Annotated in this window: 197 protein-coding genes, 3 tRNA genes and 6 rRNA genes (2 of these 206 running past the window's edge); 112 read left to right on the forward strand and 94 right to left on the reverse strand. The window is 68.4% G+C overall.

The features are described from left to right. From ABTV10_RS00500 to ABTV10_RS00510, 3 genes are all read left to right on the forward strand, one after another. A protein-coding gene (locus tag ABTV10_RS00500) for a DUF6308 family protein (RefSeq protein ID WP_499031818.1) crosses the window boundary here: on the forward strand, positions 1-365 show its 3' portion. The gene continues 268 nt to the left of window position 1, outside the view; the window shows 365 of its 633 coding nt (coding positions 269-633); the start codon falls outside the window, past its left edge; the stop codon is at positions 363-365. 87 nt (positions 366-452) lie between these two features. After that, a complete protein-coding gene (locus ABTV10_RS00505) occupies positions 453-1,055 on the forward strand; it encodes a TIGR03086 family metal-binding protein (RefSeq protein WP_499031820.1) in 603 nt (200 codons plus the stop codon). Positions 1,056-1,129: 74 nt separating this feature from the next. Beyond that, entirely contained in the window at positions 1,130-1,957 is an 828-nt protein-coding gene (locus ABTV10_RS00510; RefSeq protein WP_499031822.1) for a hypothetical protein, read from the forward strand. An 81-nt stretch (positions 1,958-2,038) separates the two neighbouring features. Here ABTV10_RS00510 and ABTV10_RS00515 read toward each other — a convergent pair whose 3' ends face one another. Beyond that, positions 2,039-2,989, reverse strand: coding sequence for an NADP-dependent oxidoreductase (locus tag ABTV10_RS00515; protein ID WP_499031825.1), 951 nt, complete (start codon positions 2,987-2,989; stop codon positions 2,039-2,041). Between the two features lie 69 nt (positions 2,990-3,058). Here ABTV10_RS00515 and ABTV10_RS00520 point away from each other — a divergent pair, with 69 nt between their 5' ends. Further along, positions 3,059-4,057 carry a GlxA family transcriptional regulator gene (locus ABTV10_RS00520; RefSeq protein WP_499031827.1) on the forward strand — a complete coding sequence of 333 codons (999 nt, stop codon included), beginning with the start codon at positions 3,059-3,061 and terminating at the stop codon, positions 4,055-4,057. A 102-nt stretch (positions 4,058-4,159) separates the two neighbouring features. Here ABTV10_RS00520 and ABTV10_RS00525 read toward each other — a convergent pair whose 3' ends face one another. From ABTV10_RS00525 to ABTV10_RS00540, 4 genes are all read right to left on the reverse strand, one after another. Further along, entirely contained in the window at positions 4,160-4,528 is a 369-nt protein-coding gene (locus tag ABTV10_RS00525; RefSeq protein WP_499031829.1) for a hypothetical protein, read from the reverse strand. Between the two features lie 16 nt (positions 4,529-4,544). Next, positions 4,545-5,072 carry a DUF3558 domain-containing protein gene (locus ABTV10_RS00530; protein WP_499031831.1) on the reverse strand — a complete coding sequence of 176 codons (528 nt, stop codon included), beginning with the start codon at positions 5,070-5,072 and terminating at the stop codon, positions 4,545-4,547. A 55-nt stretch (positions 5,073-5,127) separates the two neighbouring features. Beyond that, positions 5,128-5,373 (reverse strand): hypothetical protein, encoded by a 246-nt coding sequence (locus ABTV10_RS00535; RefSeq protein WP_499031833.1) that lies wholly within the window; start codon positions 5,371-5,373, stop codon positions 5,128-5,130. A gap of 137 nt (positions 5,374-5,510) precedes the next feature. Continuing rightward, entirely contained in the window at positions 5,511-6,044 is a 534-nt protein-coding gene (locus ABTV10_RS00540) for a DUF3558 family protein (protein WP_499031835.1), read from the reverse strand. A gap of 376 nt (positions 6,045-6,420) precedes the next feature. On the opposite strand from ABTV10_RS00540, the gene ABTV10_RS00545 reads away from it, so the two are divergent. Together ABTV10_RS00545 and ABTV10_RS00550 are read left to right on the forward strand one after the other, a co-directional pair. Next, on the forward strand, positions 6,421-6,873 hold the full coding sequence (locus ABTV10_RS00545; protein WP_499031838.1) for a PadR family transcriptional regulator: 453 nt from the start codon (positions 6,421-6,423) through the stop codon (positions 6,871-6,873). Between the two features lie 24 nt (positions 6,874-6,897). Further along, positions 6,898-7,356, forward strand: a complete 459-nt coding sequence (locus ABTV10_RS00550; protein WP_499031840.1) for a hypothetical protein — start codon at positions 6,898-6,900, stop codon at positions 7,354-7,356. On the opposite strand, the gene ABTV10_RS00555 is transcribed toward ABTV10_RS00550, so the two are convergent. From ABTV10_RS00555 to ABTV10_RS00565, 3 genes are read right to left on the reverse strand one after another with little or no spacing between them, the layout of a single operon-like run. Next, positions 7,348-7,887: a hypothetical protein gene (locus ABTV10_RS00555; protein ID WP_499031843.1), complete on the reverse strand. Its 540-nt coding sequence runs from the start codon at positions 7,885-7,887 to the stop codon at positions 7,348-7,350. The genes ABTV10_RS00550 and ABTV10_RS00555 overlap by 9 nt on opposite strands. 3 nt (positions 7,888-7,890) lie before the next feature. Further along, positions 7,891-8,511 (reverse strand): response regulator, encoded by a 621-nt coding sequence (locus ABTV10_RS00560; RefSeq protein WP_499031845.1) that lies wholly within the window; start codon positions 8,509-8,511, stop codon positions 7,891-7,893. Next, positions 8,508-9,656, reverse strand: a complete 1,149-nt coding sequence (locus ABTV10_RS00565) for a sensor histidine kinase (protein ID WP_499031847.1) — start codon at positions 9,654-9,656, stop codon at positions 8,508-8,510. The genes ABTV10_RS00560 and ABTV10_RS00565 overlap by 4 nt, the downstream gene beginning before the upstream one ends. A gap of 138 nt (positions 9,657-9,794) precedes the next feature. On the opposite strand from ABTV10_RS00565, the gene ABTV10_RS00570 reads away from it, so the two are divergent. Together ABTV10_RS00570 and ABTV10_RS00575 are read left to right on the forward strand one after the other, a co-directional pair. Continuing rightward, positions 9,795-10,385 (forward strand): GlcG/HbpS family heme-binding protein, encoded by a 591-nt coding sequence (locus ABTV10_RS00570; RefSeq protein ID WP_499031849.1) that lies wholly within the window; start codon positions 9,795-9,797, stop codon positions 10,383-10,385. 2 nt (positions 10,386-10,387) lie between these two features. After that, the gene (locus ABTV10_RS00575; protein ID WP_499035246.1) at positions 10,388-11,113 is read left to right on the forward strand and encodes an ankyrin repeat domain-containing protein; all 726 of its coding nucleotides are present in this window, start codon (positions 10,388-10,390) and stop codon (positions 11,111-11,113) included. Between the two features lie 39 nt (positions 11,114-11,152). Here ABTV10_RS00575 and ABTV10_RS00580 read toward each other — a convergent pair whose 3' ends face one another. Then, the gene (locus tag ABTV10_RS00580) at positions 11,153-12,571 is read right to left on the reverse strand and encodes an amidase (protein WP_499031852.1); all 1,419 of its coding nucleotides are present in this window, start codon (positions 12,569-12,571) and stop codon (positions 11,153-11,155) included. Next, positions 12,537-13,025: a hypothetical protein gene (locus tag ABTV10_RS00585; protein WP_499031854.1), complete on the reverse strand. Its 489-nt coding sequence runs from the start codon at positions 13,023-13,025 to the stop codon at positions 12,537-12,539. Before ABTV10_RS00585 ends, ABTV10_RS00580 begins: the two co-directional genes overlap by 35 nt. A gap of 26 nt (positions 13,026-13,051) precedes the next feature. On the opposite strand from ABTV10_RS00585, the gene nrdF reads away from it, so the two are divergent. Further along, positions 13,052-14,008, forward strand: coding sequence for a class 1b ribonucleoside-diphosphate reductase subunit beta (gene nrdF, locus ABTV10_RS00590; RefSeq protein WP_499031857.1), 957 nt, complete (start codon positions 13,052-13,054; stop codon positions 14,006-14,008). A 7-nt stretch (positions 14,009-14,015) separates the two neighbouring features. Here the strand turns inward: nrdF and ABTV10_RS00595 are convergent, their stop codons facing one another. The 5 genes from ABTV10_RS00595 to ABTV10_RS00615 form a co-directional block, all read right to left on the reverse strand. Further along, positions 14,016-14,501, reverse strand: coding sequence for a heme-binding beta-barrel domain-containing protein (locus ABTV10_RS00595; protein WP_499031859.1), 486 nt, complete (start codon positions 14,499-14,501; stop codon positions 14,016-14,018). A gap of 9 nt (positions 14,502-14,510) precedes the next feature. Beyond that, on the reverse strand, positions 14,511-15,218 hold the full coding sequence (locus ABTV10_RS00600; protein ID WP_499031861.1) for a TMEM165/GDT1 family protein: 708 nt from the start codon (positions 15,216-15,218) through the stop codon (positions 14,511-14,513). A gap of 276 nt (positions 15,219-15,494) precedes the next feature. Continuing rightward, the gene (locus tag ABTV10_RS00605) at positions 15,495-16,022 is read right to left on the reverse strand and encodes a hypothetical protein (RefSeq protein ID WP_499031863.1); all 528 of its coding nucleotides are present in this window, start codon (positions 16,020-16,022) and stop codon (positions 15,495-15,497) included. A gap of 179 nt (positions 16,023-16,201) precedes the next feature. Beyond that, positions 16,202-17,065, reverse strand: a complete 864-nt coding sequence (locus tag ABTV10_RS00610) for an SMP-30/gluconolactonase/LRE family protein (protein ID WP_499031865.1) — start codon at positions 17,063-17,065, stop codon at positions 16,202-16,204. Between the two features lie 123 nt (positions 17,066-17,188). Continuing rightward, complete coding sequence (locus ABTV10_RS00615; RefSeq protein ID WP_433608952.1) at positions 17,189-17,818, reverse strand: superoxide dismutase; 630 nt, start codon at positions 17,816-17,818, stop codon at positions 17,189-17,191. 231 nt (positions 17,819-18,049) lie between these two features. Between ABTV10_RS00615 and ABTV10_RS00620 the strand changes: the two genes are divergently transcribed. Then, positions 18,050-19,225, forward strand: a complete 1,176-nt coding sequence (locus ABTV10_RS00620; protein ID WP_499031867.1) for an acyltransferase family protein — start codon at positions 18,050-18,052, stop codon at positions 19,223-19,225. A 28-nt stretch (positions 19,226-19,253) separates the two neighbouring features. After that, positions 19,254-19,928, forward strand: a complete 675-nt coding sequence (msrA, locus tag ABTV10_RS00625) for a peptide-methionine (S)-S-oxide reductase MsrA (protein WP_499031869.1) — start codon at positions 19,254-19,256, stop codon at positions 19,926-19,928. A 9-nt stretch (positions 19,929-19,937) separates the two neighbouring features. Here msrA and ABTV10_RS00630 read toward each other — a convergent pair whose 3' ends face one another. Further along, positions 19,938-20,588, reverse strand: coding sequence for a hemerythrin domain-containing protein (locus ABTV10_RS00630; RefSeq protein WP_499031872.1), 651 nt, complete (start codon positions 20,586-20,588; stop codon positions 19,938-19,940). A 305-nt stretch (positions 20,589-20,893) separates the two neighbouring features. Further along, on the reverse strand, positions 20,894-21,823 hold the full coding sequence (locus tag ABTV10_RS00635) for an LLM class F420-dependent oxidoreductase (protein WP_499031874.1): 930 nt from the start codon (positions 21,821-21,823) through the stop codon (positions 20,894-20,896). A gap of 501 nt (positions 21,824-22,324) precedes the next feature. On the opposite strand from ABTV10_RS00635, the gene ABTV10_RS00640 reads away from it, so the two are divergent. The 4 genes from ABTV10_RS00640 to ABTV10_RS00655 are packed head-to-tail and all read left to right on the forward strand — an operon-like array spanning position 22,325 to position 25,332. Then, positions 22,325-22,672 (forward strand): rhodanese-like domain-containing protein, encoded by a 348-nt coding sequence (locus ABTV10_RS00640; RefSeq protein WP_499031876.1) that lies wholly within the window; start codon positions 22,325-22,327, stop codon positions 22,670-22,672. Next, positions 22,673-23,623, forward strand: coding sequence for a DUF4328 domain-containing protein (locus tag ABTV10_RS00645; RefSeq protein ID WP_499031879.1), 951 nt, complete (start codon positions 22,673-22,675; stop codon positions 23,621-23,623). It abuts the gene before it with no gap. Further along, entirely contained in the window at positions 23,620-24,384 is a 765-nt protein-coding gene (locus ABTV10_RS00650) for a glycerophosphodiester phosphodiesterase (RefSeq protein WP_499031882.1), read from the forward strand. The genes ABTV10_RS00645 and ABTV10_RS00650 overlap by 4 nt, the downstream gene beginning before the upstream one ends. A gap of 33 nt (positions 24,385-24,417) precedes the next feature. Continuing rightward, on the forward strand, positions 24,418-25,332 hold the full coding sequence (locus tag ABTV10_RS00655) for a DUF5926 family protein (protein ID WP_499031884.1): 915 nt from the start codon (positions 24,418-24,420) through the stop codon (positions 25,330-25,332). Between the two features lie 70 nt (positions 25,333-25,402). Here the strand turns inward: ABTV10_RS00655 and ABTV10_RS00660 are convergent, their stop codons facing one another. From ABTV10_RS00660 to ABTV10_RS00685, 6 genes are all read right to left on the reverse strand, one after another. Further along, positions 25,403-25,951, reverse strand: a complete 549-nt coding sequence (locus tag ABTV10_RS00660) for a ferritin (protein ID WP_499031886.1) — start codon at positions 25,949-25,951, stop codon at positions 25,403-25,405. A gap of 158 nt (positions 25,952-26,109) precedes the next feature. Beyond that, complete coding sequence (locus ABTV10_RS00665; protein WP_499031888.1) at positions 26,110-26,655, reverse strand: ferritin; 546 nt, start codon at positions 26,653-26,655, stop codon at positions 26,110-26,112. Positions 26,656-26,718: 63 nt separating this feature from the next. Further along, positions 26,719-28,074: an LCP family protein gene (locus ABTV10_RS00670; protein ID WP_499031889.1), complete on the reverse strand. Its 1,356-nt coding sequence runs from the start codon at positions 28,072-28,074 to the stop codon at positions 26,719-26,721. A 34-nt stretch (positions 28,075-28,108) separates the two neighbouring features. Beyond that, the gene (locus ABTV10_RS00675) at positions 28,109-28,927 is read right to left on the reverse strand and encodes a CPBP family intramembrane glutamic endopeptidase (RefSeq protein ID WP_499031890.1); all 819 of its coding nucleotides are present in this window, start codon (positions 28,925-28,927) and stop codon (positions 28,109-28,111) included. 26 nt (positions 28,928-28,953) lie between these two features. Beyond that, complete coding sequence (locus ABTV10_RS00680; RefSeq protein WP_499031891.1) at positions 28,954-30,105, reverse strand: serine hydrolase domain-containing protein; 1,152 nt, start codon at positions 30,103-30,105, stop codon at positions 28,954-28,956. A 74-nt stretch (positions 30,106-30,179) separates the two neighbouring features. Beyond that, positions 30,180-31,568 (reverse strand): wax ester/triacylglycerol synthase family O-acyltransferase, encoded by a 1,389-nt coding sequence (locus ABTV10_RS00685; RefSeq protein ID WP_499031893.1) that lies wholly within the window; start codon positions 31,566-31,568, stop codon positions 30,180-30,182. Between the two features lie 369 nt (positions 31,569-31,937). Between ABTV10_RS00685 and ABTV10_RS00690 the strand changes: the two genes are divergently transcribed. From ABTV10_RS00690 to ABTV10_RS00700, 3 genes are all read left to right on the forward strand, one after another. Next, the gene (locus tag ABTV10_RS00690) at positions 31,938-32,654 is read left to right on the forward strand and encodes a hypothetical protein (protein ID WP_499031894.1); all 717 of its coding nucleotides are present in this window, start codon (positions 31,938-31,940) and stop codon (positions 32,652-32,654) included. A gap of 68 nt (positions 32,655-32,722) precedes the next feature. After that, entirely contained in the window at positions 32,723-33,637 is a 915-nt protein-coding gene (gene pheA / locus ABTV10_RS00695) for a prephenate dehydratase (RefSeq protein WP_433608980.1), read from the forward strand. Continuing rightward, entirely contained in the window at positions 33,634-34,323 is a 690-nt protein-coding gene (locus ABTV10_RS00700) for a histidine phosphatase family protein (RefSeq protein ID WP_499031895.1), read from the forward strand. Before pheA ends, ABTV10_RS00700 begins: the two co-directional genes overlap by 4 nt. A gap of 4 nt (positions 34,324-34,327) precedes the next feature. Here the strand turns inward: ABTV10_RS00700 and ABTV10_RS00705 are convergent, their stop codons facing one another. From ABTV10_RS00705 to ABTV10_RS00725, 5 genes are all read right to left on the reverse strand, one after another. After that, a complete protein-coding gene (locus ABTV10_RS00705; protein WP_499031896.1) occupies positions 34,328-35,128 on the reverse strand; it encodes an ESX secretion-associated protein EspG in 801 nt (266 codons plus the stop codon). Next, positions 35,125-36,351 (reverse strand): PPE domain-containing protein, encoded by a 1,227-nt coding sequence (locus ABTV10_RS00710; RefSeq protein ID WP_499031898.1) that lies wholly within the window; start codon positions 36,349-36,351, stop codon positions 35,125-35,127. Before ABTV10_RS00710 ends, ABTV10_RS00705 begins: the two co-directional genes overlap by 4 nt. 58 nt (positions 36,352-36,409) lie before the next feature. After that, the gene (locus ABTV10_RS00715; protein WP_433608988.1) at positions 36,410-36,718 is read right to left on the reverse strand and encodes a PE family protein; all 309 of its coding nucleotides are present in this window, start codon (positions 36,716-36,718) and stop codon (positions 36,410-36,412) included. A 128-nt stretch (positions 36,719-36,846) separates the two neighbouring features. Further along, entirely contained in the window at positions 36,847-37,197 is a 351-nt protein-coding gene (locus tag ABTV10_RS00720; protein WP_433608990.1) for a metallopeptidase family protein, read from the reverse strand. Between the two features lies 1 nt (position 37,198). After that, on the reverse strand, positions 37,199-38,290 hold the full coding sequence (locus ABTV10_RS00725) for a septum formation family protein (RefSeq protein ID WP_499031899.1): 1,092 nt from the start codon (positions 38,288-38,290) through the stop codon (positions 37,199-37,201). Positions 38,291-38,350: 60 nt separating this feature from the next. Here ABTV10_RS00725 and ABTV10_RS00730 point away from each other — a divergent pair, with 60 nt between their 5' ends. Together ABTV10_RS00730 and serS are read left to right on the forward strand one after the other, a co-directional pair. Further along, entirely contained in the window at positions 38,351-38,761 is a 411-nt protein-coding gene (locus ABTV10_RS00730; RefSeq protein WP_499031900.1) for an ankyrin repeat domain-containing protein, read from the forward strand. Between the two features lie 30 nt (positions 38,762-38,791). Further along, a complete protein-coding gene (gene serS, locus ABTV10_RS00735) occupies positions 38,792-40,051 on the forward strand; it encodes a serine--tRNA ligase (protein WP_499031901.1) in 1,260 nt (419 codons plus the stop codon). Positions 40,052-40,137: 86 nt separating this feature from the next. Here the strand turns inward: serS and ABTV10_RS00740 are convergent, their stop codons facing one another. Next, the gene (locus ABTV10_RS00740; RefSeq protein ID WP_499031902.1) at positions 40,138-40,626 is read right to left on the reverse strand and encodes a PaaI family thioesterase; all 489 of its coding nucleotides are present in this window, start codon (positions 40,624-40,626) and stop codon (positions 40,138-40,140) included. 342 nt (positions 40,627-40,968) lie between these two features. Between ABTV10_RS00740 and ABTV10_RS00745 the strand changes: the two genes are divergently transcribed. From ABTV10_RS00745 to ABTV10_RS00790, 10 genes are all read left to right on the forward strand, one after another. After that, positions 40,969-44,667, forward strand: a complete 3,699-nt coding sequence (locus ABTV10_RS00745) for a beta strand repeat-containing protein (RefSeq protein ID WP_499031904.1) — start codon at positions 40,969-40,971, stop codon at positions 44,665-44,667. Positions 44,668-44,739: 72 nt separating this feature from the next. Next, on the forward strand, positions 44,740-47,820 hold the full coding sequence (locus tag ABTV10_RS00750; protein ID WP_499031905.1) for an Ig-like domain repeat protein: 3,081 nt from the start codon (positions 44,740-44,742) through the stop codon (positions 47,818-47,820). A gap of 325 nt (positions 47,821-48,145) precedes the next feature. Beyond that, entirely contained in the window at positions 48,146-52,366 is a 4,221-nt protein-coding gene (locus ABTV10_RS00755) for a beta strand repeat-containing protein (protein ID WP_499031906.1), read from the forward strand. 248 nt (positions 52,367-52,614) lie between these two features. After that, a complete protein-coding gene (locus ABTV10_RS00760) occupies positions 52,615-54,900 on the forward strand; it encodes an Ig-like domain-containing protein (RefSeq protein ID WP_499031908.1) in 2,286 nt (761 codons plus the stop codon). Positions 54,901-54,940: 40 nt separating this feature from the next. Then, positions 54,941-56,974, forward strand: coding sequence for an Ig-like domain-containing protein (locus ABTV10_RS00765; protein WP_499031909.1), 2,034 nt, complete (start codon positions 54,941-54,943; stop codon positions 56,972-56,974). A 426-nt stretch (positions 56,975-57,400) separates the two neighbouring features. Continuing rightward, positions 57,401-58,510: an Ig-like domain-containing protein gene (locus ABTV10_RS00770; protein ID WP_499031910.1), complete on the forward strand. Its 1,110-nt coding sequence runs from the start codon at positions 57,401-57,403 to the stop codon at positions 58,508-58,510. A 121-nt stretch (positions 58,511-58,631) separates the two neighbouring features. Continuing rightward, complete coding sequence (locus ABTV10_RS00775) at positions 58,632-60,728, forward strand: Ig-like domain-containing protein (RefSeq protein WP_499031912.1); 2,097 nt, start codon at positions 58,632-58,634, stop codon at positions 60,726-60,728. Between the two features lie 281 nt (positions 60,729-61,009). After that, positions 61,010-62,524: an Ig-like domain-containing protein gene (locus ABTV10_RS00780; protein ID WP_499031914.1), complete on the forward strand. Its 1,515-nt coding sequence runs from the start codon at positions 61,010-61,012 to the stop codon at positions 62,522-62,524. A gap of 106 nt (positions 62,525-62,630) precedes the next feature. Beyond that, positions 62,631-63,386: a lysophospholipid acyltransferase family protein gene (locus tag ABTV10_RS00785; RefSeq protein ID WP_499031915.1), complete on the forward strand. Its 756-nt coding sequence runs from the start codon at positions 62,631-62,633 to the stop codon at positions 63,384-63,386. Between the two features lie 75 nt (positions 63,387-63,461). After that, on the forward strand, positions 63,462-64,286 hold the full coding sequence (locus ABTV10_RS00790; RefSeq protein ID WP_499031917.1) for an HAD family hydrolase: 825 nt from the start codon (positions 63,462-63,464) through the stop codon (positions 64,284-64,286). 67 nt (positions 64,287-64,353) lie between these two features. On the opposite strand, the gene ABTV10_RS00795 is transcribed toward ABTV10_RS00790, so the two are convergent. After that, positions 64,354-66,402 carry an N-acetylmuramoyl-L-alanine amidase gene (locus ABTV10_RS00795; RefSeq protein WP_499031919.1) on the reverse strand — a complete coding sequence of 683 codons (2,049 nt, stop codon included), beginning with the start codon at positions 66,400-66,402 and terminating at the stop codon, positions 64,354-64,356. A gap of 374 nt (positions 66,403-66,776) precedes the next feature. Here ABTV10_RS00795 and ABTV10_RS00800 point away from each other — a divergent pair, with 374 nt between their 5' ends. From ABTV10_RS00800 to ABTV10_RS00870, 15 genes are all read left to right on the forward strand, one after another. Further along, positions 66,777-68,501: a SpoIID/LytB domain-containing protein gene (locus tag ABTV10_RS00800; RefSeq protein ID WP_499031920.1), complete on the forward strand. Its 1,725-nt coding sequence runs from the start codon at positions 66,777-66,779 to the stop codon at positions 68,499-68,501. Positions 68,502-68,651: 150 nt separating this feature from the next. Continuing rightward, entirely contained in the window at positions 68,652-69,413 is a 762-nt protein-coding gene (locus ABTV10_RS00805; protein WP_499031921.1) for a MerR family transcriptional regulator, read from the forward strand. A 90-nt stretch (positions 69,414-69,503) separates the two neighbouring features. After that, a complete protein-coding gene (glf, locus tag ABTV10_RS00810) occupies positions 69,504-70,724 on the forward strand; it encodes a UDP-galactopyranose mutase (protein WP_499031922.1) in 1,221 nt (406 codons plus the stop codon). Beyond that, positions 70,721-72,577, forward strand: a complete 1,857-nt coding sequence (locus ABTV10_RS00815) for a glycosyltransferase (RefSeq protein ID WP_499031924.1) — start codon at positions 70,721-70,723, stop codon at positions 72,575-72,577. Before glf ends, ABTV10_RS00815 begins: the two co-directional genes overlap by 4 nt. Then, positions 72,561-73,076 carry a phosphatase PAP2 family protein gene (locus tag ABTV10_RS00820; RefSeq protein ID WP_433609027.1) on the forward strand — a complete coding sequence of 172 codons (516 nt, stop codon included), beginning with the start codon at positions 72,561-72,563 and terminating at the stop codon, positions 73,074-73,076. Before ABTV10_RS00815 ends, ABTV10_RS00820 begins: the two co-directional genes overlap by 17 nt. Then, complete coding sequence (locus tag ABTV10_RS00825; protein WP_433609029.1) at positions 73,073-73,978, forward strand: decaprenyl-phosphate phosphoribosyltransferase; 906 nt, start codon at positions 73,073-73,075, stop codon at positions 73,976-73,978. Before ABTV10_RS00820 ends, ABTV10_RS00825 begins: the two co-directional genes overlap by 4 nt. Positions 73,979-74,006: 28 nt before the next feature. Beyond that, on the forward strand, positions 74,007-75,887 hold the full coding sequence (locus ABTV10_RS00830) for an arabinofuranosyltransferase AftB family protein (RefSeq protein WP_499031925.1): 1,881 nt from the start codon (positions 74,007-74,009) through the stop codon (positions 75,885-75,887). Positions 75,888-76,255: 368 nt separating this feature from the next. Further along, the gene (locus tag ABTV10_RS00835; protein ID WP_433609033.1) at positions 76,256-77,254 is read left to right on the forward strand and encodes an alpha/beta hydrolase; all 999 of its coding nucleotides are present in this window, start codon (positions 76,256-76,258) and stop codon (positions 77,252-77,254) included. A gap of 214 nt (positions 77,255-77,468) precedes the next feature. Next, positions 77,469-79,355: an alpha/beta hydrolase-fold protein gene (locus tag ABTV10_RS00840; RefSeq protein WP_499031926.1), complete on the forward strand. Its 1,887-nt coding sequence runs from the start codon at positions 77,469-77,471 to the stop codon at positions 79,353-79,355. A gap of 133 nt (positions 79,356-79,488) precedes the next feature. Next, the gene (locus tag ABTV10_RS00845) at positions 79,489-80,043 is read left to right on the forward strand and encodes a DUF732 domain-containing protein (RefSeq protein ID WP_433609037.1); all 555 of its coding nucleotides are present in this window, start codon (positions 79,489-79,491) and stop codon (positions 80,041-80,043) included. 92 nt (positions 80,044-80,135) lie between these two features. Further along, positions 80,136-81,053: a cutinase family protein gene (locus ABTV10_RS00850; RefSeq protein WP_499031928.1), complete on the forward strand. Its 918-nt coding sequence runs from the start codon at positions 80,136-80,138 to the stop codon at positions 81,051-81,053. 167 nt (positions 81,054-81,220) lie between these two features. Further along, on the forward strand, positions 81,221-82,234 hold the full coding sequence (locus ABTV10_RS00855) for an LLM class F420-dependent oxidoreductase (protein WP_499031929.1): 1,014 nt from the start codon (positions 81,221-81,223) through the stop codon (positions 82,232-82,234). Between the two features lie 238 nt (positions 82,235-82,472). Further along, complete coding sequence (gene fadD32 / locus ABTV10_RS00860; RefSeq protein ID WP_499031931.1) at positions 82,473-84,368, forward strand: long-chain-fatty-acid--AMP ligase FadD32; 1,896 nt, start codon at positions 82,473-82,475, stop codon at positions 84,366-84,368. Positions 84,369-84,397: 29 nt separating this feature from the next. Next, positions 84,398-89,329, forward strand: coding sequence for a polyketide synthase Pks13 (gene pks13, locus ABTV10_RS00865; RefSeq protein WP_499031933.1), 4,932 nt, complete (start codon positions 84,398-84,400; stop codon positions 89,327-89,329). Continuing rightward, entirely contained in the window at positions 89,330-90,874 is a 1,545-nt protein-coding gene (locus ABTV10_RS00870) for an acyl-CoA carboxylase subunit beta (protein WP_499031934.1), read from the forward strand. A 34-nt stretch (positions 90,875-90,908) separates the two neighbouring features. Here ABTV10_RS00870 and ABTV10_RS00875 read toward each other — a convergent pair whose 3' ends face one another. The 4 genes from ABTV10_RS00875 to ABTV10_RS00890 form a co-directional block, all read right to left on the reverse strand. Continuing rightward, positions 90,909-91,907 carry a hypothetical protein gene (locus tag ABTV10_RS00875; protein ID WP_499031935.1) on the reverse strand — a complete coding sequence of 333 codons (999 nt, stop codon included), beginning with the start codon at positions 91,905-91,907 and terminating at the stop codon, positions 90,909-90,911. A 153-nt stretch (positions 91,908-92,060) separates the two neighbouring features. Continuing rightward, on the reverse strand, positions 92,061-95,381 hold the full coding sequence (locus ABTV10_RS00880; protein ID WP_499031936.1) for an arabinosyltransferase domain-containing protein: 3,321 nt from the start codon (positions 95,379-95,381) through the stop codon (positions 92,061-92,063). Positions 95,382-95,454: 73 nt separating this feature from the next. Next, entirely contained in the window at positions 95,455-98,766 is a 3,312-nt protein-coding gene (locus tag ABTV10_RS00885; protein ID WP_499031937.1) for an arabinosyltransferase domain-containing protein, read from the reverse strand. Between the two features lie 28 nt (positions 98,767-98,794). After that, complete coding sequence (locus ABTV10_RS00890) at positions 98,795-100,591, reverse strand: hypothetical protein (RefSeq protein WP_499031938.1); 1,797 nt, start codon at positions 100,589-100,591, stop codon at positions 98,795-98,797. Between the two features lie 256 nt (positions 100,592-100,847). On the opposite strand from ABTV10_RS00890, the gene ABTV10_RS00895 reads away from it, so the two are divergent. The 3 genes from ABTV10_RS00895 to ABTV10_RS00905 are packed head-to-tail and all read left to right on the forward strand — an operon-like array spanning position 100,848 to position 102,097. Continuing rightward, positions 100,848-101,300 carry an SRPBCC family protein gene (locus ABTV10_RS00895; protein WP_499031940.1) on the forward strand — a complete coding sequence of 151 codons (453 nt, stop codon included), beginning with the start codon at positions 100,848-100,850 and terminating at the stop codon, positions 101,298-101,300. Then, entirely contained in the window at positions 101,287-101,622 is a 336-nt protein-coding gene (locus tag ABTV10_RS00900; RefSeq protein ID WP_499031941.1) for an ArsR/SmtB family transcription factor, read from the forward strand. The genes ABTV10_RS00895 and ABTV10_RS00900 overlap by 14 nt, the downstream gene beginning before the upstream one ends. A gap of 40 nt (positions 101,623-101,662) precedes the next feature. Continuing rightward, a complete protein-coding gene (locus ABTV10_RS00905) occupies positions 101,663-102,097 on the forward strand; it encodes a hypothetical protein (protein ID WP_499031943.1) in 435 nt (144 codons plus the stop codon). A 26-nt stretch (positions 102,098-102,123) separates the two neighbouring features. Here the strand turns inward: ABTV10_RS00905 and ABTV10_RS00910 are convergent, their stop codons facing one another. Beyond that, positions 102,124-102,408, reverse strand: coding sequence for a helix-turn-helix domain-containing protein (locus ABTV10_RS00910; RefSeq protein WP_499031944.1), 285 nt, complete (start codon positions 102,406-102,408; stop codon positions 102,124-102,126). A gap of 50 nt (positions 102,409-102,458) precedes the next feature. Between ABTV10_RS00910 and map the strand changes: the two genes are divergently transcribed. The 8 genes from map to ABTV10_RS00950 all read left to right on the forward strand — a co-directional run bounded on the left by map (position 102,459) and on the right by ABTV10_RS00950 (position 113,289). After that, complete coding sequence (gene map, locus ABTV10_RS00915; RefSeq protein WP_499031946.1) at positions 102,459-103,229, forward strand: type I methionyl aminopeptidase; 771 nt, start codon at positions 102,459-102,461, stop codon at positions 103,227-103,229. Positions 103,230-103,238: 9 nt separating this feature from the next. Beyond that, positions 103,239-106,046, forward strand: a complete 2,808-nt coding sequence (locus ABTV10_RS00920) for an FAD-binding and (Fe-S)-binding domain-containing protein (protein ID WP_499031948.1) — start codon at positions 103,239-103,241, stop codon at positions 106,044-106,046. Between the two features lie 14 nt (positions 106,047-106,060). After that, a complete protein-coding gene (locus ABTV10_RS00925) occupies positions 106,061-106,243 on the forward strand; it encodes a hypothetical protein (RefSeq protein ID WP_499031950.1) in 183 nt (60 codons plus the stop codon). Positions 106,244-106,248: 5 nt separating this feature from the next. After that, a complete protein-coding gene (locus ABTV10_RS00930) occupies positions 106,249-106,743 on the forward strand; it encodes a hypothetical protein (RefSeq protein WP_499031951.1) in 495 nt (164 codons plus the stop codon). A 505-nt stretch (positions 106,744-107,248) separates the two neighbouring features. Next, positions 107,249-108,769: ribosomal RNA gene (locus tag ABTV10_RS00935) — 16S ribosomal RNA — on the forward strand. 321 nt (positions 108,770-109,090) lie between these two features. Further along, a 23S ribosomal RNA gene (locus ABTV10_RS00940) occupies positions 109,091-112,219 on the forward strand. A gap of 120 nt (positions 112,220-112,339) precedes the next feature. Continuing rightward, a 5S ribosomal RNA gene (gene rrf, locus ABTV10_RS00945) occupies positions 112,340-112,456 on the forward strand. The 16S, 23S and 5S rRNA genes sit together here, the layout of an rRNA operon. 263 nt (positions 112,457-112,719) lie before the next feature. Next, the gene (locus tag ABTV10_RS00950; protein WP_499031952.1) at positions 112,720-113,289 is read left to right on the forward strand and encodes a hypothetical protein; all 570 of its coding nucleotides are present in this window, start codon (positions 112,720-112,722) and stop codon (positions 113,287-113,289) included. A gap of 91 nt (positions 113,290-113,380) precedes the next feature. On the opposite strand, the gene ABTV10_RS00955 is transcribed toward ABTV10_RS00950, so the two are convergent. Continuing rightward, entirely contained in the window at positions 113,381-113,521 is a 141-nt protein-coding gene (locus ABTV10_RS00955) for a hypothetical protein (RefSeq protein WP_499031953.1), read from the reverse strand. Positions 113,522-116,325: 2,804 nt separating this feature from the next. On the opposite strand from ABTV10_RS00955, the gene ABTV10_RS00960 reads away from it, so the two are divergent. The 3 genes from ABTV10_RS00960 (at position 116,326) to rrf (ABTV10_RS00970) (ending at position 121,549) form a co-directional block, all read left to right on the forward strand. Continuing rightward, positions 116,326-117,846: ribosomal RNA gene (locus ABTV10_RS00960) — 16S ribosomal RNA — on the forward strand. Between the two features lie 337 nt (positions 117,847-118,183). Continuing rightward, positions 118,184-121,312, forward strand: a 23S ribosomal RNA gene (locus ABTV10_RS00965). Positions 121,313-121,432: 120 nt separating this feature from the next. Continuing rightward, positions 121,433-121,549, forward strand: a 5S ribosomal RNA gene (gene rrf / locus ABTV10_RS00970). 151 nt (positions 121,550-121,700) lie between these two features. Here the strand turns inward: rrf (ABTV10_RS00970) and ABTV10_RS00975 are convergent. Then, positions 121,701-122,216: a MarR family winged helix-turn-helix transcriptional regulator gene (locus ABTV10_RS00975; RefSeq protein ID WP_499031954.1), complete on the reverse strand. Its 516-nt coding sequence runs from the start codon at positions 122,214-122,216 to the stop codon at positions 121,701-121,703. A 77-nt stretch (positions 122,217-122,293) separates the two neighbouring features. Here ABTV10_RS00975 and ABTV10_RS00980 point away from each other — a divergent pair, with 77 nt between their 5' ends. Further along, complete coding sequence (locus ABTV10_RS00980; RefSeq protein WP_499031956.1) at positions 122,294-123,712, forward strand: FUSC family protein; 1,419 nt, start codon at positions 122,294-122,296, stop codon at positions 123,710-123,712. Position 123,713: 1 nt separating this feature from the next. Here the strand turns inward: ABTV10_RS00980 and ABTV10_RS00985 are convergent, their stop codons facing one another. Next, entirely contained in the window at positions 123,714-125,639 is a 1,926-nt protein-coding gene (locus tag ABTV10_RS00985; RefSeq protein WP_499031957.1) for a galactan 5-O-arabinofuranosyltransferase, read from the reverse strand. A 54-nt stretch (positions 125,640-125,693) separates the two neighbouring features. Here ABTV10_RS00985 and ABTV10_RS00990 point away from each other — a divergent pair, with 54 nt between their 5' ends. Both ABTV10_RS00990 and ABTV10_RS00995 read left to right on the forward strand, forming a co-directional pair. After that, on the forward strand, positions 125,694-126,569 hold the full coding sequence (locus tag ABTV10_RS00990) for an alpha/beta fold hydrolase (protein WP_499031958.1): 876 nt from the start codon (positions 125,694-125,696) through the stop codon (positions 126,567-126,569). Between the two features lie 73 nt (positions 126,570-126,642). After that, a complete protein-coding gene (locus ABTV10_RS00995; protein WP_499031960.1) occupies positions 126,643-127,047 on the forward strand; it encodes a DUF4259 domain-containing protein in 405 nt (134 codons plus the stop codon). A 33-nt stretch (positions 127,048-127,080) separates the two neighbouring features. On the opposite strand, the gene ABTV10_RS01000 is transcribed toward ABTV10_RS00995, so the two are convergent. Further along, positions 127,081-127,707: a TetR/AcrR family transcriptional regulator gene (locus ABTV10_RS01000; RefSeq protein ID WP_499031962.1), complete on the reverse strand. Its 627-nt coding sequence runs from the start codon at positions 127,705-127,707 to the stop codon at positions 127,081-127,083. Between the two features lie 121 nt (positions 127,708-127,828). On the opposite strand from ABTV10_RS01000, the gene ABTV10_RS01005 reads away from it, so the two are divergent. From ABTV10_RS01005 to ABTV10_RS01030, 6 genes are all read left to right on the forward strand, one after another. Then, positions 127,829-128,620, forward strand: coding sequence for a 3'(2'),5'-bisphosphate nucleotidase CysQ (locus ABTV10_RS01005; RefSeq protein WP_499031963.1), 792 nt, complete (start codon positions 127,829-127,831; stop codon positions 128,618-128,620). Then, positions 128,617-129,522, forward strand: a complete 906-nt coding sequence (gene cysD / locus ABTV10_RS01010) for a sulfate adenylyltransferase subunit CysD (RefSeq protein WP_499031965.1) — start codon at positions 128,617-128,619, stop codon at positions 129,520-129,522. Before ABTV10_RS01005 ends, cysD begins: the two co-directional genes overlap by 4 nt. Then, on the forward strand, positions 129,522-131,423 hold the full coding sequence (cysN, locus tag ABTV10_RS01015) for a sulfate adenylyltransferase subunit CysN (RefSeq protein ID WP_499031966.1): 1,902 nt from the start codon (positions 129,522-129,524) through the stop codon (positions 131,421-131,423). The genes cysD and cysN overlap by 1 nt, the downstream gene beginning before the upstream one ends. A 59-nt stretch (positions 131,424-131,482) precedes the next feature. Continuing rightward, positions 131,483-131,842, forward strand: coding sequence for a nuclear transport factor 2 family protein (locus ABTV10_RS01020; protein WP_499031967.1), 360 nt, complete (start codon positions 131,483-131,485; stop codon positions 131,840-131,842). Beyond that, entirely contained in the window at positions 131,829-132,197 is a 369-nt protein-coding gene (locus ABTV10_RS01025) for a hypothetical protein (protein ID WP_499031968.1), read from the forward strand. The genes ABTV10_RS01020 and ABTV10_RS01025 overlap by 14 nt, the downstream gene beginning before the upstream one ends. A gap of 130 nt (positions 132,198-132,327) precedes the next feature. After that, positions 132,328-132,612 (forward strand): hypothetical protein, encoded by a 285-nt coding sequence (locus ABTV10_RS01030; RefSeq protein ID WP_433609095.1) that lies wholly within the window; start codon positions 132,328-132,330, stop codon positions 132,610-132,612. 71 nt (positions 132,613-132,683) lie between these two features. Here the strand turns inward: ABTV10_RS01030 and dprE2 are convergent, their stop codons facing one another. The 3 genes from dprE2 to ABTV10_RS01045 all read right to left on the reverse strand — a co-directional run bounded on the left by dprE2 (position 132,684) and on the right by ABTV10_RS01045 (position 135,639). Continuing rightward, entirely contained in the window at positions 132,684-133,445 is a 762-nt protein-coding gene (dprE2, locus tag ABTV10_RS01035) for a decaprenylphospho-beta-D-erythro-pentofuranosid-2-ulose 2-reductase (protein ID WP_499031970.1), read from the reverse strand. Further along, a complete protein-coding gene (gene dprE1, locus ABTV10_RS01040; protein WP_499031971.1) occupies positions 133,442-134,866 on the reverse strand; it encodes a decaprenylphosphoryl-beta-D-ribose oxidase in 1,425 nt (474 codons plus the stop codon). Before dprE1 ends, dprE2 begins: the two co-directional genes overlap by 4 nt. A gap of 143 nt (positions 134,867-135,009) precedes the next feature. Then, a complete protein-coding gene (locus ABTV10_RS01045) occupies positions 135,010-135,639 on the reverse strand; it encodes a superoxide dismutase (RefSeq protein ID WP_499031972.1) in 630 nt (209 codons plus the stop codon). Between the two features lie 95 nt (positions 135,640-135,734). On the opposite strand from ABTV10_RS01045, the gene ABTV10_RS01050 reads away from it, so the two are divergent. Both ABTV10_RS01050 and ABTV10_RS01055 read left to right on the forward strand, forming a co-directional pair. Further along, complete coding sequence (locus ABTV10_RS01050) at positions 135,735-136,202, forward strand: GtrA family protein (RefSeq protein ID WP_499031974.1); 468 nt, start codon at positions 135,735-135,737, stop codon at positions 136,200-136,202. Between the two features lie 87 nt (positions 136,203-136,289). Beyond that, positions 136,290-137,138 (forward strand): LLM class F420-dependent oxidoreductase, encoded by an 849-nt coding sequence (locus tag ABTV10_RS01055; protein WP_499031975.1) that lies wholly within the window; start codon positions 136,290-136,292, stop codon positions 137,136-137,138. Positions 137,139-137,144: 6 nt separating this feature from the next. On the opposite strand, the gene ABTV10_RS01060 is transcribed toward ABTV10_RS01055, so the two are convergent. The 3 genes from ABTV10_RS01060 to rfbA are packed head-to-tail and all read right to left on the reverse strand — an operon-like array spanning position 137,145 to position 139,748. Next, positions 137,145-138,269 (reverse strand): S1C family serine protease, encoded by a 1,125-nt coding sequence (locus tag ABTV10_RS01060; RefSeq protein ID WP_499031976.1) that lies wholly within the window; start codon positions 138,267-138,269, stop codon positions 137,145-137,147. 4 nt (positions 138,270-138,273) lie between these two features. After that, positions 138,274-138,870: a dTDP-4-dehydrorhamnose 3,5-epimerase family protein gene (locus ABTV10_RS01065; protein ID WP_499031977.1), complete on the reverse strand. Its 597-nt coding sequence runs from the start codon at positions 138,868-138,870 to the stop codon at positions 138,274-138,276. Between the two features lie 2 nt (positions 138,871-138,872). Beyond that, positions 138,873-139,748, reverse strand: coding sequence for a glucose-1-phosphate thymidylyltransferase RfbA (gene rfbA, locus ABTV10_RS01070; protein ID WP_499031978.1), 876 nt, complete (start codon positions 139,746-139,748; stop codon positions 138,873-138,875). Between the two features lie 300 nt (positions 139,749-140,048). On the opposite strand from rfbA, the gene ABTV10_RS01075 reads away from it, so the two are divergent. From ABTV10_RS01075 to ABTV10_RS01095, 5 genes are read left to right on the forward strand one after another with little or no spacing between them, the layout of a single operon-like run. Next, a complete protein-coding gene (locus tag ABTV10_RS01075; protein ID WP_499031979.1) occupies positions 140,049-140,849 on the forward strand; it encodes a DUF5602 domain-containing protein in 801 nt (266 codons plus the stop codon). Between the two features lie 50 nt (positions 140,850-140,899). Beyond that, positions 140,900-141,610, forward strand: coding sequence for a hemerythrin domain-containing protein (locus ABTV10_RS01080; RefSeq protein WP_499031980.1), 711 nt, complete (start codon positions 140,900-140,902; stop codon positions 141,608-141,610). Between the two features lie 34 nt (positions 141,611-141,644). Then, entirely contained in the window at positions 141,645-143,345 is a 1,701-nt protein-coding gene (locus tag ABTV10_RS01085) for a thiamine pyrophosphate-binding protein (protein ID WP_499031981.1), read from the forward strand. Continuing rightward, on the forward strand, positions 143,342-143,998 hold the full coding sequence (locus ABTV10_RS01090) for a hypothetical protein (RefSeq protein ID WP_499031982.1): 657 nt from the start codon (positions 143,342-143,344) through the stop codon (positions 143,996-143,998). The genes ABTV10_RS01085 and ABTV10_RS01090 overlap by 4 nt, the downstream gene beginning before the upstream one ends. A 7-nt stretch (positions 143,999-144,005) precedes the next feature. After that, positions 144,006-145,043 carry a 3-oxoacyl-ACP synthase III family protein gene (locus ABTV10_RS01095; protein ID WP_499031984.1) on the forward strand — a complete coding sequence of 346 codons (1,038 nt, stop codon included), beginning with the start codon at positions 144,006-144,008 and terminating at the stop codon, positions 145,041-145,043. Between the two features lie 333 nt (positions 145,044-145,376). Here ABTV10_RS01095 and ABTV10_RS01100 read toward each other — a convergent pair whose 3' ends face one another. Next, positions 145,377-146,480 (reverse strand): glycosyltransferase, encoded by a 1,104-nt coding sequence (locus ABTV10_RS01100; RefSeq protein ID WP_499031986.1) that lies wholly within the window; start codon positions 146,478-146,480, stop codon positions 145,377-145,379. Between the two features lie 10 nt (positions 146,481-146,490). Continuing rightward, positions 146,491-147,615, reverse strand: a complete 1,125-nt coding sequence (locus ABTV10_RS01105; protein ID WP_499031988.1) for a helix-turn-helix transcriptional regulator — start codon at positions 147,613-147,615, stop codon at positions 146,491-146,493. 245 nt (positions 147,616-147,860) lie between these two features. Between ABTV10_RS01105 and ABTV10_RS01110 the strand changes: the two genes are divergently transcribed. Continuing rightward, positions 147,861-150,803 (forward strand): AfsR/SARP family transcriptional regulator, encoded by a 2,943-nt coding sequence (locus tag ABTV10_RS01110; protein WP_499031989.1) that lies wholly within the window; start codon positions 147,861-147,863, stop codon positions 150,801-150,803. Here ABTV10_RS01110 and ABTV10_RS01115 read toward each other — a convergent pair. From ABTV10_RS01115 to ABTV10_RS01170, 12 genes are all read right to left on the reverse strand, one after another. Then, positions 150,751-151,296 (reverse strand): phage tail protein, encoded by a 546-nt coding sequence (locus tag ABTV10_RS01115; protein WP_499031990.1) that lies wholly within the window; start codon positions 151,294-151,296, stop codon positions 150,751-150,753. The two genes, ABTV10_RS01110 and ABTV10_RS01115, sit on opposite strands and share 53 nt — an antisense overlap. After that, positions 151,296-153,239, reverse strand: coding sequence for a putative baseplate assembly protein (locus ABTV10_RS01120; protein ID WP_499031991.1), 1,944 nt, complete (start codon positions 153,237-153,239; stop codon positions 151,296-151,298). The genes ABTV10_RS01115 and ABTV10_RS01120 overlap by 1 nt, the downstream gene beginning before the upstream one ends. Further along, the gene (locus ABTV10_RS01125) at positions 153,236-153,664 is read right to left on the reverse strand and encodes a GPW/gp25 family protein (protein WP_499031992.1); all 429 of its coding nucleotides are present in this window, start codon (positions 153,662-153,664) and stop codon (positions 153,236-153,238) included. The genes ABTV10_RS01120 and ABTV10_RS01125 overlap by 4 nt, the downstream gene beginning before the upstream one ends. A 4-nt stretch (positions 153,665-153,668) precedes the next feature. Then, complete coding sequence (locus tag ABTV10_RS01130) at positions 153,669-153,950, reverse strand: PAAR domain-containing protein (protein WP_114723711.1); 282 nt, start codon at positions 153,948-153,950, stop codon at positions 153,669-153,671. A gap of 25 nt (positions 153,951-153,975) precedes the next feature. Beyond that, the gene (locus ABTV10_RS01135; RefSeq protein WP_499031993.1) at positions 153,976-155,787 is read right to left on the reverse strand and encodes a VgrG-related protein; all 1,812 of its coding nucleotides are present in this window, start codon (positions 155,785-155,787) and stop codon (positions 153,976-153,978) included. Beyond that, positions 155,784-156,548 carry a CIS tube protein gene (locus tag ABTV10_RS01140; protein ID WP_499031994.1) on the reverse strand — a complete coding sequence of 255 codons (765 nt, stop codon included), beginning with the start codon at positions 156,546-156,548 and terminating at the stop codon, positions 155,784-155,786. Before ABTV10_RS01140 ends, ABTV10_RS01135 begins: the two co-directional genes overlap by 4 nt. Then, positions 156,545-156,985 carry a phage tail protein gene (locus tag ABTV10_RS01145; protein WP_114723713.1) on the reverse strand — a complete coding sequence of 147 codons (441 nt, stop codon included), beginning with the start codon at positions 156,983-156,985 and terminating at the stop codon, positions 156,545-156,547. Before ABTV10_RS01145 ends, ABTV10_RS01140 begins: the two co-directional genes overlap by 4 nt. A gap of 30 nt (positions 156,986-157,015) precedes the next feature. Next, positions 157,016-157,819 (reverse strand): hypothetical protein, encoded by an 804-nt coding sequence (locus ABTV10_RS01150; RefSeq protein WP_499031995.1) that lies wholly within the window; start codon positions 157,817-157,819, stop codon positions 157,016-157,018. Between the two features lie 1,637 nt (positions 157,820-159,456). Beyond that, positions 159,457-159,615: a DUF6760 family protein gene (locus tag ABTV10_RS01155; RefSeq protein ID WP_181818907.1), complete on the reverse strand. Its 159-nt coding sequence runs from the start codon at positions 159,613-159,615 to the stop codon at positions 159,457-159,459. Continuing rightward, positions 159,612-160,064 (reverse strand): phage tail assembly protein, encoded by a 453-nt coding sequence (locus ABTV10_RS01160; RefSeq protein WP_499031997.1) that lies wholly within the window; start codon positions 160,062-160,064, stop codon positions 159,612-159,614. The genes ABTV10_RS01155 and ABTV10_RS01160 overlap by 4 nt, the downstream gene beginning before the upstream one ends. Beyond that, positions 160,057-160,509, reverse strand: a complete 453-nt coding sequence (locus ABTV10_RS01165; protein WP_499031998.1) for a phage tail protein — start codon at positions 160,507-160,509, stop codon at positions 160,057-160,059. The genes ABTV10_RS01160 and ABTV10_RS01165 overlap by 8 nt, the downstream gene beginning before the upstream one ends. Before the next feature lie 28 nt (positions 160,510-160,537). Then, on the reverse strand, positions 160,538-162,073 hold the full coding sequence (locus ABTV10_RS01170; protein WP_499031999.1) for a phage tail sheath family protein: 1,536 nt from the start codon (positions 162,071-162,073) through the stop codon (positions 160,538-160,540). Between the two features lie 296 nt (positions 162,074-162,369). On the opposite strand from ABTV10_RS01170, the gene ABTV10_RS01175 reads away from it, so the two are divergent. Beyond that, the gene (locus ABTV10_RS01175; RefSeq protein ID WP_499032000.1) at positions 162,370-162,954 is read left to right on the forward strand and encodes a DUF2510 domain-containing protein; all 585 of its coding nucleotides are present in this window, start codon (positions 162,370-162,372) and stop codon (positions 162,952-162,954) included. A gap of 570 nt (positions 162,955-163,524) precedes the next feature. Here the strand turns inward: ABTV10_RS01175 and ABTV10_RS01180 are convergent. After that, a complete protein-coding gene (locus tag ABTV10_RS01180; RefSeq protein ID WP_499035108.1) occupies positions 163,525-164,958 on the reverse strand; it encodes a L,D-transpeptidase in 1,434 nt (477 codons plus the stop codon). Between the two features lie 118 nt (positions 164,959-165,076). Next, entirely contained in the window at positions 165,077-165,688 is a 612-nt protein-coding gene (locus tag ABTV10_RS01185) for an eCIS core domain-containing protein (protein WP_499032001.1), read from the reverse strand. 208 nt (positions 165,689-165,896) lie between these two features. Between ABTV10_RS01185 and ABTV10_RS01190 the strand changes: the two genes are divergently transcribed. After that, positions 165,897-167,828: a hypothetical protein gene (locus ABTV10_RS01190; protein ID WP_499032002.1), complete on the forward strand. Its 1,932-nt coding sequence runs from the start codon at positions 165,897-165,899 to the stop codon at positions 167,826-167,828. Here ABTV10_RS01190 and ABTV10_RS01195 read toward each other — a convergent pair. The 5 genes from ABTV10_RS01195 to ABTV10_RS01215 all read right to left on the reverse strand — a co-directional run bounded on the left by ABTV10_RS01195 (position 167,811) and on the right by ABTV10_RS01215 (position 173,834). After that, positions 167,811-169,880 (reverse strand): ATP-binding protein, encoded by a 2,070-nt coding sequence (locus ABTV10_RS01195; protein ID WP_499032004.1) that lies wholly within the window; start codon positions 169,878-169,880, stop codon positions 167,811-167,813. The genes ABTV10_RS01190 and ABTV10_RS01195 overlap by 18 nt on opposite strands. Then, positions 169,877-170,506 (reverse strand): Pvc16 family protein, encoded by a 630-nt coding sequence (locus tag ABTV10_RS01200; RefSeq protein ID WP_499032006.1) that lies wholly within the window; start codon positions 170,504-170,506, stop codon positions 169,877-169,879. Before ABTV10_RS01200 ends, ABTV10_RS01195 begins: the two co-directional genes overlap by 4 nt. Before the next feature lie 114 nt (positions 170,507-170,620). Then, positions 170,621-171,247, reverse strand: a complete 627-nt coding sequence (locus ABTV10_RS01205; RefSeq protein ID WP_499032007.1) for a helix-turn-helix transcriptional regulator — start codon at positions 171,245-171,247, stop codon at positions 170,621-170,623. A 118-nt stretch (positions 171,248-171,365) separates the two neighbouring features. Beyond that, positions 171,366-172,589 (reverse strand): trypsin-like peptidase domain-containing protein, encoded by a 1,224-nt coding sequence (locus ABTV10_RS01210; RefSeq protein ID WP_499032008.1) that lies wholly within the window; start codon positions 172,587-172,589, stop codon positions 171,366-171,368. A gap of 48 nt (positions 172,590-172,637) precedes the next feature. Beyond that, on the reverse strand, positions 172,638-173,834 hold the full coding sequence (locus ABTV10_RS01215) for a DUF6777 domain-containing protein (RefSeq protein ID WP_499032009.1): 1,197 nt from the start codon (positions 173,832-173,834) through the stop codon (positions 172,638-172,640). A 399-nt stretch (positions 173,835-174,233) separates the two neighbouring features. Between ABTV10_RS01215 and ABTV10_RS01220 the strand changes: the two genes are divergently transcribed. The 4 genes from ABTV10_RS01220 to ABTV10_RS01235 all read left to right on the forward strand — a co-directional run bounded on the left by ABTV10_RS01220 (position 174,234) and on the right by ABTV10_RS01235 (position 178,665). Then, complete coding sequence (locus tag ABTV10_RS01220; RefSeq protein ID WP_499032010.1) at positions 174,234-174,875, forward strand: hypothetical protein; 642 nt, start codon at positions 174,234-174,236, stop codon at positions 174,873-174,875. 15 nt (positions 174,876-174,890) lie between these two features. Next, the gene (gene rfbB, locus ABTV10_RS01225; protein WP_499032011.1) at positions 174,891-175,886 is read left to right on the forward strand and encodes a dTDP-glucose 4,6-dehydratase; all 996 of its coding nucleotides are present in this window, start codon (positions 174,891-174,893) and stop codon (positions 175,884-175,886) included. 129 nt (positions 175,887-176,015) lie between these two features. Continuing rightward, the gene (locus ABTV10_RS01230) at positions 176,016-176,657 is read left to right on the forward strand and encodes a pentapeptide repeat-containing protein (protein ID WP_499032013.1); all 642 of its coding nucleotides are present in this window, start codon (positions 176,016-176,018) and stop codon (positions 176,655-176,657) included. A 118-nt stretch (positions 176,658-176,775) separates the two neighbouring features. Continuing rightward, complete coding sequence (locus ABTV10_RS01235; protein ID WP_499032014.1) at positions 176,776-178,665, forward strand: glycosyltransferase; 1,890 nt, start codon at positions 176,776-176,778, stop codon at positions 178,663-178,665. 12 nt (positions 178,666-178,677) lie between these two features. Here the strand turns inward: ABTV10_RS01235 and ABTV10_RS01240 are convergent, their stop codons facing one another. The 5 genes from ABTV10_RS01240 to ABTV10_RS01260 form a co-directional block, all read right to left on the reverse strand. Beyond that, on the reverse strand, positions 178,678-179,538 hold the full coding sequence (locus tag ABTV10_RS01240; RefSeq protein ID WP_499032015.1) for a class I SAM-dependent methyltransferase: 861 nt from the start codon (positions 179,536-179,538) through the stop codon (positions 178,678-178,680). A 299-nt stretch (positions 179,539-179,837) separates the two neighbouring features. Further along, on the reverse strand, positions 179,838-180,725 hold the full coding sequence (gene glfT1 / locus ABTV10_RS01245) for a galactofuranosyltransferase GlfT1 (protein ID WP_499032017.1): 888 nt from the start codon (positions 180,723-180,725) through the stop codon (positions 179,838-179,840). Further along, on the reverse strand, positions 180,722-181,540 hold the full coding sequence (gene wzt, locus ABTV10_RS01250; protein ID WP_499032018.1) for a galactan export ABC transporter ATP-binding subunit Wzt/RfbE: 819 nt from the start codon (positions 181,538-181,540) through the stop codon (positions 180,722-180,724). Before wzt ends, glfT1 begins: the two co-directional genes overlap by 4 nt. 10 nt (positions 181,541-181,550) lie before the next feature. Beyond that, positions 181,551-182,432, reverse strand: a complete 882-nt coding sequence (gene wzm, locus ABTV10_RS01255; RefSeq protein WP_499032019.1) for a galactan export ABC transporter permease subunit Wzm/RfbD — start codon at positions 182,430-182,432, stop codon at positions 181,551-181,553. A 54-nt stretch (positions 182,433-182,486) separates the two neighbouring features. After that, positions 182,487-183,062, reverse strand: a complete 576-nt coding sequence (locus ABTV10_RS01260) for a bacterial proteasome activator family protein (protein WP_499032020.1) — start codon at positions 183,060-183,062, stop codon at positions 182,487-182,489. Positions 183,063-183,198: 136 nt separating this feature from the next. Here ABTV10_RS01260 and ABTV10_RS01265 point away from each other — a divergent pair, with 136 nt between their 5' ends. Beyond that, entirely contained in the window at positions 183,199-184,401 is a 1,203-nt protein-coding gene (locus tag ABTV10_RS01265) for a cysteine desulfurase-like protein (RefSeq protein ID WP_499032021.1), read from the forward strand. Positions 184,402-184,418: 17 nt separating this feature from the next. On the opposite strand, the gene ABTV10_RS01270 is transcribed toward ABTV10_RS01265, so the two are convergent. Beyond that, on the reverse strand, positions 184,419-185,414 hold the full coding sequence (locus ABTV10_RS01270) for an NAD(P)H-quinone oxidoreductase (RefSeq protein ID WP_499032023.1): 996 nt from the start codon (positions 185,412-185,414) through the stop codon (positions 184,419-184,421). A 37-nt stretch (positions 185,415-185,451) separates the two neighbouring features. Between ABTV10_RS01270 and ABTV10_RS01275 the strand changes: the two genes are divergently transcribed. The 3 genes from ABTV10_RS01275 to ABTV10_RS01285 all read left to right on the forward strand — a co-directional run bounded on the left by ABTV10_RS01275 (position 185,452) and on the right by ABTV10_RS01285 (position 187,279). After that, positions 185,452-186,633, forward strand: a complete 1,182-nt coding sequence (locus tag ABTV10_RS01275) for an alpha-hydroxy-acid oxidizing protein (RefSeq protein WP_499032024.1) — start codon at positions 185,452-185,454, stop codon at positions 186,631-186,633. A 19-nt stretch (positions 186,634-186,652) separates the two neighbouring features. After that, positions 186,653-187,147, forward strand: a complete 495-nt coding sequence (locus ABTV10_RS01280; RefSeq protein ID WP_499032025.1) for a MarR family winged helix-turn-helix transcriptional regulator — start codon at positions 186,653-186,655, stop codon at positions 187,145-187,147. Between the two features lie 42 nt (positions 187,148-187,189). Continuing rightward, positions 187,190-187,279, forward strand: a tRNA-Ser gene (locus ABTV10_RS01285). Positions 187,280-187,332: 53 nt separating this feature from the next. Here the strand turns inward: ABTV10_RS01285 and cycA are convergent. Beyond that, positions 187,333-188,796 (reverse strand): D-serine/D-alanine/glycine transporter, encoded by a 1,464-nt coding sequence (gene cycA, locus ABTV10_RS01290; RefSeq protein WP_499032027.1) that lies wholly within the window; start codon positions 188,794-188,796, stop codon positions 187,333-187,335. A 699-nt stretch (positions 188,797-189,495) separates the two neighbouring features. Between cycA and ABTV10_RS01295 the strand changes: the two genes are divergently transcribed. The 5 genes from ABTV10_RS01295 to ABTV10_RS01315 all read left to right on the forward strand — a co-directional run bounded on the left by ABTV10_RS01295 (position 189,496) and on the right by ABTV10_RS01315 (position 194,458). Continuing rightward, on the forward strand, positions 189,496-190,752 hold the full coding sequence (locus ABTV10_RS01295) for an NAD(P)/FAD-dependent oxidoreductase (RefSeq protein ID WP_499032028.1): 1,257 nt from the start codon (positions 189,496-189,498) through the stop codon (positions 190,750-190,752). Between the two features lie 121 nt (positions 190,753-190,873). Next, positions 190,874-192,514, forward strand: coding sequence for a helix-turn-helix domain-containing protein (locus ABTV10_RS01300; RefSeq protein WP_499032029.1), 1,641 nt, complete (start codon positions 190,874-190,876; stop codon positions 192,512-192,514). Between the two features lie 59 nt (positions 192,515-192,573). Beyond that, complete coding sequence (locus ABTV10_RS01305; RefSeq protein ID WP_499035109.1) at positions 192,574-193,002, forward strand: RidA family protein; 429 nt, start codon at positions 192,574-192,576, stop codon at positions 193,000-193,002. Between the two features lie 113 nt (positions 193,003-193,115). Continuing rightward, on the forward strand, positions 193,116-193,301 hold the full coding sequence (locus ABTV10_RS01310; RefSeq protein WP_499032031.1) for a hypothetical protein: 186 nt from the start codon (positions 193,116-193,118) through the stop codon (positions 193,299-193,301). 98 nt (positions 193,302-193,399) lie between these two features. Beyond that, positions 193,400-194,458, forward strand: coding sequence for a poly(ethylene terephthalate) hydrolase family protein (locus tag ABTV10_RS01315; RefSeq protein ID WP_499032032.1), 1,059 nt, complete (start codon positions 193,400-193,402; stop codon positions 194,456-194,458). Between the two features lie 8 nt (positions 194,459-194,466). Here the strand turns inward: ABTV10_RS01315 and ABTV10_RS01320 are convergent, their stop codons facing one another. Then, positions 194,467-195,444, reverse strand: a complete 978-nt coding sequence (locus tag ABTV10_RS01320; RefSeq protein WP_499032034.1) for a response regulator transcription factor — start codon at positions 195,442-195,444, stop codon at positions 194,467-194,469. Positions 195,445-195,613: 169 nt separating this feature from the next. On the opposite strand from ABTV10_RS01320, the gene ABTV10_RS01325 reads away from it, so the two are divergent. After that, positions 195,614-197,050: an amidase gene (locus tag ABTV10_RS01325; RefSeq protein ID WP_499032035.1), complete on the forward strand. Its 1,437-nt coding sequence runs from the start codon at positions 195,614-195,616 to the stop codon at positions 197,048-197,050. 63 nt (positions 197,051-197,113) lie between these two features. Here ABTV10_RS01325 and ABTV10_RS01330 read toward each other — a convergent pair whose 3' ends face one another. After that, positions 197,114-197,710, reverse strand: coding sequence for a dihydrofolate reductase family protein (locus ABTV10_RS01330; RefSeq protein WP_499032036.1), 597 nt, complete (start codon positions 197,708-197,710; stop codon positions 197,114-197,116). A gap of 217 nt (positions 197,711-197,927) precedes the next feature. Here ABTV10_RS01330 and ABTV10_RS01335 point away from each other — a divergent pair, with 217 nt between their 5' ends. Beyond that, complete coding sequence (locus ABTV10_RS01335; RefSeq protein WP_499032037.1) at positions 197,928-199,010, forward strand: ABC transporter ATP-binding protein; 1,083 nt, start codon at positions 197,928-197,930, stop codon at positions 199,008-199,010. 45 nt (positions 199,011-199,055) lie between these two features. Here ABTV10_RS01335 and ABTV10_RS01340 read toward each other — a convergent pair whose 3' ends face one another. The 3 genes from ABTV10_RS01340 to ABTV10_RS01350 are packed head-to-tail and all read right to left on the reverse strand — an operon-like array spanning position 199,056 to position 201,094. Continuing rightward, a complete protein-coding gene (locus ABTV10_RS01340; protein ID WP_499032039.1) occupies positions 199,056-199,556 on the reverse strand; it encodes a hypothetical protein in 501 nt (166 codons plus the stop codon). A gap of 30 nt (positions 199,557-199,586) precedes the next feature. Further along, entirely contained in the window at positions 199,587-200,267 is a 681-nt protein-coding gene (locus ABTV10_RS01345; protein WP_499032040.1) for an HAD family hydrolase, read from the reverse strand. Next, the gene (locus ABTV10_RS01350; protein WP_433609156.1) at positions 200,267-201,094 is read right to left on the reverse strand and encodes a DeoR/GlpR family DNA-binding transcription regulator; all 828 of its coding nucleotides are present in this window, start codon (positions 201,092-201,094) and stop codon (positions 200,267-200,269) included. Before ABTV10_RS01350 ends, ABTV10_RS01345 begins: the two co-directional genes overlap by 1 nt. A gap of 311 nt (positions 201,095-201,405) precedes the next feature. On the opposite strand from ABTV10_RS01350, the gene ABTV10_RS01355 reads away from it, so the two are divergent. From ABTV10_RS01355 to ABTV10_RS01370, 4 genes are read left to right on the forward strand one after another with little or no spacing between them, the layout of a single operon-like run. Next, positions 201,406-202,383 (forward strand): carbohydrate ABC transporter permease, encoded by a 978-nt coding sequence (locus ABTV10_RS01355; RefSeq protein WP_499032041.1) that lies wholly within the window; start codon positions 201,406-201,408, stop codon positions 202,381-202,383. Further along, positions 202,383-203,228: a carbohydrate ABC transporter permease gene (locus ABTV10_RS01360; protein ID WP_499032042.1), complete on the forward strand. Its 846-nt coding sequence runs from the start codon at positions 202,383-202,385 to the stop codon at positions 203,226-203,228. Before ABTV10_RS01355 ends, ABTV10_RS01360 begins: the two co-directional genes overlap by 1 nt. 45 nt (positions 203,229-203,273) lie before the next feature. Continuing rightward, positions 203,274-204,650 carry an ABC transporter substrate-binding protein gene (locus ABTV10_RS01365; RefSeq protein ID WP_499032043.1) on the forward strand — a complete coding sequence of 459 codons (1,377 nt, stop codon included), beginning with the start codon at positions 203,274-203,276 and terminating at the stop codon, positions 204,648-204,650. Continuing rightward, complete coding sequence (locus tag ABTV10_RS01370; protein WP_499032045.1) at positions 204,647-205,402, forward strand: glycerophosphodiester phosphodiesterase; 756 nt, start codon at positions 204,647-204,649, stop codon at positions 205,400-205,402. Before ABTV10_RS01365 ends, ABTV10_RS01370 begins: the two co-directional genes overlap by 4 nt. Positions 205,403-205,405: 3 nt before the next feature. Here ABTV10_RS01370 and ABTV10_RS01375 read toward each other — a convergent pair whose 3' ends face one another. Further along, positions 205,406-207,133 carry a bifunctional metallophosphatase/5'-nucleotidase gene (locus tag ABTV10_RS01375; RefSeq protein WP_499032046.1) on the reverse strand — a complete coding sequence of 576 codons (1,728 nt, stop codon included), beginning with the start codon at positions 207,131-207,133 and terminating at the stop codon, positions 205,406-205,408. 58 nt (positions 207,134-207,191) lie between these two features. Further along, entirely contained in the window at positions 207,192-208,277 is a 1,086-nt protein-coding gene (gene hisC / locus ABTV10_RS01380) for a histidinol-phosphate transaminase (protein WP_499032047.1), read from the reverse strand. 61 nt (positions 208,278-208,338) lie between these two features. On the opposite strand from hisC, the gene ABTV10_RS01385 reads away from it, so the two are divergent. The 3 genes from ABTV10_RS01385 to ABTV10_RS01395 all read left to right on the forward strand — a co-directional run bounded on the left by ABTV10_RS01385 (position 208,339) and on the right by ABTV10_RS01395 (position 209,362). Beyond that, the gene (locus ABTV10_RS01385) at positions 208,339-209,067 is read left to right on the forward strand and encodes a dienelactone hydrolase family protein (RefSeq protein WP_499032048.1); all 729 of its coding nucleotides are present in this window, start codon (positions 208,339-208,341) and stop codon (positions 209,065-209,067) included. An 86-nt stretch (positions 209,068-209,153) separates the two neighbouring features. Next, positions 209,154-209,245, forward strand: a tRNA-Ser gene (locus ABTV10_RS01390). Positions 209,246-209,289: 44 nt separating this feature from the next. Then, positions 209,290-209,362: transfer RNA gene (locus ABTV10_RS01395), tRNA-Arg, on the forward strand. Positions 209,363-209,435: 73 nt separating this feature from the next. On the opposite strand, the gene ABTV10_RS01400 is transcribed toward ABTV10_RS01395, so the two are convergent. From ABTV10_RS01400 to ABTV10_RS01410, 3 genes are all read right to left on the reverse strand, one after another. After that, positions 209,436-209,675: a hypothetical protein gene (locus tag ABTV10_RS01400; RefSeq protein WP_499035248.1), complete on the reverse strand. Its 240-nt coding sequence runs from the start codon at positions 209,673-209,675 to the stop codon at positions 209,436-209,438. A 78-nt stretch (positions 209,676-209,753) separates the two neighbouring features. Next, the gene (locus ABTV10_RS01405) at positions 209,754-210,410 is read right to left on the reverse strand and encodes a response regulator (RefSeq protein WP_499032050.1); all 657 of its coding nucleotides are present in this window, start codon (positions 210,408-210,410) and stop codon (positions 209,754-209,756) included. Beyond that, positions 210,407-211,393, reverse strand: coding sequence for a sensor histidine kinase (locus tag ABTV10_RS01410; RefSeq protein WP_499032052.1), 987 nt, complete (start codon positions 211,391-211,393; stop codon positions 210,407-210,409). The genes ABTV10_RS01405 and ABTV10_RS01410 overlap by 4 nt, the downstream gene beginning before the upstream one ends. Positions 211,394-211,702: 309 nt before the next feature. On the opposite strand from ABTV10_RS01410, the gene ABTV10_RS01415 reads away from it, so the two are divergent. The 5 genes from ABTV10_RS01415 to ABTV10_RS01435 all read left to right on the forward strand — a co-directional run bounded on the left by ABTV10_RS01415 (position 211,703) and on the right by ABTV10_RS01435 (position 215,462). Continuing rightward, positions 211,703-212,197: a DUF6326 family protein gene (locus ABTV10_RS01415; protein WP_499032054.1), complete on the forward strand. Its 495-nt coding sequence runs from the start codon at positions 211,703-211,705 to the stop codon at positions 212,195-212,197. A gap of 231 nt (positions 212,198-212,428) precedes the next feature. Continuing rightward, positions 212,429-213,007: a hypothetical protein gene (locus ABTV10_RS01420; protein WP_499032055.1), complete on the forward strand. Its 579-nt coding sequence runs from the start codon at positions 212,429-212,431 to the stop codon at positions 213,005-213,007. A 642-nt stretch (positions 213,008-213,649) separates the two neighbouring features. After that, the gene (locus ABTV10_RS01425; protein ID WP_433609178.1) at positions 213,650-214,165 is read left to right on the forward strand and encodes an Imm44 family immunity protein; all 516 of its coding nucleotides are present in this window, start codon (positions 213,650-213,652) and stop codon (positions 214,163-214,165) included. A 69-nt stretch (positions 214,166-214,234) separates the two neighbouring features. Next, complete coding sequence (locus ABTV10_RS01430; RefSeq protein ID WP_499032056.1) at positions 214,235-215,161, forward strand: D-isomer specific 2-hydroxyacid dehydrogenase family protein; 927 nt, start codon at positions 214,235-214,237, stop codon at positions 215,159-215,161. Between the two features lie 124 nt (positions 215,162-215,285). Beyond that, a complete protein-coding gene (locus ABTV10_RS01435) occupies positions 215,286-215,462 on the forward strand; it encodes a hypothetical protein (protein WP_164877581.1) in 177 nt (58 codons plus the stop codon). 93 nt (positions 215,463-215,555) lie between these two features. On the opposite strand, the gene ABTV10_RS01440 is transcribed toward ABTV10_RS01435, so the two are convergent. The 3 genes from ABTV10_RS01440 to ABTV10_RS01450 form a co-directional block, all read right to left on the reverse strand. Then, positions 215,556-217,163 (reverse strand): AMP-binding protein, encoded by a 1,608-nt coding sequence (locus tag ABTV10_RS01440; protein ID WP_499032057.1) that lies wholly within the window; start codon positions 217,161-217,163, stop codon positions 215,556-215,558. 118 nt (positions 217,164-217,281) lie between these two features. Then, a complete protein-coding gene (locus ABTV10_RS01445) occupies positions 217,282-218,046 on the reverse strand; it encodes an IclR family transcriptional regulator (protein WP_499032058.1) in 765 nt (254 codons plus the stop codon). A 127-nt stretch (positions 218,047-218,173) separates the two neighbouring features. Beyond that, positions 218,174-219,136 carry a LysR substrate-binding domain-containing protein gene (locus ABTV10_RS01450; RefSeq protein WP_499032059.1) on the reverse strand — a complete coding sequence of 321 codons (963 nt, stop codon included), beginning with the start codon at positions 219,134-219,136 and terminating at the stop codon, positions 218,174-218,176. A 94-nt stretch (positions 219,137-219,230) separates the two neighbouring features. On the opposite strand from ABTV10_RS01450, the gene pcaH reads away from it, so the two are divergent. Together pcaH and pcaG are read left to right on the forward strand one after the other, a co-directional pair. Next, entirely contained in the window at positions 219,231-219,959 is a 729-nt protein-coding gene (pcaH, locus tag ABTV10_RS01455) for a protocatechuate 3,4-dioxygenase subunit beta (protein WP_499032060.1), read from the forward strand. Further along, positions 219,956-220,630: a protocatechuate 3,4-dioxygenase subunit alpha gene (pcaG, locus tag ABTV10_RS01460; protein ID WP_499032061.1), complete on the forward strand. Its 675-nt coding sequence runs from the start codon at positions 219,956-219,958 to the stop codon at positions 220,628-220,630. Before pcaH ends, pcaG begins: the two co-directional genes overlap by 4 nt. Here pcaG and ABTV10_RS01465 read toward each other — a convergent pair whose 3' ends face one another. The 5 genes from ABTV10_RS01465 to ABTV10_RS01485 form a co-directional block, all read right to left on the reverse strand. Further along, positions 220,631-221,062: a PaaI family thioesterase gene (locus ABTV10_RS01465; RefSeq protein WP_499032062.1), complete on the reverse strand. Its 432-nt coding sequence runs from the start codon at positions 221,060-221,062 to the stop codon at positions 220,631-220,633. It abuts the gene before it with no gap. After that, a complete protein-coding gene (locus tag ABTV10_RS01470; protein WP_499035111.1) occupies positions 221,059-221,958 on the reverse strand; it encodes a mycobacterial-type methylenetetrahydrofolate reductase in 900 nt (299 codons plus the stop codon). The genes ABTV10_RS01465 and ABTV10_RS01470 overlap by 4 nt, the downstream gene beginning before the upstream one ends. 5 nt (positions 221,959-221,963) lie before the next feature. Continuing rightward, the gene (locus ABTV10_RS01475; RefSeq protein ID WP_499032063.1) at positions 221,964-222,737 is read right to left on the reverse strand and encodes an SAM-dependent methyltransferase; all 774 of its coding nucleotides are present in this window, start codon (positions 222,735-222,737) and stop codon (positions 221,964-221,966) included. A 410-nt stretch (positions 222,738-223,147) separates the two neighbouring features. Beyond that, the gene (locus ABTV10_RS01480) at positions 223,148-223,585 is read right to left on the reverse strand and encodes a 6,7-dimethyl-8-ribityllumazine synthase (protein WP_433609195.1); all 438 of its coding nucleotides are present in this window, start codon (positions 223,583-223,585) and stop codon (positions 223,148-223,150) included. A 104-nt stretch (positions 223,586-223,689) separates the two neighbouring features. Continuing rightward, on the reverse strand, positions 223,690-224,790 hold the full coding sequence (locus tag ABTV10_RS01485) for a glycerophosphodiester phosphodiesterase family protein (RefSeq protein ID WP_499032064.1): 1,101 nt from the start codon (positions 224,788-224,790) through the stop codon (positions 223,690-223,692). 104 nt (positions 224,791-224,894) lie between these two features. Between ABTV10_RS01485 and ABTV10_RS01490 the strand changes: the two genes are divergently transcribed. The 5 genes from ABTV10_RS01490 (at position 224,895) to ABTV10_RS01510 (ending at position 228,703) form a co-directional block, all read left to right on the forward strand. After that, a complete protein-coding gene (locus tag ABTV10_RS01490; protein ID WP_499032065.1) occupies positions 224,895-225,050 on the forward strand; it encodes a hypothetical protein in 156 nt (51 codons plus the stop codon). 5 nt (positions 225,051-225,055) lie between these two features. Further along, the gene (locus ABTV10_RS01495) at positions 225,056-225,850 is read left to right on the forward strand and encodes an aldose epimerase family protein (protein ID WP_499032066.1); all 795 of its coding nucleotides are present in this window, start codon (positions 225,056-225,058) and stop codon (positions 225,848-225,850) included. Between the two features lie 107 nt (positions 225,851-225,957). After that, positions 225,958-226,833 (forward strand): CPBP family intramembrane glutamic endopeptidase, encoded by an 876-nt coding sequence (locus tag ABTV10_RS01500; RefSeq protein ID WP_499032067.1) that lies wholly within the window; start codon positions 225,958-225,960, stop codon positions 226,831-226,833. Further along, positions 226,830-228,041 (forward strand): sensor histidine kinase, encoded by a 1,212-nt coding sequence (locus ABTV10_RS01505; protein ID WP_499032068.1) that lies wholly within the window; start codon positions 226,830-226,832, stop codon positions 228,039-228,041. Before ABTV10_RS01500 ends, ABTV10_RS01505 begins: the two co-directional genes overlap by 4 nt. Beyond that, positions 228,038-228,703, forward strand: a complete 666-nt coding sequence (locus ABTV10_RS01510; protein WP_499032069.1) for a response regulator — start codon at positions 228,038-228,040, stop codon at positions 228,701-228,703. Before ABTV10_RS01505 ends, ABTV10_RS01510 begins: the two co-directional genes overlap by 4 nt. Before the next feature lie 4 nt (positions 228,704-228,707). Here ABTV10_RS01510 and ABTV10_RS01515 read toward each other — a convergent pair whose 3' ends face one another. The 3 genes in view from ABTV10_RS01515 to ABTV10_RS01525 are tightly spaced (at most 60 nt apart) and all read right to left on the reverse strand, a layout consistent with a single transcriptional unit that may run on beyond the window. Next, complete coding sequence (locus ABTV10_RS01515; RefSeq protein ID WP_499032070.1) at positions 228,708-229,538, reverse strand: NAD-dependent epimerase/dehydratase family protein; 831 nt, start codon at positions 229,536-229,538, stop codon at positions 228,708-228,710. A gap of 60 nt (positions 229,539-229,598) precedes the next feature. Further along, complete coding sequence (locus ABTV10_RS01520; protein ID WP_499032071.1) at positions 229,599-230,003, reverse strand: very short patch repair endonuclease; 405 nt, start codon at positions 230,001-230,003, stop codon at positions 229,599-229,601. Positions 230,004-230,025: 22 nt separating this feature from the next. Continuing rightward, positions 230,026-230,686 carry the 3' portion of a DNA cytosine methyltransferase gene (locus ABTV10_RS01525; protein WP_499032073.1) on the reverse strand. The gene runs 503 nt beyond the window's last position, so only the last 661 of its 1,164 coding nucleotides appear in the window; its start codon lies off the right edge, out of view; its stop codon occupies positions 230,026-230,028.

The following is a 230,686-nucleotide window of genomic DNA, read 5'->3' on the forward strand; positions in this document are numbered from 1 at the left end:
AACTGCTGTCCGCGGTCGGGCCCGACCGTGACCTCGTCGACGAGGACGAGCTCACGCCCGAGTCGCCGGTGTGCCGCCTCGAGGCCGCCCTGTGGACGGTGCCGAGTGTGGGCCGCACGGTCGCGTCGAAGCTGATCGCACGGAAGCGGCCGCGACTGTTCCCGATCTACGACCGCGTGATCGGCGAAGTCCTGGGCGCCAAGCAAGCCCACTACGAGGCCGTGCGGCAGGCGCTGCGTGCGAACGACCGGGAGCTTCATCGCCGTCTCGTCGCACTGCGATCGGCCGCGGGGCTGGACGACTCGGTTCCGGCGTTGCGGGTGCTCGACGTCCTCGCGTGGATGCAGCTCAAGGCCCCGAACTGACGCCCGGTCGCTGTTTGGGGGCCGATGAGTTTCGCGCTTCCGTCTGGTCGATACCTGTGAGACGAGAATCGACCGAGGGAGGCACGCATGACGATCGAATACGACCTGGGGCCGGCGGCGGCGCAGGCGGCTCGCGTAGCCGAGGGCATTCGCGACGAACAGCTCGATCTTCCGACACCCTGTTCGGAGTGGTCGGTTTCCGATCTGCTCCGACATTTCCTCGAGCTGACGAACGCGTTCACGGCCGCCGCCAGCAAGGCGCCGTTTCCCGGTGACGGCTCCGGCCGGCCGCAGCAGCTGCCGCCGGGCTGGCGGGCGCAGCTGCGCCGGCAACTCGACGCGCTGGCCGCTGCGTGGCGGGACCCCGAGGCCTGGCAGGGGGAAGCCGAGGCCGGGGGCGTCACCCTGCCCGCGGCGGCCATGGGTGCCGTGGCCATCGACGAACTCGTCTTGCACGCATGGGATCTCGCCCGCGCGACCGGGCAGCCGTTCGAGTCCGATCCGGCCAGTGTGGAGGCGAGTCTGGGGTTCGCGGCCGCGATGTCGGTGCCGGGCGAGGAGGCCGGCCGCGAAGGTCTCTACGGTCCCGTCATCCCGGTCCCGGCGGACGCGCCCGACCTCGACCGGCTCCTCGGGTACGCGGGCCGCGATCCGCAGTGGTCGCCGTCCGGGGAGGTCGTCGGCGGGTAGGTAACCGCCGCCGGAGAATTGGGCGATCATGGATCGACACGACGCGGGACCGATCCCTGATGGAGGAAGCAGCGATGGCGGAAAGCTCCGTATCCGGCACCCGACAGCCGGTGGACTACGGCGAGGTGGAGGGCGCGGTCCTTCAGGCGCTGCCGGACGAGGGGCACCGCGGCGTGAACCGGCTCAGCGTCGCGCTCATCACCGACGCACAGTCGTTCGATGCGCTGCTCGCGGCGTTCTCGCGGGTCGAGGCGGCGCATCGCCGTGACGGCCGGTGCTTTCTGACGCTCGACGATCCGAACCAGTGCCTGTACACGAGCGGACACGCGCGCAACAAGCACGATCTGGACGGGGACGTCGCGTACCCGGACGACGACACCGACGACGCGCTGGCCGCCTACGACACCGCGGTGTTCGAGTCGGCCAGAGCGGCGCTCCGAGATCCAGGCCGGGCTGTGCGGTGGGAGGACGTGAGCAGCTCGCTCGTCACGGAGCCGAGCGACATTGAGGCGTTGGTGGCGCTCAATCGCGACCCGGGCCTGGTGGTGGACGACGTGCACGTGGTGCAGTGCCTGCCGACCGCGGACGACACCGATCTGCTCGCCGACCTCCCGAACGGCTACTTCGCCTGCGACTGGACGCCCTTCGAAAGCCACGCGGTGGCGCGCCGGATGGGCGAGCGGCACGGGTACGCGCTCGTCGGGATCGGCGCGTCCACGCTCGGGTTCCTCAACGTCCTCGATCCCGCGCAACGGGACGTCGACGCGCTGATCGCCGATCTGCGGGAGCTGTACGGGCATGGTGACGCCGACGCCTGGACCGAGCTCGGGGACGTGCTTCGCAGCTCGTCGGTGCTGCTCCTCGGTTACACGGAGGACTTCGCGGAGCTCACCGAGAACTAGGGCGCGTCACCGACGGCCTGACAGGTAGCGGAGAGCATCGTCCACCGCCACCGGGTTGGGATCGCGTGGCGAAGCCCTTCCCTACGGGCGGACGGCGAGCACCAGTTTGCCCGTGACTCGGCCCGTCTCGCCCTGTGCGTGAGCCCTCGCAGCCTCGGCGAGCGGGTAGGTGCCCGATACATGCACCCGCAATTGCCCGGAGTCGACGAGCGCGGCGATCGCAGCCATGCCCGCCTGATCGTGCTGGACCAGCATGGCTTTGGCGTTCACACCCAGTTCGGCGGCCCGCTTGGTGACCTCCCCGAAGTCGCTGGGCAAGATCGAGACGAGAACGCCTCCCGGCCTGAGTGTCTCCAACGAGCGCAGCCGGTCGTCGCCGCCGAGCGTGTCGAGGACCACGTCGATGTCGCGCGCCTCCTGCACGAAATCCTCTGTGCGGTAGTCGATGACCTCGTCTGCGCCCAGGCCTCGCACGAAATCTTGCTTGGAGGCCGACGCTGTGCCGATGACGTGCGCGCCGCGAGCCTTGGCGATCTGCACTGCAACATGCCCGACGCCGCCCGCCGCCGCGTGCACCAGCACCCGCTGCCCCGGCTGCACTCGAGCGGTGTCGACGAGGGCTTGCCAGGCCGTGAGCGACACCAGCGGCAGAGCGCCCGCCTCGATGTGCCCCACGGCGGCGGGCTTGGGCACGAAGGCGCGGGCGGAGCCGACGACGTACTCGGCATGCGAACCGGCCCCATGCGGGTAGGGCAGCATGCCGAACACCTCGTCGCCCTGCTCGAAGAGGGAGACGCCGCGTCCGACGGCCTCGACGACGCCGGACACGTCCCAGCCGAGTGTGAAGGGGGGCTCGCCGAGGAAGGCGGCGAACCTGCGGTGCTTCCAGTCGGTGGGGTTCACACCAGCGGCGTGGACGGCGACGAGGATCTCACCGAGGCCCGGTTCCGGCCGCTCGAGCTCGATCTGCCGGAGTACGTCGGGCTCTCCGAGGGTGTCTTGGCTGATGGCCCGCATCGTGTTCTTGGTCATGGATCAATCATGCGGCGGCGCCCTGAACTGCGAAATGGCAAGATGGACAACATTCGATAGAATCCTGCCATGCCCGCTATGGAGGACCGCAGCAGTCCCGACAAGGCGCCGCACCGCGTCGTCGTCCTCGCCGTCGACGGCGTGTACCCCTTCGAACTGGGCATCCCCAACCGGGTCTTCCCCGGAGTCGAGGGCGCATACGAGGTGCTGACGTGCGCGGCGACCGATGATCGAACGGTTTCGACCAACGCCGACTTCACGATCACCGTCGAGCACGGACCTGAGGCACTCGAAAGTGCCGACACCGTCGTCATCCCGCCGTACGACCTGCACCGCATCACAGCCGATCTGCCGGAATCGCTCCAGGCCGCGCTCACCCGCATCCGCCCCGGCACCCGCATCGTCTCCATCTGCACCGGCGCGTTCATCCTGGCCGCCGCCGGACTGCTCGACGGGCGTCCCGCGACCACACACTGGGCGCTGGCCGAGCGCTTCCGCCGGATGTACCCCCGGGTGGCCCTGGACCCTGATGTGCTGTTCATCGACGACGGCGACGTACTCACCTCGGCGGGCGCCGCATCCGGGATCGACGTATGCCTGCACATCGTGCGCTCCGATCACGGCAGCGCAGTCGCCAACGATGTCGCTCGGCGCTGCGTCGTACAGCCCTGGCGCGAGGGCGGCCAGGCCCAGTACATCCTCCAGCCAGTGCCGCCGCAGGAAGCGAGCAGTACCGCCGCGACCCGCGCCTGGGCCTTGGAGCACCTCGACCGGCCAATCGCCCTGCGGGAATTGGCCGCTCACGCCCGGACCAGCCCGCGCACGTTCGCCCGCCGCTTCCAGGAAGAGACAGGGACGAGCCCCGGCCGCTGGCTGATCCAGCAACGCGTGCACCGCGCCCGCCACCTCCTGGAGACCAGCGACCTTCCGATCGACCGGATCGCCATGGAGGTCGGCTTTGGCACGGGAGCGTCGTTGCGGCAGCACCTGCACGCCGCGATCGGGGTGTCTCCGCAGGCATACCGGAACACGTTCCGGGTCCAACCCGCGGCGCCAGGCGGACCATGAGCACCGCGGATCCGGCGTCAGCCGACGCCTGTCGCTATCGCTGCCCACGCCGAGCGGCAGAAACAAGCTCGACGAGCCTGCCGAGGCCGGCGTGGTCGAGTATCAGCGACCGTGCTCGATCCCGGTGAACCGCTGCGCGTTCGACTCCTCGGTAGCGGTGAAGTTCTGCGCGATCTTCTCGAACACCGACTGCATCTGCTCCACGATGGTGATGTGCTCGGCGAGCGCCTGGTCGAGCGGGTACTCGCCGCCCGACGCCTTCTGCTCGAACTTGCGGGCTAGCGCTGTGCCGGAGGGAAGTGTGCCGAAGCCGTCGATACGGCTCAGGCCCGCTGCGCCGCGCTTGATCTGGTCGAGTTCCGCGACAAGTTCGGCGCAGCGTTGCGCACACTGCTTGGCAACGTCTGGTTCGAGATAGAGCTCACCGGAATCGACCTGTGCACCGAGTGCACTCCACAGATTGCCGTTCATCGAGTCTGTCGTCCTGTCATTGGGGGATCGATGGAGCGAGGAGCTGGGCGTTCTGAACCGCGCGAGGGCACGGTCCCTCGGCAGGCGTCTTTCCAGCGAAGTAGCCCGACTTGATCATCACGGTGTCGGTTCCGGATGTGAAGACGACGTCGCAGTACTCGTTGCGCGTATCGGTTACCTCGCGGAATGTGAAGGCTTCGCGACCGCCCAGTTCGATGGGAGTGAAGTTGGTAAAACGGTCGCTTGTGCGCACCTCGTCGAGGCCACGTGCTGTGACGAAGACGGTGATCGCCGTACCGTCACCGCCCCAGTCACACAGATTCCAGCCGGGTTGCTTGACGCCGAGAATATCCCGGGATTCGGATGCCGGATCCACCCCCGCCGCACGCAACGCATCGTCCGGGATGCTGCACGGGTCGAAGGTCGGCTCCCCGGCCTGCGGCTTGGTTGTCTCGGCCTGCCCCTCGACACTTGTCGACCCGCAGCCGGCCAAGGCAAGGACGGCGACTGCGGCCGCAATGACGTATCGCCCGGTGTTCCTCATGCTCTCCCAAACCCCGTCTCGGTGTCGGATTCCGTTGGTGCGCTTCGGCTGTGTATCAGTGCCCGGATTCGATACCGGTGAACCGCTGCGCGTTCGACTCCTCGGTCGCGGTGAAGTTCTGCGCGATCTTCTCGAACACCGACTTCATCTGTCCGACGACGGTGATGTGGTCGGCGAGCGCCTGGTCGAGCGGGTACTCGCCGCCGGTGGCCTTGCGCTCGAACTTGCGGGCGAGGGCGATTCCGGAGGGGAGGTGGCCCAGTCCGTCGATGCGAGCGAGATCCAACGCCTGGGTTCGCATCAGTTCCAGATCGTTGACAAGTTCAGTGCATCGCTGCGCACATTTCTCGGCAACGCCAGGTTCCATGTAGAGCTCACCTGCATCGACCAATTCGCTGATTGAACCCCATGAGGAGCTGTTCATCTTCAGCCTTCCGGTCAGCGGGGGATCGAGGACTCGAGGGCCTGAGCGTTGCGAACCGCCAGGGGGCACGGACCTTCCGGCGGCGTCTTCCCAGTGAGATAACTCGACTTGATCATCAAGGTGTCAGAGCCCGAGGTGAAGAGCACGTCGCAGAACTCGTTCCGCCGGTCGGTCGTTTCGCGGAATGTCAAGGCTTCACGCCCGACGAGATCGACCGGCGTGAAGTCAGTGAAGCGCTCATCCGAGCGAATCGTGTCGATGGACAGGCCTGTGGCGAAGACCGTGACGAAGTAGTCGGGTCCGCGCCACCGGCACAGGCTCCAACCCGGCTGCTTGACGCCGACGATATCGCGAGTGACTGACGCTGGATCCGCCCCCGCCGCCCGCAACGCGTCGTCCGGGATGCTGCACGGGTCGAACGCCGGCTCCCCGGCCTCCGGCTTCGGCGTCTCCGCCTGCCCCTCGATACTTGTCGACCCGCAGCCGGCCGCTCCGAGCACCCCGACTGCCGCGACGACCGCGACACCCCACCGCGTCAGTGACCTCACGCTTCCCCCTCGTTTCGTGACGATTCGCCCATTGGATCAGACGCATCGCGGCGGCACCCGGTTCCATCGAAGATCCCCGTCGTGGAGTGCGGTGACCCGCGCCACCCTTTTCAAAGATACGATCACGATATATCGTGAGTGTGTCGGTTAAGAACGAGAGGAGAAACCGATGAGGAACATGAATCACCGGCGAGGGCCCGAAGACATGCACGGACACCCTGCCTGGGGTGAGGGGATGGGCCGTCAGCGCCGCCATCACCGCCCGTTCGACGCTGAAGATCAGCGAGGGCCCGGCATGCGTGGTGGGCGCGGCCGTGGTCGTGGCCACGGGGGACCTCGAGGTCGTGGTGGTTCGCGCCGGGCGGGCCGCGGCGACGTGCGCGCAGCCGTCCTGCTTCTGCTGCAGGAGGACTCGATGTACGGGTACCAGTTGATGCAGACCATCACCGACCGCACCAACGGTGCCTGGCGTCCCAGTGCCGGCGCGATCTACCCGACGCTCCAGCAGTTGGAGGACGAAGGACTGGTCCGCACGACCGCCGAGGGCGGCCGCAAGCTCGTCACGCTCACCGACGAGGGACGTCAGTTCGTCGAGCAGAACGCCGAATCCTGGGGTGACCCATTCGCATTCGCCGGATCGGGGTCGGACCTGCGAGGACCGCTGCACGATCTGCATGGCGCCGCCCGACAGGTCCAGGCGTCCGGCACCGCAGCCCAACTCGCCGCCGCCGAGAAAGTGCTCACCGACGCCCGACGCGCGCTGTACCTGATCCTGGCGGGTGACGCCGACGGCTCGAGTGACACCACGGAGCCTGAGACGGAGAACTGAGCGATCCCCCGATAGGTTCTGTCCATGACCCCGTACTCCGGCCGGCCGATGCGCCTGCCCGCTCCACCGACCGTCGAGAACATGCCCGCACTCGCGCAGGCATGTTCGGTCTCGGTGCGCGCCAACACCGGGCACGATCTGCCGTTCACGATCGCCTCGGCGGGGGAGGTCGACGGCTACCTCGGCGAGATCCGCGAACAGGAGGGCGGCAGCGACTACCTCGCCGAACTCGTCGTCAAGTTCGGCGCCTACCTCGGGGAACTGCTGGTCCGCCACGCCGGCGGCCGATGGGTCGATCCGCCCGCCGAACTCGGTGGATGGCCCGGCATCGAACTGCCGAACGGGACGTTCGCCGACCCGATCGGCAAGGCGTTCAAGCGCGTCGACAATGGACCCGAGGACAACGTGCAGTCGTTCGTCGACGTGGCGATCGACCTGTCTCGCCCCGCGCCGAAGCGGCGCTGGTTCGGGCGGTCACGATAGTCGTTGCGCCGCGAGGGGTTCGAAGTCGAACTCGGATTCACCGGACAGCACCTCGGCCCTCAACACCGGCGCTGCCGCGTCCAGCGACGGCCCGAGCAGCCGCAGCGAATTCATCCCCTGCGAGCAGTACACCGGGAACTCGCCGCGACCATCGCGAACGGCGGTGTCCCACAGCAGCACGTCCCCGTTCTCGCTGATCGCGAAGACCCGCAGCGAGTCGACCAGCGACCAGTCGCCGTCCGGCTCGACCATCCAGTCGTACCCCTCGTCCTGCCCGTCGCGGTAGGCCTCGCCGAGCCGCTCGGTGAGGATCCGGCTCCGGGCCTGCCAGCCGTCCGCGTAACCCTCGAGAACGGGCGGGTACACGAGCCACAGCCCGAACAGCCGGCCCCAGCCGAGACTGCGAACGAACCCGCGATAGGACTCCGGGAACCCGCCGCCGTCGGCGAATCGATACGTATCGAGCACGCCGAGATCGAGGTGCTCGAGCGTGGGAACACCCTGACATCGGATCGAGGAGAAGTCGGACATCGTTCAGCGAATCCCCTCCCGCCGCAAGGCGATCGCGACCGCGGCGGCCCGCGAGTCGACGCCGAGCTTAGCGTAGATGTGCGCGAGGTGCGTCTTCACCGTGGCCTCGCTGATGAACAGTCGCTTGCCGAGTTCCTTGTTCGTCAGGCCCTCGGCGAGCAGGCTCAACAACTCGGCCTCCCGGGCCGTCAGCGCCTGGTCGGGGCGTCGCATCCGGTCCAGCACCCGCGACGCCACCGGCGGCGACAGTACGCTGCGGCCCGCGACAGCGCCGCTGATCGCGCCGAAGATGTCCTGCGGTGCGGAGTCCTTCAGCAGGTAGCCGATCGCTCCGGCGTCGAGCGCGCGCACCACGTCGGCGTCGGTGTCGTACGTGGTGAACACCAGCACCGGCTGGTCGGGTCGAGCCGCGCGGATCCGCCGGATCGCTTCCACCCCATCGATTCCCGCGCCGAGCGCCAGATCCATCATCACCACGTCGGGGGTGCGGTCCGCGGCCATCGCGACGGCGTCCTCACCGGTGTCGGCCTCGCCGATCACCTCGATGTCGGGCTGTGAATCGAGCAGCGCCCGCAGCCCGGCCCGGACCACGAGGTGGTCGTCGACCAGCAGCACCGAGATCACGACGCGCCCCCGACCGGGATCTGCGCCGCGACGACGGTGCCCTCGCCGGGCGCGCTTTCCACCGTGAAGGTGCCGCCGAGGGCCTCGACGCGCTGCCGCATCGCGGGCAGGCCGAACCCGGCCGACTCGGCCACCGCGAAGCCGACGCCGTCGTCGAACACGTCGAGGGCGACGGCGTCGGGCAGGTACGTCAGGGTCACCCCCACAGTGTGCGCGTCGGCGTGCCGTCGGATGTTCGACGCTGCGCTCTGCACGATCCGCAGCAAAGCGTGCTCGACGTCCGGCGGCAGGCCGACCGGCTCACCGATCACCCGCAACTGCGCCGACGGCACGTATCCGCGGACCGCGGCGAGCAGCGCGGCGTCGAGTGTCTGCGTCGTGAGGTCGGGGGAGCTGAGGTAGTGGACGAGGTTGCGGGTCTCGGCGAGATTCTCGCGCAGCGAGCGGGTGGCCACCCGCACCTCGTCGCGGGCCCGTGGCCCGGACCGCTCCCACACCTCGTCGGCCGCCTCGAGGTGCAGCAGCGCGCTGGTGAGCCCCTGCGTGATGGTGTCGTGGATCTCGCGGGACAGGCGCTCGCGCTCGGACAGCACCCCGGCCTCCCGCTCGGTCTCGGCGAGCCGCGACTTGGCCTCGACCAGTTCGCCGAGCAGGCGTTCGCGCTCGGCGCTGTCGCGCTCCACCTGCCCGTACGCGAGGACGATCAGTGCGCCGGTGCACAGCGGCGCCAGCAGCACCGCCCACTCGGTGCGGCCGCTGAACGACGCGAACTCGATGCCCGCGAACACCGCCAGCGCGGCGACGATCAGGTACGCCGCCCACCGCGGGAACGCCCGCGTGCACAGGAAGAAGATCGGGAACGCCGTCCACGCGAAGCTCGGCGCCAGCCACACCAGCGCCACCCACGACGTCAGCACCGGCCACACCCACGGCTGCCACGCGCCGCCGCGGCGGGAGAGCACCACGACCACCGCGTACAGCGCGGCCAGCACAACGATCAGGCCGGCGACCACCAGCCACCGGCCGCTCACCCCGTGATAGGTGAGGTAGCGGGCCGTCGACGCCGCGAGCAGCACGTAGAACGAGAGGTGGATCGCGAGCCCGAGCGGCCCGCGAAAGTCGGTGTTGCCCTCGTCAGCCTGCATCGGGCTGATCCTACGGACGGCTGCGCGGCCCGGTATCGGCCATTCGGATGATCTGGCGGTGGCCGCGCGGCCGATGCCGTCGACCCCGCGTCCGGGCGAGGCTCGACTCGTTCGATTCCCCCGTCCGAAAGGCCCCCGATGAACACCTCCCGCCGCCTGCCCCGCGCCCTCGCCATCACCATCCCCGCCGTGGCCCTCCTGGCCGCGACGGCGTGCGGATCCACCGAGGACGCCGCGGCCTCCGCGACGACCACCGAGGTGGCGCCCGCCGCGGTGTCGACGCAGAAGCCTGGTGACGCCGAGAAGGGCACCGTCACGGCCAACCGCCTGGCGGTGTCCACCGCCGGACGCGCCGCGCAGGCCGCGCTCGCCAAGTGCCAGGCCGACGGCCTCGGCTTCGTCACCGTGTCCGTCGTCGACCGGTTCGGCAATGTGCAGGCGATGCTCCGCGGCGACAACGCGGCCGAGCACACCGTCGAGGCGTCGCGCGCCAAGGGCTACACCGCCGCCGCGTTCGGCGCGAACACCTCCGACCTCGCCGGTCGCGTGAAGGGCGACGGCCCGACGATCGCCGACCTGCCCGGCACCCTGTTCCTGGCCGGCGGCGTGAGCGTCAAGGCGGGCAACGCGTCCATCGCCGGCATCGGCGTCGGCGGCGCCCCCGACGGCAACGCCGACCAGGCCTGCGCCGCGGCGGGTCTCGCCGAGATCGCCGGGAGCCTCCAGTGAGGATGGCCGTCCTGCTGGCCGCCGTCGCGCTGACGGCGGCGGCCTGCGGAACCGGTGGTGTCGGCGAGACACAGCCCACCACAACGTCTTCCGCGACCGCATCCGATTCGGTGCCCACACCAGTGTCGACCCCGGAACTCGAGCGGCAGCTCTTCGTCGCGGCACGAGGCAACGACGCGGCCGGGGTGCGGGACGCGCTGCAGCGCGGCGCCGACCTCGAGGCCCGCGCCGACGCCGGCCGGACGCCGCTCGTGGAGGCGACCAAGGCGAACGCGGTCGCCGCGGCCACGGCGCTGATCGACGCCGGTGCGGACGTGAATGCGAAGGACGGCATCCAGGATTCGGCGTTCCTGTACGCCGGCGCGGAGGGCCTCGACGAGATCCTGCTCGCCACGCTGTCGCACGGCGCGGAGGTGCGCAGCACCAACAGGTTCGGTGGCACCGCACTGATCCCGGCGTCCGAGCACGGGCACGTCGAGACGGTCCGCATCCTGCTCCGCGCCGGGGTGCCGGTGAACCACATCAACGACCCCGGCTGGACGGCGCTGCTCGAGGCGATCGTCTACGGCGACGGCTCGGCCCGCTACGTCGACGTCGTCACGCAGTTGCTCGACGCCGGTGCCGACCCGGCGATCCGCGACGCGCGGGGGCTCACCGCACTGCAGAACGCGCAGAACCGCGGACAGCGCGACATCGTCACGCTGCTGACGGCGCCCGACGGGAACTGACGGCGCCCCGCGGGCCCGGACGCGTGCCGTGGATCCCGGTCAGGCGGGATCCTGGATCCGCGCCCAGGGCTTCGCCGCCTCGAGTTCGAAGGCCAACTCGAGGAGGGTGCGTTCGTCGCCGTGAGCGGCGGAGAAGTGCGACGCCAGGGGCAGGCCCGTCGAGGTCTGGTGCAGGGGCAGCGAGATCGCCGGCCCGCCGGAGGCGTTGTTGAGCGGGGTGAAGGCCGCGTAAGTCACCAGGCGGTCGAACAGCGTGTCGAAATCCTGTGCGGGGGAAAGATACCCGAGCTTCGGTGTGGTGTGGCTGAGGACCGGGGAGAGGACGACGTCGTACGTCTGGAACATCCGCGCGTAGGCGCGGGCGGTCCGCTGCATCCGGTACAGCATGCGCGGGGTCTCGATCATCTGCTTGCGGTACATCGCGTCCAGCCCGCGGCTGAGGTTGTCGGTCCTCGCCGGGTCGAAGGTGGGCCCGAACATCCGTTTGCCACCGGTGAGGATGGCGAACGACAGAAAGCCCCAGTACAGCTTGAAGTCGCGCATGAACTCCTCGCCGACCGGCAGGGTCGCCTCCTCGACGTGGTGGCCGAGCTTGTCGAGCAGGTCGGCGGTGGACCGCACCGCGTCGCGGGTCTCGCCGTCGGTGGGCACCCCGGTCACCGAGTCGACGATGACGCCGATCCGCAGGCGCGTCGAGCCCGGCCCCTCGACCAGCCGGATCGGGGGGAACTTCGGGTTGCGGTAGTAGCGTTCGGCGGCCGCGTAGAACCGGGCGCTGTCGCGCACCGACCGGGTGACCGCACCCTGGGTGATGATCCGGATCGGCATGGTCTTGTCCATCGCGTCCGGGACCGTGCGCCCGCGGGTGGGCTTGAGGCCGACGAGACCGCACGCGGCAGCGGGGATACGGATGGATCCGCCGCCGTCATTGGCGTGCGCGAACGGCAGCACCCCCGCGGCGACCAGCGCGGCCGAGCCACCCGACGACGCCCCCGACGAGTGCTCCGTGTTCCACGGGTTCCAGACGGGATCGGCGTCGGCGTACTCGGTGGTGGCGCTGAACCCGAACTCGGGCAGCCGACTCTTGCCGATCGACACGGCACCCGTGGACAGGAACTGCTCGACGACGGCGCTGTGCCGGCGGGCCGGGACAGGGGCGAACGCCGCGCTGCCCTGCCCGGTGGGCAGGCCGGCGACGTCGACGTTGTCCTTGACGATCGTCGGCACCCCGGAGAAGACGCCGCCGCGCGGGGTGTCGGCCTGCCGCAGCGCCCGCTCGAAGTCGCGCGTCTGGATGCCGTTCAGGGCGCCCTGCACGGACTCGGCGCGCTCGATGGCGGCCTCGACCGCTTCCCGCGCCGACACCTCGCGGGCGGCGATGCGCGCAGCCACGCCGGTGGCATCGAGGTCACCGAGGGCGTCGTCACGGAAAGCGTGGATGCGGGTGTTGTCGGCCATGTCCGGAGTGTAGGAGCCGCGACCGCGGTTGGGGAGGGGTTCGGCCCTCGCGGATCGCCCGCACTTCGGTGCGCAGCAAATCGAGTTCCGCGCGGATGTCGTCCGACGGCGCCGGGGCGGTGGTGGAGCCCGTGGACCCCGTCGCGCCCGCGACCCCCCGCGGGGCCGGCCCGAATCCGTCCATGAACATGGTCGTGAGGGTCTCGGTGCGAGAGTCGATGTCCTGGGCGAGCGTCCGGCGATGCCAGCGCACCGACATGAACACGCACTCGTGCATCATGCGTTGGAACTCGAAAATATCGACACCAGAATTGAATTCACCCTCGCCGACGCCGTCCTCCGCCACGCCGTACCAGGCGTCGTGGGCGGATTCGACCGCCGCGGCGATCTCGGTGTGGCGGGGAGCACGCTCAGATTCGCGAACTCGTTCCGAGCACGGATAATGGAGTTGCACACGCCACGCACGTGACGGGAGCGAGCGTGATTAGGCGAGCACACGCGATCAACTGGAACCGGGTGCCCGATCCTGTGGACGTCCGGGTGTGGGACCGGCTCACCGGCAACTTCTGGCTGCCCGAGCGGATCGCGCTGTCGAACGACCTGGCGTCGTGGGAGACGCTCACCGACACCGAACGGCAGTCGACCATCCGGGTGTTCGCCGGGCTGACCCTGCTGGACACCGCCCAGGCGACGGTGGGTGCCGTCGCGATGATCGCCGACGCCGTCACCCCGCACGAGGAGGCAGTGCTGACGAACATGGCGTTCATGGAGTCGGTGCACGCCCGCAGCTACAGCTCGATCTTCTCGACACTGTGCTCGACGCGGGAGATCGACGCCGCGTTCGACTGGTCGGAACACAACCCGCACCTGCAGCGGAAGGCGCAGATCGTCGTCGACTACTACCGCGGCGACGACGCGCTGAAACGCAAGGCCGCGTCGGTGATGCTCGAGTCGTTCCTGTTCTACAGCGGCTTCTTCCTGCCGATGCGCTGGGCGAGCCGCGGCAAGCTCACCAACACGGCGGACCTCATACGGCTGATCATCCGCGACGAGGCGGTCCACGGGTACTACATCGGCTACAAGTGTCGTCAGGCACTGGGTCACCTCGAGGTCGGGGCGCGGGCCGGGCACCGCGACTACACCTACGAGCTGCTGCAGACGTTGTACGACAACGAGGTTCGGTACGCCGCCGACCTGTACGACGGTGTCGGGTGGACCCCGGAGGTGCTGTCCTACATGCGGTTCAACGCCAACCGGGCCCTGGCCAACCTCGGCTACCAGCCGCTGTTCCCGGCCGCCGACTGCGAGGTGGACCCCGCGATCCTGGCGTCGCTGGACCCCGGGTCGGGGGAGAGCCACGACTTCTTCTCCGGGGCCGGCAGCGCCTACGTCGTCGGCAAGCAGAAGCCGACCGAGGACGAAGACTGGGACTTCTGAGGCGCGATCAGTTCGCGCGCCGCAGGTCGGCGCGCAGGTGATGCGTCATCGGGACGCCGTCGAACGACATCCACATGTCGTAGCCGAGCGCGCTGCCCCCGTCGGACAGTTCGAAGCGACGGCGGATCGCGTGGACGGGCTTGGCCGCGGGCGACGACTCGAGCGTGTGCTGCGCGAAGTCGAGGACACCGTCCGCCAGCTCGGCGCGGTGGATCTCGACGAACCCGGTCGGCTGCGTCACCAGCAGTTCGACGACGCCGTCGGCCAGCCGCAGGTAACCGGTTTCGGTGTGCATCGGCTGCCCGCCGCCGGGCTTGCGGGTCCGGGACCGGTAGAACAGGAACGGCTTTCCGCTCGGCGCGAGTTCGATCTCCTCGTCGTACGTGAAGTCGTCGATGGTGGGGTAGTGGCCGGCGCCGCTGCCGACCCACCGTCCCGCGAAGACCGCGAGATCACCGAGGGGTGCCAGCAGTTCGGTCTGCGTCTGATCCATACGACCAGTCTAGGAAGCGGGGGGCGCGTCGAGCGGTTCCGGTGCCGCGGGGGTGCGGCGCGCACCCCTCGTCAGCCGGCGGACACCTGCGCCGGCCGCGGAGAACGCGACGATGGCACCGGCAGTGATCGGGCCGGCCGGGCTGCCCGGAAACACGCCCTCGAGCACGAGCCACGCACCGAACGCGAAGAACAGCACCGCGGCCCCGATCCGGACGAAGGCCTCGGGCAGGTGCTTGCCGAGCAGCGCGCCGACGACGATCGCGAGCGCGTCGGCGGCCACCATGCCGATCGTCGAACCGATCCACACGCCCACCCAGTCGTTGTCGGCGGCGAGCGTGACGGTGGCGAGCATCGTCTTGTCGCCGAGTTCGGCGAGGAAGAACGCCGACGCGACCGCGAGGAAGGCCGACCCGGTGACCTTGCGGGCCTTCTGTTCCTCCTCGTCGGAGAGGCTGTCGCCGCGCAGGGTCCACAGGCCGAAGATCACGAACGCGATGCCGCCGACGATCGAGATCGCAGTGGTCGGCAGCGCCGCCCCCAGGAAGTGGCCGACGCCGACCGACACGAGATGGACGAGCGTCGTGGCGGCGGTGATGCCGCCGATGACGACCCACCAGCGGTAGCGCAGCGCGAATGTCATCGCCATGAGCTGGGACTTGTCGCCCAACTCGGCGACGAAGATGACGCCGAAACTCAGCAGGATCGCGGCCAGCACGTTCTTCGGACCTCCTCCGGACTTCTCGTTCTCGGAGGATGTCGGGAAACCTTCCTCCGGCCCCGAACACGACGGATGCGTTCGCGGCCGAAGGTCTCGCCCACCGGTGAAGATCCGGTTCGCTGAGCCGGGCGGACACTGCGAGGTGCCGGCCAGTATGTCGACCCAGCGATTGGGGGCTACTCCCCTTCGCTGAGGCAACCATAACCCCGGATCAGCGAAAGTACAAAGGCCGCAATAAGTTTGGAATCCCGAACTTTCGTCTTCCGCTTCCTGTCACGCGGCCAGCAGCATGGCCAGAACTGCGGTGTCGGGATCGCTGATCGGATCGATTCCCACACGCGAAATCATCGATGTCACAGTGCCGTCCGCTTCCGCCTCGACCCAGGCCGCCCGGTGCTCGAGCCCGAGGTGCGGAAGGCCGGGCAGCAGCACACAGCCCGACGCGGCACCGATGCACTCGGGTAGCGACGGGACGGTCTCGGTGGGCGGGTGCAACATCAGCAGTGCGGGTGGCTGGTGCGCCGCGAACCGGCCCGGGGTGATCGCCCGGTCGCCGAGCACCGGGCCCTCCGCGACGATCAGGCCGACGGTGCCGGGTTCGGGATCGTCGGGCAGCTCCTCCCGCGCGCCGAACACCGTCGACGTGGCCAGCAGACCCGGTAGGGACGCGACGCGGACCGCGAGCGCGAGCAGCTGCGCCCACTCCCGTGTGGTCTCGGGCCAGCGTCCCGAGATCACGAAGCCGCGCAGGTCGCCCTCTGCGTGGAAGGGCGCGACGCCGACGTATTCGTGCTCGTTCATCTCGGCCTCGATTCTCCGGTCTCCCGGACCCCCGCGGGGCGGGAGCAACCGGGCGGGCTCCGATGGTCGGAGCCCGCCCGGCTGACACGTCGTCCACACCTCGTTGGGTACCTCGAGCATGCGCCTCGGCGGTGCTGGCACACAAGGGGTCCCGAGTGCCAGCGGGGCGATCGGTCGGGTCAGAAGCCAGGGCCGGGAACCGGGACTCGCAGGCGTCGGATAGCGCCGCCGCCGATGCGGAGCGCCTCCTCCGGCACCCACGTGTCGGCGGTGCACACGAACAGGTCCCGGCCGTCCGCGCCGCCGAGCGCGACCGCGTACGGATGCGGCACCGCGATCCGCGCGGTGATCTCGCCGCCCGCGCTCACCCGGATCACCTCCTGGCTGAACGGGGAGGCCACCCACACCCCGCCCTCGGCGTCGAGCGCGATGCCGTCCGGCATCACGCGCGGGTCGTCGAACTCGACGAGCACCCGACGGTTCACCAGGCTGCCGTCGGCCTCGATCGCGAAGGTGGACAGTCGCCCCGGCGTCGCCCGCGTCTCGGCGACGATCAGCGTCGACCCGTCCGGTGTGATCGCCATCCCGTTGGCGAACAGCATCTGCTCCGCCACGACGTGGGCGGTGCCGTCGGGTTCGACCATCGCCAGATCGGCCGGGAACGGCGGTGCCGGCGGCGCGCTGTCGTCGCCGTAGTTGCCGACGTACGCGCGTCCGGTCCGGGCGTCGACCGCCATGTCGTTGAGGTGCCACGACGCGATGGCATGGAGGTCGGCGTGCTGTTGCAGCCTGCCCGTCTCGTCGAGCACATAGATCTTGCGGTCCTGCACGGACGCGACCAACAGGCGGCCGTCGGGCAGGAAGCCCAGGCCGGCGGGCTCTCCGGGCACCTCGGTGACCTGCTCGAGGTCACCGGTCGCCGGATCGAGGCGCACGACCACGCCGCGGTAGATGTCGGAGAACCACAGGCGGCCCTCCCGCCAGCGCGGGCACTCCGGAAACGCCAGGCCCGACGCGATGGTCTCGGTTGTGATGTCCGTCATAGCTCAACCATACCTAGCGAGCGCTTGGTCGATGGGGGTTGTGGGACGGGTCGGAATGCAGCGACGCCGCGCTCGGCGGACCGGGCGCGGCGTCGAAGAGATGCTCCGGGGAGCGATCTCGGATCAGGCGGGGACGATGAGTCCGGCCGTCTGGGTGCGTGCCTTGGCGAAGCGGTCGGCGACGTCGGCCCAGTTGACGATGTTCCAGAAGGCGTTGACGTAGTCGCCCTTGACGTTCTGGTAGTCGAGGTAGAAGGCGTGCTCCCACATGTCGAGCATGAGCAGCGGGGTCAGGCCGATGCTGATGTTGCCCTGCTGGTCGTAGAGCTGGACGATGATCAGGCGCTGGCCGATGGAGTCCCAGGCGAGGATGGACCAGCCGGAGCCCTGGATGGCGTTGGCGTTGGCGGAGAAGTGGGCGCGGAAGGCGTCGAAGCTGCCGAAGAAGTCGTCGATCGCGGCGGCGAGTTCGCCGTCGGGCTTGTCGCCGCCCTCGGGGGAGAGGTTGTTCCAGAACACCGAGTGGTTGGTGTGGCCGCCGAGGTGGAAGGCGAGGTTCTTCTCGTGGAGGTTGACCACGGGGGCGACGGCGTCGGCCTCGCGCAGCTCGGCGAGCTTGTCGAGGGCGGCGTTGGCGCCGGCGACGTACGCCGCGTGGTGCTTGTCGTGGTGGAGCTCCATGATCTTGCCGGAGATGTGGGGCTCGAGGGCGGCGTAGTCGTACGGGAGATCGGGCAGCGTGTAAACAGACACGAGATTCCCTTCCTCAGGGGCGTGGCGCCCTGTGACGTGTGCGTTTGATGAGTCGTACTGGGGACAACCCAATCTCATTGGTACACCCTGCGCAACAGTCTCGCTGAGGGTGGTCCTAACCACACAAATAATTTCGGGTGACCGTAATCGGGTGCGGCAACGCGTCTCCCGGGCATTGCGGACAGCCCTCGCAATTGGTCCCCGAGGTGAACGGAACATTAATATCGCGTGGTGCCTTCCGAGACGCGTGCTGCACATCCGCGGGCAGAGGTGGCACCTCGAGTAGAACTGTCCGGCGCCGACCTGCTCCGCACCATCGCTGTTCTCGCCGTCATCTACTCGCACATCTCGTTCTATCTGATCGACGACCTCGGCTCCGGATGGTGGCTGATCGACGGCGTCTACGCGGTGTTCGTCGACGGTCTCAACCTCAACCAGCACCTGTCGTTCGTCGGCGTCGCGATCTTCATGACGCTCACCGGTGCGGTGATCACCCGGTCGGCGATGCGGCACCACCCCGGACGCTTCCTCCTCGACCGGGTCGGGCGCCTGCTGCCGGCGTTCTGGGTCGCGATCGCGGCCGCCATCCTGTTGGTGCGGCTGGGCATCAACGGCATGTTCAGCGGCCAGCCGGGCATCTCCAACACGGAGGCCGCGCTCAGCTTCGTGCTGGGCGGCTTCTTCCTCCGGCCCGAGGTCGCGGTCCTCGGCGTCACGTGGACCCTCGTCGTCCAGGTGTTCTTCTACGTGTACTGCGTCGCCCTGCGGCCGGTGCTGCGGGCGCGCCCCGTCGTCGTCCCGCTCATCGGCGCGGCCGTGTGTGCGCTGATGCTCATCTACAACCTCTTCATCCCGCAGCCCTACACCGTGCCGATGCTCTCCAAGGTCGCGGCGACGCTGCCGACGGTGTTCCTCGGCCAGCTCATGTACCTCGGGTGGGCGCGCCTGGTGGACTGGCGCTGGCTGCTCGTCGGGGTGCTCGCCCAGATCGAGGTGGTGCGCCTGGCCTCCGAGAATCGCGTCTACTGGGCCGGGGACCGCTACCTGTGGACCATCGCGGTCGTCACGGCACTGGTGTTCGTCCTCGGCCGCTACCGTGGCCGGCCCACCCGGTGGTCGGTGATCCGGTGGACCGCCACCCGCAGCTACGCCATCTACCTGGTCCACACGCTGATCCTGTACCGCGTCTACGAGAACACGGTGGGCCCGCTGGGCCGTACCGGCGCGGTCATCGTCTTTCTCCTCGTCACCGCGGCCGTGTCGGAGGTGCTCTACCGGTGGGTGGAGGTGCCGGCTGCCCGGTGGCTGTCGCCGCGCACCCGGCGAATCGGCCGGGAACCGCGCGAACCGGCGCCGGAAGAGGGCTCCGAGCAGGCCAGTCCGGCGGCCGACCTGCGCCAGGTGTAATACCCCCGACCGCGCGTAGCATCGAGCCATGTCTTGGTTCGATGAGATTTTCGACGGCGGCACCGCCCGCGCGAAATCGGTGATGGTCACGTCGGATCAGGCCCTCCCGGGCCGCGAGACGCCCATGGCGGTGCCCGACGCCCACTACGTCAACGGCCACCCGCTGACGCCGCCGTTCCCGGAGGGCATGCAGACGGCCGTGGTCGGCATGGGCTGCTTCTGGGGCGCGGAGAAGGAATTCTGGCAGCTGAACGGCGTGTACTCGACGGCAGTCGGATACGCGGGCGGCTACACCCCCAACCCGACCTACGAGGAGGTGTGTTCGGGGCGCACCGGGCACTCCGAGGTGGTGCTGGTGGTGTTCGACCCGAAGGTGATCTCGTACGAGGGCATCCTCAAGCAGTTCTGGGAGAACCACGACCCCACGCAGGGGATGCGCCAGGGCAACGACCGCGGCACCCAGTACCGGTCGGTGATCTACACCGAATCCGACGAGCAGAACGCGGTCGCGCACTCGACCGCCGAGATGTTCGGCAAGCGCCTCGCCGACGCCGGCTACGGGGTGATCACCACCGAGATCGCGCCGCTCACCACGTTCTACTACGCCGAGGGCTACCACCAGCAGTACCTCGCGAAGAACCCCGGCGGCTACTGTCCCGTCCACGCGACGGGCGTCAGTTGCCCTGTGGGACTGGGCGCCTGACCGGACGGGTCAGCGCGGGATCTCCAGCGGCCCGACGGGAACGTCGGGTCCCCACCGCACCGCGCAGGCGCGGCGGTACGGGCCTGCGAACGCGTGCAGGAGGACGAACCGAGTGACCGGACCGACCGTGTGAGTGAGTTTCTCGAAGCGTTCCGGGTCGAGGCCGTCGCCCATCCACTGGCCGATGATCCCCAGCTCCCACTTGGACTTGGGATCGATGTTCTCGGCGCGGTCCCAGTCGTCCCACTGCGCGGCAGTGAGGGCTCGGGACACGACCGGCATCGCCTCGTCCTCCTCCCGCCGCAGGTGTGGCAGCAACACCTCCTCGAGGGCGGCGAGTGATCTCGTGAATTCGGTTCTCGCGCTGGGTGCGCCCTCGTCGTGGAACATCGCGGCGGCGGCGAGTCGATCGATCTCGGGCGCGATCCGGACATGGTCCGCATCCATCCGGTCGAGCACCGCCGCGGCCGCGGGGTCGGTGCGACGCACCAGCGGCCACAGGCTGCGGTCCTCGGCCCGGTGATGCGCGTGCAGGAACGCCATCATCCACTGCATGTGGTCGGCGACGGCACCGCGCTGCCGGTCGTCGATCCGGGCATCCTGCAGGACGTCGTCGGTGCGTCCGAGATCCCGGCGTAGGGCGTCGTGGGTGACCCCCATCAGCGTGGTATCCGCTGGCGCAGTGGACTTTTGAATGGATCTTCCGTTCATGACGGTCTCCGGTGGTCGCGAGCTACTCGACGCGACCCCCTCTTCAGGCTAGGACCGGAGCCACCCGGGAACAAGACGTCGGACCGAGTCCGGCACCGCAAGGGCGCCGCATCGGTCCGTCGAGGTGCCGAAACGGCCACGCGCACACCCGATCGAGTCGGATGTGCACGTGGTTTCGGACCTCGGCGATGCAAACACGTTGCGGCCGTAGGTATGTCCGATATGTGTAACTGTCGGTCGAGTGTCCGGTCGGATCAGGCGAGCTGCGGCACGACCTCCGACGCAACCAACTCGATGTGGTCGAGGTCGGCGAGGTCGAGCATCTGCAGGTACACCCGCTGGGTGCCGGCCTCGCGGTAGCGCCCGATCTTGTCGACGAGTTCGGCCGGGGTTCCGGCGAGTCCGTTCTCCCGGAGTTCGTCCACCTCCCGGCCGATCCGCGCGGCCCGTCGCGCGATCTCCTCCTCGGTGCGTCCGCAGCACAGGACGAGGGCGCTGGAGTACACGAGTTCGTCGGGATCGCGATCCACCGCCTTGCACGCCTCGCGGACCCGCTCGAACTGGAGGACGGTGTCGTCGATCGACACGAACGGCAGATTGAACTCGTCGGCGTAGCGGGCCGCCAACGACGGGGTGCGGCGCCTGCCCATCCCTCCCATCACGAGCGGCGGCCGCGGCGACTGCACCGGCTTCGGCAGCGCCGGCGAGTCGCTGATCGGGAAGTGGGTGCCGTCGTAGCTGAACGTCTGCCCCACCGGAGTTCCCCACAGGCCGGTGATGACCGCGAGCGACTCCTCGAGGCGGTCGAACCGCTCACCGAGCGACGGGAACGGGATGCCGTACGCGCGGTGTTCCTCCTCGAACCAGCCCGCGCCGATGCCGAGTTCGATCCGCCCGCCGCTCATCGCGTCGACCTGCGCGACCGAGACCGCGAGCGGGCCCGGATAACGGAACGTCGCCGACGTGACCAGGGTGCCGAGTCGGATCGTGGACGTCTCGCGCGCGAGACCGGCGAGGGTGATCCAGGCGTCGGTGGGGCCGGGCAGACCCTCCACGTTCATCGCCAGATAGTGGTCGGACCGGAAGAACGCGTCGTAGCCGAACTGCTCCGCCGCCTTCGCCACGGTGAGGAGATCGTCGTAGGTGGCGCCCTGCTGGGGTTCGGTGAAGATTCTCAGGTCCATGCGGACCACTGTGCCGCACCGCCGAATGTGACGTGCGTCGGAGGACGAAGTCGAGGGAACCGATCCGGGTCCCGCCGCGTCGGATCAAGTGTCGGGACGGAATCGCCCCGACGAAGTGGGGGGAGAGCCGGGCCGGAGAGCGGGGCTGGGATGGGGGCACACATCCCGGCGGTGGGGACTCCGGCCCGTGCCACCACATCGGACCGCCGGCACGCAAATCCGCACAGCCTGTGGATTGCTGTGGAACTTGCGGTGCACAGTTGTCAACGAACCATCCACCTCGAGGCCCTGACCTGTGGATGATCCCCACCGGAGTTGTTCAGAACTGTGGATGACCCTGTGGAAACTGTGGATAACTCGTCGAATCAAGTGCTTCAGGTCACATTTGAGGTGCAATCGGTCGATGTGGAGGGCAGCACGTATCGGTCCGGTCACGAAGGGCCCGGCGACGTAACGCGAGATCGTCTGCCCCGGAACAGAGGCCGTGCCAGAATCGAAGCCGTGACGACCCCGCACGTTCCCACCGTCTCCGTGACCGACCTTCCGACGGAGCTCACCGAGGCGACCGTCCTACTGGACGTGCGCGAGGACGACGAATGGGAGCTGGGGCACGCCCCCGGAGCGCAACACATCCCCATCGTCGACGTCCCGGCCCGCACCGACGAGATCGACATCGACGCCGAGGTGTACGTGGTGTGCCGCCAGGGGGGACGCTCGATCATCGCCGTCGAATACCTCAACAGCATCGGCTTCGACGCCTACCACGTCCACGGCGGCATGGTCGCGTGGCAGGGCGCAGGACTCCCGCTCACCTCCGACGGCGACCCCGGTTCGGCGAAGATCTACTAGATGAGCGTCGTCCAGGTCTGCGCCCGCTGCGCGTCGAGGTGGCCGGTAGTCGGCCCGCCGGCGCAGTGGTGCCCACGCTGCCAGGGCGTGCTGCTCTCCCCGGTCGACACCGACCGTCCCGCCCCGCCCACCGCACGCAACTTCCGCTGGGTCGCCCGCAGCCCCTACCCGCCGATCGCGCGCCGGCGCCGGCCGGCGCCCCGGCTCGGCCCGACACCGCGGTACACGCAGGTGCCGCGCTGGGGACTGCTCGACCGGCCGCCCGAGGAACCCGACGACCGGCTCACCCGCACCGAGGCCGCCGCCGATCTCGCGCCGACGCTGCTCGCGTGCACCGCGATCGTGTTCGGGCTCGCCGCACTGGCGGAGGCGTTCCGGTACGGACTGCTCGTGTTCAACCGGGTGCGCCTGGTCGACCCGCTGACCCTCGCGGTGTCGGACTCGATGGTGTGGGCGACGCAGCTGTCGGCGCCGCTGGTGGCCCTGGCCGCCGCGGCCGCATCGGTGTGCCGGCTCGTCGTCATCCGCCGCCAGGTGCTCGCTGCCCGAGGGCTGGCGGACCCACGCACGCCGCGCGCGCTCGCGGCCGGCGTGCTCGTTCCGATCGTCAACCTCGTGATGCCCGGCGTCTACCTCACCGAGGTCGCCGACGGCGACCGTCGAACTTTGACGGCCATCCGCATCTGGTGGGGCGCGTGGGTGGTCAACGGGCTCCTCGTCGCCGTCGGACTGCTGTGGCGCGGCCGCGACACGCTGCAGGCACAGGCCGACGGGGTGGCGCTCGCCGCGGTCACCGCGGCCGTCGCCGCCGCGACCGCCCTGCTCACGCTGCACGTCATGCGCCGGTTCGACGGCCTCGACCTGCTCGGCCGCCCGCAGCGCCCCACCCGATGGATCAACGTGCCCGCGACCGACCAGCCCGCACCGGCCGAGGAGGCGACCGTCGGATGAGCCCGGATCGGCGTGGCCCTCTCGTAGTGGCGCATCGCGGCGCGTCGGCCGCGATGCCCGAGCACACCCTCGCCGCGTACGAACTGGCCCTCGCGGAGGGCGCCGACGGCCTCGAGTGCGACGTCCGGCTCACCCGTGACGGCCACCTCGTGTGCGTGCACGACCGGCGGGTGGACCGGACGTCGTCCGGCACCGGCGTCGTCAGCGAGATGACGCTCGAGTCGCTCGGCGAACTCGACTACGGCACCGGCGCCGCACCGGCCGGGCTGCTGACACTGTCCCAGCTCATCGAGCTCACCCTGGGGTGGACGTCGCGCCCGACCAAACTGTTCATCGAGACCAAGCACCCGGTCCGCTACGGTGGGCTCGTCGAGAGCAAGGTGCTCGCCGAACTGTCCCGCTACGGTCTCGCCACCCCGCCGTCCGCCGACCACTCCCGGGCCGTCGTGATGTCGTTCGCCGCGAGCGCGGTGTGGCGGATCCGCCGGTCGGCGCCGCTGCTGCCGACGGTGCTGCTGGGCGACGCGTCCCGCTACCTCGGCGGCGGGGCCGCCACCACCGTCGGCGCCACCGCGGTCGGGCCGTCCATCAAGACGCTGCGTGAGCATCCCGAGATCGTCGACAAGGCCGCCGCCGCCGGCCGCGCCACCTACTGCTGGACCGTCGACGATCCCGCCGACGTCGCCCTGTGCAAGGAACTCGGCGTCGGCTGGGTGGCGACCAATCATCCAGGCCGCACCAAGAAACTGCTGGGCGGCTGAGATCGCGCGCTCGTCCGTGTAGGTTTTGGCCTCGTGGGTAAGAAGAGCAAGAGAAACAGTGGCCCCAAGCCGGGCAGTAACCGCGCCGCGAAGCTCGAGCAGCGTCGTCTCGAGCGCGAGGCCGACGTCGCCTCGCCGACCCGCCCGTTCGAGGGTCTGGCCGCCGAGTGCGACCTCGTCGCGCTGCGCGAGTTCGTGCCGTCGGCTCTCGTCGAGCTGCCGGTCCGCGACGCCGACAAGCCGGTCACCGCGGCCACCGTCCTGCCCGGGGCCGTCGCGGCCCTGGTGCGCGACGAGGACGGCACCGCCGGACGCTACGTCGGCCTGCAGGTCCAGGCCCACACGGCCGACCCCGGCGCCGACCTCGGTGCGGCGATCACGTGGGTGCAGTCCGCGGAGCCGGGCAACTCGCTGACCTTCGCCGACCCGCAGGCCGACGGCCCGCGCCTGGCCGACGTCCTGGTCGCCGACGCGCTCCCGAAGATCACCGTCCACCAGAACTTCGACTGGTGGATTCCCGAGGGCGTCGAGCCGGCCCCCGACGTCGCCGCGACCGTCCAGCAGGCGAACATGGCGATCATGCCGTCGGCGCGACTCGAGGCCGACGGCGTCGTCGCCGCGTGGTGGGTCGACGCCGGAGAGCGCGCACACCTGCGCTGGGTGCGTCCTGAGGACGAGGACTCGCTGATGCTCGCGCTGGCCCGCGTGCACGCGGCCGGCGGACTGCACCTCGGCGACGGTTCGCGGTTCGCGGGCTCGTTCCGTACCCACGGCCTTCTGGTGCCGGTCTTCGACCTCGACCGCGAGAAGCACCCCGACGAGTGGGCCGCGCCGACCGCCGAGCTGGGGCAGCGCCTCGCCGAGGCGCTGGCCGTGGACGCGCCGCTCACGTCGGCGGAGGTGCGCGCCCGCGACGGGCTGCGCGGCCGCCAGGTCACCCTGCGCTGACACTCAGTTCACAGCTGAAGGTCCCGTCACACGCTCGCGGCGCGTGACGGGACCTTCAGCTGTTTCGGTGCTAGATCGTGCCGCCGGCGGCGGGCGGTGCCCCGGACGCGTCGTCCACGCTGCTCATCTCGCGGGCCACGAAGTCCTCGAGATCGAACAGGTTGGAACCTGCGCGGTCGGCGATCGTCAGCAGCGTCGTCATGCGGGCCACCTCCTCGACCTGCTCCTTGAGGAACCACTGCATGAACTGCTCGCCCAGGTAGTCGCCGTCGTCGCGGGCCGTGCGAGCGAGTTGGACGATCTCCTCGGTGACGGCCTTCTCCTGCGCGAGGGCGAGGGCGATGGGTTCGCGCGCGTTCTCGAAGTGGCTCTTGGCCGGATCGACGCCGGTGAGTTCGACGGTGATGTCCCGATCCAGGAAGTACTGGATGATCATCATCGCGTGGTTGCGTTCCTCGTTGGCCTGCTTGTAGAAGTGGCGGGCCAGCTGGGGGAGATCTGCGTTGTCGAAATACACCGCGGTCGCGAGGTACTGATGCGATGTGTTGAATTCGTTGCGGATCTGATCGTGGAGAAGTGCGTGAAATTTCGTCCGATGCGAATCGTCTGAGGCACCCATGGGGTCAAGGTATCGCTGATCAGGGTGAACTGTCACGCAAGTGGAACCTAATTGAGGCTAGTGTGTCCTCAATTAGCCTTGCCTCAATCCGGATCGAGGTTTCGAAAATGCCGATCTGCCCCAATTGCCGATTGTTCGGCAATTGGGGCGGGTCGGAATCAGGCGTCGGCTCCGGCGATCCGCGGGGCCGTGGAATCGGCGGTCACGGCCGAACTCATTTCACGCGCCACGAAGTCCTCGATGTTGAAGAAGTTGTTGCCGGCGCGGTCGACGATGGTGAGCAGCGTCGTCATGCTCGCGACCTCCTCGACCTGCTCTTTGAGGAACCACTGCATGAACTGTTCGCCCAGGTAGTCGCCGGTGTCGCGGGCGGTGCGCGCCAGTCGGGTGATCTGCTCGGTGACGGTGCGCTCCTGTGCGACGGCCAGCGCCACGGGCTCGCGCACCGACGCGAAATCGGTCACGACGGAGTCGATGCCGGGCACGGCAATCGGCAGGTCGTTGTCGAGCAGATACTGGATCATCATCATCGCGTGGTCGCGTTCCTCGGCGGCCTGCCGGTAGAAGCGGCCCGCCAACTGCGGCAGATCCTCGGAATCGAAGTAGACGGCGACCGCGATGTACTGCTGAGACGCCGTGAATTCGTTTCGGATCTGAGTCTGCAGCAGTCGATGGAACTCGTTCGTGTGCGCCGCTTCAGTCATGCACGAAACAATACCGCCCGTAATGCCGCGGCAGTGTCGGCAATGTCCGGACAGCGACGAGCGTCACGGCGTGCCGGTCAACAGGCCCTGCGGAACCGGACGGTCATTTGCAAGCGCATCGAAGAATTCGCTCGCCTTTTGCCGATCCCACAACAGAACGTCGCCCCAGCCGTCGACGACCTCGAATCCGCCGACCGGAACAGTGGTGGTGACCATCTTGCCGCGCAGTGCCCACGCCAGCCCGGCGAGATTCCACAGATGGTCGCCGTCGGCAACCTGCAGCGAGTTGGCGGTCTGCGTCATCATCGGCCACAGGCGCAGTGGATTGATCAGCGTCGTGGGGGAGGTGGCCTTCTTCAACAGCGCGCTCATGAACGCGCGCTGATTGTTCATTCGGTCCAGGTCGGCGAGCGCGGTGGCGCGGCTGCGCACGAAGCCCAGGGCCTCCGGGCCGGAGAGGTCCTGGCAGCCGGCCGGCAGGTTGATGCCGGCGAGGGGATCGTCGATCGGGTAGGGCACGCACATGTTCACGCCGCCGAGGGCGTCGACGATGCCCGCGAACCCACCGAAACCGATCTCGGCGTAGTGGTCGATGTGTAGGCCGGTGGCCTCCTCGACCGTCCGCACCAGCAGCTGCTCGCCGTCTTCCTGCGAGAACGCCGCGTTGATCTTGCCCCGGCCGATGCCCGGGATGTTCACGTACGAGTCGCGCGGAATCGACACCATCGTCGTGGCGCCGCTCTTCGGCACGTGCACGAGCATGATCGTGTCGGTGCGTTTGCCCTCGATGTCGCCGCCGCCCGCGAGAGCCCGGTCCTGCTCGGCGGTGAGGCCGGCGCGACTGTCCGACCCGACCAGCAGCCAGTTGGTGCCCGGGGTGTCGGCGACACGGCCCGGATAGTCGGCGAGCGCGTCGACGCGGTTCAGCTTGGTGTCGAGGTAGACCACGCCACCGATCGACGCGACCAGGAGCACCGCCAGCGTCAGCGCGACGCGGCGCAGCCAGGTTCCGCGCTTACGCGGGCGCCGCTGCTTCGGCGGTTCGGCGGGCGCGGCCGGCGGGCGCGGCGGCTGGGGGCTGCGCGGCGGGCCGGCCGGCGGGATCCGCCGCGGCTCCGCGTACGGGCGCGGGGTCTGCGTCGGCGCGTGACCGGTGCCGCGGGGCGGAGGCCCACCGGGCGTCTGCGACCACGGCTGCGGTTCGGGCGCCTGCGACCATGCGCGTGCCGGCGCCGGGCGCTGGGCGGGGCCGCCGGGACGGCCGTCGCGGCGGATGATCTGGGTGCCCTCGGCGCCCTGCGGCGGGCGCTGCGGGGGAGGCCCACCGCGGCGCGGCGGCGGGGAAGCGTTGCGCGGCGGCTGGGGCCGGCCGCGGTGCGGCGGGCCCGGCTGACGTCTGTCGGGGGTCTCGCCGTTCACGATCCGAGAATACGTGCGATCCCGACAGTTGCGGTCACGGCAGCCACGACAGGTGCTCGCGGAGCAGCGCGTATCCGACGAACGCGACGGTGTCGATGAGGGCGTGCGCGATCACCAGCGGCCACAGTTTCCCGGTCCGCTGCCAGTAGCGGCCGAAGATCAGCCCCATGGCCACGTTGCCCAGGCCGCCGCCGAGGCCCTGGTAGAGGTGGTAGCTGCCGCGCAGCAGCGCCGACGCGAGCAGCGACGAGTTCTCGCTCCAGCCCAGCCGGCGCAGCCGGGAGATCAGGTAGGCCACCACCAGGACTTCTTCGGCCACCGAGTTCGCGATCGCCCACAGCACCAGCACCGGCAGCCGCCACCAGTGGTCGTCGATGGTGCTCGCCATGACGGTGAGATTCAGGTCGAGTGCGACCGCGGCCAGGTAGAACGCGAGCCCGGGCAGCCCGATCAGGGCCGCGAGCCCGACGCCGGGAAGCACCCCGCCCCGCAGTTGCGTCCGACCGAGACCGATCCGGCGCGGACCCAGGCCACTGCGCCACAGCAGATACAGCCCGAGCGCTGCCCACGCGGCGAGCTTGACCACACCGAGCAGTTGCCGGGCCAGGTCGATGTACGACTGCGTGGACCGGGACGGGTTGATCGCGACCGCCTGCTCGGACAGCCCGCCAGGTTGCAGGGCCGACTCGAGCAGCGACAGCATGCTGTAGATGCCGTTGAGCCCGAACGTCACCAGCAGGACGATCGTGATCTCGAACCACAGGGCGCGCCGCTCGCGGGCGTCGAGCGGGGGCTTGGACGGCGGTGGCGATGCGGGCCGGAGCCACGAGTCGACGGTGGTGCGGGTGATCACCCCGCCGACGCTAGACGCAAACGTCGTCAGATGTGCTGGGCGAGGGATTCGGCCTTCGCGCCGAGGTTCGGCAGCCGCAGGTCCGCGAACGGGGTGAGCGCCCCGCCCAAGCGGTTTGTGACGAAAGCCACCGACAGCCCGCTGTCGGGGTCGGCGAATGCGCCGGAGCCGCCCAGCCCGTAGTGCCCGAAGGCGCCCGAATGCTGGGTGCGGGCCGCGACCAGCGCCGCGTGGTAGCCGAGCCGCCAGTTCATCCGGATGCCCAGCACGTAGTCGCGGGCCTTGGTCTGCACCTCGCTGAGCTGGGCGATGGTGTCGGGTTCGAGGAACCGAATGCCGTCGACGACGCCGTCGTTCGCGAACGCCGCGTACATGCGGGCCAGGGCGCGGGCGCTGAACACGCCGTTCCAGCCGGGCATCACGAAGTCGTGGATCGTCGGGTCGCGCACCAGCATGTCGAAACCCTCCGGCATGCCGGCGTCGGCGATGTCGCGCAGGTGCGGCACCAGCGACAGGGCCAGCGACGTCACCCCCCACGGGACCCCGAACGGGTTGATGTGCGGGAACACCTTCGCGATGCGGTCCTTCTCGGTTTCGGGGACCTGGAACCAGAACTCCGGGATACCGAGCGGCTCGGCGACCTCGGTGCGGACCAGTTCGGTGAACGGCTTGCCCGACACCCGCGCCGTCAGCTCCGCGATCAGCGATCCGTAGGTGACGGCGTGGTATCCGGGCATCGTCGTGCGGCGGGGGTCCGGCACGGCCGCCGCCAGCGCGGCCGTGACCCGGTCGTGGTCGAGCAGCGCGAGGCGGCCGGGCACCAGCCCGCGGATGCGGTGCAGGCCGGCGCGGTGGCTGAGAAGTTCGCGGACGGTGATCGATTCCTTGCCGGCCTCGCCGAACTCGGGCCAGTAGGACGCGACGGGGGTGTCGTAGTCGATCAGGCCGCGCTGGGCGAGCCGGTGCAGCACGGTGCTCGCGACGCCCTTGCCGGTCGAGAACGACAGGGTCACGGTGTCGGAGTCCCACTTGCGGATAGGGGTAGCCCACCCTGCCCACACGTCGAGGACCGGCTGGCCGTGCAGGTACACGGCGAGCGCACCACCGCCGTCGTGGGTGCGATGGAACAGGTGGAAGAACTGGGTGGCGAGTGACTCGAAACGCGGGTCGACGAGCATCGTCCTGGGCGGCCTGTATTCCGCCGCCTTCCGACGTGGGGTCCCGCCCGAGCCACGACGCGGCATTGCGGCAGTCATGTCGAGCGAACTTCCGATATCCGTTCGAGATCGCCCAATGCGACCTCGGTCTCATCGGTAAAACACTCGAGGTCCGGCACAGATTCCGGGTGCGCCAGAAATCCGAAATCCAAACGGTCGGCATAGTGGCAGGCCGTGATGTTCAGACCGGTCCCGTCGAACACGATCGACAGCGGGTACATGTGCCGCAGTTCGGCGCCGTTCCAGTACAGCGGGCTCCGGGGACCCGGGACGTTGGAGACCACGACGTTGTAGCTCGGCGGCAGTACCTCGCCCATCGGCAGGATCCGGGCGATGTTCGGCGCCAGGGTGGGGACTGCCGTGATCGTCGACGCGCCGCTGCCCATCGTGCGGACGCGGCGCTTCGCGTCGGCCATCGACCGGCGGATCAGCTCGAGGCGCGCCCCCGGGTCGTCGAGATCGGTGCCGAGCGTGCACAGCGCGAGGCCGAACGCGTTGCCTCCGGTGGCGTCCTCGCGTCGTCGCTGCGCGACCGGGACCAGCGCCACCAGCGACGACGTCGGCAGCGCGTCCCGTTTCGTCAGGTAGCTGCGCAGCGCGCCCCCGCACATGGCGAGGGTGATCTCGTTGCTGGTGGCATGGGTGGCGCGCTGCACCGCGCGCAGTCGCTCCTTGGGCCACGACCGGCCGACGAACGCCCGTTCCGGCCCCACCTTGCCGTCGAGCGGCGTGTGCGGCGCACGCATCGGCAGGACCGTGGACTCGGTCGTCACGGCCCGGCCGAGCCAGTCGGCGGTGCCGACGAGGGCGCGTCGGGCGACGTCCGCGATCGACACCGCACCCGCGACGCCGGCGCGCGCGAGCCGCAGCGGGCCCGGTAGTCCGCGCGGTCCCGGCTGCTGCGGGGTTCGGTCGGGCGCGAGCAGCAGCGGCATGTCGCGGCGGTCGGGGTCGGTGGTGAGCGACTGCTCGATCATGCGGATGCCCGACATCCCGTCGAGGGTGGCGTGGTGGATCTTCCCGTAGAGCGCGAATCTGCCGCCGGCGAGTCCCTCGATCAGATAGCCCTCCCACATGGGTTGGGAGCGGTCGAGTCGGTGCTCGTGCAGGCGGGCCACCAGCTCGAACAGGTCGGCGTCGTTGCCGGGCGCGGGCAGCGCGTGCCGTTCCAGGTGTCGGCTCATGTCGATGTGGTGGGCCGGTCGCCAGGCCGGCAGCAGGCCGGTGGCGAGCGAGAGGGTGGGCTCGGCCATCAGCGCGGTCTGCGCGCGCACGGCGGTCAGTGCGGCGCGGTACGCGTCGGCGGCGAAGCTGTCGGGCCCGCCGGGCGGCGGCGCGAAGACGAGCAGGACGCCGATGTGCAGCGTGCGCGACCCGATCTCGCCGGCGAGCAGGACGACGTCCACCGGTGACATCAGTGCCATCGCGCACCACGATGTCGGTCCACAGCTTCTCTGTACACCCCGGGCCGCGGTGCGGCAGGCGGTTCGCCGGGTGTGGCCGGGATGTGACCGACCCGGAAGCGGAACGTCGTCAGGGACGCGTGCGCAGGCCGTTGACGAAGGGGCAGCCGACGAGGATCCCGTAGGGCGCGGCTGAGTGCACCCGTTCGGCGGTGGACGGTCCGAGGGTGGTATGGGTCATCGGCGGCTTCCTTGCGTCGGGGCCGGCGCGGGACGTGACACCGAACCCACGTAGAACTGAGGTAAACCTAAGCTAATTCTCGGGCCTGTGCGCAGCAACCCCTCGGCTCGGACGACGAGTTCCGGACCGGTCCGGGCTAACGTGGTCGTGTGTCGATTCCTGTTTCGCTGTCGATGCCGACTCTTCCCGCGTCTCGCGACCGCGCGGCCCGGCCGCTCGTCGACGGGCTGCTCCATCAGCGCCGCGCCGCCGCCGACCCCGTCGTCCGGGACGCCGCCACCACCGGCCCCCAGATCGTGGCCGCCTCGGTCCTCACCGGCGCCGCCGGTACCGACGTCGATGCCGGCGCGGTCGTCGTCGAGCTCGATATCGATCCGGACGGACTCGCGGACGCGGTGGAGCATCGGGCGCTCCGCTATCACGTGCACTGCACCTCGGGGCAGATCGCGGACGCGGTCGGCCTCCGGTTGTCCGCTCCCGTCGCGGTGTTCGTCACGCCCGACGGCCCCGACGCCGGCACCCTCGCGGAGGTGGCGCAGATCCTCGCCGACGCCGGTCACAGCCCCGGCTTGATCGCCGGTCAGCGCGTCGACGCCGTCGCCGATTTCCTCGCGGTGCTCGCGCACACCTCCGTCGGCTTCGTCGCCCGCGCGCGCGACGGTGCCGAGGTCCTGTCCCTGCTCGCCGGCACGGTCGCGGCGCTGCGCGGCGACGACGTCCGCGCGGCCCTGGCGTCCCCGGATGCGGCCGCGCTCGCGGCGCTCGTTCCCGAGGCCGCCGAGGCGGTGCGGGGCGTGCTGCTCGGTATCGAGGTCGACGATCCGGAGCAGGCGGACCGCGTGCTCGCGGACGCCGGGCTGCTGTAGCGCGCGCGGTCACGGAACCGGGACCGATCGGCGGAGTGCGCCGGGGGCGATTGCGTAATCTCGTAGTCGTGCCTCGTATCGCGTACTTCGGACCCAGCGGGACCTTCACCGAGATGGCGCTCGCCCAACTCGAGGCGGCCGGCACGTTCGACGGCGACGTCGAGCGCGTCGCGGCCGCGAGCCAGCCGGCGGCGTTGGAGATGGTGCGTCGTGGCGACGCCGACGGCGCGGTGGTCCCGATCGAGAGTTCGGTCGAGGGGTCGATTCGTCCGACCATGGACGCGCTCGCCCTCGGCGGCCGACTGCAGATCATGGCCGAGACCGAACTCGAGGTGGCCTTCACGATCGTCGGACGCCCCGGCACGACGCTCGCCGACGTCCGCACCGTCCGCGCCTATCCGGTCGCGACCGCGCAGGTGCAGGGCTGGCTCGACGCCCACCTGCCGAACGCTCGGGTGGAGCCGGCGTCGTCGAATGCCGGTGCGGCAGAGGATGTTGCGGCCGGCGTCGCCGATGCCGGGGTGGCCACCGCGCTGGCGGGGGAGCGGCTCGGGCTCGTGGCGCTGGCGTCCTCGGTCGCCGACTACGAGGGTGCCCGTACCCGTTTCGTGCTGGTCACCAGGCCACAGCCCGCGCCCGCCCGCACCGGCAACGACCGCACCAGCGTCGTGCTGCACCTCGACAACGTGCCCGGCTCGCTGGTCCGCGCGATGACGGAGTTCGCGACGCGGGGCATCGACCTCACCCGCATCGAATCCCGGCCTACGCGTAAGGAATTCGGTACCTATCTGTTCCACTTGGACTGCGTCGGGCACATCGACGACGGGCTGGTCGCGGAGGCGCTCAAGGCGCTGCACCGCTTCAGCGACGTCCGCTTCCTCGGGTCGTGGCCGTCGGCCGTCCCGGGCGGCGGCGCCCCGATGCCCGACGCCGACGACACCGCGTGGCTGGAGCGGCTGCGCCGCGGAGAGGAGAATGCGTGAGCGGCCGACTGATCCTGGTCCGGCACGGGCAGACCGAGGCGAACGTCGAACGACGGCTCGACACCCGGCTACCCGGTGCCCGGCTGACGGAACTCGGTAGGACGCAGGCGCAGACGCTCGGCGACCGGCTCGCGGCGCGCCCACCGACCGCGCTGGTGTCGTCGCAGGCGTTGCGGGCCCGCGAGACCGCGGGATTCGTGGAGACGGCGTCGGGCATCGCGCTGCAGGTGCGGGAGGGTCTGCACGAGGCGCAGGCCGGTGAGCTCGAGGACCGCTCGGATCTCGAGTCGCACAAGATGTTCGCGAAGGTGTTCCACACGTGGCACACGGGGGACCTGTCGGCGCGCATCCCGGGCGGGGAGTCGGGCGTCGACATCATCGAACGTTATGTGCCGGTGGTGGATTCGTTGCGATCGGAGTACCTCGACGGCGGCGCCGGGGGCGATGTCGTGGTGGTGAGCCACGGCGCCGCGATCCGGCTGGTGGCCGCGTACTTGGCCGGGGTGCCCGGTGCGTTCGCCGCGGATCGGCACCTGGAGAACACCTCGACAGTCGAGTTGGTGCCGACCGCTGCGGGCTGGCAGTGCGTGCGCTGGGGTCTCTTCGACCCGCCGTTCGACGCTGCCCCGCGGCGGCCGTGGTTCGAGGCGGAGGCGACCGAGGCCACCGACGACCCGATGGGTTGAGCCCTCAGTCGAGCTGCGCGAGCAGGGCGTCGAGCGCCTGGCGCAGCCGTCCCGGGGTGCCGGGGCTGAGCGACGTCCACCGGACGCCGTCGGTGGCGACGCTGGTGGTGCCGACGACGCGTCCGGCGGCGGTGTCGAACACGGTGACCGGTCCGCGCAGCTCTCCCGGACGGCCGTCCTCGTGGACGAGGCCGACGATCTCGGTGAAGATCGGACAGGCCGCGAACGCGGGCCCGACGACGGCAGCCTCCGCAGCGGGAATCCCCACCGCGAGGAGGTGATCGGCCGCCCGCTGTGGGTCGGTGATCCGGTCGAGCGCGCCCCCGAGGTCGGCGGTGGGGCAGTTCACGACGCCGAACGGCAGCGGGGTCGCGGCGCCGAGCGCGTGCCCGAGAGGCCCGACGACATCGCGCTCGAGCCATTGGACGGTGAAGGCGTCGCCGCTGCGCAGGGCCAATACCGCTCCGGCCCGGTCCTGGTCGAGGGCCAGGCATGCCCGGTGGACGGTGCCGTCGACGTACTTGCGCACCGCGATCTCGCCGCGCGGGCGGGCGAGGGCGCGCAGCTGCCGGGCCAGCTCCGGGTGGACCGCGATGCCGTCGACCAGGCCCGCGGCGGTGAGACCGTCGTGGGCGCGCCGGAACACCGCGTCGCGGGCGGGGAGCGAATCGAAGCGGGGGCCGGCGTCGAGCACCACCGGCAGCACGTCGATGTCGAGTAGGTGCACGAGCAGGTCGATCTGGTCGACGTGCAGGGTGGTCGGCGGCAGCGTCGTGCCGATCGGTTCGATCCCCAAGTCGATCACCGCCCGTCCTCGGGCGCGTCGGCCCCGATGACCGACGGGATCACGGTGCGCCCGTCGGCGAAGTGCTCGAACCGCCGCAGGTAGCCGGGGGTGGCACGGTCGGCCTCGTCCGCGTCCACGGCGCCGCGGTGCGCGCCCATCGGGGTGCCGCCCACCGGGGTGTTGCGGGCGGCGGCGGTGGCCGCCGTCTCCGCGCGCACCGCATCGGTGGGTCCGGCGCCCGGGCCGGTACCCGCGCCGCCGGCGGCCCCGCCGCCGTGCCCGGAGCCGGCGAGCTGACCGGCCTGCGCCCAGCCGTCGGGCAGCGCCGCCCGGGCCCCGCCGCCGCCTCCGGCGACACCCGCGGCGCGCGAGGCGACGGCGCCGGACGACCCACCGCCGGACACGCCCACCCCGCGGCCGGCGGCCGGCACGGGCGCGGCAGCCGGAGCCCCCATGAGCGCGGGCGACCCGGCGCCCACCCCGCCGAGGACGGCGCCGCCGAGGTTGGCCGCGGCCGAGGTGGCGCCGGACACGGTGCCCGCGACGGTGCCGACCTGCGACGCCGCGGTCGCGACGGCCGGGTTCTGCGCGAACGCGGTGGCCGCGGCCGCGATGGTGCCGACCGGGTCGGTGCGGAAGTCGTTCTCGAGGGTCCGCCGAGTCACGTCGCCGCTGTCGCGGGACTCGAGGCCCGCGGTCGAGCCGTGGGTGAGCGGCGGCGGAGGCGTGAACGTCTCGGGTGTCGCGAGGACGCTCGAGGCCGCCTCGTAGCCCTCCATCACGAGGCCGGCGCGGATGTCGATCGCGCGGTCGGCGGCCTCGGCCACGGCCGCGGAGCCGTTGACCACGCCACCGGTGGTGTAGGCCGCGGTCTTGGCGGTCTTGACCGCGGCGATCTCGGGCAGGCTCGGCATGGCCAGGGCCGCGGTGGCGTAGGCGCCGGCCTCGGCGGATGCCTTGGCGGCGGTTTCCGCCGCGAGGGTCGCGGTCTGCTCGGTCCAGGCGGTGAACGGCGCGAGCTTCGCGAGGGCGGCCTCGGCGGCCGTTCCCGCCCACCCGGCGCGCAGTTCCTCCATGACCCGGACCAGGGTTGCGCCCGCGTCGACGAAGCCTTCCGCGATCGCGGTCCAGGCGGGGCTCGCGGCGCTGAGCGGCACCGGGCCGGCGCCTCCGCTGAGCGTGGTCGAGTTGACGGTTGCGCCGCGAGGCATCCAGACGACGCCTGTGACACCCATGGTCATGATGCGTTTCTCCTCGGTTCGGCCGAGAGTTCGGCTCAGCGGTTCGGGATGCGCGGGCTCACATGCCTGCGGCGAGCGACGCGCGCAGGGCGTGGTCCTGGTCCTGGTACGCGGCCGCCTGCGCGCGGAGCATCGCCGCGGCGGCGACCAGTTCCTCGATGCCGCGGGTGGCGGCCGGCCCGAAGCTGCCCGCGAGCCGGTTGAAGTAGCCGGCCGCCAACACCGACACCTCCTCGGACCCGGAGGGCGCGACGTTGAGCGCGGGCGTCGCGGCGGTCAGTGTCGACTGCAGGCGGGCGGCCAGTCCGTCGAGTTCCGCGGCGGCGGCGAGGAGGACGTCGGGTTCGACGAACACGTGATCCGACATGGCTGAACTCCTCGTCTCGGGGTCGGTGGCAGCGGGAACAGGCTTCGCGAAACTTGTTCCTGATTGCTTCGACGCAGGAGACAGCCGGTCGGTTCCACATGAAACCGACGAAAAATTCGGGGGAGTGCTCAGCCCCAGCCGAGCTCGTGGAGGCGGTCCTCTTCGATGCCGAAGTAGTGCGCTACCTCGTGGATCACCGTGACCATCACCTCGTGCACCACCTCCTCCTCGGAGTGGCACACGTCGAGGAGCGCATCGCGGTAGATCGTGATGGTGTCGGGCAGGGAGCCGCCGTAGTGGCTGTCCCGCTCGGTCAGCGCGATGCCGTGGTAGAGACCGAGCAGCGTCGGCTCCTCGTCGTTGCGGGGTTCGACCAGCACGACCACGTTGTCGATCGCCGCCGCGAGCTGCGGCGGGATGAGGTCGAGCGCCTCCGAGACCAGCTCCTCGAACCGCTCCTCGGTCATCGTCACCGACACGTCAGGCTCCCGGCAGCGGTGCCGCACCGGGCAGCGGGGTCGGCACCGAACGTCCCTCGGGTGCCGCCGGCGGGGGGACCGGCGCCTGACCGTTGATCAGGATGTCGCCCTTGGCGCTGCCGACGATGGTCGCGAAGCCGTTGCCGTCGGTTTCCTTGCCGATCGAGCAGTTGATCTTGCGGCTGCCGACGAGCCAGCTGTCGAGGTCGAGGTTGTCCCAGAACAGCGTCAGTGTCTTGTCGCGCAGAGCGTTGGGGGAGCCCAGGTAGCCGTTGCTGGCGTCGGTGCACGCCCGCTCGAGGAACTTGTCCTGGTCCTCGACCGACGGCATGCCGCCCGGGAACTGGCTGGCCAGGTCGATCACGCCGACCACCTCGAACGCGTGCGGGTCGGCGCAGTCCACCGGATCGGACGGCACGTTCTGGTTGATGCCGATGCAGGTGCCGACGTCCCACACCTTCGACTGGTCCTGCTCGGCGACCTTGCCCTGGATGGGCAGCAGCGACCCGGTGACGCCGGAGAACTGCAGCCCGCAGCGGATGGTCCGCTCCCCGGCCGCCCAGCCGGCCTCGCCGGGGTTGATCAGACCGACGCTGAACTTGCCCTTCGGGTCGAAGCGGCCGCCCAGGTAGGCGTTGACGGCGGGAGCGCACTGTTCGTCGCGCAGTTCGGAGAACCGCAGCACGCCAGGGAACTTGGCTCCGGGCCCGAACTCGACGCCCGGGTACACGCTCAGGTCCACGTCGGTGGCCACCTCGAACTGGTGCGCCTGCGCGCAGTCGACCTGCTCGAGGTCGCTGGCATCGGCTTTCGCCCACGCCAGGCAGTCGCCCGTCGTGGCCGATCCGAACGCCTCGCCCGCCACGGCACCCGTCGGCTGCGGCCCGACGCCGGCGGTGTGCGTGGGCAGCTTCTCGCCGCGGTCGAACCCGCCGGACACGAAGATCGTGGCGACCGCGGCCAGCACCGCCCCGATCGCGACGAGCGCCAGCGCACGCCGCGTGACCGGCGCAGACAGGTGTCGGCGCCGTTCCGGCTGCGGTGCCGACTCGGCTGTCGGCTGCGACTTCGGCTCGGTCTCATCCACGGACATCCCGTCCATAATGCCTTCAACGGACGCAGATGCCGAAGTTTCCGCGTAGGTTCGTGCGGCATGAGTGAGGAACATCCCGCGACGCCCGACGGTGACGTGCAGGAGTTGGCCGGTCGATTGTTCGACATGGCCCGGGCCGGCGACGCGGCCACGCTCGCGAAGTACGTCGACGCCGGTGTGCCGGTGAATTTGACCAACGCCGCCGGCGACACCCTGGTGATGCTCGCGGCGTATCACGGACACGCCGACGCGGTCCGCGCGTTGATCGAGCGCGGCGCCGACGTGAACCGCGCAAACGACCGCGGGCAGACGCCGCTGGCCGGTGCGGTGTTCAAGGGCGAGGACGCGGTGGTGGCCGCGCTGGGGGCCGCCGGAGCCGACGCGGAGGCCGGGCAACCGTCGGCGCTCGATGCCGCACGCATGTTCGGACGCGACGATTATCTGCAGATATTGGGGAAGCACCCGGACTGAGCGCGGCGTCACCAAGTAGGGTTTGTGGTCGTGATTGACCTCAAGTTCCTTCGCGAGAACCCCGACGCCGTCCGCACCTCGCAGCGCACCCGCGGCGAAGACCCCGGTCTGGTCGACGCGCTGCTCGAGGCCGACGCATCCCGCCGCGCCGCCATCCTGGCGGGTGACACGCTGCGCGCCGAGCAGAAGGCGTTCGGCAAGAAGGTGGGGCAGGCGTCCCCCGAGGAGCGACCGGCGCTGCTCGAGGGTTCCAAGGAGCTGGCCCAGAAGGTCAAGGACGCCGAGGCCGCGCAGCACGAGGCGCAGGCCCGGCTGGACGAGGCCCACCGCGCGATCTCGAACATCGTGCAGGACGGCGCCCCCGCCGGCGGCGAGGACGACTTCATCACCCTCGAGACGGTCGGCGAGATCCCGACGTTCGACTTCGAGCCGAAGGACCACCTCGAGCTCGGCGAGTCGCTCGGGCTGATCGACATGGAGCGCGGCGCGAAGGTGTCGGGCTCGCGGTTCTACTTCCTCACCGGCTTCGGCGCGATGCTCCAGCTGGGCATGCTGCAACTCGCGGCGCAGAAGGCGATGGCCAACGGGTTCACGATGATGATCCCGCCGGTGCTGGTGCGCCCCGAGGTCATGCAGGGCACCGGCTTCCTCGGTCAGCACTCGGACGAGGTGTACCACCTGGCCGACGACGACCTGTACCTCGTCGGTACCTCCGAGGTGCCGCTCGCGGGTTACCACTCGGGCGAGATCCTCGACCTGTCGAACGGCCCCAAGCGGTACGCGGGTTGGTCGTCGTGCTTCCGCCGCGAGGCCGGCAGCTACGGCAAGGACACCCGCGGCATCATCCGCGTCCACCAGTTCGACAAGGTGGAGATGTTCACCTACTGCAAGCCCGAGGACGCCGACGCCGAGCACCAGCGTCTGCTCGCGTGGGAGCGCGACATGCTCGCCGCGATCGAGGTCCCGTACCGGGTCATCGACGTCGCCGGCGGCGATCTCGGTTCGTCCGCGGCCCGCAAGTTCGACTGCGAGGCTTGGGTTCCCACGCAGCAGCAGTACCGCGAGCTGACGTCGACGTCGAACTGCACCACCTACCAGGCGCGCCGTCTCCACGTGCGCTACCGCGACGAGAACGGCAAGCCGCAGATCGCCGCCACCCTCAACGGCACCCTCGCCACCACGCGCTGGCTCGTCGCGATCCTCGAGAACCACCAGCAGGCCGACGGTTCCGTGCGCGTCCCGGCCGCCCTGGTGCCGTTCGTCGGGCGCGAGGTGCTGACCGCGCCGTAGTTCGCGGCTCCCCGCTTCTGTGGCCGAATGTCACATGCGTTCAGTCTGATCGAACGTATGTGACATTCGGCCGACGCGTTTCCGGGTCAGCGCAGGATCAGGCAGGTGGTCGACGCCGTCGCCAGCAGCCGGTCCTGGTCGTCGCGGACCTCGGCCCGCGCGGTCGCCGTGGTCCGGCCGGTGTGCTCCGAAAAACCGTGCACGCGAATGGATCCGCCGTTCGCCTTGATGCCGCGGATGTAGCGAACGGTGATGTCGAGCGTGGTGTAGTGGACGCCGGCGGGCAGGGTGCTCGAGACGGAGAAGCCCATCGCGGTGTCGATCATCGTGGCGATGACGCCGCCGTGCACGCTGCCGACCGCGTTGTAGTGCCACTCCGCGGGTTCAGCGGTGATCTCGACGAAGCCCTCGCGAGCGTCCGTGACACGGAACCCGAGCGTGGAGGCGGTCGGGTGGTGCGGGACGGTGCCGTCGACGAGTCCACGGACGAACTCGAGTCCGCTGAGGTTCCGGTTTGCCTCGGCGATGGGGGCGGGGTCGTTCCAGGTGTAGGTGCGCTGGCGTTCGGTTGTCACGCACCGGACGGTACCCGGGGTGGGGGAGTCCGGCCGGCTCGGTCGGCTCGACGACCCCGCACATAAATGGAATCAATTTCAAAATCCGCCTCTACGAATCCGTTGCTTCGGTCGTTCGTTCGGTGAAGTTTGCTCGAATTCGGCGTGTCCGAGGCGCCTCGCCTACTGCCGCAGGAGCGCCAAGGCCCCACTTTTGCGGGATTCTGCCGGGATGGGGCTAATCCGAGGGTGAAAGTTTCGGGTGAGGCGCGATCAGTGCGCCGAGGAGCTCCGGCGAGTCACATCGATGGCATTAGTACAGGTAAGAACGCTGGACACCTGTCTGACCAGGGAAAACTCTCCGTGCGCCCATGCTACCTGTGGGTAGCGCGCGGGCGGGACCAGCAAATATTCAGCAACATATGGGCGTTTGGTAGGCAAAAGCGATACACGGACGTAACACCGTCGTTATGGTGTGCGGACCTCTGCGGATTACTCCTCCCCCCATCCGCAACTTCTTACAAGGAAGTGTGTATGCAGAATCCATTACTCAGGCGCTGTGCCGCACCCATCACAGGCGCAGCGCTCGTGGCCGGGACACTCGTGATCGCCGTTGCCCCGGCGAACGCAGCCGTCGCGACCACGAACTTCAAGAACGCGTGTCAAGCGTCGGCGACGATCACCGTCCACAAGGTCGCCGATACCTCCATGCAGGTCGATGCGCCCAGCGCTGTCGAGCCCGGCCAGACATTCACCTACCGGATCCAACCGGGCGGCGCCTTCTATCCCAATTCAGATTCTGGTGCCACTACGACGAACGTGTCGCGCCTGAAGGTCGACTACGAAATCCCGGCCAATGCGACGTTTGTCAGTGCCACCGTCGTGCCCGGTACGGGCATCAACCTCGACGGCGTGGCCCCCGGTGTCCTGAGGGTCAACGAATCCGGTAACCCAGATGGTGCGGGGAACATCCTCCGGCTCTCGGGTAACAATCAGACGATCTCGAACGGCCCCAGCACCAGCACCAACAGCGAAGGGGGCATTCGTGCGCCGAAGCTGAAGAAGGATCTCAACGGCAATGCGACCGGCGGTGACAGCTGGTTCCGGCTGCCCGCTGTCGACGTGACGATGGTTGCCGGATCGCCTGGTGTGATCACGCCTAAGGTACGTACGGCAGGCAATGCCGCGAACTACAACGCCAACGAGAGTTACTACACATTCCTGCCGTTGGCGAGCTTCTTCGGGAACCAGTGGGCGCCGACACGGTGTACACCGCGGGACAGCCAGAGTGCGGGCCTCAACGCCGGCGCCGGCCCGCTGGCGACGATCAATGTCGTTGCCTCGCAGGTGTCGACCACGACGAACCTGACGGCCCCGGCCACCGCGGAGACCGGGGCCCCGGTCACCCTGACGGCCAATGTCGCGCCCACCAACGCGACGGGATCGGTCCAGTTCCAGGACAACGGCGCGAACATCGGGTCTGCGGTGCCGGTGTCGGGCGGCGCGGCCAGCCTGAGTCACACGTTCTCGTCGGCCGGGTCGCACTCGATCACGGCGGTATTCACCGGTACCGGTAACTTCACCGGTTCCACGTCGTCGGCCCAGACCGTGACGGTGTCGGATCCGACGCCCGTCGACGTGACGACCACTCTGGCGCTGGCCGTTCCGCAGAACGCGGAGACCGGCACCGCCGTCGACCTGACTGCCAACGTGACCCCGTCGAACGCCGCGGGCACGGTGCAGTTCAAGGACAACGGCGCCAACATTGGTGGCCCGGTGACAGTGGCGGGCGGCGCTGCGACGCTGTCGCACACGTTCGCTGCCGCCGGTGCGCACGCGATCACGGCCGATTTCGTCGGCGCGCCCGGCTTCGCGGGTTCCGCCGCGGGTGCGCAGACCGTGACGGTCACCGATCCGGTCGTTCCGGACGTGGAGACCACGACCACCGTGTCGGCCCCGGCGAACGCCGCGACGGGTGCCTCGGTGACGCTCACGGCCAACGTCGCGCCGCAGAACGCGACCGGCACGGTGCAGTTCACCGACAACGGTGCCAACATCGGTTCCCCGGTGGCGGTGTCGAACGGTGTTGCGACGCTGCCGCACACGTTCCAGGCCGCAGGTAACCACGCGATCGGTGCCGCCTTCACCGGTGATGCCGGATTCGCTTCGTCGACCGCGACGCAGACCCAGAACGTCACCGTGACGGACCCGGACGTCGTGACCACGACGGCACTGACGGTTCCGCAGAACGCGGAGACCGGCACTGCGGTCGATCTGACCGCGAACGTGACCCCGGCCAACGCCGTGGGCTCGGTGCAGTTCAAGGACAACGGCACGAACATCGGTGCCCCGGTGCAGGTGTCGAACGGTGTTGCGACGCTGTCGCACCAGTTCGCCGCGGCCGGTTCGCACAGCATCACCGCCACCTTCACCGGTGGTGCCGGGTTCGCCGGCTCGAGCGCTGGCGCTCAGACCGTGACCGTGACGGATCCTGTTGTCCCGGAAACGGAGACCACGACGACGGTGACGGCGCCGACCGGTGCGGAGACGGGTGAGCAGGTGACCCTGTCGGCGACGGTGGCTCCGGTTCCGACCGGTGGCACGGTGCAGTTCAAGGTTGCCGGTGCGGCTGTGGGTGCGCCGGTGAGTGTGGACGGGTCCGGTCATGCGAGCATGCCGTACACGTTCACTGCGGCTGGCTCGTATGCGGTGACCGCTGATTACTCGGGTACGGCTGGGTTCGCGGGGTCGACCGCATCGGCGCGGACCGTGACGGTGACCGATCCCACTCCGGCTGACGTGGAAACGTCTCTGGCGCTGGGTGTTCAGGCCACCGCCGAGACCGGTGACGACGTGGACCTGACGGCGACGGTCACCCCGGCCAACGCCCAGGGCACCGTGCAGTTCTCGATCAACGGTGCTCCGGTGGGTACGCCGGTGCAGGTCTCGGGCGGCACCGCGACGCTGTCGCACCTCTTCGGTACTGCCGGTTCCTTCTCGGTGACGGCCGCCTTCACCGGTGGTGCAGGATTCACCAACTCGGCTGCCGGTGCGCAGACGATCACGGTCACGGATCCTGTTGTCCCGGACACGGAGACCACGACGACGGTGACGGCGCCGACCGGTGCGGAGACGGGTGAGCAGGTGACCCTGTCGGCGACGGTGGCTCCGGTTCCGACCGGTGGCACGGTGCAGTTCAAGGTCGGGGGCAACGCCGTGGGTGCGCCGGTGAATGTGGACGGGTCCGGTCATGCGAGCATGCCGTACACGTTCAACGCGGCCGGTTCGTATGCGGTGACGGCGGAGTTCTCGGGTGCGCCCGGGTTCACGGCGTCGACCGCTGCCGCGCAGAACGTTTCTGTGACCGATCCGACTCCGGTGGACGCGGCAACCACGACGATCCTGAGCGTCCCCGGCAACGCGAAGACCGGTGAGGCCCAGGATCTAGTGGCCACCGTCTACGACAACGGGACCGAGGAAGTCGTTCCGAGCGTCGGCACCGTCCAGTTCTTCGACGGTGGTGCCCCGATCGGAACCGCGCAGGTCGTGAACGGCGTCGCCACACTGAGCCACACGTTCACCACCGCGGCCACGCACACCATCACCGCGACATTCAGCGGCGCAAGCGGGTTCACCGGCTCCACCGCCGAAGCGAAGCAGGTCGTGGTGACGGTTCCGACACCGGTCGACGTCGAGACCGCCACCGTCGTGACGGTTCCGGCCAGCGCGACGGTCGGCACCCAGGTACAGCTGTCGGCGCAGGTGACCGGTGCAGGCAACGCAGCGGTGACCGGTACGGTCCAGTTCTTCGACGGGGCGACCCCGATCGGGGATGCCGTGCAGGTGGTCAACGGCGTCGCGACGCTGAACCACACGTTCACCACGTCGGGTGCGCACAGCATCCGCGCGGAGTTCAGTGGCGGCCAGGGCGTGGCGAACTCGACGTCGAGTGCGCAGACCGTCCAGGTCTCTGGTGGTAGCCCGAGCGGCAGCCTGGGCAACCTGGGCAGCCTGAGTGCGATACTCGGAGATCTGCTGGGCGGCCTGAACTTCGGCTCCTAGGCAGTACTGACAGTCCAGGCGAGGTCTCGTCTCCGCGCGGAGACGGGGCCTCGCCTGAGGCCGTTGTGCGTCGTGCCGATCACCTTGTCGGCGACGACAATGCGAGATCTGGACGATGGACCAGGAAAACGAATCTGCAATGTTCGCCGACCGTTACGCTGCACGCAGCTAGGTCGGCATTTTCACACCGCTGGGTCGGGGAAGCGTGTACCTGAGGAGGATTCAGTGGGATTATCAGCCTTACGACGGCTCGCTACACCCGTCATGGCGGGTGTAGCGACGGTCGGACTTCTTGTCGCGGGCAGTGGCCCGGCCTTTGCTGCCGATCCACCGCCGTCGAGCAACCAGGGCTCGTCCGACAACGTCAAGTTCAAGAAGGAAGTGATCGGCAGCAACGTCCTCCATCGAGGCGACACAGTCACCTACAAGAGCACGATCTGGGTCGACAGCGGTGTCGAGCGCTACATTCCGAAGGTCCGGGACGTACCACCCGCCGGCTTCACGCTCGTAGCGGGCAGTCCGAAGGTGACCTATCTGGGGGCCACGAACAAGGCCACCTTCACCAACGAATCGGACGGCGGCGTCAGCGCCAAGTGCAGCGGCAGCGGTTGCAATGTCTTCGGCAACGGGTTCATCGTCAAGAGTGGCCAGAACGTCACGCTGGAGGCCAGCTATCGGGTCCCGGACAACTTCGCGTTCGGCACCTACGACAGCGGTGTGCTGCTGGACGTGTGGGCATTCGGCGGAAATCCACAGGGCGCCAATCCGTTCAATGTCAAGGTTCGGGTGGAAGAGCTCGCGACGACCACCACGCTGCAGGCGCCGGCGTCCGCGATGACGGGCCAGCCGGTGACGCTGACTGCAAACGTGAACCCGACCAACGCGGCCGGCCAGGTGCAGTTCAAGGATGCTGGCGTGAACATCGGTTCCCCGGTGACTCCCGTGAACGGTGTGGCCTCGCTATCCCATGCGTTCGGCGCGGCGGGTGCGCACAGCGTCACCGCGGAGTTCGTCCCCGGTGCCGGCTACTTCGGCTCGACGTCCGCCGCGCAGACCGTGACGGTCACTGATCCGGATGTGTCGACGACACTCGCGGTGACGGTGCCCGGCACGGCAACCACGGGTTCGTCAGTTGATCTGACGGCGACGGTGTCTCCGTCGAATGCGCAGGGCTCGGTGCAGTTCAAGGACAACGGCTCGAACATCGGTGCCCCGGTCGCGGTCGCGAACGGTGAGGCGGTGCTGCCGCATTCGTTCGGCAGCGCGGGTGCGCACAGCATCACGGCCGAGTTCTCCGGTGCGACCGGGTTCACGAACTCGTCGGCGGCGGCGCAGAACGTGACGGTCACTGATCCCGATGTGGTCACCTCGCTGACGGTCCAGGCTCCCGCTGCTGCGGAGACGGTTGCTGAGGTGAGTCTGTCGGCTCAGGTCAGCCCGGCGAATGCGCAGGGTTCGGTGCAGTTCGCGGTGAACGGCACTCCGGTTGGGGCTCCGGTTGCGGTGTCGAACGGGGCAGCGGTGCTGCCGCACACGTTCACCGGTGCGGGTGCGCACAGCATCACGGCCGAGTTCACCGGTGCTGCCGGGTTCACGAACGCAACGGCTGCCGCTCATGAGATCACGGTGACCGATCCGGATGTGGCGACCTCGCTGACCGTTGCTGCGCCAACCACCGCCACGACCGGTTCGTCCGTGGACCTGACGGCGACGGTCAACCCGGCGAACGCGCAGGGTTCGGTGCAGTTCAAGGTGAACGGTGCCCCGGTGGGCGCTCCGGTCAACGTGTCGGCGGGATCGGCGGCCCTGCCGTACACCTTCGCTGCCGCTGATACGTACGCGGTGACGGCCGAGTTCACGGGTGCTGCCGGGTTCACGAACTCGTCGGCTGCCGCGCAGAACATCACGGTGACCGATCCGGACGCGGAGACCTCGCTGACCGTGTCGGTGCCGGGTTCGGCGACGACGGGTACGTCGGTGGATCTGACCGCGACCGTCGATCCGTCGAATGCTCAGGGCACAGTGCAGTTCACCGACAACGGTGCGCCGATCGGTGGCCCCGTCGCCGTGGTGAATGGTGTTGCGACGCTGCCGCACACGTTCACGTCCGCCGGTGCACACAGCATCGGAGCGGCTTTCACGGGCGGAGCCGGCTTCACCGATTCGTCCGCGGGTACCCCCGGTTCGATCACGGTGAGCGATCCGGTTCAGCAGACAGCACTGTCGGTGGCCGCACCCGCTACTGCGGAGACCGGCCAGCAGGTGAACCTGTCGGCGACGGTGACTCCGCAGAATGCGCAGGGTGCCGTGCAGTTCTCCGTGAACGGATCGCCGGTGGGTGCTCCGATTGCGGTGTCGGCGGGTTCGGCGACGATGCCGTACACGTTCAACGCTGCCGGATCGTTCGAGGTGACCGCCGAGTTCACCGGTGCCGCCGGGTTCACGAACTCGACGGCGACGGGGCAGAGCGTGACAGTGACCGATCCGGTGATCCCGGATGTCGAGACCTCGACGCTGATCGGTGTTCCGCCCACCGCGACGACCGGGGTCGAGACCACGCTGTCGGTGACGGTGAATGCAGAGTCCGGTAGCGCGGTGCCGTCCGGCAGCGTGCAGTTCCGGGACAACGGATCCCCGATCGGCTCGCCGGTGGTCCTGGTGAACGGCTCCGGGTCGTTGGCCCACACCTTCTCCACGGTCGGCACTCATCAGATCACGGCGGTCTTCACGGCCGATGCCGGATTCGTCGGATCGACGTCCACGCAGCGTCCGATCGTGGTATCCGCGCCCAACCCGGTGGATGTGCCGTCCTCGGTGGTGATGACGTCGGCGACGTCGGCGTCGGCCGGCACGCCGTTCAAGCTGACCGCCAAGGTGATCGGTGCCCCGGTGCTGCCGGGCACGGTGCAGTTCTACGACGGTGGTGTCGCGCTCGGGCAGCCGGTTCCGGTGGTGAACGGGATCGCGGAGCTCGAGCACACCTTCGACCAGACCGGTCCGCACCAGATCCATGCGGTGTACTCCGGTGGTCAGGGCGTGCAGGGTTCGACGTCTCAGGTGCAGGTGCTCGATGTCGCCGAGTCGGGTGGGCCGGGTGGCTCCGGCTCGCTGGGCTCGTTGGGCAGCCTGAGCGGATTCCGATTCGGGTCCTGACGGCCGACGAGTGAAACAGGCTGTGGCCCCCTGCCACAACGGCGGGGGGCCACAGCCATGTCGTGCGCTCGGAGCTGGCCAATCGAGCTCCATCTGGACGTTTGTCCGGTAGAGTTCGAGCCGCATTTCAGACGCGGAGTCGGGCTGACGTTTGGTTGCAGGGAATGGCGTGGGCCCTGCAGCGCGCCGGACTCGATTTCTTCAGCGCAGTGTCCCAGGTCGAAACCTGATCCGTTGAGTTGGCGGCCGGCGGCCGTCGTCGAGAGGGAAGTGCATGGTTGGCAGGGAACTGCGCCGAATAGTCGGCGGAATAAGTGCTTTCGCAATGGCCGCGGGCTTCGCGGCAACTGTTGGTGTCGGAGCGGCGGGTGCCGCGCCGGCTTCGGTGTCATGGCAGGACGGGGCCAGCAAGTTCACCCGGACAGTGAGTAACTCCAACCCGTCGGTGGGCGATACCATCACGGTCTCGACCACGTTCGAGCGCACCAACATTGTGGTGGAGTACATCCAGGCGGTGAAGGACATTCACCCGACGTGCCTGACGTACACCGGTGGCGCGCGCTCCAACCCGGAGGTCGCACCGGACTACACCCGTGTGGCGGGGTCGTGGGTCGTCGATCCGAACATCGGTCCGAAGTCGCAGACCTTCAACTTCAACTACCTCGTGACCGCGAGCTGTGCACGGGCAACGCCGTTGATGACGACGATGCACTACTCGGGCAGCCTGGGCAGTGGCACGTACGCGGACAAGGGCCCGACGATCACGGTTGCGAAGGATGCCACCACCACGACGCTGGCCGCGGTGCCGACCCCGGTCCTGACGGGGCAGCAGGTCACGCTGACCGCGACGGTGACCGGCGCCGCGCAGGGCAACACGGTCGAGTTCTACGACGGGACGACCAAGCTCGGTGAGAGCCAGATCAACGGGTCGGGTGTCGGCACGTTCGTGTGGACGCCGACGACGGCGGGCGCACGGAGCCTGACGGCCAAGTTCGCGGGCACGGCCACCGCGATCTCGTCGCAGTCGGGCGCGCAGAACGTGCAGGTGAACGCCCCCGCCAACACGACTGTCGCGCTGTCCGTTCCGGGCACCGCGCTGACCGGTACTCCGGTGACGCTGACCGCCAACGTCGCACCGCAGAACGCCGCGGGCACGGTGCAGTTCAAGGACAACGGGACGAACATCGGCTCCCCGGTGACCGTGTCGAACGGTCAGGCGGCGCTGCAGCACACGTTCAACACTTCCGGTGCGCACAGCATCACTGCGGACTTCACGGCGGGCTCCGGGTTCGTGAACTCGTCGGCGCCGGCGCAGACGGTGACCGTGAACGCTCCGACGTCGACGACGCTGCAGGCCCCCACATCGGCTACGACCGGACAGTCGGTGACACTCTCCGCGGGCGTGCAGCCTGCCGGCGCGGTTGGCACGGTGCAGTTCAAGGACAACGGCACGGCGATCGGTTCACCGGTCGCTGTCGTCGCCGGTCAGGCGTCGCTGCAGCACACCTTCGGCGCTGCGGGATCGCACAGCATCACCGCTGAGTTCCTCGGTGGTACCGGGTTCGCGGGATCCACGTCGGCCGCCCAGTCGGTCGCGGTGACCGATCCCGACGTGTCCACCTCGCTCACGGTGTCGGCGCCGGGTACCGCGACGACCGGTTCGTCGGTGGACCTGACGGCGACGGTCAGTCCGTCGAATGCTGAGGGTTCGGTGCAGTTCACGGACAATGGTGCGCCGATCGGCGCACCGATCGCGGTGGCGAATGGTGTTGCGACTCTACCTCATACGTTCACGGATGCCGGTCCGCACAGTATCGGTGCATCGTTCACGGGTGCTTCCGGGTTCACGAACTCGACTGCTGCCGCCCATGACGTGACGGTGACTGATCCGGACGTGGCGACGTCGCTGACGGTGTCGGCTCCGGGTACGGCGACGACCGGTGTGTCGGTCGATCTGAGCGCCACGGTCAGCCCGTCGAATGCTCAGGGTTCGGTGCAGTTCAAGGACAACGGTGCGAACATCGGTTCCTCGGTGACGGTGGCGAACGGGGCAGCGGTGCTGCCGCATTCGTTCGTTAGTGCGGGTGCGCACAGCATCACGGCCGAGTTCACCGGTGCTGCCGGGTTCACGAACTCGACCGCCGCGGCGCAGAACGTGACGGTCACTGATCCGGATGTGGTGACGTCGCTGACGGTTCAGGCGCCGGGTGTGGCGACCACGGGCACACCGGTGGATCTGACGGCGACGGTCAGTCCGTCGAATGCTGACGGTTCGGTGCAGTTCACGGTGAACGGCGCCTCGGTGGGTGCGCCGGTTGCGGTGTCGAGCGGTGTGGCGACCTTGCCGTACGCGTTCAATGGGGCTGGGTCGTTCCAGGTGTCGGCGGAGTTCACGGGTGCTGCCGGGTTCACGAACTCGTCGGCGGCCGCCCATGACGTGACGGTGACTGATCCGGATGTGGCGACGTCGCTGACGGTCCAGGCTCCGGCGGCTGCGGAGACGGGTGCTGAGGTGAGTCTGTCGGCGACGGTCAACCCGTCGAACGCACAGGGATCCGTGCAGTTCACCGACAACGGTACGCCGATCGGTGGCCCTGTTTCGGTGGCGAATGGCGTTGCGAATCTGCCTCATACGTTCACGACAGCGGGTTCACACAGTATCGGTGCGTCGTTCACCGGTGGTGCCGGGTTCACGAATTCGTCGGCCGCGGCACAGAACATCACGGTGACCGATCCGGATGTGGTGACGTCGCTGACAATTCAGGCTCCTGGTACGGCAACGACCGGTGTGTCGGTCGATCTGACGGCGACGGTCAGTCCGTCAAGCGCTCAGGGTTCGGTGCAGTTCAAGGACAACGGTGCGAATATCGGTGCCCCGGTGACGGTGGCAAACGGGGCAGCGGTGCTGCCGCACACGTTCACCGGTGCGGGTGCGCACAGCATCACGGCCGAGTTCACGGGTGCTGTCGGGTTCACGAACGCGACGGCTGCTGCGCAGGGCGTCACGGTGACTGATCCGGATGTGGAGACGTCGCTGACCGTTGTTGTGCCGACCACCGCCACGACCGGTTCGTCGGTGGATCTGACGGCGACGGTCAACCCGGCGAACGCTCAGGGTTCGGTGCAGTTCACGGTGAACGGCAATCCGGTCGGTGCTCCGGTTGCGGTGTCGAACGGTGCGGCGAGCTTCCCGTACACGTTCAATGCCGTTGGGTCGTTCCAGGTGTCGGCGGAGTTCACGGGTGCTGTCGGGTTCACGAATTCGTCGGCTGCCGGGCAGAGCGTCACGGTGTCGGATCCGGTCCAGCAGACGGAGCTGTCGGTGACGGTTCCGGCAACGGCCGAGACCGGCACTCCGGTCACGTTGTCGGCTGCGGTGACTCCGCAGAATGCGCAGGGTTCGGTGCAGTTCAAGATCGACGGTGCCTCGGTGGGGGCCGCCGTTGCGGTGTCGAATGGTGCTGCGGCGCTGCCGCACACGTTCGATGCGGCCGGATCGTTCGCCGTGACGGCTGAGTTCACGGGTGCTGCCGGGTTCACGAACTCGTCGGCTGCCGCTCAGAGCATCACGGTGACCCATCCGGTCGTGCCGGACACGGAGACCACCACCACGGTGACGGTTTCCCCGACCGCGGTGACGGGCCAGCAGGTGACGCTGTCGGCGGCGGTGTCGCCGGCCCCGTCGGGCGGTACGGTCCAGTTCACGGTGGCCGGCACCGATGTGGGTGCTCCGGTGGCCCTGGACGGCAGCGGCCACGCGAACCTGCCGTACACGTTCAATGCGGCCGGTGCGTTCGCGGTGTCGGCGGTGTACTCCGGCACAACCGGATTCACGGGTTCGACCGCTGCGGCGCAGAGCGTCACGGTGACCGATCCGGCGCCGATCGACGTCCCGACGACGACATCGCTGGGCGTTCCCGCCACCGCCACGACCGGGATCCAGACGACGCTGTCGGCGACCGTGCAGGCGCAGTCCGGCACCGCGGTCCCGACCGGCACGGTGCAGTTCCGGGACAACGAGATGCCGCTCGGCAACCCGGTTCCGCTGCTGAACGGGTCTGCGACGCTTGATCACACGTTCACCACGGTGGGCACACACTCGATCACGGCGTTGTTCACGGCGGACGCCGGGTTCGTCGGATCCACCTCGACGCAGCACCCGGTCGTCGTGTCCGCGCCGAACCCGACCGACGTGCAATCCTCGGTGTCCATCACTTCGGCGACGTCCGCGACCGCCGGCACGTCGTTCAAGCTGACGGCCAAGGTGATCGGAGCCCCGTCGCTGCCGGGCACGGTGCAGTTCTTCGATGGTGGTGTCGCGCTCGGTCAGCCGGTTGCGGTGGTGAACGGTGTCGCCGAGCTCCAGCACACGTTCGACCAGGCCGGTCCGCATCAGATCCATGCGGTGTACTCCGGTGGACCAGGTGTGCAGGGTTCGACGTCTCAGGTGCAGGTCCTCGATGTCGCTGAGTCCGGTGGCGGCACGGGTAGCACGGGATCGCTGGGTTCGTTGGGCAGCTTGAGCGGATTCCGATTCGGCTTCTGAGTGGTGATCGGCTGAGCTGAGCCGTGTGGCCCCCTGTCCTTTCGCGGCAGGGGGCCACACGCATTTCCGGCACGAGCGAAATCAACTGAACATTTGTCCAGCGAAACTGGTACACGTTCCAATTCCGGCGTCTATCGTCTCTGACTTGGGAGTTCGACGTCCGCGGGCGCCCGTCATTCGTTTGTTTCAGGAGTCCGATGAGTTCCTCTTTGTCGAGGCGCTGCGCGGCAGCCCTCACAGGCGCCACCGTGGTGTCCACTTCCCTGCTCCTCGCCACTCCGGCGAGTGCGGCGACATCCACAGTCGAGTTCACCACCACATGCCGAGCCTCGGCGATGATCAACGTCACCAAGACGCCAGCCGCGTCGGTCACCGTCGACGCGCCCGCGACTGTCGCACCAGGCGAGCAGTTCACCTTCCGGATGCAGACGAATGCGCAGTCGTTCCCTGATTCCGATTCGGGTGCGTCCACCACGAACTTGTCCCGTCTGAAGAACGACTTCGAGATCCCCGCCAACGCCACGTTCGTCGGCGCGACGATCGTTGTGGGATCCGGCGTGAACCTCAGTGGTGTCGCGCCGAGCGTGATCCGCGTCAACGACAGCGGAGCCGCCGACCCGAACGGCACGATCCTCCGCCTCTCCGGGAACAACGAGGTCATCGGCAACGGTCCGTCCACCAGCACCAACAGCGAGGGCGGCATCATCGCGCCCAAGTTGAAGAAGAACCTCGACGGCAGCAGCAACGGCAACGGCGATTCCTGGTTCCGTCTGCCGGCGATCGAGGTGACGATGGTGGCGGGTCAGTCCGGTGCCGTGCAGCCGAAGATCCGCACCAGCGGCGACGCGGGCAGCTTCAACAACGACAAGAACTTCAGCACCCAGCTCGCCAAGGCGTCGATGTTCGGCACCCAGTGGGCGCCGACACGCTGCAGCCCGCGCAACTCCGAAGGCGCCGCGCTCAACGCCGGAGCCGGACCGCTGGCGACCATCCGCATCTCGGCGCCGGACGTCGCGACCACCACGACGCTGACCGTCCCGCCCACCGCGGCAACGGGTTCGGCCGTGCAGCTCACCGCGACGGTGGCGCCGGCCGAGGCGTCGGGCACGGTGCAGTTCAAGGACGGCGGCGCGAACATCGGTGCTCCGGTGCCCGTGAACAGCGGGTCGGCGAGCCTCTCGTACTCGTTCGGATCGGTCGGTGCACACAACATCACCGCGGTCTACTCGGGAGCGACCGGCTTCGCGTCCTCGACGTCGGCGGCGCAGACCGTGGCCGTCACCCCGCCGGCCGTCGCAACCACCACGTCGATCACGGTGCCGCCGACCGCGACCACCGGTCTCGCGGTGGATCTCGTCGCGGCCGTCAATCCCGCGAACGCGTCCGGCACCGTGCAGTTCAGGGACGGCGGCGTGAACCTCGGGGCGCCGGTCCGCGTCTCCGGCGGCGTCGCGACCCTGTCGCAGGCCTTCGCGACCACCGGAGCCCACAGCATCACCGCGGAGTTCACGGGTGACGCCGGATTCGCGGCGTCGGCATCGGGGGCCCGCGTGGTGACGGTGTCGGAGCCGACACCGGACGCCGTCGCGACCACCACCGTGGTCACCGCGCCTACCGCTGCGGAGGTCGGTACGGCGGTGACGATCTCGGCCACCGTGTCGCCGAAGCCCGTCGACGGCACCGTGCAGTTCCGCGACGGCGCGACGAATCTCGGGTCGCCCGTGCTCGTTTCGGACGGCACCGCGAGCATCACCCACACGTTCGCCAGGGGCGGGTCGCACTCGATCACGGCGGTCTACAGCGGTGGCGTCGGATCGCTCGGCTCGACCGCCGCCCCGGTCACCGTGGCGGTGACGGCATCGAACATCGGCACCGTCACGATGCTCAACGCGCCGGGTGAGGCGAAGGCCGGTGTGCCCGTCGACCTGTGGGCCAGCGTCTTCGACCTGGGCGACGGTGCCCAGGTGCCGAACGGGGGCACGGTGCAGTTCCGTGACGGCGGGACGCCGATCGGGAACCCGGTCCCCGTCGCTGACGGTGTCGCCAAGCTGACCCACACCTTCGGCACCACGGGAACGCACTCGATCACGGGCGTCTACAGCGGCGCCGGCGCCTACGCGGGCTCGACCACGGACGCCCAGAACATCAACGTCACCGTCGCATCGGCCGTCGACCTCGCCACCGCGACCGAGCTGGGACTGCCGGCCGGCGGCACCGTCGGGCAGCCTGTGACCATCACGGCGAAGGTCGTCGCCCCGCAGACGCCGGGTGGCACCGTGCAGTTCTTCGACGGCGACAAGCCGCTCGGCGAGGCCGTGCAACTCGTCGACGGGCGAGCGAGCCTGCAGCACACGTTCACCGGAACCGGATCCCACAGCATCACCGCGAAGTACAGCGGTGCAGCAGGATTCACGGCGTCGAGTTCGATCCCGGGCACACTGGTGATTTCCGAGGCCGGCGGCGGTCTGCCCGGCATCGACACCGGTAGCCTCTCGCTCGGTTCGTTGAGCGGGGTCGGCAATGCGACAGCGTAATTCGAAGACAGCAACGACGGTGAGAGAACGAGAGATCGGTATGACTGGTAGGACGACGCGGCGGTTGACCGCCGCGGCAGGCGTGGCCGCGCTGTCGGTGACCCTCGTCGGAGCATTCGGTGCGGGTCCGGCCGGTGCGGCGTCGGGGTCGGTGACGTGGGATGACGGCGCCAGCAGGTTCACCCGGACGGTGAGCAACACGACGCCGAACGAGGGGGACATCGTCACGGTGTCCACGAAGTTCGAACGGACCAACGGTATCGGCGAGTACATCTATGCGGTCAAGGACGTGCATCCCACGTGCCTGACGTACATCGACGGCTCCGCGAAGGTGAACGGCACTGCACGTCAGTTGGAGAGTCAGGGATCCGACTTTGCGCGGGTCCAGGGCACGGTCGTCGAGTGGCCGGTCGGCGCGTTGGCCGGCGGCAAGCCGCACACGTTCGAGTTCTCGTACCGCGTGGGCGCGGATTGTGCCCGCGGGGTGGCGTTGCCGACCTCGATGTATTACAGCGGCTCGCTGGGTGACGGAAACTACCCCAACAAGGGTCCGGCGTTAACGGTGAGCAAGAACGTGTCGTCGACGGCGCTGGCCGCGGTCTCCGGTGCACAGGTCGGTAAGTCGGTGACGCTGAGTGCGACCGTGACCGGTGGCGCGCAGGGTGATCCGGTCGACTTCTACGACGGTGCGACGAAGATCGGTTCCGGCTCGCTGAACGGTTCGGGCATGGCGACGTTCGGGTGGACGCCGGCGACGGCGGGTGCGCGGTCGGTACAGGCCAAGTTCCCGGGCACGGCGTTCGCGAACGGATCCGAGTCGGCGGCACAGTCGGTTCAGGTCGCGGAGGCGGACGTGGTCACCACCACGACGCTGCAGGTGCCGTCGACCGCGTTCACCGGAGCGTCGGTGACGCTCTCCGCGACGGTCGCACCGAACAGCCCGTCGGGCACCGTCCAGTTCCGCGACGGTAATACGAACATCGGTGCCCCGGTGCCGGTGTCGAACGGCGTCGCCGAGCTGTCGCACACGTTCTCGGCGGCGGGCGCGCACCCGATCACGGCCGTGTTCACGGGCGCGGCAGGCTTCGTTTCCTCGACGTCCGCACCGGCGACGGTGTCGGTGACCGTCCCCGATCAGACGACCACCACGACCGTCACGGTGCCGGCGTCGGCGCAGACCGGTGCGTCGGTCACGCTGTCGGCGACGGTCAGCCCGACCCCGGCCGGTGGCACGGTGCAGTTCAAGGACGGCGTCACCGCCCTCGGTGCGCCGGTCGCGATCGTGAACGGCACCGCCACGCTCGAGCACACGTTCACGTCGGTCGGTAACCACGCCATCACCGCGATCTACTCGGGGGCAGCGGGATTCGAGCCGTCGACGTCGTCGACCGGTTCGGTGTCCGTCACCGACCCCGTGGTGACGCCACGCGGCACGGTGACGATGCTCAGCGTGCCCGGTGAGGCCAAGACCGGTGCGGCCACCGACCTGTGGGTGACCGTCCGCACCTCCGCGGGTGAGCCCGTCGACGGCGGAACCGTCCAATTCCGTGACGGCGGTGCCGATCTCGGTTCGCCGGTCGTGGTGAGTGCTGGTGCTGCACGTCTGTCGCACACGTTCACGGCGGTGGGGGCGCACTCCATCTCGGCGGTGTTCTCCGGTGTTCCCGCACTCGACGGTTCGACCGCGGGTGCGCGGATCGTGAACGTGACCGCGCCGGCGTCCACCGATGCGGACACGGCGACCGCGCTGACGGTCCCGGCCTCCGCTGCCGGCGGCAGCACCGTCTCGCTGTGGGCGTCGGTGGTGTCGTCCGGGCCGGTTCGAGGAACGGTCCAGTTCTTCGACGGCGACACGCCGATCGGGGAGGCCGTCGAACTGGTCGACGGCACCGCAACCCTGAACCACGCCTTCGCGACGTCCGGTTCCCACCGGATCACCGCGGTCTACTCGGGCGCGGCGGGACTGAAGGGCTCCTCCTCGGATGTCCGGACCATCGAGATCACCACGACGGAGACGACTCCCGGCGGCACGCCGGGGGCCGGTAGCCTCGCCGGGCTTCCCTTCGGTTCGTAGATGACCTGGGGCGGCCCCGATTGTGGCCGCCCCAGGGGCGGATGTAGCAGAACCATCCGAAGCTGGACGTTTGTTCCATCAGCCCGATGGGGGTCGACCGTGTGTTTCGTCGATTTCGGCTCGCGACTGGACGTTCGTCCGATAGCCTGTTGGCGCTCATCCCTCGCCCCGTGGCGGAGGCTCGGATGGGTGTCGCGGGGGCGGCTGATGTGACTTGTAGATCTTTGCCAAGCAGCGGATTCGCTGATTCCCGCCGCATAGCGCTTCGGAAGGAAGTATGAGATGGCCCGATCCTCGATTCGTGGCATCGCAACGAGAATCACGGCAGGCGCTGTGCTCCTCGCTGCCGTCGGCCTGGGTCAAGCTGCTGTGGGCCAGACAGTGGCCTCGGCGGATCCGATCCCACGCGATTCCAGTTCGCAGACGGTGCTGAACGACAACATCACCGCCACGAAGACGGTTACCCCTGCGACCGCGTATCGCGGCGATGACGTGACCGTGAAGGTGCACATCGAGGCCAGCGGAACCGATCGCTACCTGCGCGAGTTCACCGATTACGCACCGGCCGGCTACGAGCTGCGGTCGGTGTCGGCCAACGTGTGGCGCAGCGGTCCCGTGTTCGGGGACTGGAACCAGGGCGGCCAGTTCGACGGCACTCCCACCCAGGATGCGAACGGTGCGGTCAAGCTGTCCTGGCTCGGTGGTGGCGATTGCGTCGGTGCCGCGTGCAAGTTGCTGCTGGCGAACAAGGGTGCCGATCTGACGTTCGTTTACAAGGTGCGCAACGACGCGACCATCGGTCCGCGCACGGCCGGGATGTCGATGAACGTGTACGCCTTCATCGGTACACAGGTCTGGAACCCCATGACCGGGCTGAATCTCTCGGTCTCGCAGCCGGCAGTGGCGACCACCACCACGGTCACGGTCCCGCCGGTCGCCAAGGTCGGTGTGCCGGCGCCGCTGACCGCGACGGTCAATCCGGCTGACGCAACAGGCATGGTTCAGTTCAAAGAGAACGGTGCCAACATCGGGGCCCCCGTCGCCGTCATGGGCGGAGTAGCGACGCTCGACCACACCTTCTCGACGCAGGGCACCCGTTCGATCAGTGCCAGCTTTCTCGGCTCCGGCCCGTACGCAAACTCCAGCGGTGCCGCGAAGAACGTCGCGGTGACCGTGCCCGGGCCCAACGACCAGGACACCTCCACCATCATGACGTCGCCGTCGAGCGCGAAGGTCGGCACCGCAGTGAACCTCTCGGCGCAGGTTTCCGGGGCGGCCACCTACCCGGGAACGGTCCAGTTCTACGACAACAACGCGCCGATCGGTAACCCGGTCGCGGTCGATGCATCCGGTGTCGCGGTCCTGAGCTACACCTTCGCAGTCGCCGGGCCGCACAACATCAATGCCGTCTATTCCGGCGGCACCGGCGTCAACGGTTCGGTCTCGACGGAGCAGACCGTCAACGTGACAGACCCCGATCCCGGCACGGGCCCGGGTGGAACCGGCTCCCTGGGCAGCCTGTCCTTCGGTTCCTGACCACGTCGCGGGCCATCGGTTCTCACGAATGTGAGAGTCGGTGGCCCGCAGTCGGTTCTATGAAAGTTCATCAGTGGCTGGACTGTTCACCGGCCGCGACCTCCCCCGAAGGGAAACAGACATGACGCGATCGTCGTTACGATCCGCCGTCTCGCGAGTAATGGTCGGCGTGGTCGCGGTGGCGGCCGTCGGCCTCGGCCAGGCGTTGGTCGGGCCCGGGACGGCCTCGGCCGCCGACTCGAGTTCGCAGACGGTGACGACCAGCAACATCACGGCCACCAAGACGGTCACGCCGGCGGCGGCGCAGCCCGGTCAGACCGTCGAGGTGAAGGTCCGACTCGACTCGAGCGGCACGGATCGGTACATGCAGGACTACACCGATTACGCGCCCGCAGACTATGTGTTGCAGTCCGTGTCGGCGCGGGTGTGGCGCAGCGGGCCGCTCCTCGGTGACTGGAACAAGGGTGGTCAGTTCGACGGCACAGCGACGCAGGATGCATCCGGTGCGGTCAAGCTGAACTGGCGCGGTGGCGGCGACTGCGCCGGCGCCGCGTGCAAGTTGGTACTGGTCAACAAGGGCGCCGATCTGACCTTCACGTACAAGGTTCGCGACGACGCGTCGATCGGTGCACGCCAGGCCGGCATGTCCTTCAACATCTATTCGTTCAGCACCGAACAGAGCTGGAAGCCGCTCACCGGCCTCAACCTTTCGGTGGCGCCGTTCACCACGACGACCACCGTTCCGACGCTCGCGCCGATCACCGAGGGGGACACGGCGACGTTGGCCGCGACGGTGTCGCCGGCGTCCGCGACGGGCAATGTGCAGTTCCGTGACGGCGGTGTGAACATCGGTGTGCCGGTTCCGGTCTCGAACGGTCAGGCGAACCTGCCCCACGCGTTCGACGTGGTCGGCAGCCACGACATTTCGGCGGTCTTCAGCGGGACCGGGCAGTACGGGAGTTCGACGTCCGGCTCGACACCTCTGCAGGTGAATGAACTGCCGACGTTGGGCACCACCACGACGTTGCAGGCTCCGTCGTCCGCGGTGCAGGGCACGCCCGTGTCACTGACTACCTGGCTGGATCCCGCACAGGCAACCGGAACCGTCCAGTTCAAGGAGAACGGTGCACCCATCGGATCGCCCGTCGCTGTCGACGGCGGTACGGCCCAGCTATCGTACGCGTTCACTCAACTCGGAAACCGCACCATCACGGCGGAGTTCACCGGGGGGAAGGGATTCGGGAACTCGGTATCGCAGGCGCGATCGATCTTCGTGAGTGCGCCGGTTCCCCAGGACGTCGCGACCGCCACGACGCTCGCTGCCCCTGCAACAGCTCAGACGGGCCAGCAGGTGACCCTGACCGCGAACCTGGATCCGGCGAACGCCGCAGGTTCGGTGCAGTTCAAGGACGGCAACACCAACATCGGTGGCCCGGTCGCGGTTTCGAACGGCAAGGCAATTACCCAGACGACGTTCACCACCGCCGGGCAGCACAGCATCACCGCAGTGTTCACGGGCGGCACGGGGTTCAAGAGTTCGACGTCGACGGCCCAGACGGTGAGCGTGAGCAACGCGGTGGTGCAGACGACGCTGACGGTGTCGGCGCCTTCCGCTGCCCAGACCGGTTCTGCGGTCACCCTGTCGGCCGCAGTGAATCCCGCCAACGCCTTGGGCACGGTGCAGTTCACGGACGGCGCCGGCAACATCGGAGCCCCCGTCCAGGTCTCGGGTGGTGTGGCGAGCCTTCAGCACACGTTTACCACTGGCGGTGCACACACGATCGGCGCGACATTCACGGCTGCGGCCGGTTTCACTGATGCGACTGCGTCGACACAGACGGTCCAGGTCTCCGTTCCGACACCGAACGACACGGTCACCACGACCACCGCGACAGCACCCGCGACTGCCACCGTCGGCCAGTCGGTGTCGCTGTCGGCCACTGTTACCGGCGGGCAGAACCTGCCCGGCACCGTCCAGTTCTACGACGGTGACACCCCGATCGGCGGCAATGTCGCTCTCGTCAACGGCGTTGCCACGCTGGAACACACGTTTTCCACGGGTGGTGCGCATCTCATCACCGCGCGCTACTCCGGCGGGCAGGGCGTGAAGGCGTCGACCTCGCCCGCGCAGACGGTCCAGGTGACGGCCGGCGGAACCGGTGGCGGCACCGGTAGCGCCGGTTCGCTCGGCACCATGTTCGGTTCGCTGGGCGGCTAGGGCGTCGGCTCCCTGACGGAAGGCACGCGGTGAGGCCCCGACCTGCACGAGGTCGGGGCCTCACCGCGTACTCGAGCCGAATAGATCGTTTTGCGTCCGGCGCCGAGGTTGCGCCGTTACAGTGTGAGCGCAATTCACCCGTCGGGGCAGTAGGGGTGGGGCACGGCACGCGTTCGATGAGGGAGAGCGCAGGCCGAGTTCGGCAAACGTGTTCTCCTGAGCGTGGTTCCGGCATGCGCACATTCCGGTAGGCGCTCTCCGCTGCTTCGAGAGGAATGCCTGTGGTTCGATCCATCACCCGGCGCGTCGCGTCGGCGGTCGTCGCCGGAGCGATGACCGTCAGCGTCGCCGCTGTCGGTCAAGTCCTGTGGGCCGGCACGGCCGCCGCGGACCCGGTTTCACAGACGGTCACCACCGGCAACATCGTGGCCACCAAGAAGGTTGAGCCCGCTGTTGCCCACCCCGGTGAGACCGTCACGACCACCATCACGTTCAAGACCAACGGTGGCGTCGATCGCTACCTCGAGTACCTCGTCGACTACCCGCCGGCCGGATACGTGCTGCAGAGCGTGACCGGCAACGTGTGGCGCAGTGCGCTCGGCAACCTGAACAATCCGTCGCTGTACGACGGCACGGCCGTGCAGAGTTCGGCCGACGGCGCGGTCTCGCTCAAGTGGACCGACGCGTCGGTCGCACTCGCGCTGATCCCCGGAAACGGGCTGCTGAACAAGACCCCGGAGCTGACGTTCACCTACAAGGTGGCCGACGACGCCCAGCCGGGTCCGCGCAGTACCGGTATGGCGTTCAAGCCCTACGCCGATTCGCGTCAGAACTTCAACCCCATGACCGGGCTCGCCGTGCAGGTCGATCCCCGCGCGACCACCACCACCGTGTCCGCGCCGGCCACCGCCGTGACGGGGACGCCCGTCACCCTGTCCGCCACCGTGACACCGTCCAACGCCACCGGGACCGTGCAGTTCCGGGACAACGGCATCGACATCGGTGCGCCGGTACAGGTTTCGGGTGGATTCGCGACCATGTCGCACACGTTCGCGGCAGCGGGTTCGCACAGCGTGACGGCCGTGTTCACGGGGACGTCCACGTTCGCGTCGTCCACGTCGCAGCAGCAGATCGTCACGGTCACCGCACCCGACGTACAGACCTCGACGACGCTGACTGTGCCGACCGACGCCAAGACCGGTACGTCGGTGCAGCTGACGGCGGCCGTGTCGCCGGCGAATGCGACCGGCACCGTGCAGTTCCGGGACAACGGCGCCGACATCGGCGCGGCGGTTGCGGTGTCCGGCGGCGTCGCGAGCCTGCAGCACACCTTCACGACCACCGGCACGCACAACATCGTCGCCGTGTTCACCGCCGGCAGCGGCTTCGTCGGCTCCACCTCGCCGGTACGCACGGTCATCGTGACGGAACCGGCGCCGGGCGACGTTCCGTCGTCGACGACGCTCACCGCGCCCGCGTCCGCGACGGTCGGCCAGCAGGTCCAGCTGTCGGCGCAGGTGTCGGGTTCGGCCACGCTGCCCGGGACCGTGCAGTTCTACGACGGCGCTGTCGCGATCGGAACGCCGCAGGCGGTCTCCGGTGGCACGGCGACGCTCGCCTACACGTTCACCACGCCCGGTGCGCACCAGGTCGTGGCTGTCTACTCCGGCGGATCGGGTGTCACCGGTTCGTCGTCGGCACCGCAGTCGGTCCAGGTGACCAACCCGGACGATGGCGGAGCAGGTACCGGTAGCGCCGCTTCACTCGGCAACATCATCCCGATGTTCGGGTCCTGATCCACGGAACCTGCCCCGGGTCCCCTGCCGTGATCCGGCAGGGGACCTGGTGTCTCCCGGGGCGTGAAGTGCTCTCGATCACGGGCGGGCGGCTACGCTGCTCCCTGTGGAACCCTTCTACGGAACGATCATCGGTGTCGCTCGCGTCGTGTTCGCAGGCCAGGGGCTGAAGTTCACCGTCACCGGCGAGGAGCACATCCCCGCGACGGGAGGTGCGGTGGTGGCCATCAACCACACCGGCTACATGGACTTCACGTACGCCGGCCTGCCGGTGCGTGCCGTCAAGCGGTACGTCCGGTTCATGGCGAAGAAGGACGTGTTCGTCCACAAGATCTCCGGCCCGATGATGCGCGCGATGAAGCACATTCCGGTCGACCGCGCCGCGGGTGGCGAGTCGTACCGTGCGGCCGTCCAGGCGCTGCGTGACGGCGAACTGGTGGGTGTGTTCCCGGAGGCGACGATCAGCCGCAGCTTCGAACTCAAGGAGTTCAAGTCGGGTGCCGCACGCATGGCGATCGAGTCGGGTACCCCGGTGATCCCGATGGTGATCTGGGGCTCGCAGCGGGTGTGGACCAAGGGCTTCCCGAAGCGCTTGGGTCGGACGAACACTCCGATCTCCATCGCCGTCGGGGAGCCGATCGCGCCGTTCGAACCGGCGTCCGAGATGACGGCGCTGCTGCACGCGCGCATGGAAGAGTTGCTGCGCGGCGTACAGGCGAACTACGAGCACCCCGCCGGCGAGTACTGGGTGCCCGCTCGGCTCGGTGGTGGGGCGCCGACGCTCGAGGAAGCGAACAAGATGGACGCCGCGGAGGCCGAAGCCAAGGCCGCGCGCCGCAACCAGGAGACCGAGGGGAAGTAACCGCGTGTCGTGAGTTAGCGCTCATCTGCACGTTCCCGTCGCCATGACGTCACCCGATGGGGGCAGAATGGCCCGGTGCGCCCCGAACTGCCCAGCCTCGTCGCCAGCGATGTCGACGGCACCCTCATCGACGACGACGAACGCGTCACCGCCCGGACCCGCGAGGCGGTGCGGACCGTCGTCGCGTCCGGCACCCCATTCGTCCTCGCCACCGGTCGACCGCCGCGCTGGCTCGGCCCGGTGGTCGAGGGGCTCGGGTTCGCGCCGCTCGCGGTGTGCGCGAACGGCGCGGTCCTCTACGACGCGGAAGCCGATCGCGTGCTCGACGCCGCGACGCTGCCCGTCGAGACCCTCGCCTGGCTCGCCGACCTGGTCGACTACGAGCTTCCCGGAGCGGGCCTCGCCGCCGAACGAGTCGGGGCCACCGCGCACGACACCGCCACCGCGCAGTTCGTCAGCGCGCCCGGGTACGAGCACGCGTGGCTCAACCCCGACCACACGGAGATGGCGCCCGAGGACATCCTGTCCGCACCGGCCGTCAAGATGCTGATCCGCATCCCGGGTGCCAGCAGCGCCGACATGGCCGCGAAGCTCCGCCCGCTGGTGGGGGAGCGGGCCGACCTCACCTACTCGACGAACAACGGCCTGATCGAGGTGTCCGCGCCCGGCGTGACCAAGGCGTCGGGGCTGCGGCTCATGGCGCGCCGCCTCGACGTCGACGAGTCGGGCATCGTCGCGTTCGGCGACATGCCCAACGACATCCCGATGCTGTCGATGGCGGGGCACGGCGTCGCCGTCGAGAACGCACACCCGGAGGCCAAGGCGGCGGCCGACGAGGTCACGGCCACCAATTCCGACGACGGTGTCGCCCGGGTCCTCGAACGGATCTGGGCGGACTGAAACCGACGGAAACGCCGCTGCCCCTCCACGAATAGTGGAGGGGCAGTGGCGTTCTCGCGCGTGACGGTCAGTTGATCTGCACCGGGGCCTCGGAGACCGTGCCCGACGAGGCCGGAGCCGGGGCCGCGGCCGGAGCCGCAGGCGGGGTATTCAGGATCGTCGTGACCTGCTGCGTGGCCTCGTCGTAGATCATCGAGCCGCGCTCGAAGTCGCTGCGGAAGCCGTTCGCGACCTTGTACTCGTTGCTGACCGGCAGTCCGATGTCGTTCATGACACCGCCGGATGCCTTCCACGCGTTGAAGATTTCGCCGACGGTCGACACCACTCCGCCGTTCGCGGATGTGAAGAGCGCGCCGTTCTGGAAGAAGGCGTACAGCTGTCCGGTCGCCGTGGTCAGCAGGCCGGTCAGCGCGTCACCGAGCATGCCGCGGTTGCCGCCCATGGCGAGCCACTGCCGCGCGATCGGGTTGGAGTCGGCCATCGACAGGATGCCGTTCACGACGGCCGGGATCTGCGCGTTCAGGTCGAGCGAGCCGGGGACACCCGGCGCCGGGGTGTGGCCGCCCGAGCTGGGGTTCGTCGGCTGGGTGCCGCCACCGGTATTGCCGCCACCGGTGTTGCCACCGTAGTTGGCTGCGGCGATGTCGCGGATCTGGTTCATCTGGGCGTAGGCGGCGCTACCCGGGCATTCGGTGTAGCCGACGTCCCGGTGCGCGAAGATGGTCGGCAGATCGACCCTCGCGCCCAGGGGGTACTTCGAGTACTGGGTGCCCTCGGAGTACATGGTGACCTGGCCCTTGGGGTTCAGGCCCGCGAGCTTGAGGCGCCAGCCCAGGTACTTGCCGACGGACTCGATCGTGGCGGCCGGAGCCGGCTCGTTCACGAAGTTGCCCATCATCGCGATGCCGACGGTGTTCTCGTTGAAGCCACCGGCGTGCGCGCCCTGGACGGGGCGGTCGAGACCGCCGAAGCGACCCTCGAAGATCTGCCCGTAGCGGTCGACCAGCACGTTGTAGCCGATGTCGCACCAGCCCAGGCTCTGGGCGTGGTAGGCGTAGATGCCGCGGACGATGCTCGCGGACTGCTCGCGCGTGTAGTTGTTGCTCTCGGCCGTGTGGTGCACGGTCGCGCCGCCGGTCGAGTCGTCGTAGGTCGGGTTCTGGCAGCGGATGCCCTCGTCCGCACCCCACGCCCTGCGGGAGATGACGTTGATGCCGTTCACCGACGTCGGCGTGGCGATGTCCGCGAGGTTCGAATCCTGCGGTCCGCTACCGGGATTGATGAGAACGGCCGCGATGTCGTTGGCGGTGACGGTCTCGGCGTGCAGCGGCTTGGCCACCGCGGCGGGAACGTAACCCAGCGGCTGCGGTGCCGCCGAGGTCGCGTCCGGAGCCGCAGCGGGTGCCTGTGCGGGCGCTTCCGCGGCGGATGCGCCGGCGTCGCCGGTTGCCGCGGTGCCGGCAGCGCCGGACGCGGAATCCTTGGGCGTCACCAGGATCTGGACCGCGTTGGTCTCGCCGACGAAGACGGGGTCGGTGCCCTGCTTGCCGGACGACGTCGACATGTCGGTGCTGCCGGAGTCGATCACGTCGGGGGTGAACCACTGACCCCACGAGCCGTCGGCCAGCTGTGCGCGCACCTTGGTGACCGTCGACTCGAGATTCGACGCGGTGAGCGCGACCATCGAGAACGGCTCGTCCCGCTTGATCTCCTTGACCGTCGCGCCGAGCTGGTCGGCCGGGATGGACGTGGTCTCGGGCGTCGGTGCGGGAGCCGGTACGGGAGCGGCGATGTCGCCGGGCGCCGGCGGCGTCGTCAGCGACGGCAGCGGAATCGACCCGCCACCCGGGAGGGGGATCTCGGTCGGCAGGGGCAGATCGCGCAGATGGATGTCCGGCAGGTCGAGTCCGGTCAGTTCCTTGAGCGGGATCACGATGTCGGGCACGGACGCGAGCACGACCTCCGCGATCTGCGTGGGGATCGAGGGCGTGGACTCGCTGGCGGACTGGACGTCCGACGAGTCGCTGCCCAGCGCCTGGACGGCGAACGGGGCGGCAACCGCCACCGCGGCGACTGCGGCCAGAACGATCGAGTTCCTGGGTCGACGGTGCGGCAAGGCGAATTCTCCTCGTGTTCAGTGCGCGGGGTGTCTTCGTGCGCTGCGAGCGACCTTTCGGCCGAACCGATCCCGGTGGGGTCGGAGTTCGGACTGAATCCTGGGCGCTGGCCGGGATCCGCGTCCAGGTTTCATCCGAGGATGTCTGCAACTTGTGATGCTTATGTTACCGATGTGACTGCAGTTACTTATGTGGCAGATGTTGCCAACACCAGTCACTGTTGCCACACTAGTCGCAACATCCATAACGCTCAACCTTAGCTTGAGCCTTTCGAGTACTCGGGCCACGGCCACCCGTTCCGTCTCTTCCGCGCCCGTGACTCACCCAGCCGCTACCGCCCCGGAGCTCGAACTTCAGTGATGAGGAGCGCAGTATGGCGAACCCCCGCCTCCGCACGATCGTGAATCGTGGTGTCCGAACCCGCCGCAAGCGATCCATCGCCGGCCCGTCCACGTCGCTCACCAAGGCCGTCGCCTTCGGTCTCGCGCCCGCGCTCGCCGTCGGCGCCGCGGTGGGCCTGCTCATCGTCGACCGTGGCGCGGATCCGGGGATCGCTCCTGTCGTCGCCGCGGAAACGCCGATCACGCTGAACGGCCACGGCTACGGACACGGGCGTGGCATGGGGCAGTACGGCGCTTACGGGTACGCGAAGAACCAGGGCTGGTCGGCGGAGCGCATCGTCGGCCACTACTACGGCAACACCACACTCGGGCGGGTCGACGACCCGTGGGTCGGCGTGCGGCTCATCGGCCGCGACGACAAGCGACTCGACGTCTACTCACCGGCCGGACTGAACGTGGCCGGCCGCTACTTCGGCGCGAACTCGGCCGCGCACCTCACCCCCAAACCCGGCGGCGCCGACGTCGTCGTCACCGAAGGGTGCGGCGGCCGCGAGATCTGGCGGGGGTCGACCAATGTGCCGTGGGTCGACCCGGTGAACCTGGGCGGGAACCGTCCGTCCAACGAACATCTGCGGATGTGCGACGGCAACGTCCCGTACCGCGGCGCGATGGGCGCGCTGCGCGACGGCAACGGCGCCTGGCGGACCGTGAACCGCGTGCTGATGGAGGACTACCTCTACGGTGTCGTGCCCGCCGAGTCGGTTGCGTCGTGGGCCGATTCCGGTGGCCGGGAGGCGCTGCGCGCGCAGGCCATCGCGGCGCGCTCGTACGCCGCGGCCGAGCGCCGCTACGGGTACGCCCAGACCTGCGACACCCAGTCCTGCCAGGTGTACGGCGGCTCCGCCCGCGAGGACCGCCGGACCACCGACGCCGTGAACTCGACCGCCGGCACCGTGCTCAAGCGCGGCAACCAGACCATGGCCGCCGAGTTCTCGTCCTCGTCGGGTGGATACACCGCCGGCGGCGTCTTCCCCGCCGTGGTCGACGACGGCGACGTCGTCTCGCCCAATCGCAACTGGACGCAGGCCGTCACCGCCGGCGCGATCGCGAACGCGTTCGGCGTCGGCGAACTGCACTCGTTCGAGGTGATCGGACGCAACGGCCTGGGCGCCGACGGCGGCCGCGTGACCCGGGTCCGGGTCGTAGGTTCGGCCCGCACCGTCGAGGCGACCGGTGACGAGGCACGGTGGAAGCTCGGCCTCAAGTCGGACTGGTTCACCGTCGGTGGCGGGGGAGCGCCGGGACCGATCCCGGGCCTGCCGTTGCCGGAGCTGCCGCCGGGCTCGCTGGAAATGCTCGAGACGCTCCCGTTACCGCCGCTGCCCGAGTTGTCGCCCGGTTCGATCGAGTCGGCGCTCGAGTCGATCCCGCTGCCGCCGCTACCTCCGTTGCCGCCGCTACCTCCGCTCCCGGGTTCGGTGGGCCCGCTGCCCATCGCCGCACCGCTGGAGCAGCCCCTCGACCAGCCCGCAGTCGACACCGACTCGCCGATCGAGGCGAAGTACCAGGAGCTCGGGGGAGCAGGTGGAAGCCTCGGTGAACCCACCGGGCCGGAGCTGATGCTGGTCGACGAGTCCGGCACGTTCCGGAACTACGCCGGCGGCACCATCGTGTGGACGCCGACGCTGGGCGCGCGGGTCGTCGACCCGAGCGTGGTCCTGCAGCAGGTGCCGCAGGAAGACGGTGTCACGGCGTAGACCGACCGACGTCTTTTGAATCGGGCAGGACCCTCGTGCAGTACGGGTCCTGCCCGATTCTCGTTGGTCCCGCTTTCGGGCTTGACCTTGACGTTGCGTCAACCTGCAGGCTGGTTGTACCGACGACAGAGAGATAAGGAGGTGAGCGGCGTGAACCGAACCGGGGAATGGTCCATCCAGCAGCTGGCGCGGATCACCGGGACGACCAGCCGGACGCTGCGGCACTACGGCAGCCTCGGCCTGCTCGAGCCCAGCCGCATCGGCGCCAACGGCTACCGGCACTACGACGAGGCGGCCCTGGTGCGGCTGCAGCGGATCCTGCTGCTGCGTGAACTGGGGCTGGGGTTGGCCGCGATCGCCGACGTCCTCGCCGGTGAGACGGATGCCGCGACGGCGCTGGACACCCATCTCGAGCTGCTCGAGCAGGAACAGGCCCGGCTGGGGCGGCAGATCGCGTCGGTGCGCACAACCCTGGAGAAGACGAGGAGAGGTGAGCCACTGATGGCCGAGGAGATGTTCGACGGATTCGATCACACCCGTTACAAGGACGAAGTGATCGAGCGGTGGGGTGAGCAGGCTTACGAGAGCAGCGACACGTGGTGGCGATCGCTGTCGGAGGACGACAAGTCCGAGTTCCGGCAGCGACAGCTCGACATCGCGGCCGACTACGGACGTGCCCACGCCGCGGGCCTCGCCCCGGACAGCCCGGAGGCGCAGGAGATCACCGGACGGCACTACGAGTGGGTGGCCGCAGGCTGGCAGGGGCGTCGTCCCGGCGCCGACGCGTTCGCCGGTCTGGGGGAGATGTATGTGGCCGATCCGCGGTTCGCGGAGAACTACGACCGGCACGGCGCCGGCACCGCGGCCTTCGTGCGCGACGCCATGCTGGTGTTCGCTGCGGACCGGCTGTAACGAGGGCGGGCGGAGGCGGGCGCGCGCGTATCAGGTGGTTCGTGCCACCGGGCACGCGCGTTCCCGTAGCCGTCGCCTACCCTGTCTTCCGTGACTGCCCAAAACGCGCCCCAGTCGTCAGCAGGTCAGTACGACCTGATCGTGGTCGGATCCGGATTCTTCGGTCTGACGATCGCCGAGAGGGCTGCGACGCAGCTCGGCAAGCGCGTGCTCGTCGTCGAGCGCCGGCACCACCTCGGCGGCAACGCGTACTCCGAGGCAGAGCCCGAAACCGGCATCGAGATCCACAAGTACGGCGCCCACCTGTTCCACACGTCGAACAAGCGGGTGTGGGACTACGTCAACCAGTTCACCGACTTCACCGGCTACCAGCACCGCGTCTTCGCGATGCACAAGGGGCAGGCCTACCAGTTCCCGCTGGGCCTGGGCCTGGTCTCCCAGTTCTTCGGGCGCTACTTCAGCCCGGACGAGGCCCGAGCGCTGATCGCCGAGCAGGCCGCCGAGTACGACACCAAGGACGCGTCCAACCTCGAGGAGAAGGCGATCTCGCTGATCGGCCGCCCGCTGTACGAGGCCTTCGTTCGTGACTACACCGCCAAGCAGTGGCAGACCGATCCGAAGAACCTGCCGGCCGGCAACATCACCCGCCTGCCGGTGCGGTACACGTTCGACAACCGCTACTTCAACGACACGTACGAGGGTCTGCCCGTCGAGGGCTACACCGCGTGGCTCGAGAACATGGCGAAGGACGACAAGATCGAGGTCCGGTTGAACACGGACTGGTTCGAGGTCCGGGACGAGATCCGCGCCGCGAGCCCCGACGCCCCCGTCGTGTACACCGGCCCGCTGGACCGTTACTTCGACTACGCGGAGGGCGAGCTGGGCTGGCGCACCCTCGACTTCGAGACCGAGGTCCTGAGCGACTGCGGTGACTTCCAGGGCACCCCGGTCATGAACTACAACGACGGCGACGTGCCGTTCACCCGGATCCACGAGTTCCGCCACTTCCACCCGGAGCGGGACTATCCCAAGGACAAGACCGTCATCATGCGCGAGTTCTCCCGCTTCGCGGAGAGCGGCGACGAACCGTACTACCCGATCAACACCCCCGAGGACCGCGCCAAGCTCGAGGCCTACCGCGTGCTGGCCAAGGCCGAGGCCGCGGAGTCGAAGGTCCTCTTCGGTGGCCGTCTGGGCACCTACCAGTACCTCGACATGCACATGGCGATCGCCAGCGCGCTGTCGATGTTCGACAACACCCTGCGCCCGCACCTCGAGTCCGGTGAGGCACTCGCCGGAGACCTCGCGTGAGCGCGCTGCTGCAGCGGGTCCTGCTGCCCCGCGCCGGCGAGCCGCTCGACGTCCGCAGCCTCTACATCGAGGAGTCCGAGACCAACTCGCGTCGCGCGCACGCCACGTCGCGCACGTCGGTGTCGATCGGCGCCGAGTCCGAGGTGTCGTTCTGCAGCTACTTCAATGCGTTCCCCGCGAGCTACTGGCGCCGGTGGAGCATCCTCGAGTCCGTCGTGCTGCGGATCGAGCTGTCCGGCCACTGCCGCGTCGACGTCTACCGCTCCAAGGCTGACGGATCGCGAATCCACGTGGAGGGCAAGGAGTTCCGCGAGGGCATCCTCGAGTTCGACGTCGATCTCGGCCCGTTCGAGGACGGCGGCTGGATCTGGTTCGACATCACGGCCGACGCGGACGTCGAGCTGCTGAGCGCCGGCTGGTACGCGCCGATCGACGCGCCCGGCGAGGCGAACGTCGCGGTCGGTATCCCCACGTTCAACCGGCCCACCGACTGCGTCAAGGCGCTGCAGGCGCTCGCGTCGGACCCGCTGGTGGCCGACGTGGTCAAGAAGGTCATCGTGCCCGACCAGGGCACCCGCAAGGTCCGCGACGAGCCCGGCTTCGACGAGGCCGCAGCCGCGCTCGGCGACAAGCTCACGATGCACGACCAGGGCAACCTCGGCGGCTCCGGTGGCTACAGCCGCATCATGTACGAGGCGCTGAAGAACACGGACTGCGAGCAGATCCTGTTCATGGACGACGACATCGAGATCGAGCCCGACTCGATCCTGCGGGCACTCGCGATGTCGCGGTTCGCCAAGAGCCCGATCCTGGTCGGCGGCCAGATGCTCAACCTCCAGGAGCGCAGCCACCTCCACACGATGGGCGAGGTGATCAAGCGCGAAAACTTCATGTGGTCCGCGGCGCCGAACGTCGAGTACGACCACGACTTTGCGAAGCGCCCGCTCAGCGATCGCGACCGTTCGCAGCTGCTGCACCGGCGCATCGACGTCGACTTCAACGGCTGGTGGATGTGCATGATCCCGCGGCAGGTCGCCGAGGAGATCGGTCAGCCGCTGCCGCTGTTCATCAAGTGGGACGACGTCGAATACGGCCTGCGCGCCAAGGCGGCCGGCTACCCGACGGTGACCATGCCGGGCACCGCGATCTGGCACATGGCGTGGAGCGACAAGGACGACGCCATCGACTGGCAGGCGTACTTCCACCTGCGGAACCGTCTGGTCGTGGCGGCGCTGCACATGCCCGACAAGAACGGCGTCGTCAACCTGATCGCCGACACGGTCAAGGCCACCGTGAAGCACCTGCTGTGCCTCGAGTACTCGACCGTCGCGATCCAGAACCTCGCGATCCAGGACTTCCTGGCCGGACCCGAGCACGTCGCCGAACTGCTGCCGACCGCACTCGGCACTGTTCACGCGCTGCGCAAGGAATATCCGGACGCCGTCGTGCTGCCGTCGTCGACCAGCCTGCCGCTGCCGTCGCGTGAGGACATCGGCAACGTCAGCCTGCCGACCAACAAGGTGGCCATCGCCACCCGCCTGGTCAAGGGCCTGATCCACAACGCGAAGAAGGCCAAGCCCGAGCATCTCGAGCAGCCGCAGCTGAACGTCCCGACGCTTGACGCGCGCTGGTTCCTGCTCTCGCAAGTGGACGGTGTCACTGTCACCACCGCCGACGGCCGTGGCGTCGTCTACCGCAAGCGGGACCCGCGGATCGCCGCGCGCCTGTTCAAGGAGTCGCTGCGTCTGCGCCGTGAACTCGCCGAGCGTTTCCCGGAACTCAAGCGCGAGTACAAGGCCGCCGTGCCGGAGCTGACCAGCAAGGAGAGGTGGGAACGTGTCTTCGGCATCTGAGGTCCGGATCCTCCAGACCGTGCAGGGCACGATCGGCGCCAAGCCGGCCGTGGTCCGGGCGGCCCGGGGACTGTCGCACTTCGGTGAACACGCCCTCGGCTGGGTCGCGGTCGCCGGTGTCGGTGCCGCGCTGGACAAGCCGCGCCGCCGCCGCTGGGCCGGCGTCGCCGTCGGCGCCGTCGGCGCGCACGCGGCATCGATCGTCATCAAGCGCGTCGTCCGCCGCCCCCGCCCGAACGACCCGTCCGTACAGGTCAACGTGTCGACGCCGAGCAAGCTGAGCTTCCCGTCGTCGCACGCCACGTCCACCACCGCGGCGGCGGTGCTTCTCGGTCGGCTCACCGGGCTACCCTTGCCTGCGGTACTGGTCCCGCCGATGCTGATTTCGCGCCTCGTCCTGGGCGTGCACTACCCGACCGATGTCCTGGCCGGGTCGGCACTCGGCGCCGTGTCCGCGGCTGCCGTGCTGCGGGCCGAGCAGAAGTTTGGAGTGAAATGAGCGAGGAGCCGGCGGTCGTCACCGGACCCCCGAAGACCCTGGCCGGCGGCATCGTCAAGGCCGTCCGCCCGCGCCAGTGGGTCAAGAACGTGCTCGTGCTCGCGGCACCGCTCGCGGCCGGGTCCGTCACCGAGGTCGACGTCCTGCTGCCGGTCGCGCTCGCGTTCGTCGTGTTCTGCATGGCGGCGTCGGGCATCTACCTCGTCAACGACGCGATGGACGTCGAGGCCGACCGGGCCCACCCGACCAAGCGGTTCCGGCCCATCGCGGCCGGGGTGCTGCCGGTCAACCTGGCCTACGGCATGGCGGTGGTGCTGCTGGCAGGCTCGATCCTGCTCTCGTTCGTCGCGAACTGGCAGCTGGCGGTCGTCATGGCCGTCTACATCGTCATCCAGCTGGCGTACTGCTTCGGGCTCAAGCACCAGGCCGTGCTCGACATCTGCATCGTCTCGTCGGGCTTCCTGATCCGCGGGATCGCCGGTGGTGTCGCCGCGGAGATCCCGCTGTCGCAGTGGTTCCTGCTGATCATGGCGTTCGGGTCGCTGTTCATGGCGGCCGGCAAGCGATACGCCGAACTCCGGCTGGCCGAACGCACCGGGGCGAAGATCCGCAAGTCGCTCGAGTACTACACCGGTACCTACCTGCGCTTCGTGTGGACGCTGTCGGCCACCGCCGTCGTGATCTGCTACGGCCTGTGGGCGTTCGAGCAGGATCGCGCCAACGACACCAACTGGTTCGCGATCTCGATGGTGCCCTTCACGATCGCTATCCTGCGTTACGCCGTTGACGTCGATGGGGGCGAGGCGGGGGAGCCGGAAGAGATTGCACTGGGCGACCGGGTGCTCCAGTTCCTCGCGATTGCCTGGATCGGAGTAGTAGGTGTCGCTGTCTACCTCGTCTGAGCCGACACGCACAGCCGACGAACCCGCGGTGGAGCCGCGCCCGCAGGGCGCCGGGATCTCCCGTGCGGTGTTCGTCGGCGGCGTCGTGCTCACGGCACTCCTCTTCGCGTGGGGTGCGTGGCAACGACGATGGATCGCCGACGACGGGCTGATCGTGCTCCGCACGGTCCGAAACCTGCTCGCCGGCAACGGTCCCGTGTTCAACGCCGGCGAGCGGGTGGAGGCGAACACCAGCACGCTGTGGACGTATCTCGTCTACGCGTTCGGGTGGATCACGCAGGCCCGGCTCGAATACGTGGTGCTCGGCCTCGCGCTCGTGCTCTCGGTATCCGCCGTCGTCCTGGCGATGATCGGGACCGCGCGCCTGTACCGAGCACGGTTCCACGGTGGTCTCGTGCTGCTGCTCCCGGCGGGCGCGATCGTGTACATCGCAGTTCCCCCCGCGCGCGACTTCGCGACGTCCGGGCTCGAGAGCTGCCTGGTCATCTTCTGGCTGGCGCTGGTGTGGCTCCTGCTGGTCCGGTGGGCGCAGAATCCGGCGCCGTCGTGGCGATCGGTGCTGGTGCTGGCGTTCGTGGCAGGCCTGGGACCGCTGGTCCGGCCCGAAATGGCGATCGTCGGCGGCCTCGCGCTGGTGCTGGTGTTCCTCGCGCCCATCGGCTGGAAGCTGCGGGCGTGGATGGTCGCGGCCGCGGGCCTGGCTCCGGTCGCGTACCAGATCTGGCGCATGGGCTACTACGCGCTGCCCTACCCGAACACCGCGGTCTCGAAGGACGCGGGCGGCGCCAAGTGGTCGCAGGGATTCGCGTATCTGTGGAACCTGGTGGGGCCGTATGTGTTGTGGCTGCCGCTGCTGCTGCTCACCGTCGCGGTCGCGATGGCGTGGTGGCGCGAGCCCGCGATTCCCCCGAACCGGCCGGAACGTGATGTAGATCACTCGGCGGCGGGTCGGTGGGCGCGACTCTCGCGTCGGCTGCATTCCCCGGTGGCGGTCGTCGCCTTCATCCTCGCGTGCGGAACGATCCTGGCGATCTATTCGATTCGCGTGGGCGGCGATTTCATGCACGGCCGCGTCCTGCTCCCGGCCCTCTTCTGTTTCATCATTCCGATCTCGGTCATTCCGATTCGTGTGCTGCCGCGTTCGGAATGGGGGCGAAACAATCAGACGCTCGGATTTGCGGTCTCCGTGGTCGCGTGGTTGACGACGATGGTGTGGGCGCTGGTCGCGGCGAACACGGTCGGAATGCCCACCGGGTCGGCCGTCGGGAAGTCCGGCATCGTCGACGAGCGGGCGTTCTACTCGCTCAACACGGGCCACCGACACCCCATCCTCGCCGAGGACTACCTGGACTACCCACGGATGCGTGCGATGGTCCAGGCCATCGCCGACACCCCGGACGGCGGCCTGCTGCTCCCGACGCCGTCGTTCACGAACTGGGACGTCGTGCCGCCGCCCATCCCGATCCCCGAGGGCGGCGCGGGGCACACCGTCTACTTCCTCAACCTCGGCATGACGAGCATGAACGTCGGGCTGGACGTGAAAGTCCTGGACCAGATGGGTCTCGCCTACCCGATCGCGGCACATACCGAGCGGCTGGAGGGCGGTCGGATCGGGCACGACAAGGTGCTCTATCCGGACTGGGTGGTCGCGGACACCGGCATGGTCCCGGTTCACCCATGGCTGCCGTGGTACCTGGACGAGGACTGGGTCGCCCAAGCCCGGGTCGCCCTCACGTGTCCCGAGACGGTCGAGTTGAAGGAGTCGTACAGCGGCGAGTTGGACTGGCCGCTCTTCAAGCGGAATCTGCGCAATGCCCTGGATTACGCCGGCTATCGATTCGACCGGGTTCCGAAGTACGAGATCCAGCGCTGCGACCTCGAGATGCCCGAACCCCTGGGTAATCGCTGAGTCTGTCGCCGGACCGCCGGCACTCGGAATGACATCTGTGTGATTCATTCCGGGCGTCGGCGGACCTGTGCATTTCTTCACTCCATCCGCCGCTTCTCGCTTCTATTACGGTGAACGCCTCGTTTCATCTCGGATCCGTAACGCGGAACAAGCGCGAAACGATCTCCGGATGTGCCGGAATGGACTCCGGGCAACCAGACCGGAATGTTTGTCACAGTCCGATCTGTCGCATACAGTCCACGTCGCGCAGTGTGACCTGGAGCAGTGCCTTCGCCGCCGTACGCGTCGGCGAACGAGCGGCTGCCCACCGACGGAGTCCCCCGGGGCCGCCCAGCGGATGCCGGAGATGAAGAAAGAGAGCAGTGTTCATGCGTTTAGCTCGACCAAGGCTGTCGCAGCGTCTCAAGCAGCGCCTACTCGGGATTTCCGCGCTCGCGCTGGTTCTGCCGGTGGCCGCCGGAGTTGCCGGCACGGCCGTCGCATCGGCCGCACCGATCGCGCACCGGGCACCGTCCGGTGGCTACGAGGAAGTCTTCGTCGACTCGAGCATGGGCCCGATCAAGGTCCAGATCCAGTGGGCGGCCCGCGGTGGCAACGCTGCCCTCTACCTGCTCGACGGACTCCGTGCGCGCGACGATCGCAACGCCTGGAGCTTCGAGACCAACGCTCTCGACCAGTACCGGGGCGACAACCTCACGCTCGTGATGCCGGTCGGTGGCCAGTCGAGCTTCTACACGGACTGGTACGCCCCCAGCAACCTGAACGGCCAGAAGATCACCTACAAGTGGGAGACCTTCCTGACGAAGGAACTTCCGGCGTACCTCGAGACCCGTGGCGTCTCGCGGAGCAACAACGGTGTCCTCGGTCTGTCGATGGGTGGCTCGGCCGCGCTGACCCTCGCCGCGTACCACCGCGACCAGTTCAAGTTCGCCGCCTCGTTCTCCGGCTACCTGAACATCTCCGCGCCCGGCATGCGTGAGGCCATCCGCGTCGCGATGCTCGACGCCGGTCGCTACAACGTCGACTCGATGTGGGGCCCGCCGTGGAGCCCGTCGTGGCTGCGCAACGACCCGTTCGTCTTCGCGCCCAAGCTCGAGGGCCTGTCGATGTACATCTCGGCGGCCAGCGGCCTGCCCGGTCAGTACGACAACCCGAAGAAGGCCATCGACTACTACAACACCGCGAACGCGATGGGTCTCGAGGCGCTCTCGCTGATCAACACGCGTGCCTTCCAGGTGCGTCTTGCGACGCTGAAGATCCCCGCCACCTACAGCTTCCCCGCCAACGGCACCCACTCGTGGGCCTACTGGTCGGCCGAACTGTTCAAGGCCCGCGGCCAGATCCTCGACACCCTCAACGCTTGGTGACGAGACCATGAACTGAGCCGGTATGCCGTCTCCCACGCCATCGCGCGGGAGACGGCATTCCGCGTTCGGGCGGAACCCGCTCCGCCGAGAGAGATTTCGCCAATTCACTATCCAACCAGCGCGGCACCCCCATTCCGAAGCTCCTTCCGTGTAGTAAGGAAGCGATCTTCCGGTCCGTCCGGGGAGTCCGCTACGACGAAGGAGTGTTGTCCCGATGCGACTAGGTCTCGAGCGGTCCCAGCGCCGCGATAGAGCCGGAGGTGGGTGGCGCAAGCGGGCGCTCGGCTTCGCCGCAGCCGCGCTGGTGCTGCCGATCGCCGCGGGCCTGACGTCGGGCGGCACGGCGGTCGCACAGTCGCTCGGCACTCCCGGCGGCGCGCCCGCGACGACGCAGGCCGCGCCCGGAACCGTCAGCCGTGTCGACTGGCTCAGCGACCGTCGCGTCGCGGTGTGGGTCAACTCGCCGTCGATGGGCATTCCGATCCAGGTCCAGCTGCTGCTGGCCCGGGACTGGAACGCCAAGCCCGACGCCAAGTTCCCGGTCGTCTACATGCTCGACGGCATGCGCGCGCGGGACGACGAGAACGGCTGGACCATCGAGACCGATGCCGAGCCGTTCTTCGCCGACAAGAACGTCAACGTCGTGATGCCGATCGGCGGCCAGTCCAGCTTCTACGCCGACTGGCTCGACCAGAACAACGGCCAGAACTACAAGTGGGAGACGTTCCTCACCAAGGAACTCCCGCCGATCCTCGAGAACGACTGGCGCAGCACGCAGACGCGTGGCGTCGTCGGCCTGTCGATGGGCGGCACTTCCGCGATGATGCTCTCGGCGCGCAACCAGGGCTTCTTCAAGTTCGCCGGTTCGCTGTCGGGGATCCTGACGACCACCACTCTCGGCATGCCGCAGGCCATCTCGTTCGCGATGGCGGACGCCGGCGGATACGACGCCGACGCGATGTGGGGCAACCCCACCAACGATGCGTGGGCGGCACACGATCCGTACCTGCTGGCCGACCAGCTGAAGGGCATGAGCCTCTACATCTCCAGCGGTAGCGGCACCACCGGCCCGTACGACCAGCCGTCGGCCATCCCGGGCATCAGCACCAACTACGCCGGCATGGGTCTCGAGATCCTGTCGCGCCTGACGTCGCAGACGTTCACCACCAAGCTGCGGAAGCTGGGCATCCCGGCAACCGTGAACTACCGTCCCTCGGGCACGCATTCGTGGCCGTACTGGGAGTTCGAGCTGCACCAGCTGTGGCCGCAGCTTGCGGAGGCGCTCGGTGTCGAGGCCGACAAGCCGGCCTGCAGCCCGTCCGGCGCCTTCGCGCCGGTGGCCAACGGCAACAACTGGATCGGCGACTGCCTCACCGGCCAGTACCCGGTCGCCGGCGGCACCGCACAGGACTTCCGCTTCGGCCGGATCTTCAGCTCGGGCGACGGCACCCACCCTGTCGCGGGTCGCATCGGCGGCGCCTACCAGGGCGCGGGCGGACCGGCCGGCGTCCTCGGAATGCCGAGCACCGACGAGGTCGCGCTGGGCGACGGCCGTGGTCGTTTCAACCACTTCCAGAAGGGCTCGATCTACTGGACGCCGCAGACCGGCGCCCACGCCGTGAGCGGTCCCATCAAGGACGAGTGGGCCAAGCAGGGCTGGGAGCGGGGTCCGCTGGGATACCCGACCGCCGACCAGATCAAGACCCCGGGCAAGGAGGGGCTGGTCCAGAGCTTCGAAATCGGTGCGATGTACTGGAACCCGCAGACCGGCACCAATGCCGTGCAGGGTCTGATCATGAAGAAGTACGCCGAATTGGGTTACGAGAACGGCTGGCTCGGCTTCCCGTCCACCAGTGAGAACGTGATCAAGGACGGCGGCCGCTTCAACCGCTTCCAGAACGGCAACATCTACTGGAGCCCGGCCTCCGGTGCATGGTCCGTGAAGAACGGCCCGGTCTTCGACGCCTGGGCGTCGGTGGGCTACGAGAACGGCCGCCTCGGCTTCCCGATCTCCGACCAGTTCGACATCGCCGGCGGCGTGCAGCAGAACTTCCAGCACGGCGTCATCACCATCAAGGGCGGTAAGGCCGAAATCGGCTGACCGTGAGTTGACCTGGTGCGGGCGGTGACCGGATCTCACGATCCGGTCACCGCCCGCACGTCATCTGTAGCCTGTTCCCAGAGTCGGTGCGGGTGCGCCCCGCCGACACGACACCGCAAACTCGAGGACTGATATGTCGCACTTCTCCCGTACCCGTTCCGCTCTGGCTCGCACGGTGGCCGTAGGCGCGTTGAGCCTCGTGGCCGGTGGCCTGCTCGTCGCCTGCGGTGACGACGACTCCTCCGCGACGGGTAGCCCGACCACGACTTCCGCCGCGTCACCCACCACGACCACCAAAACAGCCGTCAAGAGCGGTACGCCGCAGGCTTCCGAGGCGCCCGCGACCCCCGACCAGGACTCCGACGCGGAGGCCGAGCAGCCGCAGGCGGTGCCGAGCGGATTCCCCGGCCCCACCGAGGTCCCCGTCTCGCCGCGCGCCCAGGCCTACCTGGACGGGCTGAAGCGGGAGGGCATCACTCCCGCCGCCGACGGCATCATCGCCGTCTCCACGGCCGACTACATCTGCGCCGCGAAGGAGCAGGGCAGCTCGCAGCAGGAGATCACCACGTTCGTCACCGCGGCCGTCGGCAGCGAGGCGAGCGCCGCGGGCCAGGAGCTGACGTCGGAGCAGGCCGGGAAGAACGCCGAGGTCTACATCCGCGTCGCGCAGGCCGAGTACTGCAAGTAGCGGCGGATGAGTGTGAGCAGCCAGTGAGCAACTCGAGAACGCGGAAGTCCGGAAACAACCGGGGGCGTAGGCGCTTCGGGATCGTCGCTGTCGTGGCGGCGGTCCTGGTGCTGCTTCTGGTCCTGCTGGCGATCTGGTACATCCTGGCGGGGCGCCTGCCCCAGCCGGCGCCCCCGACGCCCCCGGGTCCCACGCCGCCGAGCGCGCAGCCGGCGGACTGCCCCGACGTCCAGGTCATCTCGGTGCCCGGGACGTGGGAGTCCAGTGCCGCCGACGACCCGCACAACCCGACGGCGAACCCCGCGTCGCTCATGCTCAACGTCACACGGCCGTTGCAGCAGACGTTCTCGCCCGAGCGGGCCGACGTCTACACGGTCCCGTACGTGGCGCAGTTCTCCAACCCGATCGCGCTGCCGCCGGACGGCCAAGAGTCGTACAACAACTCCCGCACCGCCGGGACCGCGGCGACGATCGACGTCATCGAGCGCCGGCACGCCGAGTGCCCGCTGACGACGTACCTGCTCACCGGGTTCTCGCAGGGCGCGGTGATCGCGGGCGACGTCGCGGCGCGCATCGGCGCCGGGGACGGCCCGGTGTCACCGGATCTGGTGCTCGGTGTGGGCCTGATCGCCGACGGTCGACGGGATCCGGCGGCCGCGCCGACCGTCGGCCCGGCGGTCGCCGGTGTCGGCGCCGAACTCTCGCTCGCCGGGCTGAAGATTCCCGGCATCACGATGACCGGGGCACGCCCCGGCGGGTTCGGGGAACTCGCCGATCGCGCGGTCCAGATCTGCGCTCCCACCGACGGCATCTGTGACGCCCCCGCGGACGCGCTCAAGGTCGGAAACTGGCTCAGCAGTGCGTCCCGGCTCGGCGAGTACTACAACAACCCGGTTCACGCGCAATACAACTCGTTCGTCGTCGACGGCAGCGGGACAACCGCGACCCAGTGGATCACGAACTGGGCCACGGAAAAGGTCGATTCGGCCCCCTCACCGGCGCACGAGTAGCGAGTCTCGCCCGAGTCTGCGCGAAGCGCCTCCCAGACTCCTCTGCGGGCGGTAGTGTCCGTCCTCGCGACCCGAGCACGGGTCGCGGGGGTGGGTCCCTATGCTGATGGGTTGGTGCCCGTGGGGTGCCGCCCTGCCTGCATGCGCGAATGAGGAAGAAGGCTTTGATGAGTTCCACCGACGGCTCGGGCGTCAGCTCTGGCGTCCAGGCGCCGCGTAAGTTCCGGTTCGCGGCCGGTGGCGAGGGCAACGCCGAGGAGGGCGGCGCTCGTCGGTTCGTCAAGCTCGCGCAGAAGGCCGAGGAACTCGGCTACGACAGCTTCATGATCCCCGATCACCTGGGTAACCAGGTCGGACCGATCGCGGCGCTCGGCGCGCTTGCGGTCGCGACCGACAAGATCCGGCTCGGCACGGCCGTGCTCGCGAACGGGTTCCGGCATCCCGCGGTCCTCGCGAAGGACGCCGCGACCATCGACGTCCTGTCGGGCGGCCGGCTCGAACTGGGCATCGGCGCAGGCTGGATGAAGGAAGAGTTCGACAAGGGCGGCATCGAGTACGAGCGACCCGGTGTCCGAATTGCGAAACTCGAGGAGTCGCTGCAGATCCTGGACACGCTGCTGCGTGGCCAGGAATGCAACTTCGAGGGCGAGTTCTACACGATCAGCGGCCTCAAGGGCAGCCCCCGCCCGCGGCAGGGACCTCGTCCGCCGATCGCGGTCGGCGGTGGCGGTCCCAAGATGCTCGCGCTGGCGGCCAAGTACGCCGACATCATCTCGGTGGCGACGCCGACCAGCTCGGACGGCCGTCTGCTGCTGTCGGGGATCACGATGGAGCAGACGATCGCGCGCGTCGAGCGGATCCGCGAGGCCGCGGGCGATCGCTTCGACGACATCGAGCTCAACTGGACCATCACCGCAATCATGGTGACGGACGATCGTGAGCAGGCCGCCGAGATGGCCCTGGCCGCGATCGACCAAGGGTTCCCGCCCAACATCGAGGCGGACGTCACATTGTCCGTCGAGGAGATCTTGAACTCCCCGTACCTCGCAATCGGCACCTACCAGGAGATTGCCGACCAGATCCGTAACGTACGGGAGAAGACGTCGATGTCATATGTGGGCGTATTCCCGACTCAGCTGGAAGCTTTCGCGCCGGTGATCCCGTTGCTCCGAGGCGAGTGAGTCGATGCACATCTGTAACATGTTGCTGGTTTCGAGCCGATGGACTGACTCGTAGGTGTGTCGTCTGCGTCCGGATGGTTGCAAGTCGCTACAACTAGGGAATGTAGCGACGACCAGCGAAAAACAGCAGGCAAGACCGACGAAGTAGTGACAATGCAAATGAATCCGCGCGGCGAAGGAAGTCTGGGGCGCAACCATGTCCGTTGATGGTTGTGTGATCGCTTCGACAGGAGAAGGAATGAACGCAATGTTCGACGACTACCTCGACGAACAGGGCCAGATTCGGCTCACGCCGGGTCACACGTTGATCGACTATGTCGACGACCACACGCGCAACAACGCAAGCGAGCTGGTGTACCGGTACATCGACTACTCGCGTGAGCGGGACGGCGAGGCTCACGAGCTGACGTGGGGTCAGTTCGGTCTGCGTCTTCGTGCCGTCGCGGCACGTCTGCAGCAGGTGACTCAGCCCGGCGACCGCGTCGCGATCCTCGCGCCGCAGGGCCTCGACTACGTCACGTCCTTCTTCGCGGCCATCCACGCCGGACGCATCGCGGTCCCGCTGTTCGATCCGGACGAGCCCGGCCACACCGACCGCCTGCACGCGGTTCTCGGTGACTGCGAGCCCGCTGCGATCTTGACGGCGACGTCGTCCGCGGCCGGTGTGCGTCAGTTCTTCCGCTCGCTGCCCGCCGCGAAGCGTCCGCGGATCATCGCCGTGGACGCAATCCCGGACAGCGTCGGCGAGACGTGGGTCCGCCCCGAGGTCGGTCTCGACGACATCGCGTACCTGCAGTACACGTCGGGCTCCACCCGCACCCCCGCGGGTGTCGAGATCACGCACCGCGGCGTCGCCACCAACGTGCTGCAGATGGTCGACTCGCTCGGCCTGAGCGAGCACTCGCGCGGCGTCACCTGGCTGCCGCTGTACCACGACATGGGCCTGCTGACGGTGATCCTGCCGGCGCTGGGCGGCCAGTACATCACCATCATGAGCCCGCGCGCGTTCGTCCAGCGTCCGTACCGCTGGATCAAGGAACTCGCCGCGATCTCCGACGGTGCCGGCACGTACGCCGCGGCCCCCAACTTCGCCTTCGAGCACGCCGCCGTGCGTGGTCTGCCGAAGGACGGCGAGCACCTCGACTTGAGCAACGTCATCGGCCTGATCAACGGCAGCGAGCCGGTGACGGTGTCGTCGATGCGCAAGTTCAACGAGGCGTTCGCGCCGTACGGCCTGCCGAAGACGGCGATCAAGCCGTCGTACGGCATGGCCGAGGCCACGCTGTTCGTCTCGACCACGCACCCGTCCGACGAGGCGAAGGTCATGTACGTCGACCGCGACGAACTCAATGCCGGTCGCATGGTCCGCGTCGACCAGGACGCGCCGGGCGCCGTCGCGCAGGTGGCCTGCGGCGAGGTGTCGCGGAGCCAGTGGGCCGCCATCGTCGACCCGGAGACCGCGTCCGAGCGCCCCGACGGTCACGTCGGCGAGATCTGGCTGCACGGCGACAACATCGGCCAGGGCTACTGGGGCCGTGAGCAGGAGACCGCGGAGACCTTCCACAACAAGCTGCTGCAGCGGCTGACGGAGGGTTCGCACGCCGACGGCGCTCCCGACGACGGCAACTGGCTGCGCACCGGCGACTACGGCGTCTTCGTCGACGGCGAGCTGTACATCACCGGTCGCGTCAAGGACCTGGTGATCGTCGACGGCCGCAACCACTACCCGCAGGACCTCGAGTACTCGGCGCAGGAGGCCAGCCCGGCGCTGCGTCCGGGCTTCGTCGCCGCGTTCGCGGTGCCGGCCAACCAGCTGCCGCCGCAGGTGTTCGAGAACTCGCACTCGGGACTGGTCTTCGACCAGGACGATGCATCCGAGCAGTTGGTCGTCGTCGCGGAGCGTGCTCCGGGCGCCGGCAAGGCGGATCCGCAGCCCATCGCGGACACCGTCCGGGCCGCCATCTCGTCGCGTCACGGCGTCACCGCACGGGACGTGCTGCTGGTCCCGGCCGGCTCGATTCCGCGTACGTCCAGCGGAAAGCTGGCGCGCCGGGCCTGCAAGGCGGCGTACGTCGAGGGGACCCTGCGCGGCGGTCACGTCCAGATGGCGTTCCCCGACAGCGTTTCCGACTAGTCCTTACCGACCGATTGCTTGGTGATTTGATGGCTGAACACGAGATGACGGTCGCGCAGCTGCGCGAATGGCTGCGTAACTGGGTCGCGGAGGCCACCGGGCAACCGGCCTCGGCGATATCCGACGATCGACCGATGGAGGAGTTCGGTCTCTCCTCCCGCGACGCTGTCGCGCTGTCGGGCGAGATCGAGGACCTCGTGGGTGTCACGCTCTCGGCCACGATCGTGTACCAGAATCCGACCATCGCCTCGTTGGCCACGCGCATCATCGAGGGCGAGCCGGACGTGCCCGAGGACGCCGAGGACGGCGCGTACTACCGGGGCGGCGTCCCGGCCGGGCAGTCCCACGACATCGCGATCGTGGGTCTGGCCACCCGGTTCCCGGGCACCGGGCACACCCCGCAGGAGATGTGGAAGCTGCTGATCGAGGGCCGCGACGCGGTCACCGAGCTGCCCGAGGACCGCTGGGTGGAGTTCACCGCCGATCCGTACGTGGCGGCGGCCGTCGAGAAGGCCGCCACCAAGGGCGGCTACCTCGACGACGTGCAGGGCTTCGACGCGGAGTTCTTCGCGATGTCTCCGCTCGAGGTCCAGAACGTGGACCCGCAGCAGCGGCTCGCGCTCGAGCTCACGTGGGAGGCGCTCGAGCACGCGCACATCCCGGCGAACCAGCTCAAGGGCCGCGAGGTCGGCGTGTTCCTCGGCTCGTCGGCCAACGACTACCAGCTGCTCGCGGTGAGCGATCCGGCCTCGGCGCACCCGTACGCGCTGACCGGCACGTCGACCGCGATCGTCGCGAATCGCGTCTCGTACTTCTACGACTTCCGCGGCCCGTCGATCGCCCTCGACACGGCGTGCTCGTCGTCGCTGGTCGCGGTGCACCAGGCGGTGCGCAGCCTGCGTGAGGGTGAGTCGGAGATCGCGCTCGCCGGTGGTGTGAACATGCTGCTCGCGCCGCCCGCGACGCTCGGCTTCGACGAGGGCGGCGTTCTCACGGCGGACGGCAAGATCAAGGCCTTCTCGTCCGACGCGAACGGCATCGTCCGCGCCGAGGGCGGCGGCGTCGTCGTGCTCAAGCGGCTCGAGGACGCCGAGCGGGACGGCGACACCATCCTCGCGGTCATCGCCGGTACCGCCGTCAACCAGGACGGTCGCTCCAACGGTCTACTCGCTCCCAACCCGGACGCGCAGGCCGACTGCCTCCGTCACGCCTACCGCGACGCGGGCATCCTCCCCTCCGGCGTCGACTACATCGAGGCGCACGGCACCGGCACGATCCTCGGTGACCCGATCGAGGCGGACGCCCTGGGCCGCGTCGTCGGCCGCGGGCGCGACGCCGACAAGCCGGCCCTGCTGGGCTCGGCCAAGACCAACTTCGGTCACCTCGAGGCCGCCGCGGGTGCGGCCGGCCTGATCAAGGTCGTGCTCGCGATGCAGGAGGACGTCATCCCGGCGTCGCTCAACTACGCGGGCCCCAACCCGTACATCCAGTTCGACAAGGCGCACCTGCAGGTCATCCCGGAGGCGACGGCGTGGCCGCGCTACACCGGCAAGGCCGTTGCGGGCGTGTCCGGCTTCGGCTTCGGCGGCACCAACGCGCACGTCGTGGTCCGTGAGTACACCGGCCCCGGGCAGGTCGACGCTGTCGAGTCCGAGCAGGTCGACCTCGACCACGAGAACACCACGATCGAGGCCGAGGCCGAGCGGATGCTCGCCGAGGCTGCCGCGTCGGTCGGGCTCGACGAGGCGTCGGATGCCGTCGAGGTCGCCGAGACCGCGGTCCTGCTGGCGGTGTCGGCGTCGATGCCCTCGCGTCGCCGCCGCGCCGCCGAGGACCTGGCCAACTGGCTCGAGACCGAGGAGGGCAGCCGCACGCCGCTCGCCGACGTCGCGCGCACCCTCGCCAAGCGCAACCACGGCCGGTCCCGTGCCGTCGTGATCGCCAAGAACCACGCCGAGGCCGTCACCGGCCTCCGCGCCGTCGCCGCCGGCAAGCCCGCCCCGGGCGTGCTGGCCGCCGACGCGCCCGCCGCGAAGGGCCCCGTCTGGGTGTTCTCGGGCTACGGCTCGCAGCACCGCAAGATGGCCAAGCAGCTGTACATCGAGAACTCGGTGTTCCGTGCTGCCGTCGACGAGGTCGACGCGCTGATCGAGGACGAGGCCGGCTACTCCATGAAGGAGAAGTTCCTCGACGACTCGCTCGACTACGACGTCGAGACGTCGCAGGTCGGCATCTTCACGATCCAGGTCGCGCTGGCCAAGACGCTGCGCCACCACGGCGCCGACGCGTCCGCGCTGGTCGGGCACTCGATGGGTGAGGCCGCCGCCGCGTACGTCTCGGGCGGTCTGTCGCTCGAGGACGCCGTCCGCGTCATCTGCTCGCGTTCGCGCCTGATGGGCGAGGCCGAGGGTCTGCTCGAAGGCGACGACATCCGCCTGATGGCCCTCGTCGAGTACAGCGCCGCCGAGATCGAGAACGTCCTGCCCGACTTCCCGAACCTCGAGGTGTGCGTCTACGCGGCCCCCACCCACACGGTGATCGGCGGTCCCGAGCCCGAGGTGAACGCGATCGTCGCGCGCGCCGAGGCGGAGGAGAAGCTGGCCCGCGTCCTGCAGACCAAGGGCGCCAGCCACACGTCGCAGGTGGATCCGCTGCTCGGTGAGCTCGCGGCCGAGCTGGCCGGCATCGAACCGCACAAGCTGAAGATCGGTCAGTACTCGTCGGTGGACCAGGACGCGTTCTACCCGGCCGGGCACGCGCCGATCCATCCGGTCGAGTACTGGACCAAGGGTCTGCGGCACAGCGTGTACTTCACCAACGCCGTGAAGCACGCCGTCGACGCCGGGCACACCACGTTCGTGGAGCTCGCGCCCAACCCGGTGACGCTGATGTCCGTCGCGGCCACCGCGTGGGCCGCCGGTGTCGCCGACACGCAGCTGATTCAGACGCTCAAGCGCAAGGAGGACGAGCCGCTCGGCGTGCTGACCGCGCTCGCGCAGCTGTACGTCCACGGCCACGCCGTCGATCTGCCGTCGCTGCTCCCCGTGGGCGCCTACGCCGACCTGCCGCGCACCGCGTTCCTGCGCAAGCGGCACTGGATCGACGCGCGGGTGTCGTCGTCGGGCAACTCCCGCGTCCCCGGTGCGCACGTCGCGCTGCCGGACGGCCGCCACGCCTGGGAGGTGGACGCGTCCGCCGTCACCGACCTGAACGCGCTGGTGACCGTCGCCGCGTCGCAGCTGTTCGCGGACGTCGCGCTCACCGGTGCCGTCGCGCACGGCGAGGTGCCGTCGACCGGAACCCTGACCACCACGCTGGTCCCGCACCTCGGCGGCGCGTCCGTGCAGGTGCACGCGAAGACCGGCGTCTCGTTCGCGCTGCTGCTCGACGCCGTCGTGTCGTCGGGGGAGGCGCTGCCCGAGCCGGTGATCGCCGTCGCCGCCGCGAAGCCGACCGTGTCGGACGACATATCAGACGAGGCTGCCGAGGTTTTCGCGGACCGCTGGGATCCGGCGAGCTCGCAGACGCTCGAGGACCGGCTGACGATCATCGTCGCCGAGTCGATGGGATACGCGCCGGAGGATCTGCCGGGCGAGATTCCGCTGGTCGAGCTGGGTCTGGACTCGCTGATGGCGGTGCGGATCAAGAACCGCGTCGAGTACGAGTTCGACATCCCGCAGCTGCAGCTGGCGGCGGTGAAGGACGCGAGCCTGCACGACGTCGCGAAGTACCTGCGCTACGCGGTGGAGAACCGCGAGGAGGTCGCGGCGCTCGCCGCGCAGCAGCAGGCCGAGAAGGACGCCGGGGAGACCGTTTCGGCGGCCGCCGCCCCGGAGATTCCCGATTCCGCCGAGACCGAGGAGGCTCCGGCCGAGTCCGGCGAGGTGGACGTGCCGCCGCGTGACGCGGCCGAGCGTCTGACGTTCGCGACGTGGGCGGTGGTGACCGGTAAGTCGGCGAAGAGCATCTTCGCGACGCTGCCGATCCTCGACGACGAGTCGGCGGAGAAGTTGGCGGCGCGGCTGACGGAGCGGGCCGGCGGCGAGATCACCGTCGACGACGTGCTCGACGCCGAGACGATCGAGCAGCTGGCCGAGACGGTGCGTCAGCATCTCGAGGACGGGCTGAAGATCGACGGCCTGGTGCGGACGCTGCGTCCGCGGGCCGAGGGGTCGGATGCCGTGCCGGTGTTCGTGTTCCATCCGGCCGGTGGGTCGACGGTGGCGTACGAGCCGCTGCTCAAGCGGCTGCCCGCGCACACCCCGATGTTCGGTCTCGAACGGGTCGAGGGCCCGATCGACGAGCGGGCCGCGGCGTACGTGCCGCTGCTGCGGGAGATCCAGGGCGACGGCCCGTACGTGCTGGCCGGCTGGTCGCTCGGCGGCGTGCTCGCCTACGCGGTGGCCCGTCAGCTGCGCGAGCAGGGCGCCGACGTCCGGATCGTCGGCCTGATCGACACCGTCATGGCGGGCGAGAAGGTCGAGGACACCCCGGACGAGATCCGGGCCCGCTGGCAGCGTTATGCGGCATTTGCGAAGAAGACGTACGGCGTCGACGCGCCGCTGCCGTTCGACAAGCTGGCGGAGGCCGGCAGCGACGAGGAGCAGATCCAGATCCTCATGGACCTGCTCAAGCTCAGCGGTGCCAAGATCCCCGGCGGCATCATCGAGCACCAGCGCACGTCGTGGCTCGACAACCGGGCCATCCAGACGGCGGACCTGCAGCAGTACGACGGCGACGTCGTGCTGTACATGGCGGACAAGTACCACGACGACGCGATCAACCTCGAGCCCTCGTTCGGGACACGTCAGCCCGACGGCGGCTGGGGCGAGGCGGCGAAGAACCTCGAGGTCGTCTACATCGGTGGCGACCACATCCAGATCGTCGACGAGCCGTACATCTCCAAGGTCGGCGCGGATCTGTCGAACAAGCTGGCCGAGATCGAGAAGCGGAGCAACTGAGTGAGCACCACCACCGCAGAAAAGCTTGCGGAACTGCACGAAAAGCTCGAGCTGTCGAAGGCCCCGGGTAACCCGAAAGCGATCCAGAAGCGCAAGGACAAGGGACTTCCCACGCCGCGCGAACGGATCGACATGCTGCTCGATCCGGGCACGTTCGTCGAGCTCGGGCAGCTCGCCCGGCAGCCCGGCGACGCGTCCAACCCGTACGGCGACGGTGTCGTCACCGGCCACGGCCTGGTCGACGGGCGTCCGGTCGCGGTGTTCGCGCACGACCAGACCGTCTTCGGCGGTGCGGCCGGCGAGATCTTCGGCCGCAAGGTCGCGGCTGTCAACGACTTCGCCATCAAGATCGGCTGCCCCGTCGTCGGCATCAACGAGTCCGCCGGTGCCCGCATCCAGGACGCGGTGACCTCGCTCGCGTGGTACGCCGAGATGGGCCGGCGCCAGGAGCCGCTGTCGGGCATGTGCCCGCAGATCTCGATCATCCTCGGCAAGTGCGCCGGCGGTGCGGTGTACGCCCCGATCAACACCGACATCGTGATCGCGACCGAAGAGTCGTACATGTTCGTCACCGGTCCGGACGTCATCAAGTCCGTGACCGGCGAGGACGTCAGCCTCGACGAGCTGGGTGGCGCCCGCAACCAGGCCCAGTACGGCAACATCCATCACGTCGCGGCCGACGAGAAGGCCGCGTTCGAGTACGCGCGCCAGTACCTGAGCTACATGCCGTCGAGCTGCACCGAGAAGCCCCCGATCATCAACCCGGGTCTCGAGCCGGAGATCACCGAGGACGATCTGTCGCTCGACACGTTCATGCCCGACGCCGACAACGCCGGCTACGACATGCACGACATCCTCATCAAGATCTTCGACGACGGCGAGTTTCTCGAGGTCCGCGGCCAGACGGCGCAGAACGTCATCACCGGCTATGCCCGGGTCGACGGCCGTCCGGTCGGCGTGGTCGCGAACCAGCCGATGCACCTGTCGGGTGCGCTCGACGCGGACGCGTCGGACAAGGCCGCGCACTTCGTGCGGGTCTGCAATGCGTACGACATTCCGCTGGTGTTCGTCGTCGACACCCCCGGCTTCCTGGTGGGTGTAGATCAGGAGAAGGTCGGCGTCATCAAGCGTGGTGGCCGCTTCCTGTTCGCGTACGTCGAGGCGACCGTCCCGAAGGTGACCGTCGTGGTGCGCAAGTCGTACGGCGGCGGCTACGCGGTGATGGGCTCCAAGCAGCTCGGAGCCGACGTCAACTTCGCGTGGCCCACCGCCCGCATCGCGGTCATGGGCGCCGAGGGTGCTGTCAACATCATCGGTCGCCGTCAGCTCGAGGCGGCCGGCGAGAACGCTCCCGCCGTCCGCGCGCAGCTCATCAATTTCTACAACGAGCACGTCGCGACGCCGTACATCGCGGCCGAGCGCGGCTACATCGACGCCGTCATCGAGCCGTCGACCACCCGCCTCGAGATCCGCAAGGCGCTCACGCTGCTCCGCGACAAGACGGTCTTCAAGAACCCGCGCAAGCATCATCTGCTCCCGTTCTGACCCTGTGGTCCAGCTGAAGGGACCCTTTGTGCGCTCACAGCGCATGAATGGTCCCTTCAGCTGTTTCGGTGGGCGGTAGCGGCCGCATCCTCAGCGGTGGACGGGGTCTGGAGCGCGCCAGTTCGTAGTGCGCGCGCAGGTCTGAGATCGCGCGATCCGGTGCTTCCCGCAACTGGCGTGGGATGACGGCCAACACGATGATCCCCGCGTTCTGCATGCGTGCCCGCCGCGCAAGGGTCTGCTCGTAGTCGTCCGGTGAGAGATGCCATTCGAGTGAATCGATTTCCCAGGCGAGCGCCACCTCGTCTATCCAGCCATCCGGTTGAGCAATGAACTGTCCTGTGGTCGTTTCGATTTGGCGATTGAAGCTCATGGTCGGAAGCCCGCTGCCGAGCCACAGCGTGCGGGCGTCCGCCTCGGCAGTGGAGTGGACGTCGGCGCTCACCTCCCGCAGAACCTTCCGAGGAAGGGCGGAGCCGCGGTTGCTGCCGGCCTCGAGTTCTGTCGCCAATACGGCGGGCGTGACGTCACCGCGTTGTACTGCCTCTGCGAGGAGTGCCCGTGCCGCGCGTGTGGTCGTCGAGCGCCGCGCCGCGTCGAGAAGTGCGCGTGGCAGGGGACTGCAGGCCAATCCGTTTCGGTTCACGGGCGTCGGTAGTCGGGTTGTCCGCTCCACGACGAGAAAGCCCGTCGACAGCATCCGCCGCGCGTGCGTGATCAGAACGTGCACGTCGGAGAACGACTCGGATGAGCGGTATCCGTGCTCGGCCAGGGCTGCACGGCCGGTGAGCATCGAGCCGGATCCGCAGTAGAGCAGCGCTGCCGTGCGCCGTTCACGTTGACTCGGCACGCCGTTGTGCATGAGAACGAGTCCCGGAAGAAGGCGCTGCCACGGCCCCTCCGGCCGGCAACGATAGCTGATGGCGGAGCCTGACATCCCAGCCGACAGCAGATCGCGCACCCGCACGATCCCGCTCACAGCGAAGCGGCGTAGCTCGGCGATCGCGTCCGGCGTCCATATCCGTTCCCCCATGCCCACAGCATGACGCCCCGACCTCCCCGCCAGCTGCCTCGAGCACCGACGACGTCCCGGCTTGTGGATAGCCGCGCACCCTGTGGAGAAAGCTGAAGGTCCCTTCATACGCTGACAGCGTATGAAGGGACCTTCAGCTCAAACGACGGCGAACTACGGCTCGTACACCCGCATGGTTCCCGGCGACCAGAAGCCGGACCGGTTGATCTGCTCGGTGCTGACGTCGGCGGGCTGGGCGTCAGGGTAGTACCGGTCGTACCGCTCGAGGGAGCCCCAGTCGCGTGCCCAGTCGTTCTTCAGGTACGTGGGGACGGTGGTGGCGCTGGCGAGCATTTCGGTCCAGCCGAGGGGGCCGCCGTTTTCGAGGGACTGCCAGGTGTCGGTGGAGCTGACGGCGAGGGGCCGGTCGGGCAGGATCCGGTAGTTCGGCATCTCGGCGATGCCGTTGAGGTGGTCGAAGGGACGCTGGCATGGGAACTGCAGGCCGACGGCCCAGTCGAGCAGGACGGGCTGTTCGCTGCCGACGACGCTGTTGAGCGACGCCAGCTTCGGCACGCGCGGCGGCGTGAAGGCGAACCACTGGTCGCCGGTGAGGTTGGGGTCGGCGGCGTTGATCCGCACGACGTCGGTGTCGGCGGGCAGTTCGTCGAGCGGGATCCGCAGGTTCCGCCACGACGGTGCGGGTCCGACGTCGCGGGGCAGGTAGGTGCCCTGGATGTCGACGCTGCCGTCGGGCTGGCGCTTGCCGTACTCGAGGTTGAGGGGCTGCCCGTAGGTGGGCTTGCCGGTGTCGTCGACGGACCAGATGCGGCCGGCGGCGGAGATGACGATCAGCGGGGCGTCGTCGCTGCGTTCGGGTAGCTGGTACCAGCTGGAGACGACGGATGCCTGCTGCTGGACGCCGTCCTGGTAGCTGCCGAGCACGGGGGTGTGGGCGGGGTCGAGGCCGAACGGCAGTTTGACGGTGCTGCCGTTGACGCCGAGGGCGCCCTGGCCGCCGTCGGTGCCGGAGCCGGAGCCGGTCTCGAAGGTGGGGCCGACGCTCTGGTTGTCGGTGTTGCCCATGCCGGCCTTGACTTCGACGTAGTCGGCGGTGAGGTCGGCGGGCACCCCGTTGGGGGTGAAGCCGACGGGCTTGCTGCCGGCGAGCGGGTCGTTGGGGTCGGCGAGCGGGTTTCGCGGGTCGACGACGGGGGTGAGCGCGCCGGCGTTGGCGTCCTGTTCGACGAGGACGTCCTCGGCGAGACCGCAGGTCTTGCCGGTGAGCGCTTCGATGTTGGAGCGGGCCAGCGAGTACGCCGGGTACTGCGACGCGGCGCCCTTGAGGAGCGAGAGCACCTCGAACAGCACCATCAGTCCGGCGACGAGGGTCAGCGGGGCGGCGGCGAACTTGCGGATCCGTCGACCCTTGGGGCTGCCGGCGTTCTCGGGCGGGGGTGCGTAGCCCTCACGTAGGTACTGCCACGCGATCAGCGCGAGCGCGAGACCGAACAGCATCAGGAACAGGGTGCTCGATTCCCGGCCGCCGAGGGACACGGTCTTGTCGAACCACGGGACGCCGTAGCTCGAGACGTACCAGTAGCCGTTGATGCCGGAGAACGACAGCGCGAGCACGAACAGCAGCCCGGCCAGGAAGATGGTGCGGTTGCGGCGCGAGCGCAGCGCGCTGGCGGACACGACGACGGCGGTCAGCGCGGCGAGCGATCCGGCGATGCCCGCGTACGCCCCGAAGTGGTGGGTCCACTTCGTGGGGTTGAACATCATGAAGAAGATCGTTCCGAAGACGATGCCCATCAGGCGCCACGACGGCCCGGACGCGACGCCGGGGATGCCCTTGCGGCGCAGGAACACGAACAGCACCGTGAACAGGCACAGCAGCATCGTCAGGAACGCGAAGCGGCGGGCCAGGGAGCCGTCGGTGGTCGGGACGAACAGGTAGTAGTAGCGCAGGAAGTCCTGGTACCACTCCAGGTTCGGGCCGATGATCGTGCGGACGCGGGTGGCCTCCATGACGGAGGCGAACGTCTGGTCGCCGAACACGACGACGAGGACGAGGGTGCCGGCCGCGGCGAACGGCAGCAGCTGCGACAGCGTGCCGATCTGGTGGCGGCGGCGGACGACGAGTCGGGTGAGGGGGCGCAGGCCGGCGAGCAGCGCGGCGATGCACATGAGGCCGGTCGGTGCGGCGGCGAGCGTGAACGCGCCGACGAGGGCGGCGATCGCGGCGGGCAGCAGACGGCCGGTGGCGATGGCTCGTTCGATCGAGCACCAGGTCAGCAGCGCGCCGACGGCGACGATCGGTTCGGGGCGCAGGCCGTTGTTGTAGGGCAGCCAGAACGCGAGGAACACCAGGCCGCCGGTCCACAGCGCGACCGAGTTGTGGCGCACGGCGCGACCGAGGCGCGGCACCACCTCGCGGCTGATCACCATCCAGCACAGGATCGCGGCGATCAGCGCGGGCAGGCGCATCCACGGGCTCGCGGTGGAGACCTTCGCGAACGCCGCGAGGACGTCGTAGTACCAGCCGAACGGGGCCTCGGGGACGCCGAACCAGCGGAAGTAGTTGGCCATGTAGCCGGAGTGCTCGGACGCGCGCGCCATGGTGAGCAGGTAGCCGTCGTCGGACGTGTTGGCGCCGAAGAAGTGCCAGCCGACGAGGGTGCCGACCACGACGACGTCGACGCCGGTGACCTTCCACCAGCGGGCGGGCAGGAAGCGGCGGGCTCGGCGGCCGTCGACGCTGTCGAGGCGGTGCAGCGCGACGAGGGACACGGCGGTGGCGAGCACGGCGCCGAGCATCGCGACCAGCTTGATCAGCGTCGGGGTCGACGAGAACCGCGAGTCGACGTCCATGGTGAAGCTGAGGCCGGGGACGGACTTGCCGTCGAGGTCGGTGAAGACGCCGACCACCTGCGGGCGGTAGTCGTTGAGGAGTTCACCGGCGAGCGGCTTGCCATCGTCGTTCGTCAGGCCCACGAACTCGGCGGTGGTCTTCCCGACGTCGGAGGTGATGACGATCTCCGAGCACTGCCCGAATTGGACGTCGGCACGCGGCGCCGACGCGACGATCACGTTGCGGTCGAGGACGTCGACGGACTCCTGCGAGACGCGCACGAACATCGCGTTGAGCGCGGCGCCCTCACCCTGGGCGGGTGCGGTGGCCAGCAGCATGCCGCCCTCGGCGGGCAGTTCGGCGACGGCCCGACAGGGGATGGTCGCCGACAGCGACACCGGCACCTGCGACACCAGCGGGGCCTCGATGTTGGCTGCGACGCCGTTGTCCGGCCACGACACCGTCGCCGCGGTCTGCTCGACCGGCAGGAACGGCGTCGCCAACGCGAGCAGCACACCGATCAGACCGGTCACGACGGCGGTCAACCGCGCCTTGCGGAAGTGCGTGTCGCGGGCTGTCGAAGCCGGGGGCGGGGCGCTGGCTTCGGGACCGGGCGCGGGGGCGGTTACAACGTCTGGCACGGTTGTCGATCGTAGGCGAGATGTTTCCGTTACCTAAACGAGGCCGATGGCTCTCAGCTGGTTCACAGGCAGGTCAGGCGGGCGGCGTCTCCCGGATCGGTCCGGGCGACCACAGACCCGATCGGGTGGTCTGCTCCACAGCGATCTCCGCCGGGCGCGCGGACTCGTCGATCGGCGTGAACCGCTCCAGCGAACCCCAGTCCCGACGCCAGTCGTCGGCCAGGTACGTCGGGATGGTCTGGGCGTCGAGCAGCAGCGGGGTCCAGCCGAGCGGGCCGCCGCCGATGGCGTCCTGCCACGCGTTGGTGGCCTGGGCGCCGACGCGGTCGGGCAGGATTCGGTACTCGGGCACCTCGGCGACGCCGTCGTGGTGGTCGAACGGCCGCTGGCACGGGAACGCGAGACCCACCGACCAGTCCAGCAACACCGGGGCGCTGCTGCCGACGACGGTCTGCAGCGTCTGCATGTGCGGCACGCGCGGCGGGGTCACGGCCAGCCACTGATCGGGTGCGAGTCCGGTGTCGGACGCGACCAGGCGGACGGCGTTCGCGTCGGCGGGCAGTTGATCGAGCGGCACGCGCAGGTTCCGCCACGACGGTGCCGGTCCGATGTCGATGGGCGCGACGCGGCCGTGCACGTCGACGCCGCCGTCGGCGGTGCGGGTGCCGTACTCGACCTCGAGCAGGCCGCCTTCGGTGACGAGACCGTCGGCGTCGACGGAGTGGATGCGTCCGGCGGCGGCGATCGTCAGGATCGGGGCGTCGTCGCTGCGTTCGGGCAGCCCGTACCAGCCGGTGACGAGGTCGGCGGCCTGCTGGGCTCCGCTCTGGTGGCTGCCGAGCACCGGGGTGGTCGCCGGGTCGAGCCCGAACGGCAGCGAGACGCTGCTGCCGTTGACGCCGGCGGTGGTCTCGGTGCCGCCGCTCGTGCCGGCGCCGGTGCCGGCCGTCTCCTTCTGCGAGTTGGAGTCGGTGCCCTGGTCGACGCTGTTGGCGCCGCCGGTCGCGACGTTCTCCTTGTCGGCGGTGAGGTCGCCGGCCACGCCGTTCGCCGTGAAACCGGTGGCCGCGGTCGCGCCGAATGCCCCGGCCCCGGCCTGATCGGCGGGCGGGTTCAGCAGCGTCAGCGTCGACGCGTTCGGGTCGTTCTCGACCAGGACGAAGTCGGCGAGCGCGCACGTGCTGCCGGTGATCGAGCGCAGGTTCGACTGCGCGATCGAGTAGGCGGGGTACTGCGCGACGGCGCCCTTGAGCAGCGAGAGCACCTCGAACAGCACGACGGCGGCGGCGGCGAGGGTGAGCGGCGCGGGCGACCAGCGTCGGATCCGCGCGAGGCGACCGCCGTTGCCGTTCCCGGGAGCGCGGTCCTTCTCGTACGGCTCGCGGATGTGGTACCAGGCGGCCAGCAGCAGCGCGAGCACGGTCAGCCCGAGCAGCGCGGTCGAGAAGCCCTTGCCCGCGATGGACGGCGGCTTGTCCCACCACGGGACGCCGTAGCTCGAGACGTACCACCAGCCGTTGGATCCGGTGAACGACAGCGCCAGGATGAACAGCACCCCGGCCGCGAAGAGGGTCCGGTTGCGCTTGGACCGCAGGCTGGCGCCGGCAACCGCGACGGCGGCGAGCGCGGCCACCGAGCCGGCGAGGCCCGCGTACACGCCGAAGTGGTGGGTCCACTTGGTGGGCGTGAAGCTCATGAGCAGCAGCGAGGCGAAGATGATGCCGAGGATGCGGCGGGACGGCCCGAGCGAGGTGCCGGGGATGCGGCCCCCGCGGCGCAGCATCATCATCACGCACACCACCAGGCACAGCAGCATGACGAAGACGCCGAAGCGGCGGGCCAGTGAGCCGTCGGGGGAGATGTTGAGCAGCGCGTCCCAGCGCACGCGCTCGTCGAACCACGCGACGTTGGGGCCGACGGCGGTGCGGACACGGGTGGCCTCGAGGACCGACGCGAGGGTCTGGTCGGCGAACACCGCGATCAGCACGACGGTGCCGGACGCGAGGATCGGTGCGACCTGCCCGACGACGCCGACCTTCCGGCTGCGGCGCACCACGGTCTGCACGATCGACCGGGCACCGGCGATGAGCGCGGCGATGGTGATCATGCCGGACGGGCCGGCGGCCAGGGAGAACGCGGCGATCAGCACGGCGAACGCGGCGGGCAGCACCCGCCCGGTGGCGACGGCCCGTTCGATCGAGCACCACGTCAGCAGCGCGCCCAGGGCGATGATCGGTTCGGGGCGCAGGCCGTTGTTGAACGGCAGCCAGAACGCGAGAAACACCAGTCCGGCGGTCCACATGGCGACGTTGCTGCGGCGCACCGCCGTGCCCAGCCGGGGGATCACCTCGCGGCTGATGATCATCCAGCAGAGGATGCCGGCGATGAGCGCGGGCAGGCGCATCCACATGCTCGCGGTGCTCACCTTCGCGAACAGCACCAGCACGTCGTAGTACCAGCCGAACGGGGCCTCGGGCACGCCGAACCAGCGGAAGTAGTTGGCCATGTAGCCGGCGTGCTCGGAGACGCGGGCCATGTTGAGCAGGTAGCCGTCGTCGGACGTGTTGGCGCCGATGACGTGCCACACCAGCAGGCCGCCGATCACGACGGCGTCGATCCCGGTGAACTTCCACCAGCGGGCGGGCAGGAAGCGGCGGGCCCGGCGGCCGTCGACGCTGTCGAGGCGGTGCAGCGCGACCAGCGACACGATCGTCGCGAGGACGGCGACGATCATCGCGACCAGCTTGATCAGGGTGGGGGTCGAAGAGAACCGGGAGTCGAGGTCGGCGCGCACGTCCAGGCCCGGCGGCGGGGTGCCCTGCAGGTCGGAGAAGATGCCGACCATCTGCGGCCGGACGTCGCCGGAGATCGTGGTGGCCTGCTGGTCGGCGAGTCCGGTGACGGCCGCGGTGGTGCCCTGCGCGTCCGACGTCACCACGATCTCGGAGCAGCCCTGCAGGTCGCTCAGCGGCAGCGACAGCAGCGCGGTGTCGCGCAGGATCGCCCGCAGCCGCGCGGGTTCGGTGTCGGACGCCGCGTCGACCTTGATGACCAGGCCGTCGGCCTCGGCGCGCCCGGCCTGCGGGGGAGCGGTCGCGACGAGCGCACCGCCCTGGCCGGCGAGCTGCCCGACGGCCGCGCACGGGATCGTCACGTGCAGCTGCTGCGGGGTGTACGACACGAGCGGTGCCTCGACGCTGGTGAGGCTGCCGTTCTGCGGCCAGCTCACCGATGCCGCGTCCTGCTTCACCGGCAGGAACGGTGTCGCGATCGCGAGGATCACGCCGAGCAGGCCGCTGACGATGGCGACGAGGCGGGCGATCCGCACGTCCTTCGCGGAGGCGCGTTCGGTGGCCGGGGCTGGGGCTGTCAGGACGTCGGGCACGTTCATCGACTCTAGGTGAGCGGCCCGGTCAGGTCAGATCTCGCACGTCCCACACCCAGACGCCGTCGACGCGGCGGCCGGGGTCGCCGAGGAGTTGCTCGACGGTGGCGCGGAGCACCTGGTCGTTCTTGCCGGGCGGCAGCACGACCACGTCGGCGTTCCAGAATCTGAGGTCCTCGAGCGCGGTGGCGCGGGTGGCGTCGTCGATGGTCGGCATCTCGCCGGTGTTCTGTGTCTTGCCGAGCAGCATCGCGGTCGGGCGGTCGTCGGGGCCGTACTTGCCCTTGTCCTCGGGTCCGGCGGGGCCGACGAAGTAGCCGCCGGCGATCGGGTAGCCGAAGTTCTGCTGGACCTGCCACTGCAGTGCCTTGGCGTCCTCGGGGCGCGGCAGCGGGACCGTGACGACGGACCCGTCGGACACGTAGGAGCGCCAGGTTCCGTCGGCGAAGAATGCGGGCACCGGTGCGCGGTGTGCGACGGGCGCGGGCGCGGGGGCCAGCGGCAGCAGCGAGACGGCGAGCCAGCCCAGCCACAACAGTGTCGTCGACCGCTGTCCGACGCGGCCGGCCGCGATCGCCCGGTCGGTGCCGAGTGCCAGCAGGATCGCGATGGCCGGGATGCAGCCCATCGCGAAGCGGGACTCGAGCACGGATTCGAGCAGCGGCAGCTTCGCGAACCACGACCACGGCAGGGCGATGCCGGTGTCGTTGTGCGCGACGGTCAGCTCGACGCCCAGAGAAAGCACAGCCATCACGGCGACGGTCGCCGCGGCGGCGCGGGCCAGGCGTACCCGCCACAGCCACACCGCGGTCATCGCGACCAGCAGCAGTAGCGGCCAGCCGAAGAAGGCGTTCTCCTCGGTGGCGTTCATGGACAGACCCACCGCGGATCCCGGATCGCCGGCGAGGGACTGGGAGGGGAAGCGGGTGAAGGCGTTGGCGTCGTTGCCGACCGGGCCGTGCTCGATCGAGTGGTAGCTCTGCGGCCCGAAGAACTGCCACCACAGCGGCACCGCGACGATCGCGAGCGCGACGACGCCGGCAACGCACAGCCCCGTGAACCCGCGCCTGGCGGCGGCGATCGCGTCGCTGGGCCGTGATGCTCCGTAGGCGATCCCGAATATCGCGAACGCGATCGAGTAGATCAGCAGGGGCTCTTCGCCGAGGAAGATCTGGTAGGCGACGGCCAGTCCGAGCATCACGCCGTTGCGGACGGGCCGCTCGCCGCTGCCGAGGCGGATCACCAGCAGCGCGATGAACGGCAGCAGGTACAGCGCCACGAAGTTGGGGTGGCCGTTGGTGTGCGAGATCATCGCCGGCGCGAAGCCGCAGAACAGGCCGCCCACCGCGGCCGCGAGCTTCGACGTGACGATGTGCCGGGACAGCACCCAGTACCACGCGGTCGCGGTGCCGGACAGGCCGAGCGTGAGCGCGAGCGTGAACGTGACGGTGGGGCCGAACAGCAGCGTGATCGGTGCGAGCGGGATGCTCACGCCGAACATCGCGGTGTTGGCCATGAGGTTCACGCCCAGCGGATAGTTCTGCAGCGTGCTCGAGAGCGGGCTCTCGAAGTTGGCGAGCGAGTGGGCGGTGACCGCGAAGAACCACTCCCACATCGTCTGGTCCTGGCCGCTGGTGACGAGGTAGCCGTCGCCGAGGTGCTTCCACTGGCGGCCGAGCACGAACACCGCGAGCGCGACGAACGCCGTGGTGGCGACGACATCGGCGGGGGTGATCCGTAGTCGCCGCGCCCGGGTGGGCGCGGCGGTTGTCGTGGTGGTTGCGGCCGCGGTGTCCCCGTCGACCAGGTGCAGGGTCTCGCTCACGCATGCCCCTTCCGTCGCTGGACGGTGGGGCGTGGCGCCGCGCAGCCGTCGGTTGGCCGGACGCGAGAATACCGCAGCTAGCTGGGGGCTATCTGTGCGAAGTTGCCGTCTTGGAATGCCGAGCGGACATTGCGGACAAGGCGGCGGAGCCGCGCGGGCCCGTCTCACCGATATGCAACTCGGGGGTTGCATCAAGTGGCCCAACCTGCAATTCTGAAGTTGCAGGTAGTTCTCGACGCACGAAGGGATGGAACTGATGGACGTCTTCGATCGAATCGAACGGGAGATCGCGATCGATGCTCCGGCCGCGCGAGTGTGGAAGCTCGTGAGCGAGCCGGGCTGGTATGTCAACGACGAGCAGATCGTGCCGCACCGCATCGAGCGCCGCGGCGACCTGGACGTCGTGCACGACCCCACCCACGGCGCGTTCGCGTTCGCGACGGTGGAGCTGGACGAACCCCGCTACGCGGCCTTCCGGTGGCTCACCGACGCCGATGCGCCAGGCGGGCCGTCGACGTTGGTGGAGTTCCGGATCGAGGAGACCTCACCGACGAGCGTCGTTCTGACGGTCATCGAAAGCGGCTTCGCGTCGCTGCCCGGGAGCGCGCAGGCGCGGCGCAGCCGGTACGACGACCACGTCGAGGGCTGGCGGATCGAGATGGCGCTCGCGAAGCGGCATGCGGAGGAGGCGGTCGATGCGGTCGGGTGAATCCCTCGACCCGCCGGTGGTCTTCGCGGCCCTCGCCGACGACACCCGCTGGGGCATCCTGCTCCGGCTCGGGCGGTCGTCGGCGTCGGCGTCCGCGCTCGCGCGGGAACTGCCGGTCTCGCGGCAGGCGATCGCGAAGCACCTGGCGGTACTGCAGGAGGTGGGACTCGTGGAGGCCGAACGGGACGGCCGGGAGGTGCGGTTCGTCGCCGTCGGTGCGCGGTTGAGCGAGGCGGCCGGTCAGCTCGAGCGGATCGCCGCCGGGTGGGATCGTCGCCTGGGGCGGATCAAGATGGGCGCCGAGGCGCCCGAGCTCGACTGAGGTCCCGGAGCGCATGCGGTGGGGCAGTAGCGTCGCCCGCATGGGTAGTGGCTTTCCTGTTCTGCGCTTGTATCGGAGCCTGGCGACCGGGGTGGCGGCATCACACATCCTCTGCTGTGTCCGCCATCCCGGCTACCGGGGGTGGTCGGGGGAAGAGGAAGCGGAAGCGGGACGGCAGCTGGAGCGGGCGGTCGAAGCCATGCTGGTCCGATCGGCGATCGATCCTTCGGCGCTGACGGTGATCGGTGAGCAGCAGGGGTATCCGGTCGGTGATCAGCTGTTCGGAGAGCAGGTGCCCGAGCGTGCGATGGTCTCGTACGCCTTCCTGCGTTCCGGCGGCCCCTGGATTGTGCTCGGGCTGGACGTGACGCCGGACGATTTCTGGGGCGAGGTGGCGGAGGACGAGGATCTGCGCGCGCTGGACCCGGTCCCGCCGCTGACGACGGTGCCTGTCACGGTGCTCACGGAACTCTGACGGCCGCGGCTGCACCGAGGATGTCGTCAGGAGGCGCGGCGGGGTGCCCGATCCGGGTTGTCGTCGAGTGCGACATCCAGCGTCGCGGCGATGCGGTCGAGGGAGATGTCGAGGACGCGCGCGACGGCGGCGATCGTGAAGAACGCCGGCGTCGCGATGCGCCCGGTCTCGATCTTGCGGAGGGTCTCCACGGAGATCCCCGCATCGAGGGCGACCTGAACCATGCTCGTCTTGCCCCGCGCCGATCGCAGCAGCTCACCGAGCCGCTGCCCACGCTCGAGTTCCTCCGCTGTCAGCGGCACACGCACCATGATGCCTATAGTAATACCGGTATAGTTATTCGAACCGGAAGGTGTCAGTCGTGGTCGAACTCAAGACCGAATCGGAGATCCACGCGATGCGGGCGGCAGGGCGGGTCGTCGCCGACGCGCTCGCTGCGGTGCGCGCGCACGCGACGGTGGGCGTGAGCCTGCGCGAGCTCGACGCCGTCGCCGCGCACACCATCGCCGAGGCTGGTGCGCGCCCGGTGTTCCTGAACTACCGCCCGCATTCGGCGCCGTACCCGTTCCCGGGCGTCATCTGTGCCTCCGTCAACGATGCTGTCGCGCACGGCATCCCGTCGAACTACCGGCTGCGCGACGGCGATCTGGTGAGCATCGACGGCGGCGCGACGCTCGACGGCTGGTGCGGCGACGCGGCGATCAGTTTCGTCGTCGGCGCCTCCGCGCCCGCGGACGACGCGTTGATCGCCTCCACCGACGAGGCGCTCCGCCGCGGCATCGCCGCCGCGCAGCCCGGAAACCGCTTGGGCGACATCGGCGCCGCGATCGGGAAGTACGTCCGGAGTCTCGGCTACGGACTGCTCGCCGATCACGGTGGCCACGGCATCGGGCGCGTCATGCACGAGGACCCGCACGTCCCGAACGAGGCCCGCGCCGGCAAGGGGATGCGGTTGCGTCCCGGCCTCGTGCTCGCGATCGAACCGATGCTCATCGCCGACGGCAGCGACGACTACCGGCACGACGCCGACGGCTGGACGTTGCGCACCGTGACCGGCGCCCGCGCGGCGCACAGCGAGCACACCATCGCGATCACGGACGACGGCCCGGTGGTGCTCACGGCGCGGCACTAGGCTGCACGTATGCCGGACTGGACGCCGATCTCCGACGCGCTGCGCCGCGCCGGGGTGCGTGACGTCCGGGACGACGGGACCACGCGGGCGATGTATTCGTCGGACGCGTCGCTGTACCGAGTGCCGCCGACGGCCGTGGTGTTCCCGCGCGCGGTGGACGAGGTCGCGGCGGTGCTCGACGTCTGCCGCGCGGAGGGTGTCCCGGTCACGGCGCGCGGTGCGGGGACGTCGGTCGCGGGGAATGCGGTGGGCGCGGGCGTGGTCCTGGACTTCAGTCGTCACCTCGGTCGGGTGCGCGAGGTCGATCCCGAGGCTCGGACGGCGGTCGTGGAACCGGGCGTGGTGCAGGCGACTCTGCAGCGGGTCGCGGCCCCGCACGGCCTGCGGTTCGGTCCCGACCCGTCGACGCACAACCGCTGCACCATCGGCGGGATGATCGGTAACAACGCTTGCGGGGCAAGAACTCTCGGGTACGGACGCACGTCCGACAACGTCGTCGGGCTCGACATCGTCACCGGCACGGGGGAGACGCTGTCGCTTCCCGTCGCGTCGAGTACCCCGGTCCTCGATCGTCTGCGCGACGTCACGCGCACCGGATTGGCCACCATTCGAACGGAATTCGGCCGCTTCGGGCGTCAGGCCTCCGGGTACGCGCTCGAACACCTGCTGCCGGAGAACGGTTTCGACGCCCTCCGGTTCCTCGTCGGCAGCGAGGGCACCCTCGGGATCGTCACGCAGGCCACGGTGAATCTGGTGCGGGATCCGGCGCACCGGGTGCTGGTCGCGCTCGGCTACGGCGACATCGCCGCCGCCGGCGACGACGCCAAGGCCGTCCTCGGCTTCCGTCCCACCGCGTGCGAGGGCATCGACTCGCGTCTGGTCGACGTCGTCCGCGAACGCCGCGGCCCGCAGGCGGTGCCGCCGCTGCCGCGCGGGGCGGCGTGGCTGTTCGTGGAAATCGCGGGCGAGTCGCGCGACGAGGTGCTCGACCGGGCTGGTGCCCTGGCGAAGGGATGCGGTGCGATCGACGCGCTCGTCGTCGGGGACCCGGCGCGGGCGGCGGCGCTGTGGCGGATCCGGGAGGACGGTGCCGGGCTCGCGGGCCGCAGCCCCGTCGGCCGGCCTGCCTACGCGGGATGGGAGGACGCGGCCGTCCCGCCCGACCGGATGGGTCCCTACCTGCGCGACTTCGACGTCCTGCTCACCGACTTCGGCATCACCGGCCTGCCGTACGGCCATTTCGCCGACGGCTGCCTGCACATCCGCCTCGATCTGCCGCTGGACCGGCCCGACGGCTCGGCCGTCTTCCGGCGCTTCCTCACCGCCGCCGCGGAACTGGTCGCCCGCTACGACGGGTCGCTGTCCGGCGAGCACGGCGACGGCCGCGCTCGCAGCGAACTGCTGCCGATCATGTACTCGCCCGACGCGCTGCGGCTGTTCGGCGCCGTCAAGCACGTCTTCGACCCCGACAATGTGCTCAATCCCGGCGTCCTGGTCGACCCGAGGCCCGCCGACGCCGATCTGCGCGTCCCGCAGACGTTGCCGCTGCGCAGGAACCTGGCGCTCGCGTACCGCGACGACGACGGCGATTTCGCGCAGGCCGTGCACCGGTGCACGGGCGTCGGGAAGTGCCGCGCCGACACCACCGGCGCCGGCGGCGTCATGTGTCCCTCCTATATGGCGACGCGGGAGGAGAAGGACTCGACACGGGGACGTGCCCGCGTCCTGCAGGAAATGGTCAACGGCGGCCTCGTGAGGGAGGGCTGGCGCTCGCCCGAGGTGCACGACGCCCTCGAGCTGTGCCTGTCCTGCAAGGGCTGCGCGTCGGACTGTCCCACCGGCGTCGACATGGCCTCCTACAAGTCGGAGGTCCTGCACCAGAGTTATCGGAAGCGGCTACGTCCGGTCTCGCACTATTCGCTGGGGTGGCTGCCGCGGTGGGCGGCGATCGCCGGGCGGGCGCCGCGGCTGGTCAACGCCGTGACCGGACTCCCGGGTGTCGCGGCGGCCGCGTTGACGCTGGGAGGAGCCGATCGACGACGCCACGTCCCGCAGTTCGCCACCACGTCCTTCCGGCGTTGGTTCGCGTCGACGGCCGCCGAGCGCCGCACGACCGGCGACCCGGTCGTCCTGTTCGTCGACACGTTCACCGACCACTTCACGCCCGAGGTCGGTATCGCGACGGTCCGGGTACTCGAGGACGCCGGATTCCGCCCGCGCCTCACCCCAGAGCGGCAGTGCTGCGGTTTGACGTGGATCACCACCGGTCAGCTCGACGCCGCCCGCCGCATCCTCGGTCGCACCGTGACGGCCCTGGCCGACGAGGGCGTGCCGATCGTGGGGATGGAACCGTCGTGCACGGCCGTGCTCCGCGCCGACGGCCCCGAGCTGCTCGGCACCGACGCCGCGAGGGTGGTCGCCGAGTCCGCCCGCACCCTCGCCGAACTGCTCGCCGACCGCGACGGCTGGAACCCGCCGGACCTCTCTGGTACCACTGTCGTCGCGCAGCCGCACTGTCACCACCACGCAGTGATGGGCTGGGGAGCGGACGAGGCGCTGCTGCACCGGGCGGGCGCCACGGTGCAGCGCCTCGGAGGGTGTTGCGGGCTCGCGGGGAACTTCGGTGTGGAGAAGGGCCACTACGAGGTGTCTGTCGCTGTCGCCGAGCACCAGCTGCTGCCGGCGGTGGCGCGGGCGCAGCCCGGGACCGTGGTCCTGGCGGACGGCTACTCGTGTCGGACGCAGATCACCGACCTGACCCGACGTGAGGGCATTCACCTGGCCCAACTCCTGGCCGATCAGGGAAAACGGGGCTGAGGCACAATCCAGCCATGGTCACCACACCGGTCCTCGTCACGATCATCTCCGTCTGTGTCGGATTCGTACTGTTCGTCCTGGCGGCGAGCGGCGCGCGCGGGCAGTGGGACAAGCGCCTGGTGATCGGACTGCTGGTCGCGGCCGTCCTGTGCCTAACGGCCGTGCCGCTGTCGGTCGCCCTGAGCGCGGCGGTGTGATGCGCATGCGTAGAGGAGGCGACTGGCCCGCCGAGTGGCCGACGACCGCACGCCAGATCGCCGTAGCGACCGACGACGCGATCACCGCGGCCCGCTCCGGTTCGCGCGAGCAGTTGGCCGAGGTTGTGGAGGACATGGTCGCGCTGCCCTTCGAGCAGGTGTCGATCGTCCACGCCGGAGTGGTGCGGGCGCTGCTCGAGGACCTGCACCCCGACGGCTTCTCCGGCGACGACATCCAAGGTGCGCTGACGCGGGTCGCCGGCGCCGCGCTCGCCTGGCTTCCCGACCTCGATGTCACGGCGCTGGCCGCGGTCCTCACCGGTTCGCTCGGTCTCCCGGAGATGAGCGAGGACGCCCAGAAGATCGGCCAGGCGGACTATCTCCGGAGCGCGGTCCTGGTGATGGCGGATCTGCTCGCGTCCGCCGACGTCGTGGCCGACGGGTACATCCGGGCGGCGATCGGGGAGATTGCGCGGGCCGAGACCGTCGAGATGCCGTAGGACGATCTCCGGGCACCGAGTGTTCACCAGGTACGCCCCCTGCAGGCCTCTGACCAAGCGATTTGGCGATCCACGCAAGGTTCGCGTAACTTAATCCGGGTCAGAGCGACACGGACACCGACCCGGCCGCGACCTTCACCGGTCAGCGAGGGAAAACGAGGTTGTACGGGGAGCGCCTGGCGAATCTGCTGAAACTCTCTCCGGGGATCGGATTTGCGTCCGGTGCCGGTAGGGGTTAGGCTGGAACGGTTGCCCCGGAACGAGGAACTGCATGGTTTCGAGTGATGGTGTGCGCGTGTTCTTTGAGAACTCAACAGTGTGTCGATGAATGTCAGTGCCAAATATTTTGGTACTCCACGCCATCATTTTTGGTGGGGTGGGTATTTGCTGATCGTCTCATTCTTCCGTCTGGGGCGGTCAGTGCAAGCTAGTTTGAGTTTTTTTGCTAGTGATTTGACTCGATGTCTATGGCTGATTGCCGGTTTTGCCGGCCAATCTAGAGTCTTCAACGGAGAGTTTGATCCTGGCTCAGGACGAACGCTGGCGGCGTGCTTAACACATGCAAGTCGAGCGGTAAGGCCCTTTCGGGGGTACACGAGCGGCGAACGGGTGAGTAACACGTGGGTGATCTGCCCTGCACTCTGGGATAAGCCTGGGAAACTGGGTCTAATACCGGATATGAGCTCCTGTCGCATGGCGGGGGTTGGAAAGGTTTACTGGTGCAGGATGGGCCCGCGGCCTATCAGCTTGTTGGTGGGGTAATGGCCTACCAAGGCGACGACGGGTAGCCGGCCTGAGAGGGCGACCGGCCACACTGGGACTGAGACACGGCCCAGACTCCTACGGGAGGCAGCAGTGGGGAATATTGCACAATGGGCGAAAGCCTGATGCAGCGACGCCGCGTGAGGGATGACGGCCTTCGGGTTGTAAACCTCTTTCAGCAGGGACGAAGCGCAAGTGACGGTACCTGCAGAAGAAGCACCGGCCAACTACGTGCCAGCAGCCGCGGTAATACGTAGGGTGCGAGCGTTGTCCGGAATTACTGGGCGTAAAGAGCTCGTAGGCGGTTTGTCGCGTCGTCTGTGAAAACCCGCAGCTCAACTGCGGGCTTGCAGGCGATACGGGCAGACTTGAGTACTGCAGGGGAGACTGGAATTCCTGGTGTAGCGGTGAAATGCGCAGATATCAGGAGGAACACCGGTGGCGAAGGCGGGTCTCTGGGCAGTAACTGACGCTGAGGAGCGAAAGCGTGGGTAGCGAACAGGATTAGATACCCTGGTAGTCCACGCCGTAAACGGTGGGCGCTAGGTGTGGGTTTCCTTCCACGGGATCCGTGCCGTAGCTAACGCATTAAGCGCCCCGCCTGGGGAGTACGGCCGCAAGGCTAAAACTCAAAGGAATTGACGGGGGCCCGCACAAGCGGCGGAGCATGTGGATTAATTCGATGCAACGCGAAGAACCTTACCTGGGTTTGACATATACCGGAAACGCCTAGAGATAGGTGCCCCCTTGTGGTCGGTATACAGGTGGTGCATGGCTGTCGTCAGCTCGTGTCGTGAGATGTTGGGTTAAGTCCCGCAACGAGCGCAACCCTTGTCCTGTGTTGCCAGCGCGTAATGGCGGGGACTCGCAGGAGACTGCCGGGGTCAACTCGGAGGAAGGTGGGGATGACGTCAAGTCATCATGCCCCTTATGTCCAGGGCTTCACACATGCTACAATGGCCGGTACAGAGGGCTGCGATACCGTGAGGTGGAGCGAATCCCTTAAAGCCGGTCTCAGTTCGGATCGGGGTCTGCAACTCGACCCCGTGAAGTCGGAGTCGCTAGTAATCGCAGATCAGCAACGCTGCGGTGAATACGTTCCCGGGCCTTGTACACACCGCCCGTCACGTCATGAAAGTCGGTAACACCCGAAGCCGGTGGCCTAACCCCTCGTGGGAGGGAGCCGTCGAAGGTGGGATCGGCGATTGGGACGAAGTCGTAACAAGGTAGCCGTACCGGAAGGTGCGGCTGGATCACCTCCTTTCTAAGGAGCATCTCCTGACTCGGACTCACACACAGGTGTGAGGGGAGCAGGCAGAGCCATTTCGGATTCACACGTAATCCGGTGGTGCTCATGGGTGGAACACTGACTACCTCATCCACGGTTCAGCGGGTCACATGGCCGGCTGGTGGGTGATATATCGGCGCACTGTTGGGTCCTGAGGGAACACGCGAGTGATCTTTCATGGAAGAAACGACAGCATCTGGGTGTGGTCATACCGCGGGGTTCGCTCCGGCTGGTGCCACGGGATATCTGGGTGTTGTGTGTTGTTTGAGAACTGCACAGTGGACGCGAGCATCTTTGTTGTAAGTGTTTAAGAGCGTACGGTGGATGCCTTGGCACCAGGAGCCGATGAAGGACGTAGGAGGCTGCGATAAGCCTCGGGGAGCTGTCAACCGAGCTGAGATCCGAGGATGTCCGAATGGGGAAACCCAGCCACAGTGATGTGTGGTTACCCGCGCCTGAATATATAGGGCGTGTGGAGGGAACGTGGGGAAGTGAAACATCTCAGTACCCACAGGAAGAGAAAACAACATGTGATTCCGTGAGTAGTGGCGAGCGAAAGCGGATGAGGCTAAACCATGGGTGTGTGATAGCCGGCGGGCGTTGCATTCGTGGGGTTGTGGGATCCGTCTTGTCAATTCTGCCGGATTGGCCGACAGTAAGAAATCATCGTGTTAGTCGAAGTGGTCTGGAACGGCCTGTCGTAGAGGGTGAGAGTCCCGTAGACGAAAACATGGTGACTGTCGTGGCGGACACCCGAGTAGCAGCGGGCCCGTGAAATCTGCTGTGAATCTGTCGGGACCACCCGATAAGCCTGAATACTCCCTGGTGACCGATAGCGGACTAGTACCGTGAGGGAAAGGTGAAAAGTACCCCGGGAGGGGAGTGAAATAGTACCTGAAACCGTGCGCTTACAATCCGTCAGAGCCTGCGCCACTTCGGTGGGTGGGTGATGGCGTGCCTTTTGAAGAATGAGCCTGCGAGTTAGCGGCATGTCGCGAGGTTAACCCGTGTGGGGTAGCCGTAGCGAAAGCGAGTCCGAATAGGGCGTTCGAGTGGCATGTTCTAGACCCGAAGCGGAGTGATCTACCCATGGCCAGGGTGAAGCGACGGTAAGACGTCGTGGAGGCCCGAACCCACTTAGGTTGAAAACTGAGGGGATGAGCTGTGGGTAGGGGTGAAAGGCCAATCAAACTCCGTGATAGCTGGTTCTCCCCGAAATGCATTTAGGTGCAGCGTCGTGTGTTTCACTCTGGAGGTAGAGCTACTGGATGGCCGATGGGCCCCACAAGGTTACTGACGTCAGCCAAACTCCGAATGCCAGAGTGTGAGAGCACGGCAGTGAGACTGCGGGGGATAAGCTTCGTAGTCGAGAGGGAAACAGCCCAGATCGCCGGCTAAGGCCCCTAAGCGTGTACTAAGTGGAAAAGGATGTGGGGTCGCGAAGACAACCAGGAGGTTGGCTTAGAAGCAGCCACCCTTGAAAGAGTGCGTAATAGCTCACTGGTCAAGTGATCCTGCGCCGACAATGTAGCGGGGCTCAAGTACACCGCCGAAGCCGCGGCATTCACATAACACCCCGGATGGTTTACGGATCGTCCGGCAGTGGTGTGGATGGGTAGGGGAGCGTCGTGCAGCCATGGAAGCGGCAGTGTGAACTAGTCGTGGAGGCTGCACGAGTGAGAATGCAGGCATGAGTAGCGAAAGACGAGTGAGAAACTCGTCCGCCGAATGACCAAGGGTTCCTGGGCCAGGTTAATCCGCCCAGGGTGAGTCGGGACCTAAGGCGAGGCCGACAGGCGTAGTCGATGGACAACGGGTTGATATTCCCGTACCCGTGTGAACGCGCCCCTGGTGAATCAGTGATGCTAAGCGCCCTGAAGCCGGCCGTTGTCCTTCGGGACTGTGGTTGGTGGATGCGCGTGAACCGATCTGGTAGTAGCCAAGCGATGGGGTGACGCAGGAAGGTAGCTGAGCCAGTCAGTGGTAATACTGGTGTAAGCGTGTAGGGCGTGGCCTAGGCAAATCCGGGTCACATACAGCCTGAGACGTGATGCGTAGCCGATTGAGGCGAATTCAGTGATCCTATGCTGCCGAGAAAAGCCTCTAGCGAGCTTTCACACGGCCCGTACCCCAAACCGACACAGGTGGTCAGGTAGAGAATACTAAGGCGATCGAGATAACTGTGGTTAAGGAACTCGGCAAAATGCCCCCGTAACTTCGGGAGAAGGGGGGCCTCTGCCGGTGACCGGACTTGCTCCGTGAGCTGGTGGGGGCCGCAGAGACCAGAGAGAAGCGACTGTTTACTAAAAACACAGGTCCGTGCGAAGTCGTAAGACGATGTATACGGACTGACGCCTGCCCGGTGCTGGAAGGTTAAGAGGACCGGTTAGCCAGTAATGGCGAAGCTGAGAATTTAAGCCCCAGTAAACGGCGGTGGTAACTATAACCATCCTAAGGTAGCGAAATTCCTTGTCGGGTAAGTTCCGACCTGCACGAATGGCGTAACGACTTCTCTGCTGTCTCAACCACAGACTCGGCGAAATTGCATTACGAGTAAAGATGCTCGTTACGCGCGGCAGGACGAAAAGACCCCGGGACCTTCACTATAGCTTGGTATTGGTGTTCGGTTCGGTTTGTGTAGGATAGGTGGGAGACTGTGAAGCGGGCACGCCAGTGTTCGTGGAGTCGTTGTTGAAATACCACTCTGATCGTATTGGACATCTAACCTCGGACCATGATCTGGTTCAGGGACAGTGCCTGGTGGGTAGTTTAACTGGGGCGGTTGCCTCCCAAAATGTAACGGAGGCGCCCAAAGGTTCCCTCAGCCTGGTTGGCAATCAGGTGTCGAGTGCAAGTGCACAAGGGAGCTTGACTGTGAGACTGACAGGTCGAGCAGGGACGAAAGTCGGGACTAGTGATCCGGCACCGGCAAGTGGAAGCGGTGTCGCTCAACGGATAAAAGGTACCCCGGGGATAACAGGCTGATCTTCCCCAAGAGTCCATATCGACGGGATGGTTTGGCACCTCGATGTCGGCTCGTCGCATCCTGGGGCTGGAGTAGGTCCCAAGGGTTGGGCTGTTCGCCCATTAAAGCGGCACGCGAGCTGGGTTTAGAACGTCGTGAGACAGTTCGGTCTCTATCCGCCGCGCGCGTTAGAAACTTGAGGAAGGCTGTCCCTAGTACGAGAGGACCGGGACGGACGAACCTCTGGTGTGCCAGTTGTTCCGCCAGGAGCACTGCTGGTTAGCTACGTTCGGAAGGGATAACCGCTGAAAGCATCTAAGCGGGAAGCCTGTTCCAAGATGAGGTTTCTCACCCCCTCGAGGGGGTAAGGCCCCCGGCAGACCACCGGGTTGATAGGCCAGAACTGGAAGCACAGTAATGTGTGGAGGTGACTGGTACTAATAGGCCGAGGACTTACCACAAAGAAGCTACGCGTCCACTGTGCGGTATCTGAAACAACACACAGAAACCATTCACCCCCAACACAATCCTCCGGGTTGTGGTTCGGGCGGGGGAATGATGGTGTGACAGTTTCATAGAGTTACGGCGGCCATAGCGGAGGGGAAACGCCCGGTCCCATTCCGAACCCGGAAGCTAAGCCCTCCAGCGCCGATGGTACTGCACTCGACAGGGTGTGGGAGAGTAGGACACCGCCGAACATCTTTTCCCGAAGGCCCCCACCAATTACTGGTGGGGGCCTTCGGCGTATCCGCATGTCTTTGAACCCGATTCATAGATCGCGTTCCGGAAAGCGTCGGCCGGCGCCGTAGGTGAGTGATCGAATGTCATCTCCGCTGACGTGATCGACGTCCTGGACCCGATGCCGCGGCTCGTTCCTGCCGGCGAGACGGGGGTGGACGTCCGACTTTCGTGCTGTGGCGCGACGGCACGGTGCGTCTGCTCGACGACAGGCTCTCCGAGATTGCTCTCCGAGAATTCGCAGCGAGGGCTCCCGCTGGCGGATGACGTCTGCCTCCTTGCGACGTCCAGCCTCGATCAGCTCGTACTCGCCTTCGCCGGCGGGCGCGTCATCGTCGGCGCGGAAGTGGTCACCGTCCGTCCCGGGGCTGTCCGCCGGCGCGGCGGCGCTCTTGGTCGTCTACTCGTCGTCGCGGTCCCGGACGGCGAGAGGCACCGGCTGCTCGTGCTCGATTCTGCGACCGGGGCGATCCTGGACGAACGGGTAGTGGACGCGGGTTTCAGTCCCTCGGGCACCAGACTGCTCGTCACCCCGTACCCGAGCGATCCGGAGACCGTACGGATGCTGTCGTGGCCGGATCTGAAGGAGATCGCAGTGCTCGACTCGAGTGACTTCGATTCCGCGTACGGTTTCGGGCTCGCTGGATGCTGGATCAACGACGACCGTGTTGCCGTTTACGCGACCGAGGACGCCTTTATCGTCTCCGACGCGCACTTCTCAGCGGATCGCTTTGCCGATCGGCTTCGGCGACGAAGGAGAGATCGAGAGCCTCACGCGTCTGAGTTCCGGTGACATCGCTGTCGGTGCGTGGACGCCAACCGGTCGGCTCACCTTGGTCGTGCGCATCATCGAAGGAAAGGGCATCGACTGACAACGCCTTTGCCTAGGCGAAGGCGGCGTTGAAGCGGTCGTCGGTTTCGGGAATCATCGCCTCGACGTCGCGGGGGCGGGAGTGACCGCGGAGCCCTCCAGATGACGACGCCTCGTCGCGGCCATCGTCGCGGCCCACGCGCAGTTGCGCCATCAGCCAGTGGTGGGAACGCCGGCGAGTAGCCTGCCTTCCCTGAGGTGGTCAGTCCGGCCAGCGGTAGTCCGTTGCCGTCGACGGTTGGTGGATCTTCGTGGACAAAGCCGCCGTGGGAGCGGCCGATACCCCGGTCAGGCCGCTCGGCTCCCTGCGAATTGATCGAGCCCCTGTGAGAGGGTCGCATTCTTGGCGCGGTGATGATGAGCGCGGACGATCGTGGAGTCGATTGGTAATGCCGTCGATCGCCCACGCCGCTTCTGCTGCCGCGGTGACTCTGGCGAGCGCCTCGCCCCAGGTGCCGTCGGCAGCCATACGGGGATGCCACTGCCACAGCCACGCATCGGAGGACCTCCGACCGGGCTGACCCGTGGGACGCAGCGCATGCTGTCGCCCTCTGCTGTCGCAGGCGGTCGGGTAGCTCATACGTCACTTCCTGTCGGTGGTTCGAGCCCAGCGCGAGGGCGCCGCGATGTCCTGAAAGCATTTGAAGCCAAACATGATTCGGGATTGCCGTCGCGTCGACATCGTGGCTCTATCGGTGACCCTCACGGTGGTAGCCCACACAGTCCATGGGGTCGGCGCCGAGTCGTTCTCGGTGAGGCGCCACCGATCGCGGGGTGGCCGACGACGGAGAATTCCGTCACCGCAGATCGAGCATGCTTGGATCGGCGAACTCGCGCTGCTCGAGACGGTCGTTCACAGCTCGAATGGCAAGACAAGAGCAGAAGGCTTCTCGATGAGAGACCCCGGTCCCATTCGAGGAGCGGCGAAGCGGCCGAGGTCACGCTGCTCGGCCGGTGTCGTGGATGATCGTGTCGTCCCACCGGCTCACCGGCTCACCGGTTCCTCGAAGGTGGACCACGGGCGAGTCCGGTCGTGGTGGAGTCGCGGCCCGCGAAGCCCATGTCGCGGAAGGGCCGCATCCGCATCTGAATCCTCGGATTTCCGTGCGGCCAAGAGCAATATGGTCGCGTGGACCTCGGGCCGGCACGACGCGGTGGTGAAGTTGGCTGCCTCACCTTGCTCGTCACCGGGGCGCCACCAGCATCCAGGCCGGGTTGCGCTAGGCCACCGAGTTGACGGCACAGCCCCCGCCTGACGGCGCACGGGTCCTCGGTGCGCTGCGTCTGGATCCACTTCTCTTGCGACAGCGAGGGACCAGCGCCGGCAACCGGGTTGCGGTGAGATCCAGGTCGCGTCCAATTGCCAGGCGTCACCAGGGCCCACGGTGGGTAGCAGGGCGGGCTGCGGATCCGGGTAGATTGCGGCCGGCCGCGACGTTGGGCGATTACCTGTCGGATCTTGCCGGCCGTGCTGTGAGCAGCTGGATGGAGCGTTCGGGCTCGTCGGGTTGCGGGTGCTCGGGGCGTGTCGGCATATCTCTGGGCCTGCCGACCGGCCTATCTGTTGTGAGCATCGCCTATTCGGCGCGATGGAGTCGTGGGGTCTCGACCCGACCTGGGGCGCCACCCCTTCCGCTGGACCGGGATTCATGCCAGCGGCGGCGCCTCCGGCCGGAGCGTTCCGGACGCGGACGGGGTTCGCACTACAAAACCGCGGGGCAGGGCGGCCATCGATGCTGCTCGGGACCACTGGATTCGCAGTCTGGCTCAGAACTCCTTCCTGCAGGTCGCGTTCGATGCACGATCGTGGTCGAACCGGCGAGAAGTGCCAACCGATGACGGAGTACCGGAGTGGTGGCACGACGACCCTCGGAGCAGACGAACGCCGACACCGCTCGGACGGCGAAGTTCTCGCGGACCATCACAGGCGAATGGTCACCGCAGCCTGTCCGTGGACGGAAACGAACCTGTTGGGAGGGCGTCACTGCTGGGGCGCGAGCGTTACTTCCCACAAGTTCCGTCGCGTAGACCCGAGATGCCTCGGGCACGCCCGGCAGCGAAAGCGTGCAGTCGATCGGTTCCTCCACTTCCGATCGGTTCCTCCACTTCGTGGGACACGTCGAGTGCTGAGCCAGGGGACCGCGGGGCATCTCGGTTCGTGCGGTTGCCTGTGGTGCTCGACTACAGGCGGCGCCGACGGGTCGTTCGTGACGACCGTGGCGAGGTCGAAGTCCGGCCCAGCGTGACCGATGGCGGAGCCCGCGAAATCACCGGCTCTCCTCGTCGGTGAGGGGCCCGATCGCTCCGCGGCCAGTCGCCGGCCCGGAAGTGCGGAAGGGCGACCAACGCTTCGGCCACCCTGTCGACACCACGTCCCGGTCGATGGATGCAACGGATCAGATGCGGTGCGCATCCGCGCCCAGCGATCATCACAGTGAGAGGACCCGACACCAGGCCTGATCCGAACCGGCGTTCCTGCGTCGCGACCTGTGCACCAATTCCGGAAGCACCCGATTTGGTGTTCTGCACGAGGATCGCGTAACTTAATCCGGGTCAGAGCGACACGGACACCGACCCGGCCGCGACCTTCACCGGTCAGCGTGGGAAAACGAGGTTGTACGGGGAGCGCCTGGCGAATCTGCTGAAACTCTCTCCGGGGATCGGATTTGCGTCCGGTGCCGGTAGGGGTTAGGCTGGAACGGTTGCCCCGGAACGAGGAACTGCATGGTTTCGAGTGATGGTGTGCGCGTGTTCTTTGAGAACTCAACAGTGTGTCGATGAATGTCAGTGCCAAATATTTTGGTACTCCACGCCATCATTTTTGGTGGGGTGGGTATTTGCTGATCGTCTCATTCTTCCGTCTGGGGCGGTCAGTGCAAGCTAGTTTGAGTTTTTTTGCTAGTGATTTGACTCGATGTCTATGGCTGATTGCCGGTTTTGCCGGCCAATCTAGAGTCTTCAACGGAGAGTTTGATCCTGGCTCAGGACGAACGCTGGCGGCGTGCTTAACACATGCAAGTCGAGCGGTAAGGCCCTTTCGGGGGTACACGAGCGGCGAACGGGTGAGTAACACGTGGGTGATCTGCCCTGCACTCTGGGATAAGCCTGGGAAACTGGGTCTAATACCGGATATGAGCTCCTGTCGCATGGCGGGGGTTGGAAAGGTTTACTGGTGCAGGATGGGCCCGCGGCCTATCAGCTTGTTGGTGGGGTAATGGCCTACCAAGGCGACGACGGGTAGCCGGCCTGAGAGGGCGACCGGCCACACTGGGACTGAGACACGGCCCAGACTCCTACGGGAGGCAGCAGTGGGGAATATTGCACAATGGGCGAAAGCCTGATGCAGCGACGCCGCGTGAGGGATGACGGCCTTCGGGTTGTAAACCTCTTTCAGCAGGGACGAAGCGCAAGTGACGGTACCTGCAGAAGAAGCACCGGCCAACTACGTGCCAGCAGCCGCGGTAATACGTAGGGTGCGAGCGTTGTCCGGAATTACTGGGCGTAAAGAGCTCGTAGGCGGTTTGTCGCGTCGTCTGTGAAAACCCGCAGCTCAACTGCGGGCTTGCAGGCGATACGGGCAGACTTGAGTACTGCAGGGGAGACTGGAATTCCTGGTGTAGCGGTGAAATGCGCAGATATCAGGAGGAACACCGGTGGCGAAGGCGGGTCTCTGGGCAGTAACTGACGCTGAGGAGCGAAAGCGTGGGTAGCGAACAGGATTAGATACCCTGGTAGTCCACGCCGTAAACGGTGGGCGCTAGGTGTGGGTTTCCTTCCACGGGATCCGTGCCGTAGCTAACGCATTAAGCGCCCCGCCTGGGGAGTACGGCCGCAAGGCTAAAACTCAAAGGAATTGACGGGGGCCCGCACAAGCGGCGGAGCATGTGGATTAATTCGATGCAACGCGAAGAACCTTACCTGGGTTTGACATATACCGGAAACGCCTAGAGATAGGTGCCCCCTTGTGGTCGGTATACAGGTGGTGCATGGCTGTCGTCAGCTCGTGTCGTGAGATGTTGGGTTAAGTCCCGCAACGAGCGCAACCCTTGTCCTGTGTTGCCAGCGCGTAATGGCGGGGACTCGCAGGAGACTGCCGGGGTCAACTCGGAGGAAGGTGGGGATGACGTCAAGTCATCATGCCCCTTATGTCCAGGGCTTCACACATGCTACAATGGCCGGTACAGAGGGCTGCGATACCGTGAGGTGGAGCGAATCCCTTAAAGCCGGTCTCAGTTCGGATCGGGGTCTGCAACTCGACCCCGTGAAGTCGGAGTCGCTAGTAATCGCAGATCAGCAACGCTGCGGTGAATACGTTCCCGGGCCTTGTACACACCGCCCGTCACGTCATGAAAGTCGGTAACACCCGAAGCCGGTGGCCTAACCCCTCGTGGGAGGGAGCCGTCGAAGGTGGGATCGGCGATTGGGACGAAGTCGTAACAAGGTAGCCGTACCGGAAGGTGCGGCTGGATCACCTCCTTTCTAAGGAGCATTCTCCAGTACACCGTTCACACAGGTGAGTCGGTGGCTGGCAGAGGCCGTGTAGTCCCCAATCGTGGGACTGCGGTTGCTCATGGGTGGAACACTGACAAGCATTTTCTTCACGAACCGCCGGCCCCTGTGCTGGTGGGAAGAGAGTTATATCGGCGCACTGTTGGGTCCTGAGGGAACACGCGAGTGATCTTTCATGGAAGAAACGACAAGCGGGAAGCGCAGGTCATACCGCAGCGGGAACGGAAGTTCCGGTTGGTCCGGTGTCTGCACGGGTTTTCTGCTTGTGTGTTGTTTGAGAACTGCACAGTGGACGCGAGCATCTTTGTTGTAAGTGTTTAAGAGCGTACGGTGGATGCCTTGGCACCAGGAGCCGATGAAGGACGTAGGAGGCTGCGATAAGCCTCGGGGAGCTGTCAACCGAGCTGAGATCCGAGGATGTCCGAATGGGGAAACCCAGCCACAGTGATGTGTGGTTACCCGCGCCTGAATATATAGGGCGTGTGGAGGGAACGTGGGGAAGTGAAACATCTCAGTACCCACAGGAAGAGAAAACAACATGTGATTCCGTGAGTAGTGGCGAGCGAAAGCGGATGAGGCTAAACCATGGGTGTGTGATAGCCGGCGGGCGTTGCATTCGTGGGGTTGTGGGATCCGTCTTGTCAATTCTGCCGGATTGGCCGACAGTAAGAAATCATCGTGTTAGTCGAAGTGGTCTGGAACGGCCTGTCGTAGAGGGTGAGAGTCCCGTAGACGAAAACATGGTGACTGTCGTGGCGGACACCCGAGTAGCAGCGGGCCCGTGAAATCTGCTGTGAATCTGTCGGGACCACCCGATAAGCCTGAATACTCCCTGGTGACCGATAGCGGACTAGTACCGTGAGGGAAAGGTGAAAAGTACCCCGGGAGGGGAGTGAAATAGTACCTGAAACCGTGCGCTTACAATCCGTCAGAGCCTGCGCCACTTCGGTGGGTGGGTGATGGCGTGCCTTTTGAAGAATGAGCCTGCGAGTTAGCGGCATGTCGCGAGGTTAACCCGTGTGGGGTAGCCGTAGCGAAAGCGAGTCCGAATAGGGCGTTCGAGTGGCATGTTCTAGACCCGAAGCGGAGTGATCTACCCATGGCCAGGGTGAAGCGACGGTAAGACGTCGTGGAGGCCCGAACCCACTTAGGTTGAAAACTGAGGGGATGAGCTGTGGGTAGGGGTGAAAGGCCAATCAAACTCCGTGATAGCTGGTTCTCCCCGAAATGCATTTAGGTGCAGCGTCGTGTGTTTCACTCTGGAGGTAGAGCTACTGGATGGCCGATGGGCCCCACAAGGTTACTGACGTCAGCCAAACTCCGAATGCCAGAGTGTGAGAGCACGGCAGTGAGACTGCGGGGGATAAGCTTCGTAGTCGAGAGGGAAACAGCCCAGATCGCCGGCTAAGGCCCCTAAGCGTGTACTAAGTGGAAAAGGATGTGGGGTCGCGAAGACAACCAGGAGGTTGGCTTAGAAGCAGCCACCCTTGAAAGAGTGCGTAATAGCTCACTGGTCAAGTGATCCTGCGCCGACAATGTAGCGGGGCTCAAGTACACCGCCGAAGCCGCGGCATTCACATAACACCCCGGATGGTTTACGGATCGTCCGGCAGTGGTGTGGATGGGTAGGGGAGCGTCGTGCAGCCATGGAAGCGGCAGTGTGAACTAGTCGTGGAGGCTGCACGAGTGAGAATGCAGGCATGAGTAGCGAAAGACGAGTGAGAAACTCGTCCGCCGAATGACCAAGGGTTCCTGGGCCAGGTTAATCCGCCCAGGGTGAGTCGGGACCTAAGGCGAGGCCGACAGGCGTAGTCGATGGACAACGGGTTGATATTCCCGTACCCGTGTGAACGCGCCCCTGGTGAATCAGTGATGCTAAGCGCCCTGAAGCCGGCCGTTGTCCTTCGGGACTGTGGTTGGTGGATGCGCGTGAACCGATCTGGTAGTAGCCAAGCGATGGGGTGACGCAGGAAGGTAGCTGAGCCAGTCAGTGGTAATACTGGTGTAAGCGTGTAGGGCGTGGCCTAGGCAAATCCGGGTCACATACAGCCTGAGACGTGATGCGTAGCCGATTGAGGCGAATTCAGTGATCCTATGCTGCCGAGAAAAGCCTCTAGCGAGCTTTCACACGGCCCGTACCCCAAACCGACACAGGTGGTCAGGTAGAGAATACTAAGGCGATCGAGATAACTGTGGTTAAGGAACTCGGCAAAATGCCCCCGTAACTTCGGGAGAAGGGGGGCCTCTGCCGGTGACCGGACTTGCTCCGTGAGCTGGTGGGGGCCGCAGAGACCAGAGAGAAGCGACTGTTTACTAAAAACACAGGTCCGTGCGAAGTCGTAAGACGATGTATACGGACTGACGCCTGCCCGGTGCTGGAAGGTTAAGAGGACCGGTTAGCCAGTAATGGCGAAGCTGAGAATTTAAGCCCCAGTAAACGGCGGTGGTAACTATAACCATCCTAAGGTAGCGAAATTCCTTGTCGGGTAAGTTCCGACCTGCACGAATGGCGTAACGACTTCTCTGCTGTCTCAACCACAGACTCGGCGAAATTGCATTACGAGTAAAGATGCTCGTTACGCGCGGCAGGACGAAAAGACCCCGGGACCTTCACTATAGCTTGGTATTGGTGTTCGGTTCGGTTTGTGTAGGATAGGTGGGAGACTGTGAAGCGGGCACGCCAGTGTTCGTGGAGTCGTTGTTGAAATACCACTCTGATCGTATTGGACATCTAACCTCGGACCATGATCTGGTTCAGGGACAGTGCCTGGTGGGTAGTTTAACTGGGGCGGTTGCCTCCCAAAATGTAACGGAGGCGCCCAAAGGTTCCCTCAGCCTGGTTGGCAATCAGGTGTCGAGTGCAAGTGCACAAGGGAGCTTGACTGTGAGACTGACAGGTCGAGCAGGGACGAAAGTCGGGACTAGTGATCCGGCACCGGCAAGTGGAAGCGGTGTCGCTCAACGGATAAAAGGTACCCCGGGGATAACAGGCTGATCTTCCCCAAGAGTCCATATCGACGGGATGGTTTGGCACCTCGATGTCGGCTCGTCGCATCCTGGGGCTGGAGTAGGTCCCAAGGGTTGGGCTGTTCGCCCATTAAAGCGGCACGCGAGCTGGGTTTAGAACGTCGTGAGACAGTTCGGTCTCTATCCGCCGCGCGCGTTAGAAACTTGAGGAAGGCTGTCCCTAGTACGAGAGGACCGGGACGGACGAACCTCTGGTGTGCCAGTTGTTCCGCCAGGAGCACTGCTGGTTAGCTACGTTCGGAAGGGATAACCGCTGAAAGCATCTAAGCGGGAAGCCTGTTCCAAGATGAGGTTTCTCACCCCCTCGAGGGGGTAAGGCCCCCGGCAGACCACCGGGTTGATAGGCCAGAACTGGAAGCACAGTAATGTGTGGAGGTGACTGGTACTAATAGGCCGAGGACTTACCACAAAGAAGCTACGCGTCCACTGTGCGGTATCTGAAACAACACACAGAAACCATTCACCCCCAACACAATCCTCCGGGTTGTGGTTCGGGCGGGGGAATGATGGTGTGACAGTTTCATAGAGTTACGGCGGCCATAGCGGAGGGGAAACGCCCGGTCCCATTCCGAACCCGGAAGCTAAGCCCTCCAGCGCCGATGGTACTGCACTCGACAGGGTGTGGGAGAGTAGGACACCGCCGAACATCTTTTCCCGAAGGCCCCCACCAATTACTGGTGGGGGCCTTCGGCGTATCCGCATCTATTTTTCGCTTCTCATGGGGATGCCGGCGACCGGAAAGCCGGCCCCGAGTGGCGGCCGGCGCCGGCCGGTGGGTGCGTACCGGGTGCCGGTAATCAGATTCGGTCGAGGTCGTCGCTGTTGCGAGCGATCCGCCGCAGCAGTCGAGCCAGCAGCTCGCGCTCGTCGGCGTCGAGACCCTCGAGGAGTCGGCGATCCCTATCGACGCGCTGCGGGAACTCGCGATCGACGAGTGCCCGCCCCTCCGCTGTGACCTCGAGAAGCACCACGCGCCCGTCGCGCTCGAAGCGCTGACGCTCCACCAGACCCAGCTTGACCAAGCGGTCGGCGTGCTTTGTGGTTGCGGCGCTGCTGACCATCGTCACCGCGGTGACCTCGCTCGTACGGAGCGGGCGATCGCATCGGGCGAGCGCACACAGCACCTCGAACTCGGCGCGTGAGACACCGCTGGGTCCGAGAGAGCGGTCGAGCCGGTGCAGGGCCTGCGAGCTGATCCGGGTGATCCGCCCCATGATTTCGATCGGCGACGTGTCCACCGCCGGATAGGAGTGTGACCATTCCTGGCGAATCTTGTCGATGAAGTCGCGTTCAGGGCTGCCGGTCGAATCCACTTCCTCATCCTAGCCAAGGGATCGTGTTCTGTTCACCGGTATTTTACTCGTGAACTAACTCGGGTACACTGAGTTGAGTGACTGCACTCGAGGCCCCCACCCCCACTCGGTTCGCCCGTGCACGAGGCGCTCTCGCACACGTGGTCGTGCCGAGTACCTGGCGTGGAGCATTCGAACTGCGTGCTGCGGATGCGACGATCGCGCCGGCGCTGCGTGTCGGGCTCGCGACGGCGGTGGTGCTCGTCGCGGGTGGGCTCGTCGGCTACCGGGAGCTCGCCGGATTCGCGGCACTCGGAGCGTTGGCGGCGGCATTCGGGCGTTACGAGCCGTATCCGCGCCTGGCCGGAAAGCTCGCGCTCGTCGGTGCCGCACTGGTCGCGTTCGTCGCGCTCGGTGGTGCATTGGGCGCCGCGGCCTTGCCGGTGTGGGTGCTCATCGGCGCGCTGTCGCTCGCCGCCGGCGTGGCCTCGGGCTACATGAATGCGTTCCAACTGCTCGGTCCGGGCCCGGTGATCCTCGTCTTCGCGGCAACCGGTGCGGCGGGCTACTCGACGTCGTGGTCCGACGTCGGTGCGGTGACGTCGGCCGCGGGAGTGGGCGTGCTCGTGGGGTGGGTTGCGGCGATGCTCCCCGGCCTGGTCCTGCCGCTGGGGCCCGCCCGATTGGCGGCGGCCCGGGCCCTCGTGGCCGTCGGCTCCCTCGAGCGGACGGGAACGGACGGCGTCCCGGCGGCGCGTGCGGCGCTCGATCGTGCCCGGGAAGTGCTTGCGGCGAGTGGTCGGTCGCGCGCGCAGCACGGTCACGGCCGCGACCTTGCACACCTGCTGGACGCCGCCGACGAGGCGATCGAGGTCTGGATCGCCGACGGCGACGCGACCCTCATCCGGGACATTGCGCAGCACGAGCGGGAACTGCGAAAGGTCAAGCGGGCCAGCGTGCTCGGTGGTGTGAGCGACCGCCCGTCGCCGCTGACCGAGCTCCCCACGCCCCACCGGGTGCTGAAGATGGCGCGCGTGAACATCACGTCGACTGCTTTGCGCCACACCGCGGTTCGGGTGACGATCGCGTCCGCTGCAGCGGGATGGATCGCGTCGGCCTGCGGATTCGAGCATCCGCTGTGGGCGTCCATGGGCGCCATTGCCGCGCTGCAGGGCCTCAACTACACCCACACCGTCCAGCGCGGCATCCAGCGTCTGCTCGGCAACGTGGCCGGTGCGGCCATCGCGGCCGGACTGCTCGCGATGTCGTTGGGATTCTGGGAGTCCGTCGCTGCGGTCGTGATCCTGCAGATCGCGGCGGAACTGATGGTGCTCGTGAACTACGCCCTCACGACGCTCGCGGTGACGCCGATGGCGCTCGTGATGACGGGGTTCACGTCGCCGATGACGCCCGAGGCCGGAATGACCCGGATCGTCGACACGCTCATCGGCGTCGTGATCGGTGTCGTGGTTGCGGCGGTGACGGTCAGCCGCACCGACCGCCACCACCTGGCCTGACTCAGCCCGTGCGTGTCACGATCACGAACGGTCCGGCCTCGTCGATCGTGAAGCGCGGGTCGTCGAACAGCTTCTTCGGGAACGTGACGCTGTAGCGGCGGACGTTCGGGTCGTTCGGGTAGACGTCCTCGGCGAGGCGGAGGGTGTATCCGTCCGAACTCTTGCGGAAGACGAACACATCCGGTGCGCGCCACGGCAGTCCGTCGAGCGCCGACACCAGTTGGTCCGGCGTCTCGAGTTCGGTCCAGCTCTCGATCGCCTCCCCGCGTTCGCGGAAATGCGCCAAGGGGTTCGCGTAGTGCGACGTCAGCGCTTGGAACCCGTAGTACGGGTAGAAGCTGAGGAAGCTCGTGTCAGTGGTGAGGACGACGGTGTCGTGGCGTTCGCCGGGTCGGTGTTCCATGATGATCCGGTCGACGTCGCCGTAGTACGCGGCCGCACCGGGCGCGCGCTTGTCGGCGCGGACGCCGTCGCCGTCGGTGTCGGTGTAGGCGATGGTGATGTCGCTCGCGAGCACCTGAGGGATGTTCTGCACGAATGCGATCAACCCGGCGAGCCCGATCGCGACGAGGGACGCCGTGACGCGGGGATTCTCGCTCGTGGCGAGGACGATCCACCGGGAGAATTCGAGGAAGCCGAACACGCCGGCCGTGCCGAGCAGCACGATCAGCACCGGCTCGAGGCGGAAGGACAGCAGGGTGCCGCCGAGAACGGTGAACGCCATCGACATCAGCGACCACAGGTAGATCGCGACCACGCCGATGCCGAGCGCCTGGGCGCGCCGCGACGACGTCGCCCGGCTCACCAGCCAGATCGTGCCGAGCAGGCACAGGGTCCCGGCGAGCGAGAACTGGAACATCGGAAGCGGCAGGTGCGCACCGGAGTCGGGCAGGTAGTGGGTTGCGGTGCCGCTGTCGGCCGGTGACCCGCGCAGCGCCTCGAGCAGGTACGGCAGCCAGACGACGAGCGCGATCGCGACGGCGACCGCGGCGGTGACGGCCAGTCTCAGCAGCGGATCGAGCAGCGCGCGCCACGAGCCCTGCGCGCGGACCGCGAGCACCGCCGCGACGACTGCCATCAGCGTGACGGCGAACGCCGCCAGGCCCAGGTACAGCGTGTAGAACGCCGCCGCGACACCGAGGAACACGCCGGTGCCGACGACGGCCCCCCAGCCGCCGCCCCGGGTCTTCTCCGGTCGGTGCAGCCCGCCCCACGCGAGCACCAGCACCGGTGGGATGAGGATGGCGATGACGGCGCCGTACGGCTCCGCGGACCCGTAGGCGATCACCAACGCCGCCGCGGCGAGCGCCACCACGACGGCTCGGTCGGCGCGAATCAGCTTGTTCCACAACACGAGCGCGAGGACAGCCGCCACCGCGATCGAGGCGATCGCGTACGGCTTGAAGGCCTCCCAGCCGTCCAGGCCGAGGAGATTCGCAACACGTCCGCCGATCCAGAACCAGCCCGCCGGATAGTACGGAGGCAGGTCCGCGTACGTCATGTCGTGGAGGGCGGCGGAATCGGTCATCCGCGTGAGGTATTCGGTGCGGAATTCCTGATCGACCGAAACGCCGTGCAGGTACAGCTTGGTGGCGCTGAGCGGCATCCCGAGCGTGACCGTGACGAACCCGGACAGAGCCGCCCACGACAGTACGGTCGCCGCGCGGATCCACCGTCGGGCCCGGAAGAGGACGACACACAACGCAAGCACCGCGATCGTGACGACCTGCCCCACGGTCGTGACGGCCTGCGTGACGTTCGACGACGGGAACGCGGGCCACGACACCTGGCCGAACGCGAACAGTCCCACTGCGGCGACGATCGCGGCCACGATGCCCGCGAGGATCATCTCGACGACGGTTCCACCGGCCAGTCGGGCAGGGGCGACTCGCGGCTCGGCGAGGGAGGTTGCACCTGATTGCGACACGGCCCGAGCTTACTTGGGCGTCGTGTTCGGATCGGTCTTCAGTAGGTTCGAGGAATGAGCGACGAGCACCCGCAGACACCGCAGTGGTTCCGGGACGCGCTGGCGGCCCCGGTGGAGACCGGCAGCGTGTGGGTCGACGGCGCGGACATCCGGTTCCGGGTGTGGGGTGAGTCGGGCCGGCCGGGGCTCGTCCTGGTGCACGGCGGCGCCGCCCACTCGCGTTGGTGGGACCACGTCGGACCGCAGCTCGCGGACGGTCGTCGCGTCGTCGCCCTCGACCTGAGCGGCCACGGCGACAGCGGCACCCGCGAGCACTACTCGCTGGATCAGTGGGCCGACGAGATCGTCGCGGTGGCGTCGGCGTCGGGCATCGACGGGGCGCCGGTCGTGGTGGGGCACAGCATGGGTGGCATCGTCTCGTTCGTGGCGGCGCACCTCCACGGCGACCGGTTGGCGGGCGTCCAGATCATCGATTCGCCGATCCGTCAGCGCACCCCCGAGGAGGAGGCGGCCCGGCGGAAGGCGGCGTTCGGCCCGAAGAAGGTCTACCCGACCCGGGAGGAGGCGCTCGCCCGGTTCCGGTTCGTCCCGCCGCAGGAGACGGCTGTGCCGTGCGTGCTCGACCATGTCGCGGAAACGTCGCTCATGGCCGTCGACGGCGGGTGGTCGTGGAAGTTCGACCCGGCGATGTTCACCAGGTCCGGCGGCGACACGCTGTCCGTCGCGGAGGCCCGGTGCCCCGTCGCGTTCTTCCGGGCGCAGCACGGCATCATCTCGGACGAGCTGATGGAGCAGATGCGCGAGCGGTTCGGGCCGGCGGCGATCGTCGCCGAGATCCCCGATGCGGGCCACCACGTGATGATCGATCAGCCGCTCGCGCTCGTCACCGGTGTCCGTACCGTGCTCTCCGCCTGGGAGTCGGCGCGCTGACGCGGACTGTCACCGGTCGATCGTAGGGTCTGAACGACGGGCAGAGCGGCCCGCAGATCAGGAGGAGTGGGTTATGGGGACGTGGGGTTCGGGACCGTTCGAGAACGACGGAGCGGGCGATCTGCTCGCGGCGCTGCGGGCCGGTGACTTCGACATCGACGACTACTGCGGGCACGTCGACGAGGACTACCTCGAGGCCGACGACGCGCAGGCGGCCATCGCGCTCGCGGAGGTCGTCGCGACGGCTCGCGGGCTCCGGCCGTCGACCCCGGAGCTCGACGGCATCGACGTGGCTGCGTACGTCGGGTCCCTGACCCCGGAGCAGCGCGCGTGGATTATCTCGACACTCGAACGCGCGATTGCCGACAGCGACACCTCGGAGCTCCACGAGTTGTGGGCCGAGAACGGTCCGGAGGATCTCGAGGAGTGGCGGGCGCCGATCGCGAGCCGGTTGACGAGCCTCAGGCCGCTGGGCTGATCCGAGCGGGCCACCGCGGCCGCGCGAAGGCGATCAGCTGATCGGTTCGGTCAGTGTGATCGCGCGCGTGAGCGCGGCCGCGGAGAACGCCGCGAACTTGGCCGGGTCGAGGTGCGAGGCCCAGTTGTTGACGATCGTGTCGGCCACACCTTGCAGCCCCGACAACAGGAAGGGGAGGGCTGCGTCGTCGTCGAGCAGTGTCCGGCCCTCCTTCAGGGCGGCTTCGGTGACGGCTCTGAGGAGTTCCTCGTTGTAGAGCGCGGCGGTTCGGTGCACCTCGCGGATGGATTCGCGGTCCGAACCGCTCGAGCCCTCGGTGTCGCGCCAGATCGACGTCACGCGTCCGACACGACCCCACTGTCGGGCAGACTCGGCGATCACCTCGGTGAGCAGTGCCGTGACGCCCCGATCGCGGGGCAGTCCGACAACGAATGCTGTTGACTCGAGCTGACTTTCGTTCAGGAGAGCCATGAAGATCTCCTGCTTGTCGGCGAAGTACTGGTAGATGAGCCCGGTGCTCGTGCCCGATCGTTTCGCGACGGACCGGATGGTCAGGGCGGAGTAGCCGCCCTCGTCCAGCAGTGCCGCGGCAGCGTCGAGCGTCCTGCGTCGCCGGGCCTCCGCGTCGCCGTAGATCGACCCTCCGTTCGATTCACCCACCGCACCACCGTAGCCGGGGTGCGGGCGGGGACCAAGCCTCGGCGCTCCAACCCGCCGCCAAGAATGAACAATGTTCGTTTTGGGATTGAACGATGTTCATTCTGTGGCTACAGTCACTCCCATGACGAATCGGGCTGTGACCGAGAAGGCCGCCGACCTCGCGAGCGGGCGGGGCCGGGACGGGCACGCCGCGGTCGAAATCGCCACCGGGGCGGGGAGATTGCTGCTCGACCACCGCGAGAAGTTGGTCCTGGTCGACGCCGATCCCGCCGAGGTCCGCCGGGCCGCCGATCGGCTCAGTCACGAATTCATCGTCGGCGCGCTCGCCCACCGCTTCCCGGGCGATTCGGTGCTCTCCGAGGAGGGTGCCGACGACCTCGCACGGATCGGCGCGGAGCGAGTGTGGATCGTCGATCCCCTCGACGGCACCCGGGAGTTCGGCGAACTCGGCCGCGCCGACTGGGCGGTCCACGTCGCGCTCGTCGAGCGCGGACGACTGACGGTCGGCGCGGCCGCGATGCCGGCACTCGGCGTCACGTACTCGACCTCGGACACGCCGACGCCGTCGGCGCCGACGGGCGGTGCCCCCAGGGTGGTCGTGAGTCGAACCCGCCGTCCCGAACCCGTCATGGCGATGGCCGACGCGCTCGGTGCCGAACTGGTCGAGATGGGCTCGGCCGGCGCGAAGGCGATGGCGGTGGTCCGCGGCGATGTCGACGTCTACGCCCACGCCGGCGGACAGTACGAATGGGACTCGGCTGCTCCGGCCGCGGTGGCTCGCGCTGCGGGACTGCATGTTTCGCGCATCGACGGCTCCGAGCTCGTCTACAACCGGGAGAATCCCTGGTTGCCCGATCTGCTGATCTGCCGACCCGAGTTGGCCGGCACCGTACTGGAGGTACTGGCACGATGACACGGGCGCTGACCCACCTCGAACGACTCGAGGCCGAAAGCATCCACATCATGCGGGAAGCCGTCGCGGAGAGCGAGAACCCCGTGATGCTGTACTCGGTCGGCAAGGACAGCGCGGTGATGCTGCACCTTGCGCGCAAGGCGTTCTACCCGTCGCGGCTGCCGTTCCCGCTGCTGCACGTCGACACGACGTGGAAGTTCCGCGACATGTACGAGCTCCGCGACAAGAGCGCGGAGGCAGGGGATTTCGATCTGATCGTCCATCGGAACCCGGAATGCGTCGAGAAGGGGATCAACCCGTTCACGCACGGGTCGTCGACCCACACCGACATGTGGAAGACCGAGGGCCTCAAGCAGGCGCTCGACCTCCACAAGTTCGACGCCGCGTTCGGTGGCGCGCGCCGGGACGAGGAGAAGTCGCGCGCCAAGGAGCGGGTGTTCTCGGTTCGCTCCGCCGAGCACCGCTGGGATCCCAAGCGGCAACGCCCCGAGCTGTGGCGGATGTACAACGTCCGGAAGTCGCCCGGCGAGACGCTACGGGTGTTCCCCTTGTCGAACTGGACGGAACTCGATGTCTGGGAATACATCCGGCAGGAGAACATCCCGATCGTGCCGCTCTACTTCGCGGCGAAGAGGCCCGTCGTGGAACGCGACGGCACGCTCATCATGGTCGACGACCACCGGATGCCGTTGCGGCCCGGGGAAGTTCCCGAGCTCAAGAGCGTCCGGTTCCGGACGCTCGGGTGTTACCCGCTCACCGGCGCCGTCGAGTCCACGGCCACGACCTTGACCGACGTCATCCAGGAGATGCTGCTCACCACCACGTCCGAGCGTCAGGGACGCGTGATCGACCACGACAGCAGCGCCTCGATGGAGAAGAAGAAGCAGGAGGGGTACTTCTGATGGCACACTCGTCCAACCTGATCGCCGACGACATCGAGCAGTACCTCGAGCGGCACGCGAACAAGAGCATGCTGCGCTTCATCACGTGCGGCAGTGTCGACGACGGCAAGAGCACGCTGATCGGCCGGCTGCTGTACGAGTCGAAGCTCGTGTTCGAGGACCAGCTGAGTGCCCTCGAGAGCGACTCGAAGAAGGTGGGCACGCAGGGCGAAGGTCTCGACTTCGCGCTGCTCGTCGACGGTCTGGCGGCCGAGCGCGAGCAGGGCATCACGATCGACGTCGCGTACCGCTACTTCACCACCGAGCGGCGCAAGTTCGTCGTCGCCGACACCCCGGGCCACGAGCAGTACACACGCAACATGGTCACCGGTGCGTCGACGGCGGAACTCGCGGTGATCCTGGTCGACGCCCGCAAGGGGGTGCTTACCCAGACCCGTCGGCACTCCTACCTCGTCTCCCTGCTCGGTATCCGGCACGTGGTGCTCGCGGTGAACAAGCTCGATCTCGTCGACTACTCGCAGGAGGTTTTCGAGCGCATCGCCGACGAGTACAGCTCGTTCGCCGCCGAGATCGCCCTGGAACACGTCGTCGCAATCCCCATGTCCGCGTATGTCGGTGACAATCTCACCGAGCCGAGTCCCAACACCCCGTGGTACCAGGGGCCGACGCTGATCGATCATCTCGAGACGGTCGAGGTCGAGGACGAGCTGCGGAGCGCACCATTCCGGATGCCGGTGCAGTGGGTGAACCGGCCGGATCTGGACTTCCGCGGGTTCTCGGGGCAGGTCGTCGGCGGCGTCGTGCGCCCCGGTGATCGGGTTCGGGTGCTGCCCAGCGGCAAGCAATCCACGGTCGATCGGATCGTCACGATGGACGGCGACCTCGACGAGGCGGTGGCCGGTCGGTCGGTCACCATCACCCTGACCGACGAGATCGACATCAGCCGGGGCGACGTCCTCGTTGCGGCCGAGGCCCTTCCGGGGGTGGCGGACCAGTTCGAGGCGCAGGTGGTGTGGATGGGCGAGGCCGACATGCTGCCCGAGCGCCCCTACCTGTGCCAGATCGGCACGATGACCGTCCAGGCGCGCATCACCCGGCCCAAGTACAAGGTCAACGTCAACACGCTCGAGCAGACCGCTACGAACACGCTGGCCCTCAACGAGATCGGTGTGTGCAACATCAGCTTCGACCGTCCGGTCCCGTTCGACGCGTACACCGACAACCGTGACATGGGCGGCTTCATCCTGATCGACCGGCTGACGAACACCACTGTCGGCGCGGGCCTCATCCGCCACTCGCTGCGGCGCTCGGACAACATCCACTGGCAAGCCGTGGACGTCAACGCGGAGGCCCGCGCGACGCTGAACGGGCACAAGCCGCAGATCCTCTGGTTCACCGGGCTCTCCGGCTCGGGTAAGTCCACCATCGCCAACGAGCTCGAGCGTCGCCTGTACTCGCTCGGGTGCCACACCTACCTCCTCGACGGCGACAACGTCCGCCACGGACTCAATCGCGACCTCGGGTTCACCGAGGCCGACCGGGTCGAGAACATCCGACGGGTCACCGAGGTGGCGCGGCTGATGGCCGACGCCGGGCTGATCGTTCTGGCGTCCTTCATCTCTCCGTTCCGCGCCGAACGCGACGCCGCTCGCGAACTGATCGGTGAGGACCGATTCTGCGAGGTGTTCGTCGACACCCCCATCGACATCGCGGAGGAGCGGGATCCCAAGGGGCTCTACAAGAAGGCCCGGCGCGGTGAACTGGCCAACTTCACCGGCATCGACTCCCCATACGAGCCGCCGACGTCCCCGGATGTCCGCATCGACACCACGACCACCTCGCCGGAACAGGCGGGCGAACGGATCATCGAGTTCCTCCGCGACCGCGGAGTCGTCGCCTGATCCGAGTTGTTGCCAGCGCTACACCGAGAGAGTTCTACCGACGGACGAAGGAGTGGGTCTTGCCGAGTCGAAGTGACATCTGCGCAGCGGTGGAGTCGTACATCGCACACCTGGGTAATCACGACGTCGAGAAACTGGTGCGATTGTTCGCAGACGACGCTGTCCAGCACGAGCCTCTCGGTGTAAAGACCTACCGGGGTCTCGCCGAGATCCGGGAGTTCGACGAGAGGAACGCGGCGGTTCCGTTCACGGTGAGTCGGTTCTCGCCGATCACCGTGAGCGGACGTCATGCCGCCGTGCAGGTGCGCGTCCACCTGGACGGGATGCCGGACTTCGTGTCGACCGACCTCTTCGAGTTCGACGACGACTGCAAGATCGTGTCGCTCAGTGTGGTCCTCGATCCGGATGCGCGCGCATGACGGCGACGGTGAGCGCGACGCCGGCGGCGCTGCCCATGCTCGACGGCAAGGTCGCTTCTACACCAACGCCGTCAAGTTGCCGCTGCGCGATCCGCTGCTCACCGCGAAGCAGATCGCGACCATGGCGGTGATGATCAGCCCCGCACCGGACCGTCCCGTGCCGATCTACGTCGGCGGCCACAGCGAACCGGGTCTGCGGCGTGCCGACCGCGGCGGGTACCGGGCGTTGGCGGACATCGGCGTCACCGAGTGCCGGGTCTCGCCCCGGCACCTGTACGGCGCCGACTTCGCGAGTCGGACGGCCCGGCTCGATGCGGTCCGACGTTTCGCGGACGAGATCATCGCCCGCGCGTGAACGGCCGTCCGAAGCGGGTAGGCGAGGGGTGGTCGAACTTGCATCCTTGGGTGCCTGGTCCCGATCGCGGCGGAACTCCATATTTGAGTAGTCCATCCGGACCGCCTCCCCCGAAAACGAAGGACCACAGATGATCTCTCGAATCGCCCAGACTCTCGCGGCTTCTGCACTCGTCGCCGGCGGCCTGCTCGGCGCCCAGGCCGCGGTTGCCCACGCCGAGATCCGCACCGCCCCCGACGGAACCCAGACGACCGTATGTGTCTACGACGGCAAGGATTACAGCGTCGGCAGCAAGGTATACCACCCCGACGGCACCTACCAGACCTGCAAGAGCGACGGCACGTGGCAGCGCGTCAAGCCGAACACCGGCAATGACATGAGGCCCGTCCCCGCCCCGCCGCGCGCAGCTATGTAGGGGTGCGGCCCCGGGACACGAATCGGCCCACCACAGTGCACTGTGGTGGGCCGATTCGCGAGTGCGGTTGCCTAGATCGGCAGCTTGCGGAAGATCGCGCGCGGGACGTGGCGCAGGCCCATCATTACGAAGCGCCACGGACCGGGCGTCCAGACGATTTCCTTGCCCTTGTCGGACGCGGCCACCGCGAGCGCGGCGACGTCCTCCTTGTTCACCGTCAGCGGGGCTTCCTTCACGTGCGCGCTGAACTTGGTGCGCACCATGCCGGGGCGCACCACGGTGACCTTGGGCCCGAACGGGGCCAGGGCCTCGCCCAGACCCAGGTAGAAGCCGTCGAGGCCGGCCTTGGTGGAGCCGTACACGAAGTTGGCGCGCTTGACGCGCTCGCCGGCCACCGACGACATCGCGACGATGCGGCCGAAGCCCTGCGCCTTCATCTTCTCGCCGACGAGTACGCCCACCGAGACGGCCGCGGTGTAGTTGACGTTCGCCACCAGCACGGCCTTGCGCTGGTTCTGCCACAGTTCCTCGGCGTCGCCGTCGAGGGCGAACGCGACGATCGCGACGTCCACGTCACCCTTGGACCACGCCTCGTCGATCACCTTGGGGTGGCTCTCGGTGTCCAGCGCGTCGAAGTCGACGAGGTCGACCTGCGTGGCACCCGCGGCCTTCATCTGCGCGACGGCGGCGTCGCGGCCGGGATCGTTCGGCAGCGCAGCGAGAATCACGCGCAGCGGCGACTTCTTCAGGTACTCCTCGCAGATCGCCAGACCGATCTCGGAGGTGCCACCGAGCAGCAGCAGGGTCTGGGGATTGCCGACGGCGTTGATCACTGCAGTTCCAACCTTCTGGACATGTCGGAGGCGAAAACGCCTGTGGGGTCGACGGATCGGCGGACCTTGATCCACTCGCCGATCCGCGGGTACATGGCGTGGAACGTCTCGGCCGTAGTCCGCGAGTCCTTCGCGGTGTACAGGCGGCCGCCGAACTCGAGCACGCGCTTGTCGAGTTCGGTCACGAACTCGTTCAGGCCCGGCTTGATCCGGAAGTCGACGCAGATGTTCCACCCGGCCATCGGGAAGCTCAGCGGTGCCTTGTTGCCCTCGCCGAACAGCTTGAACACGTTGAGGAACGAGTAGTGCCCCGACGACTGGATGTCGCGGATGATCTGCTTGAACTCGCCCACGGCCTCCGGCGGCACCACGAACTGGTACTGCAGGAAACCGTTGGAGCCGTAGGCCCGGTTCCACTCACCGAACATGTCGAGCGGGTGGTAGAACTGCGTCAGGTTCTGGACCTTGCCGCGGTAGTTGCCGGCCTTGCGGAACCAGACCTCGCCGATCGCCGAGAAGTTGAACTTGTTCGCCAGCCCGTTGGGGAAGATGTCCGGGAACGTCAGGAGCGTCGGCGCGTCGAACTTGAGCGGGTTCTTCTGCAGCTTCGTCGGCAGCTGATCGAGCTTGGCGAGGCTGCCGCGCGAGACGGCGGCACGACCGAGCTTGGGCTCCGGCGCGATCGCGTCGAACCACGCGCTCGAGTAGTCGTAGTTGTTCTCGCTGCCGTCGCTGTGCAGTGCGATGGTCTCGTCGAGCGTGTGGGTGACGTCGCCGTCCGCGATGAAGTACGCGGTCTCGGTCGGCGTCATCTCGATGGTCGCCTTGAGGATGATGCCCGTCAGGCCCATGCCGCCGACCGTCGCCCAGAACAGCTTGGCGTTCCGGCCGGCCGGGGTGAGGGTGCGGACCTGTCCGTCCGCGGTGAGCAGATCCATCGAGCGCACGTGGTTGCCGAAGCTGCCGGCGCTGTGATGGTTCTTGCCGTGGATGTCGGACCCGATCGCGCCGCCGATGGTGACCTGGCGCGTGCCCGGCAGCACCGGGACCCACAGGCCGAACGGCAGCGCCGCGCGCATCAGCTGATCCAGGTTCACACCAGCGTCGACCGTCACCAGACGGGTGTTCGCGTCGATGTTGTGGATGCGGTTCAGCGCGTTCATGTCGACGACGAGCCCACCCGCGTTCTGCGCCGGGTCGCCGTACGAGCGGCCGAGGCCGCGCGCGATGACGCCGCGTCGCAGGTGCGACGGCTTCGACTCGTTCTGCTCCGCCACCTGGGCGACCGCCTTGGCGATCACGTCGACGTCGGGCGTGGACAGCACCTGTGCGGTGGTGGGCGCGGTGCGTCCCCATCCGGTGAGGGTGCGGGTCTGCGTGGGGAGCGGCTCGTGAGCCGTCTCTTCTGCTGTCTCGGACATCGGCTACGAGGCTACCTGGCGGTAGTACCGGCCCTTCGGAAAGAGTGCGCCGATCCACAACTTCTCGACCCGCGTTTTGCGCACTTGTCGGTCTTTCCCGGGCCTCGAGAACACCGACAAGTGCGCAAAACGGTGGAGATGGATCAGGCGGGGACGATGAGTCCGGCCGTCTGGGTGCGTGCCTTGGCGAAGCGGTCGGCGACGTCGGCCCAGTTGACGATGTTCCAGAAGGCGTTGACGTAGTCGCCCTTGACGTTCTGGTAGTCGAGGTAGAAGGCGTGCTCCCACATGTCGAGCATGAGCAGCGGGGTCAGGCCGATGCTGATGTTGCCCTGCTGGTCGTAGAGCTGGACGATGATCAGGCGCTGGCCGATGGAGTCCCAGGCGAGGATGGACCAGCCGGAGCCCTGGATGGCGTTGGCGTTGGCGGAGAAGTGGGCGCGGAAGGCGTCGAAGCTGCCGAAGAAGTCGTCGATCGCGGCGGCGAGTTCGCCGTCGGGCTTGTCGCCGCCCTCGGGGGAGAGGTTGTTCCAGAACACCGAGTGGTTGGTGTGGCCGCCGAGGTGGAAGGCGAGGTTCTTCTCGTGCAGGTTGACCACGGGGGCGACGGCGTCGGCCTCGCGGAGCTCGGCGAGCTTGTCGAGGGCGGCGTTGGCGCCGGCGACGTACGCGGCGTGGTGCTTGTCGTGGTGGAGCTCCATGATCTTGCCGGAGATGTGGGGCTCGAGGGCGGCGTAGTCGTACGGGAGATCGGGCAGCGTGTAAACGGTCATGACGTTGATCTTGCAACCTCGAGTGCACTCGAGGTCCATGCGCTGTGCGGGACGTCACGGCCGTGAAGTCGAATCCGGTCGCCTAGTCTCGTTGCGTGTCCGGAACCCCTCACGCCCACGAACCGCACGTCCCGCTGCCGGTCGAGATCCCTGTCACCGATTCCATCGCGGACACCGCACCGGACCTGAAGACGCAGATCGTGCGCTTCGTCGCGACGGGCGGCCTCTCGGCCGTCGTCGACTACGGACTGTATGTGCTGTTCATGGCGCTGGGTGTCACCCGGGACGTGGCGAAGGCGTTGAGCTTCGTCGCCGGCACCACCACCGCCTATCTGATCAACCGGCGATGGACGTTCAAGGCCGAGCCGAGTCGCCTGCGGTTCGTCGCGGTCGTCGTGCTCTACGCGGTCACGTTCGCGGTGCAGGTGGGCATCAACCGGGTGCTGTCCGAGAACCTCGCCGACACGTGGTGGCGGACGCCGCTGGCCTTCGTGATTGCACAGGGCACCGCGACGGTCATCAACTTCGTCGTCCAGCGTGCGGTGATCTTCAAGATCCGATAACCGTCTGGACGCCTGTCTGGAAGAGCTTCCGGTCCGGGGTAGAACGGGTTACATTTCTGGCACCGACCAACCCGGAGGAGTCAGATCGTGCGCTACGGCATCAGCCTGTTCACCAGTGACCGAGGCATCACCCCCGCGGCCGCCGCACGCGCGGTCGAACAGGCCGGGTTCGACGCGTTCTACGTACCCGAGCACACCCACATCCCGGTCAACCGGGAGTCGAACCACCCCGGCACCGGCAACGAGACGCTGCCCGACGACCGCTACATGCGCACGCTCGATCCGTGGGTCGCGCTCGGTACCGCCGCGTCCGTGACCTCGCGGATCCGGCTCGGCACCTCGGTGGCACTGCCGCTCGAGCACGACCCCATCACCCTCGCCAAGACCATCGCGTCGCTCGACCACCTGTCCGGCGGTCGGGTCACGTTCGGCGTCGGATTCGGCTGGAACGCCGAGGAACTCGCCGACCACGGCGTCGACCCCAAGAAGCGCCGCACCGCGCTCCGCGAGTACCTCGAGGCGATGCAGGCACTGTGGACGCAGGAAGAAGCGTCGTACGACGGGCAATTCGTGAAGTTCGGTCCGAGTTGGGCGTGGCCCAAGCCGATTCAGCAGCCGCGACCGCCGGTGCTCGTCGGCGCGGGCGCGTCGGAGAAGACGTTCGCGTGGATCGCGCGCTCGGCCGACGGCTGGATCACCACGCCGATCGAGCAGGGCATCGAGGACAACGTCACGCTGCTCCGCAAGATCTGGGCAGACGCCGGTCGCGCCGGTCAGCCCGAGATCGTCGTCCTGGCCGGCAGGCCCGACGCCGACAAGCTCGCCCGCTGGCGGGACCTCGGCGTCAGCGAGGCGCTGTTCGGCATGCCTGACGCCGACGAGGAGCAGGTGGTCGGCTACCTGCAGCGGCTGGCGGGCAAGCTCGGCATCGGGTAGCGCGCGTCAGCGCGGCGGCCCCTCCTGCAGCACCAGCGAACCCGATCGCTCCGCGCCGGCGGCGTCGATCCAGCGCAGGCGCACCGGGTCGCCGGGGTGCAGCGCGATCATCCGCAGATTCAGGTCCGCGGACGAGCGGATCGGGACGCCGTCGAACTCGACGATCACGTCCCCGCGGACGAGCCCGACGCCCTCGGCGGGGCTGCGGTAGCCGACGACGGTCACCTCCGCCCCGGACTGCGTCCCGGTCCGCTGGTCGCGGTGATCGCGCACGCTCACCCCGAGAAGCGGCGTCGGCCCGATGTGCACGGTGTCCGACGCGCGTCCCGACAGCACCTGCTCCACCAGGTCCATCGCCGCGTCGATGGGGATCGCGTACGACTTGGGTGCGGGTTCGGGCCGCGCCCCCGGCTGGACGGCGTTGCCGGCGCTGTTGACCCCGACGACGTCGCCGAACGCGTTCACCAGCGGGCCTCCGGAGTCGCCCGGCCGGACGTTCGCGTCCACCTCGATGAGCCCCGACAGCTCGTTGCGGGAGCCGTCGACGGAATTGCGGGTCATGACGGTCATCCCGACCCGGGTCACCGCCCCCGGTGCCGACACCGGCACCCCGCCGCCGTCGGCGTTGCCGACGGCGGTGACGGCGTCGCCGATCCGCACCGACTCCGACGATCCCAGCCGGGCCGGCGGCAGGTCCGCGGCGCCCGGCAACCGCAGCACCGCGAGGTCGCGCGAGCTGTCGTAGCCGACGACCTCGACGGCGTACGCGGACCGGTCGCGCATGCTGGTCGCCGCGATCTCCGTGCCGCCGTCGACGACGTGGTGGTTGGTCAGCACGATCGTGTCCGATCCGCGGGGGGCGCGGGGGCCCAGCACGATCCCGGTGCCCGCCGTCGTGCCCAGCCCGGAGCGCGTGGTGAGCGTCACGATCGTCGGGACGATGCGGGTGGAGAGTTCGTCGGGCGCCAGCGGAGTGGGCGGCGGAGGCGGTGGGGGAGCCGGTGCGACGACCGTTGTCGGCGCCGGGGCGCCGAGTGTGCCGTGTTGGAGGGGAACCGACACGAGCGCGAGGCCCGCGGCCGCCAGCACTGCGATCGCAGCGCTCGCGCGGCGGATCCCCCGGGCGCTCATCGGCTCAGTCGATTCCCTCCTGATAGACGGGCAGCAGGCCCGCGTCGAGTGCCTGCCGGAGGGTCGGGGCGGCGAGGTCCTTGTCCGACAGCGTCCACTGCAGCGGGGTGCCGTCGCGTCCGACGACGGGCCAGTCGATGCCGATCCCCGGATCGAGCGGGCTCACCTCGTGCTCGCGGTCGGGGTTGTAGCCCGTCGAGCACAGGTACATCACCGTCGAGCCGTCTTCGAGGGAGAGGAACGCGTGGCCCAGGCCCTCGGGGACGAAGATCGCGCGGCGGTCGACGTCGTCGAGCAGCACCGAGTCCCACTGCCCGAACGTCGGCGACCCGGCGCGCAGGTCGACGACGACGTCGAGCACCGCGCCCTTGGCGCAGGTCACGTACTTGGCCTGCCCGGGCGGGACGTCGGCGAAGTGGATGCCGCGCAGCACGCCGGCCGCGGAGACCGAACAGTTGGCCTGCTGCAGATCCAGTGTGCGGCCGACGGCGTCGGAGAAGCCGGGCTCCTTGAACCACTCCAGGAACACCCCGCGGTGATCGCCGAACTGGCGGGGCGTGATCTCCCACGCGCCCGGCACCTTCAACTCCCGATAGTCCATGGTCACCATTCTCTGCCGCGCTCGAGCAGCCCCAGCAGATACGTGCCGTAGCCGGACTTGATCAGGGGCTGCGCCCGCTCGCGCAACTCGTCGTCGGTGATGAACCCGCGCCGCCACGCGACCTCCTCGGGCACACCGATCTTGAGGCCCTGCCGCTGTTCGATGGTGCGCACGTAGTTCGACGCATCGAGCAGCGAGTCGAACGTGCCGGTGTCCAGCCACGCGGTGCCCCGCGGCAGCACCTCCACCTGGAGCCGTCCGGCCTCGAGGTAGGTGCGATTGACGTCGGTGATCTCGTACTCGCCGCGCGCCGACGGCTTCAGATCGCGGGCGATGGAGACGACGTCGTTGTCGTAGAAGTACAGCCCCGGGACCGCGTAGTTCGACCGCGGCGCCGTCGGCTTCTCCTCCAGGGAGATCGCGGTGCCCGCGTCGTCGAACTCGATGACGCCGTACGCGCCCGGATCGGACACCCAGTACCCGAACACTGCGCCGCCCTTGACGTCGTGGAAGCGGGTGAGCGTGGTGCCCAGGCCGGGACCGTAGAAGACGTTGTCGCCCAACACCAGGGCCACCGAGTCCGAGCGGATGTGCTCGGCGCCCAACACGAACGCCTGCGCGAGACCGTTCGGTTCGTGCTGCACCTGGTAGCTCAGCGAGATGCCGAACCGGGAGCCGTCGCCCAGCAGATTCCGGAACTGGTCGGCGTCGGCCGGCGTCGTGATGATCAGGATGTCGCGGATCCCGGCGAGCATCAGCGTCGACAGCGGGTAGTAGATCATCGGCTTGTCGTAGACCGGCACCAGCTGCTTGCTCACGCCCAGCGTGATCGGGTGCAGCCGGCTGCCCGTGCCACCGGCCAGAATGATTCCGCGCATGTAGTGCAGTGTTTCACGTGGGACGGCGGGATTTCGGGGGAGTGGGTGGACCCGTCCGATCCGCGTCCGGATTCGTGAAAGTCAGCAGTATGCGCCGGCAGGCCGCGGCTCGGATATCCCCCGAGCGTGGGATGGTTCCCGGCCTGGTCCCGGGCCCACACTGACGGTAATCACACGTCATGCGGCACGGGACGCACAGGAATCGTGGTCGGGTGCCGAATCGCCGCACGCCGGACAGGTGGGCGCCGAGCGCTCTGCGCGGCGTGTGAGGCCCGACACCTGAGTGAGAGGGGCCGCATCATGCGACACCATCGAGTGCTCCGCTCCGTGAGTCTGGTGCTGGCGGCGTGCGTGACCATGGTCGGGTGCAGCGCCGCAGCGGCCGGGCCGCAGGACAGTCGCACGTATTTCAGTGCCTCCGAGCGAGTCGGCGACGGGTCGGTGCGGACGTACACCACCGTGGACACGAACGGTGAACCGGCCGCGGTCGGTATCCGGATGTCGGCGACCGCACTGGACGGGCTGCCCAACAGCGGTGCGACGTTCATGCTGGACCTGCCCGAGCAGGCATCGGCGACGGTGTTCGACCACGTCATGCTCAATTGGAACCCGCACGGGCACGAACCGGAAATCCTGTTCGGCAAACCGCATTTCGACATGCACTTCTACATCAGCGACATGGCGGCTGTGCATGGGATCGATCCCAACGTACCCGGTTATGCGGACCGGGCCGCTCGTTTCCCGGATGCCGAGTACATCCCGCGAGACTACGTCGCCCCGCCCGGGCCGCTGGCATCCGAATTGGCGGTTCCCCACATGGGGGTGCATTGGTTGGACGCGACCGCCGGCATGATCCCGGGCGTCTACGACTTCACGCAGACATTCATCAACGGGTCCTGGGATGGGGACTACACCTTCATGGAACCGATGATGACCCGGGCGTGGCTGCTGGCGAGACCGTCGATTCGTGAACCCGTCAAGCAGCCGCAGGCCTACCAGCACACCGCCTTCTATCCCACCGTTTACAGTGTCCGATTCGATGGCGCGACAGGCGAATACGACGTCGCCCTCGGGGAGATGGTGCTGCGTCAGCAGTCCTGAAACACAATCTCGAGCACGTGAAGGGTGCTCCTCGAAACGGAGGTGACGTCATGGCACCCGACCCGACCGGTCCGGCTGACACGCGGATGATGGCGATCTTGCACGACGCGTTGCGCCGCGACCTGACCCGCACCCGCGCCGTCCTCACCTCACCGATTCCGCCCGACGAATCGCAGCGGGTGGCCCTCGCCGACCACCTGATCTGGATGATGGGGTACCTGCGCTTCCACCACGTCACCGAGGACGAGTCCCTGTGGCCGTTGATCCGCCGGCTGAACCCGGCCGCCGGTGCGCTGCTGGATCGGATGGACGCCGACCACGCCCGGATCTCACCGGAGATCGACCACCTCTGCGCTGCCGCCGGAACCTACCGCGCCGTCGAGTCCCTCGGGACTCGTCGACTGGTGGTTGCGGCGCTCGATCAGCTCGAGGCGGTGCTGCTGCCGCACCTGCGCAGTGAGGAGGACGAGATGATGCCGGTCGTCTCGCGCACCATCACCCGCCGGCAGTGGGACGACTGGGGACGCGACATCGTCAGAAACAAGCCCAAACTCGAGTTGGCGCGGGAGGTGCCCTGGGTCGTCGACGGCCTGGACGACGAACGGTATCGGGTGGCCACCGGAGTCCTGCCCCCGTTCGCTCGATTCATCATGCTGCATGCATTCGCCGGCCGGTACCGGCGGGCCAGTCTCACTCGATGGGGCAGCGATGCCGAGGTGACACCCCGCCGGTCGCGCCCCGGTGCACACCGTCCGTCCTGAGCGGCGCAACCGCTCCGAAATCTGGAGGAACAGCATGGACACCGCAACCGGACACCCGGTTCAGCGCGGCACTCGGGTCGTCGACGCCGTGGTCGACGCGGTCGCCGACCTGGGGGTGCGCCACATCTTCGGGGTCGACGGCGCCAACATCGAGGACCTCTACGACGCGCTGTTCGCCACCGACCGCCGCGTGCAGGGGGTGGTGGCCAAGCACGAGTTCGCCGCGGCGACCATGGCCGACGGCTACGCCCGCACAACTGGCGGCCTGGGTGTGGTGGCTGCGACATCCGGTGGCGGCGCAATGAACCTGGTGGCCGGGCTCGCCGAGTCCTACACGTCCCGCGTGCCGGTGCTGGCCCTGGTCGGGCAACCACCGACCAGGCTCGAGGGCACCGGCGTGTTTCAGGACTCGAGTGGCAAGGCCGGAACGATCGACGCGGTTTGGCTGTTCACCGAGATCTCCCGCTACTGCGCCCGAGTACAGAGCCCCGACGACCTCGCCGGTCACCTGGAGCGGGCGGCCGCCGCGGCGTGGTCGGGTGGGCCTGCAGTACTGCTGCTCCCCAAGGACATTCAGCAGTCCGCGGTCGGCGGGGCGGTCACCTTCCGTCCGCCGCCCCGACGATCCGGGCACGACCTGGTCGGCCTCGCACGGATCCTGGATCTGCTCGCGGCGGCCCGGCGGACCGGGAAGATCGTGCTCATCGCCGGCGACCAGGTGGCGCGCGACGATGCCCGGCAGCAATTGGATGCCTTCGCCGCCGCGGTGGACGCTGCCGTCGGGGTCGCCCCGGACGCCAAGGACGTCTACGCGGCCGACCAGCACGGGTTCTGTGGCGTCGCCGGAACCATGGGGCACACCGAGCTGATCGAGGCGGTGCGGCACAGCGCGCTGTGCCTGTTGGTCGGCACCCGACTGCCCGCCACCGCGCGCGCCGGCCTGGACGCCGCCGCCGCGGCCGTGCCGGTCGCCAGCCTCGGTGCCGAATCGCCGTATCTGCCCACCGTGCACGCGACCAGCCTCGACCTGCGTGAGGCGTTGACCGAACTCGCCGAGGTCTTTTCAGCGAGGCGCACACGCGCCGATGTCACTCGCGGCGGCTCGACTCCGCTACAGGTCCCGGCATCCGTCGGCCCCGGAATGCGCTACCGGGAGGCCGTCGAGACGATCGCGGCGATGCTGCCCGCCGGATCCGACATCTTCGCCGACGCCGGCAACACCGGCGCCGCGGTGGTGCATCACCTGCCGGTTTCCCGGGGCAGCCGGTTCGTCGTCGCACTCGGCATGGGTGGCATGGGCTACAGTTTCGGCGCCGCGATCGGTGCCGGATTCGCTCGGCACCGAAGGACTTTCGTCATCGCCGGCGACGGCGCCTTCTTCATGCACGGCTTGGAGGTCCACACCGCGATCGAGTATCACCTCCCGATCACCTTCGTGGTGTTCAACAACAACGCCCACGCCATGTGCGTCACGCGCGAGCAGCTGTTCTACGGGGATCGATACAGCTTCAACCGGTTCCGGCCGTCCCGGATCGCTGAGGGCATCGCCGCGATGTTCCCTTCGATGCCCTCGTATCCAGCCCGTACCTGCGACCAACTCTTCGACGCCCTCGAGGCCGCGTCCGTGACCAGTGGTCCGGCCTTCATCGTCGTCGACTGCGACCCTGACGAAGTCCCGCCGTTCCTGCCCTTCCTGGAGCGCGCCCTCCACACAGCCCGAGGAGGAACACCATGACCACCGTTCTGCCCGCCCTCAGTGACATTCCGGGTGGTGTGATCCCCGGCGTGCTGCGAATCGAGAACTCGGACCGGGAGGCGACCGTCCCGATCATTCTGGACATGCTCCGGTCGGTGTACCCCCACCAGCAGGTCTTCGGCGAGTACTGCACCGTCAACGGTTACATCGCCGCACCACCCGGCGACGTGTACCGATACCTGTCGGACACCCGCAGCCTCGAGGAATGGACCTACAGCCTCAGGGGGTTCGCCCCTACCGATCAACCCGGACTGTGGTCGGCCCACGACCAACTCGGCGGCAACACCACCATCTACGCCCGCACCGTCCCGAATCCCGACGCGATGACCGTCGACTACCACTGTGCCTGGGACCAGGGTCGGCATCTGTGGATGATCTACCTGCTCCGGGTGGTCGACGCGCAGACGGTGTTCGACAAGCCCGGATCGGTGGTGCTGTGGACGAACTGCCACCACCCGTTCTACGACCGCAACCCCTATCCGGAGACAGCTCCCCCGGACCGCAAGCCCTGGGTGGGGGACTTCTGGGACATGTTCGCTGCCGGCCACCGACTCGAACTGGACAATCTCACCGCACTCTGCGAATACCGGGCCCGACACGGCCTTCCGATCACACCCGAATGGATGGGGTGAGCGTCGCATGAACGCCGTCAGCCTGCTCGACGTCGCCAGCTACCTGCCCGGCGACCCGGTCGGCACGGAATACTTCACCAGGTACGCACGCTCGGACCGGATGGCGCGGAACGTCATGTTCCGCGCACCCACCCACCGCCATCATGTGGCTGCCGACGAATCCGCCGTCGACATGGCCGACCGCGCCATCGCACCGCTGATCGAGCGCCACGGCACCACAACCATCGCGGACATCGACGTCCTGATCACTCACACCCAACTGCCGGACCTGCCTGCGCTCGGCTGCGGCGCCGACCTGGCACGCCGACTGGACATGGGCCCCGAGGTGATCCTCGACATCCACAACGGCGGCTGCGCCGCGTTCATCCACATGCTCGAACTCGCCCGAACGATCCTGTCCACCGGCACTGCGCGCACGGCATTGATCGTCACGACGCAGAACAGTGCCGGCCAGATCTTCACCCAGCCCGACGTCCGTATGCTGGCGCAGGCCGCGGTTCCCGGCGATGGCTGCGGAGTCGCGCTCCTCGGCATCTCGGACCGCGCGCCCATCCTCGGCGTCGAGACCTGCCACCACCCCGAGTTCGCGGGGGATGTGGCGGCCGAGAGCGACCCACCTCGCAAGTACTGGGCACCCGGCACCGGGCAACTGCGAATCGCCTTCACCCCCTCGAAGGTTGCCACGGTCTTCACCCGCGGAAACCGACTCGTCCCCGAGGTGGCAGCCGCGGTGTGCGAGCGCATCGGCGTGACGTCCGCCGACATCGGCACGTTCGTCACCAACCAACCCAACCGGCTGTTCCTGCGGAACTGGCGTGACGCTCTCGAACTCGCGCCCGAACAGTACCCGGACACGTTCGACGAGTGCGGAAACCTTTTCGGTGCCGCCATCCCGGTCACCCTCGACGTCGAGAACCGGGCCGGCCGGATCCCGAACGGATCGCTGGTGCTGCTCGCCGGATTCGCACACGCCGGTGATTTCGCAGCCGCCGCCGCGATCCGGTGGGGCGCCCAACCCGGGGAGACGATGACCGGCCACGAATAGCGTGCTCGTGCATGGCGTCACCAGATCCGCCGAACCACACAGCATCAGCGTGGGAACCGCGGACAGGGGCGGGTACCCGTCCAGGACTCGTCATAGGCCAGGAACGAGTTCAGCGAGCCGACCATCGTCACGACCGGGGTCCGGTCGTGCATCGCGATTGCTCGTGCGAGAACTCGGCGGGTGACCCCTCGGTCACCGAATTCGATACGACCGATGACCGGTGCGAACGCCCTGCAGCACAGTCTCTTCACTCGCTCCATGGGTGTCGGCGCCAGCAGGCGATCATCATCCCTCGTTCCGGGGAGAAGGCATCGTCGTTGCCGACGTCGGTGATCAGTGGTCGGTCAGCGTCAGGATCCGGTGCGCAGCGGCCGACGCCCCATCGGTGGCTCGGATTCGGGCGCCGAGTGCGGCGGCTCCGGTCCGGTAGCTCTCTGCCAACAGGAGTTCTTCGAGGGCGCCGCGAATCCGACTGGGGTGCGCCTTCTTCGGGAGCACTTTTCCGGCCCCCGCCGCGACCACCGTCCTGCCGATCGTCGGTTGATCGGTCAGCCGAGACATCGGCAGGATCAGCATCGGCAGGCTGTGCGCAAGGGCGCGGAACGTGGTGCCGTGCCCGCCGTGACCGATCACCGCGGAGCATGTCGGCATCAGTTCGTCGTGCGGAATGTACTGGTGGACGGTGGCATTGGCAGGTGCGTGCAGATCTGCCGGATCGACGGCGGGACCCGTCGTCACCATCAGCTCGATGTCCAGGCCATCGACGGCGTCGAGAATGTACTGCAAGGCCCGGCGTTGGCCCGGGAAGCCTCCGGTGCTGAGGCTGGCCAGCACCCGTGGCGGCACATGGTCCACCGCCGGCCCTTTCGCATCGTGCACCGCGCCGGTCCACACCAGGCGGCCGTCATGGGGCCGTCTGCCTGCCGGGTCGAGCTCGGGGTCCGAGCACACCAGTTCCAGGTCGGCCTGCCGCCAGAGTCGATGCGGTTCCAGCCCTTTCAGCCGGCCACCGATCCCGAAGGGGCTGCGTCCGATCATCTCGTCCAGGCACCCGAAGAACGTGGGGAACAGGGCGGCGTGACGCAGTCCCTCCCGCGCCGCCGCGTCGAGCGCGTTGAACAGCATGCAGTCGATCACCACGACGTCGGCCGGATCCTCGCGCATCTCGTCGACCATGTCCTGCCCCAGAACTGGATTCGTCATCACGGCGAGCATCCGGGTGACAAGCCTCCACGTGCCGTGGATGTCGTGCGGAGTCCACGGAGGCGAGTTCCGGTAGGCCCGGAATTCGAGTCCGGCGCGCTCGACGGTGAGGCGCAGCGCCGCGTGAGCGAGGACGCGAACGCGGTTTCCGCGGCGCAGGAGCTCTCGCCCTATCCTCAACGTGAGGGGCACGTTTCCGCCGCCGTCGGCCGTGACGATCAGGATGTCTGGCATGGCATCGATGTCATCGGTCGACTCGGTTGCCTGCGCCGGCGAACCAGCCGTCCGGCCCGACCGGAGAGTCGTACCGCGGCAGGTAATGGGTGAAGAACAACTGTGCGACGAGTTCCTGGCGGCTGTTGACCCCGACCTTCGCATAGATGCTCTTCAGATGGTCCTGCACCGTGTACGGGCTGACGAACAACTGATGCGCGACCTCGACCCGCGTCTGACCGGCGAGGATGTGCTCGAGCACCTCCGCCTCCCGGGTCGTCAGGCCGTGCAGGGCGGCCAGCAGCGAGACGATCTCCGCGGGTCCTGCCGGTTCCAGGGTGACGACCACCCGCCCCGCTGTGCCGTGGCCGTCGAGCTTCCCGGCCCGGATGGCGACCCATTCCCCGTCGATCGTTCGGGCCCGCGTGACGGCGGCCGCGGCGCCCGAGTGTCGCAAGCGCTCCGCCGCGAACACGGCGGGAACCATCCGGGATCCGCTCTCGTCACCGATCCGGTCCAGGTACGCCACCGCCGGTGCCGTCGCCGACTCCACCTCGTCGTCGGGCCCGACGATCACCACGGACGGACCGCTCGGTGCCTCCGCCGGCATCCGAGGTGCCTGCCGGAGCAGCGACAGGCGAAGGCCTTCGCCGATCGCGCGAGTGGCGCCGGCGAGAAGCCGTACCTCCGCGCTGCTGAACCGCCGTCCGGGCCCCCGCATCACCGTCCCGCCACCCCAGCAGCGCTTGTCGCGCCCGCGAACGACGAACCGCATCTCGTCGTCCATTCCGTTCGGTTCCAGGATCGCGGTGTAAGGCGGCGTGCCCCGGATATCCCCGTCGATGGCATCGCGTATCCGCTCGACCCCGACAGGGTTGCGGGCCGTCTTGCCGATAGCATTCCCGTACGGCGGCGGGCCGTGTTCCACGCGGGCGGCAGTTTCGATGGCTTGTGTCGGTACGGAGGCGACGCCGACCGTCGTCTGCGACGTCGGTAGCAGTGTCGCCGGATCGACCATCACCATGAGGCCGATGTCGTAGGGGATTCGGGCGCGGATCGCGTCGAGAACTGCGTGCCGGAACTCGATACTGTCGGCGGATCCGAGCGCCGCGTCGAACACACTCGAGCGGAGCCGTTCGACCTTCCGCACGGTCATGTTCCCCAGTATGCGCTGGCCGAAACCACGCGCGATACCCCCTCGCGCCGAACACCGACCACGCACGAACCTCGCGTACCGGGCGTCGGCGGGTTCGATTTCCGGCTGTGCGGTCTGGTGGGCGACGCGCACGGCGTTAAGATCATGAAGGGTCTACCACGACTGCATGACGATCGAGCGGCGCTGTGTCGGGCGAAGGTACGAGCAATGCGGTGGGTACGAGCAAACATTCATAGGCTTCGACCGTGGAGCGGTTCGCCTCGTCGGTTCCGATGACTTCGCAGATCGTCCTGAGGGAGAAGCTTCGACGCCCGTCGGTGCACGGGCTGATCCGCCGCCGTCTGGTGGACCCCCTCTGCACGCTGCCCTCGGGCTCGCTCGGCCTGGTGGTCGCCCCAGCCGGCGCCGGAAAGACTACGCTCCTCGCGTGGGTGGCGGACCGCAGCGAAGTCCCGGTCGGGTGGTACCGGACGGCGTCCGACGATCGCTCGGAGGCCGGTCTCGTCGCCCACCTCGCGCACACCTTGATGCCGGTGACCAGGGTCGAGGCCGCCGAAGTGGAGACGATGGCCGACCTGCTCGGCCGCCTCGACGGATGGCGTGGGTCCGGTGCGCTGCTCATCCTCGACGACATCCACGAGATCGAGGACAGCGAGGCATCCGCGTCGTTGGCCCGCTTCGTCGCGTTGCGCCCACGACGTCTGCGGGTGCTCATGGGCAGCCGCCGGGCTCCCGACCTGAACGTGCCCCGACTCCGTGTCTCCGGGGCGGTTCACGAGATCGACGGTGACGATCTGCGGTTCCGCCACTGGGAGGTCGAGGAACTGTTCGCGAAGATCTTCCAGGAGCCGATCGCGCCCAAATCCGCGGCCGCCCTGACTCGCCGCACCGGGGGGTGGGCGGCCGGGCTGGCCCTGTTCCGGCTGGCCACTGCGGGCCGGACGCCCGCCGGGCGCGAGCACGCCGTCGAGGAGCTGGGCGGGCGGTCCAAGCTGATCCGGTCGTACCTGACCCGCAACGTCCTCGCCGAACTCCCGGAGAAGACGCGGCGGTTCATGCTCACGACGGCGACGCTGGGGCGGTTGACCGGCCCACTGTGCGACGGCCTGCTGGGGGAGACCGGGAGCGGCCGGGTGCTCGATCTGCTCGAGCGACGACAGCTGTTCACCACCTGCGACGACGACGGGTCGACCTACCGCTACCACGAGGTGCTCCGCACCCACCTCGAGTCGGAACTGGTCGAAGAGTACGGGATCGCGCAGGCCAGGGCCTGGTATGCGCGGAGTGCCGGGCTGCTCGAGGCCGCGCAGCACCATCGGGACGCGGCGATCGCGCACGCGAAGGCCGGGAACTGGGTGGCGGTCGGTCGGCTGGTGCACGAATCCTCCGAGGTCGCCTCGGCGCTCGGCGATCTCCCGTTTCCTCCGCACATGTTGCGCGAGGATCCCTGGCTGGCGATGGCCGAGGCCCGACGCCTCGGCAGGACGGGTGCGCTCGCCGAGGCGGGCAAGGCATATCGGCGGGCCCAGGACCTCTGCGACGATCCCGAGTACCAGACCGTCTGCCGCCGCGAACGGGCTCTCGTCGAGTTGTGGCGACCGGGCGGCGGGGGCGTGCGCACGGGCGGACCCGAGCACTGGAGTGCGCCTGTGCGGTCGGCGCTGCGGACGACCCCGTCGGCCGCTCAGGGCGGTTCCCGGCCCGCGGGCCCGCATGCCCGTTTGATCGAGGGTCTGGTCGCGGTGTCGATGGGCGATCTGGTCGGTGCGCGGAAGCCGTTGGCGGAGTCGGCCGAACAGGAATCCGATCCGGTCGCGAGCCTGTTCGCCAGGTTGGCGGGATCCGTCGTCGATGTCGTGTTCGGGGCGCCCGGCGACCCGACCGATCGGCTCGGCGAAATCTCCTTGGATGCGGAGCTTGCGGGCTTCCCGTGGCTTGCCCGGCTGAGTCGAGGGTGCCACGAGGCCGCGCTCGCCGTCTCGGCGCGCTGGCGGCTCGCAGCCTGCGACGAGTTGGTTCGGGAGTGCGTCCACTCCGGCGACCGCTGGGGAGCCGCGATCCTCCGAATGTCGACCGCCCTCGTTCGGTCCAGGCATCGGGACGAACAGGCGCACAACGATTTCACGGATGCCGGCGAGCTGTTCGCGAAGGCGGGCGCCGAGGTGGGGGAAGTGTGGGCCCAGGTGTTCGCGTGTCTGGAAGCGCGCGAGCTGGAAGGCCACGCGGGGGCGCTCGCGCAGTTGGCCGGGCGCTGCCGCGCGCTCCGGGTGCGCGGTGCACACGCGGTGGCGACTCTCGCGCGGGAGCGGGTGGGTCAGGGGGCCGGGGCCGTCCCGACCTCGGCGGAAGTGGATGCACGCCGCACCCTGGAGGTGCTCGGGCTGGCGGAACTGCTCGGGGAGGCGCCGAGGTCTGCGCGGGCCGGCACCCCGACTCCGTTTCGGGTTGCCGTCCGCTGCTTCGGCGGGTTCGGCTTCGAGGTAGGTGGGCGGCCCGTCGATACGTCCCGAATACGTCCGAAAGCCGCTGCGCTCCTGCGTATTCTCGCGCTCCATTCCGGACGGCACGTGCACCGCGAAGTGCTCGAGGAGGCGTTGTGGCCAGGGGTGGAGCACGACGTCGCGTGCCATCGCCTGCAGGTGGCGGTCTCGAGCATCCGCTCGCTCCTCGGGGGCACCGGAGTGGGCATTCGTCGTCGCGGTGAGGCCTACGGATTGCAGTTGCCGAGGGGAACCGTCAGCGACGTGTGTGCATTCGAGGAGGTCCTCGCCGGCGCTTCGGGTATCGGGCCGGACGGGATCGCCGATCGGGTGCGCATGCGGCGCGAGGCCCTCGATCTCTATCGGGGCGATCTGCTGCCCGAGGACGGCCCAGCCGAGTTCGTCACGGAGAACCGGGATCGGTTGCGCCGGGCGGCGGCGGAAGCGGCCACCGCGCTCGCGGAGGACTGCCGGGCCCTCGGTGACGGTGACGATGCGCGGGAGGCGGCGCGAATGTCCGTCCGGCTCAATCCTTACCAGGACCGTCCGTGGGAACTCCTCATCGCGCTCGACGAGGCCGCCGGCGACCGGTGTGCTGCGGACCAGACCCGACGCGACTACTCGCGGGCGCGTGCCGAGGTCGCGGGAGGGGCCGTCACGAATCCGGGCCGACGATCTCCACCCGGTGCGGCACGTGCGCCGGAGTGACGGCCGCGACCAGGGCATCCAAGCGGGCGACGTCCACGTGCGCCGGATCGGTGGCGGTGACGCGCACCGTGACCCCGACCTGGGTCGGCAGCTCCGGTGTCGACGACGGTCGGTCCGACCACGACGCGCCCCCCGGTTCCACCACCTCGACGTCGACCCCGAAGGCCGCGGCCACGGCGTCCCGTACACCCGTCGCGGTGCCGCGCCATCGGAGCAACTCGGCCCCCGCCCGCACCAGTTCGCGCTTGCGCGTGGGCGACTCGTCGGTGCCGAGCGCGAGCCCGAGCCACCCGGCGAGCCAGTCGAGCGCGTCGGTCGGCGTGGTGGTGGGGTCGAGGTATGCATGGTAGGAGTCGAGGACGAGGAAGGCCGGAGCCAGCAGTCGGTCCGCCACCTCGCAGATGCCCTGCACGTAGTGGTCGTCGAGGTACAACGCCGGCAGTGTCGCCCCGAGCGGTCGGGGAGTGCCCAGTCGGTCCACCGTCCCGCGCATCACTGCACCAGGACCGAGTGTCGGTAGGAGCAGATCAATCCGTTGTCGGGCACCAGGATCCGATCGGTCGCGTCACCGCGCTGGCCGGTGTGCGGATCGGTGGGGAACATGTGCACCGTGATCTCACCGGCCATGTCCACGCCGGGAACCGATGCCAGCAGTGAGTTCACCTCGTGCACCCGCAGGCTGCGGCCGAACGGCCACCCCGTGCCGCCCTGCCCGCCGCGCAGTGGGTGCAGCAGACCGCACAGCCGGCGTGAGACGTCCGCCTTGACGCTGGCTTCGTCGCTGCCGGTCAGGGCGGTGAGCCCGACCGCCACGGTCACCCCGATGTACTCGGGGGGTTCGACGATCACCCGGGTTCCGATCAACCGGCGCCGGTCGAGGAACTTCGCGATGTGTCGCAGCGTCTCCGGCAGCGGTGCCAGGTCCGTGATGCGGACGCGGCCGGCCTCGTCGTCCGCGACGTGGGGGACGACCAGCACCCGGACGAGACCGGATTCCTCACCGAGACAGTGCACGCGCGCGATCTCGGGGGCGGCCTCCCGCGTGAGTTGCTCGAAGTCCTCCGTCGTGACGGCGCGGCCCCTGGACCGCAGCACCACCGGTCCGCGCGCCTTCAACTCCTCGACGGTCTCGGCCTGGGCGCCGCCGACGGCCGCGATCCGGTTCTCCACCCGGGCGACGTAGGGAACCGAGGTCTTGAGCACCCGTATCTGGCCCACGCCGATGTTCCCGCGGGTGCCACCGCCGACCCGGTACGAGTGCAACTGCAGCACGGCGCCTTTGGGTGGTGCGGCGCCGTAGTTGCGCACCGATCCGTCCGCTTCGCGAACGGCGGGTCCGAAGGCGATCTCCCCGGACACCGCGTCGACGTGGAACACCGGGCTTTCCGGACCGGACTCGGCGAAGTCGTCGACCGCGGTCCACTCGGACACCGCGCCGTCGGCGGCCGTCGCGGTGAGCGTCCCCGGCTCGGCGCCGGGCACGACCGGGCCGAGGCGGAGCGGAAAACGCTGCGCAGCACTGCCGTCGGACACCCCGAGCACCTCGTCGCGGATCGCGCGGGCGTGGGCGATGGGGGCGGTTCCGCCCACCGTCATCGCGGCGATCGCATCGACATGCGGTGAGCGCGAGTACATCGGCTGGTCGGGGAGCGGCGCGACCACCCGGCACCGGACCCAGCCCGCGCGCTGTCCCGCGACCACGGACGCGGAATGGTCGGAGGGTAGATGGAGCACGACATCACCCGGCTTGTTGAACCCGCCGGTCTCATCGCGATCCACCTCGCAGCCCACCCAGCCGTGGGGTGTCCAGGCCTCCCACACGAGCGGCGGGCGCAGGGGATCCACGCCGACGCCAGACACCCGGCACTCGAGTCGCAGCAGCACCGCGCACGAGGGCACCGCCGACGACAGTCCGATCAGGAGGCAATCCCCGGCCGCGGGCCGCGACCCGAAGCAGTCGAATCCGCCGCGATCGAGGTCGACGGTGCGGTCGACCGGATCGGCGTCGCCCGCCGAGACGGCGACCCGATTGCGGGTGCAGGGCACGATGTCGAGGCCGGTGAGGGTGGCGAACACCACGGGTTCCTGCAGGTCCGTGCGATCGGTGCTGACCTCCGCCTCCGCGCGCACCGTCACCGTCTGCGGTTGCGGCGCCGACAGCCAGAACGTCGCCTGGGCCCGGGCCGCCGACGCGGGCCGCAACTCCAGGCCGATCAGATCCAGGAACTTGAGATAGTGGCGGTCGGGTACCCGGTTGAGGCGGTAGATCAGCTGGTCCAGCATGGCGGCGAACGCCTCGATGAGCGTGATGCCGGGGTCGGACAGATTGTGGTCGGACCATTCCGGGAACCGGGACCGCATCAGCCGGCGGCCGTCGTCGACGAGTTCCTGGAATCCGCGGTCGTCGAGGTTCGGGGCGGGGAGCACGGTGGTCACCTGCCTTGCTCGGGTGTCGGGCCGGGCGGGGGTTCGTCGGGAATGACGTAGAACGGGAAGACGAGGTTGCGGGCCTCGTTGCGGCCGTGGATCCGGTAGCCGATGTCGACGAAGAACGCGCCGAGGTCGGACTCGTCGAAGTCGACGTACACGTGTTCGACGTCGATGCGCGGTTCCCACTGTTCGAGCGCCGACCGGACATCGTGCGCGATCGCGGCGGCGGTGGCGGTCGTGGTCGGTGCGAACACATGATCGTGGACCCGACAACCGAATTCGGGTCGCATCGGCCGCTCGCCCGGCGCGGTGCGCAGGATGATCTCGATGGCCTGCTCCACATCGGTTGCGCCGCTGACCAACACGAAGGCTCCGGTGGCGTCGATCTGCACCGGACTGGACCATCCGGAGCCGACGAAGTCCGCGGACATCACGTCAGCCTCCGATAAGTACGGTCAGGGCGCCCATGATGATTGGCGCTCCGCATCCGGAGAGGTCGCCGACCCGGGCCGCCGGTTTCCCGCCGATGAGCACCGTCGGACAGCCGGGCGGGAGCAGCGGAGTCGGTGGATGGACCGCCGGGGGCGGGAACGAACAGATATGGGGCGTACCGACGGTGGCGGCCGGGCGGCCCTCGATCAGTACGGTGAGTTCGCCGGGTGGGCCGATGACACCGGGATGGCCGGTCGGGTCGCCCACCCGTGCCGCTGGTGGCATGTCCGGTCCTCCTCTCCGTGCGAGGTCAGTTCAGCTTGATCGGCAGGCCCTTGACGGTGCAGGGGCCGCCCGCCTGGACGTCCAGGGTGGCGTTGGCGCGCATGGCGACCTGTGCCCCGCGCAGGTCCACGCGGCCCTTCGTGTCGACCGACACCGCCCCGGTGCCACCGGCCACCGTCACCCCGTTGGTCGCCTGCACGGAGACGGTATGGCCCTTCAGCGTGAGCGGCGAGGTCCCGGCGTCGACGGTGACGCCCTTCGCCCCCGCGACCGTCACGGTGCCGTCGCTGTGGACGGTGACGGTGGTTCCCACCGCGTCCAGGTCCAGGAAGCAGGTGCGCTGGGCGGTGCCGATGCTGATGCCCTCGGTGCGTCCCTTCGCGTCGTGCAGGTCGATGCGGTGCCCCAGCCGGGAGACGAACGAGCGCCGGTTGATCTCGCCGGATCCGCTGTCGACGACCGGGATCCCCTCGGTCGGCGGGGTGTCGACCCCGTTGTAGAGACCGCCCAGCACGTAAGGCCGTTCGGTGGTGTCCTGTTCGAAGGCCACCAGGACCTCGTCGCCCACCTCGGGTAGCAGCATCGTCCCGCGAGCCAGGCCCGCGCCGGGTTGGAGGGTGCGTGCCCAGTCGCTGACGTAATCGTCGGACAGCCACGGGAACTTGAGCTTGACGCGGCCACTGTTGGTGGGATCGTTCACATCGGTGACCTGTGCGACGACCACGCCGCGCCCGGCCCCCGCCACGGCATCGCCGCCGACGAGGCCGAGCAGACCGCGGTCGTGTCTGCCGGAGGCGGTGAAGGTCGTGGTGTATCCGGTCGTGGGGTCGTAGCGGTGCCGGGCTGTGGTGAGCCGGAACTTGCCGTCGAACGGTGCTCCCAGGTCTTGCAGGGACACACAGGCGTTGGCGCGCACCTTCGGATTGCCGCGCGCGACGCCCTCGACCTCCGCGAAGGTGCCGCCGATCCGCTCGGCGAGGGCCTGCGCGGCGGAGTCCGCCTCGGGCTGGGTGCGGTGGGCGGGTGCGACGCCGGTGAACGTCGGGTTCCCGACGGCGGCGGCCAGGTCGGCCGGTGTGGTTCCGGGGATCTCCGCGCTGAGGGTTCCGGCGTCGGCGGTCCCGACGATCGGCCGTTTCGTGTTCACGTCCCAGCCCCGCGCCTCGACCCGGGCCACCTGTCCGGCCGCCGTGAGCACGGACCGCAGCCGCACCAGGTCCTCCCCGAACCGCAGCACCAGGGGATTCTTCGCCTTGCCGTCCGGTGCGGTCGAGGCACGTTCGGGCGGGCCGAAGTTGAGCTCGTCGTCACGAACCGTGGTCTCGAAACCGATGTCGCGGCCGAGACGGTCGAGGAACTCCCAGTCCGTCTCCGCGCACTGGGAGATGTGATCGAAGACGGTGGGGGAGGGTGCGATCCGCCCGGGAGCCAGACCCGCGCGGCGTGCGACGGCGGTGGCAGCATCGGAAGCGGTGGCCTGGGTGAAGGATTCGGTGTGACGACCGCGGAAGAGTCGGTGCGCTTGGTCATAACCGCGCAGGATGGTGAATGTGCCGGTGGCCTCGTGTTCGGCCTCGAGTGCCGTGACCTCGCCGGCGACGAGACGTTCCGGCTCGGGGTGGCTGTCGGTGACGACGGTGATCGTCAGCTTCGCGCCTATCGTGACGCCGGTCTTGGAGACCACCGTTCGGTCCGGGTCCCGGAACCGAAGGACGAACGAGTCGGGGACGCGGAGGTTGGTGTCGACGTAGGCGGACACCAGGAGGACGGAGACGTCCTCGGGCACCGGTGAACCGTCGATCGCGATCTGGAACCCGCCGGTCGTCGGCACCGTCACCACATCCTCGTCAGATCGTCACGGGCGGGCAGCATCACCGCGGTCCCGTCCGGTACGCGCATCGGGTCGTCGATCCCGTTGTACGCAGCGATATTCCGCCATAGCGCCGTGTCGCCGTACTCGGCGTGCGCGAGCAGTGGGAGGGAGTCGCCGGCGACCATGGTGTGGGTCGAGCGGGCGGCGACGGACTGGGAGGACGGATTCTGCCCGCCCTTGCCGCCAGGCATCTCCTCGAGGTTGACCGTGCACACCGCGCGGATCGGCACCCCCGAGGACGAGAAGCGGGTGAACTTGGCGCTCACCTGGGTCACGAAGCCGGGGAAGCTCTTCAATCCGCCCCAGGTGAAGATGACCAGTGGTGGAAGGGCTTTCGCGGTACCGCTGGTGTTCTCGGTGGGTACACAGCACTTCATCAGCGCGTCCACCCGGGTGACCACACTGTTGTCCTGCGTCTCCCACGCGTCGAAGAACATCTCGAGGCTGAGCTTGGACGGCTCGGAGCCCAGGAACTCCGGTGGGCCGGCCTTCTTGGCGCCCTTGGTCGGCTTGCTGCCCCACTTCGCCGTCTTCGCGATCGTCACCTCTTTCGGGTTGAACTGGAAGTCGATGCTTCCGAGGTGGCCGCCGGGCTGGCTGCCGCCCGGCGCCTTCCGCGGCTCGTACAGTTCGAGACTCGCATGCACCTGCGCGCCCGTGGCGCCCGGGCGGGCCCCCGGCTTCGTGTCGGCGCCGTCGGAACGGATGGCGACTGCCTCGGTCACGACTTGCTCCTGTCAGTCCCGCGGATCCCGCAGTGGGCGATCTCCAGCGTCTCGGTGGCCACCTTGGGGCTGTCGAGGGTGAGGCTGGGCCCGGTCCACCGCACCGGGACCACCCCGGACAGAGACCACTCGGCGACGACGCTGCCCTCGGTGTTCATCGCCGCGATCTTCGCGGTGGTCGGGGCGAACCCGTTGACGACGTCGTTGACCCAGTTGGACAGCAGGTGGCTGTCCTTGCCGACCGGACGGGAGAGCTTGATGTTGCTGAACTTCACCCGGGTGGGCAACTGCCACACCATCCCGTTGTTGCCGCCCTCTTCCCGCTGCTCGAGCACGATCTCCAAGCCCAGGCCCTCACAGCTGGTGAAGTTGCCCAGCGGGGAGGAGTCGACCGTCACGGAAAAGCACACGCTGACCGCGGGATCGGTGTCGTCCATGGCAATTCCTTTCGTGACGGGTCGTCGGCGTCACCGGTCGGTGAGCAGTCCGGAACGTTCGCGGTCCAACCAGAGTTCAGCCCGTAGCCGGGCGGCGAGCGGCTCGTACAGCTGGCGCGCCAGTTCGTCCAGCGACGGTCCGCCGCCGGCCGGGGGCGCCGGCTCCGACGGCGCCGGCGTGGCTGGGGCGGCGACGGAGGATGGCGCTTCGGCCGCGGCGGGTGGCGTGGCCTCGGGCGGGGTGTCGGGTTCCTCGATTCGTTGGAGCGGGGCCGGGGGCAACGCGGCCGGCCGGGTCGGATCGGCGAGGTGCGGTGGTCGTGAGGGGTTCGGCTGCACCGACCGAGGTGTCGGGGTCGGTTCGGCGGTGACTGCCTCGGGTGAAATGTGCTCCGGCGAGCGGGCCGTCGTGTGGGTGTCGTGCGGGAGCGGGACACGCTGGATCGGCAGCGCTGTCGGGGTGGCGGCCGGACGACCGGGGCCGTCCGCGACGCCGCTGCCGGCCATCGCCGCGAACATCTGCGTGAAGGACACGGGTTCGCCGGTGGCGCCGCCCGATTCGCGGATGGTCGCGGTCGGGTGCGGTCGGGAGTCGGGGGTGGCCGCCCGCGCTACCCGTATCGGGATCCCGGATCGCTGTGCCGTCGGGGCGGTGAGTCCGGACGGGGTTCCGGATGACTGGGCTCCGGCATCGGGCGGCGGGAAGAACCGGGCGACGCGGGCGGCCTGCACGGTCGTGTCAGGCGGTGCGTGGGTGGGGCGGAGGCGTGCGGGTGTGGGGCCGCTGTCGTGCGGGGCGGTGGTGCGGGCGGCGTCTGTCGGTGCCGCGGTCACCCAAGTTGCGAGTGTGGGAGCGGGGTCCGCGCCGGGCTGCGGTTCGGAGTGATCTCGGACAGCGCTGCGCTGCAGTGGAACTGTGCGATCGACGGTGTTCGGCGAGGGGCCGGGGGCGCCGGGGGCAGGCGGGGTCGGCACGGGGCCCCGGCCGGTGATGGGGGTGAATGGTGGTCCTGCAGGGCTGCGGGAGACGCTGGGCACAGAGGGCGTTCCCGCAGGGTCGAGGGAAGTTGTGTCGGCCCTGCTGTTGATCCCGTCGCTGCGGGCGGTGGAGGCTGTGGGACCGGGCGGTCTGCACGAGTCTTGCCCCACCCGGTCGTCCCGGTGGGGTGGGCCGACCTCGTTCGCTACGGCCGCCTCGGTGTGCGGAGGGAGGCGGAGGGCCGCCACGGGCGGCGTCGGCGTCGGCGTCGACGTCGGCGGCCCGGGGCGTGCTGCGGGCGAACCCGCGGCAACCACGGGCCCGGTCGAATCGTCGGGCAGGCGTTGCGCCGGTGCGGAGTGGTTGGCGCGCACCTCCATCGGTTCGGTGCTCTGCCCCGTCGTTCGTTGGAGCGGGATCGACGCCTGCGTGTCGGGGACGGTCGGCGTCCCGAGTTCGTGTCGGCTGGTCGAGGGTGGGAGTGCTGTATCGGTCGACGGGGCCCCTGCCGGTGAGCTTCCGGCAGCAGTTGGTCGTGCCGGTTCCGGGCCCGTCGGCAAAGGCGTCGACTCGTGGGGCATCGGCTGAGGTAGGGAATTGGGCGCCGTTGCGGGTGGCCCAGATTCGGGTGACGCCCGAGTGGGCGTGTCAGGTGGCACGGGCTCGCGTGCTGCCGGTGCAGAAGTGGCCGTCTGTACCGACGGTGCCGGCAGTGCGGACGGTGTGGCGACGGGCTGGACCCAGCCGCGAAGACCGGAAATCGGGCGGACCGGCGTCGGCGTATCCCGCGCGGCGCGAGGTGCGTCCGGCGTGGACGGGGGTGCGACCGGCCCGGGTGGCCCGGTGGCGACCGGCCGGGGGACAGATTCGGCTGTGGTGAACTCGGATCCAGGGACCGCATCGGTCGCCGGACCATCGCTCGGAGTGAGCGGTTCGGGATCCATCACGTCCGTCTGCACCTGCGGGGCATGGCCCGTGTCGGGGACGTCGACCGGTGCGGGGGCGGTCGCCGACGCGTCGGGGTCGATCGCGGTCGCGCGGGACACGGGGAGACATCGTCGCGGTTCCGGGGTCGGCGCGACGGTCATCACCGGCCGGTCGGACGCCCCGGGTCCGGTCGGGGGTCCGGGATCCGTCGTGATGTCCGGTGGTGCAGATCCGAGAATGGCCGCGCCGCTGTGTCTCTGGACGAAGGTTCGCGTCCGGGGGGTCGGTGTTACCGGGCCGGGAGGTTGTCTCGGGGGCGGTTCTCCGGCGAAGAGTCGGCCGAGCGGCCGGGCGAGATCCACGGTGGGGGACAGGGAGCCGGTGACACTCGGATCGGTCGCGACGCTCAGCCCGGCGGTGAAGGAGGCGAATCCCGCACTGGTCGGGATGCGCGAGACGACGGGGGCGAGCGGGCGGAGCCGGTGCCACTGCGGATCCGGGGACCGCACCGGCGCGGGGGCGTCCGCGGGCCGCTGTGTTCGCCACGGCCACCAACGCACCGTTCTCACCTCCCTGCCGTGTCGTCGGCAGTGAGCTGCCGGATGGTCGCCACGTAGCGCAGGCGCTCGTGGTGTTCGAGGTCGAGCAGTTCGTCACGCGACCAGTGGAAGTGCAGGGCGACGTACGAGAGCTCCTCGTAGAGACGGTCGGTCCCGTACGTCACGATTCCCCCAGGCGCCCACCCGAGAGGTCGACGGTGAACTCGTGGCGGCAAGACGGGCAGGCGACACTGGCCAGCGTGTGGCCCTCCTGGTTCACCTGTCGGTACAGGTCCTGCAGGAACGCCAGATCCGAGGCGAACAGCGATTCCACGATGCCCGCGTGGACGTCGTCGATGCCGCCGAGTCGTGTCACCACCCGTGCGATCAACACCACCGTCAGGTAGGTCGGGTTCTCGCGGACCCGGTCGTCGCGTTGCGTGACGAGTTCGTCGCGCGCGGTCGCGAGCCGCATCGTCCCCTCGCGGTGCACGGTGCCGTCGGCGTCGACGTAGCCGCGGGGCAGCACGAACGAGAACTCGGTCTGCAGGCGCTCCCGGGGCGGGTCGGTGGCGGCACCGCGGATGCCGTCGCGGGGGTCGTCCGCTACCGCGGCCGCGTTGGTCCTACGCACCCTCGACCTCGCAGCGCTCGTAGGTGAGGACCAGCTTCTCGGTCAGCACGCTGGTGTCGCCGGCCTTGAGGGAGTTCACCTCGAGGCTCTTGGGCCAGGCGTTGGTCACCTTGTACCGCTTGACGGGGCTGCCCTCGTAGTCGTAGACGACGATCGCGCCGCCCTTGCGGACGTCTCCCATCTTCCCGAGCTGAGAGTCCTTGACCCACTTGTCGAAACTGTTGTCCTCGGTGAGCGGTCGGGTCAGCGTGACCTCGCCGGCCTTCCACCGCCCGGGCAGCTTCTTGACCAGATACTTGCCGTCCGCGGCCGAGTTCGACTTGTACTCGATGACGTCCTGCTCCATCTTCAGGCCGGTGACCTCGGTGATGGACTTGATCTGGATGCCGTCGAACTCCAGCCCGAACGAGTGGCCGACGGAGCTGTCGAATTCGGGAAGGGCCATGGGAGCACCTCACTTTCGATCGATCGGATCATTCGGCGACCAGGCTGGTGCCGCCCGAGAACTGGGAGAGCCGGAAGATGACGAACTCGGCGGGCTTCACCGGGGCGACCCCGATCTGGCAGACCACCTCTCCGGCGTCGATGCCTTCCGCCGGGTTCGTCTCGTCGTCGCACTTGACGAAGAAGGCCTCGTCCGGGGTGGTGCCGAAGAGGGCGCCCCGTCGCCACTCGTTGACCAGGAAGGCTCCGATGGTGCGCCGCAGCTTGGCCCACAGGGCCTGATCGTTCGGTTCGAACACCACCCAGCTGGTGCCACCGAGGATCGACTCCTCCAGGTAGTTGAACAGGCGGCGGATGTTCAGGTAGCGCCAGGCCGGGTCGGAGGAGAGGGTGCGGGCACCCCATACCCGGATTCCGCGTCCCGGGAAGGATCGAATGCAGTTGATGCCCCACGGGTTCAGCAGGTCGTGTTCGTTGCGGGTGATCTGGGTTTCCAGGCTGACCGCGCCGCGGACCACCTCGTTGGCCGGGGCCTTGTGCACACCCCGGGTGTCGTCGTTGCGGCCCCAGATGCCGGCGATGTAGCCCGACGGCGGCAGGTACTCGCCGTCGCCGTTCCCGATCCACGGCCAGTACAGCGCAGCGTATTTCGAGTCGTAGGCGGCCTTGTCGACGCGCCACTCCTTGACCTGTTGGGCGTTCAGGCCGGGCGGTGGGTCGAGGATCGCCATCCGGTCGCCCATCTGCTCGCAGTGCGCGATCATCGACTGCTGCACGGACTGCACGGTGTCGAGGTCGATGGCGCCCTGCTGGTAGGCGGTCATCAGGTCGGGGATGCACACCATGGTGACCTCGTCGACCGCCTCGAGTCCGGAGAACCCGCTGCGGTCGGCGACGTCGCCGACGTAGTCATCGCCCGAGAGTCGGGCCGGGACTTTCGCGGCGGGTGGTGGGGGCGCCTCGAGTGCCGTGGTCATTCCGGGCTTCGTGTCCTCGACGGTCTTGCCGGTGACCGCCTCGAGGCGGATCACCTTGGAGGTCGCGTTGACGACGGTCTGGGCGCCGGTCTTGCCGCGTCCGGCGGTGAGGCCGTTGTGTTCCTCGACCACCTCGCCGCCGCGCCGGACCACGAGCTTGAAGGACCCTTCCGGGGCGTCGCCGTCGGCCGCGACGGCCTCGACGTTGAGGCTGCCGCTCGGCGCGGCAGGATCGAGCGCCATCACCCGGAGGTTGCCGAGAACGCCCTGTGGTGGAGAGCTTTCCACGTTCTTCGGTGTGGGATTGTCGTTCGCCGTGTCGTAGTCGACGCCGATGCGGACGACGTAACACATTCCGCCGCCGTTCTGGAAGTATCCGAACACCGAGCGGGCGAGCGCGGCGCCGTCGACGAATCCGCCGAAGGTACTGGTGAATTGGGTCCAATTGGTAACGAGCGTCGGCTTGTTGAACGGGCCGGCCTCGGTGAGGCCGACGAACGCGGCGACCGCCGTGCCGACGCCCTCGATCGGACGGGAACCGGAGTCGACTTCCTCGACATAGACCCCGGGGGACAGGTAGGTCGGCATGGTTGCCTCCTGGACGCGGGACGCGATGAGGTTGATTCTGCGCGTGCCGTTGCATCCTGAGCAGTTGCCAACGGACGCCTGCCTGGCCATTGATCGGTGCCCCATAGGGCACGGATCAAGGCCGTGAGGTCGAGCTTGTGAAGCTATGTGGCACTGTCGCACTGAGCTATCGTCTGAATTGGGTGCAGTCCGTCGGCCCGTACCAGCTCGCTCCACATGTACCAGCGGCGGCGGTCCATCAGCAGCATTGCGCCCGATCTCGAAATGTATGCGGAGAGTTCTTCGATTGGATCCCCATGGAGAAGGCGCCCCCGCCCGGTTGGTACACCGACCCATCGGATAACGCACGATCCCGTTACTGGGACGGTAGTCAATGGACGGAGCGCACCCACCAATCGCAGCCACCTCCTGCACCGTCCGATATCGACCTGCGCTACGACCGGCTCGGATCTCGGCTGTGCGCGATCGGGCCCGTCGAGCTGACGTACGACCGGCTCGGCAGCCGCCCGCGCAGGGTGGGCGACTGGCGCCTCGAGTACGACAAGTTCGGCAGCCGTCTTCGGCAAATCGAGCGTCTCGAGGTCGAATACGACATGCTGGGAAGCCGCCCATCCAAACTCGGCGCCTGGGATCTGGACTACGACATGCTGGGCAGCCGTCTTCGGCGAATCGGACCGTTCAGCGTGAACTACGACTCGCTTGGCAGTCGGGTGCGGACCATCGGGCCCATGCAGATCCATTACGACTCGCTCGGCAGTCGACCGCGGCGGGTGGAGCTGTCCTCACCTGACGAAGGGCAGCTGTCGGCGGATTGCCTTCTCGCGCTGTTCTTTGTCCTCTACGAACGCGAACGCAGACGCGATGAGGAAGGGCACCGGTAATTCTGACGGGTGAAGGAGCATAGTTGTGTCGACGTCTCCGCTTCCTCCCCCCCGCTACTGGCTCGGTTGGTTCCACGGCTGATCTTGCTCTCCACTACTGAGCGGACGGCCAGTGGACCACGGTGACGTGCACCTTCGGACATTAGCCGCTGCCCAACCGGCGTCGACGGTTCCCCCACTGTCGGCAGAGTGGAACGATGGGGTCGGGTGATGCTGACATGAGTTTGACCCCAATCAAATTCTGGCGGACAGAACGTCTGAGGGAGGCTGGTGATGAGGCGATTCGAAGAGCGAGCTGACCATTCCGAACCGCATGATGTCGAAGCTGCACGGCGATCGCCGGATCGGTCTGTCGCATCCAGCTTGCTTCTGCTGCAGCGGACAGTTGGAAACCGCGCGCTCGGCGTTGAGTTCGCCCGATTCTCGACTCGTGTGCCGCCATTCGCCGGCGATCCGACGGCCTTCGTTCAGCGAGCGTGCTGCCAGGGCTGCGCTGAGGGTAAGGGTTGCGAGGAGTCGGAGCCGGCGCAGGCCCCGATCGTTCAATGAAGTGACAGCGCTCTCGGGTGATCAGAAGTGGAACGGCAACCACCGAAAGGTGAAGCTGGGAACGGTCGATTCGCTGCAGGAGTCGGTACAGGTCGGGCGGTTCTCCGTGTGCGGTCGGGCCGCCGCGCCGCCGTCGTATACGGCGAGGGCGAACTCGATCGCCGGTTCGGGATCATCCCACTTGCCGGTGGTGGCTGCCTCGATCGACTTCCACGCGTACACCAGGGCGATGATCATCGCGTGCCCTATTTCTTTCGGAGTGTATGGACCACACAGTCTCAAGATCATCCCGAGCGTACTGTAATTGACAGTGCCTGCGAGGTTGCATCTTCCGCCCACCCGCACGGAATTCGAGCATGCCGTGGGTGATTCGATGTTCGGTGAGCCGATTGGGACACCGCATTTCCCGGCCAAGGGAGGGCTGCGAAGCCAGGCGGTATTCGGGAGGAAGAGTTCGAGAATGTCCCAAGCCATGCCGGCGGTGACCGGGAAAGTTATCGCATTGCAGCTGAGGTACTTTGCGGGCAGGATCAGTCCGTTGAAGTAGCTTTCGATGTCGTTGAGGACGGCGGTGAGCTGTGGGTCGATGTTCGGGCCGCACACGCGTCGTTCCGGCCAGGGAGGGCGAGGCTCAGGTCTGGGCGTGGGCGTTCCATCGGGTGGTTGCGGCGCTGGTCCGTCAGGCTTTACGTCACGCTGTAGACCACGAAAGTTCTCGGCCGGTGGACTGTCGTGCCGCTGCAAGCTGAGCTCCCGTGCACCGCTTGTCGAGCCGCAGCGTCGCTCGGGCTTGCACCCTACCGGCGCGGCACGGCCGTCGATCGTGACTTCGGTCTTCCTGCCGTTGGAGAACTCGAAAATGCGCCTCGCGTTCTGCTCGTCCATTCGAACGCACCCGTGTGACAGGGGCTCGCCGGTCACCTCGTAGTGCTGGTGCAGCGCGATGCCGCGGGCCGAGTAGTGCGGCTGGATGGGGGTCCACCATTTCCACCCGTTATGTTCGGGCTGAGGGTTTCCAGCCCAGAAGCCGCCACCGAAGTACGTGCAACACGATCCGACACTTCCGGGCTTGTTCGATGGCGGGGCGCACTGAGTGGCGGGGTTTGAACAACACTGCCGAAGGCACGTCCCCCGCGGGTCGCCGGTGTCACCGTAGCCTTTGCCGGTCGATACCTTGAACGAGTCCGTACCAGTTGCGGTCCCGGGCGGGCTGCCCTTCCACTCGAGCTCGGCGGTCTGCGGCGGTGTGAGGTGCACGGTTATCTTCTTGATATACGGTGCGGCACGGCGCTGCACAGCTACTTCGCGTGCCACTACCGGCGCACGGTTGCCTACCAGCGACGCAACTGCTGCATTCCCAGCTCGACGCTGAAGTTGCTGGAGCGTCTGACCAGTCGCGGTCAACTCGTCCGAGGTGGCCGTTGGAACGCTCCTATGGGGGCGACGTGTCGCCATGTCCGGGCAGACTCTGATTGTGCGCACGTTTCCAGACTCTCGTTCGACCTGCACATCGTCGAGGACCAGCGGGGCAACGTCCAATGTCTGAATGGAACGCTCGACTCAAGCGCCGCCCCTACTCCGGGTCCTCTTCCTCCTCGCGTTGCACGGAAGAGCCGGATCCCGCGACCCGTTCCGCGGTATCCGCAGCCTCCCGCTCGAACCGGTCCGAGGGATCGGAGACACTGATCCCACCCGGCGCAGGCGTCCCGTCGACCGGCCCGCTGCGCTGCTGCACGACGTGCGTCAGTTCGTGCGCGAGCATTACCCGACCGTCGGTGGAGCCGGGGTTGTACATGTCGCGCTGGAACACCACGTTCGACCCGACCGTGTAGGCGTGGGCGTGCACCGCACTGGCCGACCGGTTCGCGGCCGCGTCGTCGTGCACGCGGACGTCGCCGAAGTCGTGACCGAGGCGGGATTCCATGTCGGCGCGGACATCTGGTTCCAGCGGGCGCCCTCCGCCGGCGACGACGTCGTGCACGGGGGAGGGCTCGTCGTCGACGAGCGTGTTGACGCCGGCGTTGCCCGCTGCCCGCTGCAAGTCCAGCAGTCCGTCCTGGCCGAGGATGTCCGGGCGGCCCTGGGCGGCAGCGGGCCCGATCGGTCTGGACGTCGAGGTTTGGTCGAGGCGAGCCGATTTCGGGCGCAGCGCCGCCTCGTCGTTGTCGAATCGGTGTTCGCGCATGGCGCAGTTCCTTTGCTCGAGCCCGCACCTCCAAGTCTGTCACTACCGCTCCGTCCTCGACAGTCCTTGTCGCCCTGCCCGATCGGGCAGAGGTGGGTGCCCGATCGGGCACGGCGCCGGAGACCGCACGGCGGGTTGCAGGCGCGGATGGGTACCGGCCCATGGGTATACGCTCGAGAGAGTCGAGTGCCGTCCTTGCGGGGAACCCATGAGCGACGTTGTGTGCGGTCAATGCGGCGCGGTCAATGCGCCGGGTGCGCAGTTCTGTGTCCAGTGCGACTACTTCCTCGGCCTGAAGGCGGGCGCGTCGTCGGCATCCGGCGACGCCCCGGCATCGAAGGAGTCCGCCAAGAAGGACGACGCGCGGGTGTCGGCGCCGCACGTCGAGGCACTCTCGGGCGAGGCGGTGCTCGATCCGGACACCGGCGCGCGTGTGCAGGTGCGGATATTCAACGCCTCGTCCATCGTCGACGGGTTCAAGGTCGAGATGGCCGGCCCACCCGCCTGGCTCGAACTGGCGCACGACGAGATCAGCCTCTACCCGAACCGGGACGACACGATCACCCTCGAGTTCACGCGTGCATCCGGCGCGCAGGTGGCCGCACAGGCCGTGCCGGTTTCGCTGAAAGTCCGGTCGCAGACGGACCCGTCCAAGACCGGCGCCGCCTCGGTCACGCTTACGGTGCCGCGGGTCGGCGGCCCGGTGACGGTGGGCGCGCGGCCGACGCTCGTGCGCCTGGACGACGTGACCGAAGGCGCCGCGCAGGTCACCATCGACAACACGGGCAGCAACTACCCGCAGCGACTGGAGGTGACCGGTTCCGACCCGGAGGGGGTCGTGCGCTTCGACTTCACGCCGTCCACGATCGAGGTACCCGAATTCGGTTCCGCCGAAGTCTCACTGCGGTTCACAGTCCCGGAACTCGACCACGGGGAGACCGTCAGTCGACCGCTCACGATCACCGCGACGGGCGGCGAGGACCCGGTGGAGACGACGGTGACCGTCAACCAGGAGCGGTCCGAGGCCCCGGTCGAGGTCCCACTGCAGATGCGCCTGGAGCCGAGCACACTGCGCGTGCGCGACTGCGCCATGGCCGACCTGAGCCTGGTCGCGGACAACCGCCGCGGAACCCGCGATCGGGACGTCGCGCTGGAGGGGCGCGACCCGGAGGGGGCCGTGCACTTCACGTTTCCGACGCAACGGATTCCGGTCCGCGCCGGTGCAACAGAGACCGTTCGGTTCACCGTCACCTCCCGCATGCCCCCGCCCGGCGAGGAGGCCAGCCACCCCTTCAGCGTGGTCGCGGTGGAGGCGGATTCCGAATCGGATTCGGAGACCGAGGCGACCGGGACCCTCGTCCAGACGACGTCCCCCGCGCCGATCACGACCGCGAGCATCCGGCTGGAACCCCAGGAGGTGCACACCCACGGCCGCTCCGGCCGGTACCGGGTGGTGGTCGATAACAGCCGCGGCGTCGACTGGCTGCATGTCACGTTGACCGGTTCCGACCCGGAGAACGCGGTCCGGGTCCGCTTCGACCCCAACCGATTCGAGATCCAGCCCGGCCACTACTCGTGGGGTCGGATGGACGTGAACGCCGACCGACCGGAGGGCGGGTCCGATGCGCGCCGCGAACTCCGGGTCGAGGCGTCGGACGGTCGCGAATCCGTGTCGACACAAGGGATGTTCGTCCAGTCAACCCCGGACTGGAAGCCGATCGCCCGGATCCTGCTCACCCTGCTCGGTGGACTACTCGCCGTCATCGGGGTGTTCCTGCCGTGGATGACGGCGTTCCCCGACTACTACATCGATCTGCTCCTGAATCTCGTGCAGCGCAACCCGTACACGGCAGGGCGGACCGGGGAGAGCGTCGCGCAGGGTCAGGACGTGGTGGAGTACTCCCAACCGGCGGCCCGGCTCGCGATGCTGGTTCTCGCCGGCCTCATGATGCTCGGGGTCACCGGTAAGGACGGCAAGCTCACCCGCGTCTCCGGGGTGCTGCTGATCGTGGGGATGGTCGGGTACTTCGTCGCCATGGGGGTCGCGACGGGCATCGTCAGCGCGCCGATGACCGGGGCCGTTCTGGTGGTGGCGGGCGGGATCGTCGGTTACATCGGCGGCCTACTCGCCAAGCGGTGAGCCCGTCGCCTCCAGGTGCGGGGCGAAGTCCCGGCCCAGCACGAGCCGACCCAGCTTGCGGTACTCCTGGCGGATCGCCGAGACCAGGTCCACCATCGAGACGGGACGTCCGCCCTCGGCCGCCCGGTAGCCGGCCGTCACCGCCGCCGAACGAATGTTCCCACCCGACAGCGGAAACGATCGTGCGCAGTAGTCGAGGTCCAGGTCGTTCTCGCGCGGCAGCGGCGGGGCGAGGCACACCCGCCACAGCGCCAGCCGGGCCGCCTCGTCGGGTTCGGGGAAGTCCACGACGACGTCGATGCGGCGGGTGAACGCCTCGTCGAGGTTTGCGCGCAGGTTCGTCGTCAGGATCGCGATGCCGTCGAACGTCTCCATCCGCTGCAGGAGGTAGGCGCTCTCGATGTTCGCGTAGCGGTCGTGGGCGTCGCGGACCTCGCTGCGTTTGCCGAAGATGGCGTCCGCCTCGTCGAACAACAGCACCGCGTTCACCCCGGCCGCCTCGGAGAAGATCCGTTCCAGGTTCTTCTCCGTCTCGCCCACGTACTTGTCGACCACCGACGACAGGTTCACGGTGTAGAGATCCAGTCCGAGGTCGTGGGCGACCACCTCGGCGGCCATCGTTTTCCCGGTCCCGGACTCGCCCGCGAACAGCCCGGTCACCCCGATCCCGCGCGCGCCGCCGGGGCGCATCCGCCATTCCCGGAGCACCCGGTCGCGGTGCCGGGCGCGCGCGGTCAGCTCGTGCAGCAGCGTGAGCGGACCGGGCGGCAGCACCAGGTCGGGCCAGCCGACGTCGGGTTCGACCCGCCGGGCCAGCCGCTCGAGTCCGGTTGCGTTCTGTGCCCGCGCGCCGCGCCGGAGTGCGTCGAGGTCCACCGCGCCGTCGCCGGATCGGGCCGTGGCGGCGGCGGATCCGATGGCGTGGTGCACCTGGTCCGGGTTCAGCACGAACCGCTCGGCCACCTCGCCGGGGTCGACGGACTCTCCCGACGCGCGGAGCAGGTTGCGCCACAGTTGCACCCGATCGTCGACGGCGAGGTGCCCGGTCTCGACCAGCAGCGGCGGCGTGACCGTCCACTGCGGATCCCAGGGGCCGACCCCGACGAGGACGACCGGCACGGACGCCCGTGCAAGGACCCGGATCAGTTCGGCGGTGCGGGGTGCGCTTCCGGGCTGCGCGCCGACGCCGCCGACGACGAGTCCGGAGCCGGTGAGCAGCGCCTCGCGGCAGAGGACGCCCGCGACCTCGGCCAGGTCCGGCAGCTCGACGAGCGGGGTCGCGTCGGCACACAGCGCCGGCCGGCCGAGCCGGGCGAACGCGGCGACGGCGGTGGCGACGCCCACGCCGCCCGACACCTCCCGCAGGTAGGTCAGGGACTGCCCACGGTCGATCGCCACCGCGGCCGGGGTGGACCACGGCGTGTCGAATCCGACGGGGTCGGCGAGCACGTCGCGGAGGACCGGATCGGTGAGGTCGTCGCCCAGCAGGTGCGCGGTGACGCGGTCGGGGACGCGCAGTCCCCGGGTGAGGAACGGACGGTCGGTCTCCTCGATGAGGACGAGGCGGTGCTCGACGAGCGGCGAGCCGGCCGCGAGGCGGGCGCGCGCCTCGGCCGCGAGCGGAGACAGGTCCGCCAGTTCGAGCGCCAGCGCCACCGTGGCCCGCCGCCGGCTGACGTCGTCGTTGAGGTAGCCGTAGAGGCGTTCGAAACGGGGGTCCAGATCGGGCAACAGGCAGACCACCAGCAGCTCGACGTCGGCGGGCGAGAGCGACGCGGCCCGGGCCAGGCGACGCAGCCGGATGGTGTCGCCGCGCTCCTCAGCGGCGTCCGCGGAGCGTTCCACGTCGCGTCGGGTATCGACGTCCGGGGCGGGCGGATCGGGTGCGTCGCCCAGCAGGCTGTCGACCACGGCCTCGCTCAGGTAGAGCCCCCGAAACGGGTCGTCGGGTGCCGGGTCGTGCATCCGACGATGCGCGACCAGCGTGCGAATTCTGTTCTCGACCAGTCGAGCCCGGCCGAGCAGATAGCCGACGCCCGCCTCGTCGTTCACGACTCACCGGCACCGGATCGCGGACGGCCGTGGCGCACCTCGAGGATCTCGGATCGGTCGTGCTCGGCGACGGCCAGCGTGGTGGGGGAGGTGACCGGCGGCCCGGCCGTGTATGTCTGACCGGTGTCCACCGGCATGGTCACCACGATGTCCAGCGACGGTCGCAGTTCGCCACCCAGCGCTGTCCACACGTCGGCGAACGAACGGTCCTCCGGCGGAGGCAGCGCGACACCGACCGGGACCGGCAGCCCGAGGTCGGCGAGTGAGCCGCTCAACAGTTCCGGCGGGATCGAGTCGTGCCGGAGGAAGCAGGACAGCAGCGCTGCGAGCAGCCCGTGCTCGTCCTCGGGACGCTGGGTCCAGGCGGCCACCAGGTAGGAAAGCTTGAAATGGCGCGGTGGGAGATGGCGGGCGACAACGAGATTCCCGTCGTACTCGTTGACCAGCCCGCGTTCGCGGCGGCGCAGGTCCTCGCGAATGTCGTACAGGAAGACGTCGATCGACGGACCGGTGCGCTTGGCGACCCATTCCTTGGTCGGCGCGTCGAAGGCCACCTCGACGTCCGCGCCGTCGAGTGCGTCCCGCTCGATCAGCGACCGCAGTGCGCGGTCGACCTCGGGTATCACCAGTCCAACGGTGTCACTGGCGGTGGCAGCGGGAAACCCTCCGGCGCGAATCGTCGAGGGAGAAGGCAGGAGACCGAACGGCTCTGACACCCTGCCCTTTCGGGCAGCGGCCGATCAGATGAGGCCCTCCCGCATCGCGTAGGCGACGGCGTGCGAGCGATTGCGGAGTTGCAGGCGGGTGGTCACGTCGTGCAGGACGTTCTTGACGGTCCGCTCGCTGTAGTTGAGCGTCCGCGCGATCTCCGCGGTGTCCTGGCCGTCCGCCACGAGTCGCAGGACCTCGACTTCGCGCTCGGACAGGCCGGAGAACTGCAGTCCCCGCGGTGCCAGCACCTGACGTTGCAGTCGGCCCACCTGGCCGAGGAGGACGGCGAGGAGATCGGAGGGAACGATTCCCTCTCCCGAAGCGACGCGAGCAATGGTGTGGACCAGCGTTTCCGGTGATGCTTCGGCGCGTCGGACGAGGCCGCGCACGCCGATCTCGGCCGCGGTGACGACGGTGTTGCCCTCGATCGTCCCGAGCACCAGCATCGTCTGCGGCACCCCGCCACGTTGCAGCGCACGCAGAGTTCGGGTCACCTCGTCGTCGAGGGTGTCGGCCGCGACCACGGCGATCTCCGCATCGTCGAGATCGGCATCGTCGACGAGCCAGATCTCCGGACGCTGGCGCAACTGACTCATCACGCCCGCCTGCAGGATCGGATCGTTGGCGTAGACGTATGTTGCAATGCGCCGCTGCATGACACCCTCCGGCGTGGTCGACTACACAGTCAACTATCCGCAGGGAACTCAACAACGGCTCAACGGGCAATCCGCTCCGGCTCAACGGGCACTCAACGAGCGGGACGTCGTGCAGTGGTCAGTTCTGAGGTTTGCCACAGCGTGGGCAGAAGCGTTGCCCGGCCTCGAGACCGAATCCGCAGTTGGTGCAGGTGGCCGCCGCCCCGGATGGCGGCGAGGAGCCCGACGGGTGAGCGGCAGGGGGCGGTGCCTGCGGCGGCGCCTGGGGCGCTGCCATAGTTTGCGACGCCGGCGCCGTCCCGGAACCCCCGGCCGGGGCCGTCCCTCCACCACTTCCCTGACGACTTCGGATGAAGAACACCACACCCGCCGCCGCGAGTCCTGCCACGACGAGTCCCGCGACCACCCACATCCACGGCTGCATGAACGCCGATCCGCTGTCGCCGAACTCGTCGCGCAACTTCACCGACTCGCGCAACTTCTCGATGGCCTGTGGGTACGACTCCGACTTCTGCGCAGTGGAGTTGAAGTTCTCGATGGCACCGCTGTAGTTCCCGTCGAAGAACTCGCTCAGGCCCTCTCGGTACGCGTCGTCCGCCGGTGACGACTCGGGGGTGACACCGTTGCTAGCCATCAACTGAAGTAGACCCTCCACCGGGACTATGAAGTTGAACGGTTGTGTCTCCCCGGCGGGCGCGAAGCTGTTGATGCCGACGACCTCACCGTCCAGGTTCACCGTCGGACCACCGCTCATCCCGGCCGACATGGGTGCGCTGATCTCGAATACAGGTTGGGCGGCGACGGTCTTGGCGGCACTCACGGTGCCGCTCTTGACGGTCGGTTCCAGGCTGTGGTCGGTTATGCGCTGGGTGCTGCCGGGGAAGCCCACCGACAGCACCTGCGTGCCCACCTGTAGCTTCTCGCTGTCCTCGTTGAGCAGCGCGGTGGGCAGATCGTCGTTCTTCGGCTCGACCTTGAGGAGGGCGACGTCGCCGGCGTTCCGTGGCCTGTAGTCGACGACCCGTGCGGGGGTCGGCGCGATGTCGGGCGGGTCACCGGCGAGCGACACATAGAGTTCCGCACCCGGTGCGTTGTCGATGCAGTGACCGGCCGTCCCGATGAAACCGTCCGGTGTCACGATGAAACCCGTGCAGTGCGTGACGGTTCCGTTCGGGTTCGTACCGGATTCGAGGTACACGACGGCCGGGCGGATCAGCGCTGCGGCCTGCACCTCCGGCGTGTGCTCGGGCTGGGCCGCCACCATTTCTGCCCCGACGAACGCGGCGCTGAACGTCAGGGCCGCGAGCACGGGATAGCGGAGCCGTGATCGATGGTGGGACATGGTGTCCTCCGCTGCGGTCAGCCCGTATCCGGGTCTCTTCGCTGCTGTTTATTCCGTTGGTGGGGTAGCTGTCTCGGGCACGATCACACCAGATGGCTTCTCGGCAGTAGAGGGTCCGATCCGGTTCGCCGTTCCCCCGCCGGTAGGGACTCCGCCGCCATCGGTGACCTCGCCTCCGCCGGTGGTGACTCCGCCTCCGCCGGTGGTGACTCCGCCTCCGCCGGTGGTGACTTCGCCTCCGCCGGTGGTGACTTCGCCTCCGCCGGTGGTGACTTCGCCTCCGCCGGTGGTGACTTCGCCTCCGCCGGTGGTGACTCCGCCTCCGCCGGTGCTCTCGCCCCCACTGGTGACCCCGGGTTTGGGAATCGGCTTGCCGCTCGGAGGTGCGGGTTTGCCGCCGTTTTCGCCACTCCCGGATGGTTGTCCGGCGCCTGGTTCTGGTCCTGTGGTCGGAGTGCCGCCGAGCGTAGGAGGGCGGGAGGTGGTCGGGGGTACTGCTTCCAGGGGTGCGGGATCTCCGATCACGATCTTGGTCGCGGTGGCGGAGCCGTCGAGGGACGTCAGTTCGGTCGAGGACATCGGCGCCGGCGCGGGATCGACTGTGACGACCTGGTTCTCCGCGAAGTTGTTCCACCGCTGACCGGTGTAGCCCGCGTTGGTCTCGATCGGCGGAGTGAGTGGGCTGCCGGACGCGCAGCGAACCCGCGGAAGCCCCCGATCGTCGATCATCACTGCGGTTCCTGTTTGCAGAACGGACTGAAACGGCGCAGCCTCATTGTTCTCGAAGCCGTGGTCGGTTACTCGGGTGTCGTGGGTCAGTACCACCGGCGATAGGGCGTCGACGTAGGAACGCACGTCGTCGGCCTGAACCACGGACTTGAAGGCGCTGTCCTTAGCTGGATTCGACTCCAGGAAGTTCGACAGTTTGACTTGGTCGCAGACGGAATCGTTGAGCGACCCACCATAGAGTCCGGCTTCATCGCCGGTGACGGTGGTGCTGCTCATCGATATCTGGTTGGCGCGTTCGGTGGCGCCGGTGGTGTTCGCAACGGATTCGGTCCAGGGAGAGACGCCGCTCGACGAGGCGGCCTCGAGAAGGATCGCACTCGTGTCGTCGTCCGTCGACTTGGAGCATCCGCCAGCGGCGAGCGCTATCGCGCAGACCGCGACGATGGCTGCGCGACCGCGTCGTCGTGACGGGCGGCTCCGGTGCGTCGCTCCGACGGACTTCGCAGAGCGGGTCATCCCGCTCCGAACAGGCGAACCGTTCACCGCTCCAGCTTCCCACCCAGGGGGCGGTCGGTTCGTGCCCGAAAGGGCAACCGGTGAGACAGCCTTGGCAGTGCACATCCTCCCCGCCGCAGCCGCGACGGGGTGCCTGGCCCCGATGGCGCATGCGACCATGGTGGCGTGGGTGCTGGGGGCGCGGCCGCGCTCTGGGCTGAACGGCAGATCGCCGAAGTCCGCGACGATCCGTCAGGCCGGCTCGCCCTGATGCAACGCTGCTATTACGGCCCGTACGGCAAGGCCCCACGCCATCTGCCGTTCCGTCGGGCGGCGATGTCGTTCATGCGATGGCAGCTCCGGCGAGGTCTGCTGCAACCACTGTCCGGCGACCGTCCGGGTAGTCCGTGGTGGCGTGCAGTGAACGAGCGCATCCTTCGTGACGGGTGTGAGGCGGTTGCCCTCAGCGGGGACTTCGGCGGGCCCACCTCCTCGCAGACGGTCGACTTCTGGATGTCCTTCGCCGATTACCCGACCGCTAGGGCCTGGTACCGGGCGCACAACGGGAGCGTGGTCGCTGCCTACCTCGACGGCCGCGACCTGGCCGAGGCGGAGAACGAGGCCGAGCGCTTCTTCATGAACGTCGTGCTCTGCCGCGTGTTGTACACCCACGCCCTCGTCGCTGCTCCCCGGATCTCGCTCGGATGGCTACGCCCGCTCGCCCCGTTCCTCGGTGACCCGAGAGTGGGCATGGCGGGGATTTTCGTCCAGCTGTCCCGCGTGCTCCCGGATGAGTACCCGCTCCGCGAGGGCGCACGGTTCTATCTCGGTGACGAACTCGGGTTCGGCAGGCTCCTGGACTACGGGGTGATCGTCCCGAGGTTGCAGCAACTCTACGAGTGGTCGGCGCACGAGCTAGCAGCGCCGGGTTTGTTGGAGTGCATCCGGGACGGCGCCCTGACCTACGCATGGGCGTTCGAGGATCGCGACGTCTGGCAGCCGCCGAAGTCGTTCATCGTCCGGACGGCCCGGAGGGTGCTCCCATCGGAACGACGCGCCTGAGTACTGTTCGTGCACATGAGGCTGCTCGTCACCGGCGGCGCCGGATTCATCGGCGCCAATTTCGTCCACCAGACCGTCGCGGAACGCCCGGACATCCGGGTCACCGTCCTCGACGCGCTGACGTACGCCGGCAACCGGGCGTCGCTGGACGCGGTCGCCGACCGGATCGATTTCGTGCACGGCGACATCGCCGACGCCGACACCGTGAACCGCCTGGTGGCGGACGCCGACGCCGTGGTGCACTTCGCGGCCGAGTCGCACAACGACAACTCGCTGGCCGACCCGTGGCCATTCGTGCGCACCAACGTCGTGGGCACCTACACGCTGCTGCAGGCCGTCCGCGACCACGACGTCCGCTACCACCACATCTCCACCGACGAGGTGTACGGCGACCTCGAACTGGGTGACCCGGACCGGTTCACCGAGTCCACCGCCTACAACCCGTCGAGCCCGTACTCGTCGACGAAGGCGTCGAGCGACATGCTGGTGCGGGCGTGGACCCGGTCGTTCGGGATCCGGGCGACGCTGTCGAACTGCTCGAACAACTACGGCCCGTTCCAGCACGTCGAGAAGTTCATTCCCCGCCAGATCACCAACCTGCTCGACGGGGTCCGGCCCAAGCTGTACGGGCAGGGCCGCAACGTGCGGGACTGGATCCACGTCGACGATCACAACCGCGCGGTCTGGACGGTTCTCGACCGCGGGCGGAGCGGGGAGACATACCTGATCGGCGCGGACGGCGAGGTCGACAACCGCACCGTGATCGCGATGCTGCTCGAGATCTTCGGGCGACCTGCTGACGATTTCGATTTCGTCCCCGACCGGCCCGGGCACGACCTGCGCTACGCGATCGATTCGACGCGGCTGCGCACCGAACTGGGGTGGGAGCCGCGCTACCGCGATTTCCGCAGCGGGCTCGAGGCCACCGTCGCGTGGTACCGGGACAACGAGCAGTGGTGGCGCCCGGCGAAATCGGACACCGAGGCCGGGTACGCACGCACCGGCCAGTAGCACAGCGGCCGGTGGGCTCGCCGGTGCGAAGGCTCCGATCCGGCCACGGCGGACTTCTCGGGGCGGTAGCGTGACCTGCATTCGTGTCGGGGTTTGTCACTCGGGCTCGCACCGGAGGAGGGCACTCGTATGGGGGCCGGACCACAGAACAGCTCACGCCGCCGTCGTCGGGTCGCGCGGCGGACGCTCGTCGCCGCATCCGCGTTTGCGACGCTGACCGTCGGGTTCGTGGGCAACGCCGCCGCGGACCCCGTCGCGGCCGCACCGCCTTCCGATCCGTGTTCGCCGATCCGACTGGAAGGTTTGCTGGCGAACGTCACCGATACGGTGGCGCCGGGTCTCGTGCTGCCGCTGCCGTGCCAGGACGCGGTCGGTGTCGGCTACGTCGGCTCCGCCGACCTGGCGGCCGGTGCGATCGGGGCCGCCGCGGTCGCCGGGCTGGGCAGCTTGGCTCTGGCCACCGCCGACTGGAGCAGCATCGACTTCAACAACAACGGCCCGAACAACACCGGCTCGTACAACACGGGCTCGGCGAACACCGGCTCCGACAACATCGGCTGGGCCAACACGGGTTCGGCGAATGTGGGTTCGGCGAATACCGGTTCCGGCAACGTCGGTTCGGCGAATACCGGCTCCGGCAACGTCGGTTCGGCGAACACCGGATCGACCAATCTGGGCTCGATGAACACCGGCTCGGCGACCTACGGGTCGATGAAGACGGGCATCGGTTCGCTGGCGGCGGGCTCGCTCGGTATCGGCACGCTCAGCTGAGGTCGCGGTCACCCGGGTACTCCTCGACGAGGGAGGAACCGGCCATGGGTTGATACCCTTCCGACTCGGGTGGGCACTGTTGTTCCGCCACAAGTGTCGGGACAAATCTAGGAGCAGAATGAGCGAGTCGGCGTCGGTTGCGCCTGTGAACGGGAGCGCGGCGGCCGCTCGCGGCGCAGTCCACGAGCAGCGGTCTCCGGGACGACTCGTGGTCCAGCGAGGTATCTTCTCCGGTCCCACGCCGCGGGTCAAGGACGGCATGTATGCCCGGATCACCTCCGGTTCCGGGCACCGCGAGCGCTTCGCGCTCCACCTCGACAAGGGCGCCGTCGCGGACACCGACGCCTACTTCGGGCGTTTCGCGGCCGCCTACTACCAGCGCTGGACCGTCGTCGACGAGGTCGAGGTCCGGTTCGGCCATTCCGCGACCGGTCGCGGCCGCGCCCTGCTGTGCGCATCCGACTCCGGCGGCAACGTGCGTGTCCTCGAGACCGTCGACGTGGACGGGGACGGCACCGCGGCGATGTCCGCGAAGCTGGACGCGTACCTCGACGGCGGCTCGCTGTGGCTGCAGTTCGCCGCGATCGACGGCCGGCTCGAGGTGCGCGATCTGGAATGGACGGTCGCGGCCCCGTCGGTGATCCGTCCCGCCGCCATCGCGATCTGCACCTTCAACCGCGCCGACGACTGCGCGCAGACGGTCGCGGCCATCGCGGGCGACGAGGGCATGACCGCCGGAATCGACGCCGTCTACGTCGTCGACCAGGGCACCGACCATGTCTCCGACCGTCAGCTGTTCGCCGAGGTCGCGAAGACGCTGGGGGACAAGCTCGTCTACATCCGTCAGCCGAATCTCGGTGGCGCAGGCGGTTTCACCCGCGGCATCTACGAGGTGTCGGCGGTCAACGAGCACGCCAACGTGATCCTGATGGACGACGACATCCTGTGCGAGCCGGAGACGGTGCTGCGGATGAACGCGTTCGCGAACGTCACGATGGAACCGATGCTCGTCGGCGCCCAGATGCTGTACCTGATGAATCCGCAGAACCTGCACGTCGGTGCGGAGGAAGCGGATCTGCCGAAGATCAAGGCCGGTGAGTGGGCGGCGAACTCGCTGCACGACGCCAACATGCTCAAGCGTCGTCAGAACAAGCGCGTCGACGCCGGCTACAACGCCTGGTGGTCCTGCCTGATCCCCGGTGAGGTGATCTCGCGGATCGGTCTTCCCCTGCCCGTGTTCTTCCAATGGGACGACATCGAGTACGGAATCCGTGCTCGGGCAGCGGGATTCATCACGGTGACCCTGCCGAATGCTGGCGTGTGGCACGCGGACTTCCACTGGAAGGACCGCGACGACTGGGCCAAGTACTTCAGCGTGCGGAACTCGCTGATCGCGTCCGCGCTGCACAGCGACTTCGACACCAAGGCGCTCAGCGTGACCATGGGTCGCGAGATCTCCCAGTTCCTGGTGTCGATGCAGTACGGCCTCGCGCACACGATGCTGCGCGGGATCGAGGACTTCCTCTTCGGTCCGGAGGTCCTCGAGGACGGCGGCCAGGCGGTTCTCGGCGCGATCCGTCAGGAACGGTCCCGCTTCCCCGAGACGGTCAAGCATCCCGCCGACGCCATCCCCGGAATCCGGTCCGCCGACCTGGTCACGCGGATCGCCGGCCCCGAGCCGGACAAGGATCGCGAGGACCTGGTCCTGGCCAAGCGTGCCGCGATGCAGTGGCTGGGCCGCACGCAGCACGGAATCGCGAGCATCCCTGCGTCGGAGGCACATTGGTGGCACGTGTCGCTGTTCGACCACGCCGTCGTGACCGACGCGTCGCAGTCGGGCGTGCGGGTGCGTCGCCGCGACAAGGACGCCGCTAAGGAGATCACCGCCCGAGCGGCGAAGGTGCTCAAGCAGTTCCGGGAGCAGGGTGCGGACGTCCAGCGCCGGTACCGCGAGGCCGTGCCGCGGCTCACGAGTCGGGAGAACTGGGAGCGCCTCTACGAGAAGTGATCCGTCACAGGATCATTCACGCAGGCGGACCACGACCTGTTCGTGGTTCGCGGTGTAGGCGAGGTAGTCGAACCCGATTCCGGTGCGGGTGACGAACTCGGTCCACGCGCGGTGCTCGTGATCCTGCCAGCCCGGGTAGTTGAAGTACTCGTCGAACACGAGCACCGAACCGGGCACCAGGCGGTCGCCGATCAGATCGAGCACCGTGCGGGTCGAGGAGTACAGGTCGGCGTCGAGGTGCGCGAAGGCCACCGGGCCGGGATGGTCGGCCAGGAAACCGGGCAGGGTGTCCTCGAACAGGCCGGATACGAGCTGTGCGCCGGGTACCGACGGCACCGACTGCTGCGCGAACTCGCCCGCCGGGAACCCGGTCCGCCACGCCTCCGGCAGGCCCGACCACACGTCGAACCCCCACACCTCGTGGCCGGTGGGACACAGAGATTCGGTGATGATCCGCAGCGTCGTGCCGGTCGCGACGCCGAACTCGAGGGCTAGGCCGTCGACCTTCACCAGCTCGAGGCCGTACCGCAGCGTCTCGTGCGGATGCCAGAACACGGGGGCCTTCGGCATGTGATCGAGCACGAACTGTGCGCTCTCGGCGGTGGCGCGGATGTCGAGCGCGTGCGAGATGTCGCGTCGGGCGCGCTGCTCGAGTTCGTCGAGACGCTCGCTCACCGCCGCCACCTGGCCGCGTGCCTGCGTCAGTTCGTCGAGCAACCGTTTCATCTCGCCGTTGTTCGCAGCGAGTTCGGCCAGCAGCTGGTCGTGGCGGTTCTCGTGCTCGATCCGCGACTGGCGGTCGGAGTCGCGGACCACCTCCGCGACCGCCCGCTGCACCTTGAGCCGCGCAGACTTCCGGAATCGATCGAACATGCGTGTGGTTCCCCTCTCGCGTGTGTGCGTCGAGTCCGCTCCCATGCTGCCAGGGTTCGCATGTCTGTGCCGAGGTGAAACTCGGGGTGAGCCGGACGGTGCGTTCGATCACTCGCGGCAGGATCTGCTGGGTGCGGCGACAGCCCAGCTGCCGCGGCGTCCGAGGCCGTGCACCTCGTGGCCGACCCGTGACCCGATGTGTCGGCGCTGCAGTGCGGCGCTGGAGAAGCCGCCGCCCGACGCGGGACACTGCCGATCTGGTGTGCCGTAGCTGGGGATGGAGCCGCAGCCACCCGTGCTCACGGGCGGGTGAACCGCTCCCGACGTCCGAGACCACGCAACCGCATCCACTCGACGAAACCCTTGGGGTCGCGCCGCGAGACCAGGAAGTACCAGCCGAAGCGCGCGTACTCCTGCGGCAGCAGCTTCCGCATCCCCGGCTGGGACATCAGGTAGCCGCGGTTGCGGTAGGTGAAGAAGCGCTTGGTCTCGTTGTCCGGGTACTGCGTGTGCATCCGGCCGCCGAGGATCGGCTTGAACTCGTCGGCGCCGTCCGGGTGTAAGTAGGCGGTCTGCAGGCACGTGCCGAACGGGAGGCCGGAGCGGACCAGGCGCCGGTGCACCTCGACCTCGTCGCCGCGGACGAACAGCCGCAGGTCCGGGACGCCGACCGTGTCGATCGCGGCCGCCGAGAACAGTGCGCCGTTGAACAGTGACGCGATGCCGGGCAGCAGGTCGTCGTCGCCCAACTCGGCGCGCCACCGCTTCCATTCGACGCCGCGACGCAGCGGGAACGCGAGTCGGTCGGGCTGGTCGATGTCGCACACGACGGGGGAGACCTCGGCCAGGTTGTGGCGCTTCGCGCACGCCAACAACGTGGCGAGCACCTCGGGTCCCTCGGGGCGGCCGTCGTCGTCGGCGCACCACACCCAGTCCGCGCCCAGCGACAGCGCGTACAGGATGCCGAGGGCGAAACCGCCGGCACCACCGAGGTTGTGCTTGGAGCCCAGGTACGTGACGGGGACGTCGGCACCCTCGACCAGTTCGCGGACCTCGGGCTCGTCGGCGTTGTCGACGACGACGAGGTGATCGAGCGGTCGGCTCTGCCCGGCGAGCACCTTCAGCGATTGGGCGAGCAACTCGCGACGCTTGTGGGTGACGACGACGCCGACGATGCGTTCGGTCACGAGGCCTGCTCCTCGGCGCGCTCGTTCTCCATGTCCGCGATCACCTGGCGCACGTGGTCGGCGGCGTCGTCGCCCTCGTAGGCGCGCACGACGTCCTCGATCTCCCCCTGCATCCGGACCTGGCCGTGGTCGATCCACATGGCGCTGTCGCACAGCTGCGCCAGGAACTCGTTGGAGTGGCTCGCGAACACGAGGATGCCGGAGCGCTCCACGAGCTTCTGTAGGCGGATGCGGGCCTTCTTCATGAACTCGGCGTCGACCGCGCCGATGCCCTCGTCGAGCAGCAGGATCTCGGGATCGATGCTGGTGACCACGCCCATCGCGACGCGCACCCGCATGCCCGTCGAGTAGGTACGCAGTGGCATGTTCAGGTACTCGCCGAGTTCGGTGAACTCGGCGATCTCGTCCATCTTCGCCAGCATCTGCTTGCGGGTCTGTCCCAGGAACAGGCCGCGGATGATGATGTTCTCGTAGCCGGAGATCTCCGGGTCCATGCCGACGCCCAGGTCGAAGACAGGCGCGACGCGGCCGCGGACGCGGGCGCTGCCGCGGGTCGGTTCGTAGATGCCCGACAGCAGCCGCAGCAGCGTGGACTTGCCGGCGCCGTTGTGACCGACCAGCCCGACGCGGTCGCCCTCCTTGAGCGACATCGTGATGTCGCGCAGCGCTTCGACCACGATGACATCGGAGTCGGTGCGGCCGATGGCGCCGCCCGCCTTGCCGAGGAACGCCTTCTTCAGCGACCGCGACTTGGCGTCGAAGATCGGGAAGTCGACGCACGCCCCGCGCGTCTCGATGCTCACATTGCTCGTCACGAGTGACCCCCTAGACCCAGTAGGCCACGCGGGCCCGGTACTTGCGCAGTGCGAACAGTGCGAGCGCCCAGCCGACGACGGTGAAGCCCAACACGATGTACCAGTGGTAGGCCTCCTGGTCGGCGCCGATCATGGGCGCGCGGATGATGTCGAGGAAGTGGTACAGCGGGTTGATCTCGGCGATCCTTGCCCGCTCGGCAACCTGCCCACCCTGCTCCTTGAGCACGTCGGTGGACCAGAAGATCGGGGTGAGGACGAACAGCAGCAGTGTCAGGCTGCTGAGGATCGGGGCGATATCGCGGTAGCGGGTGGCGAAGATGCCGAACACGATCGACACCCACAGTGCGTTGAGGACGAGCAGACCCAGCGCCGGGATGGCGGCCAGGTCGGTCCACGTCATGTTCCGCCACACCCCGAACACGAACACCATGATCACGTAGATCAGCAGGTTGTGGGCGAAGAACAACAGTTGCCGCCACACCAGGCGGTAGATGTGCACGCTGAGCGCCGACGGCAACTGCTTGATCAGGCCCTCGTTGGCGATGAACACCTCGGAGCCCTCGAGGATCGACGCGCTGATCATGCTCCAGACGATCAGGCCGACGGTGACGTACGGCAGGAACGTCTGGATCGGCATCCCGAGCAGCGCGGAGTACAGGATGCCCATCGCGGTCGCCTGCACGCCGGTGGCGATCGTGATCCAGAACGGACCGATCACCGACCGGCGGTACCGCTGCTTGATGTCCTGCCAGCCCAGGTTGAGCCACAGCTCACGCTGCGCGAACCCGTCACGCAGGTCCTTGAACGCACGACGGAACGTCTGCGAATCGGACACGACGGGGTCGGTGTCGGCGTCCGACGCCGGCTGGTGATCCAAGGCTGCTGCTGACACGAGTTCCGAGCCTACCGCTCGCGGTGGAGTTGCCTGAGGGACCGTGGTCCTCGGCTACAGGTACTGGCCGGTGCCCGGCGACGGAGTGTTGTCGTCGGACCCCTGCACGCGATGCTGCGGCCCCATGCTCATCCCGGGCGGGAGCGCGCCCTGGCGCATCTGCTCGAGCTGGGCGCGGGCCGCCATCTGCTGCGCGAACAGCGCCGTCTGGATGCCGTGGAACAAGCCCTCGAGCCACCCGACCAGCTGCGCCTGCGCGATCCGCAGCTCGGCGTCGGTGGGCACCGAATCGTCGTTGAACGGGAGTGTGAGCCGCTCGAGTTCCTCCCGCAGCTCGGGCGCCAGCCCCTGCTCGAGCTCGCGCACCGACGACTTGTGGATCTCCTTGAGCCGCGTGCGGCTCGCGTCGTCGAGCGGCGCTGCACGCACCTCCTCGAGTAGCTGCTTGATCATCGTGCCGATGCGCATGACCTTCGCCGGCTGCTCCACCATGTCGGTGAGCGCGTCCTGACCGTCCTGCTCGGCCTCGGTGCCGGGCACAGCCTGGCCGCCGTCTTCGCCGTGGGCGAGGGGGACAGGGTGGCCGTCGGGTCCGATCACGAGCACGCGTTCGTTCTCCGGTTGTGTCATGGCTCTATCTTGTACGTTTCGGCGCCGGTTTGCCGAGGGCGGCCGACCGGACCCGAAAGTGGCGTGTGCTAGGGCACGTTCCGAAAAGTCGGATCTGAATCACACGGTGTTGACAGTGGGACCTAGAGTGTCCGTCATGGCTTACGACGTTGCCCGGATACGGGGACTGATCCCGTCGTTGGGCGATGGATGGGTGCACCTCGACCCGCAAGCCGGAATGCAGATCCCGGACGCGGTGTCGCGCTCCGTCTCCACGGCCTTCCGCGGTTCCGCGTCGTCGTCGTCGGGCCCGCACGTGTCGTCGCGTCGCGCCGCCGCGATCGTCGACGCCGCGCGTGAGGCGGTCGCCGACCTCGTCGGCGGAGATCCGGCGGGCGTCGTGCTCGGCGCGGGTCGCGCGGTGCTGCTGGCGTGGCTGGCGGAGTCGCTCAGTTCCCGCTTGGGTCTCGGCACCGGGATGGTGCTCTCCCGGCTCGACGAGGAGGCGAACGTCGCGCCGTGGCTGCGGGTCGCGAGCCGGTACGGCGCGCAGGTCCGGTGGGCCGAGGTGGAGATCGAGACGTGTGAGCTCCCGAGTTGGCAGTTCGAGGAACTGGTGCAACCGACCACCCGCCTGATGGCGCTCACCGCGGCATCACCGGTTGTCGGGTCGGCGCCGGCGGTGCGCGTCGCGGCCGACCGCATCCACGAGGTCGGCGGCCTGATCGTGGTCGACGCGGTGGGCGCCGCCCCGTACGCGCACCTCGACATCCACGATCTCGGTGCCGACGTCATCGCGGTCAGCGCGCCCGCATGGGGTGGACCGCAGGTGGGTGCGCTGGTGTTCCGCGACCCGTCGCTGCTCGACCGGATTCCGGCCGTGTCGCTCAACCCGTTCGCCCGCGGCGCCGAACGCATGGAGGTCGGCGGCCACCAGTTCGCGCTGCTCGCCGGCATGACCACGTCGATCGACTACCTGGCCGGGCTCGAGGAGACCGCGAGCGGCAGCCGCCGCCAGCGCCTCGAGACGTCCATCAGCTCGCTGCAGGCCTACCAGGACCAGCTGTTCGAGTACCTGATGCGCTCCCTCGACTCGCTACCGCAGGTGACGGTCGTCGGCCGGTCCCCGATCCGGGTGCCCACGCTGAGCTTCACCGTCACCGGGGTACCGGCCGACAAGGTGGCGGCGCACCTCGCCGACAACCGCATCGCCACCGTCAGCGGCACCCAGTCCGGCCACCGTCTGCTCGACGCGCTCGGAGTCAACGACGAGGGCGGCGCGATCACCATCGGTCTCGCGCCCTACACCACCCGCTACGAGATCAACCAGCTCGTCCGGCACCTGTCGACGCTGGGCTGATCGGACTCCGGTCGCGATCAGTCCTCGCGGACGCTCAGGATCACCTTCCCGACGGTGTCGGGGGAGTCGAGCATCTCGTGCGCCGTCGGCGCCTCCGTGACCGGCAGTTCCGCGTGCACGACGGGCTGGACGATGCCGTCGCGGACGAGCGGCCACAGCTTGTCCCGCACCGCCGCGATCACCGCCGCCTTGCTCGACGGGCCCGTCTCGGGGCGTCCGCGCAGCCCGGTCGCGAGCACCCGGCCGCGCTTGCCGAGCAGCTTGCCGAGGTCCAGTTCGCCCTTGCGGCCGCCCTGCATGCCGATCACGACGAGCTGCCCGTCGGGGGCGAGGACGTCGATGTTGCGGTCCAGGTAGGAGCCGCCCATGTTGTCGAGCACGACGTCGGCGCCGCGGCCGCGGGTGGCGTCGCGCAGCACCTGCACGAAGTCGTCCTCGCGGTAGTTGATCAGGATCTCGGCGCCCAGTTCGGCGCAGCGCTCGAGCTTGTCCGCGGACCCGGCGGTGACCGCGACGCGGGCGCCGAGCGCCTTGCCGACCTGGATGGCGTGGGTGCCGATGCCCCCACCGCCGCCGTGGACGAGCAGCACCTGGCCGGCGTGCAGGCCGCACTCCATCACCAGGTTGGACCACACCGTGCACGCCACCTCCGGCAGCGACGCCGCCGCCCGCAGGTCCAGCTCGTCCGGCACCGGCAGCAGCTGCGTGCCCGGGACCGCGACCTTCTCGGCGTAGCCGCCGCCCGCCAGCAGCGCGGCCACCCGGTCGCCGACCTTCCAGCCGTGCACGTCGGGGCCGACCTCGGCGATCACGCCCGAGCACTCGAGGCCGAGGATGTCGCTCGCGCCGGGCGGCGGCGGATACAGCCCGCGGCGCTGCAGCAGATCGGCGCGGTTGACCGCGGTGGCGGCGACGTCGAGCAGGACCTCGTCGCGCCGGGGTGTCGGATCGGGAACCTCGGTCCAGGACATCACTTCGGGTCCACCGGGCTCGGAAATCGTGATCGCGTACATGCCCCCGACGCTAGTCCGATCGCGCTAGCGTCACCGCGTGACCTTCTTCGGCAACATGCAGAACGAGATCTACCTGACCGGCCTCTCGGGTACGCGCCCGGATCTGCCGATGACCGCCGCGGGCCTCGAGACGCGGGCGCGGGCGGAACTGAGCGCGGAGGCGTACGCGTACATCGCGGGCAGCGCGTCCACCGAGCGCACCGCGGCCGCGAACCTCGACGCGTTCACCCGGCGCGCGCTGGTGCCTCGGATGCTGCGCGGCACCAGCGCCCCGGACGCGCGGGACCTGAGCGTCGACATCCTCGGCACCCGGCTGGCCGCGCCGGTGCTGACCGCCCCGATCGGGGTGCTCGGTCTCGTTCGTGAGCACGGGGAGACGATCGTCGGCGAGGTGGCCGCCGAACTCGGTGTCGGATCGGTGCTTTCGACCGCGGCGTCGTCCACGATCGAGGATGTCGGTGCCGTGTCCGGCGACAACTGGTGGTACCAGCTGTACTGGCCCGCCGACGACGAGCTGGCGCAGTCGCTGGTGCAGCGGGCCGCGAAGGCCGGCGCCAAGGCGATCGTCGTCACCGTCGACACTCCGGGAATGGGTTGGCGACCAAGAGATCTCGAGCTCGGGCACCTGCCGTTCCTGCGTGCGCAGGGGATCGCGAACTACCTCTCGGACCCGGTGTTCCGCTCGCGCTTGGCGACCCCGCCGGAGGAGAGCGCCGAGGCGATGCAGATCGCGGTACTCACCTGGGTGTCGCTGTTCGGGAACCACGTGCTCCGCGCGGCGGACGTCGCGAAGATAACCGAGTGGACCGGTCTCCCCGTTCTGGTGAAAGGCATTGTCCACGAGGATGATGCGCGCGCCGCGGTCGATGCGGGTGCCGACGGCGTGATCGTGAGCAACCACGGCGGCCGACAGGTGGACGGCGCGATCGCCGCGCTCGACGCCCTCGGCCCCGTCGCGGCCGCCGTAGGAGATCGGGCCACGATCCTGCTGGACTCCGGGATTCGTTGTGGTGCAGACGTATTGATCGCCCTTGCGCTCGGTGCCGACGCGGTGCTCTACGGTCGGCCCTGGGTCTATGGACTGGGGCTGGCCGGCGCCGACGGAGTGCGACACGCGCTGCGAATTCTGTTGGCGGATTTGGACGTCACAATGGGGTTGGCCGGTTTGTCCTGCGTTGCGGAGGTCGATTCGAGCGTCCTGCGCACTGTCGGACGATAGATAGCACTACTATGCAGTTGTGACAGCAGATGCTCGAGTAACCACGGGTGCCGGGGTGGCGTGGCTCGGTGCCGAGGAAATGCGCGCGTGGCGCGCCTTCATCGATGGCAGTCAGCGGCTCATGGAGGTACTCAATCGAGAGTTGCAGACCGCGCACGACATGTCCCTGGCCGAGTACCGGATCCTCGTGATGCTGTCGGAGTCGCCGGACGGCTCGGTGCGGATGAGCGACCTCGCCGACGGTGTGCTGTCGTCACGCAGCCGGCTCACGCACCAGATCCGCCGGATGGAGACCGAGGGCATGGTGGAGCGAAGCCAGTGTGTCGAGGACGGTCGCGGTGTCCTCGCCGTCCTCACCGATGAGGGCCGCCGGCGGCTGGCCGAGGCCGCCCCCACGCATCTGTCCGGTGTCCGCAAATACCTCATCGATCTGCTCGGCAAGTCGGAGATGAAGGTTGTCGCCGACGTGTTCGAGAAGGTCGACGCTGCCATCGGCGACCGCGCCATCGGGTGAGTGGTTTCGCCCGACTCGGCCGATGCGGCTAGGATTCGCCACGGAAGCGTGGCAGAGCGGCCGAATGCACTCGCCTTGAAAGCGAGCGTGGCGTTAAACCCACCGGGGGTTCAAATCCCTCCGCTTCCGCCAGGGCCCCTCACCTGCAGCCGCAGGTGAGGGGCTTTCTCGTTCGAGATTCCGGGTCACCGCAATTCCGTCTCGCCGTGGAAGGTCGCGGCGCGTGCCATCTGAGCTGGCCGCCGCCGCACCACCGCCCACGCGACGCCGAGCACGATGAACCACACGGGGGTGACGAGCAGGGCCTGGAGCGTGTCGTGCTTCTGTGTGAACGCCCAGATCAGGAACGCGAAGAACGCGAACACCACGTAGCACATGGCGATGCCACCGGGCATCTTGAAGGTCGACGCCTCGTGCAGGTGCGGCCGCCGCTTCCGGTAGACGATGTAGCTGAGCGGGATGATCGACCAGACGAAGATGAAGCACAGCGACGAGATCGTCGTCACGATGGTGAACGCCTCGATGATCGAGCCGCCGACGGCCACCATGATCACCCCGGTCAGCAGGAACACACCCGACAGGTACAGGGCGTTCGCCGGTACCCGCCGCCGCGTGAGCCTGCCGAACACGGCGGGTGCGTCACCTTCCTGCGCGAGTCCGTACACCATCCGGGAGGTCGAGTAGATTCCCGAGTTCGCGGAGGACGTGGCCGAGGTGAGGACGACGAAGTTGATCAACGACGCCGCAACACCAAGGCCGGCGAGGGAGAACATCGCCACGAACGGGCTGCGCTCGGCGCTGATCGACTGCCACGGGGTGACCGAGATGATCACCGTGAGGGCGACGACGTAGAACAGCATCACCCGGACCGGGATCGAATTGATCGCCTTGGGCAGGTTCTTCTCGGGGTCCTTGGCCTCGGCGGCGGTGGTGCCGACGAGTTCGATGCCCACGAAGGCGAAGGTTGCGATCTGGAAGCCGGCGATGAAGCCCATGATCCCGGTCGGGAAGAGGCCGCCGTCGTTCCAGATGTTCGCGAACGACGCCTCCGCGCCGCTGGGCGCGGTGAAGTGCGTGAACACCATCGCCAGCCCGACGACGATGAGACTCACGATTGCGACGATCTTGATCAGCGCGAACCAGAACTCCGTCTCGCCGAACGCCTTGACGCTGGGCAGGTTGAGCCCGACGAGCAGTGCCACCGAAGCGAGCGCCGGAATCCACAGGGGGAGCGATCCCCACCAGTACGACACGTAGCCGGCGATCGCGATCACGTCCGCGATCCCGGTGACGATCCAGCAGAACCAGTACGTCCACCCGGTGAAGAAGCCCGCCCACGGGCCGAGCAGATCCGAGGCGAAGTCCGCGAACGACTTGTAGGCGGTATTCGAGAGCAGCAGCTCGCCCATCGCTCGCATGACGAAGAACAGCATCGTGCCGATGATCATGTACACGAAGATCACCGATGGGCCGGCGAGGGAGATCGTCTTCCCGGAGCCCATGAAGAGGCCTGTGCCGATCGCGCCTCCGATGGCGATCAGCTGGATGTGCCGGTTGGACAGCTGCCGGGACAGCCCCGGCTGGTGTGAGTCGTCGGCGTCGGCGGAGACCGACGTCGGCGCGACGCTGGGCTCGGTGTACTCGGGCATAGGTACTCCTTGCTAGAAAACGGGATGAGGCACAACGAATCACGCCGGCATCCCGGGGGAGTGGAGGCGCCGCCGCGGCGAAGCCTGGACGCCGTCCGATCGAGACCGAGGTCACGTCAGCATCCGCTGCGGTCATCGTCCGAGATGAAGCGGCGTGCGGTGTCTGCTGGTCGTCTCCAGCTCGAACGACCGTGAGGTCTGTTGTCGCTGCAGCCTGTCTGGTCGATCGTGCGTGGACCGCGTTGCGACTGAGCCGATGTCCGGGACCAGTATCTCAGCCTCGACGCTGTGCCGCGCATCACACTGTAGGGGTGGTCGGATCCCGGTGCAACAGCAGATCGGCGCCGCGGCCCCCGGATTCCTGTGGGTGTGAGCCAGCCAGTCTCGGAAATGCGTTGCAGCACAGTAGTTCAGTCGACAGGTCGTCGGTTCGCGTCCCTTGCCCGAGCTGCGTCCGGCCGTCGTCGCGCTCCGGCGCGTCTCGTCGCCTCCGGCTCGGTGGCGGGTGGTCGTCGACGGTCGATGTGCGCCAAAAATGCTGTAGAGCAATCACTCTCGTGCTCGTCGTCTTTCGTGATGTGGTGGTTGTGCTGTGCGCACTGATCGCACGCGAATGATTGGAGGGAGCGCACGGTGACATGGCATGTGTATCGGTTCGATGATCGAGTGACGGCAAACACATTCGAGGAGAGGTACGCCATGAGGCTCTGCCCCAATGCACCACAGCGAGTCGCCATCGTCGGCGCCGGAATGGTCGGGCTGTCGACCGCTTGGTTTCTTCAGGAACGCGGAGTCGAGGTCACCGTCTTCGATCGGTCCGGTGTCGCTGCCGGCGCCTCCTGGGGCAACGCGGGATGGGTGACGCCGGGTATCAGTACCCCCCTGCCGGAGCCCGCGGTGCTGAAGTACGGCATCCGAGCTGTGCTGAGCCCGTCCTCACCCGTCTACGTCCCGCCGACAGTGAACCTTCGACTGATCCGGTTCCTCGCATCGTTCGCGCGACACAGCACCGCGACACGATGGAAGGAGGCAATGGCGTCGTTGGTCGCCATCAACCGAGGCGCGTTGTCCGCGTTCGACATGCTCGCGGACGGGGGTGTCGCCGAACCGGCGCACGAGGCGAAGTCCTTTCTGGCCGCGTACCGGACGCCGCTCGAGCGCAGCGTTCTGCTCGACGAGATCGAGCACATCCGCGCGGCCGGTCAGGAGATCGAGTTCGACGTTCTGTCGGGCGACGACGCCCGTGGCGTCGAGCCGTCGTTGTCCGACGAGGTCGGGGCCGCGATCAGGCTGCACGGCCAGCGGTTCATCAACCCCGGCGACTACGTGAGCAGCCTCGCCGAGTCGGTCCGTGCACGTGGCGGGACGATCCACGAGGGCATGGCGATCAGCGGGATCGCCGATGACGGCAGCGTCGTCCGGGTCGCGAGTCCCACCGGTGATGCGGGTCGGTTCGACGCCGTCGTGCTCGCGACGGGAACGTGGCTCGGCGAGATCGCTCGCGACTTCGGAGTCCGCATCCCCGTCCAGGCAGGCCGTGGGTACAGCTTCAGCGTCGCAGTCGAGCATGTTCCCTCGGGTCCCGTCTACTTCCCGGCGCAGCGGGTGGCCTGCACGCCGCTCGGCGACCGCCTGCGGGTGGCCGGGATGATGGAGTTCCGGGCACCGCACGCCGCGCTGGACGGACGACGTATCGCCGCGATCGTCGAGGCCGCGCGACCGCTGCTACGCGGTGCCGATCTCGATTCGCGGCGCAGTGAATGGGTCGGCTCTCGTCCCTGCACACCGGACGGACTACCGGTCATCGGAGCCACCCGATCGCCTCGAGTGTTCGCCGCGGGTGGTCACGGTATGTGGGGGATCACGCTGGGGCCGGCGACGGGACGCCTGCTCGCCGACACCATCGTCACCGGGCGCACGGCAACCGAGCTCGGGCCGTTCGACCCGATGCGATGAGCCGATCGCTGTTTCGTGGGACCGTGGAGGCACGTGCCATGACTGGTCGGCACGTGAGCGCTGACCAGCACCGAGTAGACATCGACACGGCGGGACGCCGTCGCCGATGCCGAGGAGAGCGATGATCCGCGTCAGCGCCCTGATCGAATCGATGGGCGGAGCCGTCCTTCGCCCCGTCGTTTCCGGTAGCCGTGACCACATCACGGACGTCACCCTCGTCGGCGGCGACGACACGGACCCCGGGCATCCCGGAAACCTCGTCCTGGGGCTCGGTATCCGGACCGGCGCCGCCGCTGCCGAACTCCTCCGCCGGTCTGCCCGGAGCGGGGCGAGCGCGGTGGTCCTCGAGACGCCTGTCGCCGCAGACCAAGACGTCGTCGACGTCGCCACCGAGTTGGGCGTCGGGCTCATCGAGCTGCATCCACAGGTCACTTGGACGCACCTGGTCTGGTTGACGCGCAGCATCCTCGATCATTCCACCGCACTCGCCGGATCCGATGTGCGGCACGAGCCCAGCGACTATGGCGAGCTCTTCGCCTTCGCCGACGCTGCCGCCGCCATCGTTTCCGCTCCGGTCACCATCGAGGACGCGCACTCCCGCGTGCTCGCCTATTCCGAACGCCAGGACACGGCCGACGCCGCCCGGATCTCCACGATCATCGGACGCCGCGTTCCGGAGGCGATCGTGCGGCACTTCCGCTCCCGGGGGGTCTTCCGGCATCTGCAGGAGTCCGACGAGCCGATCCGCGTCGATGCCGGGCCGGACGGCGTTCTCCCGCGCCTGGTCATTCCGGTACGGGCCGGTCGGGAGCTGCTCGGTTCGATCTGGGCGGTGGACCCGGGACCCGTTCCGGAGGAACAGATCCACGAACTGACCCGAACCGCGTCGGTCGTGGCATTACACCTTCTTCGGCTGCGCGCCCAGGCCGGCGCGGCGCGCAGGATGACGGCCGACCGGCTGCGGGCGGCACTGCTCACCCCGGACGACGCAATCGATCTCACGTTGCCGCCGGGACCGTGGCGCGTCGCCGCGTTGGCCGCGGTCAGGGGCGAGGAGCAGGCCGACTACCCGATCGAACTGTGGGAATCGGTCCTGCGCCGGCACGGGTGGCCGCAACCCATGCTCACCTCGATCGAGGATCTGCCGATGGTGGTCGTCACCGCGGGCGAAGCTGCGAATACCGCCGGTAGTTGGAACTGGCTGCAGAGCGTGTTCGCCGAGTTGAATTCGGGCCGCCACGGCGTGTCGGCCCTCGCGGGTTCGCCGGCGCAGGAACCGGCAGAGCTCGCCCGATCGCGTTCGGAAGCAGCGGAACTCGTCGTGCTGGCGCGAAGGCGGCGACTCGATGAACCGTCGACGAGTTTCGAGGCGGCATGGCACGAGGTCGTACTCGCGCGGGCCTGTACCGCACTGGTCACAGGACCTCCGTTGACCGGTGGGCCGGTGCAGGCGCTGATCGCGCACGACCGTGAACGAGGGACGGATTTCGTCACCACCCTTGCCGCGTTCCTCGTCAACTACGGCGAACCCAAACGGGCCGCCGAGACGCTCCACGTGCACCCGAACACCCTGCGCTACAGGATGAAACAGATAACCGACCTCACCGGATACGACGTGACGGATCCTCGACGCCGGCTCGCGGTGGCACTCGCCCTCACGGTGCACCGCGACACCGCGGAAGAGCCGACCGGCACACCAGCCGGCGACAGTTCCGAACCCAGTACCACTCGACCCGACTCGCACACACCTGAAAGGTCATGACAATGACGGTATCCCGCTCGTCCCACGCGGACCTCGGTCTTCGGAATCGCCTGCAGGAAATGGGCTGTCGACTGCCGGATCTCCCACCTGCGGCGGGGAGCTACCTTCCTGCGGTTCGCAGCGGATCGATCGTGTACACGTCGGGCCAGCTTCCCGTCGCGTCGGGATCGCTACTGGCGGTGGGCAAGGTCGGTGGGGAGGTCGTGGAGGCGGAGGCGGCAGAGCTGGTCCGCACCTGCGTCCTCAACGCCCTCGCGGCGGTTGCGACCGTAGCGGACCTCGACTCGATTGTCCGGATTCTGAAGGTGACGGTCTTCGTGGCATCGGCACCCGGATTCAACCGCCAAGCGCAGGTCGCCAATGCGGCCAGCGAGTTGTTGGAGACGATCTTCGGCAGTGGTCATGCCCGCAGCGCGGTCGGGGTCGCCGAACTCCCCCTGAACGCACCTGTCGAGATCGAACTGGTCGCCGAAGTCCGCGGGTCGTAGTACCGGGTGTTTCGTGGCGCTGATGAGATCGGCCCGGACATCTGCCCGCCATCCTGGTTACACTCCCGATCGACGGGGGTGGGGGAACCCTCGGAAAGTGGGAGGAAATGGGTATGGGGGCAGCATCTTTCGTCGAGGGCAGGGAGCCGGTGCAGAAGTTCCTCACCGTCGCCGCCACGATCGTCGTGCCGTACGCACTCTGGCCGCTGGTCATGATCTGGGCGGTGCTGTACTTCGGTGCGCTCGGGGTCAAACGCCTTGTGCTTCCGGGCGATGAACCCTGGAGGGGCGGAATCTGATTGGGCCGGCGGTCGTCGGGGAGCCGAAGGGCGCGGATGGTGCCGGCGGGCGCATGGCAGCATGGTCGTGATCAACGCACCATCGCAGGAAGGCTCCCATGCGTCACACAGCCGCGCGCACGCTCGGCATCGGCCTGACGGCCGCCGCGCTCGTCCTCACCCCGACTCTCGGGGTCCCCTTCGCCGCCGCGGCACCGGACACGGGCCTGCTGGGTCTCACGCCGACGGGTGTGGTTCCGGCCTCCGAGTCGGCGATCCAGCAGCAGTTCGGCACTCCCGGCCCGCATCGCGTCGCCCAGACCCGGACCACGCAGGACTGTGCCGGTCTGACGGACCTGTACGTTCGCGTCGTCCAACTGGGTTTCGACGTGCAGGACGAGATGAAGTGCTTCGGCACCTTCCCCGATGCGGGTCTGCGCAGCCCCGTCGGGGTGGAGTTCTACTATCCCGACGACATCGCCGACCTCGGTGTGCTGCCGCTCGTGCTGTGGACGCCGGGCATTCTCGTCGAGCCCGGTATCTACGACTCCACCGCTCGACACCTGGCGAGCCACGGCTACGTCGTCGCCGTCAACTATTCGCTCGTCAACTGGTTCGGCCTCACCCACGAGATGGGGGCGCAGGCCGCCGCGGCGGCGAACGCCGACGCGGCCAGTCCGCTGCACGGCCACATCGACCTCGCACGGACGGTGGTCGCGGGCCACTCGGCCGGCGGTGGCTCGGCGCTGATCTCCGGTGGTCGCCTGCAGGGGGTCGGCACGCAGTTCGCCCCGGAGTTCCGCGTCGTCGGCGCGCTCGCGATCGAACCCGGGCCCGCGACCCTCGGCGTCGGTGTGCCGCCGTCGACCGTGCCGACACTGATCGTCACCGGCAGTTCGGATTTCATCGTCCACCCGGCGGGCTGGCCTGCGCTCGTCCAGTACCCGCAGGTGCAGGCCCCCGCGTGGCTGACGACGGTGCGCGGCGCGAGCCACGGCAAGCCCATGGACGGCCCCGCCAACTCGGTGTTCCCGGCCCTCGAGGTCGCGTTCCTCGACTACGTGACGCGGGGTTCGGCCGAGGCGGCGAAGGTCTTCGTCGGCGCCGACTACGCGCTCGCCACCGACGGTGCGCTCATGAACACCCAACGCAACGACCGGGCCGACGCGCTGGGGTAGGCGCCGCCTCAGATCGGCGTCAGCCCCCACCGCGCGGCGGTCGCCGCCGCCGCGGTCCTGTTGGGCGCGTCGATCTTGCGCAGGATTCGCTCCAGGTGCGTGGCGACGGTGGCAGGGCCGATCCGTAGGCGCGCGGCAATCGCGCTGTTGGAGGCTCCGGTCGGCAGCAGTGCGAGCACCTCGGCCTCGCGCGCGGTCAACCCCATCGGCGGATCGTCCGGGCGGACCGCCACCAGGGTGCCGCCGGACCGGGCCGGGTCCATCCGGACCCGCAGCACCGAGCCCGCGCCGACGAAGACGAAATCCGCGGCCTGGTCCGCTGTGGCGACTTCGTCGGCGAGCCGACCGCCCGGCGTGCCCGCGCCGAACAAGTCGACCGGTGCGTCGGCGGTCATCGCGCGAACCGTCCCGTCGGCGGCGACGACCAGCGCGGCGTCGGAGGGGCCCACCCGAGGGATGGAAGGCGCCCGTCGCGCCAGCGGATCCAGCGCCTCGGCCAGCACGTTGCTGAGCAAGGTGACGGTGACGACCGACAGCTCGTCGAACCGGTGCTCGCCTGTGGTGCTCATGTTGAGCATTCCGATGTAGCGACCGTCGCGCGCGTGCAGGCACTGGCTGAGCCCGTCGCTGTACTTGTGGAAGAAGATCGACTCGAAGACGGGCCCGGTTCGCATCGGTTCGGGAACGTCGAAGAGGCGCATGGGAAGTCGCTGTTCCCGCAGCTGCGCGAACAGCGGATGCAGCGGCATGCACTTGTTCACCACGTCGATGGAGTCCGCGCGGTAGCCCAGGCTCGCGCTCGTCCGGTGGGTACCCGCGACGGGATCCCACCACGACAGTGCCGCGTTCTGGTACGGCACCGCGTCGGCGAGTTCGAACAAGATTCGGGCGACGGAAATGTCGGTCGAGCCTGCCTCGGCTGAGACAGATTCGACGGCGCTCCGCAGCCGTAGGGCTGCCTGCAATCGGTCGGACGCGACATCCATGACGAGAGTATGCCCTACGTCACACGCCGGCCCCGGGCCGCGGTCTCGTGCCGGCGCGCGGATTGTCACGGCGGCTCGAACCTTCCGCATCCGCAGATCGACGGATGCCGTGGCGTTCCGCCGAACCTACGTTCACAGCGCCAGCGATGAACGAACCACGGAGGATGCCATGGAAATCGCCGACTACGCCTCACGGGACGCGACCGAACTCGCCGCGCTGATCGCCGCCGGCGACGTCGCTGCCGCGGAAGTGCAGGCTGCTGCCGCCGCCGCGATCGACCAGGTGGATCCGCAGCTGGGGGCGGTCGCCGGGGAGCGCTTCGCGCAGCCGCTCGACCACGACGCGTCCGGGCCCTTCCGCGGCGTGCCGTTCGCGATCAAGGATCTGATCACCCATGCTGCCGGCGTGCCGCAGCGCAACGGCAGCCGCCTGTTCGGCGCAGGCATCGAGCATTCGTACGACAACGCGCTGATGACTCGCTTCCGGCGAGCCGGCCTGGCGACGATGGCCGTCACCACCTCTCCCGAGCTCGGGTTCAACGCGACCACCGAGGCGCTCGCCTATGGGCGGCCCACCCGGAATCCGTGGGATCCGACTCGCAGCCCGGGCGGTTCGAGCGGCGGCTCCGCCGCGCTCGTCGCGGCCGGGGCCCTACCGTTCGCCCACGCCAACGACGGTGGCGGCTCGATCCGCATTCCTTCGGGGGCGTGCGGACTGGTCGGGTTGAAGCCCAGTCGCGGTCGCATCACCGCCGGCCCCGATTATGGCGACCCGCTCCTGGGGCTGGGCATCGAGTTCGCGGTCACCCGGACCGTGCGAGACTGCGCGGCGCTGTTCGACGCGGTGCACGGATCGGAACCGGGCGACAAGTACCTCTTCCCCGCGGAGGACGCGTCGTTCAGCGAGCTGATCACCCGGGGCTCACGCCCGCTGCGGATCGCCTTCAGCACCGTCCCGTACGACGCGACTCGTCCGGTCGATCCGGAATGCGTTCGCGCCGTGGTCGATACGGCGGCTCGACTGGCCGAGATGGGCCACCACGTGGAGGAGGCGGCGCCGCACATCGACGCGGAGGCTTTCGACAAAGCCAGCCTCGACGCCTGGTGCAGCTTCCTCGGCGACACTGTGGCCACCACCGCCGAGATGGGAGGATTCACTCCCGGCCGCGAGCACCTCGAGGCGACGACGCTGGTGTGCGCCGAGTACGGCGCCACCCTCACCGCCCGCGACATCTTCGCCGCCGAGCACCAGTTCAACGTCGCCCGACGCGAGGTCGCCCGGTTCCTCACCGGCTACGACGTGTTGCTGACGCCGACCTCCGCGCAGCCGAACCTGCCTCTCGGGCACCTGAACTCCGACGACGACACCCTCGACGCGCGTGGGTGGTACAACCGGATCTTCGAGTACTCGCCCTTCACCGGCCTGTTCAATGCGACCGGTAATCCCGGGATCTCGCTACCGCTCGCCGAATCGAGCCAGGGCTGGCCGATCGGTCTGCAGTTCGTCGGCCGATACGGCGACGAGGCCACCCTGCTCGCGCTCGCCGCCGACCTCGAGCAGGCGATGCCGTGGTCGGCCCGGCGCCCGGGGATCTACGCGCACTGACACAAGGCGGGAGGTCTCCGGTACTCGGGTCGCCGACCCGAGTACCGGAGACCTGACGCTCTCCTAACCGGCGGCCGGTCGGTAGGTGCACACCAGCACACCGGTGCCCGTGGTGACCGACGAGACCAGCTCCATCGGCCGCTGGGTGCCGTCGTCGGGGAAGATCGACTTGCCGCCGCCGAGGAGCACCGGTTCGACCATGAGTAGGAGCTCGTCGACGAGGCTCTCGCGCAACAGCGTTCGCGCCAGCGTCGCGCTTCCCATCACCGACAGGTCCCCACCCTCGGTGTCCCACAGCTTGCGGATCTCCGCGACGGCGTCACGGCCGGCGATGCGAGTCGTGTTGGCCCACGACGTCAGCTGATCGTCGGTGAGGGTGTCGGTGACGACGTACTTGCGGATGCTGTTCATGTGGTCGGCGAACGGGTCACCGGCCCGCTCCGGCCACGCGGCCGCCATGGTCTGCCACGTGCGTCGACCGAACAGCAGCGCCCCGGTCTTCTCCGCGGCGGCACCGATCGCCGCGCCCATCACCTCCGCATCGAAGTACGGATGGGACCAGCCGCCGTGGGCGAAGCCGCCGTCGGTGTCCTCCTCCGCTCCGCCGGGGGCCTGCACGACGCCGTCCAGGCTCATGAACTCACTGATCACGATGCGCACTGCTGTCTCCTCTTCCACGGGTCGACGTGTTGCTCGGTGATGCAGACCGCCGAACCGCCCGAAACTCATCGGTGTCGGGCGACGGCCCGGCGTTCGCTCCAGTGTCCCCTCGCAACCGCGTGTTGTTCACCTCGACGCGCTGCAATGGCGACGGGCACCTCGCGCCCTCCCTCACCACGGATCGTCGGGCACGTTCCTGCCCGTGAAAGGACACCTCATGGCCACCGTCACCTTCGACGGCATAACCCGGCGCTACCCCGGAGCCGACCGTCCCGCCGTCGACACGCTCGACCTCGACATCGCAGACGGCGAATTCTTGGTCCTCGTCGGACCTTCCGGCTGTGGCAAGACGACGTCGCTGCGCATGCTCGCCGGTCTCGAGGACGTCGACGACGGCCGCCTGCTGATCGGTGACCGCGACGTCACCGATGTGGACGCCAAGGACCGGGACATCGCGATGGTGTTCCAGAACTACGCGCTGTACCCGCACATGACGGTCGCGGAGAACATGGGCTTCGCGCTGAAGATCGCCAGGACCCCCAAGGACGAGATCAAGCGCCGCGTGCAGGAGGCGGCGAAGATGCTCGATCTCGAGCCGTACCTGGATCGCAAGCCCAAGGCGCTGTCCGGCGGCCAGCGGCAGCGGGTCGCGATGGGGCGCGCGATCGTGCGGCAGCCGCAGGTGTTCCTTATGGACGAGCCGCTGTCCAACCTCGACGCGAAGCTGCGCGTGCAGACCCGCAACCAGATCGCCCGGCTCACCCGGCGACTCGGTGTCACCACGCTCTACGTCACGCACGACCAGGTCGAGGCCATGACCATGGGCGACCGGGTGGCCGTGCTCGACGGCGGCGTGCTGCAGCAGGTGGACACCCCGCGGAACCTGTACCTGCACCCGGCGAACCGCTTCGTGGCCGGATTCATCGGTTCGCCCGCAATGAGTTTGATCGATCTTCCCGTCGTCGACGGCGGTGCGGACCTGGCCGGTGTCACCGTCCCGATCGCCCGGGACGTCGTCGATGCGGCCGACGGGGGAGCGGTCACGATCGGGGTGCGTCCCGAGGCTCTTCGGCTGTGTGGCGCCGGCGAGGGCGTCGAGATGCGGGTGGACGTCGTCGAGGAACTCGGCGCCGACGCGTACCTGTACGGCCACGTCGCGGTGGACGGTGCCCGGCACGCCCTGACCGTGCGTACCGAGGGGCACGGGTCGATGCCGCTCGGCACCAGCGTCCGGGTGACCTTCGACCCGGACGCACTGCACGTGTTCGACCATCGCACCGGCCTGCGCCTCAGCGCCTGAGCGGGTCGAAATCTCGGATCGGTGGCCCGCCGGGCACTGCTTCGATCAGCAGTGTCCCGCGGGCTGTCGGACAGCGTCGCACAGCCCGCCGACAGGGGCGACAGTTGTGTCCGTGTGCGGGTCGATCCAGACGGAGCGGTTCCCGCGAAGTCGGGCCAGATACAGCTGGCGCCCCCTGGAAGGCCACTGGACGAACTCGTACCCGGCCAGCTCGGTCTGGACCGCGTCGGCGACCCAGACGGCTGCCTCCTCTGACGAGGCGTCCATCGTCATGCCCTCGCCACGGCTGAATCCACCCAGTCTCGGCCCCTGCCAACCGATCGCGACGAAGTAGTCGCCGTTGATCGCGAGGTCCCAGATCAGACGATCGATTCGGATGTCGCGGCCGAACCGGAGACAGCGCAGGTCCCGAGCGACAGATCCCAGCGCGTCCATCCAGGCCGGGGGAGGATCGACCCCGGGGTGTTCGTAGAAGTCCGCGTGCCCGTCGCGCCACACGAACCGCCACACCAGGCTGTCCCGGTGCCACGGATCCTGCATAGGCATGACGCCATCATTGCATCCGGGCAGGTCTCGTCAGCGACCGAGAACCAACTCGTGAAGGTGCGCGGCAGTGCGGCCTTCGAGGGTGGGCCACAGCGTGTGGCCCGGATCGTCCGGCAGGTCGACGATGTTCGGGACGCCGAGCGCCACGACACCCGACGCGCGGGCCGAGGCGAGCCCGGGCAGCGAATCCTCGATCGCGACGACGCGGCCCGGCACGAGCGCACCCCGCCTCTCGCGCAGTTTCTCGACTGCGAGCAGGTACGGCTCCGGATGCGGCTTGCCGCGGCTGACCATGTCGCCCGTCACCAGGAATTCGAACGTCCCGGCCGGCAGCCGGCGCGCGACCTCAGTGGCCAGCGGGCGCTCGCTCATCGTCACCATCGCGCAGGGGATTTCGGCATCGCGGAGATCGGCGAGTAGTTCGCGGGCCCCCGGTCGCCACGGGACCTCGACGCGCACCTGGGCGAGCACCGACTCGAGCAGCGTGTCGATGATCTCGCGGATCCCCAGGTGCACCCCGGCGGCGCGGATCGCGGCCGCCGAGTCGGGCAGCGCGTTCCCGACCAGCGCGGCGGCCTGCTCGGGACTCCACGGCACCCCGTGCGCCGCGAGGAGGTCGGTTTCGGCCCGGAACCAGTACGGTTCGGTGTCCACCAGCGTGCCGTCCATGTCCCACAGCACCGCCTGCACGGCGGTGTCGAGCTCGATCACTACTTCTCCTCGTCCGATGAATACGGTTGGTGAACAGTCTCGTCCGGGTCGACAACCGTCACGGCCACACCCCGGGACCGCAGCGTGTCGAGCAGGTCTGTCGGTGCGGCGGTGTCGGTGATCAGGTCGTCGATCGACGACCAGTCCGACACCAGGTGAAGCGACGTCCCGCCGAGCTTGCTCGAGTCCATCAGCAGCACACGGCGGCGGGCCGAGCGGATCATCTCGGTCTTGACCGCGACGATCGACTCTTCCTGATGGTAGGTGCCGGCGGCGTCGGCGCTCGACGTCGAGAAGAACACCGTGTCCACTCTCATACCGCGGATCGCCGAAGCGGCAGCGACGCCGAGGAAGGACTCGTGACCGACGTCGTACGTGCCGCCGATCGCCGCCAGCGTGTTGCGGCCGTCCGCGACGATGCGGGACATCGCCGGCAGGTAGTTCGTCACGATGTGCAGGCCCTCCACCTCCAGAAGATGATCCAGCACGGTCGCGGCGGTCGTCGAATCGTCCAGCAGCACCGACTGTCCCGGTTCGACCAGGCGGTGCGCGGCCGCGGCGATGGCCCGCTTCTGCGGCACCGCCATCAGACGCCGCAGCGTTGCGGCGATCTCGTAGGTGCTGGTGCGCTGGACGCTCACCCCGCCGCGGAACTTCCGCACGATGCCGCGGCGTTGGAGTTCGTCGAGGTCCCGGTGCACGGTCATGAGCGAGACCCCGAACCGGCCGGCCAGGCGCTGCGCCGACGCATCCTCTTCCGCGAGAAGGTATTCGAGGATCGCATCGAGTCGCTCCTGGCGGGAGTCGCTGATAGATCGCTGCACCATGAACCGTCCTTACTCCCTGCTGTCGGGGATCACCCGTATATATCAACGCGAGTGTGATTAACGGGTCGTGAACTCGGCGCGAAGCTTTGTCCGACGGTCGTGGAACCGAGGGCGACCGTCGATCTGTCTGCATTCTGTGGCGGATTCGAAAAATGCTGGAAGCAAGCGGTTTCGGGTCACTTTTGTGGGCGCGGGGAGGTCCGTCGCGGGTGTGGTTCGATCTTTTGACCGCCTCGTCGTCGAGTGCAAACATCACCCCTGGCCGAGCTCGTTGATAACACCCGAGTGATACCCAGGAAAGGTCCGTGGCCGTGTCCCTGACAGTCCAGCGCCCCGCGCCGACACCGCCGTCGGCGCCCGTGCACCGCGTCGAGCACGCGCCCGCGTCGTCCGCGCGCCGGAGCGCCGGCCGCGCCCGGCGTCGTCGGCGCGAGTACCTGCTCTTCGCGTTGTTCGCGCTCCCGAATCTGGCGCTCATCGCGGTGTTCGCCTACTGGCCCGTGATCGGCAACGCCTACCTCAGCCTCACCAGGTGGGACATGATTGCCCCGCAGCCGACGTTCGTGGGCCTCGACAACTACGTGACGTTGTTCACCGATTCCTCGTTCCTGCGGGTGTTGCGGATCACTGCGGTGTGGGTCGTTGCGGTGGTCGGGATCAGCCTGGTCGGTGGTCTCGCGCTGGCGCTGTTGTTCGCGGCGAAAGTGCCGGGCCGCAAGGCGGTCTCGGCGCTGGCCTTCTCCCCGCACATCCTCTCCGGCGCGGCCGTCGCCGCGGTGTGGCTGTTCCTGTTCGACCCGAACTACGGACTGTCGCGGGTGGTCTTCTCCGCGCTGGGACTGGACTCCCCGCACTGGACGACGTCGAGCCGGTGGGCCCTGCCTGCGTTGATCATCGTCGCGGTGTGGAAAGGGGTCGGCTTCGTCGCGATCGTGTATCTCGCTGCGCTGCAGTCGCTTCCCGGTGACGTCCTCGAGGCTGCCCGGCTGGACGGGGCGGGCAAGTGGAAGACGTTCCGGCACATCGTCTTCCCGTTGCTCTCGCCGACCACGTTCTTCCTGGCGGTCACCCAGGTCATCGGCGCCTTCCAATCCTTCGACCTGATCGCGATGATGACGAGCGGTGGGCCCGCCGAGGCCACGACGACGCTGAGTTGGTTCGTCTACTCGCAGGGATTCATGCAGTTCAAGGCCGGCACGGCCGCGGCCGGCGCCATGATCATGTTCGTGCTGCTGCTGGTCGTCACGGCGGTCCAGATGCGGTACGTCGAGAAGAAGGTGCACTACTGATGACCGCCTCGACTGCCGCCACCAGGCGTCGGATCCGCAAACTCCCGGCGCTGCTGGCTCTGATCGCCGTCGGCCTGCTGTTCCTGATCCCGTTCTACTGGATGTTCAGTTCCGCGTTCAAACCCGAGGACGAGATCTACCGGTGGCCGCTGCAGTGGATTCCGTCGGAGTTGGTGCTCGACCACTTCCGGCGGGCGTGGGACACCGTCCCGTTCGGGCAGTTCTTCGTCAACTCGGTGATCGTCACCGCGTTCGGCGCCACGCTCAAGGTGACCCTCGCGGTGTTCAGTGCCTACGCGTTCGCGTTCCTGCGCTTCCCGTTCAAACGGGTGATCTTCCTGGCGGTGCTCGGGGCGCTCATGGTGCCCGGACACGTCACCCTGCTCATCAACTACATCACCATCGGCAATCTCGGGCTCATCAACACGTACGCCGGCATATTCCTGCCGGGACTGGCGAGCGCGTTCGGCACGTTCCTGCTGCGGCAGCACTTCCTGGCCCTGCCCAGGGAGGTGCTCGAGGCCGCGCAACTCGACGGCTGCGGACACCTGCGCCGACTGACGCGGTTCGTCCTGCCGATGGCCAAGCCCGCCGTCGTCACCGTCGCGCTCATCGCGGTGATCGACGAGTGGAACGACTTCATCTGGCCGCTGCTGGTCACCAACTCGCTCCAGATGCGCACGCTCCCTATCGGATTGATGTTCCTCAAGGAGACCGAGGGCGTCGATCAGTGGGGTCCGATCATGGCCGGCACCGTCCTGGTGGTCCTGCCGATGCTCCTGCTCTTCCTGTTCGCCCAGCGGTACATCATCGCCGGCCTCGCCGGTGCCGCCACCGAGAAGTGAACCCTTCGTCCCCACAACCGCTTTCCTGATCCGAGGAGATCCCTCATGTCCGTGTTCTCGCGTCCCGGCGCGCCCGCCCCGTCGCTCAACCGTCGCCGCTTCCTCGCCCTGGCCGGCATGACCGCCGCGGCGGTGCCGATCCTGTCGGCCTGCGGTTCGCCGAGCGGTGCGTCGTCGGGCGGGTACACCCAGCCCGACGTGGCACCCCCGGCCCAGTTCAAGGGCCGCACCAACGTGGTGGTGTGGAGTCCGTGGTCGGGCACCAACCACGACGCCTTCACCGGGCTGGTCACCCGCTTCAACGAGTCGCAGTCCGACATCTACGCCGAGGTCCAGCAGTTCAAGGGCTACGACGGCGTCACTGAGAAGCTGTCGGCGGGACTGCAGGCCCGCCAGATTCCCGAGATCGCGGTGTTCTCCGACGTGTCGTGGAACAAGTTCTTCCTCTCCAGCATGATCGAACCGCTGGACGGATACTTCACCGGCGGCTGGAACGCCGACACCTACCACCAGCGCCTGTTCGCCGAGGGCGTGGTCCGTGGGTCGTCGTACTGGGTGCCGTTCGGGCGCTCGACGCCGCTGTTCTACTACAACAAGCAGATCTTCGCCGACGCCGGTCTGCCCGACCGGGCACCGCAGACGTGGGACGAGTTCCGGGACTGGGGCCGCAAGGTCACCGGGCGGACGTACCGCGGCAACAAGGTCGCGATGCGCGCGTACACCGGCGCCGACGACTGGTACTTCCAGGGGCTGCTGTGGAACTACGGTGGCGCGATGTCGAACGGAATGGATGTCATCCTCGACTCCCCGCAGGCGATCGCGGCCGCCGAGTTCGACCGCGCGGTGATCAACGACGACAAGACCGGCTACCTGGCACAGGATTTCGCGACCGACTTCACGAACGGTCTCGTCGCAACCATCACCAACTCGACCGGTGCGCTCACCGGTCTGACGAAGGGGGCCGACTTCGAGATCGGCGCCGGCTTCCTGCCCACCGCGCAAGACACCGGCGTCCCGACCGGCGGCGCCGGGCTGTCGATCATGAAGAACGCCGATCCCGAGCGGAAGGCCGCGGCCGCCAAGCTGATCGAGTTCCTGGCGCAGGACCGACAGGCCGGCGACTGGGCCGTCGACACCGGCTACCTGCCGGCGACGCCGGGAGCGACGGCGTCCGCGGCCGTCACCAAGCGGATCGCGGAGAACCCCAGCTACGGACTGGCGGTGAAGCAGCTCGACATCGCGCGCCAGCCCGACGTCGTCCGCCGCTACGTGTCGTCGACCATCATCGAGGTCCGCGGTGCGATGCAGAAGCTCTACACCGAGAACGCAGACCCGGCCGCCGTGCTGTCGGCGGCCGCGAAGGTGATCCGCAGGGACACCGACGCCATCCGGGCCCAGTACGAGGAGCTGGTGGCCGGATGAGCACGTCGCCTGTCACGTACGCCGTCGTCGGCCACCGCGGCGCGATGGCCGAGTCGCCCGAGAACACGCTCGCCTCGTTTCGGCTCGCCGAGGCGATCGGTGTCCACGAACTCGAGTTCGACGTCCGCCTGTCGGCCGACGGCATCGCGGTGGTCCTGCACGACGCGACGCTGGACCGTCGGGCCGCCGACGCCTCCGGTCGCGGGCTCGGCCCCGTCGCCGAGCTGACGTACGAGCAGATCCGTAGCGTGGACGTCGGTGCCGGAGAACGGGTTCCGACGTTCGAGGAGGTGCTCGACGCCACGTCCGTCGCCCTTCAGGTGGAGATCAAGGCCGTCGAGGCTGTCCCCGAGGTCGCCCGGATCGTCGCGCGTCGCCCCGACGACGCCCGCCGCATCCGGTTCACCAGTTTCCTGCCGGAGGCGCTGCACCGGTTGCGTAAACTCGCCCCGGACGTGCCCCGCGGGCTCATCACGCCCGGTTACCCCGACTCGGAACGACACCCGGAGGGGATCGACGCCGTGCTGGCCTCGACCGGAGCGTCCGCGTTCTACAGCGGCTGGAACGGGCTGACCGTGGACGTCGTGCGCGGCCTCCAGGACCGCGGTTACGACGTGGGCGCCTGGCCGGTCCGCAGTCTGCACGACGTGCGACGCGGGCTCGAGTGGGGCCTGGTCAGCGGGACCGTCGACGACCCGCGCGCCGGGTGTGCGTGGTTGGTGGAGGCGCGGCGGCTGCAGCGTCAGCGCTGAGCGTCAGTTCGGTGTCCCGCTCGAGATACGACCCGGTGCGGGCGGTGCGACCGGGGAGCGGGCCTGCAGATACGACGTGAGCGCGTCGAGATCGTTTCCGGCGGAGGCGGGTTCGGTGCCGTCACGCAGGACGGTGAAGCCGTCGCCACCTTCGGCGAGGAACTTGTTGACCGCCACCCGGTAGCGGTCGTCCGGTACGACGGGCCGGTCGTCGACGCGGATCTCGGCGATGCGGGACCCGACCGGGGCTCGGCGGTCGACGCGATATGTCAGCGATGCCGACGGCGCCAGGATCAGTTCCGCGGTGGACCCGTCGTCGCGGGACTGGAACTGCTGTTCCAGCACCTCTTTCAGCTGCGACCCGGTGAGGGTGCGCACCTCGAGCGAGTTGAGGAACGGCTGCACCTGGTACGCGTTGCCGTAGGTGATCGTGCCGTCGACGTCGTACAGCAGATCGGAGCGGATGCCACCGGGGTTGGTGAGTGCGATCTGCGCGCCGCGCCCGCGGGCCGCCGCGAGTTGCGCGTCGGCGATCAGATCGCCGAGCGGGCTCTCGCCGCTCGGTGCCGGCTCGCGGGTGATGTCGTCGGTGACGGCACCCACCGGCCGCTGGGCGACCTCGTCGGACTGCCTGCTGGCCCGCGCGACCAGGTCGGCGACCATCGGATCCGGGGAGATGTCGTGGGTGACGATCTGGTTGAACGCCTGGGTGCGTTCGCGATTCACCTCGCCGGTCCCGCGGTCGAGAACCATGTCGACGACCGAGACGATCCGTCCGTGCGAGGCGGCCTGCATCACCGGTCGCGGATTTCCGGCGGGATCGTCGACCGCGCAGTTGAACTGCGCGTGCGTGTCGGCGGTGAAGATCGCGTCCACCTTCGGGGTCGCCCGCGTCGCGATCGCGCGGGTGGGTCCGTCGCCCAGGTCGCACGAATTGGGGCCGCCGGTGGCCTGCGTGTCGCCGCGGTGGAGCAGGACCACGATCGCGCGCACGCCGAGGAAGTCGAGCGTGTCCGCCGTGCGGTCGATCGCCTCGAGCTCGTCGCCGAACTGCAGTCCGCTGATCGCGTCGACGGCGATCTTGTCCGGCGCGTCGGACGACATCACACCGATCACGCCGACGGGGACGCCATCGACGTAGTCCACGGCGTACGGCAGTGCGGCAGGGGCGCCGTCGGGGAATGTCATGTTCGCGGCGAGCAGCGGGAACTGGGCGCCCTCGAACGTCGGCTCGAACTGGCAGCCGTCCACCGGGTGGCACCCGCCGGTCTGCATGCGCCGCAGCTCGTCGAATCCCTTGTCCAGCTCGTGGGTGCCGATCGAGGCGGCGTCGACGCCCATCAGATTGAGCAGGTCCACGGTCGGTTCGTCGTGAAACAGCGCGGACTCGATCGACGAGGAACCCCAGCCGTCGCCCGCCGAGTACAGCAGCGAGTTCGGGGCCTGCGCGCGCAGCTGCTGCACGTACGCGGCGAGGTACGCGGCGCCGCCCGCGTCTGTCGCCGGCCCGTCCGGCCGCGAGATCTGCGCGCGGGCGCCCCGGGGCGGCTGGAGGCTGCCATGCAGATCATTGATCGTCAGCAGCCGCACCGAGACGGACTCGAGGTCGTCGGACGGCCGCGCCTCGGCGGGATGCGCGCCGACGATCAGCGAGGCCCCGAGTGCCGATGCGAGAGCCGTCGCTCTACGGCGCCATCGGCGTCCGGTCAAATCGTTCGCGGGTCGGCACACCGCTGAGAGTCTGCCAACGATCTGGCAAAGATGTGCCCGTCGACAGGTAACGGTTCAGTTACGGGGTGGGGTATCCGGTGGGGACCCCGGCCAGCTCGAGCGCGGCGGCCGACGTCGCGAACGCGAGGAACGCATCGTTCTCGTGCGGGTCGCCGATCGTGATGCGGACGCCGTCCACGCCGTAGGGACGGATGAGCACGCCGGCCTCCGCGCTGGCCTCGCCGTACGCGGCCGAGCGGTCCGCCAGCGGCAGCCACACGAAGTTGGCCTCGGTGACCGGCACGTCGTAGCCGGCGGCGAGCAGGGCGTCGCGGACACGGTCGCGCTCGGCGACGACGGCGTGGGTGCGCTGCAGCAGCTCGTCCCGGGCCGCCAGGCACGCGATCGCGGCGGCCTGCGCCACCGCGTTCACGCTGAAGGTGATGTGCACCTTGGCCAGCGCGGTGATGATCGCCGGATCGGCGACGGCGTAGCCGACGCGGACGCCCGCCAGGCCGTACGCCTTCGAGAACGTGCGCAGCACAACGACGTTGCGTCGGGTGCGGGCCAGCTCGATGCCGTCCACGCCCGAGCGGTTGTACTCGAAATACGCCTCGTCGAGCGCCACGACGATGTGCGCCGGGACCGCGTCGAGGAAGCGCTCGAGCTCCTCACGGCCCAGCGCGCTACCGGTGGGGTTGTTGGGGTTGCACACGAAGATCAGCCGGGTGCGGTCGGTGATCGCGGCCAGCATCGCGTCCAAGTCGTGGCCGTGCTCCGGGGTGAGCGGCACCGGGACCGACGTCGCGCCGGCAACCTTCGTCACGACCGGGTACGCCTCGAACGAGCGCCACGCGTAGACGACCTCGTCGCCGTCCTTGCACGTGGCCTGCACCAGTTCCTGGCACAGCGCCACCGATCCGCAGCCGGTCGCGATGTTCTCGGCCGGCACGCCGAGCGACTCGGACAGCGCGCGGATCAATGCCGCCGCCGCGTTGTCGGGGTAGCGGTTCGCGATGGCGGCGGCGTCCGCGATGGCCTGCGCGACGCCCGGAAGCGGACCCTGCGTCGTCTCGTTGCTCGCCAGCTTGATCGCCCCGGGATAACTGCGGCCCGGCACGTAAGTGGGGATGGAATCGAGGTCAGCGCGGGTCACGGGGGTCACGATGCGATTATGCGCCCTACGAACACGTGCACTGTCGACCCGGTCGTGCCAAGGTTGATTTATGCCGGGAATCCTCCGGGACAGTGCGCCCCTGCGCGCCGACGACGACTCCGATTCGCAGGCTCAGGGACAGGTGCCGATCACCGCCGTCGAGCCCGAACGGCACGCGCGCGGCGGCATCGTCGTGCTGCACGAGTCCCGCGATTTCACCGACGCGCTCCTCGAGATGATGCGCTCGCTCGCCGCGGAGGGGTGGCTCGTGGTGGCGCCGCACCTGTTCCACCGCGAACCCGCCCACAGCGACACCGAGGTGTTCGGCGAGCACCTCTTCGACGACTTCGACGCCACCTTCGACTGGCTCGTCTCCCGCGGCATCTACGCCGACTGCGTCGGTGTCATCGGATTCGACGACGCCGGCACCGCCGCGATGCTGGTCGCCACCAGCCGCCAGGTCGGCGCGGCCGTGAGCGTGTCCGCGCACGGCATCGTCACTCCGCTGGCCCCCGAGACACCCACCCTCGTCGAGGCGGCGCCGTTGCTGAAGGCGCCGTGGCTCGGCCTGTACGGCGCAGACGACCCCCGCACCCCACCCGAACACGTCGAACTGCTCCGCGACGCGGTCGCGCGCGCCGACGTCGCCACCAACATCGTCACCTACGACGGGCTCGCGCACCGCGCCGACGAACCGCCCGTGCCGGAGCCGAGCGCAGACGACGAGGACCCGCTCGTCGTCGCGATCCTCGACGCCCAGCGCCGAATCTTCGACTGGTTCGATGCCAACCTCCGCTAGGTGTAGGCGTCTGACCAGCCGTTTTGCGTTTCCCGGCGATCCCTGTGTAATGTTTCGCCCGGCGGTTCGAAAGGGCCGGCCCCCAAGGAGGCGTGCCAGAGCGGCCGAATGGGACTCACTGCTAATGAGTTGTCCCCCTTAAAGGGGACCGGAGGTTCAAATCCTCTCGCCTCCGCCACGCTGGTTTCTCGTTGGACCAGCAACAACTGAAGATTGTTTCATGCGCCCGTAGCTCAACGGATAGAGCATCTGACTACGGATCAGAAGGTTAGGGGTTCGAATCCCTTCGGGCGCACATCAGAAGGCCCCTCACCAGCAGCGATGCAGGTGGGGGGCTTTCTCGTTTGGGGGCTGCCACAACTCGACACTTACTCAACAGATTGGGTCACAGACGGGCCGAAAGTGTTGAGCACACCATGTCGACGAAGAGGAAGCGGCACACCCCTGAGCAGGTGGTCCGGAAGCTGACCGAGGCTGACCGGCTGCTCGCCGAGGGCGCCGATACCGCCGAGCTCGCGCGTGGTCGTGAAGCGTCGCCGCAAGCGGGTCGGGTCTTCCGCGGTGCCGCCGGTGCCGTCAGCGACCGGCCCGAACATGGAGTGGGCCATCGACTTCCATGACCACGACCGGCCGCACTCATCGCTGGGCCACCGAACCCCACGGGCCTACGCTGCGGTCTGTACCCACTAATCGGCTCGCACGCGTCTGGTGTCGAATGCCCAGATCGCGATCTCGACGCGGTTGCGCGCGCCGAGCTTGGTCATCAACGATGCGACGTGGGTCTTGACCGTGCTCAGGCCGACGAAGAGCTCGGTGGCGATCTCGGCGTTGGTCCGGCCCCGTGCGACCAGCGCGAGCACCTCCTTCTCACGCTCGGTGAGCGGGTCGATGGGCTGGACCGGTACCACCGGCGCCTGGTCGGCGAAGGTCGCCAGCAGCCGGCGGGTGACGTTGGGGGCGATCAGCGCGTCCCCGTTGGCCGCCGCGTGGACAGCCTGCACGAGGAGCTCTGGCCCGGCGTCTTTGAGTAGGAAGCCGCGGGCGCCGGCGCGTAGGGCGCCGAGGACGTACTCATCGAGGTCGAAGGTGGTGATCACGACGACCGCCATCGGGTCCGTCACGTCTGGCCCGGCCAGGCGGCGCGTCACCTCGACACCGTCGAGCCCGGGCATCCGGATGTCGACGAGGAGGACATCGGGACGCAGCCGGGTCGCCAGGTCGAGCGCTGCGAGCCCGTCCGCTGCCTCCCCCACGACCTCGAGGTCGGGTTGCGCGCCGAGGATCATCACCAGCCCGGTCCGGACCAAGTCCTGGTCGTCGGCTACGACAACACGGATGCTCATGCCAGCGCCTCCACCGGCAGCACGGCCTCGACCACCCAGCCACCCTCGGGCCCCGGCCCCGCAGAGAGCGATCCGCCGAGGAGCTGGGCGCGTTCGGCCATGCCCAGCAGGCCGAACCCAGGCTCCGGGGCGGGCCCCGGCTCGGTCTGTCCATCGTCGCTGACACGCAGCCTGACGGCGTCGCCCTCCCGGCGTACATCGATCCCGACGCGGGTCGCGCTCCGGGCGTGCCGTACGGCGTTGGTCAGCGACTCCTGCGCGAGCCGGTAGAGCGCGGCGTCCACGGGTCGTGCCAGCCGGGTCAACGAACCGTCCAGCGAGACCTCGACAGTGGGCGTCGCGTCGGCGCGCGCCAGAGCAGGCAGGTCCGCGACACCCAGCTGCGGCGAGTAGGCGACGGCCTCCTCCTCACGCAGCACCCGCACCATGGATCTCATCTCCGCCAGGGTCCGCGACGCTTCAGACTCGATCGCGGCCAGGATCTCGGCAGCCTTCTCCGGCTCGATGCCGGCAACCACGCCGCCGGCCTGCGCCTGCACCGCGATGGCCGAGACGTGGTGGGCCACGGTGTCGTGCAACTCGCGAGCCAGCCCCACCCGCTCCTGATTACGGATCTCGCGCTGTTGGCGATGCCAGAGGTCCGCGCGATAGCGGAACACCGCCGCGAGGGCGACGAACAACAGCAAGAGGACGCTCCCGCCGAAGATGTCGGCCCAGCCCGCGGAGGAGGCGTACATCCCCAGCGCGACGACGACCGTCACGAACGCCGTCCCCAAGACCATCTCCCGGCCCGAGCCCCACCGCACCAGGGAGTAGAGCAGGATCAGGACGGCCATCATGGAGTAGAGGCCGAGGTTGGCGTGCTCAGTCAGCTGGAGGACCGACAGCAGCCCGGCGACGCCCCACCCGGCCAGGGCGGCCATCAGGGGGTGACTCCGCCGCCAGAGCAGGGCAGGCATCAGCGTCAGGGCGAGCACTGTCACAAGGGGTCGCCAGGCCAAGTCCGGCCGAGCGATGCCCTCGACCAAGGCGGCAGCCGCGAACACGCCCACCAGCAGCCAGTCGAGCCGACCGATGGGTGGGGTGTCAGCAGGCCGCGGCTCATGCCAGATGGAGCGCCGGACAGTGACCACGGCTCCAGCCTAGGGGTCGGCGCGCCTCGGCGTATCCGCCGAAAGAACGAGAGAAAGACCATGCCATCGGCCAGGCGAACCCGAGCCTCGGGGCCGAGGCGCCCGCCGCCGGGCTCAGCGATCGTAGATCTACCGATCCTCACCACAACAACGGAGCTCATGATGAGAACAGGTGAACCCACCACCGCCACACTGGAAGACCAGCCGATCCCGGTGAGAGCCAAGCTCGCCGCAACGTGGACAAGCTTCATGTTCTTCTACGCCTACGTGGACATTCTCAACTTCTTCACGCCCGGCGTCGTCGAAGACATCCTCGACGGCAAGGTCTTCGAGTTCGACCTCTCCCAGACCTTTTCGACCACGGCGCTGACCCTCATGGCCATCCCGATCCTCATGGTCGTGCTGTCGATGACGCTGCCCGCCCGGGCGAACCGCATCACGAACCTCATCGTGGCCGCGCTCTACGTCCCCGTCACGGCATTCAATGCGGTGGGCGCGTCCTGGCTGTACTTCTACGGCCTCGGCATCGTCCTGGAATTGATCCTTCTCGCCCTCATCGTGCGGTACGCCTGGACCTGGCCCCGCACCGCACCGTCGGCGGCCATGGCCACCAGCCCGGGCCGTGAAACCGTTCGCGCCCAACAGCAAACGTGAACCCAAGAGCAGTCCCGGTCCTGTTCGGAGCCGGCTGCCTCGGTGCCGCGGTGTGGCCCACACGCAAAACCCCAGGTTGTCCCCTGTTCAGGCGGCCGGACAACCTGGGGGTTGTTTGATGCCTCACCCCCGAAACCGCCCCATTGGGTCGGGCGAGCTTCCCGAGTGCCTCCACGGGATGGAGATGATCGACCCCCGGGGTGCGTTGCCCCTCTCTTTAGCATCTACCGCATGAGTATCCCCAGGTTCCCGCTTATCACTTCGGTGGACGAGGACGGGTTCGTCTGCCTCGTCGCCGCAGGCCCCTACGACGGATTCGTCGGCACGGACTGGGAGTTGGACGAGCTCCTGACGCGGTTCGCCGAACAGATGAGCCGCGGTGCACTGTTCGTCGCCTATGCGGGCCCCGATGCCGCGGGCGGAGAGCTGCGGATCGTCGCGGAGGGGTCGCCGCACCGGGCCACGCGAGAAGCGGCAGGGGTGATCGACGCGGCCGACGGCGTCTGGCTGACTGACTACACGCAGCTCACGATGGCCGCGCAGTTCGACGATGAACGGCCGGCGCACGACGATCCCGAGTCCCGGCTCCCGGTCCCCGCGGGACGCTATCGGATCCTGCTCCGCGAGTTCGCATCCGATGACGGCTCGGTCTTCGAGCTCGTCGTCTCTCGGCCAGTGTCGACGATACGGTGGCGCACGCTGCGGTCCCGTGGTTCGAGTAGGACTCGCGCGGCGGGCACGGGGAACCCTGTTCGAGCGGTGCCTATCGATCGACGCAGTCCCTGCACCGCCTCGAAACCGGCCGGTTGACGGCCCCGCTGTTGGTTTCGAGCTTTTCTCCGTTGCCGAGTCGTACCCATGCATTGGGGATACCGCGGATCTCGCCCCACCCGGAGAGCGCGGACTCGTCGTTGTGGCTGCAGCCGGGCAGGTGCGCGATGCGGCTCGGGCTCACCAGGACCAGGCCCTGCTCGCCGGTCAGTGTCGGGCGAGACGCAACTCGCGCGTGCGTGCACTGGCCGACGAGCAGATCACATTTCGGGCATCGTTCAGACGTCACACCTATTGAGTCGTCTTGCGGCGGTGACATGTTTCCCCCGCCCCCACGGCGCTGCCCGGCAACCACGGCGTGCGCCCGGGCAAAGTGAGAGCCGCAGCACACTCGCCCCGAAACGAGGCGCTGGTGACTATGGTCAGCTGCGCGGTGCCCGAGCCTAACCCCCGACGGGGCTCGGGCACCGCTTGGCGGAAGGTCATCCCACCCCCGACGAGTGGGATACCTCCGAGTGAGATTCGCATGCACAACGTTGCATCCCCGTTGCATCGGACGTAACCGGCCGCGAATCCCCAGGTGAGTCCACGGCTGCGGCGAGCGGCGCTACGCCGACCTTGCCGAGTTCACCGAGTCGCCGGCCATCCACGAAGCCTCCGTGTCCCGGTAACCTCACGCGCGTGGATCTCGCGGTCACGTCGGACACCGGCCCGGTCGGGGACGTGCACACGCTCGCGGACGAGTTACGGCAGGCGCGTGAGACCTTCCAGGCCGCGACGCCGAGTACGTCGGGAACGCTGCTGGTGTGTCTGCGCTGCCTACCGGCCGACCTCCGGCGCCGTTCCTTCACCCGCTTCGAGCGAACCGGGCCGACCCTTCTGGTCGATCTGTGTGTGACCGAAGAGGCGGTGCGCGGCCTCACCACGGCGCAGCAGCGCGAGATGCTCGGCCCCCTTCTCAACGATCTGCTCGACAAGGCCTGCGGGTCCCGATCGGCACCGTGGGCCGCGCAGCAGCGAACCCAGTTGCGGGCTGCCGCTGCACGAACGCTCGCCTCGCTCGGATGGCTCGACGGCGCCCGGGCCCGCGCGGCAGCGATGTTGAGGTCCGGACGCTCGCTCGACGACGTCGCCGAGGCGTCGGGGCTCGACCTCGACGAGGTCGAGCATCTGTTCGTGGAGCTGACGTCGGGCTGAGGCTGCGGCAGTCCTATCCTCCTACCCGTCACCGACCCGCGCCCCGTGCTGCACAGAGGAGAACATGAGATGGCCACTACCGCAGTAGCCCTCGGCCCGAAGCCGGACGCGGTGCTGGCCGACGCGATTGCCCGCGGCGGTGCCGCGTCCGCGCCGCTCGGGGAGGCGGCGGGACTGGTGTGGGCCGGGGACGACCCCGCACACTTTCCCGCGGTCCTTCCCCAGTCGATCCGCTGGGTGCAACTGCCGTCCGCCGGGGTCGAACACTGGTTCGCGGCAGGCGTCGTCCAACGGCACCCGGACGTCGTGTGGACGTCCGCGGCCGGCGCCTTCTCCGCGACCGTCGCCGAGCACGCGTTCGCGCTGCTGCTGGCGGGCGTGCGGGCGCTGCCCGCGCATCTGGCCGCCACCACGTGGCGGCAGCGCGAGTTCTTCGACAGGGTGGGCACCCTGCGCGGCGCCCGCGTCGCGATCATCGGGGCAGGCGGCATCGGGCGGGCGCTCATCCCGATGATCGCGTCGGTCGGTGCCACCGTCGTCGCGGTGAACCGGTCGGGTCGGCCCGTGGCGGGCGCCGCCGAGACGCTGCCCGCCGATCGGGTCGACGAGGTCTTCTCGCGGGTGGATCACGTCGTGATCGCCGCGCCGGCCACCAACGAGACCCGGCACCTGGTCGGGCGTGCTCAACTGGCACAGCTCGGTCCGCGGTCGTGGGTGATCAACGTCGCACGCGGGCCGCTCGTCGACACCGACGCCCTCGTCGACGCTTTGCGGGACAACACCATCGGTGGCGCCGGGCTCGACGTCACGGATCCCGAGCCGCTGCCGGACGGGCATCCGCTGTGGACGCTGCCGAACGCGATCGTCACACCGCACGACTCGAATCCGCCGTCGGTGCGCACGGCCGCGTTCGCCGAGCACGTGACGGAGAACGTGCGCCGATTCGTCGCCGGCGAGGCCCTCAGCGCACGAATCGATCCGGCGGCGGGCTACTGAACCCGGCACCGAAAGTGCTCGCTCAGGGTGAGTTCCGAGGCGAACATTTGATCCGGGGGTTTACGTGGAATGCCGGAATGCTTACCCTTGCGGGCGAACTACCAAATTCGACAGAGGATTTCCGGTGCAACACCTTGGACCGCACACCGACGGAATCACCACGGGCACGAGCGATGCAGCCCGCATCCGTCGTCTTGCTGAGCGCATCGCCGACACGAGCGAGAAGGCCGCCAACATAGCGGCGGCCGGCGAGATCATTCGCCTCGCCGCAACCCTCGAGAAGGAACTCGAGCGCGTGTAGAACAAGCGTTTTCGCCGATCGCCCGAAACCGATCGGCGTAACGAACGACTCCGGGGACCGTCGGTGATACCGACGGTCCCCGGAGTCGATCTTCTAGGCGGAGGCCATCTCGGTGGCCCAGCGGTAGTCGGCCTTGCCGGCGGGGGTGCGTTTGACCTCGTCGACCAGCACGATCGTCCGCGGGATCTTGTAGCCGGCCAACGTCTTGCGGCAGTGCGCCTGGACCTCGTCGAGCGTCAGTTCCGGGGCGTCGGGGTAGATCGCGATCACCGCGGCCACCTGCTGGCCCATCCGCTCGTCGGGCTTGGCGACGACGAGGGCGTCGGCGATCGAGGGGTGCGCGTGCAGCGCGGCCTCGACCTCCTCGGCGAACACCTTCTCACCGCCGGTGTTGATGCACTGCGAGCCGCGGCCGAGGAAGACGATGGTGCCGTCGGCCTCGATCCGCCCCATGTCGCCCAGGACCGAGATGCGGGTGCCGTCGGCGCGGACCGGGAACGTGCGGGCGGTCTTGTCCTCGTCCTTGTAGTAGCCGAGGGGGACGTTGCCGATGCGGGCGATGTACCCGATCTCGTCGGTGCCCGGAGCGATCTCGTCGAGGCGCTCGTCCACGAGAATCATGTTGGGCGAGGGTGCCATGCGGAGATTGCCGTCCTCGTCGATTGTGAAGGCGCCGTCGTTGCCGGACTCCGAGGCACCGAAGTTGTCGCGCAACAACAGCTCCGGCTTGACCGTGAGCATCCGCTCCCGGACGCCGACCGACCAGAGCGCCCCGCCCGAGGTGATCGAGAAGAGCGAGCTGAAGTCGATGTCGTCCTTGCGGCGCTCCATCTCGTCGACGAGCGGCAAGCCCATGCCGTCGCCGACGATCAGGATCACCTGCAGTCGCTCCTTCTCGATGGCCTCGACGACCTTCTTCGGGTCGAAGTCGCGCATCAGCACCACGCGGGCACCGAGCGTGAAGAACGTGAACAGCGAGTACAGCGCGGCACCGTGCATGAGCGGGGCGGCGATGAGGAACGCCATGTCGGGGAATTCCTTTGCGGCAGCGGCAACCTCCGCGAGGTCCTGCCGGGCGTCCTCGCCGTACGGGTTGCCGCCGGAGAGCGGCTTTCGGAAGAAGTCGTCGTGGCGCCACATGACGCCCTTCGGGTAGCCGGTGGTGCCGCCCGTGTACAGGATGTAGAGGTCGTCGCCGGAGCGGGCGGGGAACTCCGCGGTGGCCGGGAGATCGGCCGAGTCCGCGAACCGGGACACGGTGATCGAGCGGGCGGCAGCCGCGGTGAGCAACTCCTCGACCGGATCGCCGATGACGAGCACCGTCCGGATCAGCGGGTAGCTGCCGAGCAGGTCGGCCAGGGTGCGCTGATGCTCGGGCAGTTCGACGACCACCGCGGTCGAGTCCGAGTTGGTGAAGATGTACTCGAGTTCGGCCGGCGTGTAGCGGTAGTTGACGTTGATCGGCACCGCGCGGATCTTGATCAGTCCGAGGATGGACGTGACGTGTTCGATGCTGTTCTTCAGGAACAGGGCCACGTGGTCGCCCTGGCGGATGCCGGCCTTCGTCAGCAGGTTGGCGGTTCGGTTCGCCTCGGCGTTCAGGCTCGCGTAGCTCAGGTGCTGGTCCTCATACGTCAGCGCAATTCGGTCGGGGACCGATTCGGCGACCGATTCGAAGACATCGGCGAGATTGAACTGCATCGTCGTTCCTTTCGGAAGAGTGCCGCCTTCGGCGCGCACCACCCGCACATGTCGATGGAGGGTAACGCGGGAAAAGCCACCTACGTGGCGAATTCGGACATCTCGCTGCCCGGTCGGCTCACGCCGCGCGCAGCGACGCGTCGAGCGTCCGGGTGGCGTCCACGACGAGCGGTGCGATGCGCTCGAGCCTGACGGTGCGCACGTCGCCCGACAGCGAGATCGCGGCGATCGGGCGGTCCGCGCCCTGCACGGCCGCTCCGACGCACGCCACTCCACGGGCGAATTCGCCGCGTTCGAGGGCCACGCCGCCGTGTGCGCGGATGGAGGCGAGCTGCCGGTGTAGCGCCGTGATGTCGGAGATCGTCCGCTCGGTGCACCGCTCCAGGTGGGCTCCGTACAGGCGGTCGACGCGTTCACGGGCCAGCCACGCGAGCAACGCTTTCCCACCCGCGGTCGCGTGGGCGGGGGCGCGGCCGCCGACCCGGGTCGGCACGGATGCCGCCAGGCGCCCGCCGAGCTTGTCGAGATGGACGATGTGTCGGCGGTCCAGCACCGACAGGTGGACGACGAGGCCCGTCTGCAGGTGCAACTCGTGCAGCACGGGTGCGGCCGCGGCGCGCAGTTCGGCGTGCCCGTTCTGGTGCGCGGACAGGGCCAGCGCCCGGCGGCCGAACCGGTATCCGGAGGACAGGTGTTCGAGCCATTCCACCTGCACCAGCTGGTCGAGGATCCGGTGCACGGTGGAGCGGGGCAGCCCCGTCCTCCGGGTCACCTCTTCGAGGGTCAGCCGTTCGGTTCGACCGTCGAACGACTCGAGGATGAGGGTGGTGCGCGCGATCATCGACACGGGTGGCTCGATGAGCGGGTCTCGGGCATCGCCCACGATCGCCACACCTCCACCATCGCGTCCGTCAGCCGTTTGTTCGAAACGATCGTGGAACATTCTTGCCGACGGCACGACCCGACGCACATGCCGCCCGGACCGTGCTCGGCCCGAGGCGGGGCGGGGATCAGGCGTCGGCCAGTTCCCGCAGGACGCCGGCGAGCTCCTCGACGGCGGCGGGGGAGTCCGCCGTCGCCCGCCGGAACAGCCCGACGGGCTCAGCGGTGCCCGGTGTCGGCTGCGGCAGGCGGACCAGGGTGCCGTCGTCGAGATCGGTCTGCGGCACTCGTTCCGGGGTGAACCAGACCGCGTCGCCGTGCCGGGCGAGGGTCCGGGCGACGGTGACGTCCAGCGTCTCGACGCAGCCGGCCGGCAGGTGGAGGCCGTGCCGCTGCAGCAGTGCCTCGGTGTGGTGCCGCGGCACGGTGCCCGTGATCGCCACCACGAGCGGGTGGTCGAGGACCGCCGGCATCGGGAGGGGGCCGGTGGCCGCGGTCAGGGGGTGCCCCGGTCGGACGATCAGCGCGAGCGACTCGGTGTAGAGCAGCTCGAACGTCACGTCCTGCAGAGCGTCGGGTTCGGCCATCCGGCCCAGCGCGAGATCGAGCTCGCCGGCCCGGACCGCGGCGAGCAGGACGTCGTTCGATCCGGTGACCACCCGCACGCCCACGTCCGGGTGGGTGGCCTGCAGCCGCGAGATCGCCTTGGGCAGGAGCACGCTCGCGACGGTGGGAAGGGCGCCGACGCGGATCGGTGCAGTCGGCGCGCCGGCCCCGGCGAGTGCCGACGCCGCCGACTCCATCGCGTCCGTCACGGCGACCGCGCGGCGCAGGAACAGTTCGCCGGCCGGCGTGAGACGGGCGCCGTGCCGCCCGCGGTCGACCAGGCGTACGCCGGCGAGGGCCTCGAGTTCGTTGAGGGTCTTCGTCACCGCGGGCTGGGTCAGGTGCAGGCGCTGCGCCGCGCGTCCGAGGTTGCGCTCCTGCGCCACCACGACGAAGCACGTGAGGTGCCGGAGTCGGATCCGGTCCAGGACGCGGGCGACCGTCCCGTCGACCACGGGAGGTGGGGGAACGAAACCGTCCGACATTTCCACAGGTTATGAAAACTCGGCGAAAGCGTCAATTTACATGAGTTGAGGGCGCAAATAGCGTGGCGGGAGATCCGCTCGACAGGAGAACCCCATGACCATCGGCGAATTCGTCGAACGCGATGCCACTGTGCATCCGCCGGCGCTGACCCCGTCCTACAAGACCAGCGTGCTGCGCTCGCCGCGCAACGCCCTCATCTCGCCGCGGAACACGCTCTCCGAGATCACCGGACCGGTGTTCGGCGCGAAGGAATTGGGGGAGAAGGACAACGACCTGATCCTCAACTTCGCCAAGGACGGACTGCCGATCGGCGAACGCCTCATCGTCCACGGCTATGTGCGCGACGAGTTCGGTAACCCGGTCTCCGGTGCGCTGGTGGAGGTGTGGCAGGCCAACGCGGGCGGACGCTACCGGCACAAGACCGACAAGTACCTGGCCCCGATCGACCCCAACTTCGGCGGCTGCGGCCGGATGCTCACCGACAGCAACGGTTACTACGTCTTCCGCACCGTCAAGCCCGGTGCGTACCCGTGGGGCAACAACACCAACGCGTGGCGTCCCTCGCACATCCACATGTCGCTCAGCGCGGACGGCTGGGCGCAGCGGCTGATCACGCAGCTGTACTTCGAGGGTGATCCGTTGATCGAGCGGTGCCCGATCGCCCGGACCATCCCGACGGTCGAGCAGGTGCGCAGCCTGATCGCGCAGGAGGACCCGGCCAACAACGTGCCGTTCGACGCCCGCACCTACCGTTTCGACGTCACCCTGCGTGGACGTCGGGCCACCTTCTTCGAGAACACCGTCCCGGGAGCCCCGCGATGACCCGAATCGACCAGCACCCCAGCGCCGCCACGCCGCACCCGATGGTGACGCGGTTCCCCGAGACACCGTCGCAGACCGGCGGGCCCTACGTCCACATCGGGCTCGCGCCGCAGCAGGCCGGCTTCGACGCCTTCGAGAACAACTTCGGCAACGACCTGGTCTCCGAGGCCACCGTCGGCGAACGGATCACGATCGAGGGGCGCGTGTTCGACGGCAGCGGCACGCTCGTGCGCGACGCGCTGCTCGAGATCTGGCAGGCCAACGCGGCCGGCAAGTACGCGCACCGACTCGACCCGCAGGACAAGGCAGTCGATCCCGCGTTCCGCGGCTGGGGGCGCACCGGCGCCGACTTCGACTCCGGCGTCTTCGAGTTCCACACCGTCAAGCCCGGTCCGGTCGACGCGGACGGCGGCCGTGTCCAGGCCCCGCACGTGTGCATCGCGATCTTCGCGCGCGGCATCAACGTCGGGCTGCACACCCGCGCCTACTTCGACGACGAGGTCGAGCACAACGCCGCCGACCCGATCCTGTCGGGGATCGAGTGGGAGACCCGGCGCCAGACGCTGATCGCGAAGCGGTCGGAGCGGGACGGGAAGGTGTTCTACACGTTCGACATCCGCCTGCAGGACACGCCCGACGGCGGCGCCGAGACGGTGTTCTTCGACATCTGATCAGGAGCCGGTGACCGGCAGCACCGTGCCCTGCGCGACAGCGCACAGCCGGGTGCTGCCGTCGTCGGCGACCATCTCCAACTCGCACCTGCACACCGCGCGACGTCGTCCCGAGTGGACGACCCGCGCGGTGGCGCGCAGGGTGCGTCCCTGCGCCGGGCGCACGTACTCGATGGTCATGCCGCCGGTCAGCACGCCCGGGCCCAGGACGGTGCCGGCCGCGTAGGTGAGGCAGTTGTCCGCGGCGTAGGCGAGCACGCCACCGTGGAGGAAACCGTTCTGCTGCAGCAGGTCCGGTCGGGCGTCGACCTCGAGAACCGCGCCGTCCGCGTCGAACGAGACCAGCCGGGCGCCGAGTAGGACGCTGAACGGCTGGGATGTGAGGTGCGCGCGGGCGTCCTCGACGGCGAGCGGAACAGCGTTGCTACTCAAGGCGACTCCTCTGTGGATCCGGGTGTCCAGTGGTCGAGCATCGCGGCGAAGGTCTCGCACGCGGCACCCGAGACACCGTAGGGTGCCTCGAGGTGCACGCTCAACGGGAACCCGAGATCGTGGACGCCGTCGAGAATGCGCCGGTACAGGTCGACGAGGGCGTCGCGACGCTGCCGCGCCGAGCCGTCCGCGATCCGCGCGACGAACTCCTGCTCCTGTCGGACGACGTCGTTCCCCCGGTCGTGGATCAGCCAATCGATGAGGCGCACATGCCGTTCCATCCCGGGAACGAATCCGAACGACAGCAGGATCTCCGGGCGGTGCTCGCTCCGGGCGGCGAACTCGCGCAGGAAACCCACGATCCGGTCGGAATACAGCAGCTGGGTCAGCGCGAAGGTCGCGCCGTGTCCGCACTTGGCGTCGAATCGGTCGAGTTCGCCGCGGCGCGTGGGGATCAGCACCACACCGCGGTGGGGGATCACCTCCCGGAAACGCGCCACCGCCTGCTGCGGTGTGACGCCCGGGGCGTCACCGACCGGCAGGCCGTGCGGCTTGCCCACGAACGTGATGCCGTCCATGCCGGCGGCGCGTAGCCGGTGCACCCGGTCGGACAGTTGCTCCTGGTCGTGGAACACGGTCACCTGCGCGCACAGGCCCGAGATCGTGCCGAGGGACGGGCGGACCGTCTCCCAGAAGTCCAGCACGTCCATCCGCGGCGTCAGTGCCACGGGCCGATCCGAGTCCTCGGCGACGATGCCGGGGATCATCACGTGGCGGACGTGTTCGGCCAGTCCGTGGCCGCGGCACAGTTCGACGGCCGCGCACGTCTGCTGGACGGCCCCGCAGGCGCCCCGGTCCAGTTCCGGCGGCACCAACTCGAGCGCCACCGTGCGCATGGCGGTCAAGGGCGTTCGGCGGTCGCGAGCCAGGCCGGCGCGAGGAGTCGGTCGTGGGCGTCGAAATCGAGGCGGGCGGCGACGGCGGCCAGCGGGGAGGCGTCCTGTCGCGCGATGTCGCTGCGGGTGACCGCGGTGGTGTAGGTGGTGCGTTCCAGTCGGTGGATCACCCACCCGGCGCCGCCGAGCGTGTCGCGCAGGTTCTCCTCGCTGATGCGGAAGGGGCCGGGGAACTCCTCCGGGACGTCGTCCGAGAAACACACCAGGTGCAGCCGGGCGTGCGGGACACAGGCCCGGTACACGGCGGCCGCGTAGCGGGGCCGCTGGTCCTCGGGGAAGCAGTGATATAGGGCGCTGTCGACGACGGTCGTGAACCGGTCGGTGTAGCCGGTCAGTTCGGTCGCATCGGCCACCGCGAAGTCGACCGCCCCTTCCAGTCCGCGACTGCGCGCCCGTTCACGGGCGATGTCGATCGCCGCGGGCGCAGCGTCGAGCCCGCATACCCGATATCCGTGTTCTGCGAGGAACAGTGCGTTTTCGCCTGGCCCGCAGCCGATGTCGAGTACCTCGTCGGTGATCTCGCCGTCGGCCTCGAGGCTGCGTACCACCGGCTGGGCTTCACCGATGTCCCACGGAACCCGATCGATCTGGAACGCGGGAGGCTGACCGGTGGAGTTCGCCTGCCGATCGCGAGCCAGGGCCTCGAAGTCGCCGCGGTAGACGGCGTCGAAGTCGGCGGGATTCGGCGGGACGGATGGCTCTGGGACGTCGGCATTCATCGGTTACCCCTTGCGGGGCGATGCTGATTTCGACTCTCGCGGCCCCGAGAGATCCCTCCCGACGGCGACGGCGTCCGTTCCACGTCGGGGCGCACCAACTTCTCCGGTCGCGGGGCGGTCGCGACCGTCGAGATGTGTGCCGTCTCCGACGCGTGACCCACGGGGACCAACTCCTGGACGAGGCTTGCCACTTCCGGTTCGTGCGGTGCGAAAATCCTCCCCAATGGTAGCCAGAAAGGCGCGACGGTCGACAGCATCGACCACCAGGCAGTTGACGTCGAGGATCGGTCCACGTGCGCGTTCCGACCGATCCCCGTGCCTCATGTCGGACGGTGTCCCGGGCGCGGACCTTCCACGACGCTCGTGAAAGTTCTTGTGTCCGCCGGTGATCGGCCGACTCGTGCGACGGGCTACGCGATCGTGGCGAGCGCGGCCAGGGTCTGCGAGCAGGCCTTCGCGACCTCGGCGCCCTTCTTGTCGAAATGCGCGGTGAAGAAGGCGTCGTGATCGGCGTGCTCGTGGAAGTGATGCGGGGTGAGTACCGCGGAGAAGACCGGAACGTCGGTGTCGAGCTGGACCCGCATCAGGCCGTCGATCACTGCGGACGCGACGAATTCGTGCCGGTAGATGCCGCCGTCGACCACCAGTCCGGCCGCGACGATCGCGTCGAAGCGCCCGGTGCGGGCCAGGCGCTGGGCGTGCAGGGGGATCTCGAACGCGCCGGGCGTCTCGAAGAACTCGATCTCGGCCGGGTCGTGGCCCGATTCGCGCCACTGCACGACGAAGGCGTCGCGCGCGTGATCGACGATGGATCGATGCCAGGTGGACTGGACGAATGCGATGCTCATGGGCCGATGGTAAGGCGTCGGAACCGGACGAAACGTCGGGGGCTCGGCTCGAACGACGAGATCCCGCCGGAACAGTCCGGCGGGATCTCGACGAGAGTGGAACGCTACTTCTTCGCGGCGGGTGCGGGAAGGTCCAGGCCCCGCTCGCTGAGGACCGTGCGCAGGCGGTCGGGGCGGTCGGTGATGATGCCGTCGACACCGAGGTCCATCAGCGCATGCATGGTCTCGGGATCGTTGACGGTCCAGGGGATCACCTTGATGTCACGGGCGTGGGCCGCGTCGACCATCTCCTCGGTGACGTACAGCGTGAAGCCCGGGTCCGACACCTTGCCGCCCTGCGGGGTGCCCTGTACCGGCGAGAAGGCCGACGCGCCGAACGTGGAGATCGCCGCGATCGCGTCGCCGCCGAAGTCGTCGATATCGAGGCCGCCGAGCCACGGCGAGGCGCCGTCCTTGCCGATCTGCAGGAAGTCGCCGTTGGTGAGCGCCACGGTGGGCACCGACGGCTCGAGGTCGCGGGTGAGCATCAGTGCGCCCCAGTCGAAGCTCTGGATCGTGACGCGGTCGAGCATGCCCGCGTCGCGGATGGTGCCGAGGACGGTGCGGACGAACTGCTCCCGCGGCGCGGTCTCGGACGGCGCACCGGCCTCGACCTTGGTCTCGATGTTCATCTTCACGTTCGGGGCGTCGTACGACTTCACGAGATCGAACACCTCGGTCAGCGTCTGCATCTTCGCGCCCGGAACGGTCTGCTGCTCGGGGTGATCCGCGAGCCGCAGCGAACCGCAGTCCATCGTCTTGATCTGCTCGAGCGTCAGGTCCTTGATGTACTTGCCGACGTACGGGAACTCCGGATCGCCGGCGGTGGCCGGGGCGGTGTCCTGGCACTTCTTGTTCGAGATCTTGCGATCGTGCGTGACGACGGCGATGCCGTCCTCGGTGATCTGCGTGTCGAGTTCGAGTGTCGTGACGCCCATTTCGAGGGCGTTGGAGAACGCCGCGAGGCTGCTCTCGGTGTACAGACCCAGCCCGCCACGATGCGCCTGGACGTCGAAGGCCGGTTCGGTCTGCGACCCGGTGCTGCCGAGCGAACCGGGCCAGTCGAGGCTGCCGGCGGCGGACGCGGTGGCCGGGGCGAGGGCCGTGAGCGGCACGGCGGCGACGGAGGCAACGGCAAGAGCTGAAATGGCCCGACGGAAATTCATGGCCGAGACGGTAGGAATCGGCGGTGGCCGGGCCGCGATCAGCAGGTAAAGGAAAAGTAATGCTGAGACTACTTTTCGGGAGCGCTACCCGGCATCATGGGGCCATGATCATCGAAAGGGTGTCCGCGGTCGACGGCCCAGCGGAACGCGTGTGGGCACGAGTGGTCACCCCGGAGGGCATCAACGACGAGCTGGCGGGGATCGTCCGTTCCTACTTCGCGCACCGGCACCGGCGGCTGGCGCGCCACTCCGGGGCATAGGCAGTATGTACGCCACCGATCTCACCCTGGAAGCCGGCGATGTCCGCGTCGGGATCTCGCCACGGCAAGGCGGCGTGATCACCAGCCTCGTCGTGGCCGAGACCGAGCTGCTGAGGCAGGGCGACCCGTACGGGTGCTTCCCCATGGCGCCATGGTGTGGACGACTCGGCAACGGGCAGTTGTCCGTCGGCTCGGTCACGCATCACCTTCCGCTCAATGCGGCTCCCCACGCCATTCACGGCACGGTGCGGGACAAGGCGTGGGAAGTCGCCGACGCATCCGGCACGCACGCGACGTTGCAGCAGGCACTGGCCCCGCCGTGGCCGTTCGCGGGTCGAGTGGCCCAGACGTTCAGCCTCACCGAGGACTGTCTCGATCTGTCCATGGAGGTGACGTCCGACGCTGATCCGTTTCCCGCCCAGGTCGGGTGGCATCCGTGGTTCAAACGCCTGCTGCGCAGCGACAGTGAGCCCGTTCGGATCGACTTCGCCCCCGACTGGCAGGAGCTGCGCGGGTCGGACTACCTGCCGTCGGGCGTGCGGATCGCCCCGCGAACGGGACCGTGGGACGACTGCTTCGGGATGGTCGACGGCGTGCGTGTGGTGCTCACGTGGCCGAGCCTGCTCGAGTTGGAAGTGTCGAGCCCCGAGCGGTGGGTCGTGGTCTACGACATGGAGGCCGACGGCGTCTGCGTCGAGCCGCAATCGGGACCACCGAACGGGGCCAACACGATGCCGCGACTCGTGACGCCGGAATCCCCCCTCGTCGCCCACTGCCGCTGGACGTGGAAGCGTCTCTAGTTCGCGATTCGAGCAGTCCCACTGTCGCCTCGGGGTAGCGTGCACGCCACCTCGGGACGGTCGCGCGGGCTACAGCTTTTCGGCGCCCGGCGCCCTGAAGTGGAGACATGACAACTGCACCGCCCGTCTCGCCACCGGCGACTGTCCACGACGACGATTCCGTGCGCAGGCTCGGACTTCGCTGGTTCCTCGTCCTCGCCTTCGTCGCATCCTGGGTGCCGTGGGCACTCGTGTGGGTTGCCGGCTACTCGCTCGACAATGTGGTCGTCCAGCTGCTCACCGCCGCGTTCGTGCCCGCCCTCGCCGCGATCGTCACGCGCCGGTGGATCACCCGCGAGGGATTCGCCGACGCGGGGCTGCGGCCCCGACTGTCCGAGGCGTGGTCGTCGTACCTCATTGCCGCGCTGCTACCCGTCGGAGTCCTCGCGGTCGCGTTGGCGGCGGCCGCGGCGACCGGTGTGTGGGACGTCGCCGGCCGGCACTTCGGCCGGAACGACCTCGTGTTCGTGGCGATCTCCCTGGTGGTCCCGGTGGTGGCCGCGCCCCTGTTCTGGGGCGAGGAGTTCGGCTGGACCGCGTACCTGCGGGATCGCCTCGTGCCGGGCCGACCGATTGCAACCACGTTCGCGACCGGGCTGATCTGGGGTGTGTGGCACTGGCCGCTGCCGTGGGTGGGGTACTTCGGCGCCGGTGGGTCCGCCGCCGACGCGGTTGTCGCGATGCTGATGTGGCTGCCGCTGTCGGTGCTGCTGGAGTTCGTGATCGGCTGGCTGTGGAGTCGCAGTGGATCGGTGTGGCCGCCCGCGATCCTGCACGGCGGCAGCAACCTCGTGGTGGCCGTCGGGCTCGGACGCTTCGTGGACCCGGGCGCCCCTGCGAATGCCGTTACGCTCCTCATGTGCGCTGCCTATCTCCCCGTCGTCGCCTGCGTCGTGGTGGCGTCGACGGTGAGCCGGCGCAGGAAGAGCGGAGCGGAGCGGTGACGGGCAGCGTGTCGTCGGCCCTGCGGTCCGGCCCCCGATACCTCGGCACCGCATGGCCGTGGCGCTCGCTCGCGTGCCTCGTCGTCGCGGGCGTCCTCTCGTGCGCGACCGTGGTCGGCATCGTCCCGGTCGTGCTGCTGGGGCTGACGCGTCGACTGCGGACCGCGCTGTGGGAACCGATGCTGCGTGCGCACTGCGCGCGGCTGCGGCTGATCGATCCGTCGCTCGCGGGACGTGCCGACGCGGAGGTGCGGGCGTCCGCGGACGAGCAGAGGCTGCCGACCGTCCGGCACGTCGCGTACGTCCTGGGCGCGGCGATCTCGGGCGGCGTCGCCGCCCTCCTGGCGGTCTTCGGCGTGACCATCGTCGGGATGCTCCTCGTCGCGCCCATGGTCATCCGCGACGACTACTTCGACCTCGGGGCATGGACCGTCGAAACAAGTTCGGGTGCTTGGGTTCTGGTGCTGGCCGGGCTGCTGGTCGCGGCGCTGCTGCTGGTGGTCGTCGGCGCCTGGGCGGCGTCCGAGTCGCTGATGGCCCGACTGCTCCTCGGGTTCGACGCCGACCCGTGGCGTCTCGAGGCGGCCCGCCTCGAGACGACCCGGTCGGGACTGCTCGACGCCGAGGGGTCCGAGCGTGCGCTGCTCGAATCGGAACTGCACGACCGGGTCCAGCACCGGCTGGTGGCCCTGTCGATGAGCCTCGGGTTGGCGGAGGCCGCCGATGCGGACGGGCCGACCGGCCGGCTCGCCGCCGACGCACACCGCCAGGTGGACGAGACCCTCGCCGAGTTGCGGGCGGTGCTGCGCGGCTACTCCCCGCGGGCGCTGATCGAACGCGGGCTCGCGCCGGCGCTCACGGATCTGGTGGCGGACGTCCCTCTCGACGTCGAAGTCTCCCTCGACGGTGTGACCGGATCGGGGGAGCGGCTGCCGGCGCCGGTCGAGCACATGTCGTATGTGCTCGTGTCCGAGGCGTTGACGAACGCCGTCCGGCACGCGCAGGCCCGGCACGTCACCGTGCGCGGTGATCGCGTCGGCGACGGGTGGCTGTTGAGCGTCACCGACGACGGTGCGGGTGGCGCGCACCTCACCGCCGGCGGCGGTCTCGACCGATTGCGCGGCCGCCTCGCCGCTCTCGACGGAACCCTCACCGTGACAAGTCCTGTCGGCGGTCCCACGACGATCCGAATGGAGTGCCCGGTGTGACGTCGACGGAACGGTCGCTGCGGATCGTGCTCGCGGAGGACAGCCCCCTGCTGCGGGCCGGCGTGGAGAGCGTGCTCGCCTCCGCCGGGCACGACGTGTGCGCTGCGGTGGGCGATGCGCCGACACTCCTGGACGCGTGGGACGCGTACCGTCCGGACCTGGTGGTCACCGATGTCCGGATGCCGCCGAGCCACACGGACGACGGGCTGCGAGCCGCGGCGGCACTCCGGCAGCGCGAACCCGAACTGCCCATTGTCGTGCTGTCGCAGTATGTCTCGGTGGCCTATCTCGATGAGCTGATCGGCGAAGACACTCGCAGTGGTGTGGGCTATCTGCTCAAGGAGCGCGTCGGACACGTCCGTCAGTTCCTCGACGCCGTGGACCGGGTGGCCCGGGGCGAGACGATCATCGACCCGGACGTCGTGCGGGCACTCGTCACCGCGACGAGGAGTCGTGGACCGCTGGCCGCGCTCACACCGCGCGAGCGGGAAGTGCTCGCACTGGTCGCCGAGGGGTGCACCAATTCCGGTATCGCGCAGCGGTTGACGGTGTCGGAGGCCGCGGTGCGCAAGCACATCGGGTCCATCTTCTCGAAGCTGCCGTTGGAAGACGGCGATCGGCGCGTGCAGGCGACGCTCGTCTACCTGCGATCGCTCGGGTGACTTGTCAGCCGGACATCCCGGTCCGCCACGAGGGATGCTTCGGCACCCAACCGAGCGCGCGCGCCTTGGTGTTCGACGCTCCGCGCCCGTGGCCGGGACCGAGACCGCTCGGCTCCGGCGCGCCCACCCACCGGCAGAACGTCGGCAGCCAGTCGGCGGGGCCGGCAGGTTCGTCGTCGACGACGTTGACGATCCCGGTGGGCCAGTCGAGCGCGGCGACGGTGGGCGCCGCGGTGTCGTCGATGTGCAGGAAACTCTCGATGCCGTTGCCCTCGAACACGCCGTCCCGGGCGGCTCGACCGAAGTCGCCGTCGGGGGAGTACCACGTGCCGGGGCCGTACAGCTTGCCGTAGCGGAGGATCACGTGGTTCGGGATCTCCGTCGACGTGTGTTCCATCGAGGCCACCCCCTCCACGGTCCGGGCGCCCGGACCGGCGGGCTCGCGCAGCGGCACCGTCTCGTCGGCGAGGCCCTCGCCGTCTGCGTAGAGCCACGCGATGCTCTGCGTCACGAGTCGTTCCACGCCGTACCGGCGCATCGCGTCGACGAGGTTGCGGGTGCCGACGATGCGCAGTTCCGCGTTGGCCTCGAGGTCGACGTCCGACAGGTCGGTGAGTTGGTGGATCACCGCGTCCGGCCGGGCCTCGGCGATGGCGTGCTCCACCGACGCCGAATCGAAGGCGTCCATGCGCACCACCTTCGCGCCGGCGTCGCGCAGTTCGGGGCGCGAGTCCGGGTTGCGCGAGGTGCCGATCACCTCGTGTCCGTGGGCGATCAGTTCCCGGGTGAGCGGCAGTCCGACGACGCCCCCGGCGCCGGCGACGAGGATCCTCATGCGCACGAGCCTAGAAAACTCGGGTCCACGCCGCTTGCATCGCCACCGATTCGAGACCGTTCAGTCCCCGATCAGTGCCGCCTGCACCCGATCGGCCGCTTCCGTCGGGTCCTCGTGCTCCCAGATCCGCACCACGCCCCAGCCTGCGGCCGCCAGCCGGGCGTCGGTGTCCCGGTCCCGAACCACGTTGGCGGCCAACTTGTCCGCCCACCACTGCGCGTTGTTCTTCGGGGAGGTGGCGTGTTGCGGGCAGCTGTGCCAGAAGCAGCCGTCCACGTACACCGCGACCCGTTTGCGGGGGAACACCAGATCGGCGCGGCGGCGCAGGCCGGGCAGCGGCGCGCGGTCGACGAAGAACCGGGCCCCGCGCCGGTGCAGTTCGCGGCGCAGCGCCACCTCCGGCGCGGTGTCGCGCCGGCGCTGCTTGCGCATCCGCGCGCTGGTCAGGGGATCGGTGGACGGCATCGTCACCATCCTCGCACCGGCCTCAGGCCACCGCTTCCGGGTAGCCGCCCATCCGGTCGAGGTGGCTCTCGACGTCGTCGAGGAAGCCCGGGACGAACCGCAGGCTGCCGGCGCGGGCCCGCTTGAGGAAGCCTGCCGTCGCCCGCGCGGACAGCAACTGGGAGTGCTCGAGGAACCCGCTGAGATCCTCGTACGGGTGGTGGACCGGCCAGTGCGACTCGTGCACCCGGAAGGCCCGCCGGTCGCGGCCCCACGCGGCGCTGGGCCAGGCGTCGCCCGGCTTCAGTGCCGTCTCGTGGTCGGCGCTGTAGGCGACGCGTTCGACGAGGCGTCCGCCCACCCATTCCGCCATCCGCACGCTCACGGCGTTGCCGACCAGGCGCCAGCGGTGGCCGTTGCGGATGCCCTTGACCTCGGTGGCGGGGGCCGTCCAGTCCGGGTCGAAGCCCTGTAGGCGCTCGGCGTCGATCAGGCCCGGGGTGACGATCTCGCCCGACGGCAGTCGCACCGCCGGCGGCGACGCGATCCCCACCGTCGAGCCGCCCTTGAGCGTGGGCACCGCGTTGACGGCCCAGCCGAGCCCGCGGACGCCTTCGGTCCAGTAGAAGCCGCACGGGTACTGCGACGGATCGCCCTCGCCCGGGACGCCGGCGTCCTGCCCGAACAGCACCTCGCGGGGGTCG

The organism is Paraburkholderia sp. RHO2 (assembly GCF_050955445.1).
Taxonomy (GTDB): Bacteria; Actinomycetota; Actinomycetes; order Mycobacteriales; family Mycobacteriaceae; genus Prescottella; species Prescottella agglutinans_A.

Bases quoted from the DNA above. Each gene is read 5' to 3' on its own strand.
- ABTV10_RS00505 (WP_499031820.1), top strand. From the start codon at position 453: ATGACGATCGAATACGACCTGGGGCCGGCGGCGGCGCAGGCGGCTCGC.
- ABTV10_RS00510 (WP_499031822.1), top strand. From the start codon at position 1,130: ATGGCGGAAAGCTCCGTATCCGGCACCCGACAGCCGGTGGACTACGGC.
- ABTV10_RS00515 (WP_499031825.1), bottom strand. From the start codon at position 2,989: ATGACCAAGAACACGATGCGGGCCATCAGCCAAGACACCCTCGGAGAG.
- ABTV10_RS00520 (WP_499031827.1), top strand. From the start codon at position 3,059: ATGCCCGCTATGGAGGACCGCAGCAGTCCCGACAAGGCGCCGCACCGC.
- ABTV10_RS00525 (WP_499031829.1), bottom strand. From the start codon at position 4,528: ATGAACGGCAATCTGTGGAGTGCACTCGGTGCACAGGTCGATTCCGGT.
- ABTV10_RS00530 (WP_499031831.1), bottom strand. From the start codon at position 5,072: ATGAGGAACACCGGGCGATACGTCATTGCGGCCGCAGTCGCCGTCCTT.
- ABTV10_RS00535 (WP_499031833.1), bottom strand. From the start codon at position 5,373: ATGCGAACCCAGGCGTTGGATCTCGCTCGCATCGACGGACTGGGCCAC.
- ABTV10_RS00550 (WP_499031840.1), top strand. From the start codon at position 6,898: ATGACCCCGTACTCCGGCCGGCCGATGCGCCTGCCCGCTCCACCGACC.
- ABTV10_RS00555 (WP_499031843.1), bottom strand. From the start codon at position 7,887: ATGTCCGACTTCTCCTCGATCCGATGTCAGGGTGTTCCCACGCTCGAG.
- ABTV10_RS00565 (WP_499031847.1), bottom strand. From the start codon at position 9,656: ATGCAGGCTGACGAGGGCAACACCGACTTTCGCGGGCCGCTCGGGCTC.
- ABTV10_RS00570 (WP_499031849.1), top strand. From the start codon at position 9,795: ATGAACACCTCCCGCCGCCTGCCCCGCGCCCTCGCCATCACCATCCCC.
- ABTV10_RS00575 (WP_499035246.1), top strand. From the start codon at position 10,388: ATGGCCGTCCTGCTGGCCGCCGTCGCGCTGACGGCGGCGGCCTGCGGA.
- ABTV10_RS00580 (WP_499031852.1), bottom strand. From the start codon at position 12,571: ATGGCCGACAACACCCGCATCCACGCTTTCCGTGACGACGCCCTCGGT.
- ABTV10_RS00595 (WP_499031859.1), bottom strand. From the start codon at position 14,501: ATGGATCAGACGCAGACCGAACTGCTGGCACCCCTCGGTGATCTCGCG.
- ABTV10_RS00605 (WP_499031863.1), bottom strand. From the start codon at position 16,022: ATGAACGAGCACGAATACGTCGGCGTCGCGCCCTTCCACGCAGAGGGC.
- ABTV10_RS00610 (WP_499031865.1), bottom strand. From the start codon at position 17,065: ATGACGGACATCACAACCGAGACCATCGCGTCGGGCCTGGCGTTTCCG.
- msrA (WP_499031869.1), top strand. From the start codon at position 19,254: ATGTCTTGGTTCGATGAGATTTTCGACGGCGGCACCGCCCGCGCGAAA.
- ABTV10_RS00630 (WP_499031872.1), bottom strand. From the start codon at position 20,588: ATGGGGGTCACCCACGACGCCCTACGCCGGGATCTCGGACGCACCGAC.
- ABTV10_RS00635 (WP_499031874.1), bottom strand. From the start codon at position 21,823: ATGGACCTGAGAATCTTCACCGAACCCCAGCAGGGCGCCACCTACGAC.
- ABTV10_RS00645 (WP_499031879.1), top strand. From the start codon at position 22,673: ATGAGCGTCGTCCAGGTCTGCGCCCGCTGCGCGTCGAGGTGGCCGGTA.
- ABTV10_RS00650 (WP_499031882.1), top strand. From the start codon at position 23,620: ATGAGCCCGGATCGGCGTGGCCCTCTCGTAGTGGCGCATCGCGGCGCG.
- ABTV10_RS00660 (WP_499031886.1), bottom strand. From the start codon at position 25,951: ATGGGTGCCTCAGACGATTCGCATCGGACGAAATTTCACGCACTTCTC.
- ABTV10_RS00665 (WP_499031888.1), bottom strand. From the start codon at position 26,655: ATGACTGAAGCGGCGCACACGAACGAGTTCCATCGACTGCTGCAGACT.
- ABTV10_RS00680 (WP_499031891.1), bottom strand. From the start codon at position 30,105: ATGCTCGTCGACCCGCGTTTCGAGTCACTCGCCACCCAGTTCTTCCAC.
- ABTV10_RS00685 (WP_499031893.1), bottom strand. From the start codon at position 31,568: ATGGCACTGATGTCACCGGTGGACGTCGTCCTGCTCGCCGGCGAGATC.
- ABTV10_RS00710 (WP_499031898.1), bottom strand. From the start codon at position 36,351: ATGACCATGGGTGTCACAGGCGTCGTCTGGATGCCTCGCGGCGCAACC.
- ABTV10_RS00715 (WP_433608988.1), bottom strand. From the start codon at position 36,718: ATGTCGGATCACGTGTTCGTCGAACCCGACGTCCTCCTCGCCGCCGCC.
- ABTV10_RS00725 (WP_499031899.1), bottom strand. From the start codon at position 38,290: ATGTCCGTGGATGAGACCGAGCCGAAGTCGCAGCCGACAGCCGAGTCG.
- ABTV10_RS00730 (WP_499031900.1), top strand. From the start codon at position 38,351: ATGAGTGAGGAACATCCCGCGACGCCCGACGGTGACGTGCAGGAGTTG.
- ABTV10_RS00755 (WP_499031906.1), top strand. From the start codon at position 48,146: ATGGCCGCGGGCTTCGCGGCAACTGTTGGTGTCGGAGCGGCGGGTGCC.
- ABTV10_RS00765 (WP_499031909.1), top strand. From the start codon at position 54,941: ATGACTGGTAGGACGACGCGGCGGTTGACCGCCGCGGCAGGCGTGGCC.
- ABTV10_RS00775 (WP_499031912.1), top strand. From the start codon at position 58,632: ATGACGCGATCGTCGTTACGATCCGCCGTCTCGCGAGTAATGGTCGGC.
- ABTV10_RS00800 (WP_499031920.1), top strand. From the start codon at position 66,777: ATGGCGAACCCCCGCCTCCGCACGATCGTGAATCGTGGTGTCCGAACC.
- ABTV10_RS00825 (WP_433609029.1), top strand. From the start codon at position 73,073: ATGAGCGAGGAGCCGGCGGTCGTCACCGGACCCCCGAAGACCCTGGCC.
- ABTV10_RS00835 (WP_433609033.1), top strand. From the start codon at position 76,256: ATGCGTTTAGCTCGACCAAGGCTGTCGCAGCGTCTCAAGCAGCGCCTA.
- ABTV10_RS00840 (WP_499031926.1), top strand. From the start codon at position 77,469: ATGCGACTAGGTCTCGAGCGGTCCCAGCGCCGCGATAGAGCCGGAGGT.
- ABTV10_RS00845 (WP_433609037.1), top strand. From the start codon at position 79,489: ATGTCGCACTTCTCCCGTACCCGTTCCGCTCTGGCTCGCACGGTGGCC.
- ABTV10_RS00855 (WP_499031929.1), top strand. From the start codon at position 81,221: ATGAGTTCCACCGACGGCTCGGGCGTCAGCTCTGGCGTCCAGGCGCCG.
- fadD32 (WP_499031931.1), top strand. From the start codon at position 82,473: ATGAACGCAATGTTCGACGACTACCTCGACGAACAGGGCCAGATTCGG.
- pks13 (WP_499031933.1), top strand. From the start codon at position 84,398: ATGGCTGAACACGAGATGACGGTCGCGCAGCTGCGCGAATGGCTGCGT.
- ABTV10_RS00875 (WP_499031935.1), bottom strand. From the start codon at position 91,907: ATGGGGGAACGGATATGGACGCCGGACGCGATCGCCGAGCTACGCCGC.
- ABTV10_RS00895 (WP_499031940.1), top strand. From the start codon at position 100,848: ATGGACGTCTTCGATCGAATCGAACGGGAGATCGCGATCGATGCTCCG.
- ABTV10_RS00900 (WP_499031941.1), top strand. From the start codon at position 101,287: ATGCGGTCGGGTGAATCCCTCGACCCGCCGGTGGTCTTCGCGGCCCTC.
- ABTV10_RS00905 (WP_499031943.1), top strand. From the start codon at position 101,663: ATGGGTAGTGGCTTTCCTGTTCTGCGCTTGTATCGGAGCCTGGCGACC.
- ABTV10_RS00910 (WP_499031944.1), bottom strand. From the start codon at position 102,408: ATGGTGCGTGTGCCGCTGACAGCGGAGGAACTCGAGCGTGGGCAGCGG.
- ABTV10_RS00920 (WP_499031948.1), top strand. From the start codon at position 103,239: ATGCCGGACTGGACGCCGATCTCCGACGCGCTGCGCCGCGCCGGGGTG.
- ABTV10_RS00925 (WP_499031950.1), top strand. From the start codon at position 106,061: ATGGTCACCACACCGGTCCTCGTCACGATCATCTCCGTCTGTGTCGGA.
- ABTV10_RS00930 (WP_499031951.1), top strand. From the start codon at position 106,249: ATGCGTAGAGGAGGCGACTGGCCCGCCGAGTGGCCGACGACCGCACGC.
- ABTV10_RS00955 (WP_499031953.1), bottom strand. From the start codon at position 113,521: ATGGCGCAACTGCGCGTGGGCCGCGACGATGGCCGCGACGAGGCGTCG.
- ABTV10_RS00990 (WP_499031958.1), top strand. From the start codon at position 125,694: ATGAGCGACGAGCACCCGCAGACACCGCAGTGGTTCCGGGACGCGCTG.
- ABTV10_RS00995 (WP_499031960.1), top strand. From the start codon at position 126,643: ATGGGGACGTGGGGTTCGGGACCGTTCGAGAACGACGGAGCGGGCGAT.
- ABTV10_RS01005 (WP_499031963.1), top strand. From the start codon at position 127,829: ATGACGAATCGGGCTGTGACCGAGAAGGCCGCCGACCTCGCGAGCGGG.
- cysD (WP_499031965.1), top strand. From the start codon at position 128,617: ATGACACGGGCGCTGACCCACCTCGAACGACTCGAGGCCGAAAGCATC.
- cysN (WP_499031966.1), top strand. From the start codon at position 129,522: ATGGCACACTCGTCCAACCTGATCGCCGACGACATCGAGCAGTACCTC.
- ABTV10_RS01025 (WP_499031968.1), top strand. From the start codon at position 131,829: ATGCGCGCGCATGACGGCGACGGTGAGCGCGACGCCGGCGGCGCTGCC.
- ABTV10_RS01030 (WP_433609095.1), top strand. From the start codon at position 132,328: ATGATCTCTCGAATCGCCCAGACTCTCGCGGCTTCTGCACTCGTCGCC.
- dprE1 (WP_499031971.1), bottom strand. From the start codon at position 134,866: ATGTCCGAGACAGCAGAAGAGACGGCTCACGAGCCGCTCCCCACGCAG.
- ABTV10_RS01045 (WP_499031972.1), bottom strand. From the start codon at position 135,639: ATGACCGTTTACACGCTGCCCGATCTCCCGTACGACTACGCCGCCCTC.
- ABTV10_RS01060 (WP_499031976.1), bottom strand. From the start codon at position 138,269: ATGAGCGCCCGGGGGATCCGCCGCGCGAGCGCTGCGATCGCAGTGCTG.
- ABTV10_RS01065 (WP_499031977.1), bottom strand. From the start codon at position 138,870: ATGGACTATCGGGAGTTGAAGGTGCCGGGCGCGTGGGAGATCACGCCC.
- rfbA (WP_499031978.1), bottom strand. From the start codon at position 139,748: ATGCGCGGAATCATTCTGGCCGGTGGCACGGGCAGCCGGCTGCACCCG.
- ABTV10_RS01075 (WP_499031979.1), top strand. From the start codon at position 140,049: ATGCGACACCATCGAGTGCTCCGCTCCGTGAGTCTGGTGCTGGCGGCG.
- ABTV10_RS01080 (WP_499031980.1), top strand. From the start codon at position 140,900: ATGGCACCCGACCCGACCGGTCCGGCTGACACGCGGATGATGGCGATC.
- ABTV10_RS01085 (WP_499031981.1), top strand. From the start codon at position 141,645: ATGGACACCGCAACCGGACACCCGGTTCAGCGCGGCACTCGGGTCGTC.
- ABTV10_RS01090 (WP_499031982.1), top strand. From the start codon at position 143,342: ATGACCACCGTTCTGCCCGCCCTCAGTGACATTCCGGGTGGTGTGATC.
- ABTV10_RS01095 (WP_499031984.1), top strand. From the start codon at position 144,006: ATGAACGCCGTCAGCCTGCTCGACGTCGCCAGCTACCTGCCCGGCGAC.
- ABTV10_RS01100 (WP_499031986.1), bottom strand. From the start codon at position 146,480: ATGCCAGACATCCTGATCGTCACGGCCGACGGCGGCGGAAACGTGCCC.
- ABTV10_RS01105 (WP_499031988.1), bottom strand. From the start codon at position 147,615: ATGACCGTGCGGAAGGTCGAACGGCTCCGCTCGAGTGTGTTCGACGCG.
- ABTV10_RS01115 (WP_499031990.1), bottom strand. From the start codon at position 151,296: ATGCGCGGGACGGTGGACCGACTGGGCACTCCCCGACCGCTCGGGGCG.
- ABTV10_RS01125 (WP_499031992.1), bottom strand. From the start codon at position 153,664: ATGTCCGCGGACTTCGTCGGCTCCGGATGGTCCAGTCCGGTGCAGATC.
- ABTV10_RS01130 (WP_114723711.1), bottom strand. From the start codon at position 153,950: ATGCCACCAGCGGCACGGGTGGGCGACCCGACCGGCCATCCCGGTGTC.
- ABTV10_RS01145 (WP_114723713.1), bottom strand. From the start codon at position 156,985: ATGGACGACACCGATCCCGCGGTCAGCGTGTGCTTTTCCGTGACGGTC.
- ABTV10_RS01165 (WP_499031998.1), bottom strand. From the start codon at position 160,509: ATGGCCCTTCCCGAATTCGACAGCTCCGTCGGCCACTCGTTCGGGCTG.
- ABTV10_RS01170 (WP_499031999.1), bottom strand. From the start codon at position 162,073: ATGCCGACCTACCTGTCCCCCGGGGTCTATGTCGAGGAAGTCGACTCC.
- ABTV10_RS01175 (WP_499032000.1), top strand. From the start codon at position 162,370: ATGGAGAAGGCGCCCCCGCCCGGTTGGTACACCGACCCATCGGATAAC.
- ABTV10_RS01180 (WP_499035108.1), bottom strand. From the start codon at position 164,958: ATGGCGACACGTCGCCCCCATAGGAGCGTTCCAACGGCCACCTCGGAC.
- ABTV10_RS01185 (WP_499032001.1), bottom strand. From the start codon at position 165,688: ATGCGCGAACACCGATTCGACAACGACGAGGCGGCGCTGCGCCCGAAA.
- ABTV10_RS01190 (WP_499032002.1), top strand. From the start codon at position 165,897: ATGAGCGACGTTGTGTGCGGTCAATGCGGCGCGGTCAATGCGCCGGGT.
- ABTV10_RS01205 (WP_499032007.1), bottom strand. From the start codon at position 171,247: ATGCAGCGGCGCATTGCAACATACGTCTACGCCAACGATCCGATCCTG.
- ABTV10_RS01210 (WP_499032008.1), bottom strand. From the start codon at position 172,589: ATGTCCCACCATCGATCACGGCTCCGCTATCCCGTGCTCGCGGCCCTG.
- ABTV10_RS01215 (WP_499032009.1), bottom strand. From the start codon at position 173,834: ATGACCCGCTCTGCGAAGTCCGTCGGAGCGACGCACCGGAGCCGCCCG.
- rfbB (WP_499032011.1), top strand. From the start codon at position 174,891: ATGAGGCTGCTCGTCACCGGCGGCGCCGGATTCATCGGCGCCAATTTC.
- ABTV10_RS01230 (WP_499032013.1), top strand. From the start codon at position 176,016: ATGGGGGCCGGACCACAGAACAGCTCACGCCGCCGTCGTCGGGTCGCG.
- ABTV10_RS01235 (WP_499032014.1), top strand. From the start codon at position 176,776: ATGAGCGAGTCGGCGTCGGTTGCGCCTGTGAACGGGAGCGCGGCGGCC.
- ABTV10_RS01240 (WP_499032015.1), bottom strand. From the start codon at position 179,538: ATGTTCGATCGATTCCGGAAGTCTGCGCGGCTCAAGGTGCAGCGGGCG.
- ABTV10_RS01260 (WP_499032020.1), bottom strand. From the start codon at position 183,062: ATGACACAACCGGAGAACGAACGCGTGCTCGTGATCGGACCCGACGGC.
- ABTV10_RS01265 (WP_499032021.1), top strand. From the start codon at position 183,199: ATGGCTTACGACGTTGCCCGGATACGGGGACTGATCCCGTCGTTGGGC.
- ABTV10_RS01270 (WP_499032023.1), bottom strand. From the start codon at position 185,414: ATGTACGCGATCACGATTTCCGAGCCCGGTGGACCCGAAGTGATGTCC.
- cycA (WP_499032027.1), bottom strand. From the start codon at position 188,796: ATGCCCGAGTACACCGAGCCCAGCGTCGCGCCGACGTCGGTCTCCGCC.
- ABTV10_RS01295 (WP_499032028.1), top strand. From the start codon at position 189,496: ATGAGGCTCTGCCCCAATGCACCACAGCGAGTCGCCATCGTCGGCGCC.
- ABTV10_RS01300 (WP_499032029.1), top strand. From the start codon at position 190,874: ATGATCCGCGTCAGCGCCCTGATCGAATCGATGGGCGGAGCCGTCCTT.
- ABTV10_RS01305 (WP_499035109.1), top strand. From the start codon at position 192,574: ATGGGCTGTCGACTGCCGGATCTCCCACCTGCGGCGGGGAGCTACCTT.
- ABTV10_RS01310 (WP_499032031.1), top strand. From the start codon at position 193,116: ATGGGGGCAGCATCTTTCGTCGAGGGCAGGGAGCCGGTGCAGAAGTTC.
- ABTV10_RS01315 (WP_499032032.1), top strand. From the start codon at position 193,400: ATGCGTCACACAGCCGCGCGCACGCTCGGCATCGGCCTGACGGCCGCC.
- ABTV10_RS01320 (WP_499032034.1), bottom strand. From the start codon at position 195,444: ATGGATGTCGCGTCCGACCGATTGCAGGCAGCCCTACGGCTGCGGAGC.
- ABTV10_RS01325 (WP_499032035.1), top strand. From the start codon at position 195,614: ATGGAAATCGCCGACTACGCCTCACGGGACGCGACCGAACTCGCCGCG.
- ABTV10_RS01335 (WP_499032037.1), top strand. From the start codon at position 197,928: ATGGCCACCGTCACCTTCGACGGCATAACCCGGCGCTACCCCGGAGCC.
- ABTV10_RS01340 (WP_499032039.1), bottom strand. From the start codon at position 199,556: ATGCCTATGCAGGATCCGTGGCACCGGGACAGCCTGGTGTGGCGGTTC.
- ABTV10_RS01350 (WP_433609156.1), bottom strand. From the start codon at position 201,094: ATGGTGCAGCGATCTATCAGCGACTCCCGCCAGGAGCGACTCGATGCG.
- ABTV10_RS01360 (WP_499032042.1), top strand. From the start codon at position 202,383: ATGACCGCCTCGACTGCCGCCACCAGGCGTCGGATCCGCAAACTCCCG.
- ABTV10_RS01365 (WP_499032043.1), top strand. From the start codon at position 203,274: ATGTCCGTGTTCTCGCGTCCCGGCGCGCCCGCCCCGTCGCTCAACCGT.
- ABTV10_RS01370 (WP_499032045.1), top strand. From the start codon at position 204,647: ATGAGCACGTCGCCTGTCACGTACGCCGTCGTCGGCCACCGCGGCGCG.
- ABTV10_RS01385 (WP_499032048.1), top strand. From the start codon at position 208,339: ATGCCGGGAATCCTCCGGGACAGTGCGCCCCTGCGCGCCGACGACGAC.
- ABTV10_RS01400 (WP_499035248.1), bottom strand. From the start codon at position 209,675: ATGGCCCACTCCATGTTCGGGCCGGTCGCTGACGGCACCGGCGGCACC.
- ABTV10_RS01405 (WP_499032050.1), bottom strand. From the start codon at position 210,410: ATGAGCATCCGTGTTGTCGTAGCCGACGACCAGGACTTGGTCCGGACC.
- ABTV10_RS01415 (WP_499032054.1), top strand. From the start codon at position 211,703: ATGATGAGAACAGGTGAACCCACCACCGCCACACTGGAAGACCAGCCG.
- ABTV10_RS01420 (WP_499032055.1), top strand. From the start codon at position 212,429: ATGAGTATCCCCAGGTTCCCGCTTATCACTTCGGTGGACGAGGACGGG.
- ABTV10_RS01430 (WP_499032056.1), top strand. From the start codon at position 214,235: ATGGCCACTACCGCAGTAGCCCTCGGCCCGAAGCCGGACGCGGTGCTG.
- ABTV10_RS01440 (WP_499032057.1), bottom strand. From the start codon at position 217,163: ATGCAGTTCAATCTCGCCGATGTCTTCGAATCGGTCGCCGAATCGGTC.
- ABTV10_RS01450 (WP_499032059.1), bottom strand. From the start codon at position 219,136: ATGTCGGACGGTTTCGTTCCCCCACCTCCCGTGGTCGACGGGACGGTC.
- pcaH (WP_499032060.1), top strand. From the start codon at position 219,231: ATGACCATCGGCGAATTCGTCGAACGCGATGCCACTGTGCATCCGCCG.
- pcaG (WP_499032061.1), top strand. From the start codon at position 219,956: ATGACCCGAATCGACCAGCACCCCAGCGCCGCCACGCCGCACCCGATG.
- ABTV10_RS01470 (WP_499035111.1), bottom strand. From the start codon at position 221,958: ATGCGCACGGTGGCGCTCGAGTTGGTGCCGCCGGAACTGGACCGGGGC.
- ABTV10_RS01475 (WP_499032063.1), bottom strand. From the start codon at position 222,737: ATGAATGCCGACGTCCCAGAGCCATCCGTCCCGCCGAATCCCGCCGAC.
- ABTV10_RS01480 (WP_433609195.1), bottom strand. From the start codon at position 223,585: ATGAGCATCGCATTCGTCCAGTCCACCTGGCATCGATCCATCGTCGAT.
- ABTV10_RS01485 (WP_499032064.1), bottom strand. From the start codon at position 224,790: ATGAATTTCCGTCGGGCCATTTCAGCTCTTGCCGTTGCCTCCGTCGCC.
- ABTV10_RS01490 (WP_499032065.1), top strand. From the start codon at position 224,895: ATGATCATCGAAAGGGTGTCCGCGGTCGACGGCCCAGCGGAACGCGTG.
- ABTV10_RS01495 (WP_499032066.1), top strand. From the start codon at position 225,056: ATGTACGCCACCGATCTCACCCTGGAAGCCGGCGATGTCCGCGTCGGG.
- ABTV10_RS01500 (WP_499032067.1), top strand. From the start codon at position 225,958: ATGACAACTGCACCGCCCGTCTCGCCACCGGCGACTGTCCACGACGAC.
- ABTV10_RS01515 (WP_499032070.1), bottom strand. From the start codon at position 229,538: ATGAGGATCCTCGTCGCCGGCGCCGGGGGCGTCGTCGGACTGCCGCTC.
- ABTV10_RS01520 (WP_499032071.1), bottom strand. From the start codon at position 230,003: ATGCCGTCCACCGATCCCCTGACCAGCGCGCGGATGCGCAAGCAGCGC.